Origin of the sequence: Pseudomonas putida, assembly GCF_028682455.1 — a bacterium.
Lineage (GTDB): Bacteria > Pseudomonadota > Gammaproteobacteria > Pseudomonadales > Pseudomonadaceae > Aquipseudomonas > Aquipseudomonas putida_AA.
The window spans coordinates 1590001-1820686 of the sequence record NZ_JANHLD010000001.1 but is presented as its reverse complement, the minus strand read 5'-3'; the positions used below and the strand labels follow the sequence as shown (position 1 = coordinate 1820686).

Annotated in this window: 196 protein-coding genes, 7 tRNA genes, 2 rRNA genes, 1 other RNA gene and 3 pseudogenes (2 of these 209 running past the window's edge); 83 read left to right on the top strand and 126 right to left on the bottom strand. The window is 61.7% G+C overall.

The window, feature by feature from the left end; genetic code table 11:
- The 7 genes from NPS58_RS08830 to NPS58_RS08800 all read left to right on the top strand — a co-directional run.
- On the top strand, positions 1 to 1813 hold the 3' portion of the coding sequence (locus tag NPS58_RS08830) for a putative bifunctional diguanylate cyclase/phosphodiesterase (RefSeq protein ID WP_274115080.1). The gene continues 239 nt to the left of window position 1, outside the view; 1813 of the gene's 2052 nt are visible here — the last part of the coding sequence; its start codon lies beyond the left edge, outside the window; it ends in the stop codon at positions 1811 to 1813.
- 148 nt (positions 1814 to 1961) lie between these two features.
- Positions 1962 to 3302 (top strand): imelysin family protein, encoded by a 1341-nt coding sequence (locus NPS58_RS08825; protein ID WP_274115079.1) that lies wholly within the window; start codon positions 1962 to 1964, stop codon positions 3300 to 3302.
- Between the two features lie 228 nt (positions 3303 to 3530).
- Positions 3531 to 4958 (top strand): di-heme oxidoredictase family protein, encoded by a 1428-nt coding sequence (locus NPS58_RS08820; RefSeq protein ID WP_274115078.1) that lies wholly within the window; start codon positions 3531 to 3533, stop codon positions 4956 to 4958.
- Positions 4959 to 4974: 16 nt separating this feature from the next.
- Complete coding sequence (locus tag NPS58_RS08815; RefSeq protein ID WP_274115077.1) at positions 4975 to 6039, top strand: imelysin family protein; 1065 nt, start codon at positions 4975 to 4977, stop codon at positions 6037 to 6039.
- A gap of 2 nt (positions 6040 to 6041) precedes the next feature.
- Entirely contained in the window at positions 6042 to 7139 is a 1098-nt protein-coding gene (locus tag NPS58_RS08810) for a DUF1513 domain-containing protein (RefSeq protein ID WP_274115076.1), read from the top strand.
- 122 nt (positions 7140 to 7261) lie between these two features.
- Entirely contained in the window at positions 7262 to 8413 is a 1152-nt protein-coding gene (locus NPS58_RS08805) for an efflux RND transporter periplasmic adaptor subunit (RefSeq protein WP_274115075.1), read from the top strand.
- A gap of 13 nt (positions 8414 to 8426) precedes the next feature.
- A complete protein-coding gene (locus NPS58_RS08800) occupies positions 8427 to 11474 on the top strand; it encodes a multidrug efflux RND transporter permease subunit (protein ID WP_274115074.1) in 3048 nt (1015 codons plus the stop codon).
- Between the two features lie 62 nt (positions 11475 to 11536).
- On the opposite strand, the gene NPS58_RS08795 is transcribed toward NPS58_RS08800, so the two are convergent.
- The 5 genes and pseudogenes from NPS58_RS08795 to colR form a co-directional block, all read right to left on the bottom strand.
- On the bottom strand, positions 11537 to 11761 hold the full coding sequence (locus NPS58_RS08795; RefSeq protein WP_274115073.1) for a hypothetical protein: 225 nt from the start codon (positions 11759 to 11761) through the stop codon (positions 11537 to 11539).
- On the bottom strand, positions 11758 to 12471 hold the full coding sequence (locus NPS58_RS08790) for a lipopolysaccharide kinase InaA family protein (RefSeq protein WP_274115072.1): 714 nt from the start codon (positions 12469 to 12471) through the stop codon (positions 11758 to 11760). The genes NPS58_RS08795 and NPS58_RS08790 overlap by 4 nt, the downstream gene beginning before the upstream one ends.
- A gap of 6 nt (positions 12472 to 12477) precedes the next feature.
- A pseudogene (locus NPS58_RS08785) lies at positions 12478 to 13158 on the bottom strand (class I SAM-dependent methyltransferase).
- A 130-nt stretch (positions 13159 to 13288) separates the two neighbouring features.
- Entirely contained in the window at positions 13289 to 14587 is a 1299-nt protein-coding gene (locus tag NPS58_RS08780; protein WP_274115071.1) for a sensor histidine kinase, read from the bottom strand.
- Positions 14577 to 15260: a two-component system response regulator ColR gene (gene colR, locus NPS58_RS08775; RefSeq protein WP_274115070.1), complete on the bottom strand. Its 684-nt coding sequence runs from the start codon at positions 15258 to 15260 to the stop codon at positions 14577 to 14579. Before colR ends, NPS58_RS08780 begins: the two co-directional genes overlap by 11 nt.
- Positions 15261 to 15485: 225 nt before the next feature.
- Here colR and NPS58_RS08770 point away from each other — a divergent pair, with 225 nt between their 5' ends.
- A complete protein-coding gene (locus NPS58_RS08770; RefSeq protein ID WP_274115069.1) occupies positions 15486 to 16223 on the top strand; it encodes a phosphatase PAP2 family protein in 738 nt (245 codons plus the stop codon).
- A gap of 102 nt (positions 16224 to 16325) precedes the next feature.
- Here NPS58_RS08770 and groL read toward each other — a convergent pair whose 3' ends face one another.
- The 5 genes from groL to NPS58_RS08745 all read right to left on the bottom strand — a co-directional run bounded on the left by groL (position 16326) and on the right by NPS58_RS08745 (position 20999).
- The gene (gene groL, locus NPS58_RS08765; protein ID WP_274115068.1) at positions 16326 to 17975 is read right to left on the bottom strand and encodes a chaperonin GroEL; all 1650 of its coding nucleotides are present in this window, start codon (positions 17973 to 17975) and stop codon (positions 16326 to 16328) included.
- Positions 17976 to 18022: 47 nt separating this feature from the next.
- Entirely contained in the window at positions 18023 to 18316 is a 294-nt protein-coding gene (locus NPS58_RS08760) for a co-chaperone GroES (RefSeq protein WP_003260750.1), read from the bottom strand.
- A gap of 257 nt (positions 18317 to 18573) precedes the next feature.
- Positions 18574 to 19089 carry an FxsA family protein gene (locus NPS58_RS08755; RefSeq protein WP_274115067.1) on the bottom strand — a complete coding sequence of 172 codons (516 nt, stop codon included), beginning with the start codon at positions 19087 to 19089 and terminating at the stop codon, positions 18574 to 18576.
- 65 nt (positions 19090 to 19154) lie between these two features.
- Complete coding sequence (locus NPS58_RS08750) at positions 19155 to 19886, bottom strand: HugZ family protein (protein WP_274115066.1); 732 nt, start codon at positions 19884 to 19886, stop codon at positions 19155 to 19157.
- Positions 19887 to 19991: 105 nt separating this feature from the next.
- On the bottom strand, positions 19992 to 20999 hold the full coding sequence (locus NPS58_RS08745) for a DUF481 domain-containing protein (protein ID WP_274115065.1): 1008 nt from the start codon (positions 20997 to 20999) through the stop codon (positions 19992 to 19994).
- 153 nt (positions 21000 to 21152) lie between these two features.
- Between NPS58_RS08745 and NPS58_RS08740 the strand changes: the two genes are divergently transcribed.
- Both NPS58_RS08740 and NPS58_RS08735 read left to right on the top strand, forming a co-directional pair.
- The gene (locus tag NPS58_RS08740; RefSeq protein WP_274115064.1) at positions 21153 to 21506 is read left to right on the top strand and encodes an MGMT family protein; all 354 of its coding nucleotides are present in this window, start codon (positions 21153 to 21155) and stop codon (positions 21504 to 21506) included.
- A gap of 43 nt (positions 21507 to 21549) precedes the next feature.
- Complete coding sequence (locus NPS58_RS08735) at positions 21550 to 23100, top strand: AmpG family muropeptide MFS transporter (RefSeq protein ID WP_274115063.1); 1551 nt, start codon at positions 21550 to 21552, stop codon at positions 23098 to 23100.
- Positions 23101 to 23124: 24 nt separating this feature from the next.
- Here the strand turns inward: NPS58_RS08735 and NPS58_RS08730 are convergent, their stop codons facing one another.
- From NPS58_RS08730 to NPS58_RS08720, 3 genes are all read right to left on the bottom strand, one after another.
- A complete protein-coding gene (locus NPS58_RS08730) occupies positions 23125 to 24375 on the bottom strand; it encodes an MFS transporter (RefSeq protein WP_274115062.1) in 1251 nt (416 codons plus the stop codon).
- Positions 24376 to 24530: 155 nt separating this feature from the next.
- The gene (locus NPS58_RS08725; protein ID WP_274115061.1) at positions 24531 to 25373 is read right to left on the bottom strand and encodes a mechanosensitive ion channel family protein; all 843 of its coding nucleotides are present in this window, start codon (positions 25371 to 25373) and stop codon (positions 24531 to 24533) included.
- A 112-nt stretch (positions 25374 to 25485) separates the two neighbouring features.
- Positions 25486 to 25971 carry a YajQ family cyclic di-GMP-binding protein gene (locus NPS58_RS08720; protein ID WP_010220808.1) on the bottom strand — a complete coding sequence of 162 codons (486 nt, stop codon included), beginning with the start codon at positions 25969 to 25971 and terminating at the stop codon, positions 25486 to 25488.
- A gap of 112 nt (positions 25972 to 26083) precedes the next feature.
- On the opposite strand from NPS58_RS08720, the gene NPS58_RS08715 reads away from it, so the two are divergent.
- The 3 genes from NPS58_RS08715 to NPS58_RS08705 are packed head-to-tail and all read left to right on the top strand — an operon-like array spanning position 26084 to position 29651.
- Positions 26084 to 27001, top strand: coding sequence for a putative 2-dehydropantoate 2-reductase (locus tag NPS58_RS08715; RefSeq protein ID WP_274115060.1), 918 nt, complete (start codon positions 26084 to 26086; stop codon positions 26999 to 27001).
- A gap of 50 nt (positions 27002 to 27051) precedes the next feature.
- Positions 27052 to 29088, top strand: coding sequence for a sensor histidine kinase (locus NPS58_RS08710; RefSeq protein WP_274115059.1), 2037 nt, complete (start codon positions 27052 to 27054; stop codon positions 29086 to 29088).
- Positions 29089 to 29090: 2 nt separating this feature from the next.
- On the top strand, positions 29091 to 29651 hold the full coding sequence (locus NPS58_RS08705; RefSeq protein WP_274115387.1) for a cob(I)yrinic acid a,c-diamide adenosyltransferase: 561 nt from the start codon (positions 29091 to 29093) through the stop codon (positions 29649 to 29651).
- Positions 29652 to 29677: 26 nt separating this feature from the next.
- On the opposite strand, the gene NPS58_RS08700 is transcribed toward NPS58_RS08705, so the two are convergent.
- From NPS58_RS08700 to secA, 4 genes are all read right to left on the bottom strand, one after another.
- Positions 29678 to 30625, bottom strand: coding sequence for a Nudix family hydrolase (locus tag NPS58_RS08700; RefSeq protein ID WP_274115058.1), 948 nt, complete (start codon positions 30623 to 30625; stop codon positions 29678 to 29680).
- Complete coding sequence (locus NPS58_RS08695; protein ID WP_274115057.1) at positions 30622 to 31254, bottom strand: glutathione S-transferase family protein; 633 nt, start codon at positions 31252 to 31254, stop codon at positions 30622 to 30624. The genes NPS58_RS08700 and NPS58_RS08695 overlap by 4 nt, the downstream gene beginning before the upstream one ends.
- A gap of 117 nt (positions 31255 to 31371) precedes the next feature.
- Positions 31372 to 32589, bottom strand: a complete 1218-nt coding sequence (gene argJ, locus NPS58_RS08690) for a bifunctional glutamate N-acetyltransferase/amino-acid acetyltransferase ArgJ (protein WP_274115056.1) — start codon at positions 32587 to 32589, stop codon at positions 31372 to 31374.
- Positions 32590 to 32715: 126 nt separating this feature from the next.
- Positions 32716 to 35451 carry a preprotein translocase subunit SecA gene (secA, locus tag NPS58_RS08685; protein ID WP_274115055.1) on the bottom strand — a complete coding sequence of 912 codons (2736 nt, stop codon included), beginning with the start codon at positions 35449 to 35451 and terminating at the stop codon, positions 32716 to 32718.
- A 283-nt stretch (positions 35452 to 35734) separates the two neighbouring features.
- Between secA and NPS58_RS08680 the strand changes: the two genes are divergently transcribed.
- Positions 35735 to 36202, top strand: coding sequence for a DUF721 domain-containing protein (locus NPS58_RS08680; protein ID WP_274115054.1), 468 nt, complete (start codon positions 35735 to 35737; stop codon positions 36200 to 36202).
- 68 nt (positions 36203 to 36270) lie between these two features.
- On the opposite strand, the gene lpxC is transcribed toward NPS58_RS08680, so the two are convergent.
- From lpxC to rsmI, 18 genes are all read right to left on the bottom strand, one after another.
- Positions 36271 to 37182 (bottom strand): UDP-3-O-acyl-N-acetylglucosamine deacetylase, encoded by a 912-nt coding sequence (gene lpxC / locus NPS58_RS08675; protein ID WP_010220795.1) that lies wholly within the window; start codon positions 37180 to 37182, stop codon positions 36271 to 36273.
- A 112-nt stretch (positions 37183 to 37294) separates the two neighbouring features.
- Positions 37295 to 38485 carry a cell division protein FtsZ gene (ftsZ, locus tag NPS58_RS08670; protein WP_274115053.1) on the bottom strand — a complete coding sequence of 397 codons (1191 nt, stop codon included), beginning with the start codon at positions 38483 to 38485 and terminating at the stop codon, positions 37295 to 37297.
- 57 nt (positions 38486 to 38542) lie between these two features.
- A complete protein-coding gene (gene ftsA, locus NPS58_RS08665; protein WP_274115052.1) occupies positions 38543 to 39796 on the bottom strand; it encodes a cell division protein FtsA in 1254 nt (417 codons plus the stop codon).
- Between the two features lie 14 nt (positions 39797 to 39810).
- Entirely contained in the window at positions 39811 to 40680 is an 870-nt protein-coding gene (locus tag NPS58_RS08660; protein ID WP_274115051.1) for a cell division protein FtsQ/DivIB, read from the bottom strand.
- Positions 40681 to 40684: 4 nt separating this feature from the next.
- Positions 40685 to 41644, bottom strand: coding sequence for a D-alanine--D-alanine ligase (locus tag NPS58_RS08655; RefSeq protein ID WP_274115050.1), 960 nt, complete (start codon positions 41642 to 41644; stop codon positions 40685 to 40687).
- The gene (gene murC / locus NPS58_RS08650; RefSeq protein WP_274115049.1) at positions 41641 to 43095 is read right to left on the bottom strand and encodes a UDP-N-acetylmuramate--L-alanine ligase; all 1455 of its coding nucleotides are present in this window, start codon (positions 43093 to 43095) and stop codon (positions 41641 to 41643) included. Before murC ends, NPS58_RS08655 begins: the two co-directional genes overlap by 4 nt.
- Complete coding sequence (murG, locus tag NPS58_RS08645) at positions 43088 to 44167, bottom strand: undecaprenyldiphospho-muramoylpentapeptide beta-N-acetylglucosaminyltransferase (RefSeq protein ID WP_274115048.1); 1080 nt, start codon at positions 44165 to 44167, stop codon at positions 43088 to 43090. Before murG ends, murC begins: the two co-directional genes overlap by 8 nt.
- Positions 44157 to 45371, bottom strand: coding sequence for a putative lipid II flippase FtsW (gene ftsW, locus NPS58_RS08640; protein ID WP_425313035.1), 1215 nt, complete (start codon positions 45369 to 45371; stop codon positions 44157 to 44159). Before ftsW ends, murG begins: the two co-directional genes overlap by 11 nt.
- The gene (gene murD / locus NPS58_RS08635; RefSeq protein ID WP_274115047.1) at positions 45368 to 46714 is read right to left on the bottom strand and encodes a UDP-N-acetylmuramoyl-L-alanine--D-glutamate ligase; all 1347 of its coding nucleotides are present in this window, start codon (positions 46712 to 46714) and stop codon (positions 45368 to 45370) included. Before murD ends, ftsW begins: the two co-directional genes overlap by 4 nt.
- A 6-nt stretch (positions 46715 to 46720) precedes the next feature.
- The gene (mraY, locus tag NPS58_RS08630; RefSeq protein ID WP_274115046.1) at positions 46721 to 47803 is read right to left on the bottom strand and encodes a phospho-N-acetylmuramoyl-pentapeptide-transferase; all 1083 of its coding nucleotides are present in this window, start codon (positions 47801 to 47803) and stop codon (positions 46721 to 46723) included.
- Positions 47803 to 49173 carry a UDP-N-acetylmuramoyl-tripeptide--D-alanyl-D-alanine ligase gene (locus NPS58_RS08625; RefSeq protein ID WP_274115045.1) on the bottom strand — a complete coding sequence of 457 codons (1371 nt, stop codon included), beginning with the start codon at positions 49171 to 49173 and terminating at the stop codon, positions 47803 to 47805. Before NPS58_RS08625 ends, mraY begins: the two co-directional genes overlap by 1 nt.
- The gene (locus tag NPS58_RS08620) at positions 49166 to 50629 is read right to left on the bottom strand and encodes a UDP-N-acetylmuramoyl-L-alanyl-D-glutamate--2,6-diaminopimelate ligase (protein WP_274115044.1); all 1464 of its coding nucleotides are present in this window, start codon (positions 50627 to 50629) and stop codon (positions 49166 to 49168) included. Before NPS58_RS08620 ends, NPS58_RS08625 begins: the two co-directional genes overlap by 8 nt.
- Positions 50629 to 52362, bottom strand: coding sequence for a peptidoglycan D,D-transpeptidase FtsI family protein (locus tag NPS58_RS08615; RefSeq protein ID WP_274115385.1), 1734 nt, complete (start codon positions 52360 to 52362; stop codon positions 50629 to 50631). Before NPS58_RS08615 ends, NPS58_RS08620 begins: the two co-directional genes overlap by 1 nt.
- The gene (ftsL, locus tag NPS58_RS08610) at positions 52362 to 52655 is read right to left on the bottom strand and encodes a cell division protein FtsL (RefSeq protein WP_028943284.1); all 294 of its coding nucleotides are present in this window, start codon (positions 52653 to 52655) and stop codon (positions 52362 to 52364) included. Before ftsL ends, NPS58_RS08615 begins: the two co-directional genes overlap by 1 nt.
- On the bottom strand, positions 52652 to 53599 hold the full coding sequence (gene rsmH / locus NPS58_RS08605; protein ID WP_425313034.1) for a 16S rRNA (cytosine(1402)-N(4))-methyltransferase RsmH: 948 nt from the start codon (positions 53597 to 53599) through the stop codon (positions 52652 to 52654). Before rsmH ends, ftsL begins: the two co-directional genes overlap by 4 nt.
- Positions 53596 to 54051 (bottom strand): division/cell wall cluster transcriptional repressor MraZ, encoded by a 456-nt coding sequence (mraZ, locus tag NPS58_RS08600; protein WP_010220775.1) that lies wholly within the window; start codon positions 54049 to 54051, stop codon positions 53596 to 53598. The genes rsmH and mraZ overlap by 4 nt, the downstream gene beginning before the upstream one ends.
- A 308-nt stretch (positions 54052 to 54359) precedes the next feature.
- Positions 54360 to 54719: RNase P RNA component class A (gene rnpB, locus NPS58_RS08595), an RNA gene on the bottom strand.
- A 67-nt stretch (positions 54720 to 54786) separates the two neighbouring features.
- Positions 54787 to 55662 carry a 16S rRNA (cytidine(1402)-2'-O)-methyltransferase gene (gene rsmI, locus NPS58_RS08590; RefSeq protein ID WP_274115043.1) on the bottom strand — a complete coding sequence of 292 codons (876 nt, stop codon included), beginning with the start codon at positions 55660 to 55662 and terminating at the stop codon, positions 54787 to 54789.
- A 186-nt stretch (positions 55663 to 55848) separates the two neighbouring features.
- Between rsmI and NPS58_RS08585 the strand changes: the two genes are divergently transcribed.
- From NPS58_RS08585 to NPS58_RS08565, 5 genes are all read left to right on the top strand, one after another.
- Positions 55849 to 57669: a penicillin-binding protein activator gene (locus tag NPS58_RS08585; protein ID WP_274115042.1), complete on the top strand. Its 1821-nt coding sequence runs from the start codon at positions 55849 to 55851 to the stop codon at positions 57667 to 57669.
- Positions 57669 to 58040: a YraN family protein gene (locus NPS58_RS08580; RefSeq protein WP_274115041.1), complete on the top strand. Its 372-nt coding sequence runs from the start codon at positions 57669 to 57671 to the stop codon at positions 58038 to 58040. The genes NPS58_RS08585 and NPS58_RS08580 overlap by 1 nt, the downstream gene beginning before the upstream one ends.
- Positions 58041 to 58169: 129 nt before the next feature.
- A complete protein-coding gene (locus NPS58_RS08575) occupies positions 58170 to 58763 on the top strand; it encodes a phosphoheptose isomerase (RefSeq protein ID WP_026001179.1) in 594 nt (197 codons plus the stop codon).
- Complete coding sequence (locus NPS58_RS08570; RefSeq protein ID WP_028943278.1) at positions 58760 to 59338, top strand: BON domain-containing protein; 579 nt, start codon at positions 58760 to 58762, stop codon at positions 59336 to 59338. Before NPS58_RS08575 ends, NPS58_RS08570 begins: the two co-directional genes overlap by 4 nt.
- Before the next feature lie 45 nt (positions 59339 to 59383).
- Positions 59384 to 59602: a YgdI/YgdR family lipoprotein gene (locus NPS58_RS08565; protein ID WP_274115040.1), complete on the top strand. Its 219-nt coding sequence runs from the start codon at positions 59384 to 59386 to the stop codon at positions 59600 to 59602.
- Positions 59603 to 59651: 49 nt separating this feature from the next.
- Here the strand turns inward: NPS58_RS08565 and NPS58_RS08560 are convergent, their stop codons facing one another.
- The 7 genes from NPS58_RS08560 to rplM form a co-directional block, all read right to left on the bottom strand.
- The gene (locus NPS58_RS08560; protein WP_274115039.1) at positions 59652 to 60080 is read right to left on the bottom strand and encodes a ClpXP protease specificity-enhancing factor; all 429 of its coding nucleotides are present in this window, start codon (positions 60078 to 60080) and stop codon (positions 59652 to 59654) included.
- Between the two features lie 17 nt (positions 60081 to 60097).
- Positions 60098 to 60715 (bottom strand): glutathione S-transferase N-terminal domain-containing protein, encoded by a 618-nt coding sequence (locus NPS58_RS08555; protein ID WP_274115038.1) that lies wholly within the window; start codon positions 60713 to 60715, stop codon positions 60098 to 60100.
- A 117-nt stretch (positions 60716 to 60832) separates the two neighbouring features.
- A complete protein-coding gene (locus NPS58_RS08550) occupies positions 60833 to 61612 on the bottom strand; it encodes a cytochrome c1 (RefSeq protein WP_274115037.1) in 780 nt (259 codons plus the stop codon).
- Positions 61612 to 62823: a cytochrome b gene (locus tag NPS58_RS08545; protein WP_274115036.1), complete on the bottom strand. Its 1212-nt coding sequence runs from the start codon at positions 62821 to 62823 to the stop codon at positions 61612 to 61614. The genes NPS58_RS08550 and NPS58_RS08545 overlap by 1 nt, the downstream gene beginning before the upstream one ends.
- Positions 62823 to 63416, bottom strand: coding sequence for a ubiquinol-cytochrome c reductase iron-sulfur subunit (gene petA / locus NPS58_RS08540; protein ID WP_028943272.1), 594 nt, complete (start codon positions 63414 to 63416; stop codon positions 62823 to 62825). Before petA ends, NPS58_RS08545 begins: the two co-directional genes overlap by 1 nt.
- Before the next feature lie 261 nt (positions 63417 to 63677).
- Positions 63678 to 64070, bottom strand: coding sequence for a 30S ribosomal protein S9 (gene rpsI / locus NPS58_RS08535; protein WP_274115035.1), 393 nt, complete (start codon positions 64068 to 64070; stop codon positions 63678 to 63680).
- Between the two features lie 14 nt (positions 64071 to 64084).
- The gene (gene rplM / locus NPS58_RS08530; protein WP_028943270.1) at positions 64085 to 64513 is read right to left on the bottom strand and encodes a 50S ribosomal protein L13; all 429 of its coding nucleotides are present in this window, start codon (positions 64511 to 64513) and stop codon (positions 64085 to 64087) included.
- A 251-nt stretch (positions 64514 to 64764) separates the two neighbouring features.
- Here rplM and NPS58_RS08525 point away from each other — a divergent pair, with 251 nt between their 5' ends.
- Entirely contained in the window at positions 64765 to 65805 is a 1041-nt protein-coding gene (locus NPS58_RS08525) for an NADP(H)-dependent aldo-keto reductase (RefSeq protein WP_274115034.1), read from the top strand.
- A gap of 190 nt (positions 65806 to 65995) precedes the next feature.
- Positions 65996 to 66916, top strand: a complete 921-nt coding sequence (locus NPS58_RS08520; RefSeq protein ID WP_274115383.1) for a GlxA family transcriptional regulator — start codon at positions 65996 to 65998, stop codon at positions 66914 to 66916.
- 104 nt (positions 66917 to 67020) lie between these two features.
- On the opposite strand, the gene zapE is transcribed toward NPS58_RS08520, so the two are convergent.
- The 3 genes from zapE to NPS58_RS08505 all read right to left on the bottom strand — a co-directional run bounded on the left by zapE (position 67021) and on the right by NPS58_RS08505 (position 70207).
- Positions 67021 to 68115 carry a cell division protein ZapE gene (zapE, locus tag NPS58_RS08515; RefSeq protein ID WP_274115033.1) on the bottom strand — a complete coding sequence of 365 codons (1095 nt, stop codon included), beginning with the start codon at positions 68113 to 68115 and terminating at the stop codon, positions 67021 to 67023.
- An 82-nt stretch (positions 68116 to 68197) separates the two neighbouring features.
- Complete coding sequence (locus tag NPS58_RS08510; protein WP_274115032.1) at positions 68198 to 69547, bottom strand: tryptophan--tRNA ligase; 1350 nt, start codon at positions 69545 to 69547, stop codon at positions 68198 to 68200.
- A 24-nt stretch (positions 69548 to 69571) separates the two neighbouring features.
- Positions 69572 to 70207, bottom strand: a complete 636-nt coding sequence (locus NPS58_RS08505) for an alpha/beta hydrolase (RefSeq protein WP_274115031.1) — start codon at positions 70205 to 70207, stop codon at positions 69572 to 69574.
- Positions 70208 to 70344: 137 nt separating this feature from the next.
- On the opposite strand from NPS58_RS08505, the gene NPS58_RS08500 reads away from it, so the two are divergent.
- Positions 70345 to 70782, top strand: coding sequence for a YhcB family protein (locus NPS58_RS08500; RefSeq protein ID WP_274115030.1), 438 nt, complete (start codon positions 70345 to 70347; stop codon positions 70780 to 70782).
- 97 nt (positions 70783 to 70879) lie between these two features.
- Here NPS58_RS08500 and mdeB read toward each other — a convergent pair whose 3' ends face one another.
- Positions 70880 to 73591, bottom strand: coding sequence for an alpha-ketoglutarate dehydrogenase (gene mdeB, locus NPS58_RS08495; protein ID WP_274115382.1), 2712 nt, complete (start codon positions 73589 to 73591; stop codon positions 70880 to 70882).
- Positions 73592 to 73616: 25 nt separating this feature from the next.
- The gene (locus NPS58_RS08490) at positions 73617 to 74813 is read right to left on the bottom strand and encodes a methionine gamma-lyase (protein ID WP_274115029.1); all 1197 of its coding nucleotides are present in this window, start codon (positions 74811 to 74813) and stop codon (positions 73617 to 73619) included.
- Between the two features lie 127 nt (positions 74814 to 74940).
- Here NPS58_RS08490 and NPS58_RS08485 point away from each other — a divergent pair, with 127 nt between their 5' ends.
- Positions 74941 to 75420, top strand: coding sequence for an Lrp/AsnC family transcriptional regulator (locus tag NPS58_RS08485; protein ID WP_274115028.1), 480 nt, complete (start codon positions 74941 to 74943; stop codon positions 75418 to 75420).
- Positions 75421 to 75492: 72 nt separating this feature from the next.
- Here NPS58_RS08485 and cysN read toward each other — a convergent pair whose 3' ends face one another.
- The 3 genes from cysN to NPS58_RS08470 form a co-directional block, all read right to left on the bottom strand.
- Positions 75493 to 77394 carry a sulfate adenylyltransferase subunit CysN gene (cysN, locus tag NPS58_RS08480; RefSeq protein ID WP_274115027.1) on the bottom strand — a complete coding sequence of 634 codons (1902 nt, stop codon included), beginning with the start codon at positions 77392 to 77394 and terminating at the stop codon, positions 75493 to 75495.
- A gap of 14 nt (positions 77395 to 77408) precedes the next feature.
- On the bottom strand, positions 77409 to 78326 hold the full coding sequence (gene cysD / locus NPS58_RS08475; RefSeq protein ID WP_274115026.1) for a sulfate adenylyltransferase subunit CysD: 918 nt from the start codon (positions 78324 to 78326) through the stop codon (positions 77409 to 77411).
- 136 nt (positions 78327 to 78462) lie between these two features.
- On the bottom strand, positions 78463 to 79221 hold the full coding sequence (locus tag NPS58_RS08470) for a Nif3-like dinuclear metal center hexameric protein (RefSeq protein WP_274115025.1): 759 nt from the start codon (positions 79219 to 79221) through the stop codon (positions 78463 to 78465).
- Between the two features lie 237 nt (positions 79222 to 79458).
- Between NPS58_RS08470 and algW the strand changes: the two genes are divergently transcribed.
- A complete protein-coding gene (algW, locus tag NPS58_RS08465) occupies positions 79459 to 80616 on the top strand; it encodes a Do family serine endopeptidase AlgW (RefSeq protein ID WP_274115024.1) in 1158 nt (385 codons plus the stop codon).
- Positions 80617 to 80716: 100 nt separating this feature from the next.
- Here algW and NPS58_RS08460 read toward each other — a convergent pair whose 3' ends face one another.
- From NPS58_RS08460 to NPS58_RS08445, 4 genes are all read right to left on the bottom strand, one after another.
- Positions 80717 to 81481, bottom strand: a complete 765-nt coding sequence (locus NPS58_RS08460) for an amino acid ABC transporter ATP-binding protein (RefSeq protein WP_038607148.1) — start codon at positions 81479 to 81481, stop codon at positions 80717 to 80719.
- Between the two features lie 10 nt (positions 81482 to 81491).
- Positions 81492 to 82589, bottom strand: coding sequence for an amino acid ABC transporter permease (locus tag NPS58_RS08455; protein WP_274115023.1), 1098 nt, complete (start codon positions 82587 to 82589; stop codon positions 81492 to 81494).
- 10 nt (positions 82590 to 82599) lie between these two features.
- Complete coding sequence (locus NPS58_RS08450; RefSeq protein WP_274115022.1) at positions 82600 to 83778, bottom strand: amino acid ABC transporter permease; 1179 nt, start codon at positions 83776 to 83778, stop codon at positions 82600 to 82602.
- 70 nt (positions 83779 to 83848) lie between these two features.
- Positions 83849 to 84877, bottom strand: a complete 1029-nt coding sequence (locus NPS58_RS08445) for an amino acid ABC transporter substrate-binding protein (RefSeq protein ID WP_274115021.1) — start codon at positions 84875 to 84877, stop codon at positions 83849 to 83851.
- 335 nt (positions 84878 to 85212) lie between these two features.
- On the opposite strand from NPS58_RS08445, the gene NPS58_RS08440 reads away from it, so the two are divergent.
- The 5 genes from NPS58_RS08440 to NPS58_RS08420 all read left to right on the top strand — a co-directional run bounded on the left by NPS58_RS08440 (position 85213) and on the right by NPS58_RS08420 (position 90341).
- Positions 85213 to 85869 carry an alpha/beta hydrolase gene (locus tag NPS58_RS08440; RefSeq protein ID WP_274115020.1) on the top strand — a complete coding sequence of 219 codons (657 nt, stop codon included), beginning with the start codon at positions 85213 to 85215 and terminating at the stop codon, positions 85867 to 85869.
- A 101-nt stretch (positions 85870 to 85970) separates the two neighbouring features.
- Positions 85971 to 87398 (top strand): ATP-dependent RNA helicase RhlB, encoded by a 1428-nt coding sequence (gene rhlB / locus NPS58_RS08435; RefSeq protein ID WP_274115019.1) that lies wholly within the window; start codon positions 85971 to 85973, stop codon positions 87396 to 87398.
- A gap of 150 nt (positions 87399 to 87548) precedes the next feature.
- Positions 87549 to 88499, top strand: a complete 951-nt coding sequence (locus tag NPS58_RS08430) for an ornithine cyclodeaminase family protein (protein ID WP_274115018.1) — start codon at positions 87549 to 87551, stop codon at positions 88497 to 88499.
- A gap of 10 nt (positions 88500 to 88509) precedes the next feature.
- A complete protein-coding gene (locus tag NPS58_RS08425) occupies positions 88510 to 89640 on the top strand; it encodes an NAD(P)/FAD-dependent oxidoreductase (protein WP_274115017.1) in 1131 nt (376 codons plus the stop codon).
- A gap of 74 nt (positions 89641 to 89714) precedes the next feature.
- A complete protein-coding gene (locus NPS58_RS08420) occupies positions 89715 to 90341 on the top strand; it encodes a helix-turn-helix transcriptional regulator (RefSeq protein WP_274115016.1) in 627 nt (208 codons plus the stop codon).
- A 26-nt stretch (positions 90342 to 90367) separates the two neighbouring features.
- Here the strand turns inward: NPS58_RS08420 and NPS58_RS08415 are convergent, their stop codons facing one another.
- The 6 genes from NPS58_RS08415 to NPS58_RS08390 all read right to left on the bottom strand — a co-directional run bounded on the left by NPS58_RS08415 (position 90368) and on the right by NPS58_RS08390 (position 95470).
- Complete coding sequence (locus NPS58_RS08415) at positions 90368 to 91144, bottom strand: ABC transporter substrate-binding protein (protein WP_274115015.1); 777 nt, start codon at positions 91142 to 91144, stop codon at positions 90368 to 90370.
- 197 nt (positions 91145 to 91341) lie between these two features.
- Positions 91342 to 91788, bottom strand: coding sequence for a molybdopterin synthase catalytic subunit MoaE (moaE, locus tag NPS58_RS08410; RefSeq protein WP_274115014.1), 447 nt, complete (start codon positions 91786 to 91788; stop codon positions 91342 to 91344).
- Position 91789: 1 nt separating this feature from the next.
- A complete protein-coding gene (moaD, locus tag NPS58_RS08405) occupies positions 91790 to 92035 on the bottom strand; it encodes a molybdopterin converting factor subunit 1 (protein ID WP_274115013.1) in 246 nt (81 codons plus the stop codon).
- A complete protein-coding gene (gene moaC / locus NPS58_RS08400) occupies positions 92032 to 92508 on the bottom strand; it encodes a cyclic pyranopterin monophosphate synthase MoaC (RefSeq protein ID WP_274115012.1) in 477 nt (158 codons plus the stop codon). The genes moaD and moaC overlap by 4 nt, the downstream gene beginning before the upstream one ends.
- A gap of 97 nt (positions 92509 to 92605) precedes the next feature.
- The gene (locus tag NPS58_RS08395; protein WP_274115011.1) at positions 92606 to 94000 is read right to left on the bottom strand and encodes a PhoH family protein; all 1395 of its coding nucleotides are present in this window, start codon (positions 93998 to 94000) and stop codon (positions 92606 to 92608) included.
- A 339-nt stretch (positions 94001 to 94339) separates the two neighbouring features.
- Positions 94340 to 95470: a polysaccharide deacetylase family protein gene (locus NPS58_RS08390; RefSeq protein WP_274115010.1), complete on the bottom strand. Its 1131-nt coding sequence runs from the start codon at positions 95468 to 95470 to the stop codon at positions 94340 to 94342.
- A gap of 132 nt (positions 95471 to 95602) precedes the next feature.
- Between NPS58_RS08390 and yaaA the strand changes: the two genes are divergently transcribed.
- Complete coding sequence (gene yaaA / locus NPS58_RS08385; RefSeq protein ID WP_274115009.1) at positions 95603 to 96382, top strand: peroxide stress protein YaaA; 780 nt, start codon at positions 95603 to 95605, stop codon at positions 96380 to 96382.
- A gap of 2 nt (positions 96383 to 96384) precedes the next feature.
- Here the strand turns inward: yaaA and NPS58_RS08380 are convergent, their stop codons facing one another.
- Complete coding sequence (locus NPS58_RS08380) at positions 96385 to 98559, bottom strand: TonB-dependent siderophore receptor (RefSeq protein WP_274115008.1); 2175 nt, start codon at positions 98557 to 98559, stop codon at positions 96385 to 96387.
- Positions 98560 to 98932: 373 nt separating this feature from the next.
- On the opposite strand from NPS58_RS08380, the gene NPS58_RS08375 reads away from it, so the two are divergent.
- The 17 genes from NPS58_RS08375 to NPS58_RS08295 all read left to right on the top strand — a co-directional run bounded on the left by NPS58_RS08375 (position 98933) and on the right by NPS58_RS08295 (position 120675).
- Positions 98933 to 99625 carry a response regulator transcription factor gene (locus tag NPS58_RS08375; RefSeq protein ID WP_274115007.1) on the top strand — a complete coding sequence of 231 codons (693 nt, stop codon included), beginning with the start codon at positions 98933 to 98935 and terminating at the stop codon, positions 99623 to 99625.
- Complete coding sequence (locus tag NPS58_RS08370) at positions 99625 to 100971, top strand: HAMP domain-containing sensor histidine kinase (RefSeq protein ID WP_274115006.1); 1347 nt, start codon at positions 99625 to 99627, stop codon at positions 100969 to 100971. Before NPS58_RS08375 ends, NPS58_RS08370 begins: the two co-directional genes overlap by 1 nt.
- A gap of 81 nt (positions 100972 to 101052) precedes the next feature.
- A complete protein-coding gene (locus tag NPS58_RS08365) occupies positions 101053 to 101943 on the top strand; it encodes an alpha/beta hydrolase (protein WP_274115005.1) in 891 nt (296 codons plus the stop codon).
- Positions 101944 to 102707: 764 nt separating this feature from the next.
- Positions 102708 to 104024, top strand: coding sequence for a nucleotide sugar dehydrogenase (locus tag NPS58_RS08360; RefSeq protein ID WP_274115004.1), 1317 nt, complete (start codon positions 102708 to 102710; stop codon positions 104022 to 104024).
- Between the two features lie 67 nt (positions 104025 to 104091).
- The gene (gene alg8, locus NPS58_RS08355; protein ID WP_425313032.1) at positions 104092 to 105573 is read left to right on the top strand and encodes a mannuronan synthase; all 1482 of its coding nucleotides are present in this window, start codon (positions 104092 to 104094) and stop codon (positions 105571 to 105573) included.
- A gap of 37 nt (positions 105574 to 105610) precedes the next feature.
- Positions 105611 to 106777 (top strand): alginate biosynthesis protein Alg44, encoded by a 1167-nt coding sequence (locus NPS58_RS08350; RefSeq protein WP_274115002.1) that lies wholly within the window; start codon positions 105611 to 105613, stop codon positions 106775 to 106777.
- 13 nt (positions 106778 to 106790) lie between these two features.
- On the top strand, positions 106791 to 108254 hold the full coding sequence (gene algK, locus NPS58_RS08345; protein WP_274115001.1) for an alginate biosynthesis TPR repeat lipoprotein AlgK: 1464 nt from the start codon (positions 106791 to 106793) through the stop codon (positions 108252 to 108254).
- Positions 108251 to 109732 (top strand): alginate export family protein, encoded by a 1482-nt coding sequence (locus NPS58_RS08340; RefSeq protein ID WP_274115000.1) that lies wholly within the window; start codon positions 108251 to 108253, stop codon positions 109730 to 109732. The genes algK and NPS58_RS08340 overlap by 4 nt, the downstream gene beginning before the upstream one ends.
- 18 nt (positions 109733 to 109750) lie before the next feature.
- Complete coding sequence (gene algG / locus NPS58_RS08335) at positions 109751 to 111316, top strand: mannuronan 5-epimerase AlgG (RefSeq protein WP_274114999.1); 1566 nt, start codon at positions 109751 to 109753, stop codon at positions 111314 to 111316.
- 11 nt (positions 111317 to 111327) lie between these two features.
- Entirely contained in the window at positions 111328 to 112731 is a 1404-nt protein-coding gene (locus NPS58_RS08330; protein ID WP_274114998.1) for an alginate O-acetyltransferase, read from the top strand.
- 7 nt (positions 112732 to 112738) lie between these two features.
- Entirely contained in the window at positions 112739 to 113893 is a 1155-nt protein-coding gene (locus NPS58_RS08325; protein WP_274114997.1) for a mannuronate-specific alginate lyase, read from the top strand.
- Between the two features lie 143 nt (positions 113894 to 114036).
- Positions 114037 to 115494, top strand: coding sequence for an MBOAT family O-acyltransferase (locus NPS58_RS08320; protein WP_274114996.1), 1458 nt, complete (start codon positions 114037 to 114039; stop codon positions 115492 to 115494).
- Positions 115495 to 115505: 11 nt separating this feature from the next.
- Entirely contained in the window at positions 115506 to 116663 is a 1158-nt protein-coding gene (locus NPS58_RS08315) for an alginate O-acetyltransferase (RefSeq protein WP_274114995.1), read from the top strand.
- A gap of 13 nt (positions 116664 to 116676) precedes the next feature.
- Entirely contained in the window at positions 116677 to 117333 is a 657-nt protein-coding gene (locus NPS58_RS08310) for an alginate O-acetyltransferase AlgF (protein WP_274114994.1), read from the top strand.
- Positions 117334 to 117366: 33 nt separating this feature from the next.
- Entirely contained in the window at positions 117367 to 118818 is a 1452-nt protein-coding gene (locus tag NPS58_RS08305; protein WP_274114993.1) for a mannose-1-phosphate guanylyltransferase/mannose-6-phosphate isomerase, read from the top strand.
- 505 nt (positions 118819 to 119323) lie between these two features.
- On the top strand, positions 119324 to 119788 hold the full coding sequence (locus NPS58_RS08300; RefSeq protein WP_274114992.1) for a multidrug transporter: 465 nt from the start codon (positions 119324 to 119326) through the stop codon (positions 119786 to 119788).
- Between the two features lie 62 nt (positions 119789 to 119850).
- The gene (locus tag NPS58_RS08295) at positions 119851 to 120675 is read left to right on the top strand and encodes an SDR family oxidoreductase (RefSeq protein ID WP_274114991.1); all 825 of its coding nucleotides are present in this window, start codon (positions 119851 to 119853) and stop codon (positions 120673 to 120675) included.
- On the opposite strand, the gene NPS58_RS08290 is transcribed toward NPS58_RS08295, so the two are convergent.
- The 4 genes from NPS58_RS08290 to NPS58_RS08275 form a co-directional block, all read right to left on the bottom strand.
- On the bottom strand, positions 120659 to 122122 hold the full coding sequence (locus NPS58_RS08290; RefSeq protein WP_274114990.1) for an efflux transporter outer membrane subunit: 1464 nt from the start codon (positions 122120 to 122122) through the stop codon (positions 120659 to 120661). The two genes, NPS58_RS08295 and NPS58_RS08290, sit on opposite strands and share 17 nt — an antisense overlap.
- Positions 122119 to 123171 carry an HlyD family secretion protein gene (locus NPS58_RS08285; RefSeq protein ID WP_274115381.1) on the bottom strand — a complete coding sequence of 351 codons (1053 nt, stop codon included), beginning with the start codon at positions 123169 to 123171 and terminating at the stop codon, positions 122119 to 122121. Before NPS58_RS08285 ends, NPS58_RS08290 begins: the two co-directional genes overlap by 4 nt.
- Before the next feature lie 32 nt (positions 123172 to 123203).
- Positions 123204 to 124745, bottom strand: coding sequence for an MFS transporter (locus NPS58_RS08280; RefSeq protein WP_274114989.1), 1542 nt, complete (start codon positions 124743 to 124745; stop codon positions 123204 to 123206).
- Between the two features lie 109 nt (positions 124746 to 124854).
- A complete protein-coding gene (locus NPS58_RS08275; protein WP_274114988.1) occupies positions 124855 to 125760 on the bottom strand; it encodes a LysR family transcriptional regulator in 906 nt (301 codons plus the stop codon).
- Positions 125761 to 125918: 158 nt separating this feature from the next.
- Between NPS58_RS08275 and NPS58_RS08270 the strand changes: the two genes are divergently transcribed.
- Positions 125919 to 126359: a universal stress protein gene (locus NPS58_RS08270; protein ID WP_274114987.1), complete on the top strand. Its 441-nt coding sequence runs from the start codon at positions 125919 to 125921 to the stop codon at positions 126357 to 126359.
- A 98-nt stretch (positions 126360 to 126457) separates the two neighbouring features.
- Here NPS58_RS08270 and NPS58_RS08265 read toward each other — a convergent pair whose 3' ends face one another.
- Genes NPS58_RS08265 through NPS58_RS08250 form a run of 4 tightly spaced genes read right to left on the bottom strand, consistent with a single transcriptional unit; the run spans position 126458 to position 131222 of the window.
- Positions 126458 to 127312, bottom strand: a complete 855-nt coding sequence (locus tag NPS58_RS08265) for an efflux RND transporter periplasmic adaptor subunit (RefSeq protein ID WP_274114986.1) — start codon at positions 127310 to 127312, stop codon at positions 126458 to 126460.
- Positions 127313 to 127322: 10 nt separating this feature from the next.
- Entirely contained in the window at positions 127323 to 127523 is a 201-nt protein-coding gene (locus tag NPS58_RS08260; protein ID WP_010220679.1) for a DUF1656 domain-containing protein, read from the bottom strand.
- Positions 127513 to 129699, bottom strand: coding sequence for an FUSC family protein (locus NPS58_RS08255; protein WP_274114985.1), 2187 nt, complete (start codon positions 129697 to 129699; stop codon positions 127513 to 127515). The genes NPS58_RS08260 and NPS58_RS08255 overlap by 11 nt, the downstream gene beginning before the upstream one ends.
- Positions 129696 to 131222, bottom strand: a complete 1527-nt coding sequence (locus tag NPS58_RS08250) for an efflux transporter outer membrane subunit (RefSeq protein WP_274114984.1) — start codon at positions 131220 to 131222, stop codon at positions 129696 to 129698. Before NPS58_RS08250 ends, NPS58_RS08255 begins: the two co-directional genes overlap by 4 nt.
- Before the next feature lie 186 nt (positions 131223 to 131408).
- Here NPS58_RS08250 and NPS58_RS08245 point away from each other — a divergent pair, with 186 nt between their 5' ends.
- On the top strand, positions 131409 to 132356 hold the full coding sequence (locus tag NPS58_RS08245) for a LysR family transcriptional regulator (protein ID WP_274114983.1): 948 nt from the start codon (positions 131409 to 131411) through the stop codon (positions 132354 to 132356).
- Positions 132357 to 132429: 73 nt separating this feature from the next.
- Positions 132430 to 133401 carry a 2-hydroxyacid dehydrogenase gene (locus NPS58_RS08240; RefSeq protein ID WP_274114982.1) on the top strand — a complete coding sequence of 324 codons (972 nt, stop codon included), beginning with the start codon at positions 132430 to 132432 and terminating at the stop codon, positions 133399 to 133401.
- A 65-nt stretch (positions 133402 to 133466) separates the two neighbouring features.
- Here NPS58_RS08240 and NPS58_RS08235 read toward each other — a convergent pair whose 3' ends face one another.
- Positions 133467 to 134387 carry a DMT family transporter gene (locus NPS58_RS08235; RefSeq protein WP_274114981.1) on the bottom strand — a complete coding sequence of 307 codons (921 nt, stop codon included), beginning with the start codon at positions 134385 to 134387 and terminating at the stop codon, positions 133467 to 133469.
- Between the two features lie 137 nt (positions 134388 to 134524).
- Here NPS58_RS08235 and NPS58_RS08230 point away from each other — a divergent pair, with 137 nt between their 5' ends.
- The gene (locus NPS58_RS08230) at positions 134525 to 135400 is read left to right on the top strand and encodes a helix-turn-helix domain-containing protein (RefSeq protein WP_274114980.1); all 876 of its coding nucleotides are present in this window, start codon (positions 134525 to 134527) and stop codon (positions 135398 to 135400) included.
- On the opposite strand, the gene NPS58_RS08225 is transcribed toward NPS58_RS08230, so the two are convergent.
- The 4 genes from NPS58_RS08225 to NPS58_RS08210 all read right to left on the bottom strand — a co-directional run bounded on the left by NPS58_RS08225 (position 135390) and on the right by NPS58_RS08210 (position 139646).
- A complete protein-coding gene (locus NPS58_RS08225; RefSeq protein WP_274114979.1) occupies positions 135390 to 135719 on the bottom strand; it encodes a DUF3325 domain-containing protein in 330 nt (109 codons plus the stop codon). The two genes, NPS58_RS08230 and NPS58_RS08225, sit on opposite strands and share 11 nt — an antisense overlap.
- Positions 135719 to 137302, bottom strand: coding sequence for a PepSY-associated TM helix domain-containing protein (locus NPS58_RS08220; RefSeq protein WP_274114978.1), 1584 nt, complete (start codon positions 137300 to 137302; stop codon positions 135719 to 135721). The genes NPS58_RS08225 and NPS58_RS08220 overlap by 1 nt, the downstream gene beginning before the upstream one ends.
- Positions 137302 to 137604, bottom strand: coding sequence for a DUF3649 domain-containing protein (locus NPS58_RS08215; protein ID WP_274114977.1), 303 nt, complete (start codon positions 137602 to 137604; stop codon positions 137302 to 137304). The genes NPS58_RS08220 and NPS58_RS08215 overlap by 1 nt, the downstream gene beginning before the upstream one ends.
- 74 nt (positions 137605 to 137678) lie before the next feature.
- Positions 137679 to 139646, bottom strand: coding sequence for a ligand-gated channel protein (locus NPS58_RS08210; protein WP_274114976.1), 1968 nt, complete (start codon positions 139644 to 139646; stop codon positions 137679 to 137681).
- A gap of 216 nt (positions 139647 to 139862) precedes the next feature.
- Here NPS58_RS08210 and NPS58_RS08205 point away from each other — a divergent pair, with 216 nt between their 5' ends.
- The 5 genes from NPS58_RS08205 (at position 139863) to NPS58_RS08185 (ending at position 144760) form a co-directional block, all read left to right on the top strand.
- Positions 139863 to 140360 carry a sigma-70 family RNA polymerase sigma factor gene (locus NPS58_RS08205; RefSeq protein ID WP_274114975.1) on the top strand — a complete coding sequence of 166 codons (498 nt, stop codon included), beginning with the start codon at positions 139863 to 139865 and terminating at the stop codon, positions 140358 to 140360.
- On the top strand, positions 140357 to 141292 hold the full coding sequence (locus tag NPS58_RS08200) for a FecR domain-containing protein (RefSeq protein ID WP_274114974.1): 936 nt from the start codon (positions 140357 to 140359) through the stop codon (positions 141290 to 141292). The genes NPS58_RS08205 and NPS58_RS08200 overlap by 4 nt, the downstream gene beginning before the upstream one ends.
- An 88-nt stretch (positions 141293 to 141380) precedes the next feature.
- Positions 141381 to 143720: a TonB-dependent Fe(3+) dicitrate receptor FecA gene (gene fecA / locus NPS58_RS08195; protein ID WP_274114973.1), complete on the top strand. Its 2340-nt coding sequence runs from the start codon at positions 141381 to 141383 to the stop codon at positions 143718 to 143720.
- A gap of 176 nt (positions 143721 to 143896) precedes the next feature.
- Positions 143897 to 144304, top strand: coding sequence for an HPF/RaiA family ribosome-associated protein (locus NPS58_RS08190; protein WP_274114971.1), 408 nt, complete (start codon positions 143897 to 143899; stop codon positions 144302 to 144304).
- 162 nt (positions 144305 to 144466) lie between these two features.
- On the top strand, positions 144467 to 144760 hold the full coding sequence (locus NPS58_RS08185; protein ID WP_274114969.1) for a DUF3509 domain-containing protein: 294 nt from the start codon (positions 144467 to 144469) through the stop codon (positions 144758 to 144760).
- Here NPS58_RS08185 and NPS58_RS08180 read toward each other — a convergent pair.
- Positions 144729 to 145199, bottom strand: coding sequence for a phosphate-starvation-inducible protein PsiE (locus NPS58_RS08180; RefSeq protein WP_274114967.1), 471 nt, complete (start codon positions 145197 to 145199; stop codon positions 144729 to 144731). The two genes, NPS58_RS08185 and NPS58_RS08180, sit on opposite strands and share 32 nt — an antisense overlap.
- A gap of 171 nt (positions 145200 to 145370) precedes the next feature.
- Complete coding sequence (gene hmpA / locus NPS58_RS08175; protein ID WP_274114965.1) at positions 145371 to 146552, bottom strand: NO-inducible flavohemoprotein; 1182 nt, start codon at positions 146550 to 146552, stop codon at positions 145371 to 145373.
- Between the two features lie 153 nt (positions 146553 to 146705).
- On the opposite strand from hmpA, the gene norR reads away from it, so the two are divergent.
- Positions 146706 to 148259 (top strand): nitric oxide reductase transcriptional regulator NorR, encoded by a 1554-nt coding sequence (gene norR / locus NPS58_RS08170; RefSeq protein WP_274114963.1) that lies wholly within the window; start codon positions 146706 to 146708, stop codon positions 148257 to 148259.
- Positions 148260 to 148340: 81 nt separating this feature from the next.
- Positions 148341 to 149240: a chemotaxis protein gene (locus tag NPS58_RS08165; protein ID WP_274114961.1), complete on the top strand. Its 900-nt coding sequence runs from the start codon at positions 148341 to 148343 to the stop codon at positions 149238 to 149240.
- 78 nt (positions 149241 to 149318) lie between these two features.
- On the opposite strand, the gene NPS58_RS08160 is transcribed toward NPS58_RS08165, so the two are convergent.
- Both NPS58_RS08160 and NPS58_RS29565 read right to left on the bottom strand, forming a co-directional pair.
- Positions 149319 to 150362, bottom strand: coding sequence for a methyl-accepting chemotaxis protein (locus tag NPS58_RS08160; RefSeq protein WP_425313054.1), 1044 nt, complete (start codon positions 150360 to 150362; stop codon positions 149319 to 149321).
- A gap of 258 nt (positions 150363 to 150620) precedes the next feature.
- Positions 150621 to 150902 (bottom strand): annotated as a pseudogene (locus NPS58_RS29565) (PAS domain-containing protein); the annotation flags it as partial.
- Between the two features lie 366 nt (positions 150903 to 151268).
- Here NPS58_RS29565 and NPS58_RS08155 point away from each other — a divergent pair.
- The 7 genes from NPS58_RS08155 to NPS58_RS08125 all read left to right on the top strand — a co-directional run bounded on the left by NPS58_RS08155 (position 151269) and on the right by NPS58_RS08125 (position 161165).
- Complete coding sequence (locus tag NPS58_RS08155) at positions 151269 to 152435, top strand: efflux RND transporter periplasmic adaptor subunit (RefSeq protein ID WP_274114957.1); 1167 nt, start codon at positions 151269 to 151271, stop codon at positions 152433 to 152435.
- Positions 152432 to 155533: a multidrug efflux RND transporter permease subunit gene (locus NPS58_RS08150; protein WP_274114955.1), complete on the top strand. Its 3102-nt coding sequence runs from the start codon at positions 152432 to 152434 to the stop codon at positions 155531 to 155533. The genes NPS58_RS08155 and NPS58_RS08150 overlap by 4 nt, the downstream gene beginning before the upstream one ends.
- A 9-nt stretch (positions 155534 to 155542) precedes the next feature.
- Positions 155543 to 156217 carry a heavy metal response regulator transcription factor gene (locus NPS58_RS08145; RefSeq protein ID WP_274114953.1) on the top strand — a complete coding sequence of 225 codons (675 nt, stop codon included), beginning with the start codon at positions 155543 to 155545 and terminating at the stop codon, positions 156215 to 156217.
- On the top strand, positions 156192 to 157571 hold the full coding sequence (locus tag NPS58_RS08140; protein ID WP_274114952.1) for a heavy metal sensor histidine kinase: 1380 nt from the start codon (positions 156192 to 156194) through the stop codon (positions 157569 to 157571). Before NPS58_RS08145 ends, NPS58_RS08140 begins: the two co-directional genes overlap by 26 nt.
- Before the next feature lie 176 nt (positions 157572 to 157747).
- Positions 157748 to 157972 (top strand): hypothetical protein, encoded by a 225-nt coding sequence (locus tag NPS58_RS08135; protein WP_274114951.1) that lies wholly within the window; start codon positions 157748 to 157750, stop codon positions 157970 to 157972.
- Positions 157973 to 158179: 207 nt separating this feature from the next.
- On the top strand, positions 158180 to 159514 hold the full coding sequence (locus tag NPS58_RS08130; RefSeq protein WP_274114949.1) for an OprD family porin: 1335 nt from the start codon (positions 158180 to 158182) through the stop codon (positions 159512 to 159514).
- 157 nt (positions 159515 to 159671) lie between these two features.
- On the top strand, positions 159672 to 161165 hold the full coding sequence (locus NPS58_RS08125) for a sensor domain-containing diguanylate cyclase (RefSeq protein ID WP_274115380.1): 1494 nt from the start codon (positions 159672 to 159674) through the stop codon (positions 161163 to 161165).
- Here the strand turns inward: NPS58_RS08125 and NPS58_RS08120 are convergent.
- Positions 161162 to 161638: a PA2169 family four-helix-bundle protein gene (locus tag NPS58_RS08120; protein WP_274114948.1), complete on the bottom strand. Its 477-nt coding sequence runs from the start codon at positions 161636 to 161638 to the stop codon at positions 161162 to 161164. The two genes, NPS58_RS08125 and NPS58_RS08120, sit on opposite strands and share 4 nt — an antisense overlap.
- A gap of 202 nt (positions 161639 to 161840) precedes the next feature.
- Between NPS58_RS08120 and NPS58_RS08115 the strand changes: the two genes are divergently transcribed.
- Positions 161841 to 162071, top strand: a complete 231-nt coding sequence (locus NPS58_RS08115) for a DUF3820 family protein (RefSeq protein ID WP_274114946.1) — start codon at positions 161841 to 161843, stop codon at positions 162069 to 162071.
- Between the two features lie 32 nt (positions 162072 to 162103).
- Here the strand turns inward: NPS58_RS08115 and NPS58_RS08110 are convergent, their stop codons facing one another.
- Genes NPS58_RS08110 through ptsP form a run of 3 tightly spaced genes read right to left on the bottom strand, consistent with a single transcriptional unit; the run spans position 162104 to position 167640 of the window.
- Positions 162104 to 163831, bottom strand: a complete 1728-nt coding sequence (locus tag NPS58_RS08110; protein WP_274114944.1) for a fructose-specific PTS transporter subunit EIIC — start codon at positions 163829 to 163831, stop codon at positions 162104 to 162106.
- Positions 163828 to 164778, bottom strand: coding sequence for a 1-phosphofructokinase (pfkB, locus tag NPS58_RS08105; RefSeq protein ID WP_274114942.1), 951 nt, complete (start codon positions 164776 to 164778; stop codon positions 163828 to 163830). The genes NPS58_RS08110 and pfkB overlap by 4 nt, the downstream gene beginning before the upstream one ends.
- A complete protein-coding gene (gene ptsP / locus NPS58_RS08100; protein WP_274114940.1) occupies positions 164779 to 167640 on the bottom strand; it encodes a phosphoenolpyruvate--protein phosphotransferase in 2862 nt (953 codons plus the stop codon). It lies immediately after the preceding gene.
- Positions 167641 to 167924: 284 nt separating this feature from the next.
- On the opposite strand from ptsP, the gene cra reads away from it, so the two are divergent.
- Positions 167925 to 168920 (top strand): catabolite repressor/activator, encoded by a 996-nt coding sequence (gene cra, locus NPS58_RS08095; protein ID WP_274114938.1) that lies wholly within the window; start codon positions 167925 to 167927, stop codon positions 168918 to 168920.
- Between the two features lie 3 nt (positions 168921 to 168923).
- Complete coding sequence (locus NPS58_RS08090) at positions 168924 to 169700, top strand: TatD family hydrolase (protein WP_274114937.1); 777 nt, start codon at positions 168924 to 168926, stop codon at positions 169698 to 169700.
- Between the two features lie 18 nt (positions 169701 to 169718).
- On the opposite strand, the gene NPS58_RS08085 is transcribed toward NPS58_RS08090, so the two are convergent.
- Complete coding sequence (locus NPS58_RS08085; RefSeq protein WP_274114936.1) at positions 169719 to 170633, bottom strand: LysR family transcriptional regulator; 915 nt, start codon at positions 170631 to 170633, stop codon at positions 169719 to 169721.
- Between the two features lie 197 nt (positions 170634 to 170830).
- Here NPS58_RS08085 and NPS58_RS08080 point away from each other — a divergent pair, with 197 nt between their 5' ends.
- The 3 genes from NPS58_RS08080 to NPS58_RS08070 are packed head-to-tail and all read left to right on the top strand — an operon-like array spanning position 170831 to position 173059.
- The gene (locus NPS58_RS08080) at positions 170831 to 172162 is read left to right on the top strand and encodes a nucleobase:cation symporter-2 family protein (protein WP_274114935.1); all 1332 of its coding nucleotides are present in this window, start codon (positions 170831 to 170833) and stop codon (positions 172160 to 172162) included.
- Positions 172163 to 172193: 31 nt separating this feature from the next.
- Positions 172194 to 172703: a nucleoside deaminase gene (locus tag NPS58_RS08075; RefSeq protein WP_274114934.1), complete on the top strand. Its 510-nt coding sequence runs from the start codon at positions 172194 to 172196 to the stop codon at positions 172701 to 172703.
- On the top strand, positions 172700 to 173059 hold the full coding sequence (locus NPS58_RS08070) for a hydroxyisourate hydrolase (RefSeq protein ID WP_274114933.1): 360 nt from the start codon (positions 172700 to 172702) through the stop codon (positions 173057 to 173059). The genes NPS58_RS08075 and NPS58_RS08070 overlap by 4 nt, the downstream gene beginning before the upstream one ends.
- Positions 173060 to 173145: 86 nt before the next feature.
- On the opposite strand, the gene NPS58_RS08065 is transcribed toward NPS58_RS08070, so the two are convergent.
- The 3 genes from NPS58_RS08065 to NPS58_RS08055 form a co-directional block, all read right to left on the bottom strand.
- Entirely contained in the window at positions 173146 to 174384 is a 1239-nt protein-coding gene (locus NPS58_RS08065) for an NADH:flavin oxidoreductase/NADH oxidase family protein (protein WP_274114932.1), read from the bottom strand.
- 162 nt (positions 174385 to 174546) lie between these two features.
- The gene (locus NPS58_RS08060; protein WP_274114931.1) at positions 174547 to 175149 is read right to left on the bottom strand and encodes a hypothetical protein; all 603 of its coding nucleotides are present in this window, start codon (positions 175147 to 175149) and stop codon (positions 174547 to 174549) included.
- A gap of 557 nt (positions 175150 to 175706) precedes the next feature.
- Positions 175707 to 176705, bottom strand: a complete 999-nt coding sequence (locus NPS58_RS08055) for a cyclase family protein (protein WP_274114930.1) — start codon at positions 176703 to 176705, stop codon at positions 175707 to 175709.
- A 98-nt stretch (positions 176706 to 176803) separates the two neighbouring features.
- Here NPS58_RS08055 and NPS58_RS08050 point away from each other — a divergent pair, with 98 nt between their 5' ends.
- Entirely contained in the window at positions 176804 to 177739 is a 936-nt protein-coding gene (locus NPS58_RS08050) for a LysR family transcriptional regulator (protein ID WP_274114929.1), read from the top strand.
- Here NPS58_RS08050 and NPS58_RS08045 read toward each other — a convergent pair.
- The 13 genes and pseudogenes from NPS58_RS08045 to NPS58_RS07985 all read right to left on the bottom strand — a co-directional run bounded on the left by NPS58_RS08045 (position 177693) and on the right by NPS58_RS07985 (position 198210).
- Positions 177693 to 178637: a hypothetical protein gene (locus tag NPS58_RS08045; RefSeq protein ID WP_274114928.1), complete on the bottom strand. Its 945-nt coding sequence runs from the start codon at positions 178635 to 178637 to the stop codon at positions 177693 to 177695. The two genes, NPS58_RS08050 and NPS58_RS08045, sit on opposite strands and share 47 nt — an antisense overlap.
- A gap of 127 nt (positions 178638 to 178764) precedes the next feature.
- On the bottom strand, positions 178765 to 179559 hold the full coding sequence (locus NPS58_RS08040) for a hypothetical protein (protein WP_425313030.1): 795 nt from the start codon (positions 179557 to 179559) through the stop codon (positions 178765 to 178767).
- Positions 179556 to 180467: a DUF6708 domain-containing protein gene (locus tag NPS58_RS08035; RefSeq protein WP_274114927.1), complete on the bottom strand. Its 912-nt coding sequence runs from the start codon at positions 180465 to 180467 to the stop codon at positions 179556 to 179558. The genes NPS58_RS08040 and NPS58_RS08035 overlap by 4 nt, the downstream gene beginning before the upstream one ends.
- Positions 180464 to 183736: a toxin VasX gene (locus tag NPS58_RS08030; protein ID WP_274114926.1), complete on the bottom strand. Its 3273-nt coding sequence runs from the start codon at positions 183734 to 183736 to the stop codon at positions 180464 to 180466. The genes NPS58_RS08035 and NPS58_RS08030 overlap by 4 nt, the downstream gene beginning before the upstream one ends.
- A complete protein-coding gene (locus NPS58_RS08025; protein WP_274114925.1) occupies positions 183733 to 184584 on the bottom strand; it encodes a DUF4123 domain-containing protein in 852 nt (283 codons plus the stop codon). Before NPS58_RS08025 ends, NPS58_RS08030 begins: the two co-directional genes overlap by 4 nt.
- Positions 184581 to 186650, bottom strand: coding sequence for a type VI secretion system tip protein VgrG (tssI, locus tag NPS58_RS08020; protein WP_274114924.1), 2070 nt, complete (start codon positions 186648 to 186650; stop codon positions 184581 to 184583). Before tssI ends, NPS58_RS08025 begins: the two co-directional genes overlap by 4 nt.
- A gap of 154 nt (positions 186651 to 186804) precedes the next feature.
- Positions 186805 to 187323: an Hcp family type VI secretion system effector gene (locus NPS58_RS08015; RefSeq protein WP_274114923.1), complete on the bottom strand. Its 519-nt coding sequence runs from the start codon at positions 187321 to 187323 to the stop codon at positions 186805 to 186807.
- 926 nt (positions 187324 to 188249) lie between these two features.
- Positions 188250 to 189701 carry a hypothetical protein gene (locus NPS58_RS08010; RefSeq protein ID WP_274114922.1) on the bottom strand — a complete coding sequence of 484 codons (1452 nt, stop codon included), beginning with the start codon at positions 189699 to 189701 and terminating at the stop codon, positions 188250 to 188252.
- On the bottom strand, positions 189698 to 194677 hold the full coding sequence (locus NPS58_RS08005) for an AAA domain-containing protein (protein ID WP_274114921.1): 4980 nt from the start codon (positions 194675 to 194677) through the stop codon (positions 189698 to 189700). The genes NPS58_RS08010 and NPS58_RS08005 overlap by 4 nt, the downstream gene beginning before the upstream one ends.
- A 193-nt stretch (positions 194678 to 194870) precedes the next feature.
- Positions 194871 to 195263, bottom strand: a pseudogene (locus tag NPS58_RS08000) (integrase domain-containing protein); the annotation flags it as partial.
- A gap of 896 nt (positions 195264 to 196159) precedes the next feature.
- Positions 196160 to 197482: a tyrosine-type recombinase/integrase gene (locus NPS58_RS07995; RefSeq protein ID WP_274114920.1), complete on the bottom strand. Its 1323-nt coding sequence runs from the start codon at positions 197480 to 197482 to the stop codon at positions 196160 to 196162.
- Positions 197483 to 197643: 161 nt separating this feature from the next.
- Positions 197644 to 197719: transfer RNA gene (locus NPS58_RS07990), tRNA-Thr, on the bottom strand.
- A 62-nt stretch (positions 197720 to 197781) separates the two neighbouring features.
- Entirely contained in the window at positions 197782 to 198210 is a 429-nt protein-coding gene (locus NPS58_RS07985; protein ID WP_274114919.1) for a pilin, read from the bottom strand.
- Positions 198211 to 198430: 220 nt separating this feature from the next.
- On the opposite strand from NPS58_RS07985, the gene NPS58_RS07980 reads away from it, so the two are divergent.
- The 4 genes from NPS58_RS07980 to yacG are packed head-to-tail and all read left to right on the top strand — an operon-like array spanning position 198431 to position 201337.
- A complete protein-coding gene (locus NPS58_RS07980; RefSeq protein ID WP_274114918.1) occupies positions 198431 to 199639 on the top strand; it encodes a type II secretion system F family protein in 1209 nt (402 codons plus the stop codon).
- Positions 199640 to 199641: 2 nt separating this feature from the next.
- Positions 199642 to 200511: a prepilin peptidase gene (locus NPS58_RS07975; protein ID WP_274114916.1), complete on the top strand. Its 870-nt coding sequence runs from the start codon at positions 199642 to 199644 to the stop codon at positions 200509 to 200511.
- The gene (coaE, locus tag NPS58_RS07970; protein ID WP_274114914.1) at positions 200511 to 201134 is read left to right on the top strand and encodes a dephospho-CoA kinase; all 624 of its coding nucleotides are present in this window, start codon (positions 200511 to 200513) and stop codon (positions 201132 to 201134) included. Before NPS58_RS07975 ends, coaE begins: the two co-directional genes overlap by 1 nt.
- Positions 201131 to 201337: a DNA gyrase inhibitor YacG gene (yacG, locus tag NPS58_RS07965; RefSeq protein ID WP_274114912.1), complete on the top strand. Its 207-nt coding sequence runs from the start codon at positions 201131 to 201133 to the stop codon at positions 201335 to 201337. Before coaE ends, yacG begins: the two co-directional genes overlap by 4 nt.
- A 3-nt stretch (positions 201338 to 201340) precedes the next feature.
- Here the strand turns inward: yacG and NPS58_RS07960 are convergent, their stop codons facing one another.
- Positions 201341 to 202030, bottom strand: a complete 690-nt coding sequence (locus NPS58_RS07960) for an energy-coupling factor ABC transporter permease (RefSeq protein ID WP_274114910.1) — start codon at positions 202028 to 202030, stop codon at positions 201341 to 201343.
- A gap of 123 nt (positions 202031 to 202153) precedes the next feature.
- Here NPS58_RS07960 and NPS58_RS07955 point away from each other — a divergent pair, with 123 nt between their 5' ends.
- The 3 genes from NPS58_RS07955 (at position 202154) to NPS58_RS07945 (ending at position 204505) form a co-directional block, all read left to right on the top strand.
- On the top strand, positions 202154 to 202783 hold the full coding sequence (locus NPS58_RS07955; protein ID WP_028944616.1) for a DUF1780 domain-containing protein: 630 nt from the start codon (positions 202154 to 202156) through the stop codon (positions 202781 to 202783).
- A gap of 168 nt (positions 202784 to 202951) precedes the next feature.
- Positions 202952 to 203125, top strand: a complete 174-nt coding sequence (locus NPS58_RS07950) for a DUF3094 family protein (protein ID WP_036989987.1) — start codon at positions 202952 to 202954, stop codon at positions 203123 to 203125.
- An 84-nt stretch (positions 203126 to 203209) separates the two neighbouring features.
- Positions 203210 to 204505 (top strand): NAD(P)/FAD-dependent oxidoreductase, encoded by a 1296-nt coding sequence (locus NPS58_RS07945; protein WP_274114907.1) that lies wholly within the window; start codon positions 203210 to 203212, stop codon positions 204503 to 204505.
- Positions 204506 to 204584: 79 nt separating this feature from the next.
- On the opposite strand, the gene NPS58_RS07940 is transcribed toward NPS58_RS07945, so the two are convergent.
- The 8 genes from NPS58_RS07940 to rluD all read right to left on the bottom strand — a co-directional run bounded on the left by NPS58_RS07940 (position 204585) and on the right by rluD (position 210366).
- Positions 204585 to 205115, bottom strand: coding sequence for a dihydrofolate reductase family protein (locus NPS58_RS07940; protein ID WP_274114904.1), 531 nt, complete (start codon positions 205113 to 205115; stop codon positions 204585 to 204587).
- A 104-nt stretch (positions 205116 to 205219) separates the two neighbouring features.
- A tRNA-Pro gene (locus NPS58_RS07935) sits at positions 205220 to 205296 on the bottom strand.
- Between the two features lie 99 nt (positions 205297 to 205395).
- Positions 205396 to 205471, bottom strand: a tRNA-Lys gene (locus NPS58_RS07930).
- 5 nt (positions 205472 to 205476) lie between these two features.
- Positions 205477 to 205553, bottom strand: a tRNA-Pro gene (locus NPS58_RS07925).
- A gap of 10 nt (positions 205554 to 205563) precedes the next feature.
- Positions 205564 to 205639: transfer RNA gene (locus NPS58_RS07920), tRNA-Asn, on the bottom strand.
- Between the two features lie 296 nt (positions 205640 to 205935).
- Positions 205936 to 208500, bottom strand: a complete 2565-nt coding sequence (gene clpB, locus NPS58_RS07915; protein ID WP_274114902.1) for an ATP-dependent chaperone ClpB — start codon at positions 208498 to 208500, stop codon at positions 205936 to 205938.
- A gap of 166 nt (positions 208501 to 208666) precedes the next feature.
- Positions 208667 to 209407, bottom strand: coding sequence for a peptidoglycan editing factor PgeF (pgeF, locus tag NPS58_RS07910; RefSeq protein WP_274114900.1), 741 nt, complete (start codon positions 209405 to 209407; stop codon positions 208667 to 208669).
- Complete coding sequence (rluD, locus tag NPS58_RS07905) at positions 209404 to 210366, bottom strand: 23S rRNA pseudouridine(1911/1915/1917) synthase RluD (RefSeq protein ID WP_274114898.1); 963 nt, start codon at positions 210364 to 210366, stop codon at positions 209404 to 209406. Before rluD ends, pgeF begins: the two co-directional genes overlap by 4 nt.
- A 150-nt stretch (positions 210367 to 210516) precedes the next feature.
- On the opposite strand from rluD, the gene NPS58_RS07900 reads away from it, so the two are divergent.
- Together NPS58_RS07900 and NPS58_RS07895 are read left to right on the top strand one after the other, a co-directional pair.
- Positions 210517 to 211533 (top strand): outer membrane protein assembly factor BamD, encoded by a 1017-nt coding sequence (locus NPS58_RS07900; RefSeq protein ID WP_274114896.1) that lies wholly within the window; start codon positions 210517 to 210519, stop codon positions 211531 to 211533.
- Positions 211534 to 211627: 94 nt separating this feature from the next.
- Positions 211628 to 211858 carry a PP0621 family protein gene (locus NPS58_RS07895; RefSeq protein ID WP_274114894.1) on the top strand — a complete coding sequence of 77 codons (231 nt, stop codon included), beginning with the start codon at positions 211628 to 211630 and terminating at the stop codon, positions 211856 to 211858.
- 71 nt (positions 211859 to 211929) lie between these two features.
- Here the strand turns inward: NPS58_RS07895 and thiO are convergent, their stop codons facing one another.
- Genes thiO through NPS58_RS07870 form a run of 5 tightly spaced genes read right to left on the bottom strand, consistent with a single transcriptional unit; the run spans position 211930 to position 214909 of the window.
- Entirely contained in the window at positions 211930 to 213027 is a 1098-nt protein-coding gene (gene thiO, locus NPS58_RS07890) for a glycine oxidase ThiO (protein WP_274114892.1), read from the bottom strand.
- Positions 213028 to 213064: 37 nt separating this feature from the next.
- Positions 213065 to 213469 carry a type IV pilin protein gene (locus NPS58_RS07885; RefSeq protein ID WP_274114890.1) on the bottom strand — a complete coding sequence of 135 codons (405 nt, stop codon included), beginning with the start codon at positions 213467 to 213469 and terminating at the stop codon, positions 213065 to 213067.
- A gap of 11 nt (positions 213470 to 213480) precedes the next feature.
- Positions 213481 to 213990: a pilus assembly PilX family protein gene (locus tag NPS58_RS07880; protein ID WP_274114888.1), complete on the bottom strand. Its 510-nt coding sequence runs from the start codon at positions 213988 to 213990 to the stop codon at positions 213481 to 213483.
- A complete protein-coding gene (locus NPS58_RS07875; RefSeq protein ID WP_274114886.1) occupies positions 213987 to 214658 on the bottom strand; it encodes a PilW family protein in 672 nt (223 codons plus the stop codon). The genes NPS58_RS07880 and NPS58_RS07875 overlap by 4 nt, the downstream gene beginning before the upstream one ends.
- Positions 214655 to 214909 carry a type IV pilus modification PilV family protein gene (locus tag NPS58_RS07870; protein ID WP_274114884.1) on the bottom strand — a complete coding sequence of 85 codons (255 nt, stop codon included), beginning with the start codon at positions 214907 to 214909 and terminating at the stop codon, positions 214655 to 214657. The genes NPS58_RS07875 and NPS58_RS07870 overlap by 4 nt, the downstream gene beginning before the upstream one ends.
- A 99-nt stretch (positions 214910 to 215008) precedes the next feature.
- On the opposite strand from NPS58_RS07870, the gene NPS58_RS07865 reads away from it, so the two are divergent.
- Positions 215009 to 215488, top strand: a complete 480-nt coding sequence (locus NPS58_RS07865; protein ID WP_274114882.1) for a GspH/FimT family pseudopilin — start codon at positions 215009 to 215011, stop codon at positions 215486 to 215488.
- On the opposite strand, the gene ispH is transcribed toward NPS58_RS07865, so the two are convergent.
- The 6 genes from ispH to murJ form a co-directional block, all read right to left on the bottom strand.
- The gene (gene ispH / locus NPS58_RS07860) at positions 215477 to 216424 is read right to left on the bottom strand and encodes a 4-hydroxy-3-methylbut-2-enyl diphosphate reductase (RefSeq protein WP_274114880.1); all 948 of its coding nucleotides are present in this window, start codon (positions 216422 to 216424) and stop codon (positions 215477 to 215479) included. The genes NPS58_RS07865 and ispH overlap by 12 nt on opposite strands.
- A gap of 14 nt (positions 216425 to 216438) precedes the next feature.
- Positions 216439 to 216876, bottom strand: a complete 438-nt coding sequence (gene fkpB, locus NPS58_RS07855; RefSeq protein WP_274114877.1) for an FKBP-type peptidyl-prolyl cis-trans isomerase — start codon at positions 216874 to 216876, stop codon at positions 216439 to 216441.
- Positions 216869 to 217384, bottom strand: a complete 516-nt coding sequence (gene lspA, locus NPS58_RS07850) for a signal peptidase II (protein WP_274114875.1) — start codon at positions 217382 to 217384, stop codon at positions 216869 to 216871. The genes fkpB and lspA overlap by 8 nt, the downstream gene beginning before the upstream one ends.
- Positions 217377 to 220208 (bottom strand): isoleucine--tRNA ligase, encoded by a 2832-nt coding sequence (ileS, locus tag NPS58_RS07845; protein WP_274114873.1) that lies wholly within the window; start codon positions 220206 to 220208, stop codon positions 217377 to 217379. Before ileS ends, lspA begins: the two co-directional genes overlap by 8 nt.
- Complete coding sequence (ribF, locus tag NPS58_RS07840) at positions 220205 to 221155, bottom strand: bifunctional riboflavin kinase/FAD synthetase (RefSeq protein ID WP_274114871.1); 951 nt, start codon at positions 221153 to 221155, stop codon at positions 220205 to 220207. The genes ileS and ribF overlap by 4 nt, the downstream gene beginning before the upstream one ends.
- A gap of 118 nt (positions 221156 to 221273) precedes the next feature.
- Entirely contained in the window at positions 221274 to 222812 is a 1539-nt protein-coding gene (gene murJ, locus NPS58_RS07835; RefSeq protein ID WP_274114869.1) for a murein biosynthesis integral membrane protein MurJ, read from the bottom strand.
- A gap of 251 nt (positions 222813 to 223063) precedes the next feature.
- On the opposite strand from murJ, the gene rpsT reads away from it, so the two are divergent.
- Positions 223064 to 223336 (top strand): 30S ribosomal protein S20, encoded by a 273-nt coding sequence (gene rpsT, locus NPS58_RS07830; protein ID WP_274114867.1) that lies wholly within the window; start codon positions 223064 to 223066, stop codon positions 223334 to 223336.
- 126 nt (positions 223337 to 223462) lie between these two features.
- Here the strand turns inward: rpsT and NPS58_RS07825 are convergent, their stop codons facing one another.
- From NPS58_RS07825 to NPS58_RS07795, 7 genes are all read right to left on the bottom strand, one after another.
- Positions 223463 to 225763: a PqiB family protein gene (locus tag NPS58_RS07825; RefSeq protein WP_274114865.1), complete on the bottom strand. Its 2301-nt coding sequence runs from the start codon at positions 225761 to 225763 to the stop codon at positions 223463 to 223465.
- Positions 225756 to 226379, bottom strand: a complete 624-nt coding sequence (locus NPS58_RS07820) for a paraquat-inducible protein A (RefSeq protein WP_274114863.1) — start codon at positions 226377 to 226379, stop codon at positions 225756 to 225758. Before NPS58_RS07820 ends, NPS58_RS07825 begins: the two co-directional genes overlap by 8 nt.
- The gene (locus NPS58_RS07815; RefSeq protein ID WP_274114861.1) at positions 226366 to 227025 is read right to left on the bottom strand and encodes a paraquat-inducible protein A; all 660 of its coding nucleotides are present in this window, start codon (positions 227023 to 227025) and stop codon (positions 226366 to 226368) included. The genes NPS58_RS07820 and NPS58_RS07815 overlap by 14 nt, the downstream gene beginning before the upstream one ends.
- Before the next feature lie 168 nt (positions 227026 to 227193).
- Positions 227194 to 227309 (bottom strand): 5S ribosomal RNA (gene rrf, locus NPS58_RS07810).
- Between the two features lie 132 nt (positions 227310 to 227441).
- Positions 227442 to 230332 (bottom strand): 23S ribosomal RNA (locus NPS58_RS07805).
- Between the two features lie 222 nt (positions 230333 to 230554).
- A tRNA-Ala gene (locus NPS58_RS07800) sits at positions 230555 to 230630 on the bottom strand.
- A 10-nt stretch (positions 230631 to 230640) separates the two neighbouring features.
- Positions 230641 to 230686 (bottom strand) — tRNA-Ile (locus NPS58_RS07795) (it continues 31 nt past the right edge of the window).

Here is a 230686-nt window from a genome sequence, read left to right as displayed (position 1 = left end):
GGATGAATCGGTGCGCATGGCCTCGATCGGCCACCCCAATGAAACCATGCTGGCGGAAAAAAACCGCCCGTTGCAGGAATCCCCCACCCGCTGGCTGACCGACCTCATCCTGGGCCAGGAACGCACCTTCACTACGCAACTGGTGGGCCGCGGGCCCTATAGCGAATACTACGGCGACCTGAGCATCACCCTGGACACCGCCAGCTACGGCAAGGGGTTTCTGGTCAACTCGGTGATCATCTTCATTTCCGGGGTACTGCGCGCCCTGGCCATGGGCCTGGTGCTGTACCTGGTCTATCACTGGATGCTCACCAAGCCGCTGTCGAAGATCATCGATCACCTCACCCAGATCAACCCCGACCGCCCCAGCCAGCACCAGATACCGCTGATCAAGGGCCACGAACGCAACGAGCTGGGGTTGTGGGTCAACACCGCCAACCAGTTGCTCGCCTCCATCGAGCGCAACACCCACCTGCGCCACGAGGCCGAGAACAGTCTGCTGCGCATGGCCCAGTACGATTTCCTCACCGGCCTGCCCAATCGCCAGCAATTGCAGCAGCAACTGGACAAGATCCTCGTCGATGCCGGTCGCCTGCAGCGTCGGGTGGCCGTGCTGTGCGTCGGCCTTGACGACTTCAAGGGCATCAACGAGCAGTTCAGCTACCAGGCCGGCGACCAGTTGCTGCTGGCCCTGGCCGACCGCCTGCGTGCCCATAGCGGCCGGCTCGGCGCCCTGGCACGGCTGGGCGGTGACCAGTTCGCCCTGGTCCAGGCCGATATCGAGCAACCCTACGAAGCGGCAGAGCTGGCCCAGAGCATCCTCGATGACCTGGAAGCGCCCTTCGCCCTGGGCCACCAGGAAATTCGCCTGCGCGCTACCATCGGCATCACCCTGTTCCCCGAAGACGGCGACAGCACCGAGAAGCTGCTGCAAAAGGCCGAACAGACCATGACCCTGGCCAAGACCCGTTCGCGCAATCGCTACCAGTTCTACATCGCCAGCGTCGACAGCGAGATGCGCCGCCGTCGCGAACTGGAGAAAGACCTGCGCGAAGCGCTGCCGCGCAATCAGTTGTACCTGGTCTATCAACCGCAGATCAGCTACCGCGACCACCGCGTGGTCGGCGTCGAGGCCCTGCTGCGCTGGCAGCACCCGGAGCCGGGCATGGTCCCGCCGGACCAGTTCATTCCCCTGGCCGAGCAGAACGGCAACATCATCACCATTGGTGAATGGGTGCTCGACCAGGCGTGCCGGCAATTGCGCGAATGGCACGACCAGGGCTTCAGCGAGCTGCGCATGGCGGTCAACCTGTCGACCGTGCAACTGCACCACAACGAACTGCCACGGGTGGTCAACAACCTGCTGCAGATCTACCGCCTGCCGCCGCGCAGCCTGGAGCTGGAAGTCACCGAGACCGGCCTGATGGAAGACATCAGCACCGCCGCCCAGCACCTGCTCAGCCTGCGCCGCTCAGGTGCGCTGATCGCCATCGACGACTTCGGCACCGGCTACTCCTCGCTCAGCTATTTGAAATCGCTACCGCTGGACAAGATCAAGATCGACAAGAGCTTCGTCCAGGACCTGCTCGATGACGACGACGATGCGACCATCGTTCGGGCCATCATCCAGCTGGGCAAGAGCCTGGGCATGCAGGTCATCGCCGAGGGCGTGGAAACCGCCGAGCAGGAAGCCTACATCATTGCCCAGGGCTGCCATGAAGGTCAGGGCTACCACTACAGCAAGCCCTTGCCTGCGCGGGAGCTGACAGCCTTCCTGAAGCAGGCGCAACGCAACCAGCTTTCTATTCTGTAACCCCCACCGGCGTTGAGTAAAAGGGCAGAACCACGCATTTGAATATTTACGTGACTGCCCCTTTACACAAAATGCAAATCTTTCGCATTATGTTGCAGCTTTGCGTACCCCGGTACGCCTGTCCAACCTCTCGACGCAGGAATTCACCATGATTCGTATGCCTCTGGCCACCGCCAGTCTGTTGGCCATTGCCATCTCTCTCGCCGGTTGCGGCGATGACAAGGACAAGGCGGCCGCACCGCAAGCCCAGGCCCCTGCCGCCAGCGCAGCAGCACCGGCAGCCGGTGCCGTCGACGAGGCCGCCGCCAAGGCCGTGGTCAAGCACTACGCCGATATGGTCCACGCCGTGTACAGCGACTCGCTGAGCACCGCCAAGACCCTGCAGACCGCTATCGATGCCTTCCTCGCCAAGCCCAACGACGAAACCCTGAAGGCCGCCAAGGCCGCCAAGGCCGCCTGGGTAGCCGCCCGCGTTCCTTACCTGCAGAGCGAAGTGTTCCGTTTCGGCAATACCATCGTCGACGACTGGGAAGGCCAAGTGAACGCCTGGCCGCTGGACGAAGGCCTGATCGACTACGTCGACGCCAGCTACGAGCATGCCCTGGGCAACCCGGGTGCTTCGGCCAACATCATTGCCAACACTGAAATCCAGGTCGGCGAAGACAAGATCGACGTCAAGGAAATCACCCCGGAAAAACTCGCCAGCCTCAATGAGCTGGGCGGTTCCGAAGCCAACGTTGCCACCGGCTACCACGCCATCGAATTCCTGCTCTGGGGCCAGGACCTGAACGGCACCGGCCCGGGCGCCGGCGCACGTCCTGCTTCCGATTACCTGGAAGGCCAAGGCGCCACGGGTGGTCACAACGAGCGTCGCCGCGCCTACCTCAAGGCCGTGACCCAACTGCTGGTCAGCGACCTCGAAGAAATGGTCGGCAACTGGGCACCTGGCGTTGCCAGCAACTACCGCGCCACCCTCGAAGCCGAGCCTGTCACCGACGGCCTGCGTAAAATGCTGTTCGGCATGGGCAGCCTGTCGCTGGGCGAACTGGCGGGCGAGCGCATGAAGGTTTCCCTGGAAGCCAACTCCCCTGAAGACGAGCACGACTGCTTCAGCGACAACACCCACTACTCGCACTTCTACGACGCCAAGGGCATCCGCAACGTCTACCTGGGCGAGTACCTGCGCGCCGACGGCAGCAAGATGACCGGCCCGAGCCTGTCCTCGCTGGTCGCCAAGATCGACCCGGCCACCGACGCCACCCTCAAGGCCGACCTTGAAGCCACCGAAGCGAAGATCCAGGTCATCGTCGACCACGCCAAAAAGGGTGAGCACTACGACCAGCTGATCGCGGCCGACAACACCGCCGGCAACCAGATCGTGCGCGACGCCATCGCCTCGCTGGTCAAGCAGACCGGTGCCATCGAACAGGCCGCAGGCAAACTGGGCATTGCCAACCTGAACCCGGACACTGCCGACCACGAGTTCTGACTCAGCAGCCGGACCAAAAAAGGCGACCATCGGGTCGCCTTTTTCGTGGGCCACTGCCTGTGCGGGAACGGGCTTGCCCCGCTATCAGCCCAGTCCCCGCCTGCTCCCCCCTGACAACATGCGCAGATAACACAGATTTCATCCGCCAAACGCAAATCCCTCTTATTCGATTTAACTTAGCCTGCTAAGCTTGCACGCCGGTTTTTACCCCAAGCCCCAGGATTTTCGATGTCCTCGTTGCTTTATCGCCTTTGTCCCCTGCTGCTGGCTGTCGGCCTGGCAGGTTGCGACGACGCCCCGCGTTTCACCCAGGCCGAGCCCGGCGAAGCGTTGGGCGGTGGCAAGACGACGGTCAACAAGCGCGACCAGAATGCCTACTCCATGCCCTCTGCCAACCTCGCGCCCAGCCGGCGCCTGGACTTCAGCGTCGGCAACAGCTTCTTCCGCAACCCTTGGGTCATCGCCCCCGCGACCACCACGGCCCGTGACGGCCTGGGGCCGCTGTTCAATACCAACGCCTGCCAGAACTGCCATATCAAGGACGGCCGTGGACATCCACCCGGCCCCAATGCCAAGCATGCGGTATCGATGCTGGTACGCCTGTCGATTCCCGACCAGCCCCATTACGCCAAGGTCATCGAACAACTGGGCATCGTCCCCGAACCTGTGTATGGCGGTCAGTTCCAGGACATGGCCGTGCCTGGGGTTCCCCCCGAAGGCAAGGTTCGGGTCGAGTACACTCCGGTGCCGGTGACCTTCAAGGACGGCAGCACGATAGAACTGCGCCAGCCCGCCCTGCAGATCACCCAGCTCGGCTACGGCCCGATGCACCCCGATACGCGCTTTTCCGCCCGCATCGCCCCGCCGATGATCGGCCTGGGCCTGCTCGAAGCGATCCCCGAGGCCGCCCTGTTGGCCAACGCCGACCCCGATGATCGCAATGGCGATGGCATTCGCGGGCGGGCCAACCAGGTCTGGGACGATGCCTTGGGCAAGACGGTGATGGGCCGTTTTGGCTGGAAAGCCGGGCAACCGAACCTCAACCAGCAGAACGTGCATGCGTTTTCGGGCGACATGGGCCTGACCACCCGCCTGCGCCCCGTGGACGACTGCACACCGGCACAGGTCGACTGCCTGAATGCTCCTGACGGCAAGGGTGCCGACGGCGAGCAGGAAGTCAGTGAGAACATCCTGCGCCTGGTGTTGTTCTACACCCGCAACCTGGCGGTGCCGATCCGCCAGGACGTCGATTCGCCCCAGGTGCTGGCCGGCAAGAACCTTTTTCACCAGGCCGGTTGCCAAGGCTGCCACACCCCAAGCTTCACCACCGCCGCCGATGCCGCCGAGCCGGAGCTGGCCAATCAGTTGATTCGCCCCTACAGCGACATGCTGTTGCACGACATGGGCCCAGGCCTTGCCGACAATCGCACCGAGTTCAAGGCCAGTGGCCAGGACTGGCGTACCCCTCCTCTGTGGGGTATCGGCCTGACCCAGACCGTCAGCGGCCACACCCAGTTTCTTCACGACGGCCGCGCCCGCAACCTGCTCGAAGCCGTGCTCTGGCACGGCGGCGAAGCCGAGGCGGCCAAGCAGCACGTATTGACCTTCAATGCCGAGCAACGCGCCGCGTTGGTGGCGTTCCTGAATTCACTTTAAGCCAAAGGAGCCGGGCATGTTCCGACCCAAACTGTTGTTCACAAGCCTCGCTGCCCTTGCCCTGGGCGCCTGCTCGCCGCAAGACCCGCAAGCAGTGACCTCCGCCGCGATTGCCAAGCAGGTGATCCTGCCGACCTACAGCCGTTGGGTCGAAGCCGACCGCCAGCTGGCCGTCAGCGCCCTGGCCTTCTGCGAAGGCAAGGCCGACCTGGCCACGGCCCGTGCCGATTTCCTCCACGCACAAAAAGCCTGGGCCGAGCTGCAACCCCTGCTGATCGGCCCGCTGGCCGAAGGCAACCGCGCCTGGCAGGTGCAGTTCTGGCCCGACAAAAAGAACCTGGTCGGTCGCCAGGTCGAGCAACTGGTCAATGGCGACAAGCCGGTAGATGCCGCCTCCCTGGCCAAGTCCAGCGTCGTCGTGCGCGGTCTCTCCGCCTACGAATACATCCTGTTCGACAGCAAGCCGGATGCCGCCAATGCCGAGCAAAAAGCTCGCTACTGCCCACTGCTGGTCGCCATCGGTGAACACCAGAAGGCGCTGGCCGAAGAGATCCTCAAAGGTTGGAACAACACCGACGGCATGCTGGCGCAGATGACCAAGTTCCCCAACCAGCGCTATGCCGACTCCCACGAAGCGATCGCCGATCTGCTGCGGGCCCAGGTCACGGCCCTGGACACCCTGAAGAAAAAACTCGGCGCGCCCATGGGCCGCTTGAGCAAAGGCATCCCGCAGCCGCTGCAGGCCGAAGCCTGGCGCAGCCACTCCTCGCTCAAGAGCCTCGAGGCCAGCCTGACTGCCGCACAGACCGTCTGGGTCGGTGTCGACAACCAGGGCCTGCGTGGCTTGCTCGGCAAGGATCAGAAGGCCCTGGCCGACAAGATCGACGCCGCCTACGCCAATGCCCTGAAGCTGCTGGCCGCCAACCAGAAACCACTGGGCGAACTGCTCGAAGACGAAGCCGGTCGCCAGCAGCTCAATGCAATCTACGACAGCCTCAACGTTGTCCACCGCCTGCATGAAGGCGAGCTGGCCAAGGCGTTGGGCATCCAGCTGGGCTTCAACGCCAACGACGGTGACTGATCATGTTGCGACGCCAGGCTCTCAAACTCGGTAGCGTTCTACTCAGCGCCCTCACCCTGGGCGGCTGGACCTTGTTTCGCGGCAAAGAAAGCGGCCCGCTGCTGCTCTCGGCCCGCGATGACGGCGATGGCAAGCACTACGCCGTCGGCTATCGGCTGGACGGCACCCAGGTGTTCGCCACCCAGGTTGGCCAGCGTTGCCACGACATCATCAACCACCCCGAACTGCCCATTGCCCTGTTCGTAGCCCGGCGCCCCGGCACCGAAAGCTATCTTGTCGACCTGCGCGATGGGCGTCTGTTGCAGACCATCACCTCGCAGCCGAACCGGCACTTCTATGGGCATGCGGTCATCCACAAGAGCGGCGAATGGCTGTATGCCACCGAGAACGACACCACCGATCCCGGTCGTGGCGTACTCGGTGTCTATCGTTTTGACGGCGAACGCCTTGCCCATGCCGGCGAGATCCCGACTCACGGTATCGGTCCGCACCAGGTGTCGTGGATGCCCGATGGCGAAACCCTGGTGGTCGCCAATGGCGGCATTCGCACCGAGGCCGAAAGCCGGGTAGAGATGAACCTCGACGCCATGGAACCGAGCCTGGTGCTGATGCAGCGCGACGGCACCCTGCTGAGCAAGGAAGAACTGCCCCAGCAGATGAACAGCGTGCGTCACCTGGCAATTGCCAGCGACGGCACCATCGTCGCCGGCCAGCAGTTCATGGGCTCGGGCGATGAAACCGCCGAGCTGTTGGCGATCAAGCGTCCGGGGCAAGCGTTCCAGGCCTTCGAGGTCCCCGAGCAGCAGTTGCAGTCGATGGCCAACTACACCGCCAGCGTGGCCATTCATAGCGAGCTGCGCCTGGTCGCCTTGACCGCACCGCGGGCCAATCGCCTGTTCATATGGGACCTGGACACCGCGCAGGTGCGCCTGGATGCGCCGATGCCCGATTGTGCCGGTGTGGGTGCGGTGGCCGACGGTTTTGTCGTCACCTCGGGCCAGGGGCGATGCCGGCTGTATGACTGCCGCAAGCCCGAACTGATCGGCCAACCCCTGCAATTGCCATCCGGGCTGTGGGACAACCACTTGCACCTGGCCTGAAACCACCCGGGAACAGAAAGTTCCCAAAACCGGTCAAACGCGTAATATCGCTACATCGCACGTGGGCAGGAACGCCCGCAGTCGTGCCATCGAACAATAAATCGTATCCAAGGAACTGGACTATGCTGCGCCGCCGCATGCTGATCATGTTGGGTGTTGTTCTGCTGCTCGTGCTGATCCTTGGAGGCTACAAGGCGTTCTCCATCTATCAGCAGATCCAGATGTTCTCGGCCCCCAAGCCACCCATCAGCGTGGCGGCTGCCGAGTCCACTGAACGCGTCTGGCAAAATCGCCTGCCTGCAGTGGGCAGCCTCACCGCCCTGCAAGGGGTGGACCTGAGCCTGGAAATAGCAGGTACCGTCAAGGCCCTGCAGTTCGAGTCCGGGCAACAGGTGCGCAAGGGCCAGCCCTTGCTGCAACTGGACAGCGATGTGGAAACCGCCCTGCTCGGCACCGCCCTGGCAGATCTTGGCCTGGCCCAGGTGGACTTCAATCGCGGCAGCCAGCTGGTCGGCAGCCAGGCGATTTCCCGTGGCGAGTACGACCGCCTCAACGCCCAGTACAAACGCAGCAAGGCCGTGGTCGACCAACTCAAGGCATCCCTGGCCAAGAAAAGCATCAATGCTCCCTTCAGCGGCACCATCGGCATCCGCCAGGTGGACGTTGGCGACTACCTGGCCAGCGGTACGGTGATCGCGACCCTGCAGGACCTGAGCAGTCTCTATGTGGACTTCTTCGTGGCTGAACAGGCAATCCCCAAGCTGAGCATCGGCCAGCAGGTTCTGGTAAGCGTCGCTGCATACCCCCAACAAACCTTTCCCGGCACCATCAGCGCCATCAACCCCAAGGTCGAAGACAGCACCCGCAACGTGCAGGTGCGCGCGACCCTGGCCAACCCCGACGGCAAGCTGTTACCCGGAATGTTCAGCAGCCTGCAGGTGCTGCTGCCCGATCCCGTGCCACAGGTCGTGGTGCCCGAAAGTGCCGTGACCTACACCTTGTACGGCAACTCGGTGTACGTGGCCGTGCCGAAGAAGGACGAAGACGGCCAGCCGCAGAAAAACGCCGAAGGCCAGCCCGAGCTGACCGCGCAGCGGCGCTTCGTCGATACCGGTGAGCGCCGCGATGGCCTGGTGGTCATCAGCAAGGGCCTCAAGGCCGGGGAGCAAGTGGTGACCGCCGGCCAGCTGAAGCTGTCCCAGGGCGCATCGATCACCATCAGCCCGGACAAAAACCTGAAAGTACCGTCAACCAATTCGGCGCACGCCAACTGATCGAGGAGGCGTCATGGCTTTTACCGATCCGTTCATCCGTCGCCCGGTGCTGGCCAGCGTGGTCAGCCTGTTGATCGTGCTGCTGGGCTTCCAGGCCTGGAGCAAGCTGCCCATCCGCCAGTACCCGCAGATGGAAAACGCCCTGATCACGGTGACCACTGCCTACCCCGGCGCCAACGCCGAGACCATCCAGGGCTACATTACCCAGCCCATGCAGCAGAGCCTGGCCAGCGCCGAGGGCATCGACTACATGACCTCGGTGAGCCGGCAGAACTTCTCGGTGATATCGGTCTATGCACGGATCGGCGCCGACAGCGACCGCCTGTTCACCGAACTGCTGGCCAAGGCCAACGAGGTGAAGAACAAACTGCCCCAGGACGCCGAGGACCCGGTACTGAGCAAGGAGGCCGCCGATGCCTCCGCGCTGATGTACATCAGCTTCTACAGCAGCGAAATGAGCAACCCGCAGATCACCGACTACCTGTCGCGGGTCATCCAGCCAAAACTGGCCACCCTGCCCGGCATGGCAGAGGCGGAAATCCTCGGCAACCAGCTGTTTGCCATGCGCCTGTGGATCGACCCGGTGAAACTGGCAGGCTACGGCCTGAGCGCCAATGAAGTGACCGACGCGGTGCGCCGCTACAACTTCCTGTCGGCCGCCGGCGAGGTCAAGGGCGAGTACATCGTCACCAGCATCAACGCCACCACCGAACTGAAGACGGCCGAAGCCTTCGCCAATATCCCGCTCAAGACCAGCGGCGACAGCCGGGTGCTGCTCGGCGATGTGGCGCGGGTGGAAATGGGTGCGGAGAACTACGACACGGTCAGCTCCTTCGATGGCACGCCCTCGGTGTACATCGGCATCAAGGCCACCCCCGGTGCCAACCCGCTGGATGTGATCAAGGAAGTGCGCAAACTGATGCCGGAGCTGGAAAGCCAGCTGCCACCGAACCTGAAAGCCTCCATAGCCTACGACGCCACCCTGTTCATCCAGGCTTCCATCGACGAGGTGATCAAGACCCTGGTCGAGGCGGTGCTGATTGTCATCGTCGTGGTCTTCCTGTTCCTCGGCGCCCTGCGCTCGGTGATGATCCCGGTGATCACCATTCCGTTGTCGATGATCGGCGTACTGTTCTTCATGCAACTGATGGGCTACTCGCTCAACCTGCTGACCTTGCTGGCGATGGTGCTGGCCATCGGCCTGGTGGTGGACGATGCCATCGTGGTGGTGGAAAACATCCACCGTCACATCGAAGAAGGCAAGTCACCGTTCGAAGCCGCCCTGGAAGGCGCCAGGGAAATCGCCATGCCGGTTGTGTCGATGACCATCACCCTGGCAGCGGTCTATGCCCCTATCGGCTTTCTGGAAGGCCTCACGGGGGCGTTGTTCAAGGAATTCGCCCTGACCCTGGCCGGTGCAGTGATCATTTCCGGCATCGTCGCCCTGACCCTGTCGCCCATGATGTGCGCCCTGCTCCTGCGCCACGACCCGAACCCCAGTGGCCTGGCCCATCGCCTGGACCAGCTGTTCGAGGGCCTCAAGGTGCGCTACCAGAAGCTCCTGCACGCCACCCTGAACACCCGGCCGGTGGTGCTGGTGTTCGCCGTGATCGTGTTGTGCCTGATCCCGGTGTTCTTGATGTTCACCAAGAACGAGCTGGCCCCGGATGAAGACCAGGGCGTCATTTTCATGATGGCCACGGCGCCACAGCCCACCAACCTGGACTACCTCAGCGCCTACACCGACGAATTCATCGACATTTTCAAGGCGTTTCCCGAGTACTACTCCTCGTTCCAGATCAACGGCTTCAACGGTGTGCAATCAGGTATCGGCGGCTTCCTGCTCAAGCCCTGGAACGAACGTGAACGCACCCAGATGGCGTTGCTGCCGCTGGTGCAAAGCAAGCTCGAAGGCATTGCCGGCCTGCAGATCTTCGGCTTCAACCTGCCCTCGCTGCCGGGTACCGGTGAAGGCCTGCCCTTCCAGTTCGTGATCAGCACCGCCAATGACTACGAGTCGCTGCTGGAGGTGGCCGAGCGGGTCAAGGAGCGCGCCCAGGCCTCGGGCAAGTTCGCCTTCCTGGATATCGACCTGGCCTTCGACAAACCCGAGGTGGTGGTCGATATCGACCGGGCCAAGGCTGCGCAGATGGGGGTGTCGATGGATGCGCTGGGGGGCACCCTGGCGACCCTGCTGGGTGAGGCGGAGATCAATCGCTTTACCATCGATGGGCGCAGCTACAAGGTCATCGCCCAGGTCGAGCGACCTTTTCGGGACAATCCCGATTGGTTGAGCAACTATTACGTGAAGAACCAGCAAGGCCAGATGCTACCGCTCTCGACCCTGATCACCCTCAGCGATCGTGCGCGGCCACGCCAGCTCAACCAGTTCCAGCAACTGAACGCGGCGATCATCCAGGGCGTCCCAATGGTCAGCATGGGGGAAGCATTGGACACCGTGCTGGGCATTGCCCACGAAGAAGCACCGGAAGGCTATACCTTCGACTACGCCGGTGCGGCGCGCCAGTACGTGCAGGAAGGCAGTGCGCTGTGGGTCACCTTCGGCCTTGCCCTGGCGATCATCTACCTGGTGCTGGCCGCCCAGTTCGAGAGCTTCCGCGACCCGCTGGTGATCCTGGTGACGGTACCGCTGTCGATCTGCGGGGCGTTGATTCCGCTGTTCCTGGGCATTTCCAGCATGAACATCTACACCCAGGTCGGCTTGGTGACGTTGATCGGCCTGATCAGCAAGCACGGCATTCTAGTCGTCGAGTTTGCCAACCAGTTGCGCCTGCAAAAGGGCTTGAGCGCCCGCGAGGCGGTGGAAGAAGCGGCGGCAATTCGTTTACGCCCCGTGCTGATGACCACTGCAGCCATGGTCTTTGGCATGGTGCCGCTGATTCTGGCCAGCGGTGCGGGGGCGGTCAGCCGCTTCGATATCGGTACGGTGATTGCCACCGGGATGTCGGTGGGCACCTTGTTTACCCTGTTCGTCCTGCCTTGCGTCTATACCCTGCTGGCCCGGGCGGATGCCCCCCAAGCGCAGGCGCAAACCGCCTGAACCTGCCCATGCAAAAAGGCCTCGTCGGTGACGAGGCCTTTTATCATCGAACATTCACTGCATCATTGGGGACGCAAGCCCTGACTCATACCGAACAAAAACAACAACAGGTCCGGATCGGGTTGCGCTGTCGTCTGCCCCTTGACCACCCGTGGTAACGGGCACTGGGACGCAAGATCGACCTTGCTCACTACCTGTGGACGCGGTTCTTCCCAGGCAGCGGCCGCAGCCGTGGCCACCGCCAGCGCAAGCAGGAGAAACAAACCTCGAGCCAATTCTAGTTTCATTGCTCTAAACCTTTGACAGCGCTGCCAAACGCCACTTTGTAAAAGTAGAGCAGCTTTCGCCACTCTGCGTCATTGAATGACGAATGGCGGCGCAATTGCTTCAGGTCGTTGGCTGCGGCACGCTGGCAACTGATACGCCGCCGGCATTTCTCCAGGTCCAGCAGCGCCACTTCAGCCCGAGCCTCGGCGCCTTCGCCGATCACCTTGATGAACACATGCTTGCCGTAAAGGCAGCCGTGTTGCCAATGGCCCCGATGCATTCGCGCAAGATTGGCGGCCAGGTCCTGCAGCATGCTGTCATGCAGCGCTTCGCTGTAGCGATCGCGAGCACCCTTTTCGTACCAGCTGTCACTGTCTTCGAAACCATCCAGGGCCTTGCTGACCAGCAAGGCCCGCCACTGGCGGTCGGCGTCACGCTCGACACCGCAGTACACGATATGCGGCACCCGCACACCCAGTTGCTCGAAACTGTTGAGCGCATCATATTCGCGTAACACGGTCGGACGCCCGAACGGGTGCAGGAAACTGCGGTAGATATGCCCAATCTGACGCTTGGAATACAGCAGTTGCCCGCTTTCGTCGTTCAACCGCTGTACGCCACTTTCACCACCCCGGCGCTGATTGGGTTCTTCCACCCATTCGCCCTGCTGCTGCCAGAAATGGTCGAACCGGCTCTTGCCCGTCAATGTTCCTGAACGCTCTACCGCCATGCCCCACTACCCCTTACGCAATACGTACACTCGCCACATGGCATAGAACGGCAAAAAGTCCAATCGTTCCTGAATCCGGAACCCGGCGGTTTCAAACTCCTCCTCGACCGTAGCCGCTGGTAACACAAAGCGGTTCTGGTAACTGCCCTTACCGGTTTCAGCGTAACGACGCTGCTCCAGTTTTTTACGGCGCCAGGCCTTGAAGTTGCCATCCACCCACAGCGAAAGGATCACGCTATCGCGTGTAACCCGTTGAAATTCCGAGAGAAGTGTCTTGCGATGCGCAGCGTCACCAATGTGGTGCATCAAGCGCATGCAGAAGATGCTGTCGACCGAGTTGTCCGGCAGGTCAATTGCAAACGCAGAGGTTTGCAAAGTACGTACCCGCTCGACGATATGCGCGGGCTGAGACTTGGTTGCCGTTTCCAGCATGGCTTCGGAGTTGTCGGCACCAATGATCACCCGATTCGGCTTTTCCGCCAGCAGTGGCCAGAACCGACCGGCGCCGCACGGCAAGTCGAGCACCAGTCCGGGTTCGCCCGCCAGGGTCAATGCGCGACGCGCCAGCTATTCATCACGTTTGTGCGACATACGCCGCGCCAGGCCATCCTGGTGCTTGAGGAAGTATTCCTGGGCATGCTGCTGGTCGTACTTTTCGGAAAATTCGAGCTTGATGGGACTACGCATGGTGCATCTCCTGACTCCAATTCGCCCACAGTAGGCGGGCAAGCGTTGGTGCCAGGTCATGCGGATGTGAAAAATTCGTTGGAAGTCCCAATAAAAGTTACAAGGCGTGACTACCCACCTGGGGCAACCATCACTCGAATGCCGACGTACCCGCGCGGGCGCGACTCAGGTCGACATGGAAGCGACAGCCATGGGGCACCGTCCCCGTCAGCGTCACCGCCCAACCCTGGTCGTCGCAGATCCGCTGTACCAGTGACAACCCCAGGCCCAGCCCTTCGCCCCGGCGCTCATCGCCGCGCACGAAGGGGCGGAACATCGCTTCGCGCTGTTCCTCTGGAATGCCCACGCCACTGTCCTCGACCATGAAACCCGAAGGCTCCAGGGTCAGGCGGATAAAGCCATAGTCGGTGTAGTGCGCGGCATTGCGCAGCAAGTTGCCCATCACGGCCTGCAGGAAGGTAGCGTTGTACAACGTCGGTGAACTCGCCTTGGCTTCGTAGAGCAGCGTCAGGCCTTTCTGTTCGATGGTGTCTCGCCAGACCCCGGTCAGGTCGTCGGCCACTTCCTTGAGGGTCGCCTGTGACGCCACCGCGCCCTCGTCGCGCTGGGCTCGGGCCAGCATCAGGAAGGTTTTCACCAGTTCCTGCATTTCTTCGGTGGCCCTGGCGATGCGCTCGACCTGCGAGCGAGCACGCAGGTCGATATTCGGATTGACCAGCAACAGCTCGCAGGAGCTGGCCAGCACCATCAGTGGGGTACGCAGTTCGTGGCTGACGTCGCTGGTGAACAGCCGTTCACGGGTCAAGGCATCGCGCAGGCGCCCCAGGGTATCGTCGAAGGCCACGGCCAGCTGGCCGACCTCATCGGCCGCGTAGTCCGGAGCCAAGGGCGGCGCCAGGCCGAGCAGCTGGTCGCGATGTCGAACCTGGCGCGCCAGGCGAATTACCGGCGCCATCACTTTTCGCGCCAGCACCCAACCCAGGAACACCGCCAGGGCCAGGCTGAGTACGAAGCCCACCACCACGACCGCGAACAGCACCCGTTCGCGCTCTTCGAAATCGCTTTGGTCCTGCAGCAACACGTAGCGCCGCCCATCGACGATTTCGACCATGGCGTGATAGGACAACGGCTCGCGGAACACTTCGTGAAAGCCGGGAGACAGGTGGCGCAGGTCCTTGGGCAACTCGAATTCGTCTCGCCCACCGCTGTAGTAGAACAGCTGGTCGGGGCGCGGCCGGTGGCTCCAGTCACTGACGCTGTCCATGCGCAGCAGGCGCTGCAAGTCGCCACCCAGCACCGCCGAGATCAGGCGCTCTTCGACCAGGTGCACGGTGGCAACGATACCGAAGGCGAATGCACCGGCCACCAGGGCGCTCATCAATGCAAAGGCAATGATGATCCGCTGGGCAAGGCTTTGCTTAAACTCCATCGCGGCCCTCGGCCAGACGGTAGCCAACGCCGTGGACGGTATGCAGGAGGGCTTTTTCGAAGGGTTTGTCGATTACCTGGCGAAGTTGGTGCACGTGGCTGCGCAGGCTGTCGCTGTCGGGGCAATCGTCGCCCCACAGGGCTTCTTCAAGCACCTCGCGGCGCAACACGTGGGGGCTTTTCTGCATCAGTACGGCCAGCAGCTTCAAGCCGACCGGGTTGAGCTTGAGGAGCTTGCCGTCGCGGGTAACTTCCAGGGTGTCGAGGTCATAGATCAGGTCGCTGACCTGCAAGGTGCGTCGGCCGCCGCCCTGGGCCCGACGCAACACCGCCTCGATACGTGCCGCCAGCTCCGACAGGGCAAAGGGCTTCAACAGGTAGTCATCGGCGCCGGAACGGAACCCTTGCAGGCGATCGTCGAGTTGGTCGCGGGCGGTGAGCATGATCACCGGCGTATCGCGCCTGGCATCCTCGCGCAGGCGCTTGCACAGCGTATAGCCGTCGATGCCCGGGAGCATGATGTCGAGCACGATCAGGTCGTAGTGTTCGGTGGCAGCCAGGTGCAAGCCGGACAGACCATCCTGGGCACAGTCCACCGTATAGCCTTTAAGGCCCAGGTAGTCCGCCAGGTTGGCCAGGATATCGCGGTTGTCTTCAACCAGTAGAATTCGCATAGGGTTCTCCCGTCCGGGTCTTTTGCCTGCTTGGCAGGCGCAGCTTACGGCCATCGGCAGCGCTCGGCTAGGCTGCAGCGGGTTTATTGGCAGTTAACATTTTTTTCACCCCGCCTTCACGGACACACCATAGCAATCGCCGCACAATCGCCGGTCGTTGTGTCACACCACTTCCTGGCACGGGTTACCGGCCGGGGCTGACTTTTCGACCTGCCAGGACCTGCCATGCCTGCCACTCACGCCTCTCGCCCGCTCAATCCGTGGTTATCCCTGGGTATACCGCTGCTCACGGCAGCGATCCTGATTCTGCTGGAATTGACCTCACTGGACATGGACCTGGCCAAGCTGGCCTTCGATCCGGTTGCCGGGGAGTTCATCGGCCGGCACAGCTACTTTCTCGAAGACATCCTGCACGATCGCGCCAAACAACTGGTCATCCTCCTGGGCCTGGGCGCCATTGCCGCCTTCGCGGCAAGCTTCTTCTGGCAGCGCCTGCGGGGCTGGCGTCGGGAATTGGGCTACCTGGTGATGGCCATGGCCCTGTCGACCAGTTTTGTCACCCCGCTCAAGGCGGTGACGGCCGTGCAGTGCCCTTGGAGCCTGCAGGAATTTGGCGGCAAGGAAGTCTACAGCGAGCTGCTCAGCCCTCGGCCGGCAACCGACAAACCTGGGCGCTGCTGGCCAGGCGGGCATGCCGCCACCGGGTTCACCTTGTTTGCCCTGTTCTTCATGTTGCGTGATCGCCGGCCACGTCTGGCCCGCGCCGCACTGGTATTTGCCTTCACCCTGGGCGCAGTGTTCTCGCTGGGGCGAATGCTGCAAGGCGCGCATTTCTTCTCCCACAACGTGTGGACGGCGGTGTTCTGCTGGCTGATCAGCCTTGGCTGTTACCAGTGGCTGCTGGTGGGAGCGCGCTTGCCTCGCGAAGAGGCCGATACTGCCACCAGATCACCTGCTGCCTGAAGCACGGCATCGCGGGGCAAGCCCGCTCATACAGGGCTGGAACACAGGCAAAAAAAAAGCCCCGCACTAGGCGGGGCTTTTTCTCATGCGGGTAAGGCTGGCTTACATCATGCCGCCCATACCGCCCATGCCACCCATGCCGCCCATGTCAGGCATGCCGCCAGCAGCAGCTTCCTGAGGCGCATCGGCAACCATGGCTTCGGTAGTGATCATCAGACCACCGATCGAAGCAGCGGCTTGCAGGGCCGAACGGGTAACCTTGGCAGGGTCCAGGATACCCATTTCGATCATGTCGCCGTACTCGCCGGTCGCAGCGTTGTAACCGAAGTTACCCGAACCTTGCTTGACCTTGTCGACGACTACGCTTGGCTCGTCGCCGGCGTTGGCAACGATCTGGCGCAGCGGTGCTTCGACAGCGCGACGCAGCAGCTGGATACCAACGTTCTGGTCTTCGTTGTCGCCTTTGAGCTCGGAGATCGCTTGCAGCGAACGAACCAGGGCAACACCACCGCCAGGGACCACGCCTTCTTCAACGGCTGCACGGGTAGCGTGCAGGGCGTCTTCAACGCGGGCTTTCTTCTCTTTCATTTCAACTTCGGTGCCAGCACCGACCTTGATCACGGCAACACCGCCAGCCAGCTTGGCCAGGCGCTCTTGCAGTTTTTCACGGTCGTAGTCCGACGAAGTCTCGGCAACCTGGGCACGGATCTGGGTGATGCGTGCTTCGATGTCGCCCTGTACGCCAGCACCGTCGACGATGATGGTGTTTTCCTTGGACAGGGTGACGCGCTTGGCGTTACCCAGGTGCTCCAGGGTAGCGGACTCCAGGCTCAGGCCGATTTCTTCGGAGATCACGGTACCGCCGGTCAGGACGGCGATGTCCTGCAGCATGGCCTTGCGGCGGTCGCCGAAGCCTGGTGCCTTGACCGCAGCAACCTTGACGATGCCGCGCATGTTGTTGACAACCAGGGTCGCCAGCGCTTCGCCTTCGACGTCTTCAGCCACGATCAGCAGAGGACGGCCGGCCTTGGCAACGGCTTCCAGAACTGGCAGCAGTTCACGGATGTTGGAGATCTTCTTGTCAACCAGCAGCAGCAGAGGGCCATCCAGCTCGGCGACCATGGTGTCTGGCTTGTTGACGAAGTAAGGGGACAGGTAACCGCGGTCGAACTGCATGCCTTCTACAACCGACAGTTCGTTTTCCAGGCCCGAGCCTTCTTCAACGGTGATCACGCCTTCTTTACCGACTTTTTCCATGGCTTCGGCAATGATGTCACCGATGGAGTTGTCGGAGTTGGCAGAGATGGTACCTACCTGAGCGATGGCCTTGGAGTCGGCGCATGGCTTGGACAGGGACTTCAGCTCTTTGACAATGGCGATGGTGGCCTTGTCGATACCGCGCTTGAGGTCCATCGGGTTCATGCCGGCAGCAACGGCCTTGAGGCCTTCGCTGACGATGGCCTGAGCCAGGACGGTGGCGGTGGTGGTGCCGTCACCTGCTTCGTCGTTGGCCTTGGAGGCAACGTCCTTGAGCAGCTGGGCGCCCATGTTTTCGAAGGCGTCTTTGAGTTCGATTTCCTTGGCAACCGAAACACCGTCTTTGGTGATGGTCGGAGCGCCGAAGCTCTTGGCCAGAACAACGTTGCGGCCTTTCGGGCCCAGGGTCGCTTTTACAGCGTCAGCCAGAACGTTGACACCAACGAGCATTTTCTTGCGGGCGGAATCGCCGAATTTTACGTCTTTAGCAGCCATGATCGTTTAATCCTTGAATACTTTGGAGTAACGGGAAACCAGCGGAATCAGCCTTCGATAACAGCGAGAATTTCGTTCTCAGCCATTACCAGCAGGTCTTCGCCGTCAACTTTCACAGTGTTGCTGCCCGAGTAAGGGCCGAAAACCACCTTGTCACCCACTTTCACGGCCAGCGCACGCACTTCACCGTTGTCCAGGATGCGACCGGTACCTACAGCGACGACTTCGCCACGGTTAGGTTTTTCAGCGGCCGAACCTGGCAGAACGATACCGCCAGCGGTTTTCGATTCTTCTTCGCTGCGACGGATAACGACGCGGTCATGCAGAGGACGAAGCTTCATTGTCGATCTCTCCTAATTGTGGTTTTCATCGGCCGGTGTCGACACCGGCGGGTTGATGCTTGCGGCGTAGCCGCTCGTAGCTCGCCAGGCGAACCACACATGTAATGTCTGGTGCGAACCACCAGAAACCTTGCGGTGACCCATACATGAGGTCGCCAAAGGTAATTACAAGGCTTGCTGATGAAATTTTTTAGCGCTTGTTGCAGGTAAAACAGAACGGCCCCTTGCGGGGCCGTCCGGTCAAGCGTCAGCGGTGCCTACAAATCCCGCGGATCTCGAAGATTGCGGGTGTCGCGAGGGCCTTGCGGATCGCGGTGCTCATACTCGCCCTCGATCACGTTCGGCTGACGCGGCTGGCCACCCTGGGCGCCCGGCCGGGTCATGAACGGATCATCGCCAAAGGCGCGCTGGCGCATGGCCTGGGCCTCGGCACGCTCGCGCATCTTGCGCCCGAGCAGGCGACGGGTGAACGGCAACAGGAAGATCAGGCCGACGACGTCGCTGATAAAACCTGGCAGCAACAGCAGGCCGCCACCCAGCGCCAGCATCAGGCCATGGAACATGTCCTCGGCGGGCAATTCGCCTCGCTGGAGGCTCTCACGGGCCCGCAAGGCAGTAGCCAGACCGGCCACCCTCACCACCAGAACACCCAGGGCAGAGCCTGCGATGATCAACAGCAGCGCCGGAAAGAAGCCGATCGCGGTGCTGACCTTGAAGAACACATACAACTCCAGCACCGGAAAAATCAGAAACAGCAATAGAAAAGCACGCATCAACGGGTTCCTCAGCGCAAGATGTCCTTGCAGTACACCTTTAATGGTTGCGAGCAATGGCTATTTCAAGCCTCGGCCGCTTCACGGGCTGGCCATTGGGCGGCGCGCGCCAGAAAAACCAGGGCTTCACGCACTTGTATCGGCGTATTACAAGGCGCGGCGAACGGCAGCCAGTGCAAGCCCTGGCCAATGCGCAGGTGCATGCCCTCGCTGTCGATGCCGACCATCTGCGCCGCAGCCGTCTGCGGCAAGCCGCTGAGCTGGACATAGTGGGCAATGGCGTTGGCATGATCGCTGTTCATGTGCTCGATCATGCTCAGTTCGGCCTTGCCGGCGAAGGGGTTCGCCAACGAGAGCCTGTCGACCCAGTGAATAGCGCCGAACCCGCCAATGTAGCGGTGACGAACAGGCGTCAGCACCCAGAAGTCGAAATCATGGGCCTTGTGGTAATTGCTCGATTCGGGAAAGTAGCGGTAATAGCGCTCGGCAGCGGCTTCGACCGCCGCTGGCTCTTCAAGCTTGTGGGCCTGGGCGAGTACCGTCAGGCGACCAACGGCCTGTACGTCCTCGGCATCGCGCTCGCCGACCAGCAACGAGCACTTGGGGTCTTTTTGCAGGTTGTGGGTGTGCTGGGCGATACGGCTGATCAGGATCAGCGGGTTGCCTTCGGCATCCAGGCAGTACGGCACCACCGAGCCGAAGGGAAAGCCTGGCATCGACTTGGAATGGGTCGACAGGACCCCACGATACTCCTTGAGCAGCAGCTCCCGTGCCTGTTGTGCGACTTTAGCGCTCACTGTGTGACTCCCGACTCGACGATTAGCTGAAGGCGGGTCGCAGGTGCACTGCGACCGAATGCTCAGCCGACAAAATATCACTATCGCCGGCGGTTGCCACAAGACTTACCAGGTAACGCCAAAGCCTGCGGTGTAGCGGGTTTTGTCCAGGTCGCTGTCGTCGGTGCCGCTAATCACATCCTTCTCGGCCTTGAGGTTGAGCGAGGCCCACTCGGTGACCTTGTAGCGCAAGCCGACTTCGGCATCGAGCGCGTAGTTGGCCACGCCGTCCAGCGGTTTGCCCACCTCGCCACTGGTGAAAAACTCGACCCGCTTGCCGATCAGGTAGCGGTTGTAGTCCCACTTCATGGCCAGGGCGTAGAAGTTGTCCTTGCCACCATCGGCGTATTCATAGTCGGTACGGTTGACCAGCGAGCCCAGGGAGAAGGCGCCCAGCTCGTCATCCCAGAACTGGTAGCCAGGGCCAGTACCCACGGTGCGCTGGCGCGCCAGGTCTTCGATGTGGTCACGCTTGTATTCAAGGCGCCCCTGCCAGAACCATTTCTCGGTCAGGAAGCGGTCGAGTGCGTACTCGGCGCTCCAGTTGTTGGTGGTGGTAACGTCGTCCTTGCTCTCGCGGTTGTATTCGCCTTCGGCCTGGTGCCGCCAGCGACCATGACGCGCCGTGGTCTTGAAATCGACATCGTAGTCGTCGCTGTCGGATTCGGCGCGCTTGTAATCCATCGCCAGGTCGACATTACCTTTCCACGACAGGTCCTCGATCACAGGCTTGGGTTTCATGATCTGCTGGATGCTGGCCAGCTCGACGGTCTTGGGCGTTTCGCCATTGGCCAGGGTCACCTTGCCCTCGTCGGCCGGGTGCAGCGACTTGGCTTTCTCGCCGGTGTAGGCATCCTGCTTGACCAGCAGTTCCTGGTCGCTTTCCAGGGTCTTGACCTGTTTCCAGTCCAGCGCGATCGAGCCACCGTATTCGGTCTTGAGCAACAGTTTGCCGCCATCGAACACGGTGATCTTGCCACTGAGCCGGTCGCCGTTCTTCATCCAGACGGTATCGGCGACAGCCGTGGAGCAGGCGGCAAGGGCAACGAGGCACAACAGGGCTCTAGAATACATAAGCAAGTAACGGACTCTGGTTCACGAAAAAAGTCGGGCATTATCCAGATACCCGCCCGTAGAGCAAGGACTGACCCACCCTATGCCGATGAGTTCAATTCCTATTTATCCGACCAACGCGGCAAATCCCCCGCGCATGCCCGCGAGGCCGCGATGAGCCCGACGCCCGGCGATCCGACGGAAAATTCCCAGGCCCGACGAATGGCGCTCTACCTGGTGCTCGGCCAGGTGCCTGCGGGCAAGGTGGTGAGCTACGGCCAGCTCGCAGAACTGGCGGGATTGCGGCGCGCGGCGCGCTGGGTCGGGCGTACCCTGAGCCAACTGCCACCGGACACCCAATTGCCCTGGCATCGCGTGCTGGGTGCCGGTGGTCGGCTGAGCCTGGCGCTGGGCACGCCATCAGGCGACGAGCAGCGTGCAAGGCTGCGGGCAGAAGGCGTCACTCTGCACAATAATCGTGTGGATATGTCGCGCCATGGCTGGCGCCCAATGGAGCACAGCGGTTAGAGTGCGCGCTTTGTTTTCGTAAACTTGAGGCAGATGTTGGCCCATGCCCCGTAAAACCTGGCGCGCTGCGCTCGCTGCCTATGCCAGCCCGTCGACCCTGGTGCTGTTGTTGCTCGGCTTTGCCGCCGGCCTGCCGTATATGTTGGTGTTCTCGACCCTGTCGGTGTGGTTGCGCGAGGCCGGGGTGGCGCGCGAAACCATCGGTTATGCCAGCCTGATCGGCCTGGCCTACGCCTTCAAGTGGGTCTGGTCGCCGCTGCTCGACCAATGGCGCCTGCCATTGCTCGGCAAACTTGGCCGGCGCCGCTCCTGGCTGGTGCTGTCGCAGGTGCTGGTGGTCATCGGGCTGGTGGGAATGGGCTTTTGCGACCCGCAAAAACACCTGTCCTGGCTGATCGCCCTGGCGGTGCTGGTGGCATTTGCCTCGGCCACCCAGGACATCGCCGTCGACGCCTACCGCCTGGAAATCGCCGATGACCAGCGCCAGGCCGCGCTGGCGGCCAGCTACATGGCCGGCTACCGGGTCGCCGCCCTGCTCGCCACGGCGGGAGCGCTGTTCTTCGCCGAAGGGTTCGGCTCCACCGGCTTCAGCTACTTGCACAAGGCCTGGACCGGCACCTACGTGCTGTTCGGTGTGCTGATGCTGCCTGCCGTGATCACCACCCTGTTGATGCGTGAACCGCCCGTGCCGCTGCGCACCCAACTGTCGGCGGCACGCTATGGCCTGACCCACCAGCTGGTCTCGGTGTTCGTGCTGATCATCCTGCTGGTGTCGGTACCGGCGACCTTCACCCAGCTGTACAACACCGATTTCGCCAGCGTGCTGTTCGAAGGGGTGAGCCTGCTCGACCTGCTTCTTGAAGACCGCGCCTTCCTGCGCGCCATCCTCTACATCACCCTGACCGCGCTGTGCCTTTCGTCCCTGGGCCGTCGCGGCCTGGCGCCGGTGCTCACCCCGGTCAACGACTTCATCCTGCGCTACCGCTGGCAGGCCCTGCTGCTGCTCGGGCTGATCGCCACCTACCGGATGTCCGACACCGTGATGGGTGTCATGGCCAACGTGTTCTACATCGACCAGGGCTTCACCAAGGACCAGATCGCCAGCGTCAGCAAGATCTTCGGCCTGATCATGACCCTGGTCGGCGCCGGCATGGGCGGCCTGCTGATCGTGCGTTTCGGCATCCTGCCGATCCTGTTCATCGGCGGCGCGGCCTCGGCGGGCACCAACATCCTGTTCCTGATGCTGGCCGACATGGGCCCCAACCTGCAGATGCTGGTGGTGACAATCTCCCTCGACAACTTCAGCTCGGGCCTGGCCACATCGGCCTTCGTCGCCTACCTGTCGAGCCTGACCAACCTGAAGTTCTCTGCCACCCAATACGCCCTGCTCAGCTCGATCATGCTGCTGTTGCCGCGCCTGATCGGTGGCTACTCAGGGGTCATGGTGGAAAAGTACGGCTACCACGACTTCTTCCTGATCACCGCCCTGCTGGGTGTGCCGACCCTGATCCTGATCGTCCTGCACTGGCGCCAGGAGCTGGGCCGGGGCAAGCAGGAACCGGTCGACAACCCTGTCGCCGAGCAGCGCCCCTGAGGCTGGCAGGGGCCGATGCCGGGATTATCCCGGCATAGCCTCGGCCTGGTTGCCCGAGCCGCTCAAAACCGTTCTCAGCGGCCACAGGGCCACAATGCCGGCAACCCCGGCAGCCAGGGCGAAGCTCTGCAGGCTGGCGCCCGCGCCGATCATTGCCAGCAAGGCGCCACCCAGGCCGAGCAAGGCGATGGTGATCATCCCCAACATGGCCGACACCAGTCCTTTGCTCTGCTCGCTGGAGAACAGCGTCATGCGGTACAGCACCGCGTTGGCGATGCCCAGGCCCAGGGCATAGACCGACAGCCCGGCGACCAGGCTCGGCACGCTGGGCACCAGCCAGGTGGCCAGCATCATGCTGACCAGCCCGATGAGATACGGCCACAGCGCACCGCGCACCAGGCGGGTCAGCGCATAGCGGTCGGCGATGCGGTTGATGATCAGGTTGCCCAGAATCAGCCCGCCGAATACCGGCAACTGCCACAGCGCATAGTCGAGGGTGCTCAAGCCTTCATCGTGAATCAGCAACACCGGGGACAGGCCGATCCAGCCAATCAGTGGCAAGCCGACCAGGCCCAGGGCCGCACTGCCCGCCACGAAACGGCGATTGGCCAGCAACTGCCCGTAACCGGCCAGCAGCGGCAGCAGGTGAATCGGCTGAAACGCCAGGCGCGAACCGTCGCGGCGCTCCACGCCCAGGGTTTCAGGCATGAATCGGTAGAGTGCGAACCAGGCCAGGACTGCTGCGGCGCCGAACAACACGAACAGCCAGCGCCACGACACCCACTCCAGCAACAGGGTGCCTACCAGTGGCCCGAGCAGTGGCGACAACAGCGCGATGTTTGCCAGCAAGGCCATCATGCGGACCGCATCGGCCTCGCTGAATGCCTCGTTCAGCGCCGGATAACTGACCGTCACGACAAAGCCCAGGCCGATCCCCTGCAACAGGCGCAGCAGGTTGAACAGCTCGATGCTCTGTACCCAGAACGAGGCCAGGCAGGCCAGGCAAAAGAACGCGCAGCCGCCGAGCAACAACGGTCGCCGGCCATAGCGGTCGGCCAGCGGACCGATCAGCCACTGCAGTAATACACCGCCCAGCAGGTAGAGGTTCAAGGCATGGGGAATGAATTCGGGACTGGCGTTCAGGTCATCGACCACTACCGGCATGGCCGGCATCACCACATCGCTGGCGAGGTAGGTCAACAGCTCGAACAGGGCCAGGGTCATGGCGAAGCAAAACGCACGCAGTGGCGTGATGTTGATCAGGGGGGTAAGCATGATGAGACCGGGCGTACGAAAGTAAGCCAGCCTGTATGCCAGAAAGCGGGGGGATCAGATAGGTTGAAGACGTGAACAAGTGTAATGACCTGTATCGCGGGGCAATGCCCACCCCTACCACGTAGGAGCGGGCTTGCCCCGCGATCAGTTCAGCGTTACTGCACCGCTGCTTCCTGCACCACGCGGATCACGCGCTGCGGAAAGGGAATATCGATGCCCTCGTCTTTCAGGCGATCACGCGCATGCTCGTTGAGCATGAACATCACGTCCCAGTAGTCGGCGGTGTTCACCCACACCCGCAACGACAGGGTGATAGAGCTGTCGCCCAGCAGCGAAACCACGGCCTGCGGCGCCGGGTCCTGGTGGATGCGTGGATCGTTGGCCAGCTCCAGCAGAACCTGACGGGCCTTCTGCAGGTCGGCCTCGTAATCGACACCCACATCGAACACGACCTTGCGGGTCGGCTGACGGTTGGTGTTGGTGATGATGCCGTTGGACAGCGCGCCGTTGGGCAGGATCACCGTCTTGTTGTCGCCGGTACGCAGCACGGTGTGGAAGATCTGGATGCTGTCCACGGTGCCCGCGACACCCTGGGCCTCGATCCAGTCACCGAGGCGGAACGGACGGAACAGCAGGATCAGCACACCGCCGGCGAAGTTCGCCAGGCTGCCTTGCAGCGCCAGGCCGATCGCCAGGCCCGCAGCACCGATGGCAGCGACGAACGAGGTGGTCTCGATGCCGATCATCGAGGCCACGCTGACCACCAGCAGAATCTTCAGAATAATGTTCGCCAGGCTGCTGATAAAACCTTGCAGCGCGAGGTCCGCGTTGCGCAGAGCCAGCAGTTTGCCCAACCGGAAGGTCACCTTGTTAATCACCCACCAGCCAATGGCCAGGGTCAGCAGCGCCAGCAACAGGCGGCTACCGTATTCCATGATCAAGGGGACCCAGGTTTGCGACGTTTTGACCAGCTGATCGACTTCAGCACTCAAATCCATAATGTTCTCCTGATGCCGAGGGGCAAAAGCTGTAAAAATCGCGCCGCAATCGTTTCAGCGGCAACAGAGACCTCGGACGCCGAAACGGCGCCAAGGTTCCGAAGTGCATCGATCAGTCGCGGAAGTTGTTGAACTGCAGTGGCATGCCGAATTCCTTGGCACGCAGGGCGGCGATGGCTTCCTGCAGGTCGTCGCGCTTCTTGCCGGTGACACGCACCTGCTCGCCCTGGATGGCAGCCTGGACCTTTAGCTTGGCGTCCTTGATGTGCGCGACGATCTTTTTCGCCAGCTCCTTGTCGATGCCTTCCTTGAGGACCGCTTCCTGCTTCATCACCTTGCCCGAGGCGAAGGCGTCTTTGACTTCCAGGCACTGGACATCGATCTTGCGCTTGACCAGGGCCAGTTTGAGGATATCGATCATCGCTTCGAGCTGGAACTCGGCTTCGGCGGTCAGGTTGACGGTGAGTTCCTTTTCCTTGAACTCGAAGCTGCCCTTGCCCTTGAGGTCATAGCGGCGGTCCAGTTCCTTCACGGCGTTCTCAACGGCGTTGGTGACTTCGTGCTTGTCCAGTTCCGATACCACGTCGAACGACGGCATAGAGATTCTCCAAAAATAAACGCGCGCTCGCGGCCCTGAATGAAGAGCGTGATGGAGCGCGTCGGGTTTGACGGTTAAAATGCCGGCTCATTATAACGGTTGCGAAACGCTGATGAGCAGCACCTGGCATATTCTCGGCGCAGGAAGTCTGGGCAGCCTCTGGGCCTGCCGGCTGGCCCGTGCCGGCAAAGCGGTCCGGTTGATCCTGCGCGATACGGCACGGGTGCAAGCGTACGAAGCCGCTGGCGGCCTGACCCTGATCGAACAGGGCCAGGCACAGCTGCACGCGATTCCTGCCCAGACCGCACAAGACGCTACCCCCATTCATCGCCTGCTGGTGGCCTGCAAGGCCTACGACGCCGAGCAGGCGGTGGCGCAACTAGCGCCACGCCTGAGCCACGGCGCCGAGCTGATCCTGCTGCAAAACGGCTTGGGCAGCCAGGATGCGGTGGCCAACCAAGTCCCCCATGCCCGTTGCATCTTTGCCTCCAGCACCGAAGGTGCGTTTCGCGAGGCCGACTGGCAGGTGAACTTTGCCGGTCACGGCTTCAACTGGCTGGGTGATCCCGCCAATCCCCTGCCGCCCGAGTGGCTCGATGACCTGGTCGATGCCGGCATCCCCCACCAGTGGACGCCCGACATTCTCACCCGCCTGTGGCGAAAGCTGGCGCTCAACTGCGCGATCAATCCGCTGACCGTGCTGCATGACTGCCGCAACGGCGGCCTGCAGGATCACGCCTGCGAAGTGGCCACCCTGTGTGCCGAGCTTGCCGAACTGCTGCAATGCTGCGGCCAGCCGCAAGCCGCAGAGGGCCTGAGCGAGGAAGTGGAACGGGTAATCAAGGCCACTGCGGCCAACTACTCTTCCATGTACCAGGATGTTCGTCAGGGGCGGCGCACCGAGATTCACTACCTGCTAGGGCATGCCTGCCGCGTCGCCAGCCGCCACGGCCGCCAGCTGCCCCATCTGGAACGGCTCTACCGGCGCCTGGTCGAACACCTGAACATGCGCCGATTGCCCAGCGATTGAGCGCAGCGCTACCCTGCCCTTTCACCTACACACCGGGATCTCGCTTACACATGACGCTTCGCGAACGCCTGGAAAACCTGCCGGTCGGCCAGAAACTGCTGGCTGCCCTGCTGGTATTGCTGATCACCATCCTGCTGGTGGCCAACCTGACCTTTATCAGCGCCGCCTACTGGATCTCCCAGGAAAGCATGGCACCACAGGCCCTGCAGACCATCGGCCGGCTGGTGGCCAATCCGCAACTGGCCACCCAGGCGGCCGATTCGCCGGAGTCGGCCAAGGCCCTGCTCAAGGAACTCGACAGCTACACCCCGCTGCGCGCTGCAGCGGTGTACGGCAGTGACGGCAAATTGCTCGCGCAATTGCAGCACGGCGAAGTCCTGCCCTTGCCCAAGCGTTACCGCAATATCGAAAACTGGCGCCTGACCGAGTTTCGCAGCACCCAACTGACCCAGCTGCCACGCCCGGGCGGCCCGCCCGGCCACCTGCTGCTGGTAGCCAGCAGCGAACTGCCCGTGGCCTTCTATACCGGCACCCTCACCGCGAGCCTCGGCATCCTGGTGTTCAGTATCCTGCTGTGGATGATTATTGCCCGCCAGATCAAGCGGCTGATTACCCAGCCGATCTACCAGCTCGAAGAGGTGTCGCGCCAGGTTACCCGCGAGGAGAACTACGCCCTGCGTGCCAAGCGCGGCAATGACGACGAGATCGGCAGCCTGGCCGAGGCCTTCAACACCATGCTTTCGCGCATCGAAGCCCGCGAACAACAGCTCAAGCGGACCCGCGACGAATTCCAGCAGGCCTTTGACCAGGCCCAGGGCCTGGCCGAAGAAACCCGCCACACCAACCGCAAGCTGGAGCTCGAAGTCCAGGTTCGAAGCAAGATCGAGAAGAAGCTCACAGGTTTCCAGAACTACCTCAACAGCATCATCGACTCGATGCCGTCGGCGTTGATCGCCCTCGATGAGCAGCTCTACGTTACCCAGTGGAACCAGGAAGCCAGCGCACTTTCCGGCACCCCCCTGGACGAGGCGTTGAACCAGCCGATTTTCCTCGCCTTCGAGCCCCTCAAGCCCTTCTTGCCGCAGCTCAAGGACAGCGTCGAAAAGCATCGGGTGGAAAAGATCGAACGGGTTACCTGGACCAAAGGCGACGATGCGCGACACTACGCGCTGACCTTCTACCCGCTGATGGGTGGCGGCGGCCGCGGCGTGGTGATCCGTATCGACGACATCACCCAGCGCCTGTCCCTCGAGGAAATGATGGTGCAGTCGGAGAAGATGCTCTCGGTCGGCGGCCTGGCAGCCGGCATGGCCCATGAGATCAACAACCCGCTGGGGGCGATCCTGCACAATGTGCAGAACATTCGCCGGCGCTTGTCGCCAGACCTTGCAAAGAACCTGGAGCAAGCCGAGGAGATCGGTATCGACCTGCTCACCGTCAACCGCTACCTGGACAACCGTGAAGTCCCGCAACTGCTCGACGGCATTCAACAGGCCGGTGCACGCGCCGCCAAAATCGTTACCCACATGCTCAGCTTCAGCCGGCGCAGCAACCGCCAGTTGGCGCCCTGCGACCTGCCGGCCCTGATCGACCAGGCCGTGGAGATCGCCGGCAATGATTTCGACCTGACCATCGGCTTCGACTTCAAGGGCCAGGCCATCGTCCGCCAGTTCGATCCTAACCTGGGCCCGGTACCCTGCACCGCCAACGAGCTGGAACAGGTGCTGCTCAACCTGCTGAAAAACGCCGCCCAGGCCATTCACCTGCGCGAAGACGACAGCGAACCGGGCCGCATCACCCTGCGCACGCGCCTCAACCCGCCGTGGGCGGAGATCCAGGTGGAGGACAACGGTGTCGGCATGCCTGAAGCGGTACGCAAGCGCACCTTCGAGCCGTTCTTCACCACCAAGGAAATCGGCCAGGGAACAGGCCTTGGCCTGTCGGTCTCTTACTTCATCATCACCAACAACCACAAGGGCCAGATGGAAGTGCAATCGGCGCCGGGCCAAGGAACCTGCTTCACCTTGCGCCTGCCACTGGCCAGCACCTCGACCCCGACGGTCGAGCCACACAAGACGGAGTCATGAACATGGGTTTTCGATTGTCGAAGATCTACACCCGCACCGGCGACAAAGGCGAAACCGGCCTGGGCGATGGCCGGCGGGTGCCCAAGGATCATCCAAGGATCGAAGCCATTGGCGAGGTCGACAGCCTCAACAGTCAGCTGGGCCTGCTACTGGCCGGGCTGGCTGGACAGGGATTGGACGAAGTCATCGAGGTATTGGCGCCTTGCCAGCACCGATTGTTCGACCTGGGGGGCGAGCTGGCGATGCCCAGCTATCAGGCGCTCAATACCACCGAAGTGGAGCGCCTGGAGGCGGCCATCGACCTCTGGAACGAAGAGTTGGGACCTCTGGAAAACTTCATCCTGCCCAGTGGCTCGGCACTGATCGCCCAGGCACATGTGTGTCGAAGCCTTGCGCGCAGTGCCGAACGGCGTTGCCAGCAATTGAACCGTGTCGAACCGCTGGCCGGGGTTGGACTGGCCTATATCAACCGGTTGTCCGACTTGCTGTTTGTGGCGGCGCGATTGATTGGCCGGCGCCAAGGGGTGGCTGAGGTGCTTTGGGTAGCTGCGGCGAAGCCTTGACGGCCCCTCGCGGGGCAAGCCCGCCCCTACAAAACTTCAGGCCAGAATGCCCGGATCCCTGCAACACCCTGGGCACCGTGCTGCCAGGCCTTCTCCCGCTCGGTCGCCCCCACACCCCCTAGCAGATACACCGGCTTGTTGAAGCCCTCGATCATCTGCCGCACCTGGTCCCAACCGAGCGGCTGGGCATCAGGATGCGTCTGGGTCGCCTGCACCGGCGACAGGGTGACAAAGTCCACGCCCATCTGTTCGGCCAGGGACAACTCCTCGGCATTGTGGCAGGACGCCGCCAACCAACGCTCTTTCGGGAACGGCCGGCCCTTGCTCGCGTACTTGCGCAATTGCTCGGACGTCAGGTGCCACCCGGCAGCCGGGAAATCCCCCAGCCACTCCAGCGGCCCCTTGAGCATCAGTTGCGCCTTGCCCGCACACAGCCCCACCGCATCAACCGCCACGTCGCGGTACTTGGGGTCGTACATGTTCGGGGCGCGCAACTGCACCAGCTTGATCCCCCCCGCGATGGCTTTCTGGATGCCACGCAGCATCTGCGGGACTTCCAGGCCATCCGGGGTGATCAGGTATTCGCCGGGCAAGCGTGCGGCGGCCACGATCGGCTGATTGGCCTCGGGAAAATCGTAGTGTGGCAGTTCACGGGCCGTCACCCAGGCCAGCGGTTGGCCTTCGGCACCATGAGGCTCGCCGGTAAAGCTGCCGACTTCCCAGACATCCAGCAGCACTTGCTTGTCCGGGTAGTCATGCTTGATCTTGATCAGCGGCCGGGCGGCAGTGACGACAATCCCCAGCTCTTCGTTCAACTCACGGGCCAGCGCGACTTCGACTGCTTCGCCCTCTTCCACCTTGCCTCCGGGAAACTCCCACAGGCCACCCTGGTGCTGGCTATCGGCGCGACGGGCAATCAGGATACGACCGTCGGTACCGCGAATGACCGCTGCCGCTACATGTACACGTTTCACCCTTCACGCTCCGCCAGGCCAGCCTTTTGCCAGGCCTGGAAAGCCGGCCAGTTGTAGATGGTCTCGATGTAGGAAGCCGCTTGCGCCGGCACGTCCACGCGATAGGTACGCAGTCGAACGGCGACCGGCGCGAAGAAAGCATCGGCCAGGCTCGGCGTGCCGAACAGGAAAGGACCTGCTTCCTTGGATGCCAGGCGGCATTCGGACCACAGTGCAACGATGCGGTCGATGTCGACCTGTACATCCAGCGGTATGTTCTCCAGCGCTTCGTCACGAGACAGATCGAACGGCATGGTGCCGCGCAAGGCGAAGAACCCGCTGTGCATCTGCGCGCAGGCAGAGCGTGCCTGGGCACGGGCGCCGATATCGGTGGGCCACAGGTTGGCTTCGGGATGGCGCTCGGCCAGGTACTCGGCAATGGCCAGCGAGTCGGCAATCACCCCGTGCTCGCACTTGAGCAGCGGTACCTTGGCGGTTGGCGAATGCTCGAGCAGGCGTGCGCGGGTATCGGGCTGGTTGAGTTTGATCAGGGTTTCTTCGTAGTCGGCTCCGGCCAGTTCGAGGGCCAGGGCGCCGCGCAGCGACCAGGAGGAGTACAGCTTGTCGCCGATGATCAGGTGGTAGCTCATGGTTCGGCTCCAGGGGGTGTGGAGAGAAAGGACCTTCGCAACTGGATCGCCGGCAACGCCGACTCCCACACACATCTGTGGAAGCCGGCGCTGCCGGCGATCAGCCGCACAACGGTCTCAGGTACGGTACTCGGCGTTGATTTTCACGTACTCGTGGGACAGGTCGGTGGTCCAGATGGTTTCGCTGCACTGGCCACGACCCAGCTCGATGCGGATGGTGATTTCTTCTTCAGCCATCACCGCCGAACCCTGGGCTTCGGTGTAACTGGCGCTGCGGCCACCCTTGCTGGCGATGCAGACATCACCCAGGTACACGTCGATCAGGCTGACGTCCAGGTCCGGCACGCCGGCACGACCGACCGCGGCCAGGATCCGGCCCCAGTTCGGGTCGGAGGCAAACAGCGCGGTCTTGATCAGCGGCGAGTGAGCCACCGCATAGCCGACATCCAGGCACTCCTGGTGGTTGCCGCCGCCGTTGACTTCGACGGTGACGAACTTGGTCGCACCCTCGCCGTCACGGACGATGGCCTGGGCCACTTCCATGCACACCTCGAACACCGCCTTTTTCAGCGCCTCGAACAGCGCGCCGCGGGCTTCGACAACCTCGGCGACATCGGCCTTGCCGGTAGCGATCAGCATGCAGCAGTCGTTGGTCGAGGTATCGCCATCGATGGTGATGCGGTTGAACGACTTGTTGGCCCCGTCGAGCATCAGGTCCTTGAGCACATGAGGAGCGACCTTGGCGTCGGTGGCGATGTAGCCGAGCATGGTGGCCATGTTCGGGCGGATCATGCCGGCACCTTTGCTGATACCGGTAACGGTAATGGTCACGCCTTCATGCTGGAACTGACGGCTGGCACCCTTGGGCAGGGTGTCGGTGGTCATGATGCCGGTGGCGGCTTCGGCCCAGTTGTTTTCCGACAGGTCATCCAGGGCCGCTTGCAGGGCGCCTTCGATCTTCTCGACCGGCAACGGCTCACCGATCACACCGGTGGAGAACGGCAACACGGCACTGGCATCGACGCCGGTCAACTCGGCCAGCTTGGCGCAGGTGCGCTCGGCGGCTGCCAGGCCCGGCGCGCCGGTGCCGGCGTTGGCATTGCCGGTGTTGGTCAACAGATAGCGCACAGTACCCTGCACGCGCTGCTTGGCCAGGATCACCGGGGCTGCGCAGAACGCGTTGAGGGTGAACACGCCGGCAACGCTGGAGCCTTCGGCGCAGCGCATGACCACTACGTCCTTGCGCCCCGGGCGCTTGATACCCGCAGAGGCGATACCGAGTTCGAAACCTGGAACCGGGTGCAACGTTGGCAAAGGACCAAGACCAACAGCCATGTAAGCGCTCCTAGAAAAAATACACCGGCCCGATGATGCCGGTGCTTGAGATGGAACAACGCCGCGACGGTTGGAAACCTGTCGCGGCGCGGTGTTCATGAATCAGCGTACTGCCGGGCAGACGACTTAGTTGATCTGGCCGTGGCAGTGCTTGAACTTCTTGCCCGAACCACACCAGCACAGTTCGTTACGGCCCAGCTTCTGTTCGTTGCGTACAGGGGCAGCGGCAACGGCGACTTCAGCGCCCTCTTCCTGCTCCTGGGCTTGCTCCAGGCCAGGTGCTGCAGCGTGCTGGAACTGCATGCGCGATGCCAGCTCCTCGGCTTCGCGGCGCAGGCGGGCTTCTTCTTCGACCGGATCTTCGCGGCGAACCTGAACATGGGACAGCACGCGGATGGTGTCGCGCTTGATCGAGTCGAGCAGTTCCTGGAACAGGTTGAACGACTCGCGCTTGTACTCCTGCTTCGGGTTCTTCTGGGCATAGCCACGCAAGTGGATACCGTGACGCAGGTGATCCATGGTCGACAGGTGGTCTTTCCACAGGTCGTCGAGGACGCGCAGCAGGATCTGCTTCTCGAAGGTACGCAGGGCTTCGGCGCTGGCCTGCTCTTCCTTCTCGTTGTAGGCCGCCAGCAGCGCTTCCATCAGCTTGGCACGGAGGGTTTCCTCGTACAGGTGGTCGTCTTCGTCGAGCCACTGCTGGATCGGCAGCTTGACCCCGAAATCGCTGGCCAGCGCCGCTTCCAGGCCGGCCACGTCCCACTGCTCGGGCAGCGACTGCGGTGGAATGTGCTGGGAAACGGTGGCGTCGAGCACTTCCTGACGGAAGTCGGCGATGGTGTCGCCAATGTTGTCGGCTGCCAGCAGGCTGTTACGCATGTGGTAGATAACTTTACGTTGCTCGTTGGCCACGTCGTCGAATTCGAGCAGTTGCTTACGAATATCGAAGTTGCGCCCTTCGACCTTGCGCTGGGCCTTCTCGATGGCGTTGGTGACCATGCGGTGCTCGATGGCCTCGCCGGACTGCATGCCCAGGGCCTTCATGAAGTTCTTCACCCGGTCGGAGGCGAAGATGCGCATCAGGCTGTCTTCCAGCGACAGGTAGAAGCGGCTGGAGCCCGGGTCACCCTGACGGCCGGAACGGCCACGCAGCTGGTTGTCGATACGACGCGATTCATGGCGCTCGGAGGCGATCACGTGCAGGCCACCGGACTCGATCACCTGCTGGTGACGCTTCTGCCAGTCGGCCTTGACCTGGGCGATCTGCTCGGGGGTCGGGTTCTCCATGGCGGCGACTTCGACTTCCCAGTTACCACCCAGGAGGATGTCGGTACCACGACCGGCCATGTTGGTGGCGATGGTCAGCGCGCCTGGACGGCCGGCCTGGGCGATGATCTCGGCTTCTTTTTCGTGGTACTTGGCGTTCAGTACCTTGTGATCGATGCCTTCCTTCTGGAGCAGGTTGGACATGTGCTCGGAGGTTTCGATGGTGGCAGTACCCACCAGCACCGGGCGGCCCTGGGCCATGCTTTCCTTGATGTCGGCGATGATCGCTGCGTACTTCTCGTCGGCCGTCAGGTAGACCAGGTCGTTGAAGTCCTTACGGGCCAGCGGCTTGTTCGGCGGGATGACCATAACGTTGAGGTTATAGATCTGGGCGAACTCGAAGGCTTCGGTGTCTGCGGTACCGGTCATGCCGGACAGCTTGTTGTACAGACGGAAGTAGTTCTGGAAGGTGGTCGATGCCAGGGTCTGGCTCTCGGCCTGGATATTCAGGTTTTCCTTCGCCTCGATGGCCTGGTGCAGGCCTTCGGACAAACGGCGACCCGGCATGGTACGGCCGGTGTGCTCGTCGATCAGCAGGACCTGGCCGTCCTGGACGATGTACTCGACGTTGCGGTGGAACAGCTTGTGTGCGCGCAGGCCGGCGTAGACGTGGGTCAGCAGGCCCAGGTTGTGCGCCGAGTAGAGGCTCTCGCCTTCGGCCAGCAGGCCGACCTGGGCGAGCATTTCCTCGATGAACTGGTGACCGGCTTCGTTGAGCTCGACCTGGCGGCTCTTCTCGTCGATCTTGTAGTGACCCTCTTGGGTCACCTCGCCTTCGACTTCCTCGATGTGCTGCTTCAGGCGCGGGATCAGCTTGTTGATCTCGATGTACAGCTTGGAGCTGTCTTCGGCCTGGCCAGAGATGATCAGCGGGGTCCGCGCTTCGTCGATCAGGATGGAGTCGACTTCGTCGATCACGGCGAAATTCAGCTCACGCTGGAATTTCTCTTCCATGCTGAAGGCCATGTTGTCGCGCAGGTAGTCGAAACCGAATTCGTTGTTGGTGCCGTAGGTGATGTCGGCCGCATAGGCAGCGCGCTTTTCTTCTGGCGGCTGGAACGGCGTGACGACGCCGACGGTCAGGCCGAGGAATTCATACAGCGGACGCATCCAGTTGGCGTCACGGCGAGCCAGGTAGTCGTTGACCGTGACCACGTGAACGCCCTTGCCCGACAAGGCATTGAGGTACACGCCCAGGGTTGCGACCAAGGTCTTGCCTTCACCGGTGCGCATTTCTGCGATCATGCCTTCGTGCAAGGTCATGCCGCCGATCAGCTGCACATCGAAGTGACGCATGCCCATGACGCGCTTGCCCGCTTCACGGGCAACCGCAAAGGCTTCGGGCAACAGCTGGTCGAGGGTTTCGCCTTTGGCCAGGCGCTCTTTGAACGCGGCGGTCTTGGCCCGCAGCTGCTCGTCGGAGAGAGCCACCATCTGCTCTTCGAAGGCATTGACGATCTGTACCGTCTTGAGCATGCGTTTGACTTCACGCTCGTTCTTGCTTCCAAAAAGTTTTTTTAACAAAGGCGCAAACATATTGGCAGGATCTTCCACACATAGGGATGGAGGGCGGCCCCGTGAGTCGCCCGTGCAGCCCTTATGGCCGCATGCGAACGAGCATTCTACCCGGAAACGATGGTGAGGAAAGTGGCGGATTTCCACGATGCTGGCACAGCGCTTTGACGGGGCTTTTTTACAATAAGGGCTTTTTTCACAACTTCAACCCATTGGCTACATGAAGTTTTCACCTGGCACCCGGACAAGGCGCTTGCCAGGGGATCTGATAAGATGCCTGTTCTGTAACTTCAGGTGTATCCCCATGGCTTTTCGCCCCTTGCCGGCACGCGCCCCAGCGGTTCTGCTGCGCGAAGCTCGGCCGCTCAAAGCCCTGTTCAGCCAGGCCCAGCGCCTGGCGCAACTGCAAAAGCTGCTCGACAGCCAGTTGCAGCCGGCTGCCCGCGAACACTGCCATATCGCCTCCTGGCGCGAAGGGACGCTGCTGCTGATCGTCACCGACGGCCACTGGGCCACTCGCCTGCGCTACCAGCAAAAGCGCCTGCAACGCCAGCTGCAGACCCTCGAGGCGTTTTCGAGCCTCACCCGCATCCTGTTCAAGGTCCAACCGCCGACCACCCAGAGCCGCGCTGTCGGCCACACCGCCGACCTCTCCACCCGCGCTGCCGAAAGCATCCAGGCCACCGCCGAGGGCATCAGCGATCCGAAGCTCAAAGCCGCGCTGGAACGCCTGGCCAGCCATGCGCGAGACAAGAACACTGCCGGCGAGTGACTCGTAGGAACGGGCAATAAAAAAGGCCACCCGAAGGTGGCCTCAATCACTAGAGAGAGTGTTCGAACTTACACTGCCGCAACTGGACGCATGTAAGAGATCGGTGCCGTACTGGCATCTTCGAATGTCACCACTTCCCAGGCATCTTTTTCCTCGATCAGCTTGCGCAGCAGCTGGTTGTTCAGCGCGTGTCCGGACTTGTAGCCCTTGAACTCGCCGATCAGGCTGTTGCCCAGCAGGTAGAGGTCGCCGATGGCGTCGAGGATCTTGTGCTTGACGAATTCGTCTTCGTAACGAAGGCCGTCTTCATTGAGCACGCCGTCCTTGTCGACCACGATGGCGTTTTCCACGCTGCCGCCGAGCGCGAGGTTGTGCTTGCGCAGGTACTCGATGTCGCTCATGAACCCGAAGGTACGGGCGCGGCTGACTTCCTTCACGAACGAGGTGCTGGAAAAGTCCACGCTGGCACTTTGAGTCCGGTTACGGAACACCGGGTGATCGAAATCGATCTCGAAACTCACCTTGAATCCGTCGAACGGCAGGAAAGTGGCGCGCTTGTCGCCGTCTTCCACTGTCACTTCGCGCAGGATGCGGATGAACTTCTTGGCTGCGTCCTGTTCTTCCAGGCCGGCAGATTGAATCAGGAATACAAAGGGCCCAGCGCTACCGTCCATGATCGGCACTTCGGACGCGGAGAGCTCGACGTAGGCGTTATCGATGCCCAGGCCAGCCATGGCCGAGAGCAAGTGCTCCACCGTGTCTACCTTGGTATCGCCATTGACCAGAGTCGTCGACATGGTCGTCTCGCCGACATTGGCCGCGCGGGCAGGAATTTCCACCACGGGGTCGAGGTCGGCACGGCGAAATACGATGCCGGTATCCACAGGTGCGGGTTTGAGGGTCAGGTAAACCTTTTCCCCGGAGTGCAGGCCGACACCTGTGGCACGGATAATATTTTTCAGGGTGCGTTGTTTAATCATGGCATTGGCCGCTTCAGCGCAAATTGCGAACTGGTATCAACAAAGGCTGGGGATAATACCAGACCCGGCCTTTGCTGAACACCAATCACCCTTATACCCCTGATAAATTTCATCAATCGGCCTGACGACGCAGGAAAGCTGGAATGTCCAGATAGTCCAGATCGTCTTGCGGATTGAGCTTGGCAGCGGCGGCTGCACCGGCATGCGCCTGGTTGCGCATCACGGTCGGACGCTCCAGGTCACGATAGTTCACCGACGCTTGTTCCTGGCGCACAGGCGCAGGGGCTGCGGTCTGCATGGCGACAGTCTGCATGGTGTTGTCGATGACCTTGACCGGCTTCTCGATCTTCGCGCCCAGGCCCGTGGCAACCACGGTCACGTGCAGCTCGTCACGCATGTCCGGATCGATAACAGTACCGACCTTGACCATGGCGTGATCGGAAGCGAAGGCTTCGATGATGCTACCGACGTCCGAGTACTCACCCAGCGACAGGTCAGGACCTGCGGTGATGTTCACCAGGATGCCGCGAGCACCCTGCAGGTTGACGTCTTCGAGCAGCGGGTTGCGGATGGCTGCCTCGGTCGCTTCACGTGCACGGTTCGGACCGCTGGCGCAGCCAGTGCCCATCATCGCCATGCCCATTTCGCTCATCACGGTCCGTACGTCGGCGAAGTCGACGTTGATCATGCCCGGACGCTTGATGATGTCGGAGATACCGCGAACGGCACCGGCCAGTACGTCGTCAGCCTTGGCGAAGGCGGACAGCAGGCTGGCATCCTTGCCCAGGATGGTCAGCAGCTTCTCGTTGGGGATGGTGATCAGCGAGTCGACGCTTTCTGCCAGCGCGCGGATGCCTTCGTCGGCGATCTGCATGCGCTTGCGGCCTTCGAACGGGAACGGACGGGTAACCACCGCAACGGTGAGGATGCCCAGTTCCTTGGCCACTTCGGCGATGATCGGCGCAGCACCGGTACCGGTACCGCCACCCATGCCGGTGGTGATGAACACCATGTTGGTGCCCTGCAGCACTTCAGCGATGCGCTCGCGATCTTCCAGCGCGGCCTGACGACCGACTTCCGGATTGGCGCCAGCACCCAGGCCCTTGGTCACGCCGGTGCCCAGTTGCAGGATGGTGCGCGCGCCGATGTTTTTCAGCGCTTGAGCATCGGTGTTGGCGCAGATGAACTCGACGCCTTCGATGTTGCTCTTGACCATGTGATTGACGGCGTTGCCACCGCCGCCACCGACGCCGATCACTTTGATGACCGGACTTTGCGGGACGTTGTCTACGAGCTCGAACATTTTCCCTCTCCTTACTGTTCTCTAGTTTTTGCGCCTACTACTACTGCTTTGAAACTTTTAAAAGTTGCCTTTGACCCAGCGAGTGAAGCGCTCGAACGCTGGTGCCTTGGGTTCATCGCCATAGTTGCTGCTGCTGTTGCCGGTCAGGGTCACGCCGTCGGACTGCTTTTGCAGGCCGTAGGTCAGAAGGCCCACACCGGTGGAATAAATCGGGTTGCGCACGACGTCGCTCAGGCCCCGAACGCTATGCGGCACGCCCAGGCGTACCGGCATGTGGAAAATTTCTTCGGCCAGCTCTACTGCGCCTTCCATTTTCGAAGTACCGCCGGTCAGGACGATGCCCGCTGGCACCAGGTCTTCGTAGCCACTGCGGCGCAGTTCGGCCTGGATCAGGGTGAAAAGTTCGTCGTAACGCGGCTCGACCACCTCGGCCAGGGCCTGGCGCGACAGTTCGCGCGGCGGGCGATCGCCGACGCTCGGCACCTTGATGGTTTCGCCGGCACCGGCCAGCTTGGCCAGGGCACAGGCGTAGCGGATCTTGATCTCTTCGGCGTACTGGGTCGGGGTGCGCAGGGCCATGGCGATATCGTTGGTCACCTGGTCGCCGGCAATCGGGATCACGGCGGTGTGACGAATGGCGCCTTCGGTGAAGATGGCGATATCGGTGGTGCCACCGCCGATGTCCACCAGGCACACGCCCAGTTCCTTCTCGTCATCGGTCAACACCGAGTAGGCCGAGGCCAACTGCTCGAGGATGATGTCGTCGATCTCCAGGCCACAGCGGCGCACGCACTTCTCGATGTTCTGCGCGGCATTGACGGCGCAGGTCACCACGTGGACCTTGGCTTCCAGACGTACGCCCGACATGCCCAGTGGCTCGCGCACGCCTTCCTGGTTGTCGATCACATAGTCCTGCGGCAGGGTGTGCAGCACCCGCTGGTCGGCAGGAATGGCAACGGCCTGGGCGGCGTCCAGCACGCGCTCAAGGTCTGCGGCACTGACCTCACGGTCGCGGATCGCGACGATGCCGTGGGAGTTCAGGCTGCGGATGTGATTGCCGGCCACGCCAACGAAGGCGGAGTGGATCCGGCAGCCGGCCATCAGCTGGGCTTCTTCCACCGCACGCTGGATCGACTGCACGGTCGATTCGATATTGACCACCACGCCCTTCTTCAGCCCGCGTGACGGGTGGGTGCCGATACCGACGATTTCCAGGGTACCGTCGGCGGCGACTTCGCCTACCAGCGCCACTACCTTGGAGGTGCCGATATCCAGCCCGACGATCATTTTGCCGCTATGCGCATTTGCCATGGTCCTGCCTCTCTCTAATTCTTCGCAACGGCGGGTTGGGCCGTCGTCGGTGCAATCGTTTCCCGCCAGCCAACGGCCAGGCCATTGGCGTAACGCAGATCGATGCGGGCGATGTTCGTGATCTGTTCTTTGAGTGTCTTGTCGTAAATGGCAATGAAACGGCGCATCTTTTCCACCAGATGATCGCGTCCCAACAGCAGTTCGACCCCCGCACCTGCGCTACCGGCGCCAGTGGTCAGGAACCAGCTGCCGCGTTCACGCAACTCCAGCCGGGCAATCGAGAAGCCCATTGGCCGCAACATCTGGCTCAGTACCTGATACTGCTGCATCACTTGTTGCTGCGCCCGCTGCGGCCCGAACAGCTGCGGCAGGTGCTCATAGTTGGCCAGTTCGCGCGGGGTGAATGCCTGGCCCTGGTTGTTCAACAAGGCCTCCTCTCCCCAGCGCGCCACCGGCAACTGTTCTTCCAGGCGGATCACCACTTCATCCGGCCAGACCCTGCGTACCTCGGCATGGGCGATCCAGGGCATTTGCTCCAGTTCTGCACGCATGCTGGCAAGGTCGACGGTGAAGAAGCTGGCCGACACATATGGGGCAATTCGCTGCTGCACAGCCTGCTGGCTGATGTAGCTCAGGTCGCCCTGCACGGCGATCTTGGTGATCGGCCGGTCGGCATAGGGCATCAGGCGTTGCGCGCCTTCGTAGGCGGCAAAACCTGCGGCCACCAGCAGCACCGGCCACAGCAGGCGCTTGAAGACGCTGAAGTTGGCCTTGGGCAGGCGCGCCGACAGTGGCTCCTTGGCCACCATCCGGCTGGCACCACGCGGCACCGGCTTGCTACGGCCGGTGGCGGGTTGCTGATGACGTAACATCGCGCCTTGCATGGGCTTAACCTCGCGCCTCGACGCTGGCCGCCAGGATTGCCAGCACCAACTGCTGGAAGTCCAGGCCGGCCGCGCGTGCCGCCATGGGGACCAGGCTGTGATCGGTCATGCCTGGTGCGGTGTTGACTTCGAGCAGCCAGAAACGCCCCTGCTCGTCCTGCATCACGTCCAACCGGCCCCAGCCAGCGATACCAACGGCGTCGCAGGCACGGGCGGTGAGGTCGATCAGTTCCTGCTCTTTTTCAGCGCTCAGGCCGCAAGGAATCCGGTACTGGGTATCGGAGGCCAGGTACTTGGCGTCGTAGTCGTAGAACGTATGGGGGGTGCCCAGCGCGATGGGAGGCAATACCTGCCCACGCAAGGTCGCGATAGTGAACTCCGGACCGTGAATCCATTGTTCGACCAATACTTGCGAATCGTAGGTGGCGGCGTCTTTCCAGGCGGCGATCAATTCGTCGACGCTGGTCACTTTCGCCATACCGATACTGGAACCTTCATGGGCCGGTTTGACGATCAAAGGGAAGCCCAGTTCCGTGCCCGCGGAAATACAGTCGGATTCGCTGCCCAGCACGGCATGGCGCGGGGTCGGAATCCCCAGGCTCTGCCACACCTGCTTGGTGCGCAGCTTGTCCATGGCCAGGGCCGAGGCAAGGATGCCACTGCCGGTGTAGGGGATGCCCAGGCACTCGAGCAGGCCCTGCATGCTGCCGTCTTCACCGCCACGGCCGTGGAGGATGATGAAGGCGCGGTCGATCTTCTCGCGCTGCAGGCGATCGAGCAGGTCGTCGCCCACATCGATGGCCACCACGTCGACACCGGCGGTGGTCAGCGCATCGATCACGGCGGCGCCGGACTTGAGCGAAACCTCGCGTTCGGCGCTCTTGCCGCCATAGAGCACGGCGACACGGCCGAAGTCTTTCGGGGCGATGGTCGAATGCAGGTTGGCGTATTGGTTAACAGTCATTTCGACTTCCCCTGACTGGCAACGGCACCAGCGAACAACGGACTCTTGAGTAATTGCGGGGCCAGGCCGCCGATATCGCCGGCGCCCTGGCACAGCAGGATGTCGCCTGCGCGCAGCAGCGGCTTGACCAGCGGCGCCAGCTCGATGCCGCGCTCGATGTAGATCGGGTCGAGCTGGCCACGCTGACGGATGCTGTGGCACAGCTGACGGCTGTCGGCGCCCGGAATCGGCTCCTCGCCGGCCGGATAGACCTCCATCAGCAACAGCACGTTGGCATCGGCCAGGACCTGGACGAAATCGTCGTACAAGTCGCGCGTACGGCTGTAGCGGTGTGGCTGGTAGACCATCACCAGGCGCCGCTCAGGCCAGCCACCGCGCACCGCCTTGATAACCGCCGCCACTTCGGTCGGGTGGTGACCGTAGTCGTCGACCAGCATCACGCTGCCACCGTCCACGGGCAGTTCGCCGTAGACCTGGAAGCGCCGCCCTACCCCCTGGAACCCCGAAAGGCCCTGGACGATGGCTTCATCGCTGATGCCCTCGTCGGTGGCGATGGCGATGGTTGCCAAGGCGTTGAGCACGTTGTGGTTGCCCGGCATGTTGACCGACACGTCCAGCGGCTCGCGGTCGCGGCGCAACACGGTGAAGTGGGTCTGCATGCCCGTCTGGCGAACATTGATCGCGCGCACGTCGGCTTCTTCGCTGAAGCCGTAGGTCACTGCCGGACGCTTGACCAGTGGCAGGATCTCACGCACCACCGGGTCGTCCAGGCACATCACCGCCAGGCCGTAGAACGGCAGGTTGTGCAGGAACTCGACAAAGGTCTTCTTCAGCTTGTTGAAGTCGCCCTCATAGGTCGCCATGTGGTCGGCGTCGATGTTGGTGACCACGGCCACCATCGGCTGCAGGTGCAGGAAGCTGGCGTCGCTCTCATCGGCTTCGGCGATCAGGTAGCGGCTGGTGCCAAGCTGGGCATTGGTACCTGCTGCATTCAGGCGGCCACCGATGACGAAGGTCGGATCCAGGCCACCGGCGGCGAACACCGAGGCCAGCAGGCTGGTGGTGGTGGTCTTGCCATGGGTACCGGCCACGGCAATACCGTGGCGATAGCGCATCAGCTCGGCAAGCATCTCGGCACGCGGCACCACGGGGATACGGCGCTCAAGTGCGGTCGCGACTTCCGGGTTGGCGGTGTTGATGGCGCTGGAGACCACCAGCACATCGGCGCTGGCAGCGTTCTCGGCACGGTGGCCGATGAAGATCTGCGCACCGAAGGACTCCAGGCGCTCGGTGACTGCCGAGGTCTTGAGGTCGGAGCCCGACACCTGGTAGCCCAGGTTCAGCAGCACTTCGGCGATCCCGCACATGCCCACGCCGCCGATACCGACGAAGTGGATGCGGCGGATACGGCGCATTTCGGGTTGCGGCATGGCTTTCTGACTTTCAACCATGGGCCACCTCCAGGCAGATATCGACCACGGTGCGGGTGGCCGCAGGTTTTGCCAGGCGCCGGGCAGTGGCGGCCATGGTGGTGAGTTTTTCCGGTTGCATCAGCACCTCGTTCAGGCGTTCAGCGAGTTCCGCTGCGCCGGTTGTCGCTTGTGGCATCAGGAAGGCAGCGCCTTCGCGGGCCAGATAATGGGCGTTGTGGGTCTGGTGATCGTCGATGGCATGGGGCAAGGGCACCAGCATCGATGGCAAGCCGGCCGCGGCCAGCTCACTGACGGTCAGCGCGCCGGCGCGGCAGACCACCAGATCGGCCCAGCCATAGGCTTGGGCCATGTCCTTGATAAACGGCTCTACCTGAGCCTCGACTCCGGCCTCGCGATAGCGCTCGGCGGTAATCTGGTCGTGCTGCTTGCCCGCCTGGTGGAATACCTCGGGACGAATGTCCGCGGGCACCTGGGCCAGGGCCTGGGGCAGCAATTTGTTCAGCGGTTCCGCGCCAAGGCTTCCGCCCAGTACCAGCAGACGTGGCCGGCGCGTGCCCAGGGGCTCACGCGGGGTTTCCATGAACAGCTCGCTGCGCACCGGGTTGCCGGTGGTGCGCAGCTTGTCCGAAGCACTGAAAGTGCCGGGGAAAGCTTCGCAGACTCGGCCGGCCAAAGGCACCAGCAGCCGATTGGCGGTACCGGCGCGGGCGTTCTGCTCGTGCACCACCACAGGCACACCGCACAACCTTGCAGCAACGCCACCAGGCCCTGTCACATAACCACCAAAACCGACCACACAGACCGGCTTGAGCTGGCGAATGATGCGACGGGCCTGCAACACCGCCTTTACCAGGGTAAAGGGTGCCTTGAGCAACGACAGCTTGCCCTTGCCCCGCAGGCCGGTGACGTTGATCAGGTGCAGCGGCAAGCCTGCCTGCGGCACCAACTCGTTCTCGATACCACGGGGCGTACCCAACCAGTGCACGCTGTAGCCGCGCGCCTGGAATTCACGGGCACAGGCCAGGGCCGGGAACACATGGCCCCCGGTGCCGCCCGCCATGATCAGTACGTTCTTGCCGTCAGCGGCCATGGTTGGGCTCCTCGGCAAAATCGCTTTCATCGAATTCATGCTCTTCGCTGCCCAGGTGGGTGCGACTCTCCCACTCGATGCGCAGCAACAACCCCACACAGGCGCAGCAGATCACCAGCGAGCTGCCCCCGTAGCTCAGGAACGGCAGGGTCAGGCCCTTGGTCGGCAGCAGGCCGACGTTCACACCGATGTTGATCAAGAACTGGCCGATCCACAGGAAGGCCAGGCCAAAGGCCATGTAGGCGGCGAAAAACTGCTTGGCTTTCTCGGCCCACAGGCCGATGTACAAGGCACGTACGGTGACGAACACGAACAGCGCGACGGTGACCAGCGAGCCGACCACGCCCAGCTCTTCGGCCAGCACCGAGAACACGAAGTCGGTGTGCGCTTCCGGCAGGTAGAACTGCTTCTGCACGCTGTTGCCCAGGCCGACGCCCAGCCATTCGCCACGACCGAAGGCAATCAGCGCCTGGGTCAACTGGTAGCCGGAACCGAACTGATCCGACCAGGGATCGGTAAAGGTGATCAGACGCGCCATCCGATAGGGTTGGGCCTGGACCAGGACGAACACCGCCCCCACCGCCAGGACCACCATCAAGCTGAAGCGGAACAACCCGACGCCCCCCAGGAACAGCATGGCCGCCGCGGCGCCCATCATCACCACCGTGGCACCGAAGTCCGGCTCCATCAGCAGCAGGCCAGCCATCGGCAGCAAGACGATGAACGGCTTGAAGAAGCCCATCCAGCTCTCGCGCACTTCCTGCTGACGACGCACCAGGTAGCCGGCGAGGTAGATCACCACGAACACCTTGGCAATTTCCGAGGGCTGCACGTTGAAGAAGCTGAAACCGATCCAGCGCATCGAACCGTTCACTTCGCGACCGATGCCCGGTATCAGTACCAGCACCAGCAGGCCAAACGCGCCCACCAGCATGGTGAAGCCCATTTTCTGCCAGGTCGCGATCGGCACCATCATGGTGACGATGCAGGCCACCACGCCGATGGCCACATACACCAGGTGACGGAACATGTGATACAGCGGGTTACCCGATTGTGCCGCAGCCACTTCCGAGGAGGCCGAGGTGATCATCACCAGGCCAAGGCCCAGCAGCGCCAGGCACCCGGCGAGCATGGCAAAATCGAGGTCGATGCCACGGCCGCTGATCAGCGGCGACGGATAGGGCTTGATCATGCCGAAGATCATGCCAGCCCTCCTACGGCCTGGGCGAACAGGCGCCCACGCTCCTCGAAGTTCTTGAACATGTCGAGGCTGGCGCAGGCTGGCGACAACAGCACCGCGTCACCCGGCTGAGCTTGTTCGGCACACTGCTGCACGGCTTCGTCCAGCGTCTTCACACGGATCAACGGGACGCTGTCGCCCAATGCCTCGGCCAGACGCTCTGCGTCACGACCCAGCAACACCACGGCGCGGCAGTGCGCAGCTACCGGGGCACGCAGGGCGCTGAAGTCGGCGCCCTTGCCATCGCCACCGGCGATCAGCACCAGCTTGCCGTCGATGTCGGCGCCCAGGCCTTCAATGGCGGCAAGCGCCGCCCCCACGTTGGTGGCCTTGGAGTCGTCGTACCAGCTCACGCCGTTACGCTCACGAACCCACTGGCAACGATGGGCCAGGCCGGCGAAGGTACGCAGGCTCGCCAGCATCGCCTCCATCGGCAGGCCGACCGCGTGCCCCAATGCCAGCGCCGCCAGGGCGTTGGACTGGTTGTGAGCACCGCGGATCTTCAGTTCGCGTACCGGCATGAGGTTCTGGAACTCGAACGCCAGGTACTTCTCGCCGTTCTCTTCACGCAGGCCGAACGCCTTGAAGTCGGGCGCGTTCAGGCCGAACGTCCAGACCGGCTGGCCTTCTGCCAACAGCGGGCGGCTCAGGGCGTCCTGGCGATTGACCACCACCTGGCGGGCACCGCGGAAGATCCGGTGCTTGGCCAGATGATAGGCCGGCAGGCCGCTGTAGCGATCCATATGGTCTTCGCTGACATTGAGCACCGTGGCGACTTCAGCGTTGAGCTGGTCGGTGGTTTCCAGCTGGAAGCTGGACAGCTCCATCACGTACAGCTCGACGTCGTCGCTGAGCAGGTCCAGCGCCGGAGTGCCCAGGTTGCCGCCAACTGCCACACGTTTGCCTGCCGCGGCGGCCATCTCGCCGACCAGGGTGGTGACGGTGCTTTTCGCATTCGAACCGCTGATGGCGATGATGGGGGCCTTGGCGTTACGCGCGAACAACTCGATATCGCCAGACAACTTGACGCCACGGGCGGCCGCCTGCTGCAGCGCCGGTGTGGCCAGGGCCAGGCCAGGACTCACATAGAGTTCGTCGGCACGACAAAGAAACTCGACATCCAGTTCGCCACAGCGCACTTCCACCTGCGGGTAATCACGGCGCAGGGTTTCCAGTTCCGGTGGGGTCTCACGGGTGTCGGCGACCGCAAAGGCAACGCCCCGGTTCGCCAGGAAGCGAACCAGGGACATGCCGCTCTTGCCGAGGCCGACAACGATGCGGAAGTGGTCAGAAGCGATCAATGACACGCGTTTCTACCTCAGTTTCAGGGTGGCAAGGCCGATCAGCACCAGAATCACGGTGATGATCCAGAAGCGGACGATCACCCGAGGCTCGGGCCAACCCTTGAGTTCAAAGTGGTGGTGGATCGGGGCCATGCGGAACACCCGACGGCCGGTCAACTTGAAGGAGGCCACCTGGATCACCACCGACAGGGTTTCCATGACGAACACACCGCCCATGATGAACAGGACGATCTCCTGGCGAACGATGACCGCGATGGTGCCCAGCGCGGCACCCAGTGCCAGGGCACCGACGTCACCCATGAACACCTGGGCCGGGTAGGTGTTGAACCACAGGAAGCCCAGGCCGGCACCGATCAGCGCGCCGCAAAAGACGATCAGCTCGCCAGCGCCCGGCACATAGGGAATCAACAGGTACTCGGCAAATTTCACGTTGCCCGACAGGTAGCAGAAGATGCCCAGGGCGCCGCCCACCATCACCGTCGGCATGATTGCCAGGCCATCGAGGCCGTCGGTCAGGTTGACCGCGTTGCTCGAACCGACGATCACGAAGTAGGTCAGGACCACGAAGCCGGCACCCAGCGGGATGGTGAGATCCTTGAGCATCGGCACGATCAGGGTGGTTTCCACGCTGCTCGGTGCGGTCATGTACAGGAAAATCGCAGCGCCGAGGCCAAACACCGACTGCCAGAAATACTTCCAGCGGCTCGGCAGGCCACGCGAGTTCTTCTCGATCACCTTGCGGTAGTCATCGACCCAGCCGATTGCACCGAACAACAGGGTGACGACCAGCACCACCCAGACATAACGGTTGGTCAGGTCGGCCCACAGCAAGGTGCTGATACCGATGGCCGACAGAATCAATGCGCCCCCCATGGTCGGGGTACCGGATTTGGACAAGTGCGATTGCGGGCCGTCGTTACGAACCGCCTGGCCAATCTGGCGAATCTGCAGGGTACGAATCATCCAAGGGCCCAGCCAAAGGGCCAGCGACAACGCGGTCAGTACACCCAGAATCCCGCGCAGGGACAGGTACTGAAAGACCGCGAAGCCTTTGTAGAACTGTTGCAGATACTCAGCCAGCAGCAGCAGCATTAATGTTTCTCCCCGCTGGAACCGCACAGGGCCGCCACGACGTTTTCCATCGCAGCGCTGCGCGAACCCTTGATCAAAATAGTGGTGTTAGTGGCCTGCTCGTCGGCGCAAACGGCGTCGATCAGGTCAGCTTGATTAGCGAAATGTCGGGCATTGGTGCCGAACGCTGCGACCGCGTGTGCCATGTTCGGCCCCACGGCATACAGTGCCGAAACCTTGTCTTTGGCGTAGTCGCCTACCTGCCGATGCCCTTCCTCGGCCCACTGGCCCAATTCGCCGATATCCCCGAGCACCAGGACGGTGCGGCCGGAAAAGCCGGCGAGTATATCAACGGCAGCGCACATGGAGGTGGGGTTTGCGTTGTAGGTGTCATCGATCACCCGCAAACCGCTGGCAGTCATGTGCACCACGGTGCGGCCCTTGACCGGCTGCACGTTATTCAAGCCCTCGACGATACCCGCCAGCGACACACCAAAAGCGTGGGCGGCAGCAGCAGCGGCCAGGGCATTACTGACGTTATGCGTGCCAAGCAGATTGAGCTGGACCGGCGCGCTGCCAATCGGGCCATGCAGGTCGAACGCCGGGCAGCCCCGCTCGTCGTGAGTGATGGCACTGGCATGAAAATCCGCTGCGCCATTGCTCAAGGCAAAGGTCAGCACCCGGTGGTTGCCGGCACGTTTCTTCCAGGTCTCGAATGCCTTGTCATCAAGATTCAATACCGCGACACCATCCTGCCCCAAGCCTTCGAGGATCTCGCCCTTGGCCTCGACAATTTTCTCCGGCCCGCCGAACTCGCCGACATGGGCCGTACCTGCGTTGTTGATCAACGCCACCTGGGGCTTGGTCAGCCCGACGGTATAGGCAATCTCGCCGATACGCGAAGCTCCCAGCTCGATGACCGCCGCCGTGTGCTCCGGGGCGAGTTCAAGCAAGGTCAGCGGCGCACCGAGGTCATTGTTCAAGTTGCCGCGAGTGGCCAGCACCGAACCACGTGTGCGCAGGATGCTGGCGAGCATCTCCTTGACCGTGGTCTTGCCGCTGGAGCCGGTGATGGCTGCCACTGGCTTGTCGAAGGCGGCACGGTTCAAGGCACCCAACTGGCCCAGGGCCAAGCGGGTATCGGCGACCAGCAATTGAGGCAGGTCGGTGCCCGTCACTTCGCGCTCCACCAAGGCTGCAACAGCACCTTTGGCCTGCACATCGTTCAGGTAGTCATGACCGTCGAAGCGAGGCCCGGCCAGGGCCACAAAGAGTTGCCCGGCAACGATGGCGCGGCTGTCGATGCTCACGCCGGTAAAGGTTGCATCGCCACCCACCAGGCGGCCCTGCAGGGGCGCGGTCAACTGGCTGAGGGTCAATGGCTTAAGCATGGGGTGTCTCCCAGTGCGCGAGTGCTTTCTCGGCTTCGACCAGATCGGAGAAGTCGTGACGCTCACCGTTGATTTCCTGGTAATCCTCGTGGCCCTTGCCCGCCAGCACGATCACATCGTCGACGCCTGCACTGGCAATCAGTTGGACGATGGCAGCGCCGCGACCGGCAACGAATTCGACGCCATCGGCCCGGGCAAAGCCAGGACGAATGTCGGCAAAGATCTGCTGGGGGTCTTCAGTGCGCGGGTTGTCGTCGGTGACCAGCACCCGGTCAGCCAGGCGCTCGGCCACTTCGGCCATCAACGGGCGCTTGCCGCGATCACGGTCACCGCCGCAGCCGAACAGGCACAGCAACTGGCCCTTGGCGTGCGGGCGCAAAGCCTGCAGAACCTGCTCCAGGGCATCCGGGGTATGTGCATAGTCGACCACTACCAGCGGCTTGCTGCCGCCACCCAGGCGCTGCATGCGCCCGATAGGGCCTTCGAGGGTTGGCGTGACCTTGAGAATTTCGTCCAGCGCATAGTCAAGCGCCAGCAATGTGCCGACGGCTGCCAGCATGTTGCTCAGGTTGAAACGCCCCAGCAGGCGGCTGCGCAAGGTACGCTCACCTTGAGCCGTCACGATCACGGCGCGCACACCATCATCGTCGAAGTGCGCTTCGCGGCAGTACAGCGAAGCGGCGCTGTCATTGAGGCTGTAGCTGATCAGGCGCGACTCGGCATGCTTGCCGGCCAGGCGACGGCCGAACTCGTCATCCAGGTTGACCACCCGGCAGCGCAGGTTCGGCCAGGCGAACAGGCGCGCCTTGGCATCTTCATAAGCCTGCATGCTGCCGTGGTAGTCCAGGTGATCACGCGACAGGTTGGTCATCACTGCAATATCGAATTCCAGTGCGGCGACCCGTCCCTGATCCAGGGCGTGGGACGAGACCTCCATGGCCACCGCCTTGGCGCCGCCCTTCTTCAGGTCGTTGAGCGTGGCTTGCACGGCAATCGGGTCCGGCGTGGTCAGGCGACCGCTTTGCAGTTCGCCGTAGAAACCGGTACCCAAGGTGCCAATCAGGCCACAGTGCTGGCCGAGCTTGTCCAGGGCTTGCGCCACCAGTTGGGTGACGCTGGTCTTGCCATTGGTACCGGTGACACCAATCAGGTCCAGCTGACGGCTCGGCTCACCATAAAAGCGCCCGGCAATGTCCGACAGCTGGGCAATCAGGCCCTTGACCGGAATCAGCGGGACTTCGGTGATCGGCAGCACGGTAGCGCCTTGGGCTTCATAGGCGACGGCAGCCGCACCACGCTTGAGCGCATCGGCAATGTGATCGCGACCATCGACGCGTGCACCGGGTACCGCCAGGAACAGATCGCCCGGACGGATGCTACGGCTGTCCAGCGTCAGCTCGCGGATCAACGGATCGCGGCTGGCCTGGGCGAAAAGCTTGCTCAGAGGCATTGTCATTAACCGCGCCCTCCCTTGGCGGGCGCAGCATTGACCTGCTGCTGTGGAGTCGCCGGCGGCAGGTTGTCCGGCGGAATGTTCATCAGGCGCAACGTGCCGGACATGACCTTGCTGAACACCGGCGCCGACACCAGACCACCGAAGTAGCCGCCCTTGCTCGGCTCATCGATCACCACCACCACTGCGTAGCGCGGGTCGCTCATCGGGCCGAAGCCTGCAAACAGCGAGCGGTAGGAGTTCTCGGTGTAGCCCTTGGAACCGATGGTGGCCTTGCGCGCTGTACCGCTCTTGCCACCTACGTGATAGAACGGCACCTGCGCACGGAACACCCCGCGCGGCGCTTCGATGACCTGCTGGACCATGCCCTGGATGGTCTTGGCGACTTCCACGGGTACCACCTGCGTGGACTCCGGCGTCTTGTCGACCTTGAGGATACTCAGCGGCACCATCTTGCCGTCGTTGGCCAGCGCGGCGTAGGCATGCACCAGTTGCAGCGCGGTCACCGACAGGCCGTAGCCATAGGACAGGGTCGCGGTTTCGGCCTTGCGCCACTCGCGGTGGTTGGGCAGGTTGCCCACACGCTCACCGGGGAAGCCCAGGCCGGTGTACTGCCCAAGCCCCAGCTGGGACATCACGCGGTAGATGGATTCGCCACCGATATCGAAGGCAATCTTGCTCATGCCGACGTTACTGGAGTTGATCAGGATGCCGGTCAGGTCGAGGATCGGGCCTTCGCTGCGGGACACGTCGCGAATGGTGTAGCGTCCCAGCTGCAAGGTGCCCGGATAGACCTCGACCTTGTCAGTCGGCTTCCAGCGTCCGCTTTGCAGGGCCGCGCTCATCGACAGCGGCTTGACCGTGGAGCCTGGCTCGAACACGTCAATGATCGCCCGGTTACGCATGGCGGCCGGGAACATGCTGCGACGGTTGTTGGGGTTGTAGGTCGGCTGGTTGACCATGGCCAGCACTTCGCCAGTCTTCACGTCGAGGATCACCAGGCTGCCCGCCTTGGCTTCCTGCTCGGCAATTGCGTTGCGCAGCTCGCGGGTCGCCAGGTATTGCAGGCGCAGGTCGATGGACAACGCCAAGGTCTTTCCGGCCTTGGCGTTTTTGGTTACCTGGATGTCCTTGATCAGCCGGCCACGCCGGTCCTTGATGACCTGTCGCTTGCCAGGGACGCCGGCCAGCCACTCATCGTAGGCCAGTTCGACCCCTTCCCGACCATGGTCGTCGAGGTCGGTAAAGCCAACCATGTGCGCAGCCACATCGCCGGCCGGGTAGAAACGACGAAATTCCTCGATGCCATAGACACCGGGAATCTTCAGGTCAAGGATCACCTGACCCTGCTCGGGCGTCAGCCCCCGGACCAGGTAGATGAATTCCTTGCCGGCCTGTTGCTCCAGGCGCTGGGTGAGCTGTTGCGGGTTCTGCTTGAGCGCCGCGGCAAGTGCCGGCCAGCGATCCTTGTAGGCCTGCATTTCCTTGGGGTTGGCCCACAAGGTGGTAACCGGCGTGCTGACTGCCAGCGGTTCGCCGTTACGGTCGGTGATCAGGCCGCGGTGCGCAGGAATAGGAATGTGCCGCAGGCTGCGGGCGTCGCCCTGGCCCTTGAGAAAGTCGCGATCGACCACCTGCAGGTCGATGATGCGCCAGGCGATCGCGCCGACCATCAAGGCCAGCAGGCCGATGACCACGCGAAACCGCCAAGGGTAGAGTGCGCCTTCAAGTTTCATCATGGCGCCACCATCCGTACTTCATCGGCCGCAGGAATACGCATTTTCAGCTGTTCGCTGGCCAGGTTCTCGATACGGCTGTGGGCGGTCCAGGTGCTTTGTTCGAGGATCAGCCGGCCCCACTCGGCCTGCGCCTTGTCGCGCTCGCTGAGTTCGCCATAGAGGGTGTTGAGCAACTGGCGGTTCCAGTGCGCGCTGTACGAAACCGCCACCGAAGAAACGAGCACGGCGATAAACAGCAGGAGCATCAGGAAGCTTCCGCCTGGCAAAGGCTTGGCAAACAAGCGGCTCACCGCAACTTCTCGGCAACGCGCATGACAGCACTGCGCGAACGTGGGTTGGCCTTGAGCTCGGCTTCGGAGGCGAACTGCGCCTTGCCGTGAACCTTGATCTTCGGCTCGAAATGCTTGTGCTGTACCGGCAGGTTGCGCGGCAGGTTGTCGGACTCGCCCTTGACCAGCTTGCGCATGAACAGCTTGACGATGCGGTCTTCCAGGGAGTGGAAGCTGATCACCACCAGGCGCCCGCCGACTTCCAGTGCCTCGAGCGCGGCCTCGAGGCCGGCCTCCAGGTCGCCCAGCTCGTTGTTCACATGGATGCGCAGCCCCTGGAACGCACGGGTCGCCGGGTTCTTGCCCTTCTCCCAGGCAGGGTTGGCAACCTTGAGGACTTCAGCCAGGTCCGCGGTGCGGGTAAAAGGCTCTGTTTCGCGGCGCAACACCACGGCACGGGCCATGCGCCTGGCGAAGCGCTCTTCACCGTATTCCTTGAACACGCGGGCGATTTCTTCTTCCGGCGCGGTGGCGATGAACTCGGCCGCACTGACGCCGCGGGTCGGGTCCATACGCATGTCCAGCGGGCCGTCATTGAGGAAGCTGAAGCCGCGCTCCGGGTCGTCCAGCTGCGGCGAGGACACGCCCAGGTCCAGCAGGATGCCACTGACCTTGCCGGCAATACCGCGCTCGGCCACTTCGGCGCCCAGCTCGGCAAAACTGCGCTGCACAATGACAAAGCGGCCGTCTTCGGCCGCCAGCGCTTGCCCGGTGGCAATCGCTTGAGGATCTTTGTCAAAACCCAGCAACCGTCCTTGCGGCCCGAGCTTGCTGAGGATCAACCGGCTATGCCCGCCGCGACCGAAGGTGCCATCCAGATAGCAGCCATCGGCGCGTACGGCGAGAGCCTCGACGGCTTCGTCAAGCAGTACGGTGATGTGGTTAAAGCCGCTATCTATAGTCACAGGATCAAATCACGCAGTTCGTCAGGCATGGCGCCCGGTTGTTGAATAGCTGCAAGGTCGGCTGCCGAAACCGCGTTCCAGGCATCCTCGTCCCACAGCTGAAATTTGTTCAGTTGCCCCACCAGCATCGCCTTCTTGTCGAGCTTGGCGTATTCGCGCAAACGCGGAGGCACCAGGAAACGCCCACTTCCATCAAGCTCCAGATCCACCGCATTGCCGATCAGCAAACGCTGGAGGCGACGGTTCTCTTCACGCAAAGACGGCAAGGCGCGCAACTTGGCTTCAATCAGCTCCCACTCGTCGAGCGGGTATACACATAAGCAGGGGTCCACCGCATCGATCGTTACGATCAGTTGCCCGGAACTGCGCGAATCGAGCTCGTCACGGTACCGGCTCGGCATTGCGAGACGGCCCTTTGCGTCGAGGTTGATAGCGTTGGCTCCGCGGAACACGGCTTCGATTCCCCACTTGTTAGCTTTTTTGTGTCAGAAAACCCACTTTATGCCACTTCCTGCCACTTGCGCACACTATAGGAATCCGCCTACCACACCGTCAAGGCACGCTTATAAGGAAATCCCTTACAGATCGGAGATTTAGCGCGGTAGGGGAAGATGGAAGATCAAATCAGAGAATTTTCAGACACAAAAAATCAAACTCACTCAGACGGATAGAGTCCGAAGTTAAAGTGATTTATTAAGAGTAAGATTTTTTCGGTATTACGAAGACGCATCTGCTATCGATTCAAGCAGGAGGGGAATAGGTGGAGAGTCGATCTGTAAGCCGGGTTCTGTCGAGGACAGTCATTCCTCTACGACGGCCATCACTGGACGCCTTTAGCAACCTACCCGGTTCCAACGCGGGCCGCGCCATATGGAACCCTATTTGGTCTTGCTCCGAGTGGGGTTTACCTAGCCACGAACTGTTACCAGTCGTGCGGTGCGCTCTTACCGCACCTTTTCACCCTTACCGGCACCGAAGTGCTTAGGCGGTTGTTTTCTGTGGCACTTTCCGTAGGCTCACGCCCCCCAGGCATTACCTGGCACTCTGCCCTATGGAGCCCGGACTTTCCTCCCCCCTCTTTTGCGAAACAAAAGAAGGCAGCGACTGTCCAATCGACTCTCCGCCGCAAAGGTTAACGGTAGAGGCCGCCAAGAACAAGCGATAAAACAATCAATATCACAGTGCCACTAATGGCCTTTCTGTTTTTCCAACGCAATCTGATACAAAACATTCTTGCGCACGCCGGTAATTTCCGCAGCCAGTGCCGCAGCGCGCTTGAGCGGCATCTCTGCCAGCAGCAAATCGAGCACGCGCATCACTTCGCCGCTGACCGCCTGCTCATCTTCCGGCGCACTCCAGCCAGATACCAACACCACGCACTCGCCACGTTGCTGATTACTGTCGGCCTCGACGAAGGCGCGCAACTCACCCAGCGGTAATCCCTTGAGGGTTTCGAAGGTCTTGGTCAACTCGCGCGCCAGCAATGCCGGGCGGTCGGCGCCAAAGATCTCTTCCATGTCTTGCAAGCACTCCAGGATCCGGTGCGGCGCTTCATAGAAGATCAGGGTGCGCGGCTCTTCCTTGACCAGGCTCAAGCGGGCCTTGCGCCCTACCGCCTTGGCCGGCAAGAAACCTTCGAAAATGAAACGATCCGACGGCAGGCCCGCGGCCGATAACGCTGCAATCAAGGCACACGCCCCAGGCACCGGTACGACCTGGACTCCCGCCGCCCGCGCCTGGCGCACCAGGTGGTAACCCGGGTCAGAAATCAGCGGCGTACCCGCATCCGAGATCAGCGCAACGCTGTCACCCGCCAACAAGCGAGTCAGAAAACGGCTGCCTTCATCGCGCTCGTTGTGCTCATGGCAGGCTGCCAGCGGGGTGTTGATTCCAAAATGCTGCAACAGGCGGATGGAGTGACGCGTGTCCTCGGCGGCAATAAGCGCGACATCGGCAAGTATCTTCAGCGCGCGCGCACTCATGTCATCCAGGTTGCCAATGGGCGTGGCCACCACGTAGAGCGTGCCAGCAGTGGAATGGGTAGCCCCTGGAACTTCAGTCACAACACACACCTGTCGTTTTGATCAAACCGCCATTGTAGCCCGACTGCCGGTAACAATGCGTCACCCACAATGTCGCTGCGGTGCGCTGCACGACCTATATTGAAGGATTCACGCCAGCAAGATCGCGCCCCGGCCAGCGCTTGGGTACAATTGCCAGTTAATTTGATCGAGTAACAGGACCCTTACATGATCGCTTGCCTGCGGCTGTTCACAGCCCTTTGCCTCGCCGCCCTGCTGGCAGCCTGCGCCAGTTCGCCCTCGTCGAGCCTTGGCGAACTGCCACGCACCCCGGACGCCAGCATCGAGCAACTGCTTGAACAGGCCGCCACCAGCAAGACACCGGAGCAAGCCGCCCTGCTGCGCCTGAGCGCAGCCGACCTGGCTTACCGACAAAAGGACAACGCTCAAGCCGCACGTATTCTTGAGCAGGTTCCGGTGGATCAACTCAAGCCGGCCCAGCAAATTTTCGCCAGCACCCTGAGCGCTGAACTGGCCATGGGTCGCAACCAGCCCAAGGCAGCACTGACCGCCCTGAGCCATCCAAGCATGTCCCGCCTGGGTGAGCTGCCAGACGACCAGCAAGTGCGCACCCGCAGCGTGCAGGCCAGTGTACTGGAGGCCAACGGCCAGCCCCTGGAAGCCGCCAAGGTCCGGGTGGAGCTCGCCCCCCTGCTCAGTGGCAACGCTGCCAGCAGCAACCAGGATGCCATCTGGAACCTGGTCGCCGCGCTGCCCAGCGAACAACTGCAAAGCGTCAGCACCGGCACCGACACCCTGGCCGGCTGGGCCAGCCTTGCCCTGGCAGTGAAGAGCGCCGGCACCCTGGAACAACAGCAGGCTGCCATCGATACCTGGCGCGGCCAGCACCCCGATCATCCCGCAGCGCTGCAACTGCCCCTGCCGCTGGTCAAACTCAAGGAGCTGGCCAGCCAGCCACTGAACAAGATTGCCCTGCTGCTGCCCCAGGAAGGTCAACTGGCCGGCGTCGCCCGCGCCCTGCGTGACGGCTTCATGGCAGCACACTTCCAGGCCCAGCAAGCCGGCCAGAAGCCGCCAACCATCGAAGTGTTCGACAGCTCCCGCCTGACCTCCCTGGATGACTTCTACCGCCAGGCCCAGGCCTCTGGCGTGCAACTGGTGGTCGGTCCTCTGGAAAAGCCACTGGTGAAAAAGCTCGCTGCCTACCCGCAGCTGCCTATCACCACCCTGGCCCTGAACTACAGCGATGCCGGCCAGAACGGCCCGCCCCAGCTGTTCCAGTTCGGCCTGGCCGCCGAAGACGAAGCCCGTGAAGTTTCGCGTCGCGCGCACGCCGACGGCATGGTTCGCGCCGTAGCACTGGTACCGCGTGGCGAATGGGGCGACCGCGTTCTCAAAGCCTTCCGCCAGGACTGGGAAGCCAAGGGCGGCACCCTGCTCGCCGCCGAGCACATCGACCAGCCTGTCGCCCTGGCCCAGCAAATCGCCGACCTGTTCCAGCTGCGCCAGAGCGAAGGCCGCGCCAAGAGCCTGCAAAACACCGTCGGCGGCGCCGTATCGGCCCAGCCGTCGCGTCGCCAGGACATCGACTTCATCTTCCTGGCCGCCACTCCACAGCAAGGCCAGCAGATCAAACCTACCCTGAACTTCCAGTACGCAGGCGACGTTCCGGTCTACGCCACCTCGCACCTGTACAGCGCCAGTGGCGACGTCAACCAGTACAACGACATGAACGGCATTCGCTTCTGCGAAACCCCATGGCTGCTCGACACCGGCAACAGCCTGCGCCAGCAAGTCGTCAGCCAGTGGCCACAAGCGGCCGGCAGCCTCGGTCGCCTGTACGCCATGGGTATCGACGCCTACAGCCTGGCCCCACGCCTGGGCCAGCTCAAGGCATTGCCAGACAACCGCATCGAAGGTTTTTCCGGCAGCCTCAGCATGAACCCGAGCCAGCGTATCGAACGCCAGTTGCCGTGGGCCGAATTTTCCGGCGGCCAGATCAAGCGCCTGCCAGATACCCCTCGCTGATGCCCGGCAGTTCGCCCCAGCACGCAGGCCAGGCCGCCGAACGGCACGCCCTTGAATACCTTCAAGGGCAAGGCCTGCGCCTGCTGGCGCAAAACTGGCGATGCAAACGCGGCGAGCTTGATCTGGTCATGCTCGACAGCGATACAGTAGTATTCGTCGAAGTCCGCTATCGATTGCATGCGGACTTTGGCGGAGCGCTCGGCAGTATCGACGGGCGCAAGCAGGACAAGCTGGTGCTAGCCGCCGAGACTTTTCTGCAAACGGAAACACGCTGGGCCAACCATCCCTGCCGTTTCGATGTAGTCGCCGTGCAAGGCAGAGGCCACTCGGGCCAGTCACTTCAATGGCTGAAAAATGCCATCGAACGCTGAGCCCGCCCCTGCACCTTTACCCCACTAACTTTTTTGCTCTTTGCTTCGCGGGCTGCACAGTCATGTGCCGGGACCCTTTCTGTACACTCCCGACACGCCCGACCAGCCGCCCTACTTAAGGTCTCACTGATGGACATGCAATCCCGAATTCGCCAGCTTTTCCAGGCCAGCATCAACACCAAGCAACAGGCGATGGAAGTCCTTGCACCGCACATCGAGCAGGCCAGTCAGGTCATGGTCAATGCACTGCTCAACGAAGGCAAGATGCTCGCCTGCGGCAATGGCGGCTCGGCCGGCGACGCCCAGCACTTCTCGTCCGAACTGCTCAACCGCTTCGAACGCGAGCGCCCAAGCCTGCCAGCCATCGCCCTGACCACCGACAGCTCGACCATCACCTCGATCGCCAACGACTACAGCTACAACGAGATCTTCTCCAAGCAGATCCGTGCCCTGGGCCAACCGGGCGATGTGTTGCTGGCGATTTCGACCAGCGGCAACTCGGCAAACATAATTCAGGCGATCCAGGCGGCACATGATCGCGAAATGATTGTCGTAGCTCTGACCGGACGCGACGGTGGCGGCATGGCCTCCCTGCTGCTGCCCGAAGACGTCGAGATCCGCGTACCGGCCAATGTCACCGCACGTATCCAGGAAGTCCACCTGCTGGCGATCCACTGCCTCTGCGACCTGATCGACAGCCAATTGTTCGGGAGTGAAGAATGACCCCTAACCGCCTCGGCCTGATGGCCCTGACCCTGTGCCTGAGCCTGACCGGCTGCAGCTCGGTCCTCACCGCCACCCGCGACACCCCGATCGAAGACGATCGCGGCACGCGCACCTTCGGCAGCAAGATCGATGACTCGCTTATCGAAACCAAGGTTGCCGTCAACGTCGCCAAGGCCAGCCCTGACCTGGACAAGAATTCGCATATCGTCGTCAGCAGCTACAACGGTATTGTCCTGCTCGCCGGCCAGACCCCTCGCGCCGACCTCAAGAGCCTGGCCGAACAGGCTGCAGGCCAGGTCCAGCGAGTGAAGAAAGTGCACAACGAACTGCAGGTGCTGCCACCCTCCTCGATCCTGGCGCGCAACAACGACGCCTGGCTGACCACCAAGATCAAGACCCAGATGCTGACCGACAACAGCATTCCCGGCTCGCGCATCAAGGTGATCACCGAGAACGGGATCGTCTATATGCTCGGCCTGCTGACCCAACAAGAAGCCACCCGCGCCACCAACCTGGTGCAGGGCGTGTCGGGCGTGCAAAAGATCGTCAAGCTGTTCGAATACATCGACTGATTTGTTAATTATCGCGGGGCAAGCCCGCCCCTACAGGAAATACCCATGAAAAACGGCCTGCTGTCGACCCTCTTGATCGGCGCCCTCGCCTCCCTGGCCGGCTGCTCCACCCCCAGCCTGATCACCCTCAATGACGGCCGCGAGTTCCAGGCAGTGGATGCCCCTCGCTTCGAGCGCAGCTCCGGCTTCTATGAGTTCGAGCAACTGGACGGCAAAGTCACCCGCGTCAACAAGGACCAGGTGCGCACCATCAGCGACCTGTAACCCGAACGGCGAACACAAAAAAGGCGATCCTTGTGGATCGCCTTTTTTGTTACTTCACAACCTTCAGGCTCGGACGCCCGCTAGGCCGCGGTGGTTGCCCACCCGGTGGGCCATCGTCATCGGGCTCGACGCTGTCGTCGTCTTCATACTCGTCGTCTTCGAGCACCGGCGGCTCGAGCTCGAAGACCATGCCCTGGCCGTTTTCCCGGGCGTATATGCCGAGAATTGCCCCGGCAGGCACGAACAGGGTGTGGGCAACCCCGCCAAAGCGCCCCTCGAAGCTCACAGCGTCGTTATCCATGTGCAGGTGACGTACGGCATTGGGTGAGATGTTCAGGACGATCTGACCGTCGCTGGCGAAGTTCTGGGGTACCTGTACCGCCGGGTACTCGGCATTGACCAGCATATGCGGGGTGCAGTCGTTGTCCACGATCCACTCATAGAGTGCACGTACCAAATAGGGGCGACTGGAGTTCATCGACAGCTCCTTAAAACCTAGCGCATTTCACGTTCAGCAGCGGACAGGCTCGCCTGGAAGGCCTCGCGGGCAAACTGTCGCTCCATGTAATCGAGCAACGGCTTGGCCGGCCGCGGCAGTTCAATACCCAACACCGGCAGGCGCCAGAGTATGGGCAGTAGACAACAATCGACCAGACTTTGCTCCTCACTGAGGAAACAAGGCTTGTCGGCAAACAACGCAGACACTCCGGTCAGGCTCTCGCGCAGCTCCTTGCGGGCCTGCACGCGGGCGGCTTCCTTGCTGCGCGGATCGAGAATCAGGTCGACCAGTGCGCACCAGTCGCGCTGGATGCGGTGGATCAACAGCCGGCTGTTGGCGCGCGCCACCGGATAGACCGGCAGCAACGGCGGATGCGGGTAACGCTCGTCGAGGTATTCCATCACCACCGTCGACTCGTAAAGCGCCAGGTCGCGATCGACCAGGGTCGGTACGCCGCCATAGGGGTTCACTTCGACCAGCTTGGGCGGCAGTCGACCGGGATCAACGTTGATGATCTCGACGCTGACACCCTTCTCGGCGAGAACGATGCGCACCCGATGAGAATAGTGGTCAGCGGGGTCGGAGTAGCAGGCTAACCGGTTGGTCACGCCCATAGTGGTCCTCCTCGCAGATGAAATTATAGAAGCTACAAATGCAAACGCGCCCTGCAGGCACCTCTGTTGTCCAGAGGCGCCCCAGGGCGCGTTCAACTACCAGAAACTACTGCGTGATCAGTGCACGTCCTTCCAGTATTCACGCTTGAGCAGATACGCGAACACGAAGAAGAAGGCCAGGTACAACAGCACGTAGGTACCGATGCGCTGGCTTTCCAGTTTGACCGGGTTGGCCGAGTAGGCCAGGAAGGTCACCAGGTTCTTGACCTTCTCGTCGAACTGCTCTTCGGTCAGGGTACCGGATTTCGGCTCCACGGTCAGCTGGTCGCACGCTTCATGTGTCAAAGGCGTGCCGGTCAGCGGGTCGTATTGCTTCTTGCCGTCGACCACGGTCTGCACCTGTTTGCAGCCAATCACCTGGTTGCCCTGCAGGCCAACCAGCACGTTCGGCATGCCCACGTTCGGGAAGACCTTGTTGTTCACGCCGTACGGACGCGATTTGTCTTCATAGAAGCTGCGCAGGTAGGTGTACAGCCAGTCGGTGCCACGAACCCGAGCGACCAGGGTCAGGTCCGGTGGCGCAGCGCCGAACCAGGTCTTGGCATCGTCAGGCTGCATGCCGATCTTCATGTGGTCGCCGATCTTGGCACCAGTGAACACCAGCTTCTCGAGCATCAGCTCGTGGGGAATGCCCAGGTCGTCTGCAACACGCTCGTAACGCTGGAACTTGGCGCTGTGGCAACCCATGCAATAGTTTGCGAAGGTTCGCGCGCCGTCCTGCATGGCGGCCTTGTCGGTCAGATCGATATCAACCTTGTCCAGTACCAGGCCGTGTTCGGCCGCGAAGGTCAACGAGGGCATCACTGCCAGGATCAATACTGCAAATAGCTTTTTCATCAGCCAGTCACCCTTTCCGGAACCGGTTTGGTCTTCTCAAGCCTGGTGTAGAACGGCATCAGAATGAAGTAGGCGAAATACAGGAAGGTGCAAACCTGCGACAGCAACGTACGGCCCGGGGTCGGTGCCAGTACACCCAGCACGCCGAGGATCACGAACGAAATGCAGAACACCAGCAGCCAGACCTTGCTCATCCAGCCCTTGTAGCGCATGGACTTGACCGGACTACGGTCGAGCCAAGGCAGCACGAACAGCACGGCAATCGCAGCACCCATGGCGATAACGCCCAGGAGCTTGTCTGGAACCGCCCGCAGAATCGCGTAGAACGGGGTGAAGTACCAGACCGGGGCAATGTGCTCAGGGGTCTTGAAGGCGTTGGCCTGTTCGAAGTTCGGCTTCTCCAGGAAGTAACCGCCCATTTCCGGGAAGAAGAACACCACGGCACAGAACACGAAGAGGAACACGACGACGCCGACGATATCCTTCACGGTGTAGTAAGGGTGGAAGGCGATGCCATCGAGCGGCACACCGTTCTCATCCTTGAGCTTCTTGATGTCAACGCCATCCGGGTTGTTCGAACCCACTTCGTGCAGCGCCAGGATGTGCAGCACCACCAGGCCGAGAATCACGATCGGCAGGGCCACCACGTGCAGGGCGAAGAAGCGGTTCAGGGTAATACCCGAGATCAGGTAGTCACCGCGGATCCACTGGGTCAGGTCATCGCCGATCACCGGGATGGCACCGAACAGCGAGATGATCACCTGGGCACCCCAGTACGACATCTGGCCCCACGGCAGCAGGTAGCCCATGAACGCTTCGGCCATCAGCGCCAGGTAGATCAGCATGCCGAATACCCAGACCAGTTCGCGTGGCTTCTGGTACGAGCCGTACAGCAGGCCACGGAACATGTGCAGGTAGACGACGATGAAGAACGCCGAAGCGCCGGTGGAGTGCAGGTAGCGTAGGATCCAGCCGTACTCGACGTCACGCATGATGTATTCGACCGAGGCGAATGCCTCTTCGGCCGACGGGGTGAAGCTCATGGTCAGCCAGACACCGGTAACGATCTGGTTGACCAGCACCAAGAGTGCCAGGGAGCCGAAAAAGTAGAAGAAGTTGAAGTTCTTCGGTGCGTAATACTTGCTGAGGTGGTCTTCCCACATCTTGGTCGCGGGGAAGCGGGCGTCAACCCAATCCATGAACTTACTCATCACGCGTTCTCCTGATCGACGCCGACGACAATGATGTCGTCCGACTCATAAGAGTGCGGCGGCACTGGCAGATTGAGCGGCGCCGGCTGGGACTTGTAGACGCGGCCGGCCAGGTCGTAGTGGGAACCGTGGCACGGACAGAAATAGCCGCCGACCCACTTGGGGCCCAGGTCCACAGGAGCAACTTCGGGACGGAAGGTTGGCGAGCAGCCCAGGTGGGTGCACAAACCGACCAGTACCAGGATCTCCGGCTTGATCGCGCGGTTTTCCGGGTTGACGTAGGTGGGCTGAACCGAAGCCTTGGACTCGGGATCGGAGAGGTCACCGGTGATCTTCTTGAGGTTGCCAAGGATCTCTTCGGTGCGACGGACGATGAAGACCGGCTGGCCACGCCATTCAGCAATCATCTGCTGGCCTGGCTCCACCTTGGCGATATTGACCTTCACCGGTGCACCTGCGGCTTTCGCCTTGGCACTGGGGAACCATGACCCCACGAACGGGACCGCAGCCCCCACCGCTCCTGCAGCACCCACCACGGATGTGGCTGCTACAAGGAAGCGACGCCGGCCTGCATTGACGCCGTCATTGCTCATTCAGTCCTCTCCCATCAGCTTTATGGCCTGTTACAACAGGCATCTACTAAGTAATTTCTGAACTGCTAAAAATTTGCCGCATGGTAATGAAAAGACCCTTCTCTGACAAGGTGATTAGCCATGGCAAAGGGCTGCATCCCTTATAGCACTTGACTTGCGTCTATGCGGCAAGTTGTCACACTAAAGGTCAACATGATCATTCAAGACATAAAAAAAGCCCGGTTCCACTGGAACCGGGCTTTTTTTGACACCGAAGCGAAATTAACGCTTGGAGTACTGAGGACGCTTACGTGCTTTACGCAGACCCACTTTCTTACGCTCAACTTCACGAGCGTCGCGGGTAACGAAGCCAGCGCGGCGCAGGGCGCTACGCAGAGTTTCGTCGTAGTCCATCAGCGCACGGGTGATACCGTGACGGATCGCACCAGCCTGGCCGCTGACACCACCACCGATAACGGTGACGTAGATGTCAAACTTCTCGGTGGTTTCAGTGAGTTCCAGCGGCTGGCGAACTACCATGCGCGCGGTTTCACGACCGAAGAAGGTGTCCAGAGGACGGTTGTTGATGGAGATGTTACCGGTACCTGGACGCAGGAAAACGCGAGCGGTTGCGGTCTTGCGACGGCCAGTGCCGTAATTTTGAGTCGCCGACATAATGAACTATTCCGTTAAATCTTCAGTTCTTGGGGCTGCTGAGCAGTATGAGGGTGAGTAGCGCCCGCATAAACTTTCAGCTTACGGTACATGTCGCGACCCAGTGGGTTTTTAGGCAGCATGCCTTTAACCGCGGTCTCGATCACGCGCTCTGGGGCCTTGGCGATCAACTTCTCGAAGTTGATTTCCTTGATACCGCCCGGGAAGCCGGAGTGGGAGTAGTACATTTTGTCCGTAGTTTTGGCGCCAGTAACACGGATCTGCTCGGCGTTGATGACGACGATGTAGTCGCCGGTGTCAACGTGAGGAGTGTATTCTGGTTTGTGCTTGCCACGCAGACGGCTAGCGATTTCGGTAGCCAGACGACCCAGGGTCTGACCAGCGGCATCAACTACGAACCAGTCGCGCTTTACTGTTTCCGGTTTAGCAGTAAAAGTTTTCATTCTTTATAGCCTCAGGGGCCGCCCAGCGAAAATTAAGACGGCGGATCTTACTGGATAGTGCGCACCTTGACAAGTCAAGGACACAGCCGCACACGGACGCTATCGGGGGCTCGGGTCAGCGCGTCCAATATTCGGCAGGGTTCTTCTATGAAGCGGGGCATCACTCCCACAGCACGGAGAGGGGCTGAATTATCCAGATTGCGAAAAAAAATTCAACCTGCTTTTATGCTTCTTTTGCCAGGGAGACGCCGATGGACTACCGCCAACTGGGCCGTACCGACCTCAAGGTCAGCGCCCTGTGCCTGGGCACCATGACCTGGGGAGAACAGAACGAGCAGGCCGAGGCGTTCGCCCAGATCGAATGCGCCAAGGCCGCTGGAATCAATTTCATCGATACCGCGGAGATGTACCCGGTTCCACCCCGCCCCGAAACCTACGCGGCCACCGAGCGGATCATCGGCAACTGGTTCAAGGCTCGCGGCGACCGTGCCGACTGGATCCTGGCCAGCAAGGTGGCCGGCCCCGGCAACGGCATCAGCCATATCCGCGACGGCCAGCTCAAGCACAACCGCCAGCACATCGTCGCGGCCCTGGACGACAGCCTCAAGCGCCTGCAGACCGACTGGATCGACCTCTACCAACTGCACTGGCCCGAGCGCAGCACCAACTTCTTCGGCAAGCTGGGCTACCAGCACCTTCCCCAGGATCACTTCACTCCGCTGGAAGAAACCCTGGAAGTGCTCGACGAACAGGTCAAGGCCGGCAAGATCCGCCATATCGGACTGTCCAATGAAACCCCGTGGGGCACCATGAAGTTTCTGCAACTGGCCGAGAGCCGTGGCTGGAGCCGCGCGGTGTCGATCCAGAACCCCTACAACCTGCTCAATCGCAGCTTCGAAGTCGGCCTGGCAGAAATCGCCATTCGCGAGCAGTGCGGCTTGCTGGCCTACTCGCCCCTGGCCTTCGGCATGCTCTCGGGCAAGTACGAAAACGGCGCACGCCCCGCGAAGGGCCGCCTGACGCTGTTCAGCCGCTTTTCACGCTACTCCAACCCACAGACAGTGGCGGCCTGCAGCCGTTACGTGAAGCTGGCCCGCGATCACGGCCTGGACCCGGCGCAGATGGCCCTGGCCTTCGTCACCCGCCAGCCATTCGTCACCAGCAACATCATCGGCGCCACCAGTCTCGAGCAACTCGACAGCAACCTGGCGAGCCTCGACTTGAAGCTCTCCGACGAGTTGCTGGCAGGGATCGAAGCTATCCACCAGGACCAGCCCAACCCCGCCCCCTGAAGCGCATTACCGGTTCCCGTGCAATCCGCGGGAACCGAGGGTAGACACAACGGCCAAAAAATAAGACGATCCAGCCGGTGATTGACCACTCTACCCTATAAGAATAAAGAAAATGATGTTTACCCAACCCTCCGCGTCCTTGCGGCGCGTCAGTATCCTGGCCATCGACAACGTCTTCGCGTCTACCCTGATGCAGGCCAAGGACTTTTTCCACCTCGCCAGCCTGCGCTACAGCAAGCAACTGGGCCTGGGGCTGCGGCCGATATTCGAGACCCGCCTGGTGAGCCCCGACGGCGAGCCAGTGCGCAGCTTCAGCGAAGTCCTGCTACCGGTGGACGGTGGCCTTGAAGAAGCCGACGTGATCATCCTGCCGGCCTTCTGGGACGACTTTGATGCCCTGTGCCAGCGTTACCCCCAGGTATTGCCCTGGCTGCAGCAACAGCATGCCCGTGGCGCGGTACTGTGCGGCGAAGCCAGCGGCGTGTTCTGGCTGGCCGAAGCCGGCCTGCTCGATGGCAAGGAGGCCACCACCTACTGGCGCTTCTTCAACCAGTTCGCCGAACGCTTCCCCAAGGTCAGCCTGAACCAGGACAAGCACCTCACCGACGCCGACAACCTCTACTGCGCCGGCGGCACCACCTCGGCGTGCGACCTGTATATCTACCTGATCGAGCGTTTCTGTGGAGCCAATGTGGCCCAGGCCGTGGCCCGCGACACCCTCTATGAAGTGCAACGCAACTACACCCCGGGGCGCATGGGCTTTGGCGGGCAGAAACTGCACCAGGACCTGGTCATCCTGCAAATCCAGCAGTGGCTTGAGGAACACTTTGCCGACAAGTTCCGCTTCGAGGATGTGGCTCGCAACCACGGCATGAGCATCCGCAACTTCATGCGCCGCTTCCAGAGCGCCACGGGCGACAAGCCCCTGCATTACCTGCAGCGGTTGCGGATCGAAACGGCCAAGGGCTTGCTGTCGGGTACCCGCAAGAGCATCAAGACCATCAGCTACGAGGTGGGCTATGACGATGCGAGCTTCTTTGCGCGCCTGTTCAGGCAACACACCGAACTGTCGCCGAACCAGTACCGACAACAGTTCATGCAGGAGGCCTGAAGGCCTCCCCGGCTCCAAATAATAAGCGGCAAGAAGGGGCAAGGGCGGATCACACCTCCCTTGCCCCTTCTTGCCGCTTATAGCGTTTGGCTTGCCGCTGCCTTTTAAGGCTTATGCGCCCGCGAAAGGAATTCGTGGGACTGCATTTCCAGCAACCGGCTGAGGGTACGCTGGAACTCGAAGGTCAGGCGACCGCCGGTGTACAGGTCCTTGAGCTCAACTTCAGCCGAGATGATCAGCTTGACGTTGCGGTCATAGAACTCGTCGACCATGTTGATGAACCGCCGGGCGATGTCATCAGTGGCAACGCTCATCTGCTCGACGTCGCTGAGCAGCACGGCATGGAAGATCTTGCCCAGCTCGATGTAGTCGTTCTGGCTGCGCGGGCCGTCGCACAGTTCGCGGAATTCGAACCAGGCCACGTCGTCACAGGTACGCAGGGCACGAATTTCACGGTTCTCGATCACCAGCACGTCGTTCTCGACCGCCTGGGTACACTCCGGCGTCAGCGCCTTGAAGCTCTTGCGCAGGCTTTCGTGGGCCGCTTCGTCCAGCGGGAAGTGGAACAGCTCGGCCTGCTCCAGGTGACGCAGGCGATAATCGACGCCGCTGTCGACGTTGACGATATCGGTGTTCTGCTTGATCAGGGCGATAGCCGGCAGAAAGCGCGCACGCTGCAGGCCGTCCTTGTACAGGCCGTCCGGCACGATGTTGGAGGTAGCCACCAGGGTGACGCCGTTTTTGAACAGCTCCTCCATCAAGGTGCCGAGGATCATGGCGTCGGTGATGTCGGAAACGAAGAATTCATCGAAGCAGATCACCCGCGCCTCTTCGGAGAAACGCTTGGCGATGATGGTCAGCGGGTTCTTCTCGCCCTTGAGGGTTTTCATTTCCTCGTGCACGCGCTTCATGAAGCGGTGGAAGTGCGTACGCACCTTCTGCTTGAACGGCAGCGCTTCGAAGAAGGTATCCACCAGGTAGGTTTTACCGCGCCCTACCCCACCCCAGAAATACAAGCCCTTGACCGGCGCCTGCTCCTTCTTGCCAAACAACTTGCCGAACACGCCCGGCTTGTTGTTCTGCGCCGCGATCAGATCGTCGTAGAGGCGCTGCAGATGACGCACCGCTGTTTCCTGCGCCGCGTCATGGAAGAATTCGGGACGTTTCAGATCTGCTTGATATCGTTCTAGGGGCGTCATAATTCGTTAGCAAGGTAACAAAAGCGGGCCGTCACTGTAGCGACGGCCCCGGATAATGGCAATCAGACTTGCGTCTGCCTGTTCAGTCCTGCTGCGGCTGCAGGGCAGCACGCAAGCTCTCGATCGCGGCATCGCGCGCCGCATCGTCGGCCAGCTGCGGGCCGTCGGCAACGCACCGGCCTTCCAGCCACAGGCTGAAGCCCAGGCCTTCAGTGCGCACATCCAGCTCCGCGCCCTGTTGCAGTTGCTTGCTCACGGCACCGGCGGTCTTGCCATCGGCGAAGTTGCGCGACAGCAGCAACTGCTCGCCGTCAGCGGCCAGCAGGCGGAACCGGAAGCTGCCATCGTCTTCGCGGAAGCTGACGAAGCGCGCTGCCTTGGCTGCCTTCTTCTTGATCTGGGCGGTACCCTGCTCGATGTTGCGGAACGAGCGCAGGCCCACCGCTTCGCGCAGTTCAGCCAGGAACGGGGTGGCGACCTTGCGGGCTTTTTGCGCACCAGCCAGCAGGATGTCTTCGAGGTCGCCCGGACGACTGATCAACTGGTGATAGCGCTCGCGCGGCTCGCTCAGCTGACCGTCGAGCAGTTGGAACAGACGCTGCTTGGCCTCGCCCCAACCCAGGCCCTGCAGCAATTCGCTGCGGAACTCGTCGGCTTGGGCGGGGGTGGCGAAGGCCTGGAACAGCGTGAACAGATGCGAGTTGTCCGGGTCCTTGGCTTCGCCTGGGGCACGCGAGTCAGTGACGATGCGCGAAATGGCGTCTTTCATGTCCTTGGCGCTGGTGAACAACGGAATGGTGTTGTCGTAGCTCTTGGACATCTTGCGACCGTCCAGGCCCGGCAGCGTGGCGACGCTTTCCTCGATCAGCGCTTCAGGCATGGCGAAGAATTCCTTGCCCTGGCCAAACAGGTGGTTGAAGCGCTGGCCGATATCACGGGCCATTTCCACATGCTGGATCTGGTCGCGGCCGACCGGCACCTTGTTGGCGTTGAACATCAGGATGTCGGCAGCCATCAGTACCGGGTAGCTGTACAGGCCCATGCTGATACCGGCATCCGGGTCTTCACCGTTCTCCAGGTTCTTGTCCACCGAGGCCTTGTAGGCATGGGCACGGTTGAGCAGGCCCTTGGCCGCCACGCAGGTCAGCAGCCAGGTCAGCTCGGGGATTTCAGGAATGTCGGACTGGCGATAAAAGGTCACGCGCTCAGGGTCCAGGCCACCGGCCAGCCAGGTCGCGGCGATTTCCAGACGCGAACGCTGGATGCGTTGCGGGTCATCGCACTTGATCAGGGCGTGGTAGTCGGCCAGAAAGTAGAACGAGTCGACACCTGGCTCACGGCTGGCGAGGATCGCCGGGCGGATGGCACCGGCGTAGTTGCCCAGGTGAGGCGTGCCCGTGGTGGTGATACCGGTAAGGATGCGCGTAGTCATGGGTAATCGCTTATCAGGCTTGTATCAGTTCGAAAGGCGCGGCAGCACCAGATCCTTGAGGTCGGTGAGCTTGCCGTGGAAAAAGTGTCCGCATTCTGCCACTTTCAGCAGCTCATGGGGGCGTGGGAGTGCGTCCGACCAGTCGTAGACGACCTGCGGATCGATGACCTCGTCGGTATCGGGCTGGATCACGCTAAGGGCACAGGCTTGCGGCACGGCGTCGTGATCCTTCAAGCGCATCACCGCCGGGGCGACCATGAACAGTTGCTTGAGTGCGACACCATCGGCTTCCAGGCGTCCGCCAAGGCTTGCTGCAACGAAGCCGCCGAAGGAGAACCCCATCAAGGTCAATGGCAGTTGCGGGTGCTTTTCGAGCAACCAGGCCGCTGCCGCCTGGGCATCGTCCACCTCACCGCTGCCCATGTCATGGCTGCCGGCGCTGGCGCCCACGCCACGGTAGTTGAAACGCAAGGTGATATAGCCGGCATCGCGAGCGGTGCGCTGGAGCATCGATACCACCTTGTTGGTCATGGTCCCTCCCTGCACCGGGTTGGGGTGGCACAACAGCACGATGCCGCGTGCATCGGCGACATCCAGGTACAAGGCTTCCAATTGGCCGACCGGGCCATCGATGAATACGGGGGTTTCGCGGATAAGCAAGGATAAACTCCGTGACCTCGGAAAGGGTCGACTCGTCTAGCTGAAAGATTCTGTCTGAGATATTGCGAGCGTTCGCGGTATACAGCGCAGGTCCGAGCCGTTAACGTAAAGCAAAGCCGTTTATAGAGGAAGGACTCGTGGAACTCTCGCTCTTAGTTTGGTTGTTGCCGACCCTGGCCCTCGTCGTGGGCGTCGTCGTTGGTTTCCTGGTCGCCCGCCTGTTGCCCAATGCGGCGCCGAGCAGCACCCAGCGTCAGCTGGATGATATCCAGGAACGTTTCGACAGCTACCAGAATGAGGTGGTTACCCACTTCAACAGTACGGCTGCACTGGTCAAAAAACTGACCCAGAGTTACCAGGAAGTCCAGGATCACCTGGCCGATGGCGCCAACCGCCTGGCCCTGGACGAACTGACCCGCCAGCGCCTGCTGGCCGCCCTGCACTCGGAAGCCACCCAGGCTCCGCGTGATCGCCTGACACCGCCAAAGGACACCGAAGTACCCCGCGACTACGCACCGAAGGCGCCGAACGCCCCAGGCATGCTGGATGAGCAGTACGGGCTCAAGCGCAATTGAGTGGGGCTGGCGATTTGCGCCAGCCATGCAAGTACAAAAAATGCCCCGCCTCGAAAGAGGCGGGGCATTTTCATTCGAGCGTCGGCGGGCGTACGCCTCAACAACACCAGGGCGCCCCACCCTCCCGATACCCGTAGCGCTCCAACGCCTGGTCCAGCACGTGCTGGTCGATCCCACCCTGGCGCACCAGGCTGTGCAGGCTGGCCAGCACGACACTGAAGCGATCGACCTCGAAGAACCGTCGCAGCTGTAGGCGGGTATCGCTGCGACCAAAGCCATCGGTGCCCAGGGTCACGTAAGGTGCCTGCACGTATTCGGCGATCAATTGTGGCCAGGCGCGCACGTAGTCGGTGGCGGCAATCACCGGCGCGCTCCCGTCCAGGCAGCGGTGCACATGGCTGACTAATCCCGTCCCCTGCCCCAGGCGGCTGGAGCGATCCACCTCCCGCGCTTCGCGGGCCAGTTCGCTGAAGCTGGTGACACTGAACACGTCGCTCTCAATCTGCCAGTCGCTGGCCAGCAATTCACTGGCAGCAATGACTTCGCGCAAGATCGCCCCGGAGCCCAACAGGCGTACCCGCCCCCGCGCATCGACTACCCGCTGTTCGACATAACGGTACATGCCGCGCAACACCTCTTCATGCACCTGCTCGGGCAGGGATGGCTGTGGATAGTTCTCGTTCATGACCGCCACGTAGTGAAACTCGTCGCGCTGCTCGGTGAGCATGCGCCTGGCGGCATATTCGAGGATCACCGCCAACTCGCCGGCAAAACACGGCTCCCAGGCACGGCAGTTGGGCACCATCGACGCCATGACCAGGCTAGAGCCGTCCTGGTGCTGGAGCCCCTCGCCACCAAGGGTGGTGCGCCCGGCGGTGGCACCGAGCAACAGGCCGCGGGCACGCTGGTCGGCCGCGGCCCAGATCAGGTCACCGACCCGCTGGAAGCCAAACATCGAGTAATAGATGTACACCGGCAGCATCGGCTCACCATGTACTGCGTAGGCGGTGGCCGCTGCCACCCAGGACGACATCGCTCCCGCCTCGGTAATGCCCTCCTCCAGCAGCTGGCCATCGCGTGCTTCCTTGTACGACAACAGCGAACCGGCATCCTCGGGCTCATAGCACTGCCCCAGGGGAGAGTAGATACCGATCTGCCGGAACAGGCTGGCCATGCCAAAGGTGCGTGCCTCGTCGGCAACAATCGGCACCACCCGTGGCCCCAGTGCCGGTGCCTTGAGCCAGGCGCCCAGCATGCGTACCGCCGCCATGGTGGTGGACATCTCCTTGCCATCAGCCTGCAGTGCGAAGGCGCCCATGGTTTCGAGGCTGGGGACCGGTACCGGCGGCACATCGCTGCGACGCCTTGGCAACGGGCCGCCAAGGGCCGCGCGGCGCTCGCGCAGATAACGCAGCTCCGGGCTGTCGTCGGCCGGACGATAGAACTGCAACTGCTCGACCTGGCTGTCGCTCAGCGGCAAGTGGAAGCGGTCGCGAAAGGCCAGCAACGCCTGGACATCGAGCTTCTTGGCCTGGTGTGCGGTCATCTTCGACTCACCGGCCGCACTCATGCCGTAGCCTTTCTTGGTCTTGGCCAGGATCGCCGTCGGCCGCCCCTTGCACGCCTTGGCGGCAGCAAAGGCAACGTACAGTTTGCGCAGATCGTGGCCACCGCGCTTGAGCCCGTTGATCTCGGCCGAACTCATGTGCTCCACCAGCTTTTGCAGGGCCGGGTGCTGGTTGAAAAAATGCTCGAGGTTATAGGCACCGTCCTTGGCCCCCAGGTTCTGGAACTGGCCATCGGGCGTTGCCGCCAACTGACGCAGCAACACATGCTCGGTGTCGCGGGCAAACAAAGCATCCCATTCCGAACCCCACAGCACCTTGATCACATTCCAGCCGGCACCGCTGAACAGGGACTCAAGCTCCTGGATAATCTGGCCATTGCCACGCACCGGTCCGTCGAGGCGCTGCAGGTTGCAGTTGACCACGAAAGTCAGGTTATCCAGTTGCTCGCGCGCCGCCAGGGTCAGGCCAGCGATCGACTCGGGCTCGTCCATTTCACCATCGCCGAACACGCCCCACACATGCCGCTGCGAGGTGTCGGCCAGGTTGCGATGCTGCAGGTAACGCATGAAACGCGCCTGGTAGATCGCGTTGATCGGACCGATACCCATCGAACCGGTAGGGAACTGCCAGAAGTCCGGCATCAGCCAGGGGTGCGGATATGAACACAATCCATTGCCCGCAACTTCCTGGCGATAGCTGGCAAGTTGCTCCTCGCTCAGGCGCCCTTCAAGGAACGCCCGGGCGTAGATACCTGGCGCCGAATGAGGTTGGAAGAACACCAGGTCGGCGCTGCGTTGCTCGCCGCCATCGTCACCCCGGAAAAAATGCTGGAAGCCAACCTCGAAAATCTCCGCCGCCGAGGCATAACTGGCGATGTGCCCGCCCAGATCGCCGTAGGCGTGATTGGCCCGCATCACCATTGCCAGCGCATTCCAGCGCAGCAGGCTGGTGATCCGCTCTTCGAGCTCCAGGTCACCGGGGTAGGCGCCTTGCTGTTCGACCGGGACACTGTTGCGGTAGGCCGAGAATGCCTGCACGCCACGGGCCACGCCCAGCTCCAGCGCATGCGCCTCAAGCTGCTCCAACAAGAATCGGGCCCGCTGTGGGCCGCAGTGATGCAGGGTCGACTCCAGCGCCTCCAGCCACTCGGCGGTCTCGCCCGGATCGCTGTCGACCTCGGCCTCATCGCCAGGCCGACGCGGTACACCTTCACCCGGCACCAGGTTCATCATTGCCACCATTGCATTGACCCCTTCCTGGGTGGGTTCAGACACAGGCCTTCAGCGCCTGCTCGATATCTGCCAGCAGATCATCGATATCCTCGAGACCGACCGACAACCGCACCAGCCCCTCGGAGATACCGTACTGGGCACGCTCCTCTGGGGTATAGCTGGAATGGGTCATGCTCGCCGGGTGCTGGGCGAGGGACTCGGCATCCCCGAGGCTGACTGCCCGGCTGAACAGCTGCAGGGCGTTCATGAATCGCCGCCCAGCTGCGATCCCACCCTTGAGTTCGAACGCGATCATGCCGCCGGGCAGGCGCATCTGCTCGCGGGCCAGTTGGTACTGGGCGAAACTCGGCAAACCGGGATAGTTGATCATTTCCACTGCCGGGTGTTGCTGGAGGAACTCAGCGATGACCTGGGCATTGCTGCAATGACGCTCCATGCGCAAGGTGAGGGTCTTCATGCCGCGCATCAGCAAGGCTGCATCATGGGGCGACATCACCGCACCGGTCATGTCTTTCAGGCCTTCGAGACGAATCCGATCGACCAGCGCTTTGCGCCCCACCACCAGGCCGGCGGTAATGTCGCCATGGCCACTCAGGTACTTGGTGGCCGAATGCACCACAAGGTCAGCGCCCAACTCCAGCGGACGCTGCAGGTATGGCGTGCAGTACGTGTTGTCGACCACCACCTTGATGTCGTGCTGGTGCGCAAGCCTGGCCACGGCAGCGATGTCGGCCATCTGCATGTTCGGATTGGCTGGGGTCTCGAAGTAGATCACTTTGGTTCTAGGGCTGATTGCCGCCGCCACGGCGGCCAGGTCGGCCATGTCCACATGCCGGACCTTGACCCCGAACTCGCCGATACCATGGTGCAGGAAGGCGAAGGTGCAGCCGTACAGGGTTCGCCCCACCAATACCTCGTCACCGGGTCGCAGCAGGGTCCACAAGGTCGCGGTGATCGCGCCCATGCCGGAAGCCAGTGCCAACCCGGCCTCGCCACCTTCCAGCGAAGCCATCCGTGTTTCGAGCAGGGCCAGGGTGGGATTGGAAATACGACTGTAGAAATGCCCGCCCTCTTCGCCAGCGAAGCAGGCGGCGCCGTATTCAACGGAAGGAAAGGCGAAAGTGGCCGTCTGGTACACCGGAGGCACCAGCGCCCCCTGGTTGGCCAGCGGGTCGTAGCCGTGGTGAATGGCACGGGTAGCGAAACCTGAATCCTTGGTGGAGCCGCTCATGACAACAGCCTCTTGTGGTTTGTTATAAGCTTATGCCACTGAGGTGCTGATTTTTTTCCAAATATGACCACCCAAGATCAGGGTTGTTGATAAAAAAACAATGAATCCAGGCCACCGAGGGCAAATTATGCCTGCCACCATCGACCGTACCGACCGTGCCCTGCTCGCCGCCCTGCAGGACAACGCCCGCCTGACCGTTTCCGAACTGGCCGACAGCGTCGCCCTGACCACCTCGCCGTGTTGGCGAAGGGTCAAGTTGCTCGAAGAAGGCGGCTACATCACCGGCTACCAGGCGATCCTTTCGCCCAAGGCCCTGGGCTTCGGCGTCACGGCATTTGTCAGCATCATGATGGACTCGCACACCAAGGAAATGGCCCGCGCCTTCGAGCAACGGCTGATGGAAATCCCCGAGATCGTGGCCTGCCACAACATCTCCGGGCGCTATGACTTCCTGCTGGAGATATTGGCGCGGGACCTGGAATCGTTTGGCGAGTTTGCCCGGGAGGTGTTGCAACGTTTGCCGGGGGTGAAGGAAATCTATTCGAGTTTCTCGTTCAAGGCGGTGAAGGAGAAGCGAGTCATTCCGGTCTCGGAGAAGCATATCTAGTAGCTTCGCGATGCTTTTGTATCGCCAATAAAAAACCCCACCGAGGTGGGGTTTGTTGTTCACGCCAGACGCTTAGATAGCGCCACGCTTACGCAGCAGTTCCAGTACCTGCTTGACGCCCTCTTCCAGGCCGACATTCTGCGTATCGACCACCAGATCCGCATCCAGCGGCACGTCGTACGGGAAGCTCTCACCCGGAATGTTGTCGCCACCAGCGGCATACAGGCCCTGTGGGTCACGCTCACGGCAAGCCATCGGCGATGCCTGCACGTAAACGGTGAGCAAGCGCTCCTTGCCGATCAGTGCCTTGGCCTGTTCGCGGCCCTCGGCATCCGGGGCGACGAAGGCGGCCAGGGTCAGCAGGCCGGCTTCGTTGAACTGACGCGCTACGTGAGCCGCACGACGCCAGTTTTCAGTACGCCCGGCGCGGTCCTGCGGCAGGCCCTTGTTCAGGTCGTGACGCAGGTTCTGGCCATCGAGCACATAGACCGCCCGACCCATGTCGAACAGCTTGCGCTCAACGGCATAGGCCAGGGTGCTCTTGCCCGCGCCCGACAGGCCGCTGAACAGCACGGTGGCTGGCTGCTGGCCAAAACGCAGGGCTCGTTCTTCGGTGGCCACGTGAGCCAACTTGCCATGCTGGCCGATGGTGCCGTGCGGCACGACCGGCGGCGCGATGATCATGCCGGCGCCGACAGTGCCGTTGGTCAGGCGGTCGATGACGATAAAGGCGCCGGTGGTGCGGTTGCTGTCGTAACCGTCCAGAGCGATCGGTGCATCCAGGCTGACCTTGACCTTGCCGATCTCGTTCAGTTGCAGGGCGCTGGCCGCACCTTGCTCCAGGGTGTTCACATCGACCTTGTGGCTGATGCTGGCAATCGAACCCGGGACGTAGCTGGTCGCGCGCTTGATGTCGTATTTCTTGCCCGGCAGCATCGGCTCTTCGGCCATCCATACCAGCATGGCGTCGAACTGGTCGGTCACCGGCGGGACATTGTCGGCATGCACCAGCAGGTCGCCACGGGAGATGTCGATCTCGTCTTCCATGGTCAGGGTCACGGCCTGGCCGGGGCCGGCGTTCTCCAGCTCACCTTCGAAGGTGACGATGGACTTGACCCGGCTGCTCTTGCCCGACGGCAGTACGACGATCTCGTCGCCCTTGTGTACCACGCCACTGGCCAGGGTACCGGCAAAGCCGCGGAAGTTCAGGTTCGGACGGTTGACGTACTGCACCGGGAAGCGCAGGTCGGTGAAGTTGCGATCGGCTGCCACTTCGACGGTTTCGAGGATTTCCATCAACGCAGGGCCGGTGTACCACGGCGAACGCTCGCTGCGGTTGACCACGTTGTCGCCCTTGAGCGCCGACATCGGCACGAAGTGCAGGCTGCTAGGCGCCATGTTGATGGCTTCGGCAAACGCCAGGTAGTCGGCCTTGATGCTCTCGAACACGCCCTCGTCGAAGCCCTTGAGGTCCATCTTGTTCACGGCAACGACGATGTGCTTGATGCCCAGCAGCGAGGCAATGTAGCTGTGGCGGCGGGTCTGGGTCTGCACGCCGTAGCGGGCATCGACCAGGATGATTGCCAGGTCGCAGGTGGACGCACCGGTGGCCATGTTGCGGGTGTACTGCTCGTGGCCCGGGGTGTCGGCGATGATGAACTTGCGCTTGGCCGTCGAGAAGTAGCGATAGGCCACGTCGATGGTGATGCCCTGCTCCCGCTCGGCCTGCAAGCCATCGACCAGCAGCGCCAGGTCGATATCGTCGCCTGTGGTGCCGACTTTCTTCGAGTCGCGGGTGATAGCTTCGAGATGGTCTTCGTAGATCATCTTCGAGTCGTGCAGCAGGCGCCCGATCAAGGTGCTCTTGCCGTCATCGACGTTACCGCAGGTCAAAAAGCGCAGCAGTTCTTTGCGTTCGTGCTGGGCCAGGTAAGCGAGGATGTCCTCGCTGATCAGATCAGATTGGTGCGACATGAAGAGACCCTAACTTAGAAATAGCCTTGCCGTTTTTTGTCTTCCATCGAACCTGCGCCATCGTGGTCGATGACACGGCCCTGACGCTCGGACGTACGGGTCAGGAGCATTTCCTGGATGATGTCGGTGAGGCTTTCGGCCTCGGACTCCACCGCACCCGTCAATGGGTAGCAGCCAAGGGTACGGAAGCGCACTTTCTTTTTGACGATGCGGGCTTTTTCTTCCTCCGAGAGGTGCTCGAGGATGCGCTCGTCGTCGATCATGATCAGGGTGCCATTCTTCTCGATCACTTCGCGCTCGGCGGCGAAATACAGCGGCACGATCGGGATGCCTTCGAGGTAGATGTACTGCCAGATATCCAGTTCGGTCCAGTTCGACAGGGGGAAGACACGAATCGATTCGCCCTTGTTGACCTTGCCGTTGTAGACGTTCCACAGCTCCGGACGCTGGTTCTTCGGGTCCCAGCGGTGCTTGCTGTCGCGGAACGAATAGACGCGCTCCTTGGCCCGGGACTTTTCTTCGTCGCGGCGGGCACCACCGAAGGCGGCATCGAAGCCGTACTTGTCGAGCGCCTGTTTCAGGCCCTCGGTCTTCATGATGTCGGTGTGCTTGGCGCTGCCGTGAGTGAACGGGTTGATGCCCTGGGCGATGCCGTCCGGGTTCACGTGAGTGATCAGCTCCAGGCCCATTTCCTCGACCATCTTGTCGCGGAAGCTGTACATCTCCTGGAACTTCCACTGGGTGTCGACGTGCATCACCGGAAACGGCAACTTGCCCGGGAAAAAGGCCTTGCGTGCCAGATGCAGCATCACGGCCGAATCCTTGCCGATCGAGTACAGCATCACCGGGTTATCGAACTCGGCGGCCACCTCACGAATGATGTGGATGCTCTCCGCCTCCAACTGTTTCAAATGCGTCAGTTTGTCGACCATGGCTACTCACGGAAATACGATCTTATGGACGGCCAGCGGGCCGTGTTCGAGCGGGCCACTTTATCACAGCACTCGATTCTATTTAGGCGCCCAACTAGAACGAAACAGTATAAGAATATGCCCTGCCGTTTTAGCTTCAGATCGGGTTCGGACAGTCGATGAACAGGTGCTCCAAAGCAAAGCGACGAGCCAGGTATTCGCCCAGGGCCTGCACACCATAACGCTCTGTGGCATGGTGGCCGGCGGCGATAAAGCTGATGCCGTTTTCCCGTGCGCTGTGGAAAGTCTGCTCCGATGCTTCACCGCTGAGGTACAGGTCGACTCCGGCGGCTACGGCCTGGTCGATGTAGCCCTGGCCACCGCCAGTGCACCAGCCGACCCGGCGAATGATCCGCTCACCTTCGATCACCAGTGGCTCGCGGCCCATGACCTCTTGCACCTTGCGGGCAAAGTCGCGGGCCGACATCGGCTCGGCCAATGAGCCGACCAGGCCGACCACCCGCGGGTTTTCCGGGTCCAGCGGGCCCTCGACGGTGATGTCGAGCTGCCTGGCCAACTGCACGTTGTTACCGACCTCCGAGTGCAGGTCCAGCGGCAAGTGATAGGCCAGCAGGCTCAGGTCGTTCTTGAGCAGGGTTTTCAACCGACGCTGCTTCATGCCGGTGATGCAGGGGTTTTCGCCCTTCCAGAAGTAGCCGTGGTGCACCAGCACCAGGTCGGCATCGGCGTCGACCGCCGCATCCAGCAGCGCCTGGCTCGCGGTAACACCGCTGACGATGCGAGTGACCTGGGGCCGACCTTCGACCTGCAGGCCATTGGGGCAGTAATCCTGGATTTTTGCGCTGCCAAGGTAGCGTTCGGCTTCCTCGACCAGGGTGCTCAGGGCAACAGCCATGAAAAGACTCCTCAATTCAGCAGTTCAGTGCGGCGCAAGGCCCCGTATAATGACCGCCATTATGGGCCGTCGCCGGGTTTGGGGAAACCGACGGCGGCTGCCTGGGGGCCTGCTCGCGGTATCGACGGCTCATGTTGCGATTTAACAGTTCCTGCAAGGCTTCGGCCGAAGTATGATCGCGCGCGCTCGCTCCCACGCAGTTTTAGCGGCCCTCTGCCCACTCCCAGGATTCGTTCAATGTTCAAGGCTTTGCGTTACTTTGGCTGGCCGCTGCTGGTCGGCGTGTTGATCGCCCTGCTGATCATCCAGCGCTTTCCGCAATGGGTCGGCCTGCCCAGCCAGGACGTCAACCTGCAACAAGCACCGCAGACCACGCGCATCATGCAGGGCCCGGTGTCGTACGCCGACGCGGTGAGCATTGCCGCACCGGCGGTGGCCAACCTGTACACCACCAAAGTCGTGAACAAGACTGCCCACCCGCTGTTCGAAGACCCGCAGTTCCGCCGCTTCTTCGGCGACAACCTGCCCAAGCAGCGGCGCTGGGAGTCGAGCCTGGGCTCGGCGGTGATCATGAGCCCGGAAGGCTACCTGCTGACCAACAACCACGTGACCTCTGGCGCCGACCAGATCGTGGTAGCGCTCAAGGACGGCCGTGAAACCCTGGCACGGGTAATCGGCAGCGATCCGGAAACCGACCTTGCAGTACTCAAGATCGACTTGAAAAACCTGCCATCGATCACCATCGGCCGTTCCGACAGCATTCATATCGGTGACGTTGCCCTGGCCATCGGCAACCCGTTCGGCGTTGGCCAGACCGTGACCATGGGCATTATCAGCGCCACTGGCCGCAACCAGCTGGGCCTGAACAACTACGAAGACTTCATCCAGACCGACGCGGCCATCAACCCGGGCAACTCCGGTGGTGCGCTGGTCGATGCCAATGGCAACCTGACCGGTATCAACACGGCGATCTTCTCCAAGTCCGGCGGTTCCCAGGGCATCGGCTTCGCCATCCCGACCAAGCTGGCGCTGGAGGTGATGAAGTCGATCATCGAGCATGGCCAGGTGATTCGTGGCTGGTTGGGTATCGAAGTACAGCCGCTAAGCCAGGAACTGGCCGAGTCGTTCGGCATGAAAGGGCGTCCGGGTATCGTGGTGGCGGGTATTTTCCGCGACGGTCCGGCGCAGAAGGCCGGGCTGCAGCTGGGCGATGTGATCCTCAGCATCAATGGCGAGCCGGCGGGAGATGGGCGTCGTTCGATGAACCAGGTAGCGCGGATCAAACCCAACGACAAGGTCGCGATCCAGGTGATGCGCAATGGCAAGGAGCTCAAGTTGACGGCTGAAATCGGCTTGCGTCCGCCACCGGCACCGGCCGCCAAAGAAGAAAACTGATTACTTGCAGGAGCGGGCTTGTCCCGCGATGAGGCCGCTAGAGGCGACTTGAATGTATCGCCTCTAGCGGCCTCATCGCGGGGCAAGCCCGCTTCTACTGTCAGTGCAGGATCTGGCTCAGGAACAGCTTGGTCCGCTCGTTCTGCGGCCGGTCGAAGAAATCATCCGGCGCCGCCTGCTCAACAATCTCCCCTTTGTCCATGAAGATCACCCGGTTCGCCACGGTCCGGGCAAAGCCCATTTCGTGGGTCACGCACAGCATGGTCATGCCGTCCTCGGCCAGGCTGACCATGGTGTCGAGCACTTCCTTGACCATCTCCGGGTCGAGCGCCGAAGTCGGCTCGTCGAAGAGCATGATCTTGGGCTTCATGCACAGCGCCCGGGCAATCGCCACACGCTGCTGCTGACCACCCGACAATTGCCCCGGATACTTGTTCGCCTGCTCTGGAATACGCACCCGCTCCAGATAGTGCATGGCGATTTCCTCGGCCTTGCGCTTGGGCAGCTTGCGCACCCACATCGGCGCCAGGGTGCAGTTCTGCAGGATGGTCAGGTGCGGGAACAGGTTGAAATGCTGGAATACCATGCCGACTTCACGGCGGATCGCCTCGATCTGCTTGAGGTCGTTGGTCAGCTCCACGCCATCGACCACGATGCGCCCTTGCTGGTGCTCTTCAAGGCGGTTGAGGCAACGGATGGTCGTCGACTTGCCCGACCCCGACGGCCCGCACAGCACGATACGCTCGCCCTGGCGCACATTGAGGTTGATGTCCTTGAGCACGTGGAACTGGCCGTACCACTTGTTCACGCCCTGCATCTGAATAATGCCTTCAGGGCTCACAGGCTGTTTGATCGCTTCACTCATGGGAACACTCCTAACGCTTGTGGCCTGTGTCCAGCTTGCGCTCCAGATGCATGGAGTAGCGGGACATACCGAAACAGAAAATCCAGAAAACCAGGGCGGCGAACACGTAGCCCTCGGTCGCCATGCCCAGCCAGGTCGGGTCGGCAGCGGCTTGCTTGACGCTGTTGAGCAGGTCGAACAGGCCGATGATGATCACCAGGCTGGTGTCCTTGAACAGGGCGATGAAGGTATTGACGATGCCGGGAATCACCAGCTTCAGCGCTTGCGGCAGGATCACCAGGCCCATCGAACGCCAGTAGCCCAGGCCCATGGCCGCAGCCGCTTCGTACTGCCCCTTGGGAATGGCCTGCAGGCCGCCGCGCACGACTTCGGCGATGTACGCCGACTGGAACAGGATCACCCCGATCATGGCCCGCAGCAGCTTGTCGAAGCTCATGCCTTCGGGCAGGAACAGCGGCAACATCACCGACGACATGAACAGCACCGTGATCAACGGCACGCCGCGCCAGAACTCGATGAAGGTCACACACACCACCTTCACTGCCGGCATGTTCGAACGCCGCCCCAAGGCCAGCAGGATGCCCAGCGGCAAGGCGCCGACGATGCCCACGGTGGCAATCACCAGTGTCAGCATCAGGCCGCCCCAGCGACTGGTCGGTACCGTTTCAAGGCCCAGGTAGCCACCGTGCAGCAAGGTGTAGGCAATGATCGGATACAGCACCAGGAAGCTCAGGCCATAGACTGCCTTGCGCGGGAAGCGCGAGATGAACAGCGGCGCTGCACCGATCACCGCCAGCCACACGGTCAGGTCGACCCGCCAGCGCAGCTCGGTGGGGTAGTAGCCATACATGAACTGGCCGAAACGCTGCTGGATGAACACCCAGCAGGCGCCCTCCTTGGTGCAGTCGGCGCGGGTGGTGCCCACCCAGTTGGCATCGAAGATCGACCACTGCAGCAGCGGTGGCACTATCAGCCAGACCAGGTACAGGGCAAACAGCGTAAGCAAGGTATTGAGCCAGCTGGAGAACAGGTTGGCGCGCATCCAGGCCAGCACGCCGACGGTCTTCACCGGTGGCGGCATATCAGGTTTGAAAACGTGGGTACTCATGCGCGTGTCCTCACCGCTCGATCAGCGCAATGCGCTTGTTGTACCAGTTCATCAGCAGGGAGATGCTGATACTGATGGCCAGGTACACGCTCATGGTGATGGCGATCACCTCGATGGCCTGGCCGGTCTGGTTGAGCACGGTCCCGGCGAACAACGACACCATTTCCGGATAACCGATGCCGGCTGCCAGCGAAGAGTTCTTCGCCAGGTTCAGGTATTGGCTGGTCAGCGGAGGAATGATCACCCGCAGCGCCTGGGGAATGATCACCTTGCGCAGCGTCGGCCCCTCGCGCAGCCCGAGCGAGCGGGCTGCCTCCGTCTGGCCATAGCTGACCGAGCGAATGCCCGAGCGCACGATCTCGGCGATGAACGCGGCGGTGTAGATGGTCAGGGCCAGGGTCAGGGCCAGCAGTTCCGGGATCAGCACCCAGCCGCCAACGAAGTTGAAACCCTTGAGCTGGGGCATTTCCCAGTGCAGCGGGCTGCCGAACAGCAGGACACAGAGCGCCGGAATGCCCAGGAACAGGAACAACCCGACCCAGAACTTGTGGAACGGCTCGCCGGTGGCCTCGAAGCGCCGGTTGGCCAGGCGCACCATCACCACGATGGCAAGCACGGCCAGCACCAGGCTGACGACGAATGGCCAGAATCCCTCGGCCATGGAAGCACCGGGCATGTTCAGGCCCCGGTTGCTGATAAAGAAGGCGTCGTTGATATTGATACTGCCCCGCGGTCCCGGCAGGGTCAGGAACACCGCGAAGTACCAGAACAGGATCTGCAGCAGCGGCGGGATGTTACGGAAAGTCTCGACATACACCGTGGCCAGCTTGTTGATCATCCAGTTCGGTGACAACCGGGCCACACCGATGATGAACCCCAGCAGGGTCGCCAGGATGATGCCGACAAAGGTCACCAGCAGCGTGTTGAGCAAACCGATGACGAATACCCGGGCATAGCTGTCCTGCTCGGTGTAGGGGATCAGGTTTTGCGCGATGCCGAAGCCGGCGCTGCGCTCGAGAAAGTCGAAGCCCGAGGTGATGCCCCGGTGTTGCAGGTTGGTCTGGGTGTTATGGAACAGATACCAGCCAATGCCGACCACGAAGACGATGGTGAGTATCTGGAACAGCCACGCACGCACACGTGGATCGCTCAGGGATAGCCCCCTGGGTGCGCCGATTTGATTTTGCATGTAATGCCCCGGAGAAAAGGGAGATGAACAACAACCTGCGGCGGCCCATTTGCCGCCGCAGGGTGCAGCATCAGCGCACCGGTGGCGCGTACTGGATGCCGCCGTTGTTCCACAGGGCGTTCAGGCCGCGGTCGATCTGCAGCGGGGTTTCCTTGCCCAGGTTCTTCTCGAAGACTTCACCGTAGTTGCCGACCTGCTTGACGATCTGCACGACCCAGTCCTTCGGCAGCTTCAGGTCCTTGCCGTATTCGCCGTCGGCGCCGAGCATGCGTGCGACGTCCGGGTTCTTGGTGGACTTGGCCTCGGCCTCGACGTTCTTGGAAGTGACGCCCATTTCTTCGGCATTGAGCATGGCGAACAGGGTCCATTTGACGATGCTGAACCACTCCTCATCACCCTTGCGCACCACCGGGCCCAGCGGTTCCTTGGAAATGGTCTCCGGCAGCACCACGTAATCGGCCGGGGCGGCCAGCTTGGAGCGCTGTGCATAGAGCTGCGACTTGTCGGAGGTCAGTACGTCGCAACGGCCGGACTCCAGCGACTTGGCGCTTTCGTCGGAGGTGTCGAAGGTGATCGGGGTGTACTTCAGGCCATTGGCGCGGAAGTAGTCGGAGACGTTCAGTTCGGTGGTAGTACCGGCCTGGATGCAGATGGTTGCACCGTCCAGCTCCTTGGCACTGGAGACCCCCAGTTTTTTGTTCACCAGGAAACCGATGCCGTCGTAATAGGTAACACCGGCGAACACCAGGCCCATGCCAGCGTCACGGGAGCTGGTCCAGGTAGTGTTACGCGACAGCACATCGACCTCGCCGGACTGCAGCGCAGTGAAACGCTCCTTGGCGTTGAGCTGGCTGAACTTGACCTTCGTCGCATCGCCGAAGACCGCCGCAGCCACTGCCCGGCAGACGTCCGCGTCGATTCCGACGATAGTGCCCTTGGCATCCGGGACCGAGAAACCCGGCAAGCCGTCACTGACGCCACATTGAACGAACCCCTTCTTCTGTACTGCATCCAGGGTTGCACCTGCCTGTGCAAGACCGCTGATACCCAATGCGGTAGCAGCGGTAACCACTGCCAGTGTGGATTTCAACATCTTCATCAAAACCTCCAAATTGCTCTTGTTGTGTTGAGCCGGGATTGCACCGCACCCTTATGAGGCGCATCCGACCCGTGTTGGCTTGTTTTTGGGTCAATTGGCGCAATGCGCTGTTCTGTGACAGCCTTGGGGACCGCTGACGGGTGTTACCGTCCAAAACGTGTAACCTCGCATCCAGAGTTTCATAGCAAAGCGCGTACCACACTGAACGGCTAAAGCGTTTCAGTTAACGTCAATAGGAAAACTTGCAGCGTTGCGACAGGTTTTTTCCGGATTCACTCGACGCGCCTTCATTTCATGCACGCAAACAAGAGCGCGCGCACACTTTCGGAGCAGTCATGACCAACCCGCTGATTCTCGAACCCCAAAAATCCGCAGACGCCTGTGTGATCTGGTTGCACGGCCTGGGGGCCGATCGTTACGACTTCCTGCCGGTTGCCGAAGCCTTGCAGGACGTACTGCTCAGCACCCGCTTCGTCATGCCCCAGGCCCCCACCCGGCCCGTGACCGTCAATGGCGGCTACGAGATGCCCAGCTGGTATGACATCAAGGCCATGACCCCGGCGCGCGCCATCGACCAGGATCAACTGGAAGCCTCGGCCGACCAGGTCATTGCCCTGATCAAGGCCGAGCAGGCAAAAGGCATCGACCTGGCCCGCATCGTCCTTGCCGGCTTCTCCCAGGGTGGCGCGGTGGTTCTGCACACTGCTTATATAAAGTGGCAAGAAGCCCTGGGCGGCGTACTGGCCTTGTCGACCTATGCGCCGACTTTCACCCAGGAGCGTGAGTTGAGCGCCTGCCAGCAGCGCACCCCGGCCCTGTGCCTGCATGGTGTGCACGACCCAGTGGTGCTGCCTGCAATGGGCCGTACCGCCTATGAGCACCTCAAGCACTGGGGCGTCAGCGCCAAATGGGCCGAGTACCCGATGGAGCATGAAGTGCTGCAGGAGGAGATTCGCGATATCGCAGTCTGGCTGGCCGAACGCCTGCGCTAAAAGCAGCCTTGGCTGTAGTTGCAGTGCAATCCACTACGCCGCGCCCGATTCTTGCATTACACTGGCCGGCGTACATTCCTTAACCAATTGATGAGATGACCGTGCTCAAAGCACTCAAGAAGATGTTCGGAAAGAGCGAGGTTGAGCAACTCGCCACCGAAACCGCTGCCCCCGTGAAGCAGCCCCCGGCAATACCCCAGTCCCCTGCCCCGGCTGCTCCGCTCGACGCCGAGGCTGCAACACCGGCACGCGCCGAGAAACCGGCCGAGCCAAAACCGCGCCGCGAGCGCAAGCCAAAGCCTGCCGCCTCCACCTGGAAGCTGGAAGACTTCGTGGTCGAGCCGCAGGAAGGCAAGACCCGCTTCCACGATTTCAAGCTCTCTCCCGAACTGATGCACGCCATCCATGACCTCGGTTTCCCGTACTGCACGCCCATCCAGGCGCAAGTGCTGGGTTATACACTGCGGGGCAAGGATGCCATTGGCCGTGCCCAGACCGGCACCGGCAAGACGGCGGCCTTCCTGATCTCGATCATCACCCAGCTGCAGCAAACCCCGCCGCCAAAAGAGCGCTACATGGGCGAGCCACGCGCACTGATCATCGCCCCGACCCGCGAACTGGTGGTCCAGATCGCCAAGGACGCGGCTGCGCTGACCAAGTACACCGGCCTGAACGTGATGACCTTTGTCGGTGGCATGGACTTCGACAAGCAGCTCAAGGCCCTCGAAGCCCGTCACTGCGACATCCTGGTCGCCACGCCGGGTCGCTTGCTGGACTTCAACCAGCGCGGCGAAGCGCACCTGGACATGGTCGAGGTGCTGGTGCTGGACGAGGCCGACCGTATGCTCGACATGGGCTTCATCCCCCAGGTCCGGCAGATCATCCGCCAGACCCCACCCAAGAGCGAACGCCAGACCCTGCTGTTCTCCGCCACCTTCACCGAAGACGTGATGAACCTGGCCAAGCAGTGGACCACCGACCCTGCCATCGTCGAGATCGAGCCGGAAAACGTCGCCAGCGAGACCGTCGAGCAGCATGTGTATGCCGTGGCCGGCAGCGACAAGTACAAGTTGTTGTACAACCTGGTGACCGAGAACAAGTGGGAACGGGTGATGGTCTTCGCCAACCGCAAGGACGAAGTGCGGCGTATCGAAGAACGCCTGGTTCGCGACGGCGTCAATGCGGCCCAGTTGTCCGGCGATGTGCCACAGCACAAGCGCATCAAGACTCTCGAGAGCTTCCGCGAAGGGCGCATCACCGTGCTGGTGGCCACCGATGTGGCCGGTCGCGGTATTCATATCGACGGCATCAGCCATGTCATCAACTTCACCCTGCCGGAAGACCCGGACGACTACGTGCACCGTATCGGCCGTACCGGTCGTGCCGGTACCAGCGGTGTGTCGATCAGCTTCGCCGGTGAAGACGACTCCTATCAGTTGCCCGCCATCGAGACGCTGCTGGGCCGCAAGATCAGCTGCGAGATGCCGCCGACCGAGCTGCTCAAGCCGGTACCGCGCAAGCATCACTGATTGTTGAAAGGCATCGCGGGGCAAGCCGCTCCTACAAAATCCTGTAGGAGCGGGCTTGCCCCGCGATGCCTTTGCATTTTCAGACCAACGATATTGCCCAAATAAACAAAAAGTCCATAATAGACAAAATAGTTTATTTGGAGCTTTCGTATGTCTGCGCCTCTCGTCATCGACAAACAGCACGCTCGTCAACTGCTCACTCAAGTGGATGTACCGCAGATACTGCGCAATCTGTTCCGTGACCTCGCGGCCGGGCAAGCGGTGCAACCGCCCCAGCAACTGGTGGAATTCCCCGGCGGCAAGGGCGACTTCATCAACTACGGTGGCGTGCTTGCCAACGAGCGGGTGTATGGGGTCAAGACCTCGCCCTATATCGTCCGCGAGCAAGGCGCCTTGGTCACCGCCTGGACCTTGCTGATGTCCATGGACAATGGCCAGCCATTGTTGCTGTGCGATGCCGGCGAACTGACCACGGCGCGCACCGCGGCCACCACTGCCGTGGCAGTCGACGCCCTGGCGGCAGCCGATGCCCGCCGCCTCACCCTGATCGGCAGCGGCCCGATCGCCCGCGCGCATTTGCAGTATGTTCGCGACCTGCGCGAGTGGCAGGACATCCGCCTGTTCTCTCCCAGCCTGCACCAGCAAAGCGCCGAGCAACGCCAGGCCCTGATGGACCTCGACCCGCGCCTGCAACTGTGCGACAGCCTCGAGCAGGCCCAGGCGGATGCCGACGTGATTCTGCTCTGCACCTCATCGGCCTCGCCGGTGATCGACCCACGTACCTTGAGCAAGCCTGCGCTGATCACCTCGATCAGCACCAATGCCGTGCGCGCCCACGAAGTACCGCCTGCCTGCCTGGGTGAAATGGACGTGTACTGCGACTACCGGGTAACCACCCCGGGCAGTGCCGGCGAAATGTGCATCGCCGCCGAGCAGCACGGCTGGCAGCCGGAGACGATTGTCGGCGACCTGGCCCAGTTGCTCAGCGAGCAAGCCCTGCGCCCGACCTACCAGCGCCACGCGTTCTTCCGCTCCATCGGCCTGGGTCTTGAAGACATCGCCCTGGCCAATGCGCTGTACCAGCTGCACCACGGCCGCTGAGGAGAGATTCATGCAACAGGCTGACTACATCATCATCGGCGCAGGCATTGCCGGCGCATCCACCGGTTACTGGCTGGCGGCCCATGGCCGCGTGCTGCTGCTCGAGCGTGAGTCGCTGCCCGGCTACCACTCCACCGGGCGTTCAGCGGCGCTCTATACCGCGGCCTACGGCACACCCCAGGTGCGTGCCCTGACCCTCGCGAGCCGGGCGTTCTTCGACCACCCGCCAGCGGGCTTTGCCGAGCATCCACTGCTGACCCCGCGCGGGGAAATGACCGTCGACCTCACCGGCGATCCCGAAGAGCTGCAGCGCCAGTACCAGAGCGCCAAGGCTTGCGTACCGGAAGTCGAGCTGCTGGATGCCGACCAGGCCTGCGCATTGCTGCCCGTGCTGCGCCGCGAAAAAGTCCACGGTGCCCTGTTTGATCCGAGCGCCAGCGATATCGACACCGACGCCCTGCACCAGGGCTACCTGCGCGGCATCCGCCGCCAGCACGGCGAAGTGCACAGCAACTGCGAAGTACAGCAACTGAGCCGTGATGCCAATGGCCTGTGGCAGGTGCAGACCAACCGCGGCGCCTTCAGCGCACCAGTGCTGATCAACGCCGCCGGCGCCTGGGCCGACCAGATCGGCGTACTGGCAGGTGCCCAGCCCCTGGGCTTGCAGCCAAAGCGCCGTGCAGCCTTCATCTTTGCCGGGCCCGAAAGCATCGACAGCCATGCCTGGCCCATGCTGGTGAGTCTCGACGAGTCGTTCTACATGAAGCCCGACGCCGGCATGCTGCTCGGCTCCCCGGCCAACGCCGACCCGGTAGAGCCCCATGATGTGCAAGCCGAAGAGCTGGACATCGCCATGGGTATCTACCAGATCGAAGAAGCCACCACCCTGACCATCCGCCGGCCAACCCGTACCTGGGCGGGGTTGCGCAGCTTCGTTGCCGACGGTGACCTGGTTGCCGGTTTCGACCCGCAGGTGCCCGGCCTGTTCTGGGTTGCGGCGCAAGGGGGCTATGGTATCCAGACCTCACCGGCCATGGGCCAGGCCAGTGCCGCCCTGGTACGCGGCCAGGCACTGGACGATCACCTGCAGGGCTTTGGCCTGAACGCCGAGATGCTGTCGCCACGCCGCCTGCAAGGGTGACGCGCCGCCGCGATTGCGGCACACTCCCAGCGCCCTGGTCACCAGGGCGCTGACACCGCCTGGAGCCCGCCTGAATGTCGACACCTCGCCCCGACCCTGTCCTGGACAACTACCGGGCCATCGCCGATGCCATCGCCACCCTGTTCTTCCCCCACGCCGAGGTGGTGCTGCACGACCTGCGCAGCCAGAAGATCGACTACATCGCCAACAACCTGTCCAAGCGTGAAGTCGGTGACGATGCGGCGCTTGAGGACATGTTCGAGGCCGGCACCGATGAAACCAACATCGGCCCCTACGAGAAGCTCAACTGGGACGGCCAGAAAATCCGCTCCCTGAGTACGGTACTGCGCGACAGCCACGGCAAACCGCTGGCAGTGCTGTGCATCAACCTGAACATCACCCTGTTCGAAACCGCCAAGGCAGCGCTGGACCTGTTCCTCTCGCCCAGCCGGTTGATCCCGCAGCCTGATGCGCTGTTTCGCGACGACTGGCAGGAGCGCATCAATACCTTTCTCAACAGCTGGTTGCGCCAGCGCCAACTGAGCCTGAACCTGCTGACCCGCGACCACAAGCGCGAGCTGGTACTGGCCCTGCACGCCGAGGGCGCATTCAAGGGCAAGAGTGCGGCCAACTACGTGGCAAATGTGCTGGGGATGGGACGCGCGACGGTGTACAAGCACCTGAAGGAACTCAAGGCCTGAATGACTCCAGGCCTTGAGGCGGGCGATCAATCGCCGTAGATATCGGTCTTGAAGTACTTGGCCTGGATCTTCTGGTATTCGCCGTTGGCGCGAATATCGTCGATGGCCTTGTTGAGTTGGCCGACCAGTTCGCTATTGCCCTTGCGCACGGCAATCCCGGCCCCCTCGCCAACATACTTCGGATCCTTGAGTTCCGGGCCGGTAAAGGCGTAGTCGGCACCACGCGGCATCGACAGGAAGTCGTCCAGCGGAATGGTGTCGGCGAAAATGGCATCCACGCGCCCGGACGCCAGGTCCATGTAGATTTCTTCGTTATTGCTGTAGCGCTTGATGGTGATGCCCTTGGGCTCGAGCACTTCCGTGGCATAGCGATCCGTGGTTGTGGCGCGCTGCACGCCCACGGTCTTGCCCTTGAGGCTTGCATACTGGTCATCGACCACCGCGCCCTTCTTCATGACCAGGCGCGAGGAAGTGAAGTAATACTTGTGGGTGAAATCCACCGACTTCTTGCGCTCGTCGGTAATGGTCATCGACGACAGGGCCGCATCGATCTTCTTCACTTTGAGCGATGGAATCAGACCGTCGAACTCGACCTCGTTCCACACACACTTGACCTGCATCTGCGCGCACAAGGCATTGCCGATGTCGTAGTCGAAGCCGATGATTTCACCCTTGTCGTTCTTCGACGCGAACGGCGGGTAGGCGGCTTCGATGCCAATGCGCAGGGTTTTCTCGGCGGCGAACAGAGTGCTGCTGGCCAACAGGCTCAAGGCCAGACCACTGATCAGGGTGAGTTTGTTCATGAAGGTCTCTCTCGCTCGTTATTGGAGGTGTGTTGCAAGACAGAGGAAAGGGACAGGCAAGGCACTGCCTGGAATTATTTTGTACTTATAATTCCATACTGGACTTTTCTGTATTAAAACTCAAGCATCGCGGGGCCAGGCGGGAGCAACTGTCCCGCATCCAGCTCGGTGGGAGTGGGCCTGCCCCGCGATAGTGATCACCACCGCCGCGCAGCGTCCTCATCACTCTGCTTGCCATCCACCCAACGTTCGCCTTCGCTGGTCTGCTCTTTCTTCCAGAACGGCGCCCGGGTCTTGAGATAGTCCATGATGAAGTTGCAGGCGTCGAATGCCGCCTGGCGGTGGGCGCTGGCGACCCCGACAAAAACTATCGGCTCGCCCGGCTCCAGCGCGCCGATGCGGTGCAGCACCTCGACCTTGAGCAGCGGCCAGCGCTGCTCGGCCTCGACAACGATCTTGCCCAGCGCCCTCTCGGTCATCCCCGGATAATGCTCCAGGAACATGCCGGCCACCTCCAGGCCATCGTTGAAGTCGCGCACATAACCCACGAAGCTTGCCACCGCACCGACACCGACATTGGCCGCGTGCATGGCATTGACTTCAACACCTGGATCGAACGGTGCCAACTGAACCCGTACGCTCATCTCAACCCCCGGTCACAGGCGGGAAGAACGCCACTTCATCGCCGTCTTGCAGTGGCTCGTCCAGTTTGCACAAGTCCTGGTTGCGGGCACACATCAGGTTCTGCTCGGCCAGAAAAGCATGCGAGTCGCCCTTGGCCAGCAATGCCTGGCGCACGTCGTCCAGGGTCTTGAACTGGCCCTGCAAGGCTTCACCGTCACGCCCCAGCGCTTCACGAAAGCGCGCGAAATACACCACGTTGATGTTCATTGCACGTCGTCCGCCTGGTAGTGACCGCTCTTGCCGCCCAGTTTTTCCAGCACGCGCACGCCGTCGATGATCATGCCGCGATCCACGGCCTTGCACATGTCGTAGATGGTCAGCGCCGCGACACTGGCGGCGGTCAGGGCTTCCATCTCCACACCGGTCTGCCCGGCCAGCTTGCAGCGGGCCACGATATGAACGGTGTCGGTGCCCTCGGCGCTGAGCTCGACCTTCACGCTGGTAAGCATCAGCGGGTGACACAGCGGGATCAGGTCACTGGTCTTTTTCGCCGCCTGGATCCCGGCAATCCGCGCGACGGCAAATACATCCCCCTTGGGGTGCTCGCCTTCGACGATCATCTGCAGGGTCTGCGGGAGCATGCGTACCCGCGCTTCGGCCACGGCCTCGCGCGCAGTGACGGCTTTTTCGGTGACGTCGACCATATTGGCCCGACCTTGGGAATCGAGATGAGTCAGCACAACCTTCCTCCTGTTCAGGAGCAAAGAGTGTAAACCCAGGAGTCAGGTATTCGCAGCGAAAAAACACCGGGCGGTACGACCGCCCGGTGGCTGGAGGCTACAGGTGGGATTCGGCGTATTCGGCCAGGATCGAGCGCGGTACACCCTGCAGGGTGATGTGCACGCCGTTGGGGAAGTCCTTGAAGCGCTCGGTCAGGTAGGTCAGGCCGGAGCTTGTGGCCGACAGGTAAGGAGTGTCGATCTGCGCCAGGTTACCCAGGCAGATCACCTTGGAACCGGCGCCAGCACGGGTGATGATGGTTTTCATCTGGTGCGGGGTGAGGTTCTGGCACTCATCGATCAGGATCAGGCTCTGCTGGAAGCTGCGACCGCGAATGTAATTCAACGATTTGAACTGCAGCGGTACGCGCTCGAGAATGTAGTCGACGCTGCCGTGGGTGTTCTCGTCATCCATGTGCAGTGCTTCGAGGTTGTCGGTGATCGCCCCCAGCCAAGGCTCCATTTTTTCCGCCTCGGTGCCTGGCAGAAAGCCGATTTCCTGGTCCAGCCCCTGCACGCTGCGGGTGGCGATGATGCGCCGGTAGCGCTTGCTGACCATGGTCTGCTCGATTGCCGCGGCCAACGCCAGGATGGTCTTGCCGGAACCGGCGGCGCCGGTCAGGTTGACCAGGTGGATATCCGGATCGAGCAGTGCGAACAGCGCCAGGCTCTGGTGGATATCCCGCGGTTTCAGGCCCCAGGCTTCCTGGTGCAGCAATGGCTCCTGGTGCAGGTCGAGCAGCATCAGCTCACCATCCTTGATGCCCTTGATCCAGCCTACGAAACCCTGCTCGTCAATGATGAACTCGTTGATGTGCACAGCTGGCAGGTTGTCGATCATCTGCACCCGATGCCAGGTACGGCCACGGTCCTGGCGGGTCTCGACCTTGCTGACCCGGTCCCAGAACGAGCCGGTCACGCTGTGATATCCCTTGGACAGCAGCGAAACGTCGTCAACCAGTTGGTCGGTACTGTAGTCCTCGGCCGCGATCCCGCAGGCGCGGGCCTTGAGGCGCATGTTGATGTCTTTGGTCACCAGCACCACGTCACGGTCCTTGCGTCGACTGCGCAGCTCCAGCAACTGGTTGATGATGATGTTGTCGTTGAGGTTTTCCGGCAGCAGGCGGTTGGGCTCGTTGCGCGGGCTCATCAGAATCGACAGGAAGCCCTTGGGCCCACTCTTGCCACGCTGGATCGGCACACCCTGCTCGACATCGGCAGGCGAGGCATCGCCCAGCGTCTGGTCGATCAGGCGGATGGCCTGGCGACATTCGGCGGCGATGGTGTGTTTACCGGTCTTGAGTTTGTCGAGCTCCTCCAGCACCGTCATCGGTATGGCGACGTGGTGCTCCTCGAAATTGAGCAACGCATTCGGATCGTGGATCAGTACATTGGTATCGAGCACATAAAGGATTGGCTGGTTGGAGGAAGTGGTGCGTCCTTGATCATCCATACTCGGTCACCTTTGTGGGGGCCAGACGACGCAATACCCATGCGGTGCTGCGCCGTGAAGTGGCCGCCGTTACCTCCCACTGCCGCGTCGTTACGGCGGGGAAGCTGCCCTCACACTACTGGTGCCCAATGACGCCACCTGTGATGCAGGGTTCGGCGGTCTGACTCCTTGATACCGCAAAACCCATGACCGTAAAAAGCATTTTTACGTATTTTTGAAGTTTATTTTTCGTGATGACACTTAGCCCTTGGCGCACGGTCAAAGCACCGCTACAGTCATAAATCCAGCCCAGTGAAATGCATGTGGCATTTCATTGCCGGCCTTTGCACTTCCCGCCTGTTATCCGCTTTTCCCGGCAAAATGCCGACAATCTTCCCAGCCGATCCCACTCTGCGCCGTCTGCTTGAGCAGCCAGGCCACAGCCTCCTGCGCCTGGGGACGGGCATCATGGAACTGAATCACCCCGTGGCGCCACAGCAGCATCAAGGTCAGCACCCGCTGCGCCGACTGCTCGGCACTGAGCGCGCCCCGGTCCTGGGCATCGATGTTCCACAGCACCACCTGTAACCCCTGCCCCTGGAAAAAACCCTGGCTGTCGGCGCGACGCTGGCCATAGGGCGGCCTGAACAGTGGCACGTACTGATCGGGCAGGTCCGCCTGGACCCGCGCCTGGCTGCGCACCACCGAGTCTTGCCAGTCTTGCCACTGGCCGTGGGAGCGGTACTGCCAGCCCTGGATGCCCACGCATTGACCCTGGTAGAGCGCACGCAGGTCCGCGAGGGACGTCTTGTCGCGGCGGGTCTGCAAGCTGTTGCCAAGCACAAAGAAGGTGGCGCCCAGCTTCTGCCGGCGCAGGTAGTCCGTCAGGGCATCGGTGCTGCCGTCGAGTGGGCCGGGGCCGGCATCGAAGGTCAACATGAACAGCCGGTCATTGAGCTCGTCGCCGTTGCGCTCAAGGTCGGAAAAGCGCTCGACTTCGCTGGCCGTCTGCGCAAACAGCGCAGCCTTGCGCAGCAGTTCATTGAGGTAGCGCTGGTGAAACTCACGACTGGGCGCAGCCCAGCCGGCATAGAACGAGTCACTGGCCACTTCGAACGTCGCCGCTTGCCGGCGCAGCTCGGCCACGCCGTCGATCGCATAGCAGAACGAAGCATCCTGCTCGCAGCTCTGCTGGGCCCGGTCATAGTTGCGCCACAACTGCTGCCACAAGCGCTGGCGCACCTGCGCGATCGACGCCAGGTTGATCTGCTTGAGGCCCAGGCGCGCGGCCAGGGCGGGCTCATCCAGCGCTTCGCTGGCCTGCAGGGCCTGGGCAAACGCGAGAATCTCGGCCCGCGAGGCGACATCGAACAGCGTCGGGCTGTCGAGTTGCTCCGGCCAGTGGCTACGGTCCAGCGTTGCCAGCGGCAACGGTGCAGCCTGGGCGCCGACACTCAACAGTCCGGTCAGTAACAGCAGGGCAATGCGCACGATCAGGTCTCCGGTTTGCTCGCCGCGCACTATAGCGTCAAGCGTCGGGATGGTCTGTGGCTATTGACGTCATAGCTGGAGATCAGGGCCCCCGCCCCGTAGAATCGGCCGACGATTCAAGGAGCCCGACCGATGCTGACGGTGATATCCCCCGCCAAGACCCTCGACTACGACACCCCGCCGGTGACCCAGCGCTACACCCAGCCACAGTACCTGGACGATTCCCAGGAGCTGATCGTGCAGTTGCGCGAGCTGTCGCCAGCGCAGATCAGCGAGCTGATGCACCTCTCCGACAAGCTCGCCGGCCTCAACGCCGCCCGCTTCGGCAGCTGGACCCCGGCCTTTACCCCGGACAACGCCAAGCAGGCGCTGTTGGCGTTCAAGGGCGATGTGTACACCGGGCTCGACGCCCAGAGCCTGAGCGAAGACGACTTCAGCTACGCCCAGGACCACCTGCGCATGCTCTCGGGTCTCTATGGCCTGCTGCGCCCGCTGGACCTGATGCAACCCTACCGCCTTGAAATGGGCACCAAGCTTGCCAACGCCCGTGGCAAGGACTTGTATGCCTTCTGGGGCACACGCATCAGTGAGTGGTTGAACCAGGCCCTTGCCGACCAGGGCGACGACCTGCTGCTTAACCTGGCCAGCAACGAGTACTTCAGCGCGGTCAAGCGCAATGCCCTCAAGGCGCGGATCATCAACACCGAGTTCCGCGACTTCAAGAATGGGCAATACAAGATCATCAGCTTCTACGCCAAAAAGGCCCGAGGCATGATGAGCCGCTTCGTGATCCAGGAACGCATCGACGATCCCGAGCAGCTCAAGCAGTTCGACGTACAGGGCTACTATTACAGCGCCGAACAATCGAAGCCGGACAACCTGGTGTTCCTGCGCGATCATCCGGACGCGTAAGGCTAGAAGTCGTACCGCGCGCCAACCATCATGCTGCGCGAAGGCCCATAGAAGTTGAACGTCGAGATCGAGCCTACCCGCGACAGGTAATCCCGGTCGAACAGGTTGTTGACGTTGAGGGTCGCCGTCAGCTTCGAGGTGACCGGGTACGACAACATCGCATCCACGGTGGCGTAGCCCGGCGCATCGATGCGCACGCCGCCGTTCTCGGAATAGAAGTGGCTCATCGCCGAGACGCCCCCACCGATGGCCAGCCCCGACAACGGGCCTTGACTGAGGGTGTACTTGCTCCAGAGCGAGGCCTGGTTGCGCGGCATGACGAAGAAGTTGGTTTCGTCATCACCGTCCAGGGTTTCGGTTTCCATCCAGGTGTAGCCCGCCAGCAACTCCCAGTTTTGCGTCAGCTTGCCGCTGACTTCCACTTCGGCGCCCTTGACTCGCGTCTTGCCAGAGGCGACGGAGAAGCCGGTGTCCACGCCGTCGACATCGAACTCGGTGGAGGCGCGGTTCTTGTCGGTCAGGCGGAATACCGAAAAGCGCGTGTTGAGGTCGCCTCCCAGGTAACTGCTCTTGAGGCCGAACTCATACTGATCGCCTTCACGCGGTTTGAGCACGCGGCCACTGCTGTCGACGTCCGACTGCGGCTTATAAACCTGCGAGTAGCTGGCGTATAGCGCATGGTTCTCGGTCAGGTCGTAGACCAGGCCACCGTAGGGCGTAAAGCGGCCATCCACACGCTTGTCGTCGTTGTTGGTCGCTCCTGTGCTCAGGGTCGTGGTGTAGAAATCACCGCGATACCAGCTGAAGCGGCCACCGGCGATCAGCGCCAGGCGTTCGACCGGACGGAAGGTGACCTTGGAGTACAGGCCGTATTCTTCCTCTTGCATGCCGGTCTCGGTGCTGTAGTTCGGCGACGGCTTGGCGAACTGCTTCGGCGAGTAGGTGTTGACGTTGATGGGCCCCAGGTTGGTAGTGCCGTTGAGGTACTCGGTGTCGTAGTTCTTGTAGTCGGTACCCACCACGAACTCGCTGACCTGGCCCAAGGCTTCGAACGGCTGGCTGTAACTGGCGTCAAGCGAGTAGGTATCCTGGGTGAAGTCCCGGGCGCTGGCGCGCTCGGAGTTGGCACCGTTGACGGCATTGGTCGCGGTGAAGGCATACAGGTATTCGGTGTCGCGGTGCGAGCCACGGGCTGCCACACGGCCATAGCCACCGTTATCGAAGCGGTGCGTCAACTCGGCAACCAGGTCGGTGGTCTTGCCGTCGAAGTAGTTCCAGTCGGCGCCAAGGAACCTGGAATGGCTGAAGTCGGGGACCTCACCGGAAAGCGATGCCGGGTAGCCGTTGTGCGGGGTGATGTCCTTTACTTCGTGGATCAGGCCGAACGACAACAGAGTAGCGTCGTCCAGGTCGATATCCAGAGCGCCGTAATAGGTGTTACTGGTATTGGCGTTGTAGTCGACTTCACCCTTGGTGTCGTCACGCGAAGTGACGAAACGCCCGCGCACCCGGCCAGCCTCATCCAGCGGCCCGGCCAGGTCGATTTCTTCGTGGTTGGTGTCCCAAGTGCCATAGCCGGCTTCGACGTGGCCCTGGAATTGAGCCGTCGGGCGCTTGCGCACCATGTTGACGATACCGCCCAATTCGCTGGTGCTACTGAACAAGCCGGCCGGGCCACGCATGATCTCGACACGATCGAAGGCAGCCAGCGAAGGTACGGTGCCGAAGATGCTGGCCATCGGTGCCGGCAGGCCGTCGATGTTGAACTCGCTGTACTCGTAGCCTCGGGCATAGATCGACGAACGACCGCTGTCGTTGGTCAGGGTACGCAGGCCAGCGGTGTATTTGGCCAGGTCATCCAGGTGCACGAACTGGCGGTCTTTGACGTAGTCCTGGGTGTACACGGTGATCGATTGCGGGATCTCCTTTAGCGGCGCCGGGGTCTTGGTGCCCACGGTGGCAGCCTCGACGCTGTAGCCCCCGGTGTCTTCCGAAGGCAACATGTCGTACAGGCGGTTGCCTTCGATGGTCAATGTCGGCAACTCGACCGAGCTTTGCTCAGCAGCCTGGGTCGCCACTGTTTCAGCCAGTGCCGATAACGAAAACGGCGCCAACATCCCCAGCACCAGCCATCCCCGAACCCGTCGCGGGCTCCCCACACCTTTAAAACCGCTCATGACACACCCTTCAGTTGGAATTGCAGTGGACGCAGAAAACACGTGGTTCGTCTGCCTCGCGACGAGTGGCTCAAGCCACCTTCTTGCGAGCAGCCACCCCCGCGTCATGGCAGATGCCTGACGATTGGCGAGGGATGAGGGCTGGACAGGGGTGATGGACGCCACCTAAATGACAGTCAATCGCAAACGAAACCAATTGCTTTTTGCGAACGATACCGGAGGGAAACGAGAGGCGCAGCAGGATTAACCTTCTTAACACACCCGTGGCCGCGCACCGGCCACGAGCAGACAAGACTCAGCACAGGACGATTGCCCTCACCCTGCCCGCAATGGGATGATCGCAACTGATATAAATTCTCATTCAAGACTTGCCATGCCCACCTCGCTCCTCCTCGCCGAAGATGACTCACGCCTGCTTGAGGACCTGCAGCAGCACTTCCTCAACCGCAGTTTCCTGGTGCACGCCTGTGCCAGCGGCACCCAGGCCTTGCAGGCGGTGCAGCACAACCGCTTCGACCTGGTGTTGCTGGACATCATGCTTCCCGGCATCGACGGTCTCAGCCTGCTCGACGAAATACGCCGCCAGCAGGCAGTACCGGTGATGCTGATGTCGGCGCTGGGGGCCGAGCAAGATCGTATCAGTGGCTTCACCCGAGGGGCGGACGACTACCTGCCCAAGCCCTTCAGCCTGGCCGAACTGGACGCACGGGTCGATGCACTGCTGCGGCGCGTGGCCTTCGACCGCGCTACCTCCCTGCATACTGAAGCCGGTGAGGTGATCCTCGATCAGGAACTGCAGGACATTCATCACAACGGCAAGGCGGCCGGCCTTACCGCCTCTGAATTTCGCCTGCTGGCCACCCTCAACGCCCATCCTGGTGAAGCCCTGAGCAAGGCATTCCTCTACCAGACCGTGCTGCATCGTGCTTATACCCGTCTGGACCGTGGCCTCGATGTCCATGTGTGCAACCTGCGCCGCAAGCTGGCCGATATCGGTGCCCAGCATTTGCAAATCCAGGCCGTGCGCGGTCAGGGGTACATCCTGATCGACAAGGATCAACCTTGATGCGCCGCCATCCGCTGCTGTGGAAACTGGCGGCACTGCAGGTCAGCTTCTGCCTGCTGCTGACCTGGCTTATCTGGACCTGGGGCTTGTCGGTGGAGCGCAGCACCTACTTTCTGTCCCAGGCCGACCAGGACTATCTCGCTCGCTATGCGCAACAGGCTGAATTCGCCTGGCAACAAGGGGGAGCGCAGGGCGCAGAGGCCTTTCGCAGGAAACTGGAACACGCCGAGAACACCTGGGTGGCCTTGGTTGGCCCGCACCTTCAAAGTCTTGGCACAACGCCACTGAATGCCCAGGAGGCCAGCCGCCTGGCCTTCATGCGCAAAATTAACTGGCCAATGAGCCGGCGCCTGCAGGATCAACTGCCCTACGTCAGCATCGAGTTCCCGCAACACCCCGAGCAAGGCCGCCTGGTGCTGCAACTTCCCGAGCGCCTGTTGCCTACGGGCCTGACGCCCTGGACCCACGTCATCACCCACGGCATTGCCCCCACACTGCTTGCACTGCTGCTGGGCCTGGCCATCTACCGGCACCTGGTCGTGCCACTCAACCGCCTGCGCGATCGCGCCGATGCCTTGTGCGCGGACGACCTGGACAACCCCGGCCTACCCCTGCAGGAGCGGCGCGACGAGCTGGGCGAGCTGGCGCAGGCCTTCGAACACATGGCCGGGCGCCTGCGTCAAAGCCTCGAGCAACAACGCCTGTTGCTGCGCACGCTGTCTCATGAGCTGCGCACGCCCCTGGCACGGCTACGCATCGCCCATGACAGCGACTTGCCGCCGGCCCAGATGCGCGAGCGCCTGGACCGCGAAGTGAACGACATGCAGAAGCTGCTCGAAGACACGCTGGACCTTGCCTGGATGGACACCGAGCAGCCACAGCTACCCACGGAGCCGGTCTTGATGGTTTCAGTGTGGGAAGCCTTGTCCCAGGACATCTGCTTCGAAAGCGGCTGGGAGCGCGCGCGTTTGCCCTGCTCGCTCGGCATCGACTGCCTGGTGCAGGTTCATCTGGACAGCCTGGCCCAGGCGCTGGAAAACCTGATGCGCAACGCCATTCGCCATTCACCCGCCGAAGGCCGGGTCAGCCTCGATGGCTGGCGTGAGGGCGATTGCTGGCACCTGCGCCTGAGCGACCAGGGCCCCGGCGTCCCTCAAGCTGACCTCGAACGCATCTTCAAGCCCTACCAGCGCCTGGCCGACAGCGGCGCAGGCTTCGGCCTGGGGCTGGCCATCGCTCGCCGTGCGATCGAACTGCAAGGCGGTCGGCTGTGGGCCAGCAACGGGCATCCAGGCCTGTGCCTGCATATGTTGCTGCCGATCGGCAAGGAGTGTTTAGAAAGTTAAGGCGCTTTACGCTCAATCCGTACTCATTATCATCTTGGCCCTCCCGCCTTGCGCACCGCGCAAGCACTGATGAGACTCCCGATGAGCAAGATGACCCTGTCCGTGGCGTTGATGCTTGCCCTTGCGGCGCCTGTTGCCCTGGCCCAACCCGCCCGTGAGGAAAAGATGGACACCTCGCTGCTGCAGCGCCAGGACCTGGCTTACCGCTTCAGCCACCTCGACCTGGATTCGGCAGACGGCCAGCGTCATTACCGGTTGTGGATCGGCACGCCGGATCGCCCGGCACCTGCTGCAGGCTACCCGGTGCTGTGGATGCTCGATGGCAATGCCGCACTGGGGGCCTTGCACAGCGACCTGTTGAAATCACTGGCCGCAGGCCAGGCGCCGCTGCTGGTAGCGGTGGGCTACCAGACCGAGCAGCGCATCGAGCGCACAGCACGTACCTTTGACTACACCCCGCAGGTACCCGACCAGGCGCAGCAACGTGATCCCCTGACCGGCCAGCCCAGCGGTGGCGTGGATGCGTTCCTCGACCTGCTTGCACAACGCATGCGGCCGATGGTGGCTGGCGTGGCACCGATCGATCCCCGGCGCCAGACCCTGTGGGGACACTCCTACGGTGGCTTGGCGGTGCTGCATGCGCTGTTCACCCGGCCTGGCGAGTTCAGCGACTACGCGGCGGCCAGCCCTTCGCTGTGGTGGCATGACGGCGCGATCGTTCGCGAGACGCGCGGGTTACAGCAGCGCTTGGGCGACAACCGCCCGCAATTGTTGCTGATGCGCGGCAGTGAAGAACCGTCCAGCCCCCGCGCGCCGGTCAAAGGCGACGTGGAACAGCCCGCACGGGCGCTGGCGGCCGATCTGGCCAAGGTGCAGGGGTTGCAGGTTCGCTTCGAGCGGTTCGAGGGATTGGGACATGGGCCGATGTTGCCGGCCTCCCTGAAAAGAGTGATTGAAGGCATGTCCCGATGAACGCTGTATTGGCTCGACCCACCCCTCCTGTGGGAGCGGGCTTGCCCCGCGACAAGGTCCAAATAACGCCATAAATTTGGCGCCAATTACCCATCCCCCTGCTTTTATCGCAAAACGCCATAAGACCGTTCGTAGTTTTTTGACGAATTTCGAAAAATAATTTTCGATACTGGCACAAACACATCCCTGCGCGAGTTCGCCCTTTATACACAGGGACGAAACTCCTGCGTGCCATCAAATTGAAAGTAGTGGCACTTTAAAAAATATTTAAAAATCTTTCACGGCCATTGAACCGCCCTCGGAACTTATCCCCTCGCCCATCGCTCATACCACCCGTAACGATTCTCGAGCGATATGTGAGAGATGACCTACAGCACTATTGGAGTGGCACCATGATTGTGCAACCCAATAACTTTGAGTTGAATCTCAATAACTGACCTTCCGTTGAAGCCAGGAGATCCGCGCCCCAGAAAATCGTCCTAGTGGTTGATTTCAAAAGGTTTATCCAATTGAAAGAGCAAGCACTGCAGCGTCGGATAACCGCACTGCAATAAAGACGGCTGCATTTAAGGGCACGCCCATAATTATTGGCCATTGGCTGCCAACTTTGAGTGCACACAACTTTGCACTCCACATTTATATGCCTGCGCACGGTGAAGTGACATCTTTTTGCCACAACTCCGTTCGCCCGGAAACTGCTGGTTAATCAACCCGGTCTGGCTCTGCTAGTTGAGCCGGCATGATAAACACATGAGGTGATAGCGATGCGTATCAGCATCTTTGGTTTGGGTTATGTAGGTGCAGTCTGTGCTGGCTGCCTGTCCGCACGGGGTCATGAAGTGATTGGCGTGGATGTGTCCAAGACCAAGATCGACCTGATCAACCAGGGCAAATCGCCAATTGTCGAACCCGGGCTGGAAGCACTCTTGCAACAGGGCATCGACAACGGCCGCCTGCGTGGCACCACCGACTTTGCCGCAGCGATCCGCGACAGCGACCTGTCGATGATCTGCGTCGGTACGCCGAGCAAGAAGAACGGTGACCTGGGCCTGGAATACATCGAGTCGGTGTGCCGCGAAATCGGTTTCGTGCTGCGCGACAAAGCCAGCCGCCACACCATCGTGGTACGCAGCACCGTACTGCCGGGCACGGTGAAGAACGTGGTGATCCCGATCCTCGAAGACTGCTCGGGAAAAAAGGCCGGCGTCGATTTCGGCGTGGCGGTAAACCCCGAGTTCCTGCGCGAAAGCACCGCGATCAAGGACTACGACCAGCCGCCGATGACTGTTATCGGTGAACTGGACCGCGCCAGCGGCGATGTCCTGCAATCGCTGTACGAAGAACTCGACGCCCCGATCATCCGCAAGGACATCGAAGTGGCCGAGATGATCAAGTACACCTGCAACGTCTGGCACGCCACCAAGGTCACCTTCGCCAACGAGATCGGCAACATCGCCAAGGCAGTGGGCGTCGATGGCCGCGAGGTGATGGACGTGGTCTGCCAGGACAAGGCCCTGAACCTGTCGCAGTACTACATGCGCCCAGGCTTCGCGTTCGGCGGATCGTGCCTGCCCAAGGACGTGCGTGCCCTCACCTACCGCGCCAGCAGCCTGGACGTGAAGGCGCCGCTGCTCAACTCGCTGATGGCCAGCAACGAGTCCCAGGTGCAGAACGCCTTCGACATCATCGAAAGCCACGACAAGCGCCGCGTCGCGCTGCTCGGCCTGAGCTTCAAGGCCGGTACCGACGACCTGCGCGAAAGCCCGCTGGTGGAGCTGGCCGAACGCCTGATCGGCAAGGGCTACGAGCTGAACATCTACGACAGCAACGTCGAGTACGCCCGTGTCCACGGCGCGAACAAAGACTACATCGAGTCGAAGATCCCGCACGTCTCGTCCCTGCTCAATGCCGACTTCGACCAGGTGATCAAGCACGCCGATGTGATCGTCCTGGGCAACCGCGACGAAAAGTTCCGCACCCTCGCCCAACAGGTGCCCGAAGGCAAGCAGGTCATCGACCTGGTCGGCTTCATGAGCAAGGCCACCTCCCCACTCAGCCGCACCGAAGGTATCTGCTGGTAACCCGGCAGGCGCGGGGCCTTCGGGCCCTGCGTCCCTTCACTTTTCCCACTGGATACGGATGCAGAACATGCTAAGGCTCAAGCACGGCCTGCTACAGGTCGCCGGTTGGTTGTTCTACGTGAGCCTGCTCATGTTGATCGCCCTGGCCTTGCCCAACTCCATTTTCGACCCCGAATCGAAGGACTTCATTTTCCTCATCGGTGCCGTCGGTATCTGGCGCTATTCCATGGGTGCCACGCACTTTGTGCGCGGCATGCTGTTTCTCTACGTGGTCTACCCGATGCTGCGCCGCAAGGTGCGCAAGCTGGGCAGCGCCGCCGATCCATCGCATGTCTACCTGATGGTCACCAGCTTTCGCATCGACGCGCTGACCACCGCCCAGGTCTACAGCTCGGTCATCCGCGAAGCCATCGACTGCGGCTACCCGACCACCGTGGTCTGTTCGCTGGTGGAAATGTCCGATGAGCTGCTGGTCAAGAGCCTCTGGGAAAAATTCAATCCGCCAGACCGCGTCACCCTGGACTTCGTGCGTATCGCCGGTACCGGCAAGCGTGACGGCCTGGCCTATGGTTTTCGCGCCATTTCCCGCCATCTGCCGGACGAAAACGCCGTGGTCGCGGTGATCGACGGCGACACCGTCCTCGGCGAAGGCGTGGTACGCAAGACCGTGCCCTGGTTCAAGTTGTTCGGCAATGTCGGCGGCCTGACCACCAACGAATTCTGCGAAGTGCGCGGCGGCTACATCATGAGCGAGTGGCACAAGCTGCGCTTCGCCCAGCGCCACATCAACATGTGTTCCATGGCCCTGTCCAAGCGTGTGCTGACCATGACCGGTCGCATGTCGGTGTTCCGCGCTGCGGTGGTGACCAACCCCGAGTTCATCGCCGACGTAGAGAACGACTCGCTGCAGCACTGGCGCCTGGGCCGCTTCAAGTTCCTGACCGGTGACGACAAGTCCAGCTGGTTCAGCCTGATGCGCCTTGGCTACGACACCTTCTACGTGCCCGACGCGGCCATCAATACCGTCGAGCACCCGCCCGAAAAGAGCTTCATCAAGGCCAGCCGCAAGCTGATGTACCGCTGGTACGGCAACAACCTGCGCCAGAACTCACGGGCCCTGGGCCTGGGGATTCGCCGCCTTGGCCTGTTCACCAGCGTGGTGCTGTTCGACCAGCGCGTATCGATGTGGACCAGCCTGCTGGGCCTGACCGTCGCGGTCATCGCCAGCCTCAAGTTCGGCCCGGCGTTCCTGTTGGTGTACCTGCTGTGGATCGGTATCACCCGCCTGATCCTGACGATCATGCTGCTGTGCTCGGGCCACAACATCGGCCCGGCCTACCCGCTGATTCTTTATTACAACCAGATCGTCGGCGCGATCATGAAGATCTACGTGTTCTTCCGCCTCGACAAGCAGTCCTGGACCCGCCAGCCCACTGCCCTCAAACGCGACCTCGCCAGCTTTCAACAATGGTTCAACACCTGGTCTTCCCGGACCATGACCTTCTCGGCGGCCAGCATCTTCATTGCTGTGCTGTTCATGGTCGTGTGAGCCGGAACCCGATTGGATTAAACAGGAACAAATCGCCATGAATACCGCCGTGAACGTCAATGTCGTGCATGAGTCCGAAGCCCAGCGCCAGCATGCCCGGGTGCGCATCCCGGCCAAATTGCGCTACCTGGGAGCCAACCGGGAAACCCTGGAAGTGAAGGTCGACGACCTGTCTGCCGGGGGCCTGAGCTTCCACGCCAAGCACCCGCTGAAAGTCGGTGATGTCATGCGCGGTCGCCTGCAGTTCACGGTCGACAAGCTTGGCCTGGCCATGGACATCGAGTTCCAGGTGCGCTCCTTCGACCCCTCCAGCGGCCGCACCGGCGTGCAATTCCAGAACCTTGAACCGCGCGATATCGCCACCCTGCGCCACCTGATCACCTCGCACCTGTCCGGCGAGCTGATCACCATGGGCGACGTACTCAGCACCCTGCAGCGCGACAACTTCACCAAGGCGCGCAAGCAGAAAGACGCCAACGGCGGTATGAGCGCCTTCGGCCGCCTGCGTGCCGTGACCTTCAGCCTCGGCGTGTTCGTGGTGGGCGTGGCCGCCTTCGGCTTTATCGCCAAGTCCGTGTATGGCCTGTACTTCGTCAGCCACGCCCAGGCCGGTGTGGTCAGCGTGCCGACCACCAACGTCACCATGCCCCGCGATGGCACCGTGCAGAGCCTGGTCGAAAGCGGCGGCATGGCGGTCAAGGGTGCGCCCCTGGCCTCGTTCAGCACCAGCATGCTGGACATGCTCAAGGGCCACCTGGACGACCAGCAGCTTGAGCCTGCCAAGGTCGAGGAGCTGTTCGGCAAACAGCTGAGCGGCACCCTGACCAGCCCCTGCGACTGCGTGGTCGCCCGCCAACTGGTGGACGACGGCCAGTACGCGAGCAAGGGCCAGGTGATCTTCCAGCTGATCCCGCGCACCACCACCGCGACGGTCGAAGCGCGCTTCAGCTATCGCCAGTTCGACGACGTCAAGCCCGGCGCCCGCGTGCACTTCACCGTGGCCGGCGACGACGAGCGTCGCAGCGGCCTGATCGTCAGCAGCACCAGCCTGAACAGTGAAGATCTGTCGTCGGACATCCGCGTGCAGATCAAGCCTGACGACGCCCTGCCCAGCGAACTGGCTGGCCGTCCGGTAGCGGTCGACAGCAACCGTGGCCCGTCGCTGGACTGGCTGATCGACAAAGCCGTGGCCCGTGGGCTCTAAGGGAGGCATAACCATGACCTTCACTCACTTACCTGTAGGAGCGGGCTTGCCCCGCGATGACAATACCGGCCTTATCGCGGGGCAAGCCCGCTCCTACCTGGCACTCGCCCTGGCGATCACCCTGGCCGGTTGCGCCGGCCTGCCCGACCAGCGCCTGGCCAACGAAGCGCTCAAGCGCGGCGACACCGCCCTGGCCGAGCAGAACTACCGCCAGCTGGCCGACCTTGGCTACAGCGAGGCCCAGGTGGGCCTGGCCGATATCCAGGTAGAAACCCGGGATCCGGCAAAGCTCAAGGAAGCCGAAGCCACCTACCGCGCCGCTGCCGACATTTCGCCCCGTGCCCAGGCACGCCTGGGCCGCTTGCTGGCCGCCAAGCCGGGCGCCACTGAAGCCGAGCGCCAGGAAGCCGAGACCTTGCTCAAGAAGGCCTTCGCCAACGGCGAGGGCAACACCCTGATCCCGCTGGCCATGCTGTATCTGCAATATCCGCAGAGCTTCCCGCGCATCAATGCCCAGCAGCAGATCGACCAATGGCGCGCCGCCGGCTACCCGGAAGCGGGTCTGGCACAAGTGCTGCTGTACCGCACCCAGAACACCTACGACCAGCATCTGGCCGAGGTGGAACAGATCTGCAAGGCCGCACTGGCCAGCACCGACATCTGCTACGTGGAACTGGCCACTGTCTACCAGAAACGCGGCCAGCCCGAGCAGCAAGCGGCGCTGATCGAGCAAGTGAAGAGCGCCTACCAGCGCGGCGTTATCCCGGCCACCCGGGTCGACAGCGTTGCCCGCGTACTGGCCGACCGCACCCTGGGCCAAACCGACGAAAAAACCGCCCAGGCCCTGCTCGAACAGGTCGCGCCGGCCAACCCCGGCTCCTGGGTGAGCCTGGCGCAACTGCTGTACGACTTCCCCGAGCTCGGCGACACCGACAAATTGATGGAATACATCGACAAGGGCCGCGCCGCCGAGCAACCGCGCGCCGAACTGCTGCTGGGCCGCCTCTACTACGAAGGCAAGACGGTACCTGCCGATGCGCAAAAGGCCGTGACCCACCTGCAAAGCGCCGCCGACGCCGGTGAAATCAGCGCCCACTACTACCTGGGCCAGCTGTATCGCCGCGGCTACCTGGGCAAGGTCGACCCGCAACTGGCCGTCGACCACCTGCTCACGGCTGCCCGTGGCGGCCAGCTCAGCGCCGACTACGCCCTGGCCCAGCTGTTCAGCGAAGGCCACGGCATCCGCCAGGACCTGGTCAACGCCTGGGTCTTCAGCCAGCTGGCGCAAGCCAACCCCAGCGAGCAATCACAGGCGCTGGCCGCCCAGCTCGACCAGCAACTCACTCCACCGCAAAAGGCGCAGGCGCAGCGCCTGCTGCAGCAAGAGCGCCAGGCCCGAGGTGCCATGGGCCCGGGCAGCGGCGCCCTGGCCCTGCAGGCCGTGCGTGAAACCGAACAAGGCGAGGACTCCCTATGACACTCAATCCGTGGATGAAAGCCGGTGTAGGCCTGGGCTTCGCCCTGCTCTGGTCGTGCCCGACCCTGGCGGCCATGACCGCCGAAAAGAACTTCGGCCTGGATGTGAAAATCACCGGCCAGTCCGAAGACGACCGCGACCTGGGCACCCGTTCCGGTGGTGACGTCAACGGCGTGGGCCTGGACCTGCGCCCGTGGGTGTACGGCGAGCGCGGCAACTGGAGTGCCTTCGCCATGGGCCAGGCGGTGGCTGCCACCGATATCATCGAGACCGACACCCTGCGTCAGTCCGGTGACGAGGCCGAAACCGACAGCGGCGGTGCAGACGGTCGCGAAGCCGACAAGAGTTACCTCGCCATGCGCGAATTCTGGGTCGGCTACAGCGGCCTCACCGCCTACCCCGGCGAGCAACTGCGCTTCGGTCGCCAGCGCCTGCGCAACGAAGACGGCATGTGGCGCGACACCAACATCGAAGCGCTGAACTGGACCTTCGACACCACCCTGCTGCGCGCCAACCTGGGCATGGCGGAGCGCTTCAGCGAATACCGTACCGATCTCACCGAACTGGCCCCCGAAGACAAGGATCGCCTGCACGTCTACGGCGACGTCGCCACCCAATGGACGCCCGGTCACTGGGTCGGCCTGCGCGCCCACCACACCCATGACGACGGCAACCTGAAGAACCCCGGCGAGACCGTCGACCAGCTCGACAAGACCCGCACCGGCGACCTCACCTGGCTGGGTCTTGAGGCCAACAGCGACGCCTACAACTGGCGCAACCAGAACCGCGTCAACTACTGGGGCAGCATGACCTGGCTGACCGGTGATCGCGACAGCCTCAACACCACCACGGTCAACGGCGAGCAGGTCGCCAGCGGCAAGCAGAGTGGCGACGTCAATGCCTGGGCCACCGACCTCGGCATCCGCCTGCGCCTTGACCCCAACTGGCAGGTCGGTGCCGCCTACGCCCGCGGCAGTGGCGGCGGTGGCAGCGACGGTTCGAGCAACTACGAGCAGACCGGCCTTGAGAGCAACCGCTCCAACTACACCGGCACCCGTTCGCGCGTTCACCGCTTCGGCGAGGCCTTCCGCGGCGAGCTGGGCAACCTCCAGGCCGCCACGCTGTTCACCTCCTGGCAACTGCGCGACGACTACGACGCCAGCCTGATCTACCACAAGTTCTGGCGTGTCGATGGCGACCAGAACATCGGCAGCAGCGGCATCAACGCCGTGGTCGAGGACAACGGCATCAACCGCCCGTTGATCCAGGGCGAGAAAGACCTCGGCCAGGAAGTCGACCTGGTGGTCACCAAGTACTTCAAGCAGGGCCTGCTGCCTGCAGCCCTGAGCCAGTCGATCGACGAGCCATCGGCGCTGGTGCGCTTTCGTGGCGGCGTGTTCAAGCCGGGTGACGCCTATGGCAAGGAAGCGGACTCCTACATGCACCGCGCCTTTGTCGACGTGATCTGGCGCTTCTGATGCCTGGAGTGCACTGATATGAGCCTTCAAACCAACACCCTGCACCGCTTGCTGGCCGGCTCCCTGCTGCTGGCCAGCAGCATCGCCCTGGCCAACAGCCAGGCGCCGGTGCCGGTGGCCAAGGAACTGCAGCAAGCCAAGACCTATACGGTCAGCAGCGCGCCGATAGAACCGTTGCAGATTCCGGCACCGACCCTGCCGGACCTCACCGGCTATACCGCCGAGGCCGTGCAGAAAAAGATCCAGCGTGCGCACAAGGGCAAGGTATCGGTGCGGCGCATGCTGCAGGAAACCGCGCTCAAGGAGTTCATCGGCGGCGACAACAAGATGGCCGAGTGGGTAGCCCGCCAACACGGCATTCCCCAGGCGATCTTCATCGACGACGGCCATGTGAACTTCACCGAACTGAGCAAGCGGGTGCCCAAGCAGTACCTGAGCGAAACATCGCCGGGGGTGTACCTGGCGCGTCTGCCGATCGTGGTCGGGGAAAAGGGTGTGCTGGAGATCGACGGCAAGGTCAAGGAACTGCGCCTGTCCCAGGAAGGCGGCTCGTTCATCGTCAACGACGGCAAGCTGTTCGTCACCGATACCCAGGTGACCGGCTGGCGCGAGAAAGACAATGGCCCGGCCACCTTCCGCTCGCCGAAGGAATTCCGCCCGTTCCTGCTTTCGTGGGGCGGCACCGAGACCTACATCGTCAACACCAAAATGGCCAGCTTCGGCTACGCCAAGAGCAAGTCGTACGGCGTGAGTATTTCCCAGTACACGCCGAACATGGCCAAGCAGATGAACCGCCCCGAACCCACCGGCTGGATCATCGGCTCCGAGTTCAGCGACATGTGGTACGGCTTCTACTGCTACGAGACCAGCGACTTTGTGGTCAAGGACAGCATCTACCGCGACAACATCGTCTACGGCATCGACCCACATGACCGTTCGCACCGGCTGATCATCGCCGGCAACACCGTCCACGGGACCAAGAAGAAGCACGGGATCATCGTCTCCCGCGAGGTCAACGACAGCTGGATCATCAACAACAAGAGCTACGACAACAAGCTCTCGGGCGTGGTGATCGACCGCAACAGCGTCAACAACCTGATCGCCTACAACGAGATCTACCGCAACCACACCGACGGCATCACCTTGTACGAAAGCGGCGACAACCTGATCTGGGGCAACAAGCTGATCAGCAACCGCCGCCACGGCATTCGCGTGCGCAACAGCGTGAACATCCGCCTGTACGAAAACGTCGCAATGGCCAACGGCCTGGTGGGTGTGTACGGGCACATCAAGGACCTCTCCGACACCGACCGCGATATCGCCCTGGACCCGTTCGACACCAAGGTCTCGCTGATCGTGGTCGGCGGTGAGCTGGCGGCCAATGGCAGCGGCCCGCTGTCGATCGACTCGCCGTTGAGTGTTGAGCTGTACCGGGTGTCGATGCTGGCCCCGAGCAAGGCCAGCGGCATCAGTTTTTCCGGTGTGCTGGGTGAACGCCAGGACGAGATCCTCGACCTGATGGTGCGCCAGCAGAAAGCCGTATTGATCGACCCGGTCGAACGCCAGACCGAAATGGCCGAATGAGGATGCCTGACATGACCCCACACCTGATCAAACTCCTGGGCGTAAGCGCCGCCCTGCTGGCCATCAGCAACGGCGCCAGTGCCGATACCGTACAGGCGCCGACCTTCACCGCCGAACCGTGCTGCCAGTTGTGCCCCGCAGCCCACGACGCCAGTCGCTACACCACCCGTTACCAGCAGAACTTCACCACCCTGGTGCAAGCGCAGGGCGACTGGTTGTTCCGTACTCGCGAAGACCTGCGTACCGAATTCAACACCACCCCGGCCGGCTACAAGCGCCTGCAACAACTGCACGACGCCTTCAAGGCACGCGGCATCGAACTGGTGGTGGTCTACCAGCCGACCCGTGGCCTGGTGAACCGCAACATGCTCAAGCCTGCCGAGAAGGCCGCGTTCAACTATGAGAAGGCCCTGGGCAACTACCAGGCCATGCTCGCCCGCTTCAGCAAGATGGGCTACAACGTGCCCGACCTGTCGCCGCTGACCAACGAGCAACTGGCAGCCGCAGACCAGGGCAAGGATTTCTACTTCCGTGGCGACCAGCACTGGACGCCCTACGGCGCCGAGCGCGCGGCGAAAATCGTTGCCGACACCGTGCACAAGATGCCGGCCTTCGAGGGTATTCCCCGGCGCGAATTCGAAAGCCACAAGTCCGGGCGCATGGGCAAGGCCGGCACCTTGCACAACGTCGCCGGGCAGCTGTGCGGCACCAGCTATGCGGTGCAGTACATGGACCAGTTCACCACCGAGCCCAAAGGCGAAAGTGGCAGCGACGACCTGTTCGGCGACAGCGGCAACCCGCAGATCACCCTGGTCGGTACCAGCCACAGCGGCAAGAACTACAACTTCTCGGGTTTCCTCGAGCAGTACATCGGTGCCGACGTGCTCAATGTCGCCTTCCCTGGCGGCGGCCTGGAAGGCTCGATGATCCAGTACCTGGGCAGCGACGACTTCAAGAACAACCCGCCCAAGATCCTCATCTGGGAATTCTCCCCGCTCTACCGCCTGGACCAGGAAACCATCTGGCGGCAGATGCTCGCCCTGCTCGACAACGGCTGCGAGGGCCGGCCCGCCCAGATGCACGCCAGCGCCACGCTCAAACCGGGCAAGAACGAACTGATGGTCAACGGCAAGGGTGGCGTGATCAAGGACCTGGTCAACGGCCGCCACCAGCTGGACATCAAGTTCGAGGACACCTCGGTCAAGGTCCTGCAGGCCACCCTCTGGTACCTCAACGGCCGTCATGAAGACGTGAAGATCGAAAAGCCCGAGACCTCCGACACCGATGGCCGCTTCGCCTTCCAACTGCGCGAGGACGAAGACTGGGCCAGCCAGACCCTGCTCGCCGTGGAAGTCCAGGGGCCGCAAAGCGGTACCCAGAAGGTCGAGGCCACGCTCTGCAAACGCAGCATTTGAGGTGCTTATGAACAACTTCACACCTGTAGGAGCGGGCTTGCCCCGCGATAGCAATACCGGCCTTTTCGCGGGGCAAACCCGCTCCTACAAGGCACTCGCCTTGGCCCTGGTGCTGTTCGGCCCCACCGTGCACGCCGCAGGCCTGGTTCCACCCCAGGGCTACTACGCCGGGATCGAAAAACTCAAGACCGGCCCCAGCGACTACACCTGCGAAGCCGTGCCCAAGCCCTACACCGACAAGCTGCAGTTTCGCAGCAAGTACGAAGGCTCCGACAAAGCCCGCGCCACCCTGAACAAGGCATCGGAAAAAGCCTTCCGCGACTCCACCGCCGGCATCACCACCCTTGAGCGTGGCGTCAGCAAGCAGGTGATGCAGTACATGCGCGACGGCCGCCCCCAGCAGCTCGACTGCACGCTGCAGTGGCTCGGCAGCTGGGCCCGCGCCGATGCGCTGATGTCCACCGACTACAACCACACCGGCAAGTCCATGCGCAAATGGGCACTGGGCAGCCTGAGCTCGTCCTGGTTGAAGCTCAAGTTCTCCAACTCCAAGCCCCTGGCCGCGCACCAGCAAGAGGCCGAGCTGATCGAGAAATGGTTCTCGCGCCTGGCCGACCAGGTGGTCAAGGACTGGAGCGACCTGCCGCTGGAAAAAATCAACAACCACTCCTACTGGGCCGCCTGGTCGGTCATGGCCACCGCCGTGGCCACCGACCGCCGCGACCTGTTCGACTGGTCGATCAAGGAGTACCGCGTGGCAGCCAACCAGGTCGATGCCCAGGGTTTCCTGCCCAACGAGCTCAAGCGCAAGCAGCGCGCCCTGGCCTACCACAACTACGCCCTGCCGCCGCTGGCGATGATCGCAAGCTTTGCCCAGGCCAATGGCGTGGATGTACGTCCGGAAAACAATGGCGCACTCAAGCGCCTGGGTGACCGGGTGCTGTCCGGGGTCGAGGACCCGAGCCCGTTCAAGAACAAGAATGGCAAAAAGCAGGACATGCACGACCTGAAGATCGACAGCAAGTACGCCTGGCTCGAACCCTGGTGCAGCCTTTATCGCTGCAGCGCCGATGCGTTGGAGAAAAAGCGCGACATGCAGCCGTTCAAGAGCTTCCGCCTGGGCGGCGACCTGACCCGGGTCTACGACCCGCAGGCCGAGTAGAACCTGTAGGAGCGGGCCTGCCCCGCGATGCGATCGAGGGGCAAGCCCGCTCCTACAGTCAGTTTGGTTGCCTCCAGTGATGTTTCACGGGGGGTTTGGGGGGCTGCTGCCCCGATTGTGGATAACGACAAGGAGAGATCGGGATGGTGTTTTCGTCCAATGTGTTCCTGTTCCTGTTCCTGCCGATCTTTCTCGGCTTGTACTACCTGAGCGGGCAACGCTACCGCAACGCCCTGTTGCTGCTGGCCAGCTATATCTTCTACGCCTGGTGGCGGGTGGACTTTCTCGCCCTGTTCGCCGCCGTCACCCTGTGGAACTACTGGATCGGCCTGAAAGTCGGCGCCGCCGGTGTGCGCACCAAGCCGGCACAGCGCTGGCTGCTGCTCGGGGTGGTGGTCGACCTGTGCATCCTGGGCTACTTCAAGTACGCCAATTTCGGGGTCGACAGCATCAATGCGATCATGACCCAGTACGGGCTCGAGCCGTTCATCCTCACCCATGTGCTGCTGCCCATCGGTATCTCGTTCTACATCTTCGAGTCGATCAGCTACATCATTGACGTGTACCGCGGCGACACCCCGGCCACCCGCAACCTGATCGACTTCGCCGCGTTCGTGGCGATCTTCCCGCACCTGATCGCCGGCCCCGTGCTGCGCTTTCGCGACCTGGCCGACCAGTTCAACCACCGCACCCACACCCTCGACAAGTTCTCCGAGGGCTGCACGCGGTTCATGCAGGGTTTCATCAAGAAAGTGTTCATCGCCGACACCCTGGCGGTGGTCGCCGACCACTGCTTCGCCTTGCAGAACCCGACGACGGGCGACGCCTGGCTCGGCGCCCTGGCCTACACCGCGCAGCTGTACTTCGACTTCTCCGGCTACAGCGACATGGCCATCGGCCTGGGCCTGATGATGGGCTTTCGCTTCATGGAAAACTTCCAGCAGCCCTACATCAGCCAGTCGATCACCGAGTTCTGGCGGCGCTGGCACATCAGCCTGTCGACCTGGCTGCGCGACTACCTGTACATCACCCTGGGCGGTAACCGCAAAGGCACCCTCAACACCTACCGCAACCTGTTCCTGACCATGCTGTTGGGCGGCCTGTGGCACGGCGCCAACTTCACCTACATCATCTGGGGTGCCTGGCACGGCCTGTGGCTGGCCATCGAACGGGCCCTGGGCCTGGACACCAACCCACAGCGCTTCAACCCGATCAAGTGGGCCTTCACCTTCCTCCTGGTGGTGATCGGCTGGGTGATCTTCCGCGCCGAAAACCTCCATGTGGCAGGCCGCATGTATGGCGCCATGTTCAGCTTCGGCGACTGGCAGCTGTCGGAACTCAACCGCGCCAACCTCACCAGCCTGCAAGTGGCGACCCTGGTGGTGGCCTACGCCACCCTGGCCTTCTTCGGACTGCGCGACTTCTACCGCAACGCCAGGCCCTCGGCCAAGGCCCATCCGGTGGCCGTGCATGCCGATGGCAGCATCAGCCTGGACTGGGGCCTGTACCTGACCCGCGCCCTGGTGCTGCTGCTGTTCGTTGCCTCGATCCTCAAGCTCTCGGCGCAAAGCTACTCGCCGTTCCTCTACTTCCAGTTCTGAGGGAGCCGACCATGACCCGATCATTACGCAAACTCTATTCACTGCTGTTCCTGGTCCTGCTGCTGGGCCTGGGCATCTGGTCGCTGGGCGGCTTGGGCAGCTTCCAGCGCACCGCACAGATGAGTGTGCTCGACGGCAAGCTGGCCAAGGCTGCCGAGACCCATTACGACGAGCAGTTCCCGCTCAAACGCATCGGCACCAACCTCTGGGCGGCGCTGGACTTCAAACTGTTCAACGAAGGCCGCCCCGGTGTTGTGCTGGGCCGCGAGCAGTGGTTATTCAGTGACGAAGAGTTCAAGCCGGTCGCCGGCAGCGACCAGTTCGAACAGGAAAACCTGGCGCTGATCCGCGGGGTGCGCGACACCCTGCACCAGCGCGGCGTGCAGCTGGTACTGGCGATCGTGCCGGCCAAGGCGCGGCTGTACAGCGAATACCTGGGCGAGCAGACCCCGGCTTCGCTGCACAACGACCTGTACAACGAGTTCCACGCCCAGGCCCGCCAGGCCGGCGTGTTCGCCCCCGACCTGCTGGCGCCGCTGCAAAGCGCCAAGACCCGTGGCCAGCTATTCCTGCGCACCGACACCCACTGGACGCCCATGGGCGCCGAAGTGGTAGCCCAGCACCTGGCCGAGGCGGTCAACCGCCAGAACCTGCTCAATGGCGAGCCGCAGCTGTTCGTCACCGAACAGCGCCCGGCCGAGCCATACAAGGGCGACCTGACCAACTTCCTGCCGCTGGACCCACTGTTCAGCAACTTGCTACCGGCACCGGACACCTTGCAGCAACGCAACACCCGCCCGGCCGACGCAGCGGCTGAAAGCGGCGACGCGCTGTTCGCCGACAGCGAAATCCCGGTGGCGCTGGTGGGTACCAGCTACAGCGCCAACCCCCACTGGAACTTCCTCGGTGCCTTGCAGCAGGCGCTGCGCAGCGACGTGGTCAATTACGCCGAAGACGGCCATGGTCCGCTGTTGCCGATGCTCAAGTACCTGCAAAGCGACGCCTTCAAGAGCAGCGCCCCGCAGGTGCTGATCTGGGAGTTCCCGGAACGCTATCTGCCGATGAAAAACGACCTGAGCGATTTCGACCCGCAATGGATCGCCCAGCTGAAGAAAACCCGAACTGCCAACCAAGACCTGGCTCTGTCGTCCACCCGGACGCAAAACTGAAGAGGAAACACCCATGACCTTGCACACTACCAAGCACCGCATCGCCAAAGCCTGCGCCCTGGCCGCAGGTCTGAGTCTGCTCTCCCTGCAGGCCTATGCCGGCGCCGACGCCGCGCTCTACGGCCCCAGCGCGCCGAAAGGCTCGACCTTCGTACGCGTCTACAACGCCAGCAACCAGGCCGTAGACGCCAGCGTCGGCAACACCCAGATCAACGCCGTGGCGGCCCAGGCCAGCAGCGACTTCAGCTTCATGCCACAAGGCGACTACAGCGCCAAGGTCGGCAGCCAGAGCCTGCCGGTCAAGCTCGCCTCCGACCACTACTACACCCTGGTCAACAACGCCTCGGGCAAGCCGCAACTGGTTGAAGAACCACCGTTCAAGAACAAGCAGAAATCCCTGGTGCGGGTACAGAACCTCAGCGACCAGGCCCTGACCCTGAAAACCGCCGATGGCAAGACCGAAGTGGTCAAGCCGGTGGCCGCCAAGGCTCGCGGCGAGCGCGAGATCAACCCGGTCAAGGTCAGCCTGGCCCTGTACGAAGGCGACAAAAAAGTCAGCGATCTGAAGCCGGTGGCTCTGGAGCGCGGCGAAGCAGCGGTGCTCTACGTCACCGGATCCGGCAGCAGCCTGTCGCCGGTCTGGGTCAAGCGCCCGGTATCGACCCGTTAATCAACTGCCTTTTTCATACTTCGGAGAACACCCATGATTCCAGTCATCCTGTCCGGCGGTAGCGGTTCGCGTCTGTGGCCCCTGTCGCGCAAGCAATTCCCCAAACAGTTCCTGGCCCTGACCGGCGAACACACCCTGTTCCAGCAAACCCTCTCGCGCCTGGTGTTCGAGGGCATGGACACCCCGATCGTGGTCTGCAACAAGGACCATAAATTTATCGTCAACGAGCAACTCGACAGCCTGAAACTCGAAACCCAGGCCATCCTGCTCGAACCCTTCGGCCGCAATACCGCGCCGGCCGTAGCCCTGGCGGCGATGAAACTGGTCAATGAAGGTCGCGACGACCTGATGCTGGTGCTGCCGGCCGACCACGTGATCGACGACCAGAAAGCCCTGCAACGCGCCCTGGCCCTGGCCACGGTGGCGGCCGAGCGTGGCGAGATGGTGCTGTTCGGTGTGCCGGCGACCAAGCCTGAAACCGGCTATGGCTATATCAAATCGAGCCAGGACGCACTGCTGCCCGAAGGCGTCAGCCGTGTCGCCCAGTTCGTCGAGAAGCCCGATGAAAAACGCGCCAAGGAGTTCGTCCAGGCCGGGGGTTACTTCTGGAACAGCGGCATGTTCCTGTTCCGTGCCAGCCGCTTCCTCGAAGAACTGAAAAAGCACGACCCGGACATCTACGACACCTGCCTGCTGACCCTGGAGCGCAGCCAGGAAGACGGCGACAACCTGAGCATCGACGACGCCACCTTCGCCTGCTGCCCGGACAACTCCATCGACTACGCAGTGATGGAAAAGACCCAGCGCGCCTGTGTGGTGCCGCTGAGCGCCGGCTGGAGCGACGTGGGCTGCTGGTCGTCGCTGTGGGATGTGCACGAGAAAGACACCAACGGCAACGTCACCAAGGGCGACGTGGTGGTGCAGGACAGCCGCAACTGCATGATCCACGGCAACGGCAAGCTGGTGTCGGTGATCGGCCTTGAGAACATCGTGGTGGTCGAGACCAAGGACGCGATGATGATTGCCCACAAGGACAAGGTCCAGGGCGTCAAGCAGATGGTCAACACCCTCAACGAACAGGGCCGTAGCGAAACCCAGAACCACTGCGAGGTGTACCGGCCGTGGGGTTCCTACGACTCGGTGGACATGGGCGGCCGCTTCCAGGTCAAGCACATCACCGTCAAGCCCGGCGCCTGCCTGTCGTTGCAGATGCACCATCACCGCGCCGAGCACTGGATCGTGGTATCGGGCACCGCTGAAGTGACCTGCGACGAGAACGTGTTCCTGCTCACCGAGAACCAGTCCACCTATATCCCAATCGCTTCGGTGCACCGCCTGCGCAACCCGGGCAAGATCCCGCTGGAGATCATTGAGGTGCAGTCGGGCAGCTACCTGGGTGAAGACGACATCGAGCGTTTCGAAGATATCTACGGCCGCTCGACGCCGCTTGAGCGCGGGATCTCGATCAAGACCATCGCGCAGTAACTGAAAGCCAGCTCCCGCGCGATCGTGCGGGGGCTGGCTTGGCAGCTGCATCCAGCCTTGTGGACTGGCTTGGCAGCTGCATCCAGCCTTGTGGACTGGCTTGCCAACTGCATCCGGCCTTGTGGGAGCTGGCTTGCCAACTGCATCCGGCCTTGTGGGAGCTGGCTTGCCAGCGATCGGCCGCAAAGCGGTCGTGATCCTGGGTGGATATGCATGCAAATCCAGCTGATGTGGCGACGCTGCCGGCCCCCTCCGCCTCAACGGCGACCTACTGAAATCGCGAAAAATCAAGATCAAGAGCACAGTTCGCTTCGCTCTTGCCGAGCGAGGTCGCACACAACATTTGTGTGCACACCGCTGGACCCGCCGTCAGTTCGGAAGGGGCCAGCAGCGCCACCCCTTAAACTGGATAAGCCCCCAAGTGCAAGGATCAGCCCTGGGCCATCTCCCACAAGTCTCGGCCAGCAGTTAGGATAAAGGCTCCTCCTGACCCAAGGCCTCGCCCATGATCATCGGCGCCCTGCTCGTCCTCACCTGGCTGGTACTGCTGTTGCGCTACCCGGCCAAGGCCCTGCCCATTTCCCTCTCGGCCGCATTCGGCCTGGGCCTGGTTGCACTCTGGGTCATCTGGCAGGACAACCGCGAAGCCTCCCAACTGGCACGCCTGGACCTGCGCGTCAGCTATGCCCCCGACACCTGCCCGGCCGACCGCCCCCTGCGCGTGAGCATGAAAAACGGCAACGATGTGCCGCTGCTGACCGTGCGCTGGCGCATCGCCGCCTACACTCCGGGCGATAGCGTCAACCTCAACGAAAATACCTACAGCGCCCCCCGCTACCGGGGCCCGGGCGAACTGCAACCCGGCGCCGACTGGAGTGACTGCCTGCCCCTGCCGCCGCTGCGCTCGGGCTACCGGCCGCAATCCCTTGAGTTCCGTGCCGAGCAACTGCAGGGCAGCTTCGCCAACTAGCTTTTTTTGCCCTCGGTTACCGTATGATCGACGCACCTTTCGCGATCATCAGGCCTGACCCTATGCCCATCGTGCTCATCACCGGTTGTTCCAGCGGCATCGGCCGCGCCCTGGCCGACAGTTTCAAGAACGCCGGCCACCAGGTCTGGGCCACGGCCCGCAAAGCCGACGACGTCGCACGGCTGGAAGCGGCCGGCTTCAAGGGGCGCCAGCTGGACGTCAACGATGCCCAGGCCTTGCAGCGCCTGAGTGAAGAGATCGAGGCCGAGCACAACGGGCTCGACATTCTGATCAACAACGCCGGCTATGGTGCCATGGGGCCGCTGCTCGATGGCGGCGTCGAGGCCATGCAGCGCCAGTTCGAAACCAACGTGTTTGCCCTGGTCGGCGTCACACGCGCACTGTTCCCGGCCCTGCGTCGCAACAAGGGCCTGGTGGTGAATATCGGCAGCGTGTCGGGCGTGCTGGTGACCCCGTTTGCCGGTGCCTACTGCGCATCCAAAGCGGCAGTGCATGCTTTGAGCGATGCCCTGCGCCTGGAGCTGGCGCCCTTCGGTATCCGGGTGATGGAAGTGCAGCCGGGGGCCATCGCCACGCAGTTTGCCGACAACGCGCAGACCCAGGCCGAACAGGTGCTGGCCGCCGACTCGCCGTGGTGGCCGCTGCGCGAACAGGTCCACGCCCGCGCCCGCGCCTCGCAGGACCACCCCACCACCGCCACCGCATTCGCCCAGGGCCTGCTGGCAGCGGTGAGCAAACAACCCGCGCCGTCGCTGGTGCGCCTGGGCAACGGCAGCCGCGCGCTGCCGCTGATGGCCCGCTGGCTGCCACGCAAATTGCTGGACACTGTGCTGAAAAAGCGCTTCGGCCTCAGCCGCCCGCTGTAACCGCTGCAGTCACTGGCAGGTCGAAGGCCTGCCAGCCACCGCCGAGGGACTTGTACAAGCCGACCAACGCCTGGGACACCGCCGCCGAACTCTCGACCCACTGCTCCTCGCTGGCCAGCAACGCGCCCTGCACACTGAGCACATTGAGAAAATCGACCGCGCCCTCGACGTACTGGCGCTGGGCGGTTTGCAGGGCAATGCGGTTCTGGCGCACCGCCTCGGCCAGGAGGTCGCGGCGCAACTGACTGGCGTTGTACAGCCGCAGCACATCGTCGATCTCATGCCAGGCGCGCAGCACCACCTGCTGGTAGTGCACCGCCGCTTCCTGTTGCTGCGCCTCCCGCAGCTTGAGTACCCCGGTCAATCGCCCACCTTCGAAAATCGGCAGGCTCAACTGTGGGCCAATGGCAAAGCGGCGTGCATCCCAGTTGCCAAAGTCGGCCAGTTGCAGCGACTGCAGGCCCAGGTTGCCCGACAAGCGAATGCTCGGGTAGAAGTCCGCCTTGGCCACGCCGATGCTGGCGGTGGCGGCATGCAGCCGGGCCTCGGCCTGACGGATGTCCGGACGGCGCTGGGCCAGCTCCGACGGCACGCCAATGGCGAAGCGTTGCTGGGGTGCCGGCATCTGCACCACCGGCTGCAAACGCGCCTGTAAACTTCGCGGCGGCTCGGCCAGCAACAGGCTCAAGGCATTGATCAACTGCGCCTGGCGGTCTTCAAGCAAGGGCAGGCGAGCGTCTATCGAGGCCACCTGGGCAGAGGCCTGGGCCACATCCAGCGCCGTGGCCACACCGTCGTTCAGCCGCATCTGCGACAGCCGCAAGCTGTGCCGGGCCACCTCCAGGTTGTCGCGGGTCACTGCCAGGGTGTGCTGCACCGCGCGCAGCTGGATGTAGTTGCCGGCGGTGTCGGCCAGCAGCGACAACAACACGCCGCGTCGGTCATTCTCGGCCACCTCGACCACCGCATCGGCAGCCTCCACCTGGCGGCGCACCCGGCCCCAGAGGTCGAGTTCCCAATTGGCGACAAGATCGCCTTGCCAGAGGCTGAAGGCCGACTTGCCGCCCTTGCCGGACGGGTCGTTGAGCCCTTCGGCGCTGTTGCGCGCACGGCTGTAGCCGGCGCCAAGGTCCACCGCCGGGGATTGCTCGGCGGCAATGCTCTGGCGCAGCGCACGGCTTTGCAGCAAGCGCGCACTGGCGATCCGCAGGTCGAGGTTGCGCTGGCTGGCCTGTTCGATCAGCTCGCTCAGGAGCGGGTCGTCGAAACTTTCCCACCAGCGCTGCTGCAATACCCCTTCCTCGGGCTGGCTCGGCGCCGCAGCCTGTTGCAACGGGGCCCAGTCGGCGGGCGCCTTGCTGTCGGGCGCGCTGAAGTCCGGTCCCAGAGTGCAGCCGCCCAGCAACAGGCCCAGCAGCAGCGGCGAAAGCGAAAAGGCCTGTTTCATCGGGCACTGACCTCGTTGGCGACGAGCGCCTTGGCAGTGGTGTCGATGGTCGCGACCACCGACATCCCCACCCGCAGGCGTTCAAGCAGCGGCTGGTCGGCATCGAAGACAATTTTCACCGGAATACGCTGCACCACCTTGGTGAAGTTGCCGGTGGCGTTGTCCGGCTTGATGGCCGCAAAGGTCACCCCGGTGGCCGGGGCCAGGCTCTGCACATGACCGTGCAGGCGCTCGCCGGAAAAGGTATCGACGCTGATGTTCACCGGCTGGCCGGGTTGCACGTGGGTCAGCTGGGTTTCCTGGAAGTTGGCCACCACATAGGCCTCGGCCAGCGGCACCACCGACAGCAACCGGGCACCGGGATTGACGTAGGCACCGACACGCAACGCACGCTCGCCGACCATGCCGTCGATGGGCGCGACGATACGGGTGTACGACAGGTCCAGGCGTGCCCGCTCAAGGCTGGCCAGGGCTTGCTTCAGGCTGCCTTCGGCGCCGTCGAGCTGGGCGTTGAGAATGTCGACCTGCTTGCGCGCGGCAGCCAGCGCAGCGCTTGAATTGGCCTGCCGCGCCCGCGCCTGGTCCACTCGGCTGCGGGCCTGCTGGGCGTTCTGCACGGTGCCTGCACCCTGCTCGGCCAGGCGACTGTGGCGGGTCAGTTCATGGTTGGCAAATGCCAGTTGCGCATCATCGGCCGCTACCGCCGCCTGGGCCTGGACAATCAGCGACGCCTGGCGCTCGAGGGTCGCCTTGGCGTTCTGCTTCTGCGCCCGCGCCATCAGCGCCTGGGCCTGGGCAGCAGCCAATGCCGCCTGGTAATCGCGATCATCGATCAGCGCCAGCAACTGTCCCGCCTTGACCTGCTGGTTGTCCTCCACCAGCACCTGCTTGATAAAGCCCGAGACCTTGGGCGCCACCACGGTGTAGTCGGCCGACACATAGGCATCGTTGGTCGACTGCTCACGGGCATTGCCCGACAGCAGCACGCCGGCACCTACAGCGACCACCAGCACGGCCGCGATCAGGGCGGTTTTTCGATTGTTGTTCAACGTCATGTTGTTTTTCTCACTTCACAAGTTCGTCAGGCCACGGCACGCGGGGGGTAGATCCGGGTGGGCACAAACGGAATCAGCAGGATCAGCGCCAGCGCCAGCAGCGCCATGCACAGGTAGAGGTCGGCGCTGGTGAGCACCAGCGCCTGGTCGTGGATGCGTCGGGCAAGCCCTGCCGCGCCATCGTCGGACAGGGGTGAATTGCCCAGGCTGTCCACCAGGTTGTTGGAATGAAAGTGCCGGCGCACCGTGGTCAGGGCCTCGATCAAGCCGGCAGCGACCACCGAGGCCAGGCCCTTGACGGTGTTGAACCAGGCCGAGGCGAAGGGGCCGTCCTGGGGCGTCATGCCGCCGGTGGCGAGCATCAGCAACGGCAGCACGGCCATGGGCTGGGCGAAGATGTGCAGTGCTTGCAGCAGGTAGAAGTTGTCGCGAATCCACACACTGGTGAGCTGGGTGCCGGCCCAGCACGACAGCGCCAGCAGGCCGAGCCCGACCGCCAGAACCCAGCGACAATCCACCGCGCGAAGGTTGCAAAGGGCCGCCACCAGCGGCAGCGCCAGCAGTTGCGGACCGGCCACCAGCAACATCAGCGGGCCGGTCTGGGCCGGTCGATAACCCTGGATCTGGGCGAGGAAGCTCGACGGAATGATAATCACCGCCGTGAGCACGATCAGCACGCCGCAGAGGGTCACCAGGGCGTGTGTCAGGTTGCGGGTCTTGAGCATCTGCAACTTGAAGAACGGCAACGGTTCGGACCATTCGTTGATCATGAACAGCACCAGCAGCACCAGGCCGCCACCGAGCAACCAGCAGATCAGCGGCGAGTCGTACCAACCCATGCGATCACCCAGGGTCAGGCCGATCACCAGTGAGCAAATGGCCGGCAACCCGAGCAACAGGCCGCGCCAGTCGAACTGTTTGAAGCGTTCCAGGCGCAGCGGGTCCTGGGGTAGCCCCCAGGCCACGCAGGCCATGGCCAGCAATGACGGCGCGATGATCTGCCAGAACGCCCACTGCCACCCCACGTACTCGGTCCAGAGGCCCGCCAGCGGTGTGCCCAGGTTGGGCCCGAAGGTGGCGGTCAGGGCATAGCCGGCCAGGCCATAGACCTTGATTCCGGGCGGCAGAAAGCGCAGCGCCACACTCATCAGCATCGGCGGCAGTGCCCCCGACGCCAGGCCTTGCAGGGTGCGCAGCAGCATCAGGCTGGTGAGGTTGGGCGCATAGGGTTGCAGCAGCCCGAGCAGAGCAAATGCACTGATGGCGCAGAGGGTGAATCGGCGCAGGGAGAAGGTCGCGGCCAGCCACGGCGAAAAAGCCATGGCCGAGACGGAGGCCGCCGAATACACGGCAATCAGCCAGGCGCCTTCGTCGGCACCGATGAACATCGCGCCACGGATATCGGCCAGCGACGCCTTGGTGACCATTTCGTTGAGGCCGGCGCAGAGCACCGCCAGCAACACACCGAGCAGCCCGACCACAATGCGCAGGCCAAAAGCCGACGGTGCTGCAGGCGTGGCTACCGGTGCAGTTGCGCCAGCAACGGGCAGCGCAGTCAGCGAACTCATGTAAGACCTCTTCGGGGTGAACAACGACCGGCAGAAGTCTAAGAAGTGGGAATGTTGACGAAAACTGACATATTGGCAGTTTACTAGTGCAGCAAACGCAATCCGGGCTTCAAGGGTTCTCGCTGCAACACGCCTTGAGGGTTTGTCGCAGCCAGCGGTGGGCCGGGTCGTTGTCGAAGCGCGGGTGCCAGGCCTGCATCACGGTCACCCGCTCAAGCGGCAGGGGGATGCGGAACGAGCGCAGCGGCAGGCCGAGCTTGGTCACGCTGTTGAGGATGTTCGCCGGCATGGGCAACAGCAGATCGGAGTCGGGCAGGGAAAACATCGCCGAATGAAAGCTCGGCGTGATCAACGCCACCCGGCGCTGCACCTTGTAGTTGGACAACTCCAGGTCAATCGGCCCGTTGGCCCGGCCCCGGCGCGACACACTGATCTGCGGGTAGGCGGCAAAGCGCTCGGGGGTGATCTCGGCCTCGAAGATCGGGTGATCCTGTCGTGCCAGCCCCACGTACACGGTCTGGAACAAGCTCTGCACCTTGATCTCCGGGCCCAGGTCGATGGTGGAGCTGACGATCAGGTCGGTACGCCCGTCGCGCAGCACCGCATCGTCGTCACCGCCGCTTTCCGGTACGAAGCGCAGCACGGTGCGTGGCGCCTGCTCATGCATGGCAGCGAGCAACTGGGCGCCATACAAGGCGATGAACAAGTCGTTGGTGCGAATATTGAAGGCCCGGTCCAGGGAAGCCAGGTCGACCTCCTCGCGGCTGCGGAACACCAGCCCGGCCTGCTCCACCAGCGCCCGTACCTGCTCGTGCAGGGCCAGTGCCCGCGGCGTGGGCACCAGGCCACGACCGGCGCGGACCAGGATCGGATCGCCGATGGCCTCGCGAATGCGCCCCAGGGTCCGGCTCATGGCGGCAGGGCTCAGGTTCATGCGCCGGGCTGCGCCCACCACACTGCCTTCGTCGAGCAGCGCGTCGAGGGCGACCAACAGGTTCATATCCGGGATCTGCATTGCCAGGCATCCATCAGCGAGGGGTGAGCCATGTTAACAGCTCGGCGCGCCACGCCACGTTGCGCCAGACACAACTACACAGTGCGTGGCAGGCCATTTATCCGGCCACGGAATTGACCAACAATGGGCGGCTAACTCATGCCCTGTGGAGGCCCTGCATGCTCAGTTCCGTGTTGATCGCCATCGATGGCTCAAGTGCCTCTGCCGGGTTGCTGGAACTGGCGCGGCAATACTGCCTGCCGGAGCGGCATCAATTGCAGGTGGTGCTGGCGATCGACGGTGCCTTCGCCCTGGAACGGGTGAGCGCATTCGAGGTGCAGGAGTACCCGGCGGCGACCGATGAGCAGCGTCATGCCAACCAGGCGATGCAGCAGGTGCTGGAGCAACTGCGGGCGTCGGGGTTCGAGTGTGAAGGCGTGCTGGTAGCGGATGAACCGGTGGCGGCAATCGTTTCCCGGGCCCGATCGCTCGATTGCGTCCTGATCATCATGGGGCATCGCCACCTGAACCGGCTTGGACGGCTGCTGGATCCGTCGATCAGCAACAAGGTGATCGACCAGGTCGAATGCCCGGTGCTGGTGGATTCGCGCAATCCCTGAAAAACATCGCTGGCAAGCCCCACGGGTTCAGCGCTGACTTCAGGGTTGCTCCATTCCCTGTGGGAGCCGGCTTGCCGGCGATGGGCTGCGAAGCAGCCCTACTTCGGTTTGACCACTACCGTGCAGGTGGTACCCGCCGCCAGCAGGAAGCCTTCCGGCACTTCGTCAATGTGAATCCGCACCGGCACCCGCTGGGCCAGGCGCACCCAGTTGAAGGTCGGGTTCACATCGGCTATCAGCTCACGACTCTCCGGGTTGTCGCGGTCGTAGATGCCGCGCGAAATACTCTCCACATGGCCTTTGAGCACTTCGCCGCTCATCATTTGCAGCTCGGCCTGGTCCCCTACCTTCACTCGCGGCAGCTTGGTTTCCTCGAAGAAGCCATACACCCAGAACGAATCCTTATCGACCACCGCCATCTTCGGCTCGCCGGTACGCGCATAGTCGCCCCGATGCACATTGAGGTTGGTCACGTAACCATCGACGGTGGCCAGGATCCTGGTGCGCTTGAGGTCCAACTCGGCTGCCGCCAGTTGCGCCTGGGCCTGCTGGTAATCGGCCAGGGCCGAGTTGGCGATGTTGCTGGCGTCGTCACGGTTCTCGCGGGAGATCACCAGGTTGTCCATGTCGGCACGGCGGTGGGCGTTGACCTTGCGCATTTCCCAGGTGGCCTTGCGCGAGGCCACCAGCGCCTGGGCCTGGCGGACCGCCACTTGGTAGTGCTCGGGATCGATCTGCATCAGCACATCGCCCTTTTTCACCAGCTGGTTGTCGCGCACCGGCACGTCCACCACATAGCCCGGCACGTCGGCGGCGACGTTGATGATGTCGGCGCGCACCCGCCCGTCCCGCGTCCAGGGCGTGTTCATGTAGTGCAGCCACAGCTGGCGACCAATCACCACGGCGGCGGCCAGCACGAGCAAGGTGGCGATCAGGCTGAAAAACTTTTTCATCAACGGGGTCTCAACGGTAGAGAGTCAGGGCGATGGATCCGAACAGGCAGATAAACAGGCACAGGCGCAGCAGCGCCGGGTGCCAGAAGAAGCGGTAGCCGTCGTGGCTGGCGATGAAGCGGTCCAGCCCCCAGGCGAGCCCGGCGGCGAACAGGAACATCAGAGTCATGGTGGGCATGTAGACGCCATGGAAGGCGATTTCACGGGGCATGATGCAGTCCTTGGGCCGGGGCCAGGGCGGCCAGCGGCGACTGGGGGTCGAGCAGCGAAGTGCGGATGAAGTGCAGGTAGCTCTGCACCCGGCGCAGGGCCGAGGTGTCGAAATGGCGGGCAAAGGGTTCGTCGGTGGCCAGCACGCGGCTGATGGCGTGGTCGACCGCCACCAGGGCGCGCTCGTGGTTGCTCGCGCTCGGTTGCAGGAACAACCGCGCCAGCGCCCGGCCCATCACCCGGATGGCCTGGCGCCAGGGCTGCGACTCGGCATAGCAAGGGTGCACCGGCAGGATCGCCTGTTCCTTGCGCAGCTCGATGATCGCATGGCCGACCTCCAGCACCAGGAACATCCAGCGCAGCAGGTTGCTCTGCACCTGCGGCTTGCCGGCCGCCAGGCCATAGGCCTGGTGCAACAAGTCGCGGGTGCGGCTTTCGAATCCCGAGCCCAGGCCGCGCAAGCGGCCGCTGATAGCGAACAGCACCTGGCCGCGCAAGTCCTGCTCCAGGCGGCTCCACATCCAGCGGCTGTTGGGCGGCAGGATGATCGCGCCGGCAGCGGCGCACACCAGCATGCCGACGACCATGGCGATGTAGTCGTTGATGAAGTTGTAGGGGTTGTAGATGGTCAGGTTGTCGGGCACCGACCCGGTAGCAAAGAAGATCAGCAAGCCCAGGCCATACCCGGCGTAGGCCGGGCGTGAGGCGAGAAAGGCACCCAGCACGAACACCGGCGCCAACACCAGGCAGAGCAAGGGAAAACCGTCGATCCAGGGGAACACGAAGAAGGTTTCGAAAAAGCCCACGAAGGCGCCGAACAAGGTGCCGCAGGCCATCTGGAACGACATTCGCTTGGGGTTGGGTGTGGCCGCCGACAGCCCCACGGTGGCGGCGGCGATCAGGGTCATCATCGCCCCGCTCGGCCACGCCGTGGCAATCCAGAAGCTGCCCAGCACCAGCAGGATGAACGCGGCGCGTACACCGGCGGCCAGCGACACCATCCAGTTGGTCTGCGCCACATAGGGCTCGTCCCACTGCTCCCGGGCATGGTTGTGCTCGGTCAGCGAGGCGTGGGTCTGGGCGTAGCTGTGCATGTCGTCGACAAAGCGGTAGAGCAACTCGTAGGCGGTGTGGAAATCCAGCAGGTCGGCATCGCTCGGCGCGGTTTCTATATACGCCGCGCGCAGGCTGCGAACCCGTTCCGGCAAGCCTTCCTTGTAGGCCGCCAGTTGCTCGGCCAGGCGCATGGCATCGGCGTCGGTCAGGGCCCGGCCGGCGTAGGCATCGAGCAGCTCGGCCAGCGCGTCGAGGCCAGGCTCGATGGCGGTGACGATCTGTAGCGGGCCCCGCGAACGCAGGCGCTCAAGCAACTGGTGCAAGGCGTTGAAGCGGGTGGTGATGGCCATGAACTCGCTGTTCATGCGCCCCAGGCGGCCATTGCGGCGACGCATGTGCGGGTCTTCGAAGGCGGTGACGTTGCGCAGGCTTTCCAGGCCTACCGCCTCGGCGACAAAACGCACGTTGCTGGTCTCGAAACGATCCCGCTGGCTGTTACCGCGCAGGCCTTCGGCAACAAAACCTGCGAACACGCCAAAGCGTTGGTACAGGGCATTGCGCATGGCTGCACTGGCCGACTGCGGCAGGATCGCGGCGCTGACCAGGGTCGACACCAGGATCCCCAGGGAGATCTCCAGCACCCGCCACACGGCGGCCATGAATGCACCGTCCGGGTGTTCCAGCGCGGGCAGGCCGACCATTGCCGCGGTGTAGCCGGCGAGCACGAAACCATAGGCCCGGAAGGTGCGGTAACGCATGGCACCGGCCGAGCACAGGCCCACCCACAGCGCCAGGCTCGGTAAAAACAGCTCGGTGTTCTGCGGGAACAGGGCGATCAGCGCCACCATCATCGACGACCCGGCCAGGGTGCCCAGCAGCCGCCAGAAACTCTTGGCAAACACGTGCCCGCTCTGCGGCTGCATCACGATGAATACGGTGATCATCGCCGTGCGCGGCTGCGGCAGCTCCAGGCGCATGGCCAGCCACAAGGTGAGGAACGCTGCGCTGAGTACCTTGAAGATGTAGACCCAGGTGACCCCGTCGGTACGCGCCCACTCGAAGAACCCGCGGCGCCACTCAAGGCTGGCCAGCCAGCGAAACGGCAGCGTCATGGCGCTCATTCGGCGTGGCCCGGCTTGTCGAAGATCGCCAGGGTGGCCGGCGTCTTCGGCGCAGCTTGCTTGCCTTCATCCGGCACATCGCGGCCGGCACCCAGCCCGCCACCCAGGGCGGTGACCAGCTCGGCATGGGCGGTCAGGCGCGCAGCCTGGACCTGCTGCTGGATCTGCTGCTGGCGGAACAGCAAGGTCTGGGCGTTGAGCACGTTGAGGTAGTCGGTCAGCCCGCGCTGGAAGGCGATCATGGCAATGTCGTAGGTCTTCTGCGCCGAGGCCACCGACTCGGCGGCAAAATGTTGCTGCTCGTTCATCGACTCGCGGCGGATCAACTGGTCGGAGATACCCTTGAGCGCTTCGACCACGGTCTGGTTGTAGCGCGCCACGGCGATGTCGTACCCGGCAGAAGCCACGCCCAGCTGCGAGCGCAGGCGACCGCCGTCGAACACCGGCAGGCTGATCGCGGGGCCGACGTTGTAGTTGAACTTGCGCCCGGTCAGGAACTCCAGCGGGCCGCCGCCGGTGGCCATGAAGCCGAGCCCGCCGACCAGGTCGACATTGGGGAAGAAGCCGGCATGGGCGACGTCGATTCCGCGTGCTTGCGCAGCCACCTGCCAGCGGCTGGCGACCACGTCGGGACGCTGGCCGACCAGTTCGGCCGGCAACGCCGAGGGCAGCTTCAGCGCAGCCCCCAGGCTCAGGCTCGGTCGCTGCAACTGCGCGCCCTGCCCCGGGCCCTTGCCGGCCAGTGCGGCCAACTGGTTTCGCGCCAGGGCGATTTCCTCGTTGAGGGCATCGAGCTGGCGATGGGTTTCCGGCAGTGGCGTCTGCGCCTGGCTGACTTCAAAGTGAGTGCCGATGCCACCGGCCAGGCGCCGCTCGGCCAGGGCCAGGATCTGCTCCTGTTGCTCGAGCTCGGCCTTGACGATGTCGCGCCGGGCAAAGTGCAGGGACAGCTGGATGTACACCTTGACGATGTTGTTCTGTAGTTCGAGCTGGGCCTGGCGCAACTGCGCCGCGCTCATGTGGGCCATGTCCACGGCCTGTTCGCTGGCGTTGCGCTCGCGCCCCCAGAGGTCCAGGGCGTAACTGAAGCCAAGCGCGGCATTGTTGTCCCAGGTGTTGGCACCCGACAGCGCGCCGGGGCCGTAGAACTGGTCTTCGGGCCAGTTGTGGCGCTTGAGGGTGGCGTCGCCGTTGACCTGAAGTTTCTCGGCCGACTCGACCACCCCGGCCATGGCCTTGGCCTCGCGAACCCGGGCGGCGGCCATGGCGATGCTCGGGCTGCTCTGCACGGCGAGGGCGATCCAGCGGTCGAGCTGTGGATCGCCATAGGCTCGCCACCACTGCTGGTCGGGCCAGTGGGCATCACGGGCGGCCTCGCGGATCGCCTCATCGGTGGTCAGGGTATTGGCTTGCAGCGTCTTGCTTTGCGGGGCAATGCCCCAGGTTCCGATACAGCCGCTCAAGGTCAAGCTAAGGGCACAGGCACTGAGCGCATTGAGCGCTCTGATGATGCGACGCGGCACAGCTGCAAATTCCCGACATAAAAGTGGATGACGCTAGGAGAGCGCAATTCTAGGGGGCGGCTGCACTGGCGATAAGCGTGTATTACTGCGAATCTTTGTTACGAAAACAGCGATAATCCGGCTTTAGTCTGAAGACCGACACTGTTACTTCATGTCACAATTTGTCGTCTACTTTGAGAGCGACCCATGGACACCCTGCAAAACATGCGTGCTTTTAGTTGTGTGGCGCAAGTCGGCAGTTTCACTGCCGCTGCCGTGCAATTGGATACGACCACCGCCAACGTCTCGCGGGCGGTCTCCAATCTGGAAGCCCATCTGCAAACCCGCCTGCTCAACCGCACCACCCGCCGTATCGCCCTGACCGAAGCCGGCAAGCGCTACCTGATGCGCTGCGAACAGATCCTCACCTATGTCGAGGAAGCCGAAGCCGAGGCCAGCGATGCCCATGCCCGCCCCGCCGGGCAGCTGAAAGTGCATTCGATGACCGGGGTCGGCCAGCATTTTGTCATCGACGCCATCGCCCGCTACCGCGAAACCCACCCCGACGTGACCTTCGACCTGACCATGGCCAACCGCGTGCCGGACCTGCTCGACGAGGGCTACGACGTGTCGATCGTGCTGGCAAGCGAGCTGCCCGACTCGGGCTTCGTGTCCCAGCGCCTGGGCATCACCTACAGCATCGTCTGCGCATCCCCTGACTACGTGCACCGCCACGGTATCGCGCAAAAGCCCAGCGACCTGCTCCAGCATGCCTGCCTGCGCATGGTCAGCCCGGTGATCCCGCTGGAAAAGTGGCTGTTCGACGGCCCCGAAGGCCAGGAAGTGGTCAACATCACCCAGGCGCCGTTCCAGGTGAACTCGGCCGACGCGATGAAAACCGCGATCCGCAGTGGCATGGGGGTTGGCGTGCTGCCGATCTATTCGGCCATAGACGGCCTTCGCGATGGTTCGCTGGTCCGGGTGATGCCCGAGTACCGCCTGCAGGAGCTGAACCTGTACGCTATCTACCCCTCGCGCCAGTACCTGGATGCCAAGATCAAGACCTGGGTCGAGTACCTGCGCAACTCCTTGCCGGAAATCCTCGCCGCCCACGAAGCCGACCTGAAGACTCACGAACTGCTGATCGCCAACTGAAATCTTGCTGCACAGGGGCGGTGGAGAATGATAGCGTGCTACGAATTCTCCACCGCCCGCAGAGATTTTGCCGATGAAAAAGACCGTCCTAGCCTTCAGCCGTATCACCCCGGCGATGGTCGAGCGCTTGCAGCAAGACTTCAACGTGATCGTGCCCAACCCCAAGCTGGGTGACATCAGCGCCCAGTTCAACGACGCGCTGCCCGAGGCGCATGGCCTGATCGGCGTGGGCCGCAAGCTTGGTGAAGCGCAACTGGCCAATGCCGCCAAGCTTGAGGTGGTGTCCAGTGTTTCGGTGGGCTACGACAACTACGACCTGAACTACTTCAACGCACGCGGCCTTGCCCTGACCAACACCCCGGACGTGCTGACCGAAAGCACCGCCGACCTGGGCTTTGCGCTGCTCATGGGCAGCGCCCGCCGGGTGGCCGAACTCGATGCCTGGACCAAGGCTGGCCAATGGCAAGCCACCGTCGGCCCGGCCCAGTTCGGCAGCGATGTGCACGGCAAGACCCTGGGGATCGTCGGCCTTGGCAACATCGGTGCGGCGATTGCCCGACGTGGCCGCTTCGGCTTCAACATGCCGGTCATCTACAGCGGCAATTCGCGCAAGCCTGTGCTGGAGCAGGAACTGGGCGCCCAGTTCCGCAGCCTGGATGAACTGCTGGCCGAAGCCGACTTCGTGTGCCTGGTGGTGCCGCTCGGGCCGCAGACCAAGCACCTGATCAGCACCCGCGAGCTGCAACTGATGAAGCCCAGCGCATTTCTGATCAACGTTTCGCGCGGGCCGGTGGTGGACGAGGCCGCGCTGGTGCAAGCCTTGCAGAACGGCACCATTCGTGGCGCAGGCCTGGATGTGTACGAGAAAGAGCCGCTGACCGAATCGCCACTGTTCCAGCTGCCCAACGCCTTGACCCTGCCGCACGTGGGTTCGGCCACTGCCGAAACCCGCGATGCCATGGCCAACCGCGCCATCGACAACCTGCGCAGTGCGCTGTTGGGTGAGCGGCCGCGGGACCTGGTGAACCCGCAGGTGTGGAAGTAGACGCAACTGCATTGCACCGACTTTGGTTGGAGCTGGCTTGCCAGCTCCAACAAGGAGCGCAGGGGCTACGCTGCACTGCGTACTTGCTTGCCGGTGGGAGCGGGCTTGCCCCGCGAAGCCTTGGCCTTCCTGAACACCAACACATTCCCCAACATCACCAGCACCAATCCCGCCAGCGCCGGTGCCGTCCACTGGTATCCCTCATAGACTGCCGACACGTTCAACGCCACCAACGGAAACAGCACGGTGCAGTACGCCGCCCGCTCCGGCCCCATGCGTCCGACCAGTGTCAGGTAGGCGGTAAAGCCGATCACCGACCCCGGTATCACCAGATACATCAGGGAGCCGATGTACCGCGTATTCCACTCCATGTCGAAGGGAATCCCGCTGACCAGGCAGTAAACCGCCAGCATCATCGCGCCATAGAGCATGCCCCAGGCATTGGTGGTCATCGGCTTGAGCCCGGCTTTCTGCTGCAGGCTCGAGAGCATGTTGCCCGCCGAGAAACACAAGGTGCCTAGCAATGCCAGGCCCAGACCGATCACGGTCTCGCGGCTAGCCGTGTGTCCAGACAGTTCAGGCCAGAACAGCAGCCCCAACCCCGCCAGCCCCAAGGCACCGCCGGCAAGCACATTGGCGGCGATTTTCTGGCCGAAGAACATCCGGGCATTGAGTGCGTTCCACAGCGTGGCCGTGGAAAACACCACCGCGATCAAGCCACTGGGAATCCACTGGCTGGCGGTGAGGAAACACATGAAGTTGACGCAGAACAGGCACAAGCCCTGGGCCAGGCAGATACCGTGGCCGCGCCGGTTCATCGGCTGCAGGCGACGGCTGAGCAAGAGGATGGCGAACAGAATCAACCCGGCCAGGGCAAAGCGGTAGACGATCGACACCGCAATGGCGACGACGCCCAATTGCAGTTTCAGGGCGATCCAGGTGGTGCCCCAGATCAGTACGGTGAGCAGGTACAACGACAGGTTCATGGCAAGACTCCTCCGGCTTGGAGCCCAGTGTCGGCCTCACCAGCGCCTGCCCGCTTGCACAAACTTGCGCTTTTGCGTCGCCGCCTGCTGCCAGGACAAAAGCGCCGGAGTAGGATGGGCCCCACGAGGTAGAGCCCATGACGCCACTGAACCAGCTGCAAGTCTTCAATGCCATGCATTCATCACCCCACGCGCGCCTGGAGCACAGCGCGCACCTGGGGGATGGGCTGGCTGCAGCCCTGTGGCGCAACCGTGACGACGCCCGCGACTACCAGGCACCGAGTCACCATACCCTCTCCTGCTACATCGCCGACGGCACCGGCACCTTCCGGCGCCAGCGCCCGGCCGACAAGGGTGCGCCGAACAAGCTGTGCATCATGCCCGCCGGCCACGAATCCAACTGGGTGGTCAACGGCCCGATCCGCCTGGCGCACCTGTACATCAGCGAGGAACAGTTCGCCCTGGGCTGCATCCGACTGCTCGACCGCGAGCCGCGCGAGATGCAGCTGCAAGAGGCAACGTTTCTGGATGATACGCAGCAGGCACTACGCTTTCGCCAGTTGATCAGCCTGGACTGGGACGAGCCGGGCGAGCGTCTGCTGGCCAGCAGCCTGGCCCATGGCATCGTCGATCATGCGGTGCTCTGCCAGGCCGGCCTGCGCCAGGGCCTGCGCCTCAAGGGCGGGCTGGCACCGCACCAGCGCAAGCAGTTGATCGACTACATCGAGGCGCACCTGGACCAGGCCATTACCCTTGGCGAACTGGCCGGGCGCTGCAACCTCTCCGAGTACCACTTCGCCCGCATGTTCCGCGAAAGCTTCGGCCTGCCGCCGCACCAGTACGTGTTGGCCCGTCGCCTGCAGCTGGCGTGTCAGTTGCTGCGCCTGGGCGACCTGCCCCTGGGCCAGGTCGCCCTGCAATGCGGCTTTGCCAGCGCCAGCCACTTCAACAACCGCTTTCGCCAGGCACTGGGCGCCACGCCCGGGGACTACCGGGCGGCATTCAGGCGCTAGGCAGCACGACCAGCACCGGCCCGAGCACCAGGCTGATCGCCAGCGCGCCGAGCAACAGCCGCGGTCTGTAGGGCAGCAGGAACACCCACAGGGTCACGCCGGCCATCAACACCGCGAACAGCTCGACCAGGCCCATGGCCCAGCCGCTGTGACGCACTGCCAGCCACCACGCCACCAGCAGCAACAGCCAGCCACCGATGCGCAGGCTGCGCAAGCGCACCGCCGAAGGCGCAGCGCTGAGCAGTTCCTTGTAGTGCTTCTCCATCGACAGGCAGAGGATGGCGAAACCGGCAAAGCCGAACAGGGCAACGGCCAGCATCAGTTCACCTCGCTTTCGATCAGGTTGGTACGGGCGGTTTTCGCAGCCTTGGGCATGCGCTTGGCCGCGACCGCAGGCGGGCGCCACATTTTCATCGCCGCCCAGGCCAGGAACAGGCCACTGCCCAGGGCCGTGAGGTCGACCCCGGCCATGGCCCAGTCGCCCGCCGAAATCGAATGCACCAGGCCCTGACCGGTGGTCAGCTGATTGAGCAACGGCAGGCCGCCCCACAGCAGCGCCGCCAGCCCCAGTTGCTCGGCCCACGCGCGACGGCCCGGACGCAACATTGCGTGCAGCACAGACAACCCCCACAGCAGGAAGAAGCTGTTGACCTCCCACCCTGCCCGGCCCTCAAGCCCGAGCGGCAACAAGCGGTTGGCCCAGAAGAACGCCGCCACGCCGAGCAGCAGGCCGCTCATGCTGGCGACGTTGAGCACCTCTACCAGGCGTAGCTCAAAGGGTTGGCTGCCACTCTTGGCGTGCTTGAGCTGGCGCTTGCCCAACCACAGCACCAGGCCCGTGCCGATCACGGCGGTGCCGGCAAGGCCGAAGAAGAAGTACAACCAGCGCAGCCAGGGTCCGGCAAACACCCCCATGTGCAGGCCGTACATACCGCCGGAGATCAGCATCGGCGTGGCTTCGATCTGGCTCGCGCCCTGCAGGTCGCCGCTTACACCGTCATAGGTCCAGCCGCCTCCACGCATATGGGCAATGCGGTCACCGGCATGGCGGGTAAAACGTACCCGGGCGTTCTGGTCGCCGGGGTTCTGCACTTCGATCCAGCCCAGGCGCGTGCCCGGCGCCTGCTCCTGAACCTTCTCGTAGAGAGCCGGCAATGGCATCAGGGGCGCGGCAACACCGGCCGCCTTGAGCTCGCGCGGCGCGCCGAACAGGTCGTTGAAAAAGCCCCGGGTGTTGTCGCCATAGCTGGCGATGATGCTCGCCGGCATCACCATGGACATGAAGATCACCAGGCTGCTGTAGCTGATCATCAAGTGGAACGGCAGCACCAGCACGCCGATGGCGTTATGGCCATCGAGCCACGAACGCTGGCCCTTGCCGGGTCGGAAGGTGAAGAACTCCTTGAAGATCTTCTTGTGGGTGATGATGCCGGTCACCAGCCCCAGCAGCATGATGAAGGCGGCAAAGGTCGACAGCCAGCGCCCCCACGGGTGGGGCATCTCCAGCTGGAAATGGAAACGGTAGAAGAAGTCGCCGCCACGGGTTTCACGCGCCTGGACTTCCTCGCCCGTGGCAGGGTCCAGGGTCTTGTCGATAAAACCGCGTCGCCCGGCGCCTTCGGCGCGCCAGCCGACACTCAGCGCAGGTTCGCGCGCCTCGGGCAGGCGAATGAACCAGCTGCCCGCGTCGGGTGCATGGTTTTGCAGGTAGGTCTGGGCCAGCGCCAGGCTGGCCGCCGGGTCCAGCGCCCGGCTCGGTACCTCGGGCTGGGCCCAGTGGGTGATCTCTTCCTTGAAGTACGACAGCGTCCCGGTGAGGAAGATCGCGAACAACAGCCAGCCAAAGATCAGGCCGGTCCAGGTGTGCAGCCAGGCCATGGCCTGGCGAAATCCCTCTTTCATCAGCTTTTCATCCAGTAGGCCAGGCCATTGATCGCGCCCAGCGCCAGGCTCGGCACCAACACCCCGAGCCAGGCCTGCCAGGCGCTGCGGCTGGCGAAACACCACAAGAAGGCCACCAGGTAGAACAGGAACGACAACATCATGCCGCTGATCACCGCTTCAGCCTTGGGCATCGGTGCCAGCAGGCTGATGCAGACGCTGGACATCGACGCCAGCAGGTAGCCGCCGAATACAGCGGCCAGGCAACGCGATGTCACAGCCAGGCGATAACTAAGGGGCATCCCAGCGGCTTTGCTTTTCATGGTATCCATCCATTGTGAAGAGTCGCCAATAGTAATGGTTAGTATTCTCACATGCAAAGCCGCGGCTTCCCACGTCAGAACGACAGATCGACCCCTACGGTGTAGCGACGGCCATCGAGCACGGTCTGGAAGTTCTCGTAGTCCACTTCCTTGTTGAACACGTTGTACACGCCGGCCAGCAACTTGAGGTTCTTGGTGACGCGGTAGGTGCCGCCCAGGTCGACAAAGGTGTAGGAAGGCGTGCCATCGGACATGGTGGTGCGACCCAGGTAGTCAGAGGTGCGGCTGCGGTAGTTCATCCGCGCCCAGGTGCCCAGTTGATCGGTGGTCTGCCAGTCCAGGGTGGCGTTGAACATGTGCCGTGGCATCTGGTTCAGGGCCTTGCCCTTCTGCGGGCCGCTCTTCTGCTCGGAGTCGGTGAAGGTGTAGTTGGTGGCCAGCGACAGGCTCTGGGTGATGTCCCAGTCCAGGGTCGCTTCGATGCCGCGCATCTGTGCTTCGTCGACGTTCACCCGGTCGCTGATGAACTTGTACGAGGTGCCGCCGATCTGGCACTGGCCCGAGGCATTCCCGGTGCTGTCGGTGCAACGGCGCTGCTCGGTGATCTTGTCCTTGAAGTCGGTGTTGAACACGGTCAGGCCCGTGGAGAAACCTTCCAGGTTGTCCCAGATCACGCCGATTTCCTGGCTCAGGCTTTCTTCAGGCTTGAGGCTGGAGTTGCCGACGATGATTGCAGGATCGCCACCGCCGCCAGTGATCTGGCCCCAGTCATCCACCGCTGCGCGGATGTCCGGCGAGCGATAGCCGCTGGATACACCGCCCTTGACGGTCCAGTGCTCGGTCGGGTGGTAGACCCCGTACAAGCGAGGCGACCAGTGTGTGCCGTAGTTTTCATCGCGGTCCATGCGCAGGCCGCCGGTCAGGGCGAAGTCATCGGTCAGGCGCCACTCGTCTTCGGCGAACAGGGCCCACGACCAGCGCGTCAGCTGATTCACGCTGGAGGCCGATGCCAGCTGGTTGCCTTCGTCGCTCAGGTCTTCGTATTTGTACTGGCCACCAAAGGTGGTGATGTGCGATTCGCTGAAGTACGACACCTGGGAATTGAGCACCGTGTTTTCCAGCTCCATGCGCCGGCCCGGGTTCTCGATCTTCTCGCGCTGCAGGTAGCTTTCGCTGGTCAGGCTGTCCCAGCGGCCGGAGTGGGTGATCGAGAAGTTGGTGCGGTCGTAATCGTTTTCGCTGTCGGAGGAGCGCGCCGAACGGCCTACGGTCGCGTTGCGTTCCTGCTCGGACTTGCCCGCTTCCAGGGTGATGTCGTTGTGCTCGTCGGGGGTGAACGAGAGCTTGGCCGTGGCGCTGTCGGTGCTCTGCTCGTTGAAGCCGTTGACGATGTGGTCTTCGTCGCGATGGGAGGTCAGGCCATACAGCTGCAGGCCCACCAACCCCTCGACCAGCGGCCCGGAGATGAAGGCGCTGGTGCTGTTGTAGTCACCCGAATCGGAGCGGTCCTGGAAGGTCGCTTCGCTGCGTACGCCGCCGTACCAGGTCGGTGTCACCTTGCGGGTGATGATGTTGATCACACCGCCCATGGCGTCGGAGCCATAGAGCGACGACATCGGCCCACGCACCACTTCGATTCGCTCGATGGCTTCAAGCGGCGGCATCCAGCCTTGCTCGATGCCGGCACCATCGCTGTTGGGGCGGGTGGCCCGGGAGTCCTGGCGCTTGCCGTCGACCAGCATCAGCGTGTACTTGGAGGCCATGCCGCGAATACTGATATCGCTGGAGCTGGCGCCACCGGTCACCACCACGCCTGGCACGTCGCGCAAGGCATCGGTGACGTCACGGTAGGATTTGTTCTCGATCTGCTCGCGAGTAATCACCGAAATCGACGCCGGCGCATCCTTGATCTGCTGGGAGAAACCCGAAGCGGTCACCACCATGTTGTCCAGTTCCAGCGGTTTGCTTTCGGCGCTGGCCTGGGCGGTGTACAGCGAGCAAATGGCAAGTGCAAGGCACGACTTGGCGAAAAACGGGGACACGAGAACCTCTCCCTGAGAAATGTAAAGATTGGGTAAATGCGTACAGGGAGCGAATGCTAAAGATTCTCAAATGAGAGTAAAGCGTATTTACGTTCCTTACATTTTGCCGCTCCCGGCGGGGCCATCAGTCAGCGCCTGATTGCCGAGCCGGCAGCACCGCTCTACAATGCGAACAATTCTTATTCTGTTGCGCAGCTTGGCGCCGGAGTGTTCACGGTGCCCAGTGCGTCTTCCCCTTCTTCGCTCGAAGGCCTCTACCACGCCCATCACAACTGGCTGACCGGCTGGCTGCGCCGACGCCTGGGTTGCCCGGACAATGCCGCCGACCTTGCCCAGGACACCTTCATGCGCCTGTTGCAGGCCCGTGAAACACCGGTGCTCACCGAGCCACGGGCGTTCCTGACCACCGTGGCCAAGCGCGTGCTGTTCAACCATTACCGCCGCCAGGATCTGGAGCGGGCCTACCTTCAGGCGCTGGCCCAGTTGCCGGAAGAGTGCGCGCCGTCGGAAGAGCACCGGGCGATCATCTTCGAAACCCTGCTCGAACTTGACCGCTTGCTCGACGGCCTGGCGCCAGTGGTCAAGCGCGCCTTCCTGATGGCCCAGGTCGATGGGCTGGGCTACGGCGAAATCGCCGCGCAATTGAACATCTCGCTGGCCACAGTCAAGCGCTACCTGAACAAGGCGGCCTTGCGCTGTTACTTCGCCCTATGAACGCGACTAATCCGGAGTTCTCGCCCCAGGTGGCCGAGCAGGCCGTGCACTGGCTGGTCGAACTGCAGGGCGGTGGGCTCGCCCCGCGCCAGCAACAGGCCATGCAGCACTGGCTGCAGGCCCATGAGGAACATCGGCGGGCGTGGGAGCATATCCAGCGGGTCAACCAGCGGCTCAGCGGACTGTCGTCACCGCTGGCCCATGCCGCGCTGCAGGCGCCGCGCTCGGCCAGCCGCCGCCGGGCACTCAAGACCTTGCTGATTCTCGGCGTCGGCAGCGCTGCAGGGCTCAGCCTGCAACAGCACAATCCCGTGCCCGGCCTGCTCGCCGACTATCGCAGCCCGGTGGGTGAACGCCGCCGCCTGCAACTGGACGACGGCAGCCAGTTGCACCTGAACACAGCCAGCAGCGCCGACGTACGCTTCGACAGCCAGCAGCGCCTGGTGCAGCTGCTCCAAGGTGAACTGCAACTCACCGTGGCCGATGACCCCAGGCCCTTGCACCTGCGCACGGATTACGGCCTGTTGCAGTTGGGTAGCGGCCGCTACAACGTGCGCCAGTTCGAGCGCTACAGTCTGCTCGCGGTCCATCAGGGCAGCGCCAGCCTTGCCGGCAACCCCCTGGCCACCGGCTTGCAAGCCCGCTTCAACGGCCCGCAGTGGCAAGGCAGCCAGGCATTGGACCCGAATGCCGGGGCCTGGGTGGACGGCATGCTGGTCGCGGCGCACATGCGCCTGGGCGACTTTCTCGGCGAGCTGGGCCGCTACCGCCGCGGCCAGCTCAACTGCGCTCCCGAAGTGTCCGAGCTGCTGGTTTCCGGCAGTTATCCACTGGCCGACAGCGAGCGGATTCTCGACCTGTTGGAGGTGGCCCTGCCGGTGCGGGTAAAACGCTTTACCCGCTACTGGGTGACGGTCGAAGCCCGCGCCTGATTATTTTTTCCTGCCCTGAGCCGTTTTTGCATCTCGCGTGACAGAGAAGGCAGAACCCTTTGCTTTGACCTTCTCAAGGACCCCCTGCATGCCCCTTCGACCGAGTCCGCTCGCCCAGACCCTTCGCGCATTGCTGTTCGGTACCGGCCTGACCCTCGCCACCGTTCCCGCCCACGCCAACGATGCCGCGGCGCGCACCTACCACATCGCGCCGATGTCGCTGGAAGGCGCCCTGAACCAGTTCGGTCGCGAAAGTGGCGTGTTGATCTCGTTCGGCTCGCAGGTCACCAGCGGCCTGCAGAGCCCTGGGCTGGAAGGTCAATACAGCCCGCAGCAGGCACTGGATATCCTGCTCCAGGGCAGCGGCCTGAAAGCCCGCGCCGAAGGTGAAAACGCCTTCAGCCTGCAACCGGCATCGGCGATGAATGCACCGGTGGAGCTGGGCACCTCGACAGTGGTCGGCGACTGGCTGGGTGCGGCGCAGCAGGACAATGTCTTCGAGCACCCGGGCGCGCGGGATGTGATTCGCCGCGACGAATTCGAACGCCAGGGCGCCACCACCGCCCGCGAAGTGCTCAACCGCATTCCCGGCGTCAACGCTCCGGAAAACAACGGCACCGGCAGCCACGACATGGCACTGAACTTCGGTATCCGCGGCCTCAACCCGCGCCTGGCCTCGCGCTCGACGGTGCTGATGGATGGCATTCCGGTGCCCTTCGCCCCCTATGGCCAGCCACAGCTGTCGTTCGCCCCGGTGAGCATGGGCAACATGGATGCCGTGGACGTGGTACGCGGTGGAGGCGCGGTGCGCTACGGCCCGCAGAACGTCGGCGGCATCGTCAACTTCGTGACCCGGGCGATTCCCGATGAGCCGACCGTCAAGGTCGGGATGCAGACCCAGACCAGCCCATCGTCCAGCCACGATGGCTTCAAGACCAGCGCCAACCTGCTCGCCGGTGGCACCAACGACAACGGCCTGGGCGGCGCCCTGCTCTACTCCGGCACTCGTGGCGGCGACTGGCGCGAGCACAGCGATACCCAGATCGACGACCTGATCCTCAAGGGCAAGCTGCAGCTCGACGAGGCCAACAGCCTGCACGCCATGGCCCAGTACTACGAAGGCGAGGCGCAAATGCCCGGCGGCCTGAGCGTGGACGCCTACGACGCCGACCCGTACCAGTCCACCCGCTTGCAGGACAAGTTCTGGGGGCGCCGGACAATGTTCAATTTCGGCTACGACTACAAGGAGGATGCCCGCCAGTTCAGCGTCAACAGCTTCTTCACCAAGACCCTGCGCAGCGGCTACCTGGACCAGGGCAGCTTTGTCTCGCTGTCACCGCGCGAATACTGGGTACGTGGCATCGAAACCCGCTTCTCCCAGGGTTTTGCCCTTGGCCAGAGCTGGCATGAGGTGGGCGTGGGCTATCGCTACATCAACGAAGCCGGGCACGAGTTGCGCTACCGCGAGCCGATCAGCGCCAACCAACTGCCCAGCACCGCCAGCCGCAACGACCGTGACACCCGTGGCGGCACCGAAGCCCATGCGGTCTTCCTCGACGACCGCATCGACATTGGCCAGTGGACCATCACCCCGGGCATCCGCTACGAGATGATCGACTCCGAGCAGAGCAACAAGCTCACCGGCCAGCGCTACCAGGGCGACTACAACACCGCCCTGCCGGCATTGAACGTGATGTATCACCTGACCGACAGCTGGAACCTGTATGCCAACACCGAAGGCTCCTTCGGCAGCGTGCAGTACAGCCAGATGCCCAACCGGGTCACCAGCGGCGAGGTCAAACCGGAAAAGGCCCGCACCTGGGAGCTGGGCACCCGCTATGACGACGGCCTGCTGCAGGCCGAAATCGGCGTCTTCCTGATCAACTTCGACAACCAGTATGAAAGCAACCAGACCAACGACTCGGTGATCGCCCGCGGCGAAACCCGGCACCAGGGCACCGAGGCCAGCGTCAAGTACGCCCTCGAGGGGCTGAACCCGGCGCTGGCGGGCTTCGACGTGTACGCCACCTATGCATTCGTGGACGCTAAAATCCGCGAAGACGGGCCGAACAAGGGCAATCGCGTGCCGTTCTCATCGCGTCACAAAGGTACCTTGGGAGTGGGCTACACCGAGGGCCCGTGGCAGCTGAACCTGGACAGCACCTACCAGAGCGACCAGTTTGCCGACAACGCCAACACCTCCAGCGAAAGCGCCGACGGCAGCACCGGACGCATCCCGGGCTACATGCTGTTCAGCAGCCGCGCAGGCTATGATTTCGGTCCGCAACAGTCGAACCTGAACGTCGCGATTGGGGTGAAGAACATCTTCAATCACCAGTACTACACCCGCTCCTACGACGACAACAACAAGGGCAAGTACGTGGGTGAACCTCGTACGGTATACCTGCAAACCTCCATCGCGTTCTGATCCAGCGCATGCAAAAGCCCGGCCGAGGCCGGGCAGTTGCTACAAGATATTTATCTTTGCCAAGGGGTTGAAAAGTTGCGCCAAGTGCCTGACCTTGTAGTCAAGAGGCGATGAGTTCCATCGGCCGCAACGGCCCATCGATTCTCTTGCGAGCTAGCTGAATAAGGGATTGAACTATGCAAATCCAGGTCAATAGCGACAACCATATTCAAGGCAACATTCGTCTGAACGAATGGGTCCGTAGCACACTGCAAAGCACGCTCGAACGTTATGAAGAAGACCTCACCCGCATCGAGGTCCACCTGCGCGACGAGAATGGCGACAAGCCAGGCCCGCATGACAAACGCTGCCAGATGGAGGCACGCCCAAAAGGCCATCAACCGATTTCCGTAACCCACAAGGCAGCTTCGCTGGACGATGCCGTCGACGGCGCCGCCACCAAGCTCAACAACGCCCTGGAACACTTCTACGGCAAACTGCGCAGCAAGCGCGCCGTTACCCAGCAGAGCTCCAGTGGTGCCAGCGCCGATGGGCTGCTACAGGAAGAATTCCTGGAGAATGAACAAGCTCGCAGCATTGGCTGAACGAGATAACGCAGACGGTATAAAGGCGAGCCCGGTGGGCTCGCCTTTTTTATGCCCGGCGCAAAGGAGCAGGCTCCCACATAGGGGCCATTCGGCGGGCGTTCTGAACCAAACTCGCTTACACCCGGTCAACCTGTGCATGAGTTCACCAGGTGAAGCACCATGTTCAACCCCTTCGAACAGATCAACGAGGCCTTCGCTTCGCGCTACCGGGTCAATCTGAGTATCGAGCGGCTCGACGGCAGTATCATGCTGACCCTCTCCACCGATCAGGGCGTGGTTGCCAAGCGCCTGATCAAGCCCGTCCAGCGCAACGACCCCAAACGCCTGCAGCGGGTGATCGACAGCGTGCAGTCAGGCATCGCTGTCGAGCACACCCCGCCCGTACTCGCCCATGTCGCCAGCCGCCGTCAGGCCGGGAAGGTCATTTGCCTTCCTCGATCTCCTTGCCATTAGCATCGATGGTTTTGGTCGACGGGTAGCGGTACGAGGCATAGCGCACCACCAGGATGGCGAACGCCAGCAGCAGGATGCCGCCGCACACATACAACAGGCCCACGTCCGGCGCCTTGTGGTGCGACACGTCGCCAATCAGCAGGCGGGTCAGTGCGGTGATCGCCACATAGAGCAGGAAGCGGATCGGCATGTGGTTGGTCTTGAAGTAGATCCCCACCATCGCCCCGAGCTCGAGGTAGATGAACAGCAGCAGGATGTCATCGACGCTGATACCGCCCTTGTGGAGCATGTCGATGAAAGTGGCGATCGCCGCATAGGCGGTGATCGCTCCAATGCCGAACAGGGCCAGGTAATGGAACGCCTCGACGCAGAGGTTGCCCAGCGAGTCGGCCGAGCCATGCAGGCCTTTGCGCAGTTTGTCTGCCCATTTGATGTTCACGATGTGGTTTTCCTTGATACGGCTGGAAGGATGATGCGGCACGCGCATGACGCTTTGTCTGCATGCAGTAAAAAGGCCAGGCACCCTGCTTGAGAAGGCGACCAAATGCCGCAAGGCACAGCCATCGCTGGCTGTGCCTTGTCCGTTCAACCGTGAATCAGGTAAACCGCGTTATTCCAGGGCAGAAGCCGGCCCGAAGAATTCGTAGCGGCTCTGTTGCTCTGGCACGCCCAGGCCCTTGAGGTGGCGCTTGACGGTGGCCATGAAGCCCTTGGGGCCGAGAAAGTAGGCATCCAGGTCGCGCTCTTGCGGCAGCCATTGCGCCAGTTGATCGGCACTGAGCAGGCCGACCGCATCGGCAGGCTCGCTGATACCGTCGTCTTCGGCGTAGCAGTAGAAGCGCTTGACCTGTGGATGACGCGCTGCCAGTTCATCGACCCAGTCGCGGAAGGCGTGCACCGCGCCGTTGCGCGCACAGTGGATGAAGTGCACCAGGCGACCGCTTTCCAGCGCCGCCTCGAGCATCGGCAAGGTTGGGGTAATGCCCACGCCGCCGCTGATCAGCACCAATGGCTTGTCACTGGCGCTGAGGGTGAACTCGCCCGATGGCGGGAACAGTTTCAGCGTATCGCCCACCACCAGTTGCTCGTGCAGGTAGTTGGAGACCTTGCCACCGGCTTCGCGCTTGACGCTGATGCGGTACTGGCCAGCATCGCTGAGTGCCGACAGCGAGTAGTTGCGGCGCTGCTCTTCACCGTCGATGAACAGCTGCAGCCCAATGTACTGGCCAGGCTCGGCCTTGAGGATCGCCCCGCCATCGGCCGGTGCGAAGTAGAACGAGACGATCTCGCTGCTCTCCTCGACCCGCTGTACCAGTTTGAAATCCCGCGCCCCGCGCCAGCCGCCCGGCGCTTCGGCTTTCTGGGTGTACATGTCGGCTTCGGCACCGATGAGGATATCGGCCAGTTGCTGGTAGGCCGCGCCCCAGGCTGCGATCACTTCAGGGGTGGCGATTTCCTTGCCGAGCACTTCTTCGATAGCGCGCAGCAGGCAGCTACCAACGATCGGGTAATGCTCCGGCAGGATCTGCAAGGCCACATGCTTGTTGATGATCTGGCCGACCAGGCCGCCCAGTTGTTCCAGCTGGTCGATGTGCCGGGCGTACATCAGCACGCCGTTGGCCAAGGCACGCGGCTGGTCGCCACTGGCCTGGTGGGCCTGGTTGAACAGCGGACGCACTTCGGGGTATTCGCTGAGCATCAGCTTGTAGAAATGGGTGGTCAGCGCCTCGCCACCGCTTTCGAGCAGGGGAACAGTGGCTTTGACGATCGCACGATCCTGGGCATTGAGCATGAATGACTCCTGAGCCTGTGGCTTCTTGATGAATGCGCAAGCTATTTCAGGTTTCATGCCAACTATAAAACCCTTATAAATCAGCAAGTTATAAATATATAAGTCAAAAAGACCACCAATGATATATAGTCATTTTGACTAACAGGAGTCTTTATGACCGCAAAATCCCTGCTCACCGCCCTGCTGCCCCTGGTCAGCGACCTGTCCCGCGACCTGCCCGAGCGCGAGCGTTACCGCCGCCTGCTCGAGGCCATGCGCAGCCTGCTGCCGTGCGACGCCGCCGCCCTGCTGCGCCTGGACGGCGAATGGCTGGTGCCGCTGGCGGTGGATGGCCTGAGCACCGACACCCTCGGGCGCCGCTTCAAGGTCACGGAGCACCCGCGCTTTGCGGCCATTCTCAGCCGCAGCGAGCCTACCCGATTTGCCAGCGACAGCGACCTGCCCGACCCCTACGACGGCCTGGTCGAAGGTTTGCACCACCACCTGGAAGTACACGACTGCATGGGCTGCCCGCTGTTTGTCGATGAGCAGCCCTGGGGCCTGATTACCCTGGATGCGCTGGACCCGGAGCAATTCCAGCAGGTCGAACTCGATGCCCTGCAGGCCTTTGCCAGCCTGGCGGCAGCGACCGTGAACGTGGCCGAGCGCATCGAGCGCCTGGCCCTGCGCGCCGAAGATGAACACGAACGCGCCGAAGTCTATCGCCAGGCGAGCGGCCAACAGCAAAAAGAGCTGATCGGCCAGAGCAAGGCGCACAAGCGCCTGCTGGAGGAGATCCAACTGGTGGCCGGCAGCGACCTGACGGTGCTGATCACCGGCGAAACCGGCGTGGGCAAGGAACTGGTGGCCCAGGCCATTCACCAGCATTCGGGCCGGGCCGACAAGCCGATGATCAGCCTCAACTGCGCCGCGCTGCCCGACACCCTGGTCGAGAGCGAGCTGTTCGGCCATGTGCGTGGCGCTTTTACCGGAGCGGTCGGCGAGCGCCGCGGCAAGTTCGAACTGGCCAATGGCGGCACCTTGTTTCTCGACGAGGTCGGCGAACTCTCGCTGACCGTGCAGGCCAAGCTATTGCGGGTGCTGCAGAGCGGGCAGCTGCAGCGCCTGGGCTCGGATCAGGAGCACCGGGTGGACGTACGCCTGATCGCCGCCACCAACCGCGACCTGGCCGAAGAAGTGCGTGCCGGCCGCTACCGCGCCGACTTCTATCACCGCTTGAGTGTCTACCCGTTGCAGGTGCCGCCGCTACGCGAGCGCGGGCGCGATGTGCTGCTGCTCAGTGGCTACTTCCTGGAGCAGAACCGCTCGCGCATGGGCCTGGGCAGCCTGCGCCTGAGCACCGAAGCCCAGGCTTCCCTGCTGGCCTACGACTGGCCGGGCAACGTGCGCGAGCTCGAGCACCTGATCGGCCGCTCGGCACTCAAGGCCCTGGGCCAGCACCGTCAACGACCGAAGATCCTCACCCTCGACGCCGCAGACCTGGACCTGCGCCCGGTCGAGCCCTCCACCCTCACCGCCCAGGCGCCGCACGCTGCCGATGCACCGTTGCCCACCGGCGACCTGCGCCAGGCCCTGGACGACTACCAGCGCCAGCTGATCCAGGCCTGCCTCGAGCGGCACCAGCACAATTGGGCCAGCAGCGCCCGCGAACTGGGGCTGGACCGGGCCAACCTGGGACGCCTGGCCAAGCGCCTGGGTCTACGCTGATTTGGGCTGAAGAATTAAAGCCACGGACTGGCGGGTCGATAACCCGGCATCTCCCCCAAACAATCTGTCCTGAAGGTGCCTATGGCCACGCAAAACGCCCGCGCGGACTCGTTGTCGCTGCTGCTGTTCACACTGCGCAGCGGCAAGCTCATGGCGATCAACCTGCTCAAGGTCAGTGAAATCATCCCCTGCCCGCCCCTTACCCGGCTGCCGGAGTCGCATCCCCACGTCAAAGGCGTGGCCACCTTGCGCGGCAACTCGCTGTCGGTGATCGACCTGTCCCGGGCCATCGGCGAGCGCCCACTGGAAGACCCCGCCGGCGGCTGCCTGATCGTCACCGACATCAGCCGCTCCAAACAGGGCTTGCACGTGCAGGCGGTGAGCAAGATCGTCCATTGCCTGAGCACCGACATCAAGCCGCCGCCCTATGGCTCGGGCAGCAAGTCGTTCATCACCGGCGTGACCCGGGTCGACAACATGCTGGTGCAAGTGCTGGACATCGAAAAGGTCATCCACGGCATCGCCCCGCCCAGCCACGATGTGCTCGGCAGCGAACTGAGCGGCGAAGACGCCGCCGTGCTCGCCGCCACCAACATCCTCGTGGTCGATGACAGCCAGGTCGCCCTGCAGCAGTCGGTACACACCCTGCGCAGCCTGGGCATCGAATGCCACACCGCGCGCAGCGCCAAGGATGCGATCAACACCCTACTGGAGCTGCAAGGCACCGACCAGGAAATCAACGTGGTGGTCTCGGACATCGAGATGTCCGAAATGGACGGCTTCGCCTTTACCCGCACCCTGCGCGAAACCCCGGACTTCAAGCACCTTTATGTGTTGCTGCACACCTCGCTCGACAGTGCGATGAACAGTGAAAAAGCCCGGGACGCCGGCGCCAACGCGGTGCTGACCAAGTTCTCTTCGCCCGAGCTCACCGACTGCCTGATCGTCGCGGCCCGAGCCGTTGCCTTCGCGGAGCACTGATGCGCACATCGGTGCGTACTGCGCTTGCCGCGACCGTCACCTGCCTCTGACCCTGACGTTCATTGGCTGCTGGCCGGCTCAGTGGCAGCGTCTCCAGAACTCGTCGGCCAGACGCCGCAGGTCTTCGGCAAGGCCGGCCACATCGGTGGCGCTCAGATGGCTCTGCTGGCCAACCTGCACCGTTGATTCGCTGGCCTGGCGAATGCTGATGATGTTGCGGTTGATGCTCTCGCTGACCTGACTCTGCTGCTCGACCGCCGCCGCGATCTGCAGGCTCATTTCGCTGATCTGGTTGACCCGCAGGCTGATCCCATCCAATGCACTGGCGGCGCGCCGGGCCTGCTCCACACTGTGCCCGGCGTGCTCGCTGCTCTGCTGCATCACCTGCACCGCCTCGCGGGCCCCGTTCTGCAAGGCGCTGATCATGCGCTGAATCTCATGGGTCGATTGCGCCGTGCGCTGGGCAAGGCCGCGCACTTCATCGGCGACCACGGCAAAGCCCCGGCCCTGATCACCTGCCCGGGCGGCTTCGATGGCGGCATTGAGCGCAAGCAGATTGGTTTGCTCGGCGATCCCGCGAATCACCTCCAACACGCCGCTGATGTCGCTGCTGTGGTTCTGCAGGTTGTGGATAACCTCGGTGGCGGCATCCAGCGAGTTGGCCAGTTGCTGGATGGCGCTGCGGTTCAGGTCCACCAACTGGTGACCGGCGCGGGTTTCGCCTTCGGCCTGGTCGGCTGCAGCCGACGCCTGCTGGGCGTTACTGGCGACCTGGGCGACGCTGGCGGCCATCTGGTTGATCGCCGTGGCCACCTGGTCTGCCTCGCTCTGCTGCTCCAGGCTGTTGCTGTGGCTGCATTGCAGCGATTGCGCCAGCGAACCGCTGTGCCCGGCCAGGCGCCGAGAGGTATCGCCGATTCGCCCGACCACCGCGCCCAACTGGCCCTTGAGCATGCGCAGGGCAAAGTCGAGCTGGCCGATCTCATCCCGCCGCCCGGTGTACAACTGCTGGCTCAAGGGGTTGTCGGCGATGGCCCGGGCCTCGCTGCACAGGCGCTGGAACGGCTTGAGCAGGGCGAGGATCACCAGTGCGCTCAAGCCGCTCGCCAGCAGTACCTCCATCACGCCTTGCCAGGGCAACACCGGCAATAACAAGTGGCTGAGCACCGAGACCATCACCAGCCCAAGGGTGACGCCCGCCCACAGCTGCCAGCCCAGCCCCAACACCGGCAAGCGCTGCCACCAGGGTTGGCGGCCGCTGCGCAACTGTGCGTAGCAGCGCTCGGCGGCGTCGATCTGCGCGGCGCTGGGCTTGGTCCGTACCGACTGGTACTCCACCGTTTTGCCCTGGCTGGCGATGGGTGAAACGAAGGCACTGACCCAGTAATGATCACCGTTCTTGCAGCGGTTTTTCACCAGCCCCATCCACGAGCGACCACCCTTGAGTGTCTGCCACATCTGCTCGAAGGCCTGGGGCGGCATGTCCGGATGGCGCACGATGTGGTGGGCACTGCCCATCAGCTCTTCACGGCTGAAACCGCTGATCTTGACGAAGTCGTCATTGGCGTAGGTGATGGTGCTGGAGAGGTCGGTGGTGGAAAGAATATTGGCGTCACCGGGATAATCCACATTGCGACCGGTCACAGGCAAATTGCTCTTCATCGGAGGCACTCGTTGTAGTTGGGAGAATCGGCAGGGCGTACGACTCTAGAGGCAAATTTGCCTGATTCCTTGATCCAGCTCAGGATATTGGCAATTGGCCACCACCCGCCTTACAACTGCGCAGTGGCGAGGTCGATACCCCTTGGCAGGTGCGGGCTTGCCCCGCGAGAGGCCGGTACAGATTGCCCATTGGGTACTGCCGTAAGACGACCGCTTCGCGGCCGATCGCGGATGAATCCGCTCCCACGCAAACCGTGCAGGCTGCCGGCCATTGAAATCGCCCAACTGACAGTGCTGTCAGTTAGCAGTCATGCTGCCGACCCGATCGGGCGGCTATAAACTAGGCATCGCCCTGAGATTTCACCTATGCGTATCCAGTCCCGCTCCGTTGTGATCTGCATCGTTCTGTTCGCGCTGGCAGGCGCTGCCTTTTGGTTGTACGGCCGCACGGGCGAAGAAAAAGCCGCGCACAACCCGGCCATTCCCGTGCGCGTCGTCGCCGTCAAGCAGCAGGATGTCCCTCGCTACGTCAGCGGCATCGGCTCGGTGCTTTCACTGCACAGCGTGGTGATCCGCCCGCAGGTCGAAGGGGTGCTGACCCGCCTGCTGGTCAAGGAAGGGCAATGGGTCAAGCAAGGCGATCTGCTGGCTACCATCGATGATCGCGGTATCCGCGCCAGCCTGGAACAGGCCAAGGCACAGCTGGGCCAGAGCCAGGCACAACTGCAGGTGGCCGGGGTCGACCTCAAGCGCTACAAGCTGCTCAGTACCGACAACGGCGTATCACGCCAGACTCTCGACCAGCAGCAAGCCCTGTTCAATCAACTGCAAGCCACGGTACTGGGCAACCAAGCCGCGATCGCCGCCGCCCAGGTGCAGTTGTCGTATACGCAGATCCGCTCGCCGGTGACCGGCAGGGTCGGTATTCGCAACGTCGATGAAGGCAACTTCCTGCGGGTGGCCGACGCCCAGGGGTTGTTCAGCGTCACCCAGATCGACCCCATCGGGGTCGAGTTCTCGTTGCCGCAACACATGCTGCCGACCCTGCAAGGGCTGCTCAAGGCGCAGTCGCCCGCCGCGGTCCAGGCCTACCTGGAAGGCGACGGCGACAGCGGCGGCACACTGCTCGGAGAAGGTCGGCTGACCCTGATCGACAACCAGGTGGCGGCCAACACCGGCACCATCCGGGTCAAGGCCGAGTTCGACAACACCGATGCCCGCCTCTGGCCCGGCCAGTTGGTCACCCTAAAGCTGCAGACCGCCCTGGACCAGAAAGCCCTGGTGGTGCCACCCCAGGTGGTGCAACGCGGGATCGACGGGCACTACGTCTACCGCGTGGTCGGCGACAAGGTCGAAAGCGTGCCGGTCAAGGTGCTGTACCAGGACAGCGTGCTGAATATCGTCGCCGGGGTCGCCAGTGGCGACAAACTGGTCTCCGACGGCCAGTCGCGGCTCAAGCCCGGTGCTACCGTCGAAGTGGCCGCCGAAGCACCGCCACCGCAGGACGTTGCCGAACGCCAGGTGCAGCCATGAAGGCCCGGGGTTCGATTTCGGCCTGGTGCATCGACCGCCCGGTCGCCACCTTGCTGTTGACCTTCGCCCTGGTACTGCTCGGGGTGATCGCCTTTCCGCGCCTGCCGGTCGCGCCCCTGCCGGAAGCCGACTTCCCGACCATCCAGGTGACCGCGCAACTGCCCGGCGCCAGCCCGGAAACCATGGCTTCCTCGGTGGCAACGCCCCTTGAGGTGCAGTTCAGCGCCATTCCGGGCATGACCCAGATGACCTCCAGCAGTGCCCTCGGCTCGACCAACCTGATCCTGCAATTCAGCCTGGAAAAAAGCATCGACACCGCCGCCCAGGAAGTCCAGGCGGCGATCAACACCGCTACCGCCCGCCTACCCCAGGACATGCCCAGCCCGCCGACCTGGCGCAAGGTCAACCCGGCCGACAGCCCGGTGCTGATCCTCACGGTCAGTTCCGCACAGATGCCGGCCAACGAGCTGAGCGACTATGCCGAAACCCTGCTGGCCCGCCAGCTGAGCCAGATCGACGGGGTGGGCCTGATCAACATCACAGGCCAGTTGCGCCCGGCGATCCGCGTACAGGCCCAGCCAGAAAAGCTCGCCGCCCTCGGCCTGACCCTCGCCGACCTGCGCCAGGCCATCCAGCAGACCAGCCTGAACCTGGCCAAGGGTGCGCTGTATGGCGAGAACAGCGTCTCCACCATCGCCACCAACGACCAGCTGTTTCACCCCGAGCAATACGCCCAACTGATCGTTTCGTACCGCGACGGCGCCCCGGTGCACCTCAAGGATGTCGCCAAGGTGATCGATGGCGCCGAGAACGCCTATGTCAAAGCCTGGTCCGGCGAGCAGCAGGGCCTGAACCTGGTGGTGTTCCGCCAGCCCGGGGCGAATATCGTCGATACCGTCGACCGCGTCATGGATGCCCTGCCGGGCCTGGAGCAGATGCTCCCGGCCGCGGTGCAGGTGTCGGTGCTCAATGACCGCACCCAGACCATCCGCGCCTCGCTGCACGAGGTGGAGATCACCTTGATGATCGCCGTGGCCCTGGTGATCGGGGTGATGGCGCTGTTTTTGCGCCAGTGGTCGGCGACGCTGATCGTCTCCAGTGTGCTGGGCGTCTCACTGACGGCCAGCTTCGCCCTGATGTACCTGTTCGGTTTCAGCCTCAACAACCTGACCCTGGTGGCCATCGTGATCGCCGTGGGCTTCGTGGTCGATGATGCGATCGTGGTGGTGGAGAACATCCACCGGCACCTGGAAGCCGGTGACAGCATGCGCGAGGCCGCGATCAAGGGCTCCGGGGAAATCGGCTTCACCGTGGTGTCGATCAGCTTCTCGCTGGTGGCGGCGTTCATTCCGCTGCTGTTCATGGGTGGCGTGGTGGGTCGCTTGTTCAAGGAATTCGCCCTCACCGCCACCTCGACCATCCTGATCTCGGTGGTGGTCTCGCTGACCCTGGCACCGACCCTCTGCGCCCTGTTCATGCGCCGCCCCGAGCACAGCGGCGAGCAGCGGATCACCTTCGGCGATCGCCTGCTGGCCTGGTACGAACGGGGGCTGGTCAAGGCCCTGGCCCATCAGCGGCTGATGCTGGGCATCTTCGGTATCACCCTGGCCCTGGCTGTCGTCGGCTATGTGCTGATCCCCAAGGGCTTCTTCCCGGTCCAGGACACCGGCTTTGTGCTCGGCACCAGCGAGGCGGCTGCAGATATTTCCTACCCGGACATGATCAAGAAACACCAGGCCCTGGCCAAGGTGATCGAGGCCGACCCTGCGGTACGCGCCTTCTCCCATGCCGTGGGGGTGACCGGCAGTAACCAGACCATCGCCAACGGCCGCTTCTGGATCGCCCTCAAGGACCGGGGCGAGCGCGATGTGTCGGCCAGCGAATTCATCGACCGCCTGCGTCCGAAACTGGCCAAGGTGCCTGGCGTGGTGCTGTACCTGCGTGCCGGCCAGGACATCAACCTGAGTTCCGGCCCCAGCCGCAGCCAGTACCAGTACGTGCTCAAGAGCAACGACGGCGCAGCGCTGAACCTGTGGACCCAACGCCTGACCGAGCGCCTGAAAGCCAACCCGGCGTTCCGCGACCTGTCCAACGACCTGCAACTGGGTGCCAGCGTTACCCGCATCGACATCGACCGCCGCGCCGCCGCGCGCTTCGGCCTGACCACTGCCGATGTCGACCAGGCGCTCTACGACGCCTTCGGCCAACGGCAGATCAGCGAATTCCAGACCGAGACCAACCAGTACAAGGTGATCCTCGAACTCGACGCCCGACAGCGCGGCAAGGCCGAAAGCCTCAATTACTTCTACCTGCGCTCGCCGCTGACCGGCGAGATGGTCCCGCTGTCGGTGCTGGCCAAGGTCGCACCACCCAGCACCGGGCCGCTGTCGATTTCCCACGACGGCCTGTTCCCGGCGGCCAACCTGTCGTTCAACCTGGCGTCGGGCGTGGCCCTGGGCGATGCGGTGCAGATCCTCGAACGCACCCAGCGTGAACTGGGCATGCCCGATTCGATCATCGGCAACTTCCAGGGCGCGGCCCAGGCCTTCCAGAGTTCGCTGTCGAGCCAGCCCTGGCTGATCCTTGCCGCGCTGGTGGCGGTGTACATCATCCTCGGTGTGCTCTACGAGAGCTTCGTCCATCCGCTGACCATTATCTCCACCCTGCCCTCGGCCGGGCTCGGTGCCCTGGCGCTGCTGTGGCTCAGCGGCCAGGACTTCAGCATCATGGGCCTGATCGGCATCGTGCTGTTGATTGGTATCGTCAAGAAGAACGGCATCCTGCTCATCGACTTCGCCCTCGATGCCCAGCGCACCCTGGGCATGAGCCCCGAACAGGCGATCCACCAGGCCTGCCTGACGCGCTTCAGGCCGATCATGATGACCACCCTGGCTGCCTTGCTGGGCGCCGTGCCGTTGATGTTCGGCGTCGGGGCCGGCGCCGAACTGCGCCAGCCCCTGGGTGTCGCCGTGGTGGGCGGCCTTCTGGTGAGCCAGGCGCTGACGCTGTTCACCACACCGATCATATACTTGGCCCTGGAGCGCCTGTTCCACCGGCGCCAGGCGCCCCAGGGCCAGGCGCAGCCCACTGCCAGTTGAGGTCCGATCATGCGTGTGCTGATTATCGAAGACGAAGAAAAGACCGCTGACTACCTGCATCGCGGGCTCACCGAACAAGGCTTTACCGTGGACCTGGCCCGCGACGGTATCGACGGCCTGCACCTGGCCCTTGAAGGCGACTACGCAGTGATCGTGCTCGACGTCATGCTTCCGGGCCTGGACGGCTATGGCGTCTTGCGTGCCCTGCGGGCGCGCAAGCAGACGCCGGTGATCATGCTCACCGCCCGCGAACGCGTGGAGGACCGCATCCACGGCCTGCGTGAGGGGGCCGACGACTATTTGGGCAAACCGTTTTCCTTCCTTGAACTGGTCGCTCGCCTGCAGGCCCTGACCCGTCGCACCGGCAACCAGGAACCGGTGCAGATCCAGGTCGCCGATCTCTGGGTCGACCTGCTCAGCCGCAAGGCCAGCCGCGCCGGCCAGCGCCTGGACCTGACCGCCAAGGAGTTCTCGCTGCTCAGCGTGCTGGCCCGCCGTCATGGCGAGATCCTCTCCAAGACGGCCATCGCCGAGCTGGTCTGGGATATCAATTTCGACAGCGACGCCAATGTCGTGGAAGTCGCGATCAAGCGATTGCGGGCCAAGCTCGACGGGCCCTTTGAAACCAAGCTGCTGCACACCATCCGAGGCATGGGCTATGTTCTGGAAAACCGTGCCGACTAACTCCGTCGCCCTGCGCCTGAGCGTCTTGTTCACCCTGGTGGCGCTGGGTGTGTTCCTGTTGATCGGCAGCGCCTTGTACAAGCAGGTCGACCGCAGCCTCGACCTGCTACCGGCGGCTGAGCTGGAGGCGCGCTTCAGCGTGCTGGAATCGTCCCTTACCCGCTATGACACCCGCGAGCACTGGGTCAAGATCACCAACAAGCTCAATCTGCTCAGCGAGGAAGACCGGCGCATCCGTTTCTGGGTAGTCAGCGGCCACAGCCCCTTCGAGTACGGTCAGCCCGATGACCATGTGCGCGCCTTCGCCCAAGGCCCGGTGGGCATGCGCGACCTGCGCCTGGCCGACAGTCCCTACCCCTTCAAGGTGCTGGTCAGCGACTTGCCGGCCATGGGCAATCGCCCGCCGCTGCGCTTTCTGATCGCCATCGACACCGAAGCCTTCTGGCAGACCCAGCACACCTTGCTGGTGGCGATCATCAGCTTGTCCGTTTTCGGGGTGTTCCTTGCCTCGCTGCTCGGCTACTGGGTCGCGCGGGTGGGGCTGTGGCCGCTGCGCAGGCTCTCGGCCGAAGCGCAGAAACTCGCACCGCCGCGCCTGAGCGGGCGCCTGCAGCAATCGGACCTGCCACCGGAGCTGGCGCAATTTGCCAGTGCCTTCAACTCCACCCTGGAACGGGTCGACCAGGCCTACACGCGCCTTGAAGCCTTCAATGCCGACGTCGCCCATGAATTGCGCTCGCCGCTGACCAACCTGATCGGCCAGACCCAGGTCGCCCTGACCCGGGGGCGGAGCGCCGAGCACTACTTCGAAGTGCTGCAATCGAACCTCGAGGAGCTCGAACGCCTGCGCACCATCATCAATGACATGCTGTTCCTGGCCAGCGCCGACCAGGGCAGCAAGGCCACGGCACTGACGCTCAGCTCGCTGGCCGAAGAAGTGGCGGCGACCCTCGACTACCTGGACTACATCCTTGAAGACGCCCAGGTGACAGTCCAGGTCAGTGGCGATGCCCAGGCCCCTGTCGAGAAGGCACACCTGCGCAGGGCCCTGATCAACCTGCTGAACAACGCCGTGCAGCACACTGCCCCCGGGCACGTCATCCAGGTGCGCATCGAACAGCAGGACGGGCAGATCAGCATTGCCGTGAGCAACCCAGGCCCTGCAATCGACCAGGATCACCTGCCCATGCTGTTCGAGCGCTTCTACCGCGTCGATGCCGCGCGCACCAGCGGCGGCGGCAACCATGGCCTGGGGCTGGCCATCGTCAAGGCCATAGCCCTGATGCATGGCGGCAGCGTGTTCGTGCGCAGCCAGGCAGGCGCCAATACCTTCGGCATCCTGCTGCCCCGGTAGGAGCGGGCTTGCCCCGCGACAGCATCCCCAAAGACACAGCGCATCGCAGGCCCGCCCCTACCACTATTACCTTTGACGCAACAGTACTTCTCGAAAAAGTAACTGTTTCTCGCTGGCATTTCCGACTAATTTAGTCGGACCTACTTAACACTTGCTCCGCAAGAAGGTTGTTGCAAATGTCCAACAGTATGGGTATTGCCAGCGTATTCGCCCTGTCTTCCCTGTTATTGTCCCCCCTGGCCATGGCCGAAGAATCCCAGGCGTTCGTTGCGCAGAATGCTGCCCGTGCCGCCGTCCACGATCAAGCTCGCCAGGCCTTCGCCGCCGAGCAGGGCCAATCGGCAAAGCCCGCAGAACAGACCGCTTCCAAGGTTTCTTCGAGTGACGCTGCCGACAGCTGATCGCCCCCCCCGCTTCATCCGTCTACTCCCTAGATGTCCGCACAGGTGACTTGAGCGCCCGTGCGGTTGTCTTTCAAAGCCGCTGCCTGTCAGCGGCTTTTTTTTGGCGTGTCGAAAAGTGCCAGCGAGCTGGCCAATCCGTTCATGACAAGATCGTTTTTCGCACAATAAGAATTGCTTTAACTTCACCTCAAGGAGTCCACACCGGTGAACACTGCTTTACGCTTCACCCCCCTGTTCGTTGCATTGACTGCAACGATCCCCTTCAACGCCCAGGCCAACGAGGAACAGGCCGAAGGCTTTATCGAAGGGTCGAGCCTGAACGTGCACGCGCGCAACTACTACCTCAACCGCAATCAGTTGAACCGTGGCGTGAATGACAATCGGGAATGGGGCCAGGGTTTTCTCGGCAAGTTCGAGTCCGGCTACACCCTGGGCACGGTCGGGTTCGGCTTCGACGCCCACGCCATGCTCGGCCTGAAGCTCGATGGCGGCGCCGGCACCTCCGGCTCCAGCATCCTGCCGATCAACACCCAGGGCGATGGCGAGCCGGGCAAGGCGCCCGATGCGTTTTCAACCGCGGGCGCTGCGGTCAAGCTCAAGGCATTCGACACCGAGCTCAAGGCCGGTGACCTGTTCCTGACCAACCCGGTGATCGCCGGTGGCGAGTCGCGCATGCTGCCGCAGACCTTTCGCGGCGTCAGCCTGACCAACAACAGCTTCGACGGCCTGATGCTCGAAGCCGGCCAGGCCAGCTTCACCAAGCCTTACAACCAGAGCGGCCATCGCCGCATCGACACCTTCTACGGCGCCCTGCCGGACGACCGCGAAAGCCGTCACCTGAACTGGGCCGGCATGGCCTGGAGCGGCGTGCCGAACCTGACCTCGAGCCTGTACGCCGCCGAGCTCAAGGACATCTGGAACCAGTACTACTTCGACCTCGACTACACCTGGCAGGTGAGCGATCTGGTGAGCCTGAACCCGGGCCTGCACTACTACCACACCCAGGACACCGGCCAGGCGCTGCTGGGCCACATCGACAACAACACCTACAGCCTGCACTTCACCGTCAACGTCGGCTACAACAGCCTCACCGCGGTGTACCAGCGGGTCAATGGCAACACCCCGTTCGACTACATCAACCAGGGTGACAGCGTTTTCCTCGACAACTCGCAGATGTACTCGGACTTCAACGGCCCGAACGAGCGCTCGTGGAAACTCAAGTACGCCTACGACTTTGCCGGCCAGGGCATTCCGGGCCTGACGTCGGTGGTCTCCTACTCGCGCGGCGAGCTGGACCTGACCAAGGTCGACCCCAACAGCGTCGGCTACGGCGAGCACTGGTACAACCCCGAGGGCAAGAACGCCCAACACTGGGAGCGTGACTTCGATGTGCAGTACGTGTTCCAGGAAGGCAGCCTGAAAGACCTCTCGGTGTTGTTGCGCTGGGCCAGCCATCGCGGCAGCCAGGGTTACTCGCAGATCGACAACGACGTCGACGAGTACCGGGTGATCGTCGACTACCCGCTGAACATCTTCTGATTGCACCCTTGCCGGGAGCTGGCGTTCGCGCCAGCTCTTTCCGTCGGTTGGCCACCATTAAGTCCTTGTTCGACAATCCTGCCCCCCCTAGAATACCGCCGCCGCGTGACCACCCCCGCGCCTCTTCCGACGGTCTTCAGCTGCAGCGACCATGACTTTGCCCACCCGATCCCAGCGATCTGCCCTGTACAAGTCTCATCCGGAGCTGATCCTGAACCTGGGCAGTTGCCTTGCGGTGCTCGCCATTGTGGCCATCGTCAGCTACCTGGTGATGCGTGAGCGCAGCAACATCGAACAGAGCGCCGCGCGCGCGGCGAGCAACATTGTCCAGCTGATCGAAAGCGACATCGTGCGCAATGTCGAACTCTACGACCTGTCGTTGCTCGGCCTGATCCGCGCGGCCAAGCAGCCGCAGCTGCAAGCGCTGCCTGTCGAATTGCGCCAGCAGGTCTACTTCAACCAGGCCTTCACCACACCGGTACGCGGCGACATCCTATTGCTCGATGCCCAGGGCAATGTGAGCGCCGACTCCACCAGCGTGGTGCCACGCCAGGCCAATTTCGCCGACAGCAAAGTATTCCAGGCCCATCGCCAGAACCCCGACGCGGGGCTGGTGATCAGCCCGCCGTTCAAGGCCCGCCTGGGCAACCTGAACTGGTGCATCAGCTTCACCCGGCGCATTTCCGGCCCCAACGGCGAGTTCGTCGGCGTGGCCGCCGGCGCCATGCGCCTGTCGTACTTCACCGACCTGTTCACCCGCCTGGACATCGGCCGCGACAGCAGCATCACCCTGTTGAACACCGACGGCGTGCTGCTGGCCCGCCAGTCGAGCAAGCCGGACGATCCGCTGATCGGGGCCAGCTTCTCCGATCGCCCCAACTTCAAACGTCTGCTGGCCGATGGCAAAGGCAGCTTCTCGGGTTTTTCCGGCAGCAGCGGCAAGGCCAAGCTGTACACCTTTGCCCGAGTGGCCGAACTGCCCCTGATCGTGGTGGTGGCGCGCTCGGCAGACGACGTCTTCGCCTCCTGGCGGCGCACTGCGCTGCTGGTCGGCTGCGCCACCGGCGTGCTGTGCATTGGCATCCTCTGGCTGACCTTGCTGCTGGGCCGCGAGCTGCGCCGCCGGCACTGCGCCGAACAGGACCTGGCGGAGCTGGCTGCCACCGACAGCCTCACCGGCCTTGCCAACCGCCGCCAGCTCGACCAGGTACTGCGCCGGGAATGGTCACGGGCCCAACGCAATCACCGCCCGATGGCGGTATTGATGGTGGATGTCGATCACTTCAAGGCCTTCAACGAGCGGCACGGCCATCAGGGCGGCGACAAAGCCCTACGCGAGGTCGCTGCCGCCATCGGCCGCAGCATCCGTCGCCCGGCAGATCTGGCGGCGCGCTATGGGGGTGAGGAGTTTCTGGTGGTGTTGCCCGAGACTGAACGCCACGGCGCGCAAATCCTGGCCGAGCGAATCCGCAGCAGCGTCGAAGCGTTGCCGCCATTCGATGGGGACACCGCGCCGGTCACCGTGAGCATCGGTATCGGCTGCTATACGCCCGGCGCCCAGCAAGATCTGGCGACCTTGCTGGGCTGTGCCGACGATGCGTTGTATTGCGCCAAGCGCAATGGCCGCAACCGCGTCGAGACCGCGACCTAGGAACGCGCGCGGGCGGCGTTGCGCAGCGCCTTGACCTGGTCATGGTTGCGTTGCACGCCGTGATACTGGCGCTCGACCAGGGCATACACCTCGCTGCCCGGTGCCATGGTCAGCTTGGTGAGTTTCTCCAGCGCGTCCTTATAGGCCTTCAGGGCGTGGTCCTCGCCGCGTTCCACCTCGTTGAGCACCGCCTCTTCATCCTTGCCGGTGAGCATCGACTTGAGATTGACCCAGCCGCGGTGCAGGTCGCCGCTGACGCTGGTGGACGTCTCGGGATCGCCGCCCAGGGCACGGACCTGGTGTTGCAACTCCGACGCTGCGGTACCGCATTCGCCAGCACGTTGCAGAAAATAGGTTTTCAGCTCGGGGTTCTTCACATCTTCAGCAGAGGTTTTGAAACCCTTCTCGCCATCCTTGCTGAACTCGATCAGTTCGTTGAGTACCGAGATAACGTCTTTGTTGGGGCTGGTCATGACACGACTCCTTTGCATTGAAGAAAGATGCAGGAATACGGAGCAGTGTTCGTGCCAGCCCTGAATTGAAAAATAATCTATTTATTATCAATAGCTTACGATTAATTGAACGATTCAGGCCCGAGCGTTCTGCATGAACTGTCCTTTGGCCTTCATGCAGATTGCATGTATGGTCGGCGCTTTCCTTCCAGAACCCCGCTGCATGAATCCTGAACTGCTTGTCTTGCTGGTGACCCGCGAAATGCCCTTCGGTAAATACCAGGGCAGGCTGATTGCCGACCTGCCCGGACATTACCTGGCCTGGTTCGCGCGCCAGGGGTTCCCCAAGGGGGAACTGGGCGGGTTGCTGGCCCTGATGCACGAGATCGACCATAACGGCCTGGGCGATCTGCTGGTGCCGCTGCGCAAGAAGCACCCTCGCGGTACGAGGTAAACGGGCGAATTTCATCGCGGGGCAAGCCCGCCCTACACGGGCTGTACCGACAGCTCCACTCCCTCGCTGCGCTTGAGCACGGCATAGACCACCGCGGTCAGCAGGCTGCCCGCCAGGATCGCCAGCAGGTACAGCAGGGCATGGTTGATGGCGTTGGGGATGAGCATCACGAACAGCCCGCCATGGGGCGCCATCAGCTTGCAGCCAAAGTACATCGACAATGCCCCGGTCAAGGCGCCACCGGCGATGCTTGCCGGAATCACCCGCAGTGGGTCTTTGGCGGCAAACGGGATCGCCCCTTCAGAGATAAAGCACAAGCCCAGCACAAAGGCAGCCTTGCCCGCCTCGCGCTCGCTCTGGGCGAACTTGCGCCGGGCGATGAAGCTGGCGATACCCAGGCCAATCGGCGGCACCATGCCGGCAGCCATGGTCGCAGCCATTGGTGCATAGCTCTGGGACGCCAGCAGGCCCACGGAAAACGCATAGGCCGCCTTGTTGATCGGCCCGCCCAGGTCGACACACATCATCCCGCCCAGCAGCACGCCGAGCAGAATCGCGTTGGTGGTGCCCATGCTATCGAGAAAGTGGGTCAGCGCCTCGAGCATGCCGGCCACCGGCTTGCCCACCACATAGATCATCACCAGGCCGGTGAACAGGCTGGCCAGCAAGGGGATGATCAGGATCGGCTTGAGGGCATCCAGGCTAGTGGGCAAGCGCACCCAGCGACTGATGGCCTTGGCGCTGTAACCGGCCAGAAAGCCTGCGACGATGCCACCGATGAAGCCGGCACCCAGGGTACTGGCCAGCAGGCCGCCGATCATTCCCGGCGCCAGGCCCGGGCGGTCGGCGATTGAATAGGCGATGTAGCCGGCCAATAGCGGCACCATCAACTTGAAGGCGGCATCGCCACCGATCTGCATGAGGGCGGCCGGCAAGGTGCCGGGCTCCTTGAACGCCTCGATGCCGAACACGAACGACAAGGCAATCAGCAAGCCGCCGGCGACCACCATCGGCAGCATGAACGAGACGCCCGTGAGCAGGTGCTTGTACACCCCGGTTTTCTCGGCCTTTGCCGGGCTGCTGGTGTCGCTCTGCGCGGCAGATTCTTCGCGACCTTCGGCCAGGGCCTTGTTCAAGGTGGCCTGAGCCTGCTTGAGCGCTACGCCCGTGCCGCAACGATAGATACGTTTGCCGGCGAACCGGGCGATGGGTACCTCGATATCGGCCGCCAGCAACACCACGTCGGCCTCGGCGATGGCCGCCGGTGGCAGCGGGTTGCGCGCCCCTACCGAGCCCTGGGTTTCCACCGTAAGCTCGTACCCCAGTTGCTGCGCCGCCTGCTGCAAGGCTTGGGCAGCCATGAATGTGTGCGCGACACCGGTCGGGCAGGCGGTGATGGCAACGATCCTGGCTGCGCGCAGCGCAGGGGGCAGTGTCTGGGCCTCAGGCTGATAGGCCTCGGCCTTTTCCGCCGCTTCACGCAAAAAATGCTGGATGTCGGCCAAGGCCTTGGCCGGTGTGCTCTGGTACAGGCGCTTGCCGGCGAAACGGCGCATATCCAACGGCCCGGTGCAGACCACCAACACCCAGTCGGCAGCGGCAATCACCGCCTCCGACAACTGCCCCTGGGGCTGCTGCGGATCATGGATTTCCACGCTGGTGCTCCAGCCCAGGCGCTGCGCGGCGGCTTCCAGCAAGCGTGCACTGAGCACACTGGAAACCTGGCCGTTGGGGCAGGCGGTGACAATGGCAATGTTCATCTGCAACCCTCTTGTTGTTCTTCACGCAGTTGCACGCCCTGCTCCAGTTGTGCCAACTGGGCCCGGTCATTGATGCCAAAACCGATCTGGGTCACCGCCTGGGCGGCGATGGCCGTGGCCCGGCGCAAGGTCTGGGCGGGTGTATCGCCCCCCAGCAGGCCGTGAACCATGCCCGCCAGCAGCGAGTCACCGGCACCCACCGTGCTGGCCACCTTGACCTTGGGCGGCAAGGCCCCCAGCGCGGCATCGCGACTGAACCAGTTGACCCCCTGCTCGCCCTGGGACACCACCACATGCTCGACGCCCCGGGCGATCAGTTCGCGGGCTGCGAGCTGTTGCTCGGCAAAGCTGTGGACCGTGCAGCCCAGCACTTCGCCAAGCTCATCGGTATTGGGCTTGACCATCCAGGGTGCGCAGTCGAGCCCTGCGCGCAAGGCTTCGCCGCTGCTGTCCAGGGCGACATTCAGTCCCATGCCCTTGAGCCGGGTGATCAGCTGCTGCAACCAGGGGCCGGTGACACCGCGTGGCAAGCTACCGGCGATCACCACCGCATCGTGCCCAGGGGCCACCTGCGCCAGCCTGGCCAGCAGTTGCTCGCGGGCCTGTTCATCCACCTGCGGGCCCGGGCCATTGATATCGGTGACGCGACCATCGGCCTCGACCAGCTTGATATTGCAGCGCGTCTCACCCGGCACGCGAACAAAACAATCGGCAAAGCCACGGTGGGCGATCAGCTGTTCGAACGGTTGCAGGTTGTCTTCACCCAGAAAGCCACCGACGGTCACGCTGTGGCCCAGGTCAGCCAGCACCTGGGCCACGTTCAGGCCCTTGCCTGCGGCATGGCTGTGCTGGGCCTGGCTGCGGTTGACGGTGCCGCACTGCAGGGCATCGAGGCTGACGGTGAGGTCGAGCGCCGGGTTGAGGGTCAGGGTGAGTATCTTGGCCATTCAGTTGCTCTCCACCAGCGCACGGACGGCGCTGGCACTTCCTTGCAGCAGGGCTTGCTGGGCCAGCTGCCGGGCGTGTTCAAAATTCAATTCGCGTACCTGCGCCTTGACCTCGGGGATACTGCGCGCCGCAACGCTCAGTTCATCGACCCCCAGGCCCAGCAGCACCGCCACCGCCTGCGGGTCTGCGGCCAGTTCGCCGCACACGCCCACCCACTTGCCGTGGGCATGGGCGGCGCGCACGGTGATGTCGATCAGTTGCAGCACGGCCGGGTGCAGGCCGTCGGCCTGGGCCGAGAGGCTCGGGTGGCCACGGTCGATGGCCAGGGTGTATTGCGTCAGGTCGTTGGTGCCGATGCTGAAGAAGTCCACTTCGCGCGCCAGCACCGGGGCCAGCAAGGCCGCCGACGGCACCTCGATCATGATCCCCAGTTGCAGGTCGCCGACGTTGATCTCTTCGCGCAGGCGCTGGACCATCGCCCGCGCCTGCTGCCACTCTTCGAGCTGGCCGACCATGGGGAACATGATCCGCAGCGGACGACTCTCGGCCGCGCGCAGCAAGGCGCGCAACTGGCTCTCCATCACCTGCGGACGTTGCAGGGTCAGGCGAATGCCGCGCACACCGAGAAAAGGGTTCTCTTCCTTGGCTATCGGCCAATACGGCAGCGGCTTGTCACCGCCCACATCCAGGGTGCGCACCACCAGCGGCCGACCGCCCAGGCCGTCGAGCACCCGTCGGTACTCGACCTCCTGCAAGGCTTCATCCGGTAACTGTTGATGGGCCATGAATATCAGTTCGGTGCGCAACAGGCCGATACCTTCGGCGCCCTGGTCGACCACGGCGTCGATGCCCTTGCTTTCGCCGATGTTGGCGAACACTTCGATGGCGTGGCCGTCACGGGTAACGGCCGGTTCCAGGCGATGTTCACGGGCCTGTTGCAAACGCTGCTCGCGGCGGTCGCGTTCAGCCAGGGCGCGCTGCAATTCATCGGCAGGCGGCGCGACCTGCAAACGGCCCCGTTGCCCATCGAGCAACAGCGGCGTTCCCGGGGCAATCAACAATACCGCGTCGCCCGCCCCCACTACCGCCGGGATACCCAGGGCGCGGGCGACAATGGCGCTATGGGCCGTGGCACCACCGCGCGCGGTGAGGATCCCGGCCACCCGGGCCGGGTCCAGGCGCGCCACGTCCGACGGACCGACCTCTTCCATCACCAGCACATAGGGTTGCTCGGGAGCGGCAACCTCTGCCACGTCACATAGTTGCGCCAGCACCCGTCGGCCAATGTCGCGCAGGTCGGCAGCACGCTCGGCGAGCAAGGCGTCGTGCAACGCCTCTTGCTGGCGCGCCGCGGCATCGATCACCGCCATCCACGCCGCCGGGGCGCTTTCGCCCTGGCGCAGGCGCTGGTCCACCGCGTCGCCCAGGTCCGGGTCGGCGAGCATCTCCTGGTGGGTGATGAAGATCTCGCCAATGGCCTTGGCCTGGCTGCGCTGGATCAACGCGGCAATCTCGCTGTTCACCGCGGCCAGGGCCTGCTGCAAACGCTGCCGCTCGATAGGCAGGGATTCGCCACGCAAGGGATAGTCGAACTCGCGCAGCACCTGGATGTGCGCCGGGCCGCTGGCAATACCCGGCGCTGCGGGCACACCCTGGAGCATGGCGCCAGCCTCGGGGGCCTGCAGGACAGGCTCGGGCAACAGCTCGGGGGTGGCCTGCGGCACGACCTCGGCGAGTGCCTCGACCTCCTCGCCCAGGCCCGCTTCGATGGCCGCCAGCAAGGCGGGCAGTGCATCGGCAGCCACACTCGGTTCGGCGATGATCTCCAGCACCTGACCCCGGCGGGCACCCAGGCTCAACAATTTGCTCAGGCTTTTGACCGAAACGGCAGGCTGGCCGCTGTCGGCCACCCGCACACGAATCTCGCCCTCGAACGCCTTGGCCAATTGGGCCAGCGCCTTGGCCGGGCGCGCATGCAAACCATGGGCATTGGCCAGGCCAATGCGGGCGCTGGGCCAGTCGGCCGGCACTTCGCCGCCGAGTACTTCGAGCACGGTGCGGCTGCTGGTGGCACGGCACAGCTCCTGGCCACGGCCTTCGATCAGCAGCGTGCACAAGCGCTCGAGCAGTGCCTGGTGGGCCGCGCCCAGGCTGGCCAGGCAGAACACTCCGTGTACCGGTTGGTCGCGATAACGCAGCGGCTGCTGCGGGGTGACGAAGGCCAGGCCCGGCTGGCGCACCGCCTGCTCGCTGTGCAGCCACCACAGGCCTTCGCCCAGCGGCAGTGGCTCGACCTGCTGCAATACCCCGGCAAATTCGCCACCCACACACTCGGCGCGGTGCAGCAGGCGGGCGGCGCGCCACACCAGTTCGTCAAAGTCTTCAGCCGGCACACCCAGGCCGATCATCTGCGCATCCAGCGCCAGCGCCTGGGGTGCGCCTTGCAGCAGCTTGAGCAAGGCCTCGGCGCTGCTCGCGCGGCGCAAGGCCTCGGCCATGTCGGTTTCGCCCAGGGCGCGGGTCAGCAGTTGCAACAGACGCAGGTGCTCATCGGAGCGCGCGGCGATGCCGATCGCCAGGTACACCCGCTGGCCATCGCCCCAGTCCACCCCTTCGGGAAACTGCAGCAGCCGCACGCCGGTGGTAAATACCAGCTCGCGGGTGTCGGGGGTGCCGTGGGGGATTGCAATACCTTGCCCGAGGAAGGTCGAACCTTGCGCCTCGCGGGCTTGCAGGCCGGCCAGGTAACCCTCGGCAACCAGGCCGTCACTGACCAGGCGCTCGGCCAGAAGCTGCAGTGCCGCCGGTTTATCCACAGCCGACTGGCCCATGGATATCTGCTCTACAGTGAGCTCGAGCATGACCTTCTCCTTTGCAGCACCAGGCCGGTGCTGAGGTATTGTTGTGAATTTTTCAGCATAGGGCCAGTTGCTCACGGCCCACCGCAGGCGATGGTTCGGCAGAAAATTCGCCTGCTGAAACGTTTAATCTGTAATTGTGAGCACGTTACTCGATAATCTTCGATCAATGAAGCCCCATCTTGTCGGACAATTGCGACAATGGTCGTCTGCGCCGAGACCACTGGATCGGCGACAATTCCCGGTCAGGCTGTGCAAGCAGTCGCGGTAATAACAAGGAAAATGCGGTGAAACTCAGCGATATCGCCCGTCTGGCTGGTGTGTCCGTGACCACGGCCAGCTACGTGATCAACGGCAAGGCCGAACAGCAACGCATCAGCAACAGCACGGTGGAACGCGTGCGTGCGGTGGTCGAAGCCCATGGCTTCACTCCCAACCCACAAGCGGCGGGCTTGCGCAGCCGCCACACCAAGACCCTGGGGTTCATTCTCCCTGACCTGGAAAACCCCAGCTATGCGCGCATCGCCAAGCAGCTGGAACAAGGGGCGAGGGCCAAGGGCTACCAATTGCTGATTGCCAGCAGCGACGACCAGCCCGAGAGCGAGCGCCAGCTGCAACAGCTGTTTCGCGCCCGCCGTTGCGATGCGCTGTTCGTGGCCAGTTGCCTGCCAGCCGGTGACGACAGCTATCGCCAGTTGCAAGCCAAGGGGCTGCCGATCATCGCTATCGACCGCGCCCTGGACCCGGCGCACTTCTGCTCGGTGGTCAGTGACGATCGCCACGCCAGCCTGCAACTGACCCGCAGCCTGCTCGATACCGCCCCCAAACACATCGCCCTGATCGGCGCCCGCCCCGAGCTGAGCGTCAGCCAGGCCCGCGCCGGTGGCTTCGATGAAGCGCTGCAGGGGTTTGCCGGCACGGTCAGCCGCTATCAGGGCGAAGCGTTCAGCCGTGAATGCGGCCAGCGCCTGATGACCGAACTCCTCGCCGATCTCGGCGGTTTGCCGGATGCCCTGGTGACCACCTCCTACGTGCTGCTGCAAGGCGTGTTCGACGTACTGCAGGCCCGCCCTGCCGGTTCGCGCAGCCTGCACCTGGGCACCTTCGGGGACAACCAACTGCTCGACTTCCTGCCGTTGCCGGTCAACGCCATGGCCCAGCAGCACGCGCAGATCGCCGAAACCGCACTGGAACTGGCCCTGGCCGCCGTCGAGCAAAAACGCTATGAACCCGGCGTTCACGCCATCGGTCGAACGTTCAAGCAGCGAATCACCAAGGCCTGAGCCATGCGCCTGATCGACACCCACACCCATCTGGATTTTCCAGACTTCGACCACGACCGCCCGGCCCTGCTGGCCAATGCCCGGGCGGCGGGTGTCGAGCGCATGGTGGTGCTGGGAGTGCATCAGGACAACTGGCAACGGGTGTGGGACCTGGTGTGCAGCGACGCGCTGCTGTACGCCGCCTTCGGCCTGCACCCGGTGTACCTCGACCAGCACCGTCCGGAGCACCTGCGTGATCTGGGCGACTGGCTGGACCGTCTGCGCGGCGCGCGCCAGTTGTGCGCGGTGGGCGAATTCGGCCTGGACTACTACCTGCCCGAGCTCGACCGCGAGCGCCAGCAGCAGCTATTCGAAGCACAACTGCAACTGGCGGTGGACTTCAACCTGCCTGCCCTGCTGCATGTGCGTCGCAGCCATGCGGCGGTGATTGCCACCCTCAAACGCTACAAGCTTGCACGGGGCGGCATCATCCATGCCTTTGCCGGCAGTTTCGAAGAGGCGCGTGAGTACCACAAGCTGGGCTTCAAGCTTGGCCTCGGCGGCGCTGCCACCTGGCCCCAGGCGCTGCGGCTGCACAAGGTGTTGCCGCAGTTGCCGCTGGACAGCCTGGTGCTGGAGACCGACTCACCCGACATGGCACCGGTGATGTTCCCCGGTGTACGCAACAGCCCGGAGCATCTGCCGCAGATCGCCGAGGCGCTGGCGCAGGTAATCGGGATCGAGGTGGAGCAGCTGGCGCAGGTGAGTACGCGCAATGCCTGCGAGCTGTTTGGCTGGTAGGCAGGAGCGGACTCGGCGTTAGAGGGTTGTGGGTTGGCCGTTGCGGTCGAGCTCGAAGACCTTGTTGTGCTGCAAGCGCTCCTTGAGCCAGCGCTGGGCCTTGTCCAGCGGCCGCTGCCGGGCCCAGAGCATGTCGACGCCCACATGCCAGTCGGTGTGCGGGTAGGCCGTCAGTTGCAGTTCGACCAACTCACCACGCGCCAGCTCGCGTTGAATCAACTGCCGCGGCAAGGTGGTCCAGCCTAGCCCCGCCCGCACCATTTCCAGCAACGCCAGGTAACTTTCGGCCTGCCACAGTTGGGTAGCACGCAGGTACTCGCTGCTGGGCAGCTTGCTGGCATGGGCGCTGAAGGCGAGGCGGCGGTGCACGTGCAAATCGTCGAAGCTCACCGTGGCCATTTGCGCCAAGGGGTGATCAGGGTGACAGACGTGCAGCATGATCAATTTGCCCAGTTGCTGGAACGCCAGTTCCTTCGGGTAACCCGGCTGCGAAAAGGCGATGCCCAGCACCGCCTCGCCCCGGGCCACCAGCTCGCTGACGTCGCCGTGCACGGGGTGGCGGATGATCAGGTCAACAAATGGGAAAGCTTGCTCGAAGTCCTTGAGCACCGGCATTACCGGGCCATAAGGCGTTTCGATCGCCAGCGTCAGGCTCGGCTCCACCGTTTCAGACAGGCAGTCGGCATGCGCTTCCAGGGCCAGGCAGCGCTCCAGCACCGCCTCTGCCTGAATCAATAGCTTCTGCCCGCTGGCCGTCAGCGTCGGGCTTCGGCTGGCCCGATCGAACAGTTCGACCCCAAGGTCTGCCTCCAGGTTGGCGATGGCCGCGCTGATGGTCGATTGGGTCTTGCCCAGCTTGCGCCCGGCCGCCGAGAACGAGCCGCTTTTGACCGCCTCGGTGAACATCAGCAATTGATCCAGTGAAAAGCGCAACGTACCTGCTCCTGAGCCCTGGGTGAGTCGTTCGGTGCGAATCCTGCAACGCTAACGGCGCATTGCGCAAGCGCGCCATCCATCGACCGGATCGATAGTTACTAACTTGTTTCATCGCCCACAACGTTCAACTATAGCCACGCGTCAGCAGTTCCTGCCCAACAACAAAAAAGCCGCACCTTCAGGAGACACACGACATGAGCACAAAACGGGTTCATCCGGTGGACGAGGTTTTGCCCCTGCGACAGTTGTTCACCTTCGGCCTGCAGCACGTGCTGGTGATGTATGCCGGTGCCGTGGCGGTGCCGCTGATTCTTGGCAGTGCGCTGGGGCTGACGTCTGCCCAGATCGTCACGCTGATCAACGCCAACCTGCTGACCTCGGGTGTGGCAACGTTGATCCAGACCCTCGGCTTCTGGAAGTTCGGTGCCCGCTTGCCGCTGATCCAGGGCTGCTCTTTCATCGCCCTGGCGCCGATGATCATGATCGGCAAGGAGTTCGGGCTCACGCAGATATTTGGTGCGGTGATCGCGGCCGGTGCCATCACCATTGCCCTGGCCCCTGTATTCAGCCGTTTGCTGCGCTTCTTTCCGCCGGTGGTGATCGGCAGCCTGATCACCATCATCGGTATCTCGCTGATGCCGGCCGCCGCCATCTGGCTGGGCGGCGGCAATCCGGGCGCCGACGACTTCGGCAGCCCCGCCAACCTGCTGCTGGGCCTTGCCACGGTCAGCGTGACGCTGGTGATCTACGCCAAGTTCTCGGGCTTTATCGGCAACCTCAGCGTGCTCATCGGCCTGTTCGCCGGGAGCCTGATTGCCGCGGCCTTCGGCATGACCAACTTCAGCGGCGTGGGGGATGCGGCCTGGTTCGAGCTGAGCCCGCCGATGGCCTTCGGGGTGCCGGAGTTTTCGCTGGTACCCATCATGATCATGACCCTGGCGATGCTGGTGATCATGGCCGAGACCACCGGCAATTGCCTGGCGATCGGCAAGCTGACCGGCAAGCCGACCACCCAGCAGACCCTGGGCAACGCGTTTCGCGCCGATGGCCTGTCGACCATGCTCGGCGGTGTGTTCAACAGCTTTCCGTACAACGCCTTCACTCAGAACACCGGCCTGATCGCCCTCTCGAACGTCAAGAGCCGCTTCGTGGTCGCCGCTGCGGGCGCAATCATGGTGCTGATGGGCCTGTTCCCCAAGCTCGGCGCCTTGATCGCCGCCGTGCCCACCCCGGTGCTCGGCGGGTGCGCAATCGTGATGTTCGGCATGACCACCGTGGCCGGTATCCAGGAGCTGTCACGGGTGAAATTCGAAGGCACCCGCAACGGCATCATCGTGGCGGTGTCGGTCAGTGTCGGCGTGCTGCCGATGTCGTTCCCCGCCCTGTTCGAACATGCCAACGGCACGCTCAAACTGATCCTGGAGAGCGGCATTTTCCTCGGAGCCATCACCGCCATCGTGCTCAATGTTTTGCTCAATAACGAAAAGAACACCAGCGACGGCATCGCCGCCGAACTGGTTGACTGACTTGCCCCCTTTTACTGCCAAGGAGATGCCCATGACCCACTTCACTCAACTCACCCCGGCCGGTGTATCCGAACTCGACCTGCTGTTGCTGCGCCGCAGCATTGCCTTGTCTAACGCCTCCCGGGAGCGCGGCCGTCATCCGTTTGCGGCGCTGGTAGCCGATCGTGACGGCAATGTCATCGCCGAGGCAGGCAACAACTCCATGCCACCGGAAGGCGACCCGACCCAGCATGCCGAACTGGTCGCCGCAGCCATGGCGGCAAAAAAACTGTCGCCGCAGGCCTTGGCCGACTGCACCCTGTACACCAGCGCCGAGCCTTGCTGCATGTGTGCCGGAGCGGTGTACTGGACCGGTATTGGCCGAGTGGTTTATGCGTTGTCGGAACATGCGCTGCTGGGGCTGACGGGAGATCACCCGGAGAACCCGACCTTCTCGTTGCCGTGCCGCGAAGTGTTCGCCAAGGGCCAGCGCAAGGTCAGCGTGGAAGGGCCGATGCTGGAAGATGAAGCCGCTGAATCGCACAAGGGATTCTGGCTATGAACGGGGGCATTTCCATCCACGTGGTAGACGTGGCCAGCGGCCGCGTGGCCGAAGGCCTGGAGGTTCGCCTGGAGCGTGTGGACGGTGAGCGGCGGCTGTCGATCTGCGAGGGCCGGGTCGGAAGCAATGGCTTGCTGACAGGGCTCGAGGCCTGCAACGCGTCGTGCACGGTTGGGGTGTACGAGGTGCGATTGCAGGTGGCGGATTTTTACCGCGCCCAGGGTATGGCATTGCCGAGCGTACCGTTTCTGGATGAGCTGGTGTATCGCTTCGGGGTGGGCGATACGGCTCAGCATTATCACCTGCCGTTCAAGCTGACGGCCTGGGGGGTGTCTTGCTTCAGGGGTGGAGCCTGAAGGTTGCCCTGGTGACCCTTTAGGAGTCGGTCTTGCCGGTGATCGGCTGCATCGGCCTCATCACCGGCAACGCCGGCAGGTCAGAGTCATACAGCGCTGCGGTGGCTCATCAGGCGACGGTACCGCCGGGCACGGATAAGCGTCCCGCATTGTTCCTGCACCAAGGCCCACAAGGGAGAGACTTTGGCCGCCGGGCGCTTGCCCTCCGCCAGCCTGCGCATATGCGCCTTGACCACGGCCATGTAGGCCATCGCCGCAAACGCCTTGCGCTTCCAGTGAATAGGCCCCAGCTCCGCGCTTGCCTGCACCTGCCCGGCTTGCCAGCGCCGAGGCAGCGCCGGATCGACCGCCAGCGCACTAGCGATCCCGGCCATGGCCACCCCACCCGCCAGCACCTGCTCCACCACCGGCATTCGGCGAATGCCACCAGTCACCATCACCGGCATGCGCGCGATGGCGGCGATCTCCTGGGCAAACTCCAGAAAGTACGCTTCACGCGCCAAGGTGCGGCCGTCCCGGGCACTACCCTGCATGGCCGGCGCCTCGTAACTGCCGCCCGAAAGCTCCACAAGATCGACAGCCAGCTCATTGAGCCAGAGCACCACCTGACGTGCATCACTGGGCTCGAACCCGCCCCGCTGGAAGTCTGCCGAGTTGAGCTTCACCGCCACGCAAAAACCGGGCGATACCTGGGCGCGCACCGCCTTGACAACCTCCAGCAACAACCGCGCGCGGTTCTCCAGCGAGCCGCCCCAGCGATCATTGCGCTGGTTGCTCAGGGGCGATAGAAACTGGCTCAACAAATAACCGTGGGCGGCATGCACCTGCACCCCGCTGAACCCCGCCTGCTCGGCCAGCACCGCCGTGCGGGCAAAGCGCTGGATCAGCCCGGCGATCTGCGTCTCGTCCAGTGCCTGGGGAACGGGGAACATCTTCGACAGCCCACCCATGTCCAGCGCCACCGCCGAAGGGGCCACGGTGGGCTGACCGAGGTTGGCCTGCATCTGCCGGCCCGGGTGATTGATCTGCATCCAGAACTGCGCCCCCTGCGAGCGCCCGATGCGCGCCCATTCACGAAAGCGCTGCAACGACTGCCCCTCCTCCAGCACCACCCCACCGGGGCCGGTCATGGCGCGGGCGTCCACCATCACATTACCGGTCAGCAACAACCCCGCCCCGCCGTCGGCCCAGGCCTGATAGAGGCGAAACAGCTCGTCGGAGGGGGTTTGGTCGGGGTTGGCGAGGTTCTCCTCCATCGCCGCCTTGGCGATGCGATTGGGAATGACGGCGCCATTGGGCAGCGGCAAGGACTGGAACGGTGACATGGGGCACTCTCCGAGCGACGACGGGGGTTAACTCGGTAGAGCCTAAGATTAAAGTCAACTTCAAGGTCAAGCCCCGAACCGAAAATCACCACCGTAGGAGCGGGTTTTCCCCGCAAGAGGCCCTGTACAGCCTGGAATTGCTCTCGCGGGGCAAGCCCGCTCCTACCACCAGCCTCGGTCATCCTCAAGCTCGGCTCGGCACTGCTTCAACTGCGCGCCATAATTGCGCGACTGCTGCTCCACCTTGCGCGCCACCTGCATCAACCAGGGCTTGCTGCGATACGTGCCCCGCTTGAAGCCGCCCCGTCCCTCGTGGTACGCCAGGTACTGGTTATAGGCATCCCACTTGGAAATCCCCAGCTGACTTTGCGTACCGGCCGTGTACCAGCCGATGAACATGATCGCGTCGTCGAAATTGTCCCGCGAGCCGCCGTTGCCGGTACCGCTCTTGTATTCGCCCCAGACCGGGTCCTGGGCTTGCGCATAACCATAGGCCGAACTCACCCGCCCCCACGGGATCACCCACAGCAGGTAGTCACGCGGCGGCAGCGCATCGTGAACAAAACTGCTTTCCTGCTTCATGATCGCCATCGCCACATGCTGCGGCGTGCCGAATTGTTGCTGCATCTCCAGCGAGTCTTCATACCAGTCGGGGTATTCGCGGAAGATATTGCAGAGGTTGTTCTGGTCCCTGGGTGGCGCAGTGGCGCATCCCGATATCAGCACCAACAACAGCATCAGTGCCCACACTCGCCCTTGATTCATCCATCGCCCCAGCAAAAAATGAGGGCATTGATTGCCCTTCGTCTGTAGCACAGCACCTGAATGGGTCAGGTTTCAATGAGCAGTTAGGATGGCTCAGGTGTAGGCAGGGTCACCTGATTGATGGCAGATTTTTCGATAGAAATTTGGGATTTTCCTGATTTCATGCAGCCCGTTTCCCAAAGATACTTACCTGCGTTTTAAGCCATTGCAGTGCTCGCAGCGGGAATCTAGTCTCGCTCAGTTTTCGGCAATTGTACGTGGGGCACCTCCGTGTGCGCCGAGTTCTCTGGTGATCGGTCTATCAGTCCACGTGCAATTGCCATTTATTTGTCCGGGCCAATCGTTCGAATACCTGGCCTGCGTCCTCACCATCGCCCGGCAAACCGTCCTGCTGCATCCCAAGTCACCCCGCCAGGTGCAGCCCAAGCATTGAAGGCCCAAAACAAAAGCGCCAGCATTGCAAAGGCAAGGCTGGCGCTGGGGAGATTTGGATGGGCAAGCGTATAGAACCCGGCACCATAGATGTGAGTACCTTCGGCGAGCGCAGTGCCGTGCGCTCAGTGAATCGGCAAGGCTATCGGGCGCATCGGCGCCGCATCGGCTCCGCGCAGCTTCAGTGAGGCGCCCACAAAAGCGAATTGGTAAACCCGATCCCGAGACAGACCTTCCAGATTCACCAGCTCGATGATCGGCGCGCCCTGCATTGCCAACAGATAGGTGTGCAGCGGCAAGTAGTTGCCCTCGACCTCCGAAGGGAAGGTTTCGAAACTCAGATTATCGGCACCCACGACCATGGCACCGCCGTCCTCCACCAGGAACTTCGCCGCATCCAGGCTCAGGCCTGGCGGGTTGGCCATATAGGCCTGGGCATGCTCATAGTCACGCATGCGCCCGGTGCGGATCAGCACCACGTCTCCCTTCTCCAGCGTCACCCGCTGCTTGGCCAGCGCTTGCTGTAAATCGCTGCGGGTAATGCGGTAGTTATCCGCCAATTGCTCCAGGCCCTTGGCCGCGGCGACATCGATCATCACCCCACGTGCGATGATCGGTGGTAGCTTTTCTGCACCAGTGACATTCCAGCCACGGTCGCCCAGGTGCTGGTCGGCACGAAAGCCGTTCCAGATCTTGCCGTCGAGGCCAAAGTGATTGAGCGCGTCGATATGCGTGCCCATGTGGGCATACATCGACACCGCCGAGCCGCTGTAGCTGACGTGCTGGTTCATCGGTTCGCCGACCTGCATCGGGTCGGCGACCACATTGCCGTGAGGAGTGTGAGTCATCCACATCTGGTAGGGCGGATCACCCGCCGCTTGCCAGCTGGGCATGCCCACAAAGTATTCCACCGCCAGGTCGTAGGCCTGTGCCCCATTGACCCGGCCCAGGATCGCCGCCTGCGACTGCGGGCTCATCAGGTTGAGGCGCCCGATCTCGTCCTTCTCCCCCCAGGGGCTGATCCCCACCTCGGGCTTGGCCAGCGCACCCGCGCTGCACAATGAGCCGAGCACCGACACCACAGCCAACCCGGTAACCTTTTTGATCCACGAACTCAGCAACATGACATGACTCCTGTAAGGGGGAGCAGTCATGTTATTAGCTGTTTGTTCATGGATAATCAGCCACCTCATTGAATGATATTCAACCCAGGAGAAAATATATGGATGTATTGGTGGCCATGCGTACCTTTCGCCGCGTGGTCGAACGCGGCAGCTTCAGCCTGGCTGCCGTCGACCTGGGTCAATCCACAGCGGCAGTGAGCAAGCAGGTGCGGCAATTGGAAGAACGCCTGGGTAGCCTGTTGCTGCTGCGCACCACTCGCCGCATGAGCCTGTCCGAGGCTGGCCAGGCGTACTTCAGCGAATGCTGCCACCTGCTCGATGAACTGGATGCCCTGGAGCGCGCGACCCAGGACGGCTCCAGCGAGCCCAGTGGTCGTTTACGGGTCAACGCACCGCTGTCATTCGGCCTCAAGGTACTGTCGCCGATTCTGGTGGCGTTCATGCAGCGCTATCCGCAGCTCAAGGTCGAACTCACCCTCGACGATCGCCTGCTTGACGTCGTCAGCGAAGGCTTCGATGTCTCGCTGCGGATACGCAGCCACTTGCCGGACTCCACCCTGGTTGCCCGGCGGCTGGGCGAAGTCGAACAGATAATCTGCGCCGCCCCGGCTTACCTGCAGGCCAACGGCACACCACAGAGCGTCGACGACCTGCGCGAGCACAGCTGCCTGGCCTATCGCCTGGCCGAACACCCCGGCAGCTGGCACCTGCGAGGCCCACAAGGCAGTAGCCGCCTCGAGCTGCCGGTGCGCCTGGCAGTAGACAACAGCCTGATGCTGAGCGAAATGCTACTGGCCGGCCTGGGCATCGGCGCCCTGCCCTCATTCATCGCCCGGCCCTTGCTCGACAGCGGCCAACTGCTGCAACTACTCCCCGGGCAATCGATGCCTCGACGCTCGATCTATGCGCTGTACGCCAGCCACAGGCATGTGTCACAGAAAGTTCGGGTGTTTGTTGATTTTCTTGCCAGTGAGTTGGAAGCGCAGCTCATCCATCTTGTGCCGTCTGCGCGACCAGTTCCGACTCACGAATGAGCATCGCTGCTTCTAACTCAGGGGAACGCTTGGCCCACTGCTCGGGCGGCAATGGTTTGGACCATTCGATGATGTCGGGGTAGGTCAGGTCGGGTGGCGGATTCAACTTCCAACGTTCAAGCACATCTATTAGCAGTGTGTTGAAAATGAAAATTCCGCAGAAGCCTTCCCACAAAGCAGTTACCACCCAACCTCTCAATTTCGCGCCCTTGATGAGATCGTCCAGGTAGGTAGCCCAGATCCCTTTCGATCTGTCAAAACGAGCAGTCGCGTCCTCAACAGCCTCAGGCCCAATTTCCATATAACTGCGCATGCACTCCCACAACGCCATGGCCGTCCTACCGCCGCCACAGTTAAAGCCCATCGAATAATGCTTGGTTTCCTCCTTGGCTTGCGGATCAGGGTTCTCAAAACCGATGATCAACAGTCCCATCGTGGTCCTACCCGCCTGGCTCACCGACGAGTGCTGCGTCGCCGCTGCCGTCACGCTTTCCCAGGGGACGATCCAATACGTGCCATCCGCTTGCGGGACGCATACCTCGCGGCGCTGTCGATTGAAGCGCACTGGTAAGGGCACTTCTCGGAACAGGCCTTGGATTATAGTTAGAGCAGGAATTCCTATGATTATTCCTCCTCCGATAAGAGCGAATTCGCTGAGGTCAGGTGAAATATTTCTAAATCCATAAGCTGCGAATAAAAACAGCATCACCGTCGGCCACAACACCATCACCGCCGAGCCGATACTGTAGTTGCCGATATCAAGAAACACCTCGTTCTTGCGCCAGATGGTGTTGAGCACGTCACAAGGTTTTGCCCCGGTGGGAATGGGCAAGGGCGCCAGGTAGTCATTGCGTGAAAACAGCCGCTTTTTCGTCGTGCCTGCCGGTGGTGTGCTCATCCCTCTTGTACCGTCTGCGCGATCAGTTCCGACTCACGCATGAGAATCGCCGCTTCTAACTCAGGGGAACGCTTGGCCCACTGCTCGGGCGGCAATGGTTTGGACCATTCGATGATGTCGGGGTAGGTCAGGTCGGGGGCGGATTCAACTTCCAACGTTCAAGCACATCTATTAGCAGTGTGTTGAAAATGAAAATTCCGCAGAAGCCTTCCCACAAAGCAGTTACCACCCAACCTCTCAATTTCGCGCCCTTGATGAGATCGTCCAGGTAGGTAGCCCAGATTCCTTTCGATCTGTCAAAACGAGCAGTCGCGTCCTCAACAGCCTCAGGCCCAATTTCCATATAACTGCGCATGCACTCCCACAAGGCCATGGCCGTCCTACCGCCGCCACAGTTAAAGCCCATCGAATAATGTTTGCTTTCCTCCTTGGCTTGCGGATCAGGGTTCTCAAAACCGATGATCAACAGTCCCATCGTGGTTCTACCCGCCTGGCTCACCGACGAGTGCTGCGTCGCCACTGCCGTCACGCTTTCCCAGGGGACGATCCAATACGTGCCATCCGCTTGCGGGACGCATACCTCGCGGCGCTGTCGATTGAAGCGCACTGGCAAGGGCACCTCTCGGAACAGCCTCTGAATTAAGGAGAAGATAGGGATGCCCATGATGATTAACGCTCCGCCCCACATTAGAGGGTCAGGTGTGATGTAACTCATAAGCGCAAACAACAGCACCCCTGGCCAAATCACCATCACCGCCGAGCCGATACTGTAGTTGCCGATATCAAGAAACACCTCGTTCTTGCGCCAGATGGTGTTGAGCACGTCACAAGGTTTCGCCCCGGTGGGAATGGGCAAGGGCGCCAGGTAGTCATTGCGTGAAAACAGCCGCTTTTTCGTCGTGCCTGCCGGTGGTGTGCTCATCCCTCTTGTACCGTCTGCGCGATCAGTTCCGACTCACGCATGAGAATCGCCGCTTCTAACTCAGGGGAACGCTTGGCCCACTGCTCGGGCGGCAGTGGTTTGGACCATTCGATAATGTCGGGAGAGGTCAGGTCGGGCGGGGGCGCCAGTTTTAAATTCTGCAATTTCTCCGCGAGATACGTCCCCAATATCGTGATGCAGAATATTCCCCAGAAAACACTTATCAGATGCCCTTTACGCAGGTCGGTGATGATCGAGCCGATTTGCGTTTCTTCGTAGGGGGCAAGGCCGACGCGACTGTCAGGTACGGCCTGCGGCCCAATTTCCATATAGCTGCGCGTGCACTCCCACAAGGCCATGGCCGTCCTACCGCCGCCACAGTTAAAGCCCATCGAAAAATGTTTGCTTTCCTCCTTGGCTTGCGGATCAGGGTTCTCAAAACCGATGATCAACAGTCCCATCGTGGTTCTACCCGCCTGGCTCACCGACGAGTGCTGCGTCGCCAGTGCCGTCACGCTTTCCCAGGGGACGACCCAATACGTGCCATCCGCTTGCGGGACGCATACCTCGCGGCGCTGCCGATTGAAGCGCACTGGCAAGGGCACCTCTCGGAACAGCCCCTGAATTAAGAGGAAGATAGGGATGCCCATAATACAAGCCCCCAAAATCAGCGCATCAGGATCATTGAAGATGTAGGCCAACCCCAAGAACAACATCACCCCTAGCCAAATCACCATCACCGCCGAGCCGATACTGTAGTTGCCGATATCAAGAAACACCTCGTTCTTGCGCCAGATGGTGTTGAGCACGTCACAAGGTTTCGCCCCGGTGGGAATGGGCAAGGGCGCGAGGTAGTCATTGCGTGAAAACAGCCGCTTTTTCGTCGTGCCTGCCGGTGGTGTGCTCATGCTTGGCCCTTGGGTTGCAGGTAAATAGCGCCGGGATTTTTTTCTCCAAGTGGGTAACTCCGCACACGATCCAGTTCCGGCGTAGGGTCGTTCCGCAAGGCAATCACGCCCGCATCGTGAGTCAAGGTGAAGGCAATACCTCGCTCACCGCCGATAAAGTCGCGGGCGCCCAACATTGCGATCAGCGGGGTGCGATAGCGCAAGCGCAGGGAGACTGTGCGCGGTTGCGAGCCAAGGATGCCCGACGCTGTTTTGAAGGGACCACTCAGACGTAAGCCTTGGCCCTCTTTGGCCGGTATCCAGCAACAGGTGCTGCTGGACAGCCAGTGCGGGGCCATGTCTCGCCAAGGGTGAGGCGGCTGGAAGTTATCGTTCGGGCTATTCTTGATCAAGTCGCGAAAGCCCTGAGTATCCAATGGGTCACCGATCAGGCTCAGTTCCAGGTAGGCAGTGCCAGGCTCCGCCCCTGGCAAGTCGATGCTCAGGGAGTTGATGGAACTTTCCGAGGCAAGCCCGGAAGGACCACTGCCACTGCCCGTCACCGATCTGCTCTCCATGCTGACGCGCGGCGTGTAGAGCAGACCGTACAGTTGGTTGAGCTCATCCTGCTGCGCCTGGGCCGTCATGGGCTCCAGATTGCTTGCCCGCGCTTTTGACCAGCAGCAGGAGTTAAGGAAGTTTTGCAGTGGCGTTTGCTGGAAAAACCAGGTGATCAGGTACAACACGCCCAGCACGGCAATGACCCAGTTCAGCGGGCCCATCCACAGCAAGTAGCGCATGTTCGCCGCTTCGACTGTCACTATGCTCGCCAAGGCTCTCGCTGTTTGACTGAAGCCCAATATGGCTTGGGCGCCGTAAGCGGCTATTTGCCCCCCAATCACGGCTTGGCGCATCTCGAGCCATGGATCGATATTTGTTTGCGCGCCTTCCAATTGTATTTGAAGAGAATTCAATTCTTTGAAAGCGGCATAGGCCGAGATTCCACCAATCACCCCACCAAACAGGGTGAGGGTTGGGGCCATTGTTTGCCCTTTACCAATTTCGGTAATTCCAAGCCCCCGCCGCACCTGATTATCAATCACCGCCACCAACGCAGCGGCAGCATACAACGAAGCGGAAACCGTATCGTTCACACGCTGACGGTCCATCCCCTCCAATGCCCCAGCCTGACTCAGGTAGTTATTCGCGTTGAGCGTATTCAGCAGCAAGGCTGCCAAGGGGACGACTCCACCGCTATTGACCACAAAGGGGGAGTTCTTGATGCCTGCCACGCGTCCGGCACCGATGGCCTCCCCGGTGTTGCGGGCCCATTGAGCCAGCCCTTCGGCTTTTTGCCCCAACAGCGTCCAAACCTGGCGCCCACCTTCGGTGACGGCCTGCAAACGCGTGTCGCTGCCCAGCCGAGCGGCAATGAAAACGCCGAGCCAGGCACCGCTGAAGGTTCTATCGGCTTGGAGCAGTAGCAACGAAGCCGCCAGACGGTTGACCAACACGCTCCATGCACTCTGGGCGTCTCGGGCCATGGACGCGATGTCATTCAGAATCGGTGCCGTCAGAGGCGCCAGCGCATGATGGGTGGCGGAAATGTTGTCGGCGGCCAGCGCCGCCATCAGTTCATTCAAGCGCGTGGTGGTGCTGACGGCGGTACCCAGCGAAGGCGTCCAGGCATGGAACAGGTGCGTCAGTGCTCCGCCATCGGCGCTTCGCACGTGGTCGGCGTATTGTTCGGCGCCCTGGGCCCGAATGCATTGGGCGGTCAGGCAACCGGTGGCCAGTTCGGTCAACCAGCGCCGGGTGTCCAGGTCGTGGTAATCGACAAACCAGGTGCCGTTGTTGGAGCGCTTGAGGTACAAGCGCCGGTCGGCGAACAAGGCTCGATGGCGTTGTTCGACCTGCTCGAAATGCGCGGGGGCGGTGGTATCGAGCCAGGTGTTCATCGCCTCCAGGTTGATGTATTGACTGACCTTGGCACTGAACAACTTGTCGTCGAGATTGGCTTGCTTTTCGGCGCGGTACTCGCGTACCACGAACTCCGCTTCACTGTACAAATCGTCCGGAATAAAGGCCCGCACCGGTGCGACGATGGCGGCGATCCGCGCATCGCGGGCGCGCGCTTGCGCCGCGCCAGGTTGGCCGCCGTAACGACGGGCCTGAGTTTCCGCCTTGAGTTGTTCGTCCAGCCGATGCTGGGCATCGAGCATCACCTTGCCCTGCTCGGGCGTGAGGCTGATGTCGCGATCCTTGTAACGGTAGTTGAAGGTACCCGCCAGTTCGGCCCCGTCTTCGCTGATCAGGCTGCGCACAAAGCCGCCGATACTCAGGCGCAGGTTGTTCTCGCCGACCCATTGTTCGTGGCGCGTTTCCAGCCATTCTTGCTCATGGTTGATATCGCGCAGCACCCCCAGGTCATCATCCAGGCAAGCAAAGACCGGGTACAACCCCTTCGCCTGGGCTTTGGCGGTTTCCAGCCAATCCTGAGTGCTCTGGCCTTCCCAGCGCACGGCGCTCCATTCGCCCGGAGGTTCGTCACTGGCGGTGGGGTGCTGGGCGATGACCTTCTCGCGCTCACGCATGCGGTGCATCGCATCGGTATAGGCGTTGATATTGGTTGTTGTGGGGTCGTTCATCACCGCTGCGCCCAGCGCGGTCGTCTCGTCATTGCCGCGTTGTTTATCGGCCTTCATCGACCGGGCGTAGATCGCCGGGACAAGTTCGGCCATGACCTGGTCGGCGTTGGCCAGCGGCGGGCAATGAGGCGCTTGCAACTCGTTGGCCACCGTGCGCAAGGCCACGTGGCGCATGCGCGTGCTGCGCTGGGCACTGCTGTCGTTCAACGACTTACAGTGTTGCGGGTTAAGGGGGTACTCGCTGTAGAGCATCCAGGCGTCGTGGTTTTTTTTCAGGGCCAGCCCCGCCAGGGTACCCTCCAGCACAACGGTGGAATCGGCCTCCAGCGCTTGCTCGCTGAGCAAACCATTCGGGGCGATGGCATAACGCTTGAGAGGGCCTTGGTCCTGCCACAGGTAAAGAAACCCTTCCCGCAGGCGGCGCGCCGCCACGGGATGGCTCTGGATGGCCACACCGGGAGCGCAGCAGGGATGGGCGGCTTTCTCTTCTGCCAGTGCATAGCGCACCGGGACTACGAACACTTCAGGCTGACTGGCCGGGCATGGCGTCATGTGACTGTTGATGTCTTCGTGTGGCATCGCCTTGGCGGCTCGGTCAGCCCGAGCCAGTCGATCGACCATTTCCAGTTTCTCTGCACTCATGCAATGAACTCTCTTTCAGTGAGCTGCTGACGCTGGAGCTCGGTAGTTAGGTTATCCAGGCGTTGCGCCGGCATAACCGCTTTGTCGGCCAGGATCTGACGGTAAAGGGCATGCTCCGCGGCGAAGGGAAACTCATCGCCAAGCACGGCGTGAAAGTTGGCCCAGCGCATGACTTGATCGACGGCGCCGTAACCTTGTCGTTCAGCGCTGCGCTGACAGGCCGAGGCCCATTGCAGCTGTGCAGCGAGGTCCAATCCTTCCAAGCGCTCAGGAAAGTGCTGTCGGCAATGTTCGATCAACCGCTGGGCAAGTCGCTCGCGCTTGGCTCCACTCAAGTGATTCAGTTGTTCCAGAGTGAGGAATAACCCAGGACTGTCCGCGTACTGAGCGACGGGCTGCTCGGGGTTTTCCTGACGAATGAACCCGCCACGGTGAATCGATTCCGGCAGCAAAATAAGCTGGATCGGCCCCATCAACGAATCACGCACTCGGGGCTCCAGGTCTGTCAGCCACAAGTGGGTGATACGGGGGTCGTAGTATCGGAAAAAGACCGTGACATCGCCCTCGACACGGGCGTGAATCAGACTGCGCAGGTGTTGCAATACAGCCGCCTCACCGGCCTCGGACTCCAGCCAGATACCCGCCGTCGCACTCCACTCGCAGGTAAACGTGTGGGCCAACGGGCTGTTCGGAATTACCGGCACCAACACCGGGCTAACCTCTGCCAGAGCGCTATAGGCAGTCTGTTGATACAGTGAATGAAATGCCGTACCACCGCCCAACTCGAACAGGCGACTGGCTAGATTGTCGATCTGGGCAGCGTCCAGCAGCAGATAGGCCTGGTTCATGCATTCGACTCCGATAGTTTCAGACACACGGCACAGATGGGCGCTGCTTGCTCGGCTGCTTGCAATAACGCTGTTTTTTGTGCGGCCAGTGACGGTGCAATCAACGCCTCGGCGAACAAAGGGATGGCCGAATGGGCAGGTTGTGCAGGCACGCCCACAACCGGCGCCCCGCCCTGGACAATGGGCACACTGCTGAAGATGCCCCCGGCGCTGATCAGGATATGCTGCCCGCCGGCCTGCAATGTCAGGCTCATCCCGGCATTGATCACCACATTGTTCGCAGTGACGTGCGCCTGCGTCCCAGCCTGAATGACCAGGGTGCCGCCTGCCGTAGTGCTGCTGTTGCCCGTGATCGAAATCAACTCATTGCCACCGATGGTGGTATTACGCAGGCCTTGGGTGGTGTGCAGCTCGTCGCCCTTGATCAGGCTGGCGCTATCCTTATCCACCTGTTCGAAGCGGTCATTGCCGATCAGGCTGTGGCTGTCGTGAGAAACCTGTTCGCGGCGATCGTTACCGATCTTGCAATCGGCGTCGTTGAGGATCACCTGCTCGAGGTCACGCTGAGCACGCAGGTAGATTCTTTCCTGCCCCGCGCGGTCTTCGATCGACAGCTCGTTGTACCCGCCCGAGTGCGGCGAGCTGTGGCTACGCAGGACCGTTCGAGTTTTATGCGCCGGCAATGGGTATGGCACCGGCATGACTTTGTTAGGCACGCACCCAGTGATCAACGGTTGGTCGGGATCACCTTCCAAGTAGGTCACCACCACTTCCATGCCAATACGCGGAATGGTCACCGTGCCAAACTTGTTTCCGGCCCAACTGGAGGACACTCGCAACCAACAACTGCTCTTGTCGCTGCCCAGCTCGGCGCGATCCCAGTGAAACTCGACCTTCACCCGACCATACTCGTCGCAGAAAATCTCCTCACCGACGGGGCCCGTCACGCGGGCGGTCTGGCTGACCAGCCGGGCTTGGCGGATGAGCAGCGGCGGGCGATTGAACACATCCCACGGAATCGCGGTAAAACGGTTGCGATAGCCTTGGGTGAAGGCATCTTCGGGCTTGGCGTCGCTGGTGATGGCTTCCTCAAGCGCCTGCGGTTGTTTGCCTTCATGGGTCACGCTTAGCAGCAACCACAAATCGTTGAAAGTTTTGCGCGGATGTTCCGTCAGGGTGAAGAAGTGACCGCTGCGCAAGGTCGGCTGGTCACTGTGACCTTCGGCTAACTGGTAGTCGATCCGATGGCGTTCCAATGCTTGGCGGGCCAGCACCCGTCCCCGTGCCAAGCTACCCATGGGGGCCGGGTAGCGGAAGTCCTCCAGGGTGGGGCTGAAGTCGGCGGTGAACTGGCTTTCCAGTAGCAGGCTCGGGCGCTTCAAGTCGTAATCACGTCGGGTCGCGGTGCTGGTGCGGGTGCTGAACCGCTGGGAAAACCGGCTGACTACCGGGTGCTCGGCAGCCATACCGCTGTGTTGCTGGTAGGGCGTATCACCAAGTTTGTGGAAAAAGGTTTGATCATCGGTAAACACCAGCCGATGACCATCCGGACTGTGCTGGTGGTGCCACGCGATACCGTCTTCAGAGCACAGCCTTTGGATAAATTCGTAGTCGGACTCACCATATTGGGTGCAGTACTCACGCTCGGGGCTGGTGCTGACATGGAAGGCAAACACATCGGCCAGGATGCCGTGACCCTTGAGTACCTGAGCGATGATCTGGGGCACGGTTAGGTGCTGGAAGATTCTTTGGTTGTAGCTGAACTGCAGGTAGTGCAGAACCGGTACCAAGGTCAGGTGATAACGAGTCAGGCGTTTACCAGATTCACCGACACCAACATCTTCAATGTTTCCGTGGAGTCCTTCTCCGTTCGAGCCAAACTGGAGAAACGCTGATTGGCTGAGCAGGCTCTCCAGATCAAAGTCGGGGTTTTCGCTGACCAGCTCAACCTCAATCGCATACAGCTTGCTGATGGCTTCCGTGCCGTTAAACCCCAGGACCTTGAAGTCGTTACGAACCGAGGGAATCTGTAGCGTGAAATGCGCGGTATTGGCCGGCGCGAACATAGGCTTGTCCTTGGCGAAAGAGCCCTTGAAAAAAGCTAGGTCCCGCGCCACTGACAGCCGGCACAGGGCATCACCACACGTGGCTGAACGGCTCAGCCACGTGTGGCGTCTGGCTCTGTCGTAACAGAGCCAGACCGAGGGAAATCGCTCAGGTTTAGCCAGCGACCGGGGTGCGCCAATCATCAGAACCGGAAGTGCCGCACACTTCATGGGTCCAGGTGATTTTGCGGTAGGTGAAGTGCACGTCTTCCAGGTGGGTGAAGTGGGCGTTCGCCGGGTCCTGGCAGTTGTGCATGTAGTCTTTGATGTCGACGATGATCGCGTCTTCCAGCTTGGTGGTGTAGTAGTGCTCTTGGGTACCAGCCGCCGAGGTGCGGTACCACTGGATTTCAATCGAGGTCAAACGTTCGCCCGAGGTCAGGGCGGCCAGCAGCAGTGGCGAGGCCTTGTCGAAGACCTTGGTGATGACCACCGGCTTGTGGATGCGCTGGCCGGTGGGCTGGCCGGACTGCGGGTCACGCGGAATGATCACTTCATGCTGGAAACCCTGGACCATGACCTGGTCTTCGTGACCCTCCTGGTAGGTGTTGCCGACCGAATCGGCGGTGAAGGCCCCGGCGGTGATCAGGCCTTGTTTGGTGCCGGTAATAGACATGTAGGCAGGTGTAGCCATGGTGACGCTCCTTGCTGAAAAGGGGACTTGAGCGGCCGAATTGCCGGCCAAGTACCGATTAACCTTCTCAAGGTTCATGCCACCTTTTACAAAGTCCTTTTATAACAATGGGATAAGTCAAAGAAGTGCATCAATTGACTGAATTTGAGGTCGCAATCCTCGAAAAAGTGCGCAAGAAGTTGCGCAGTACTGCGCAACTTCTTGCGCACTCACCGGCATCGCACGATTTATATACGCCGCAGCAATGTATCCACAGGGTTATTCACAATTCACTGCGCAACTTCTTGCGCAGTTGAGCTTATGCGAAGGATTTACAAGGGCGCTTTAAAGGAAGCCTCGCCAGCCTCCAGAAAAAGTTCTTGAGGACGGCCGCTGAACCGAGTGCAACACCCGACCTTTCAGTACGGTGTTGCCCTACATCCTGTATTGAAGTCAGCGTCGAAGAGCGGTGACCATCCTGCCCGGTCACGTCCAAGGCTTCAGCCTACGCAGAGTGGAGCGCACCAGTGGCTACGTGATCCGATCAGGAGGAACGACGCGACGGCGACCTCGGTGGTGGAAGGCTTCAATAACGAAAAAACCCGCCAGAAGGCGGGTTTTACGGGGGTTCCAGAGATTTTAGTAGCCTTCGTTGGAACCTGAACTGGTGCGGAGACAGGAATCGTATCAACACAAAAGCCATTGAATTTGGTAGCTATCATGCTTAAGGGCGGGACTCTTTATCTCTAAAATTATCCTCAGGCTTTCTCCAGCTTGCGAACGTCTGTGAAAAGTAGCACTAGCAGATTAGTGGAAGATGCCAATGGGTTCAGCCAGCCATGGGGCAAAGTCCAACTCAGGTGCTTCTCACGGATGGCTTACATCGACCCAAGCTGTTTGGGGGAATGCAAGGCCCAAGCAAGTGGTTCTGCCTGGGCGTGGAGTGGTTACTCTTCTGGTAGATCAAGATCTTCTTCGGTTACCCGCTCTTGGGGAACTACCAGAGGGCCGTATTGCTTGAGATATTCCTCTGTTCGGAAGATTACAAGTGGATCAACACTCATGAACCCTAGAGGAACAACATGACCGGAGGTGGAGGTGCCTGGTAGATGGATCAATACGCCAACTGCTACTCCTGGCACCAAAAATATTTCCACCGACTTGGGGGGGCTGCCAGTATCGAAGTACTGCTTTTCCGTGAAGGCTCTGTGAGGACCATGCCATTTTTTTTCAAGCATAATTACTGACGCTGGAGGAGCTTCCTCATCTCCTAGTTTGTCGGCAATTAGCGATTGAACTTTCGCCACAATATTTGGGAGTGCACGAGTTGCTCCCCAGAAGCGTCTAAGAGGTGCCCGCCAGTAGAATTTTGCGGGAATGCAGATTGCAGGAGTGTAGACAACCGCACGAGCCACTGCTTCGAGAAGAACTTCCGCATTTTTATCCGAGAAGAAAGGGCCGACTATGGCTACGGTTTTTCTGTTGATTTTAAACTTATGATCCTTAAGACTTACGGCATCGCGAAGATACCGATCGACAGCGAGCCCACTCTTCGTTGAATAACTGCGAAGAAATTCTGGCGCGAGTTCAAGCAGTAGTTTGTAGTCGGCCATAACATGTTCGTTATACTGCACGCGAAGGCCTTCAACAAACCGTCCAATTGCTCCCGCAATAGGTGCTCGGTCATCGAGCTCATGATCCGGGCGCCACTCAAGAAGATCAGGTTCACCAATATTCAGAGAGGGTTGGGACGCCTTTACGATAATTGGAACGACTGCGGAAAATTTGTCCTCCGGCGAAACACTGTCGATCGAGTACAAGGACCTCTTGAGCAGCGAACGCAAGCCTTGCTTGGCCGTAATTTCCGCAAAATGTTTTTTGAAGGATGGAGGAACTTGCTCCTTGCCTCTACTAACCAAATTCTGGTCCACTTCAAGTACATGAAGATGATTGTCGAAAGGCTCGGTTCTATCTTTATCTTGGGGAGCAAATGAGACCAGATCGAAACCGTGAGTCCAAGTACGCTTTTCGACATTAAATATCTGGGGTTCGTCGTCGTTCTGCAAGAAAAGCCCTCTGCCAGCAGGTGTTAGCCACAGGCGCCCAGCCTCTCTGCTGACATAGTCAAGACTGACCGCATCGTTGAGCAGGAAGGTCATCTCTTGAGGTGAGAAGTCGAAAAATTTCGCGACCTCGGCTTCAGGAATTCCATCGACAGAATGAACAAGTCTTAGTAGGAATTCTGTAGTCAAAGAGACCTTCCCAACCTCGGCAATCTTATGTTCGATCTTATAGTTTCGACATGGAAGAAGAGCGTCATAAACGCCGATAATTACTTCTGTCGATTGCTCTTCGTCCTGAGAGGCATTGTTACGATTCAATGTCAGCGTTCTGTTCATGACACCACCTTCTTAGAGCGCGAAATTTTAGATGAAGTCGAAGATGGTTCTTGCGCTGCCCGTTGCTCCTCCAGCAGCTTTCCTGCTTCAACGTGCACAGCATTACCTAGTGCTTCCTCTACATCGAAATATCTGCGCAGCTCGGCCATAGGTCCGCCTTCCAGCCATCGATCTCTAGCGCCGACAATAACCAGCTTGTCCATTGCCCGACTGACCGCGACGTTGATGCGATTTGGGCGTGACATAAACCCAGGCTTAATGGTCGGCTTGCCGTTTACTAGTCGCCCGTCGGCGTTGTTTCGAACAAGAGAAAGGATGACGATGCAGTTCTCTTTCCCTTGGTAGCTATCGACCGTATCAATCTTTAGCGTTGACCTCATCGCATCGCTAAGACTAACTACGCGCAACTTATGCTTCAGAGCGCTCGCCTGAGCTCCGTATGTGCAAATGATACCAATTGCAGGGGCTGGATCTGCTCGATTGGTGAGCCAGTCAACGAACGGGGGATGGCTGTCCCATTCAAGAATCATACTAATGATAAGTTCAATTTCTTTAGGATTGGTCAGTGACTTTCTAGATTTACCTTGTTCAGGCTTTTGATGCCCCTTATCTAAAAGGTCATCGGTATATACCCATGTAAGTGGCTGCTTCAGGCTCTCCGGGAATATTGTCGAGCCCGCCTGGGGAACATTGCGACCTGGACTCAGGTCTCCGCCATAGAATGCATTCGATACGACATTGCCAATTGGAGGCAGCATACGGTATTGCGTTGTGATGCGCTCCGATATCTCCCGACCAACGGACGATTCAAAAACCCTCTCAAAATCGCTCTTAATGATCTCGCTTGGAGAAAATCCAGTCGCATCAGCTACCAACGAAACAACATTTTCCTTGTATCTTGGCTCAAGTTGCTTTTGATCGCCGACCAGTACCACCCAACTACCGGCTTGCATTGGTACGGCCAGTTCGCCAGCCGTCGCCCGAGCGGCTTCATCGATCACAACAAGGTCAAAGACTGTGGATGTTAGTCCTAAAGAGGATCTGCCTAAACCAACGCAGGTTCCCGCGACGATATGCCGAGTGCCAGCAAGAAAGGTTTCAAAACTTCGGTCGACCGTTGATACGCTCCCGATGATGTCCCTTGTGAGTCTGGCGATCGAGCGGAACCTTGCTACTAATTCCGTTGAGCACCCATAGCGATCAGCAACAGTATCGAAGATTTTGGCTTCAAACTCCTCGAGAGGAAGGTCCACCAAATTTGGAAGCTCGATGCCGAGGTCATGATTAAAGCTCAAGCTATCTAAAGTCCCAAAAAGACTTTGGATCCGCTGTAAACTTCCTTCTTGTTCCGTATCTTCAGCCAATGTGTTGATTTGCTCGACGACTGGTCTAACGGTGATTTCAATCAGGATAAATATATTAGCGAGGTGCTCTGGAATACCAATCGCCGTCGCTGCAGTGAGAAGCCGCTCCTTAACGGTGGCCTGAAACTTGTCTTTGTATAACTGTTCTACCCGAGCAACATGGAATGGCAACAGTTGATCTGAAACGTTACCTTCTTGTCCCACACGGATAATGCTAGGTGCCTCAAGTGGCGCAGGATAAAGCTTTAGAACCGCCTCTGCAGCGTTGTTCACTGCCTCATGGGACTGGCTTGAAAGCAGTACGTTGCGAACGTAACCTCGCGTCAATGCATAATGAATGAGCGCTCCGATGAAGCGGGTTTTTCCTGTTCCAGGGGGGCCTTGCAGAAGACCGAGCGGCCGTACCTTGAAAATCGAAGCAAAGGCACTCGCCTGGCTCTCATTGAAGCCGTAAAGTGCTCGGACCTCCTCAACATCGACGTCTATAGGGGCATGTGTGATGGTGGGGTTATTGTCCGGATTGAAGTAATCAATCAGATTTTTCACAGCCGATCGACGTTCAAGAATACGGGTAACAGCTGCACTTCGCCGATCAATATTTGCTTGCTCCATCTGGCTTTGGAATCGTAACCGCTGATCAATTTCGACTAAGCTACCGCCTGCAGGCATCCAGCCCATAGCATCAACTAAGATGAATTTGTCACTTGATGAGCCAACATCAAGAATACCGATTTTTTGCCAGCCCCGAGCCCCCATCCGCTCGACAAATACTTTGTCATTGCGAGAGAATTCGAATGAGCCACACTCTAGTTCAATTGGAATGGCGTGAAGCTTGGTTTCCTTTCTATAGCTACTAGATCCTGACGCTACAGCTTCTATGGTTAAGTCTTTCTCAACATCAACTAACGTGCGCCAAAGTTGAGGTACACTCGCAAACGATTTGTGTTGTTCGGACTCGACCAACTCAGTAATCGCATCTTCGTTAGTTTCGGCCTGAGTGAGAAGCTCCTCCGAATCATCTAGATCTTGGTCATCTTGCTCTTCAACCTCGGCGGATTCTCCAGGAGTATTACTTTTTAGCAATTCTGCAAATGGAGCCTCGTCGAAAAGGCTCTGAAAGTCAGCATATGAGTTCGTGATTTCGCCGAGAACCTCGACCTCAATAGCAATCGTTCCTATCTGTCGGCGAGATAAGCTGCCGTTCAGTAGGTGAGGCATTTCTACCAATTTAGCAGATGTGATTTTTTTATTGTTTACCATGAAGTAGATGGTTTTCGTAGCACCCCGAAGATAAAACTGTCCTTTGTCAAATCCGTAACCGAATACTCCTTCGTCAGAAAGGACTTCCTGCGACTTAAAATTACTCAGAGCTATTGTCAGCCGGCGAACTGCATTCTGCGTCTTCGGAGCTAGAACCTCTTCCAATGCATCTTGCAAAGGAAGGAGCGTCGCGTTCTCCGGTACCTCGCCACGGCAGGTGTCAATAGCTTGGCGAATACGGTGCAGGGTTTCGGCAGGGGCATCTAATCCTTCGATAAGCTCGTTAGCAATGACAGTCACCGCGAAACGATCGCGCTCGTAGCGCCCGCCTTTCATTGGCGCGTATGCAGATGTCTGAATTTCGCCATCGGCGACACATGAGAAGTCGTGATAGTCTACAAAGTGAGGCTCGAATGGTTCTTTTGAAACAAGAATGTTGCTAGGCTTAAGGTCACCGTGTGCGACGCCAGATTCATGCATCGCGATTACTGCTCGAGCCAGTGATAAGAGAAACGCGAGGACAGCATCAGGTGTTACATCGCTTTTAGCACAACTTAAAGCGTGTTCGCTTAAGTTCGGCGCATCAAAGTACAGTTGTATTATAACGATCGCATCCTGTAGCCAAATTGCGTCTTTTATTGGCACGCAATTAGGTGGCGGGGAACTAGCTAGCTCTCGCGCTCTTTCCAGGAAGTCCAGAATTTTGGGGTGATCAGAAGAACCGTCGCTCCAAGTAGCGCGTTTCCAAACCTTTACTACTAATCTCTGCTCGTCCTTATCCGACACCCACATTTCAACGTAGTTGTCTTGCTTAAGCTCCCTAGTAAACGGATAGAGCCTTATGAGTTGCATCTGGCTACCAACGGTCTTAAAAGCGTCAAGCCGCTTCAGGACGGTAACTCCGGAGTTCTGATTTCTCGACAAGGCGTTGAAGCAATCAAGCATTTCTACAGCATTTTTGAAGCGTTCTGAGGCATCCCACGACAAAGCGCGTGCAAGTACTTCATGGACCTGCTTGTAAGTGCCATCGGCGTCAATGTCTGGATTCCACTCTGGCGGGTCGGTGTCTCTTGATTCGGGATAGGCCCCGAATAGGAATAAGTGCATCAAGCACCCGAGGTGATAGACATCTTTTTGCGGGGGTATCGAGGGAGCTTCTAAAATGTCTTCAGGCGTTTTTACGCTTGAGAGGAATTGGTACCTCGAATTCCCAAGCGAGTTGGCTTCTGGGTATCGGGCAGACATCAAGTGGGAAAGCCGTACTACAGACGGGAGTTCCACCCAGACACTGTGGGGACCAAGATCCAGGTGGGCTGCTTCGTAGGAGTGCAACACTTGAGTTTGAGCAAGCAGTTGGCGAACAAGCTCCATACGCTCATTGGGGCGAAGCGCTGGTAGCTCGCTGGTCACGAACTCAGAAAGTCGCTTCATTTTTCGACGCTTTTCGTATACCTCCCAGTAATCAACGCCTTGCGTGATATCTTCAGCTTTAGGTTGAAGAACTGCGGCCTCACAGTCAGTACTGCGATCATTCAGCCACGAGATGACGCTCCGCTCACGGCCAGCGATCTCTCGTCGACCATCTTCAGTTTGAAACCGTGTGTCGGCTTCCGAAAAATCCCAGCGGCGAAGTAGGCCAGCGGATTGGGCAGCATTATCATCAATGACATTAAATTCGCTATAGATTCCAGCCTGGTGTCGGTATGTCCAACTGCGCGAATCCGTAGCGACATACCCACCATACCGGCGCATTCCCTCCCTGAAGTGCCCGTCCCTAACATTAAAAAACTTCTGGAGCTTTGGTCTCCATTCATCCGAGGAGAGAGGTCGCTTGTAAAAGCTATGATGAGCTTCGGGAAAGCGTTTGAGCCGCTTTCTTGTGTCTGAGACAGTCGATGCAAAATCCTTAAGTGTGAATACATGCCCGACCTCAGTAGGAGCTATACCACTTAGATCATTACTGCTGGAAAGGACTACTACGCCCTCGACGCGAGGCGTGGGCAACCTGGTGTACTTGGTGCGTTTTGCATGCTCATCTAAAAAACTGCTCAGCAAAATCATCACTTGCTTAGCGTTGTCGAGAATTTTCTTTACCGGGGATCGGCCTTGGGAATGACCATTGTGACTCCAGTCGCCATCGACACTTTCATAGCGCCCATGGCCATCCTTCAGGTCGATCAGGATGATTCGGTCGGAAGCAAACAGGATGACATCAATTTCCCTAGCCCCGTTTGAGAGTGACAAGTCGAGGTTTGTGTGCGCTACCCAGTCATCTGGAAGATTGTTTTTGAGGTAGTCGATTCCCGGTACTTCACGCTCGTGAATTCCATGGCCATGGTTGATGATTTTCATGAAGTCCCTTTTCCATCCTCGGCTGTAGATAGCGGTAAAGGTAAACTGAGTTGATGCCTAATTGCCAGCATGCAGCGCGCCTGCTGGGAAACTCAGGTCAGCATTGGTAGCCCGACTTGTGATGCAATGACCCTCTGCTCAGCCACCGCAGCAAGCCTTGCCCATGAGACAGATGAGCTTCTCCGATTTTGAATCCCTTCGGCACCGAGTGACGACCTCCATTACGCTGAATACCCAGCGCCTCGCTAGGATTTGGCAATTTCAGCAAAGGATCACCACTATGATTCGGTTAACGCTGGATAACCGGTTATGTGCGGTGCTGACAGCTAGGTCACCGCGCCCAACCACATCGTCCAGATACGCCGCATAGTCGGCCAGTACCTTCCGCTCAATCTGCCGCGCATCATTGATACCGAGCCCCTGTTCGGAGCGGCACCACTTCACGAATGCTTCCCACCGATCACAGTGCGCCTTGACAGTGCCGTAGTGGCCACCGCCGAACATGTCCTTTAAGCGCCTGAGATTCTGCGTAACTCATTGCCTGCCACAGCCGAAAATGGCCATCGCGTCTACTCACCAATGCCATGTCGGTCATCTCATCGCTTTTTCTCCGGTCCTTGCCCCACGTCATCCCGCCAAGAATGCTGAGTGTTATCAGGGATCAAGGCCCCTGCGACCTGTGGGGAATGTCCGCTGCGCGGGACTGGCGGCTCCTTACAACCGGGAGCAAGGGCATCTCATGATCTGGCCTCCTGAGCACCGTAACCGGTGGGCGGGTGGAAGCAGTGCTGGCTGACGAAACCAGCACCTGAAGATCCTAAGCCGGGTAAACGCAGCAATGCGATGACCGGGGCATGCCTGACTGTCAGTCAGGTGCAGTCCATTCCTTGGTCTGCGGCACCATCATCTACAGCGCTGTTGCTGGTGACATCGGCGTTTGTCACGCCGATTGTCACGAGGGGGAATGCCGCGAAGCCATGTGCGATCAGGGCTGCAGCAGTGTTAGAAGTGCCCGTCTCTTTCCAGAAGAAAGAGACGGGCACAGGTTGGCGCAATTTTCGGCCAAACGGATAGGTTGCTGCAGGGCAGCGAGGTACGGTGTATCTGGCGCACGAGCGCTATATGTGTAAGAGCATCCATCACATGGGTAGTGACCGGGCGAGCTGCCGGATGCGAATCACCCTTGGGGAGAACCACCGCGAAAGCGGCGTGACCTTGAAGGCTCGGGTCACCTGGGGTGCTGTCAACGAGAGCCTTTGCACTATCTTTTCTACGCCCGCAATCCGAGAGGGTCAAGCGACTCGCCCGCTGGATTTTGCAGTTGAAAATAGCATTGGGCGTGTACGGAATCCCGTGGTTTCCAGTGGCCGATTTAGTGCTTTTGATTTTTTAGGTGAGGTCCATCCAAACAGGGCGGCTTTGCAGCCCTGTTTGGATGGACCCGCATGGAAAGCGGATCACCGAATTTTCAAAGCCGTGCGCTCACTCGACTGCGCCACGCCTTGCTCTAAGGCTCGATACGTTTACCCCGGTCTGCTTCGCGAACTCATGCGGCGAAATGTGTTCCTGCCGGTTCGCGTCAAGGTAACGACTCCACCAACTCATGATCATTCGCCGTTCCTCCAGGAACTCGGCCTTGTGGATATACGCCGCCCGAACGTTGTTGCGCTCCCTGTGGCTCATCTGCCGCTCAATAGCCGTCTCTGACCAAAGTCCGGATTCGACCAAAGCACTGCACGCCAAGGACCGGAAGCCATGCCCGCAGATTTCGGTCTTGGTGTCGTAGCCCATGTTCCGCAGAGCGCTGTTGACCGTGTTTTCGGACATAGGCTTCCACGAGCGAGCGTCACTGGTGAACACCAGGTCAAAGTACCCCGTGATCGCATGAATCTGTTCGAGCAACGCCACCGCTTGCGGCGACAGCGGGACCAGATGGATGTCGCCCGCCATTTTCGTCCCTCTGGTCGAATACGGGACGCCATCCAACGCGGGCCGCGTATCAGGTATCTCCCATATGCCGCGCTTCAGATCGAACTCACCCCAGCGTGCGAAACGCAATTCGCTGGACCGAACAAACACATGCAGCGACAGCATGACGGTCAGCCGAGTGAGCGTGCGCCCCTTGTAGTGCTCGATGCGGTCCATCAACTCAGGCAGACGAGACAGCGGGAGTGCAGGCCGATGCGTAACCCGTGGCGCGCTGATGAAGCCCTCAAGGTCATATGCCGGGTTCACCGTGATCAGCCGCAGCCGTTTCGCCTCACGCATGATGCTCTGAAGATAGTTTTGTACCCTCAAGGCCACATCGATCGTGCCGCGCTTCTTGATTGCCTCAAGCGGCTGCATGAGGTCGAAGGTATCCAGATCAACGATGGCCCGTACGCCTAGCAGCGGGAATACGTGAGTCTTCAAACGACTCAGCACCGTCCTCGAATGGCCAGGCGCCCACTTCACGGACATTTCCTTATGCCAGTCCAAGGCAACGCGCTCGAATGTGTGGCCTCTGACAACCGCCTCGGCCTTGGCCTGCTGCTTGGACGCAATCGGATCAATGCCTTCAGACAGCAGCCGCTTAGTCTCAAGACGCTTCTGCCGAGCATCTGCGAGACCGATGACGGGATAGTTGCCAAACGAGGTCAGCCCCTCTCGCCCATCCGGTTTTACATACCTGAAGCGCCAGCCTTTACGGCCATTGGGGTAAACGAGGAGGTAAAGACCGTCACCGTCGAAAAGCTTGTAGGGGCGGTCAGTAGGTTTGGCCGAGCGGCATGCGGTGTCGGTCAGGGGAGCAGTAGTGCGAGCCATAAGGGTAAACCCCTTTATCGAATCGACTTTATCCCAAACGTTACCCCTAAATCGGCTGGCAGCTGTCGGAATCCGACGGAACGCCATAACGAAAAAACCCGCCAGAAGGCGGGTTTTACGGGGGTTCCAGAGATTTTAGTGGCCTTCGCTGGAACCTGATCTGGTGCCGGAGACAGGAATCGAACCTGCGACCTTCGCGTTACGAGTGCGCTGCTCTACCGACTGAGCTACACCGGCGTGGCGTCAACGCTACCACTGCCGGATCGCTTACGCAAATCACTGTTTATTAACAGCAAAGCTCACTGTGTCGAGGTGTCTTCGCCAGGCTTGCAGCCTGTTGGGGCGAGGTCTTCGGGGAGGTCGCTGGTGCAGGCCCAGCCAGTGGCCGAACGGGTCAGGGTGAGGGTTTTGCCATGGGCCACGGCGGGAGCGTCGACCAGGGTGCAGGTGAGGTTGCCAACGCCGCTGGCAGCAGTGCCGGTGGCGGTGATGGCGCAGTTGCTGGTGCTGGCCTGGCCGCCCAGGGCGGCAACGTCGGTGACGTCTTTGCCATCGTTCAGGCGCAGGTCGAACGGGGTTTTCAAGGCTGAGATTTCTACCAGGGCGGCAGTGGCCTTGGTGCGTGCCTGGTGGTTGCTGTACATGGGTATGGCGATGGTCGCCAGGATGCCGATGATCGCCACGACGATCATCAGTTCTATCAAGGTAATGCCGCGTTGCCCTTTCATGGACGTTCTCCCTCTCGAAATCGATTCTTGTTGGCAGCGAATCTGGCCCTGCCACCCACAGGCGCGCCAGTAGGCCCGATCAGACACCTTTTGTCACCCCGGCGCAGTCAAACGTGCTTCCTGGCTCGACTACTCTAGTGAGCAGCGGGTAATCCTGCCCGCCGACAAGGCCCTCAAGCTGTTTCCGGGTTTGTTGAGGCCACGCAGCAAGGATGTCGCGATGACCGAGAAAACCCAGATCTACCGCTGGCAGGGCATCACTGCCCAAGGCACGCCCATTCATGGCCAGAGCAGCGAGCGCAGCCCCGCGCTGTTGCGGGCGGCGCTGCGCAAACGGGGCATTCGCCCGGCCAGTGTCGAGCGGGTGCGCCAGGGTTTCTGCCGCCAACGGGCAGCACTTGGCACGCAGGAGGTCGGGCAGTTCAGCCGACAGTTGGCAACGTTGTTCAGCTCGGGGGTAGCGCTGCTGCAAGCGCTCGAGGCGATTGCCCAGAGCACCAGCAACCCCGCCCTGCTCTCGTTGCTTGACGCGCTTAAAACCGACATTAGTGCCGGCAGCAGCCTGGCAGATGCCCTGCGCCGACATCCGAGGCATTTCGATACGCTTTACTGCAATTTGATCAGCGCCGCCGAGCAGGCCGGCACGCTTGAAGCGGTACTCGAGCAGGTCGCCAGCCTGCAGGAAAAACGCCAGGCGTTACGCGCCCGCCTGAAAAAGGCCATGACCTATCCACTGATTGTGCTGCTGACGGGGTTGGGCGTTTCCAGCCTGTTGCTGCTGCAGGTGGTGCCGCAGTTCGAGACCATGTTCAGCGGCTTCGGTGCCGAGCTGCCCACCTTTACCCGACAGGTGATCGGGTTGTCGAATTGGTTCGGGCAGTACGTTGGGTGGTTGCTGTTGCTTGCGCTGGGCAGTGGCTGGGCGCTACGCCGGGCTTACCGGGAGCACCCCGGGTTTCAGCGCTGGTGCCTGCGCTCGGCCCTGAAGCTGCCGGTTGCCGGTGCGCTACTGAGCAATGCCGCCCTTGCCCGCTTTGCCCGCACCTTGTCTACCTCCTTCGCCGCTGGCGTGCCGCTGGTGGAGGCGTTGGGGCCCGTGGCCGGTGCGTGTGGCAACCCGCTGTACGAACAAGCCGTGTTGCGTGTGCGCAAAGATCTCGCCAGCGGTCAGCCATTGAGCCAGGCAATGGCCAGCAGCGGCCTGTTTCCACGATTGATGCAGCAGATGTGCGCCATTGGCGAGACAGCCGGTACGCTGGACGATATGCTCGCCAGGGTCGCCAGCCACTATGAATGCGCGATAGAGCGCTCGCTCGATAACCTGGCCAGCCTGCTCGAACCTCTGATCGTGCTGATTCTCGGGCTGCTGGTAGGCAGCCTGGTGATTGCCATGTACCTGCCAATCTTTCAGTTGGGTAGTGTGATCTGACCATGGACCTGATGGATACGCTGGCCAGCCAGCCGTTGTTGTATGTGGGTTTTGCTGTGCTGCTGGGCCTGATCGTCGGCAGTTTTCTAAATGTGCTGGTGCATCGTTTGCCGATGATGTTGCAACGCCAGTGGCAGGCTGAAGCACGTGAGGTACTGGCGCTGCCCGCCGAGGCCGGGGCAGAGCGCTACGATCTGTGCCTGCCCGCTTCCCAGTGCCCGCATTGCGGGCATCGCATTCGCCCCTGGGAGAACATTCCAGTAATCAGCTACCTGCTGTTGCGCGGGCGCTGCTCTAGTTGTCACAGCGCCATCAGCGCGCGCTACCCACTGGTGGAACTGGGCTGCGCGGCGCTGACAGGGTTTGCCGCTTGGCACCTGGGCGCCAGCGCCAGCGCACTGGCCTTGATGGTGCTCAGCTGGGGCCTGCTGGCCATGAGCCTGATCGACATCGAGCACCGTCTGCTTCCCGATGTCCTGGTGTTTCCGTTGCTGTGGCTGGGGCTGATCGTCAACGCCTTTGACGTGTTCGTGCCCCTGGAGGCTGCGCTGTGGGGCGTGGTTGTCGGCTACTTGAGCCTGTGGTCGGTGTTCTGGCTGTTCAAGATCATCACCGGCAAGGAGGGCATGGGCTACGGCGACTTCAAGTTACTGGCCCTGATCGGTGCCTGGGGAGGCTGGCAGGTGCTGCCGCTGACGCTGCTGTTGTCGTCGTTGCTGGGGGCGGTGATGGGGTTGATTGTGTTGCGTCTGAAGCGCCAGAAAGCCAGTACACCGATCCCCTTTGGTCCTTATCTGGCCATCGCGGGCTGGATCGCTCTGCTCTGGGGTGGTCAAATAACCACTTCTTATCTGAAATACTCTGGAATGTGATGACCACTGCTGCATTCACTCCCTGGATTCTCGGCCTCACCGGCGGTATCGGCAGTGGCAAGAGCGCTGCGGCGCAACGCTTTGTCGAACTGGGTGTACACCTGGTCGACGCCGACCAGGCTGCCCGCTGGGTGGTAGAGCCCGGCCGTCCGGCCCTGGCCAGTATCGTCGAGCGCTTTGGCGCTGGGGTGCTGCAGGAGGACGGGCAACTGAACCGTGCGGCGCTGCGCGAACTGATCTTCTCCGATCCGGAGCAGCGACGCTGGCTTGAGGCGCTGCTGCATCCCTTGATCGGCCAGGAGATTTTCAGCTACCTGGCCAAGGCAGAGTCGCCGTATGCGGTGTTCGTTTCGCCGCTGATGGTCGAGTCGGGGCAGTTCCAGCGCACCCAGCGCCTGCTGGTCATCGATGCGCCCCAGGAGTTGCAGATCCAGCGCACACTGCTGCGCGACCAGACCAGCCCCGAGCAGGTCCAGGCCATTCTCAAGGCCCAGGCCAGTCGCGAGGAACGCCTGCGTCACGCCGATGATGTGGTGGTCAATGATCGTGACCTGGCCTGGTTGCATTCGGAGGTTGACCGCCTGCACCACTTTTACCTGACTTTGCGAGGAGGCCAAGCATGAGCCAACCCATGACCGTTGAATGCCCGACCTGTGGCGCCCCCGTGGAATGGAGCGAGGCCAGCCCCTTTCGGCCGTTCTGCTCAGACCGCTGCAAGTTGATCGACCTGGGTGCCTGGGCGGCTGAAGAGCACAAGATCCCCGTAGCCCCGGATGCCGAAGACGAGTTGTTTTCCGGCGAGCTCGACCCACGCGCCCACCATTGAGCCTCAGTGCCCGGGGTCGTCATCCTTCCACGGAGCCTGCAGGTAGCGGGTGCGGTTGAAGGTTTCCAGCCACTCCGGGCAGAACACCACCAGGGCGCTGACCACCATGCCGTTGATGAACGCCTCGGGGAAAATGATCAGCCACAGGTAGCCGATAAAGTCCTCGATCCACTCTGGCATCACGAATCGCCCGTCCAACCACAATAGGCCCAGAGCGGCCAACAGGCACAGTAGCGCCGCCAGCGCAGCGGCAAAAAAGCCCGAGCAAAAGATGTACACGAAGAGGTTCTTGGGCTGGGCGCGCTCCACCAGAATCGCGCAGGCTTCGGTGATCATCACCGGCAACACGATGAACAGCAGGCCGTTGACGCCCATGGCGGCGAGGTCCTGGCGCCCCATCATCACCAGCCCCGCCTGGGCCAGCAAACCACCGACAATTGCCAGCGGCCAGTCCAGCAGCAAGGTGACGGCGGTCATCCCGATGAAGTGATACGACACGCCGGTTTCGAAATCACGCCTGACCAGCCACAACGCGAACAGCGCGAATACCGTTCCGAACAACAGGTGCTGACGGCGGCTGTCGGTGAACAGCTCGACCCAGCGCGTGCGTGCCATCGCCCACACCAGTAACACGATATAGCCGATCCAGCCCAGGATCAGGCTCTGGTCAGACAGCACTTGAGCATCAATCACAGCACCTGCACCCTTCTGCGGTGAACGTGATGGCAGTCTACACCCCAAGAATGAAGCGCGGCATACGGCGCCAAGCGCATGACTTTATTCATGAAGACACAATTGAACGCTAAGCTTGTCCCCATGGACGACTCAGATTATTTGCGCCTGCTCACCATTCAGGCCGAACAAGCCAATGCGTTTCTTTCCAATGCCCGTAAATGGGAACGTGAGCGTTGGGTGTGCCAGCGCCTGCTGCAAGGCTTGAACATTCCCTACCGCAGCGAAGACTTCACGCCCGCCGGGCAGGAACCGCCCGATGTGTTGTTTCGCGATGCCTCGTTCGAGGTGTTTTTTGTGCTCGACGAAGGGCGCCGTCTCAACGACGAATGGCGTGAAGAGTTGCAGCGCCGGCGCAGTGCCTTTTCCCTGAGCCAACTGGTGCGCCGCGAAGCCCGACCACGCAGGATCAGCGCCCAGGAGCTGCTGCAGCGCCTGGCACCGACGCTGCGCAAGAAAGCCCACAACTACCAGGAACGCGGGCTGGACCTGAGCGAACTGGACATCATCGCCTTCGCCAGCCTCAAGCGCGAAGTGCTCGACCTCAACAGCCATTTCCCCCCACCCACCGAATACCTGCGCCAGGGCTGGCGCTCGCTGTCACTGGTGGGGCCGACCTTTGCCCGGGTGCTGTTCGCCCATCCCGATGCACCGGATTTTCTGCGCGGCAACCTGGGGCGCAGCATTGTCTTCGACGTTGGTATCAGTCTCTGAGCTGGCCCCCTGCCAACGCGTAATGGCATAAATTTCGCGCCGATGATACAAAGCGCAATCATTCGTCATAAAGGCTGCGGCGTGACTGCACGTGGGGCCCGGTTCAAACGACTACAGTGAACCCTGTAGCTTCCCTTCAGTCACAAGCGTCTACCTGACGAGGCCCTCATGACCAGCCGCCTGAATCCCGAAGACCAACGTCGTGTCGATCAATACCTGCAAGCCCCCCAGCATCAAGTCGAGCGCAAGCCTTTCCGGCCGTGGCTGCTCCTTTGCATGGTGGTGCTGGTGACCATTGGCCTGGGCCTGTTGAGCCGCCTCTTGAGTAACCTGGTGCTATGAGCTGCCTTGCGCTCGCCCAATCCGCCCGCCCTGTGCGGCCGCCCACTCGAGACCCGAATTCCGTAAACCTTATGAGATATCCCCATGACTCACCGTATCGTGATTGTCGGCGGCGGCGCCGGCGGCCTGGAACTGGCGACCCGCCTGGGTAAAACCCTGGGTAAAAAGGGCACCGCCAATATCACCCTGGTCGATGCCAACCTGACGCATATCTGGAAGCCGCTGCTGCACGAAGTGGCCGCCGGCTCGCTGAATTCCTCGGAAGACGAACTGAACTACGTGGCCCAGGCCAAGTGGAATCACTTCCAGTTCCAGCTCGGCCGCATGAGCGGCCTCGACCGCGAGAGCAAACAGATCCAGCTGGCTGCGACCCTCGATGAAGAGGGTCGTGAACTGCTGCCTGCCCGTACCCTGGGCTATGACACCCTGGTCATCGCCGTGGGCAGCAATACCAACGATTTCGGTACCGAAGGTGCGGCGCAGCATTGCCTGTTCCTCGATACCCGCAAGCAGGCCGAGCGCTTCCACCAGCAATTGCTCAACCATTATCTGCGCGCCCACGCGGGCGACCAGGCCAATGAAACCATCAGTGTCGCCATCGTCGGTGCCGGTGCCACAGGCGTGGAGCTTGCCGCCGAACTGCATCACGCGGCGCACGAACTGGCGGCCTATGGCCTGGACCGCATCCAGCCCAAGGATATGCACATCACCCTGATCGAAGCCGGTCCGCGGGTGCTGCCAGCCCTGCCGGAGCGCATCAGCGTGCCGGTGCACAAGACCCTGGAAAAACTCGGCGTTACGGTAATGACCAACGCGGCCGTGAGCGAAGTGACTGCCACCGAGCTCAAGACCAGCAACGGCGATGTTATCCCGGCCAGCTTGAAAGTGTGGGCCGCGGGTATTCGGGCGCCAGGCTTCCTCAAGGACATCGACGGCCTGGAGACCAACCGCATCAACCAATTGATGGTACGCCCTACCCTGCAAACCACTCTGGATGACGACATCTTCGCCTTTGGTGACTGTGCTGCCTGCCCACAACCGGGCAGTGATCGCAACGTGCCGCCACGGGCGCAAGCCGCCCACCAGCAAGCTTCGATGCTGGCCAAGTCGATCAAGGCGCGCCTGGAAGGCAAGCCACTGCCGACCTACGCCTACCGTGACTATGGCTCGCTGGTATCGCTATCGCGCTTCTCGGCGGTGGGCAACTTGATGGGCAACCTCACCGGCAGCGTGATGCTTGAGGGGTGGTTGGCGCGGATGTTCTATGTGTCGCTGTATCGGATGCACCAGATGGCGCTGTACGGGACGTTCCGCACGCTGATGCTGATGCTGGGCAGCCGGATTGGCCGGGGCACCGAGCCGCGCCTGAAGCTGCACTGACCTCGCCAGGCAATACTGCCCTGTGTTGGCTGTTGTGGCCTTCGCGGGGCACGCCCGCTCCTACCTTGTGGGCAGAGGGCTATTTGAGTACTCGATAGGTGCTCTGTACAAAGCCATTCTCGAAGGTGGTGCTGCGCACATGCTGCAGCGCCACATCCTCCGCCAACGGCCCGAACAGGCTGATCCCACGACCCAGTAATACGGGAATGCGGGTGATGGTCAGCTCATCCAGCCGCCCCTCTCGCAAGAAGCTCTGGATCACTTTGCCGCCGTCCAGGTACAGACTCTTGGCGCCTGTCTGTTGCAGGTGGTCAATGAGGTCGGCCAATGGCCCCGGGTGCACCTCGACGTTTTGCCCCGCATCCGCCTGGCTCAGGGTGCTGCTCAGCACCACGACGCGCTTGTGCGGGTAAGGCCATTCGCCAAAGGTCAGGACTTTCTCGAAGGTGTTGCGCCCCATGACCAGGGTGTCGATCGTCGCCATGTAGGCGGCATAGCCGTGGTCGTCGCTGGAGCTGGTGGCAACCATCAGCCAGTCCAGCTCGCCACTTTCGCGGGCAATGAAGCCGTCGAGGCTGGTGGCGATGTACACGGAGGTCTTGAGGGTCATTGGCAGCTCCCTTGCAGATCGAAAGCCGGATAGTAGCAGGCAATGTTGCAGGCTGCAGAAACGAAAAAAGGGCACCTTTTGCAAGGTGCCCTTCTTTCTGAATATGGTCGGGGTAAGGGGATTCGAACTCCTGACATCCTGCTCCCAAAGCAGGCGCGCTACCGGACTGCGCTATACCCCGGTAAAAAAAAGGCACCAATTAAGGCGCCTTTTTTAATGGCTGGACGCTAATGGCGTTCCAACCTTTTAAGATTCAAATCCAGCGAACCGGACTCGAAAATGGTGGGTCGTGTAGGATTCGAACCTACGACCAATTGGTTAAAAGCCAACTGCTCTACCAACTGAGCTAACGACCCAAAAATGGTCGGGGTAAGGGGATTCGAACTCCTGACATCCTGCTCCCAAAGCAGGCGCGCTACCGGACTGCGCTATACCCCGGTTTGAAATTTGGCTCCGCGACCAGGACTCGAACCTGGGACCCAATGATTAACAGTCATTTGCTCTACCGACTGAGCTATCGCGGAACTATCAATTTCAAGTACTGCAATTTCGAAAACTGTATCACTACCGCTTCGAACTCTTCGACCTTGTGCATCGCTGCGTTCATGTCTCTGAGGCGCGCTATTCTACAACCTTCAAAACCCTTGTCAACCCCTAATTTGCATTCAACTTACTGATTTGCAACTTTTTTTCAGATTCCCAATTTTGCCGGGAAGCTGCGGGGCGACATACAGCGGGGCGCACTTTACAAGCACTCGAGAAAAAATGCAAAGAAAAAAAAGGCCTCGAAATCGAGGCCTTAGCGTAACCCACCGAAAAATCAGGCGAAGACGATTTCTTCGCCCTCGACCTTGGCCGTGATCGACGTGCCAGGCAGGAACTTGCCAGACAGTATCAGCTGCGCCAACGGGTTTTCGATCCAGCGCTGGATCGCTCGTTTCAGCGGACGTGCACCGTAGACCGGGTCGTAACCGACGGCGATCAGTTTATCCAACGCCTCGTCGCTCAGCTCCAGGCTCAGGTCGCGCTCAGCCAGGCGGCTGCGCAGACGGCCCAACTGAATCTGGGTGATGCCAGCGATCTGGTCACGGCCCAACGGCTCGAACACCACGACTTCGTCGATACGGTTGACGAACTCTGGGCGGAAATGCGACCCCACGGCGTCCATCACCGCAGCCCGTTGTGCCTCACGGTCACCGACCAACTCCTGGATCTGCGCCGAGCCCAGGTTGGAGGTCATGACGATCACGGTATTACGGAAGTCCACCGTGCGCCCGTGGCTGTCAGTCAGGCGACCGTCCTCGAGCACCTGCAGCAACACGTTGAACACATCCGGGTGAGCTTTCTCGACCTCGTCGAGCAGCACCACCGCGTAAGGTTTGCGCCGCACCGCTTCGGTCAGGTAACCGCCCTCTTCATAACCGACGTAGCCTGGTGGTGCACCGATCAGCCGCGCCACGGAGTGTTTCTCCATGAACTCGGACATGTCGATCCGCACCATCGCCTCTTCGGTATCGAACAGGAACTCTGCCAGCGCCTTGCACAGCTCGGTCTTACCTACACCGGTCGGACCGAGGAAGAGGAACGAGCCACTTGGCCGGTTCGGGTCAGAGAGCCCTGCGCGGGAGCGACGCACGGCGTTGGAGACTGCCACCACAGCTTCTTCCTGACCGATCACCCGCTCATGCAGCAGGCTCTCCATCTTCAGCAGTTTTTCCCGCTCGCCTTCGAGCATCTTGGCCACGGGAATGCCAGTCCACTTGGACACAACTTCAGCAATTTCCTCTTCAGTCACTTTGCTACGCAGCAACTGGTTCTCGGCCTTGCCGTGCTGGTCGACCATCTGCAGGCTGCGCTCCAGATCCGGGATTACCCCGTACTGCAGCTCGGCCATGCGGCTGAGGTCGCCCTTGCGCCGAGCTGTTTCCAGCTCCTGGCGGGCCTGTTCGATTTTCTGCTGGATCTGGGCAGAGCCCTGCACTTCGGCTTTTTCCGAAGTCCAGACTTCTTCCAGGTCCGAATACTCACGTTCCAGGCGCTCGATCTCTTCGGTGAGCTTCTCCAGACGCTTGAGCGCGGCCTCGTCGTCTTCTTTCTTGAGTGCCTGGGATTCAACCTTCAGCTGAATCAAGCGGCGCTCAAGGCGATCGAGCACTTCGGGCTTGGAGTCGATCTCCATGCGGATGCGGCTGGCCGCTTCGTCGATCAGGTCGATGGCCTTGTCCGGCAGCTGCCGGTCCGTGATGTAGCGATGACTGAGCTTGGCGGCGGCAATGATTGCGCCGTCGCTGATCGCCACCTTGTGGTGCACCTCGTAACGCTCTTTGAGGCCACGCAGGATAGCGATGGTGTCTTCTTCGCTCGGCTCCTCCACCAGGACTTTCTGGAAACGCCGCTCAAGGGCTGCGTCTTTCTCAATGTACTGGCGGTACTCGTTCAGGGTGGTGGCGCCCACGCAGTGTAGTTCGCCACGGGCCAGGGCCGGCTTGAGCATGTTGCCGGCGTCCATGGAGCCTTCGCCCTTACCAGCGCCGACCATGGTGTGCAGCTCGTCGATGAACAGGATGATCTGCCCTTCCTGCTTGGACAGCTCGTTGAGCAGGCCTTTGAGGCGTTCTTCGAACTCACCGCGGAACTTGGCACCGGCAATCAGCGCGCCCATGTCCAGCGACAGCAACCGTTTGCCTTTGAGACCGTCAGGTACTTCGCCGTTGATGATGCGCTGGGCCAGGCCTTCGGCGATGGCCGTCTTACCTACGCCAGGCTCACCGATCAGCACCGGGTTGTTTTTGGTACGACGCTGCAGCACCTGGATAGTGCGGCGGATTTCATCGTCACGGCCAATCACCGGATCGAGCTTGCCGTCTTCGGCACGCTTGGTCAGGTCGACGGTGTATTTGTCGAGGGCCTGACGCGACTCTTCGGCGTTGGGGTCGTTGACCGCCTCGCCGCCACGCAGGTTGCTGATGGCGTTCTCCAGGGCTTTCTTGGTCACGCCCTGGCTCAGCAGCAATTTGCCGAGCTTGCTGTTCTCGTCCATGGCGGCGAGCAGCACCAGTTCGCTGGAAATGAACTGGTCGCCCTTCTGCTGGGCCAGGCGGTCGGCCTGGTTGAGCAGGCGCGCCAGGTCCTGCGACATGTTGACGTCGCCGGTAGGGTTCTGGATTTTTGGCAGTTGGTCGAGTTCTTTGCCCAATGCCTTGCGCAGGCTGTTGATGTCAAAGCCGACTTGCATCAGAAGAGGCTTGATCGAACCGCCTTGCTGGTCGATCAACGCTTGCAACAGGTGAGCAGGCTCGATGGCGGGATGGTCCATGCCAACGGCCAGTGATTGGGCGTCGGATATCGCGAGTTGTAGCTTGCTGGTCAAACGGTCTATTCGCATAAGTTACCTTCCTTTTTGGGCAGGTCGGAGCGATGGACACACCAGAGGGGTGAACCTGCCTGAGATACCCTTATAGATAGGGGTGATTTAAGCGGATTCAAGGTAAGCGGCTACGAATCAAGGGGTATGACTGCCCCATATGAGTAACAGTTTATAACTGGCCGGGTCAGCGTGGCTCAAGCCAGACAAGCGAGGCGAAGCGTCCACCCTGCGGGGTACGCCGATAAGAATAGAAGCGTGGATCGCTGACCGTGCAGAAACCGCCCCCAAACACCGCCTCTACTCCACGTGCAGCCAGTCGCAGGCGAGCCAGAGTATAGATATCGGCCAGCAACTTACCCGGTCGGGCACCGGGTACGAAGGCCTGGGCAGTTTCCGGATGGACGGTCGTAAAGGCCTCGCGCACTTCCAGGCCCACTTCAAAGGCTTGCGGGCCAATGGCCGGCCCCAGCCACACCAACACCTCTTCAGGCGCCAGGGCCAAGCGATCGAGCGTTGCCTCGATGACGCCGCTGGCAAGGCCGCGCCAGCCTGCATGAGCCGCCGCTACCCGCGTACCGGCACGATCGCAGAACAGCAACGGCAGGCAATCGGCGGTCATTGCCGTGCAGGCGATACCGGGGATGGCGGTCCAGCTGGCGTCGGCCTCGGCGATCACGCCTGGGTCGGCATCGGCCACCACCACGCCATGCACTTGCTTGAGCCATGCTGGCTGGATCCCGAACTCGGCAGTGAGGCGCCGACGATTCTCGGCCACCGCAGCAGGCTCATCGCCCACATGGTCACCGAGGTTGAAGCTTTCATAGGGCGGCAGGCTGACCCCACCGGCCCGCGTGGTGACGCACGCACGGACCCCGGCTGGCGCTGGCCAGTCCGGGATCAGCAGGTCGCGCGCCAGCTCACTCATCCGACGAATGCCTCGCGGTCCTGCTTGAGCAGCGACAGCAGCCAGACGAAGTCATCCGGCAGCGACGACTCCCAGCCCATGCGCTCGCCGGTCACCGGGTGATCCAGCTCCAGGAAGCGCGCGTGCAGGGCCTGACGCGGGAAAGTCTTGAGCGCGTCAACCATGGTCGGGTTGGCCGCAGGCGGAATACGGAAGCGACCGCCATACACCGGATCACCGACCAACGGGAAGTTCACATGAGCCATGTGCACGCGAATCTGGTGGGTACGCCCGGTTTCCAGCTTGACCCGCACATGGGTGTGGGAACGGAAGCGCTCCAGCACGCGGTAGTGGCTGACAGCCGGCTTGCCGCCTTCTGTCACCGCCATGCGCTGGCGCTGGCCACCGTGGCGACCGATCGGGGCGTTGATCTTGCCACCGGCGGTTACCACACCAATCACGATGCATTCATAGATGCGGCTGACACTGCGGCTTTGCAACTGGGCAACCAGCTGAGTCTGCGCCTGGATGGTCTTGGCCACCACCATCAGACCGGTGGTGTCCTTGTCCAGACGGTGGACGATACCGGCGCGCGGTACATTGATGATGTCCGGCACGTGGTGCAGCAGCGCGTTTAGCAGCGTGCCGTCGGCATGACCCGCAGCCGGGTGGACCACAAGCCCGGCAGGCTTGTTGATCACCAGGATGTGGTCGTCCTCATAGACGATATCCAGTTCGATATCCTGGGCCACCCACTCGCCCTGGGCCTCCTGCTCGGCGTCGAGCGCAAGCAGCGAGCCGCCGTGGACGATATCGCGTGGACGCAGGACCGCGCCATCGACCGTCAGGCGCCCCTCCTTGATCCAGGTGGAAAGGCGCGAGCGCGAGTGCTCAGCGAACAATTGGGCGGCGACTTGGTCGAGGCGTTGCCCGCCCAATTCGGACGGCACCTCTGCGCGAAGTTGAATGATCTCGGACATGCTCGAATCAGCGGGCGGCACAGCCTTTGGTTTCGACTGCACGCTTGTGGTTAAATACGACGTCTTTTGCCCCGGAGGTTGCACCGGGGTGCTCATCATAACAGGACGGCCACGCCCAAGACAGCGGCCGTCATAGGGACGCAAGCCGCTATGCAAGTGAAACACCTGCTGCTGATCGCCATCCTCGGACTCACCGCTGCTTGTTCTTCGAAGGAAGTCGTCGACGAAAACCTGAGCGAAGCCGAGCTGTACCAGCAGGCGCAGGCCGACCTGGACAACCACAGCTATACCAGCGCCACGAGCAAGCTCAAGGCCCTGGAGTCGCGCTATCCGTTCGGTCGCTATGCCGACCAGGCGCAACTCGAGCTGATCTACGCGAACTACAAGAACGCCGAGCCTGAAGCCGCCAAGTCGGCCGCCGAGCGCTTCATTCGCTTGCACCCCCAGCATCCAAACGTCGATTACGCCTACTACCTCAAGGGCCTGACTTCGTTTGACCAGGACCGCGGCCTGCTGGCGCGCTTCCTGCCACTGGACATGACCAAGCGCGACCCGGGTGCCGCCCGCGACTCGTACAACGAGTTCGCCCAGCTCACCAGCCGCTTCCCCAACAGCCGTTATTCGCCAGATGCCAAGCAGCGCATGATCTACCTGCGCAACCTGCTGGCCTCCTACGAAATCCACGTGGCCGACTACTACCTGACCCGTCAGGCCTACGTCGCCGCCGCCAACCGTGGCCGTTATGTAGTCGAGAACTTCCAGGAAACCCCATCGGTCGGTGACGGCCTGGCGGTGATGACCGAAGCCTACATGCGCCTGCACCTGGACGAGCTGGCAGCCACCAGCCTTGAGACCCTCAAGCTCAACTACCCGGATCACCCGAGCCTGGTCGACGGCCAGTTCGAACCCAAGCAAGATGAAGCCGACAACCGCTCCTGGCTGTCCAAGGCGACCCTGGGCCTGATCGAGACCGATACGCCGCTGCCGCCGGGTGAAACCCGCGCCAACCAGGACGTGATCAAGCAGTACGAAGACGCCAAGGAAGCGATTCCGGCCGAACTGCTGCCAAAAGACGGCGACGCCGTTGAAGAAGAAGAGCACGAAGCGGAAGGCAACAACGACGACCGTTCCTGGTTCAGCTACATGACCTTTGGCGTGTTCGACTGATTGAACCGGCAACAAGATAAAGGGAGGCCCAGGCCTCCCTTTTTTCTTGTCCCGGCCCTAGACTTGAGCCTCTTCACTGACAAAGCTGGACACCATGGTTCGCCTACTTTTCTGGATCGCCCTGATTGCCGCTGCCTTCTGGCTGTGGCGCAAGTTCAAGGCCAGCAACGCTGCTGCGCCCGACAACGGCCTCGAAGACCCGTTGAAGATGGTGCGTTGCGCACATTGCGGCGTACACCTGCCCAACGACCGCGCCCTGCGCCTGGGCTCGCAGTGGTACTGCAGCCAGGCCCATCTGGAGCAAGGGCCTGGACAGCAGCGCTAGGTTTTCGATTCATCGCCACGGGGCAAGCCCGCTCCCACTGACTGTAGGAGCGGGCTTGCCCCGCGCGGCATCTAGATGAACCGCCCAGCCGGCGCATACGGCAGCGGATCGATAATCGATTCACGCCCCAGCAGCAGGTCGGCAAACAGCTGGCAGGAGGCTGGCGCCAGCACCAGGCCATTGCGGTAATGCCCGCAGTTCAGCCACAACCCTTCAAAGCCTGGCACTTCACCGATGTAGGGAATGCCCTCGGGCGATCCCGGACGCAGGCCGGCCCAGTGACCAACCACCTCCGCTCCGGCCAGTGCTGGCAGCAGTTCGACGGCTGAAGCCTTGAGGCTTTCCAGCGCTTCTTCGGTCGGCGTCTTGTCGTAGCCGGCATGCTCCAGGGTGCTGCCTACCAGGATGTGCCCATCACGCCGAGGGATCGCATAGCGCCCTTTGGCCAGCACCATGCTCGGCAGGAAATCTTCGGCGCACTTGAACAGAATCATCTGGCCCTTGACCGGTTCGACCGGCAGGTCGAGGCCCAACGGGCGCAGCAGGTCGCCGCTCCAGGCACCCGCCGTGAGGACCACGCGATCCCCCCAAATGGCACCATCGGTCGTCTCGACCCCCGTGATCCGTCCACCTTCGCGGCTGAACCCGGTAATTTCACAGTGCTCGCGAATGCTCACGTTGGACATGCCCTGCAAGGCAGCCTTGAGCGATTTGACCAGACGCGGGTTACGCACGTTGGCCACACCGGCCATATAGATAGCCCGCTGGAAACCGGCCCCCAGCACCGGGACGGCGTCATAGGCGGCAGATATATCCACAGCGCTCAATGGCCGCCTTTCTCGCGCGGCCCACTCCAGCGCCTGGGCTTCGTCTTCCAGATCGAGCCAGTACAGACCGGTGGTGTGTACTTCAGGGTCGACCCCGGTACTGGCGAACAGGCGCTCGCCCAGCTGTGGATAAAAGTCCTGCGACCAGTGCGCCAGCGCCGTCACGGCCGGGCTGTAGCGCCAGGGGTAGAGGGGTGACACGATGCCGCCGCCGGCCCAGGAAGACTCCTGGCCCAGCGCACCACGGTCGCACAGAATTACCTGCTCCACCTCGGCCGCGAGGTTGAACGCAGTCAGCAGGCCGATCACCCCGCCGCCGACTATCACTACTTGCTTGGTCATCTATCGATCCAATTTCTGAAGTAAACCGCGAAAACCTTCAGCCACCCCAGCACCCGTCGACGCCTGCCGCACTCGCAGGGTTGCTGCGTACGCCCGGCTGGTCGAGCTGATAATCACCACATGAGTCCGTCATCATCAGGCTGCCGGGTATGCGGCGTGCCAGGAGGGTGAAAGATTCGCTGTCGCGCACCGCATGCAAGCTGTAGTGGGCAGTGCCGCTGGCCAACGGCGTCGCCACGGTGTCGGTGTCGCTGTAGTGTCCTGCGCGCGAATAATGGCGCTCCAGGTGTTGGGCGCTCTCGAACAGCAGGCCGACAATTTCCGTGCGCGCAGATTTTCTGATCTGGTCGCGGTAGCTGGGGTAGGCAATGCTTGCCAGAATGCCGACCACGGCGATGACAATCAACAGTTCGATCAGGCTCAAGCCCTTCTGAAGGTTCATTCATCTACTCCCTAATAGACCTGGCGCCAGAGGATTCGACGCCATTGCCCGTGTTCCGGGCCGACCGGCTGTGCGATCACACTTTCCAGCACGCTGCGGGCTGGGCCGTTGCGAGCCACCGCGGTTACCCGATAGAGGTTTACGGGCTGCTCGGAAGGCATGAGCCTGGCCTTGGTGCTTTGCCCCAGGGACTGGATGAGATAGAGCCCGTCTTCCGCAGCGAGCCATGCAAGGCCGGAACTGGCGCCAACACCGCTGTAGACGCCCGCTGCGGTGACATAACCGGCTTCCGGCGGTGGCAGGCAAAAACCGCAAGGGGGCCGGTGCGCTGACGCTGTGGCTTCGCCCTTTTGCAGCATGCGCTGCGCCCGCTCGAAGGTCTGCATCACCGACTTGAGGTTATGCGCCATGCGCTCCTGCTGGATGGCACTGGCCATCACCGAGACGCCGAGCATTCCCAGCAACAGGCCCCATACCAGACTGAACAACAGGACCAGGCCGCGCTGGCTGCTTACGCTCATGACCCGGCCACCGGATTGCCCAGGGCGACGCTCGTCTGGTAGTTCTGGGGCCTGACACGCTGTTGTGGATCTACCAGTGTGAGGCTCAGCCGTACACCGGATACGGTCAGGTCGCTGCTCTTTAGCAGTTCGACGCGCATGTCCCCTACCCCGTCCACCAACACCGCGGTCATGGACCCACTAGTGAGATACAACTGATCGCCCGCCAGCCGGTAGACCTGACGACGGATGGGCAAGGCGAACTGGCCGGCAGTGGGCGGCGCGGTACCGGCGTGTACACTGGCCACCGTTCGACAGTCCGTCAGCAAGGTCCAGTTGGGACGACCGCTGGCGTGCAACACCTCACCACTGATCAGGCCAAGCTGTTGCAGGCGCCCGTCAGGCCCCTGGGTCAACACCAGCGGCCGGGCAAATACGGCCGCCGCTCCCGGGTCGACAAAGTCGATCTCATCGTGGTGCAGGCAGCCGAACATGCCTGTCATACGAATATCCCGGGCCAGATGCTGCAGCGCCTGGCGCGCATCCTCCTGCATCCTCGCCGCCACCGCCTGCACCTGCCAGGACTGGCTCGCGGCCAGGAACAGACGACTGCCGCCCAGCAACAACACGAGCCCCAGGCTCAAGGCCACCAGCAACTCCAGCACACTCAATCCGCTCTGCCGGCTCATGGGCCAACCTGCCCGTCACCTGCCTGAGCGTGAGCACGAGCCTGCTCCAGCACACCTTGCGCCACGTAGATTTCCTGCGTGCTGCGCATGGCGCTTTCGGTGGCCTGCAACCCTCGCACTTGCAAGCCTGCGACAGCGAACAGGCCCAAGCCCAGCACCGCCATCGCCACCAGCACCTCAATCAGCGTCATACCTTGTTGCTGCATGCCATCCATGGCCAACCCCCGACTTTTCCACAGCACATTGCCCATACGGCCGACTCGACGTCGGCCGTATGGATCTGGAATCTATAGCGAAGCACTTCCAGGGAAGGATGCACGGTGAGGCAACAAGGGGTAACACTGGTACAAATGTTGTTCGCGCTGGCCCTGCTGGGGATGCTGACCCAGCTAGGAGTCCCCGCCTACAGCGATATGAGCGCAGGGCTACAACGGCAAGCGGCTGCCACGGACCTTGCCCGAACGCTACGCACGGCCCGCAGCGAAGCGCTGCTGAGGAACAGCACGGTGCAAGTGCAGGCAATGGAGGAGAACTGGAGTAATGGCTGGCGAATGGTTCTGGAACAAGACAGCCAGCTGTTGCATGAGTGGCGCCGCGATGGTCGAGCGACCATAGTGGGGAATCAGCCAGTAATGCGGCAGGTGAGCTTCAATGGGCTGGGCGTGCCACTGCAGCAAGGCGGTGGCTTTCAGGCCGGGACACTGCATGTTTGCCAGCGCCCCGAAGCCATCAGCCATTACCAGATCGTGCTCTCACCCAGTGGCAGGGTGAGCCTGCGCGAGGAACGAATCCTGCACCCGCTGTGCGCGGGTGCAGGATCAAATCAGTGAACGAACGCGCAATTCCTTGGGCATCGAGAAGGTGATGTTCTCTTCGCGACCGTCCAGCTCTTCGGCACCGGTAGCGCCCCACTCCCTGAGTTGCTGTATCACGCCACGCACCAGCACTTCCGGGGCCGAAGCGCCGGCAGTGATACCAATTCGCTCGACGCCATCGAACCAGCTTTTGTCGAGGTCCTCGGCGCCGTCGATCAGATAGGCCGGTGTTGACATGCGCTCGGCCAGTTCACGCAAGCGGTTGGAGTTGGAGCTGTTCGGGCTGCCCACTACCAGGACCACATCACACTCGCCGGCCAATTGCTTGACCGCATCCTGGCGGTTCTGGGTGGCGTAGCAGATGTCATCCTTGCGCGGCCCGCCGATATTGGGAAAGCGCGCACGCAGGGCATCGATCACCCGGCTGGTGTCGTCCATCGACAAGGTGGTCTGGGTCACGAAGGCGAGCTTGTCGGGATCGTTGACCTGCAGGTTGGCAACGTCCTCCTCGTCTTCGACCAGGTAGATGGCACCGCCATTGCTGGCGTCGTACTGACCCATGGTGCCTTCGACTTCCGGGTGGCCTTCGTGGCCGATCAGAATGCACTCACGGCCGTCTCGGCTGTAGCGTGCTACCTCGATATGCACCTTGGTGACCAGCGGGCAGGTTGCGTCGAATACCTTCAGGCCTCGACCGGCCGCTTCCTGGCGCACGGCCTGGGAAACACCATGGGCGCTGAAAATGACGATGACGTCATCCGGCACCTGGTCCAGTTCTTCGACAAAGATCGCACCCCGCGCTCGCAGGTCTTCGACCACGAACTTGTTGTGTACCACTTCGTGGCGCACATAGATCGGCGGGCCAAAAACTTCAAGCGCGCGATTGACGATCTCGATCGCCCGGTCCACGCCCGCGCAAAAGCCGCGGGGGTTGGCGAGTTTGATTTGCATGTTCGGCTCCTGGCTCAAAGCGCCGTGACTTCGAGGATTTCCACCTCGAAGTTCAGGGTCTTGCCAGCCAGTGGATGGTTGAAGTCGATGGTCACCTGGGCGTCATCGAATGCCTTGACCACGCCCGGCAGCTCGGCATTGGCGGCATCGTTGAAAATCACCAGCAAGCCTTCGGACAACTCCATGTCGTTGAACTGTGACCGTGGGATGATCTGCACGTTCTGCGGGTTAGGCTGGCCGAAGGCGTTTTCCGGCTGGACGGTGACGGTGCGTTTGTCACCGGCCTTGAAGCCGAACAATGCTGCTTCAAAGCCCGGCAGCAGGTTGCCATCGCCGACCTTGAACACTGCTGGCGCCTTGTCGAAGGTGCTGTCAACGGTGTCGCCGTTTTCCAGGTGCAACGCGAAGTGCAGTTTGACTTCGGTGTTCTGGCCGATACGGATGTCAGTCATGGACGGGTTCTCCGGACTTCTTGCTCTTGAACATGTCCAGCGCCAGCATCACCGCACCTACGGTAATGGCACTGTCGGCCAGGTTGAAGGCCGGAAAATACCAGCGGTTCTGCCAGTGCACCAGGATAAAGTCGACCACATGGCCCAGCACGATACGGTCGTACAGGTTGCCCAGTGCGCCGCCCAATACCAGGGCCAGGGCTACCGCCAGCCAGGTTTCAGTGCGCCCAAGACGCTTGAGCCAAACCACCAGCACGGCACTGACCACCACGGCGATCAGGGCGAACAGCCAGCGCTGCCAGCCGGAGCTGTCGGCCAGGAAGCTGAAAGCGGCGCCGGTGTTGTAGGCCAGGGTCCAGCTGAAGTAGTCGGGGATGACCACGATCTGCTGGTACAGGCTCAGCGTGCCTTCGAAGTAGAACTTGCTGGCCTGGTCGAGGACCAGGACCAGCAGGCTCAGCCAGAGCCAGCCAAGGCGCCCGAAGCGCCCTGCAGCAGGGTTAGGCATAGTGACGCACCTCGCCGTTGCCACTGATGTTGTCGGCGCAACGGGCGCAGATTTCCGGATGCTCCGGGTTTGCACCGACGTCGGCGCGGAAGTGCCAGCAACGACCACACTTGGCGTGACCGGACTTGACCACTTTCAACTTCAGGCCTGGCACTTCGGTCTCGACCGCATCGGCTGGCGCCTGAACGAACGGGGCAACGCTGGCGGCAGAGGTGATCAGCACGAAGCGCAGCTCGTCACCCAGTTTGTTCAGGTCGGCGCTCAAGGCGTCGTCGGCGAACAGGGTGACTTCCGCTTGCAGGTTGCCACCGATGGCCTTGGCCGAACGCTGGTTTTCCAGTTCCTTGTTCACGGCGGTCTTGGCTGCCATGACGCGATCCCAGTAGGCGCGACCCAGCTCGAAGCCTTCCGGCAGCTCGGTCAGGCCCTGGTACCAGGTGTTGAGCATGACCGACTCGTTGCGCTCGCCAGGCAGGTACTGCCACAGCTCGTCGGCGGTGAAGGCCAGGATCGGCGCGATCCAGCGCACCAGCGCCTCGCTGATATGGAACAGCGCGGTCTGGCAGGAACGACGGGCAACACTGTTGGCGCCCGTGGTGTACTGACGGTCCTTGATGATGTCCAGGTAGAAACCACCGAGCTCCTGCACGCAGAAGTTGTGGATCTTGGAATAGACGTTCCAGAAGCGGTACTCGCCGTAGTGCTCTTCCAGCTCACGCTGCAGCAGCAGGGTACGGTCGACGGCCCAACGGTCCAGCGCCAGCATGTCTTCGGCCGGCAGCAGGTCGCGGGCTGGGTCGAAGCCCGACAGGTTGGAAAGCAGGAAGCGCGCAGTGTTGCGGATCCGGCGGTAGGCGTCGGCGCTGCGCTGCAGGATCTGCTCGGAAACCGCCATTTCGCCGGAGTAGTCGGTGGCCGAGACCCACAGGCGCAGGATGTCGGCACCCAGGGTGTCATTGACCTTCTGCGGCTCGATGGTATTACCCAGCGACTTGGACATCTTGCGGCCGTTCTCGTCGACGGTGAAGCCGTGAGTCAGCAGCTCGCGGTATGGCGCGTGGTTGTCGATGGCGCAACCGGTCAGCAACGAAGAATGGAACCAGCCGCGGTGCTGGTCGGAACCTTCCAGGTAGAGGTCGGCACGCGGGCCGGTCTCGTGACCGATGCTGTGCGAACCGCGCAGCACGTGCCAGTGAGTGGTACCGGAGTCGAACCAGACGTCGAGGGTGTCGGCGATCTTGTCGTACTGGTCGGCTTCAGCGCCAAGCAGTTCGGCAGCGTCCATCTTGAACCAGGCCTCGATGCCTTCTTTCTCGACGCGCTTGGCCACTTCTTCCATCAGCTCGACGGTGCGCGGGTGCAGCTCGCCGGTTTGCTTGTCGAGGAAGAACGGGATCGGTACGCCCCAGTTGCGCTGACGCGAGATGCACCAGTCCGGGCGGTTGGCGATCATCGAGTGCAGGCGCGCCTGGCCCCAGGCCGGAACGAACTTGGTCTGTTCGATGGCCTTGACCGCGCGATTGCGCAGGGTGTCGCCGTTGTCTGGCTGCTTGTCCATGCCGACGAACCACTGCGCGGTAGCGCGATAGATCAGCGGGGTCTTGTGGCGCCAGCAGTGCATGTAGCTGTGGCTGATGGTCTCGGTGTGCATCAGCGCACCGACTTCCGACAGTTTGTCGACGATCGCAGGGTTGGCCTTCCAGATGAACTGGCCACCAAAGAACTCCAGCGACTGCACGTACACACCGTTGCTCTGCACCGGGGTGAAGATGTCGTCGTTGACCATGCCGTAGCGCTTGCAGGTGACGAAGTCGTCTTCACCGTAGGCTGGCGAGGAGTGGACCACTCCGGTACCGGCGCCCAGCTCTACATAGTCGGCGAGGTACACAGGCGACAGGCGATCGTAGAACGGGTGGCGGAAGTTGATCAGCTCGAGGGCCGAACCTGGCGCGGTGGCGATGACCGAACCTTCCAGCGAGTAACGCTGCAGGCACGACTCGACCAGCTCTTCAGCCAGCACCAGCAGTTTGTCGCCGGTATCGACCAGGGCGTATTTGAATTCAGGGTGAACGTTCAGTGCCTGGTTGGCAGGGATGGTCCACGGGGTGGTGGTCCAGATCACGATCGACGCCGGCTTGGCCAGCGACGCCAGGCCGAAGGCGGCGGCCAATTTGGCTTCATCGGCGACGGCGAACGCCACGTCGATGGTCTGCGACTTCTTGTCGGCGTACTCGACCTCGGCTTCAGCCAGGGCCGAACCGCAATCGAAGCACCAGTTCACAGGCTTGAGGCCCTTGAACACGAAGCCATGCTTGACCATCTCTGCCAGGGCGCGGATTTCACCGGCCTCGTTGGCGAAGTTCATGGTCTTGTACGGGTTGTCCCAGTCACCCAGTACACCCAGGCGAATGAACTCGGTCTTCTGCCCTTCGATCTGCTCGGCGGCATAGGCGCGGCACAGCTCGCGGGTCTGGTCGGCGCTCAGGTGCTTGCCGTGGGTCACTTCGACCTTGTGCTCGATCGGCAGGCCGTGGCAGTCCCAGCCCGGCACATACGGGGCATCGAAACCGGACAGGGTCTTGGAGCGGACAATCATGTCCTTGAGGATCTTGTTCAGCGCATGACCGATGTGAATCTTGCCGTTGGCATAGGGCGGGCCGTCGTGCAGTACGAACTTCGGACGATCCTTGCCAATTTCGCGCAGCTTCTGGTACAGGCCAATGCTGTCCCAGCGCTGCAGGATCTGCGGTTCGCGCTGTGGCAGGCCGGCCTTCATCGGGAAGGCGGTGTCCGGAAGGTTTAGCGTGGCTTTATAGTCGGTCATTTCAGGCTCTTCGTTAGCGGTTGAGCGTGCCAATGGGCACGTGCGGCGGCGATATCCGCATCGATCGCCGACTTCAGCGCCTCCAGGGAGGCGAAACGCTGCTCGTCGCGCAGCTTGTGGTGGAATTCCACCGTCAGGCGCCGGCCATAGAGATCGCCGGCAAAATCCAGGAGGTGCACTTCCAGGTGGGCACGGCCATCACCTGAAACGGTTGGCCGCACGCCGATGTTGGCGACACCCGGCCAAGCCTTGCCATCGAGCTCGACGCTGACCAGATAAACGCCGGTCAGGGGCACGCGATGACGCTTGAGTTGTATGTTGGCTGTCGGCGTACCGAGTTGCCGCGCCAGCTTTTGCCCGTGCAACACGCGGCCGCTGATACGGAACGGACGCCCCAGCAGGCGTTCGGCCAACGGGAAGTCCGCCTTGGCCAGAGCCTGGCGCACTTGCGTGCTGCTGACTCGCAAGCCATCGAGCTCGACGGTCTGGGCCGCTTCGACGGTAAAGCCCTGGGTAAGGCCGGCTTGCTGGAGAAACTCGAAGTCGCCCACACGATCGCAACCGAATCGGAAGTCGTCGCCAACCTCCAGGTGCTGCACGCCGAGGCCGTCGACCAGAATGGTGTCGACGAACTCGGCGGCACTGAGCTTGCTCAAGCGCTGATTGAACGCCAGGCACAACACCCGGTCTACCCCTTCGCCAGCCAGCAGGGCGACCTTGTCGCGCAGGCGGGCCAGGCGGGCCGGAGCGGTATCGGGGGCAAAGTATTCGCGCGGCTGTGGCTCGAAAATCACCACGCAACTGGGCACGCCCAGCGCTACCGCACGCTCACGCAGGCGCGCCAGGATTGCCTGGTGGCCACGGTGAACACCGTCGAAGTTGCCAATAGTGGCGACACAGCCCCGGTGCTGGGGGCGCAGGTTGTGAAGGCCTCGAACCAGCTGCATAACGCGCTTCTTGCTCATAAAGTGGTCGATTATAACCACACCCGGGCGCTGACGACAGGCAGCAGCGTCACCCCGTGGTGTGGAATAGATAAAACCGACGTCTGGCCATGCTCACGACTCAATGCAGCGCCTTGCGTGCAAAGTCGCGCGGACGGAATCCGAACACGAACAGACTGCCGAAATAAGTCACTACCCCCGCCAGAATCAACACACCCAGGCGCAGGAAACGCTCAAGCATCTGCCCTTCTGCCCAGGCTGGCATGTAGTGCATCCCTGCCAACAGCACCGCAGACATCAACAGCACTGCCACCACCAGCTTGGCGAGGAACTTGCCCCACCCCGGTTGCGGCTGGAACAACTGCTGCTGGCGCAGCTTCCAGTACAGCAGGCCGGCATTCAGGCAAGCCCCCAGGCTGATGGCCAGGGCCAGGCCCGCATGCTGCAGGTGGGTGATGAACAGCAGGTTGAATACCTGGGTGCAGACCAGGGTGAATACCGCGATCTTAACCGGAGTACGAATGTTCTGCTGGGCATAGAAGCCGGGTGCCAGCACCTTGACCAGAATAATCGCCAGCAACCCCACCGAGTAGGCGATCAATGCACGCTGGGTCATGGCGGCGTCAAACGCGGTGAATTTGCCGTACTGGAACAGCGCCACGGTCAGCGGCTCGGCAAGAATTGCCATGGCCAGGGTGCACGGCAGCACCAGCAGGAAGCACAAGCGCAGGCCCCAGTCGAGGATTCGTGAATATTCGTGGCGGTCACGGTTTGCGTAGGTCTTGGCCAGGGTTGGCAGCAGGATGGTGCCCAGGGCCACGCCCAGTACACCAGAGGGCAGCTCCATCAGGCGGTCGGCGTAGTACATCCACGACACCGAGCCGGCCACCAGGAAGGAGGCGAAGATAGTGTTGATGATCAGCGAGATCTGGCTGACGGAAACCCCGAGAATCGCCGGCAGCATCTGCTTGAGCACACGCCAAACGCCGCTGTCGCGCAGGTTGAGGCGTGGCAGCACCAGCATGCCGATTTTTTTCAGGTGCGGCAGCTGATACAACAGCTGTGCCAGGCCACCGGCCAGGACACCCCAGGCCAACGCCATGATCGGTGGATCGAAGTACGGGGTCAGGAACACCGTAAAGCCGATCATCGCCACGTTGAGCAGGGTCGGCACGAAGGCCGGCACCGCAAAGCGGTTCCAGGTATTGAGGATGGCGCCCGCCAGCGACGACAGCGAGATCAGCAATATATAAGGAAAGGTGACCCGCAGCAGGTCGGTGGTCAGTTGGTATTTTTCGGCGCTGTCGACGAACCCCGGCGCCGTGACCCAGACCACCCACGGCGCGGCGAGGATACCGATAGCCGTGACCAGGGCCAGCACAAGGGTCAGCAGGCCACTGACATAGGCAATGAATGTACGGGTCGCTTCTTCACCTTGCTGGGTCTTGTACTCCGCGAGGATCGGCACGAACGCCTGGGAAAACGCACCTTCTGCAAAGATCCGGCGCAGCAGGTTGGGCAGTTTGAAGGCAATGAAAAAGGCGTCGGTGGCAACCCCGGCGCCAAACACCCGTGCAAGGATTGTGTCGCGAACAAAGCCCAACACCCGCGAAATCATGGTGATGGAACTGACAGCCGCCAGGGATTTCAGAAGATTCATCGAAAGTTTTTCACGTCTTGGGATAAAGGGCTGTGCCAGACCGCGCCCAGTTGTGCGATACTCCGCGCCGCAACGCAAGCAGAGCAAAAGCTCCCGAGTTTACAGGTCGTGCCGCAGAAGGGAATCTCTCCCTTGTTCAGAACGACCACTCAGCGGATCCGAGCAAGTGCCCTTGACAACCGATCAACTCATCGGCATGATTCGCGGCCTATTTTGTTTGCTATTTACCAAGTCTTTCGAGGAGCTCGACGGTGGCCAACTCACCTTCCGCCAAAAAACGTGCAAAACAGGCTGAGAAGCGTCGCAGCCACAACGCCAGCCTGCGTTCCATGGTTCGTACCTACATCAAGAATGTAGTTAAAGCCATCGACGCAAAAGACGCCGAAAAAGCGCAAGCTGCTTACATCCTGGCTGTGCCAGTTATCGACCGTATGGCCGATAAAGGCATCATCCACAAGAACAAGGCTGCTCGCCATAAAGGCCGTCTGAATGGCCACATCAAGGCGCTGAAAACTGCTGCCTAAGCGACACGCTTGTTAAAAAACCGACCCTAGGGTCGGTTTTTTATTGCCTGCAGAAAAGCCATGCGGCACAAGCTCTTTCCCGCAAGAGAAGCGGGCTTGCCCCGCGAAGGGCAGGCCCGCCTTGTATCACTTACCGATCTGAATCTTCGGCGCCCATTGCAGCCACTCTTCCTCGGCCTTGTCGAACAGGGCAAAGGTCTGCTGCGGCCGTGCCGGGTTGCCCATCTTCTCGCCATCCGGCGTGGCGAAGGCAATGCCACCCTCGATCAGGGTTTCCAGCGATTCGGTGCGCACCGTCGCCCCCTTGAACAAGCCCCAGTCCATGCCAAATCCGCTGCTGTTCCAGAACCGGCTACCACCGCGCACCAGCGCTGCATACCGTGGCTCGATCAGGATATGGATCAGCACGCGGTCGGCGGTTTGTCCAAGCTCGAAGCCCGTTACCTTGCCCACCGGAATTTCGCGGTAGGTCACCGGCACGCCCGCCTTGATCGATCCCCTTCTCGGCGCACTGAGTACCAGGGCCAGGCCCGCTTCACGCTCGGAAAAGTCTGGCGCCTGGGGCAATGCATTAAAGGTGCGCTGAGGCCCCAGGTTCTTCACTGCAGGCTGTACTTCCAGGTACTGGCCCGTGACCAGGGTTTCCAGGTTAGCGGTCTTGACGATGCCCAGAGCCGGCTTCACCACCCAGAACTGCGTGCCTTCACGGGCAATGCGTTCGGGCACTTCGGTGATCCGCGCCTTGAGCAACACTGCCTGCAAGTCCTGGGTGAGGTCAACCTGCTCGACTACACCAACATCCAGACCCTTGAAGCGAACGGGTGTACCCACCTTGAGGCCATCGGCACGCTCCACACGGATAGTGACCGTGGTACCACTGCGGTTGGCCGCCTCCTGGTTCTCATTCAAGCGGAAGCTCGGGATGCGACGCTTGAGCGGCACATTCGGCGTCGGCGTGTCGAAGGCAATGCCACCCGCCATGAGGCTCTGCAGCGACTCACTCTTGATCTGGATACCGGACAATCCACCCGTGAGGGTAATGCCGCTGGCATTCCAGAATCGCGTCGAGCCGTTGACCAGGCCCGCGTACTCCTGCTCGATATGCACACCGATCAACAGGCGCTTGCTCTTCTTGGAGAACTGGTAGCTCTGAACAGTACCCACCTTGACCTGGCGATAGAGAATCGGGCTGCCGACCTCAAGCGACCCGAGGTTGTCACTGAACAACACCAGGTGCAGCCCGGGCGCCTTGAGGTCCAATGGCGGCGCCTTGGCGCGCGCCTCGAACTCGCGCTTGGGCGATGCCCCCTTGTCCCCGGGGCGGATAGCAATGTAGTTGCCCTTGACCAACGCCTCCAGGCCGGTGATCCCAGCCAGTGAGATAGAGGGCTTGACCACCCAGAACTGCGTGCCGTCGACCAGGTAGTCTTCTGCCAGCGGGTCCAGCGTCAGCTCGGCCATTGCGCTGGACAGGTCAGCATCGACCTTCAGGGTTTTCAGCGAGCCGACCTGGATACCTTTGTACATCACAGGCGTGCGCCCGGCCTGGAGCCCTTCGAAGTCACCCAGCTTGACCTTGATTCGGATACCCGCTTGGGCAGCATCAAAGTCTTCGTACAAACGGAAGGGCAAATTCGGATCGGTCGGCGGGCTGTCCTTGCGGTGCTCAGGTGTGGCGAATGCGATCCCACCGGCAACGATGCTGGACAATGATTCGCTACGTACCTTCACCCCGGACAGGTTGGCATCGATACTGATGCCGCTGGCATTCCAGAATCGCGTGTGCTTGCGTACCAGGCTGGTGTAAGCCGGTTCGATGAAAACCTTGACCTCGACCGTTGCCTGATCCTCGGCCAGGCGATAGCTTTTCACCCGGCCTACCTGGATCTGCTTGTAGAACACCGGGCTGTCGCGGTTGAGCGAGCCCAGGCGGTCTGCCTTGAGCGTAAGGTGCAGGCCAGGCTCGCTGTCGGACAACGGCGGGGCCACGGCCAACGCCTTGAAGCGCCTGGTCGGCGTTCCCTCACCTGGGCTTACCGCAATGTAGTTGCCCGAGACCAGGGTCTCCAGCCCGGTAATACCCGCCAGACTCACACTTGGTTTGACCAGCCAGAATCGCGTACCGGTATTGAGGTGGGGTTCGGCTGCCTGGTTCATTTCAATGGTCGCAATAACCCCGGTATTGCTACCTTCGTCATCGAGCACCAGCTCTTTTACCTTGCCGACCGACATCCCCTTGAATACCACTTCGGTCTTGTTGGCGACGATACCTTCGCCACTTTCAAAACGAACCTGGATGTTTACTCCCGATTCGCGGTACGCCTGCCAGCCAAGCCAGCCACCAATGACCAGGGCGATCAAAGGCAATATCCATATAGCCGACCAGTTAGAAGCTGGGCGGGTTTTAGCCGTAGGCAAATCACTCATGGTCGTCATCCGACTCCGTGTTATCCCAAATCAGTCGGGGATCAAAAGTTACAGCGGCGAGCATCGTCAAAATCACCACACTGGCGAAGGCGACGGCACCCAGATTGGCTTCGACACTTGCGATCCTGCCGAAATTCACCACGGCCACCAGAATGGCAATGACGAAGATGTCGAGCATCGACCAGCGCCCGATAAACTCGATGAAGCGATACATCAGGATCCGCTGCCTGGCGGAAAGGGGCTGATGGCGCTGGACCGAATACAGCAGCAAGGCGATGCCCACCAACTTGAAGGTAGGCACCAGGATACTGGCAATGAACACGACTGCAGCGATGGGCAGCATGCCGTGCTTCATCAAGGTGATGACTCCGGACATGATGGTGTCCGGACTCCCCTGCCCCAAGGCGCTGACTGTCATGATCGGTAGCACGTTGGCGGGAATGTACAGAATCGCTGCGGTAATCAGCAGCGCCCAGGTTCTTGCCAGGCTGTTCGGTCGCCGTGCATGCACAATGGCCCCGCAACGGCTGCAGGTTTGTGACACACCCTCAGGCGCCTGGCGATTCAGTTCATGGCATTCGCCACAAATCAGAATCCCGGCATCAATCGCACGCATGCAGGTCTTCCCCCGATAAAGCACTCCATATCTGGTGGGGTGACATCACCACCTCCAGCCACACCTGCACCAACAACAAGCTGATAAAGCAGGCCAGCCCCAACCCGAGACTCAACTCGGCCAGATCGACCAGCTTGACCATTGCCACCAGTACGCCCATGAAGTACACCTCGAGCATGCCCCAGTCGCGCAGATGGTGATAAATCCGGTACAGCAGCAGACCGTAACTGCGCCCGATGTTCAGTCGAATGCTGAGTAGCACCGCCAACTGGCACAACAATTTCAGTAGCGGGATTGCCATGCTGCAAAGAAAAACAACCACTGCCACACCGCGCATACCGGTGTTGTAGAGCCCTACAACGCCGCTCCAGACGGTATCGTCAGAGGTTTGACCGAGCAGATGGAGCTGCATGATAGGCAGGAAGTTAGCCGGCACATAAAGCAACAACGCGGCGAGTACCAATGCCAGGCTGCGCTGCACCACGTTATGTCGGTGCGCATAAAGCTCGTAGCCACACCGCGGACAATGCGCCTTTTCATCGAGCTTGAGCACTGGCTTGCGCATCAACAGATCGCACTCGTGACAAGCCACCAATTGCTCCAGGGGCAGGTCATCGAGCTGATGAGAATCGACAGGTTCAGTCATAGTGAACTTCTGGGTTTACATAAGGGCGGTATTCTAACCTGTCGGAGCGAGCTTGCCCCGCGATGTGCGCCCATCACTGGGGAAGCCCGCTCCTGCAGATCGATATTTAGCGGCCCGGAAAAGACAAAACCCCTACCTGCGTACGCAGATAGGGGTTTCGGAATTTAATCTTGACGATGACCTACTCTCACATGGGGAAACCCCACACTACCATCGGCGATGCATCGTTTCACTGCTGAGTTCGGGATGGGATCAGGTGGTTCCAATGCTCTATGGTCGTCAAGAAATTCTGTTGCCAGAAGGTCTTGTGCAGACACTCCAGCGAATCGGGTATGTGACAATCTGTGGTTTTTTGAAATTTCGGTTCAATGCGTCTTCACCACCACAATCTGCGCTGCAGATTGCTTGGGTGTTATATGGTCAAGCCTCACGGGCAATTAGTATTGGTTAGCTCAACGCCTCACAGCGCTTACACACCCAACCTATCAACGTCGTAGTCTTCGACGGCCCTTCAGGGAGCTCAAGGCTCCAGTGAGATCTCATCTTGAGGCAAGTTTCCCGCTTAGATGCTTTCAGCGGTTATCTCTTCCGAACATAGCTACCCGGCAATGCCACTGGCGTGACAACCGGAACACCAGAGGTTCGTCCACTCCGGTCCTCTCGTACTAGGAGCAGCCCCTCTCAAATCTCAAACGTCCACGGCAGATAGGGACCGAACTGTCTCACGACGTTCTAAACCCAGCTCGCGTACCACTTTAAATGGCGAACAGCCATACCCTTGGGACCGGCTTCAGCCCCAGGATGTGATGAGCCGACATCGAGGTGCCAAACACCGCCGTCGATATGAACTCTTGGGCGGTATCAGCCTGTTATCCCCGGAGTACCTTTTATCCGTTGAGCGATGGCCCTTCCATACAGAACCACCGGATCACTAAGACCTACTTTCGTACCTGCTCGACGTGTCTGTCTCGCAGTCAAGCGCGCTTTTGCCTTTATACTCTACGACCGATTTCCGACCGGTCTGAGCGCACCTTCGTACTCCTCCGTTACTCTTTAGGAGGAGACCGCCCCAGTCAAACTACCCACCATACACTGTCCTCGATCCGGATAACGGACCTGAGTTAGAACCTCAAAGTTGCCAGGGTGGTATTTCAAGGATGGCTCCACGCGAACTGGCGTCCACGCTTCAAAGCCTCCCACCTATCCTACACAAGCAAATTCAAAGTCCAGTGCAAAGCTATAGTAAAGGTTCACGGGGTCTTTCCGTCTAGCCGCGGATACACTGCATCTTCACAGCGATTTCAATTTCACTGAGTCTCGGGTGGAGACAGCGCCGCCATCGTTACGCCATTCGTGCAGGTCGGAACTTACCCGACAAGGAATTTCGCTACCTTAGGACCGTTATAGTTACGGCCGCCGTTTACCGGGGCTTCGATCAAGAGCTTCGCGTTAGCTAACCCCATCAATTAACCTTCCGGCACCGGGCAGGCGTCACACCCTATACGTCCACTTTCGTGTTTGCAGAGTGCTGTGTTTTTAATAAACAGTCGCAGCGGCCTGGTATCTTCGACCGGCATGAGCTTACGGAGCAAGTCCTTCACCCTCACCGGCGCACCTTCTCCCGAAGTTACGGTGCCATTTTGCCTAGTTCCTTCACCCGAGTTCTCTCAAGCGCCTTGGTATTCTCTACCCAACCACCTGTGTCGGTTTGGGGTACGGTTCCTAGTTATCTGAAGCTTAGAAGCTTTTCTTGGAAGCATGGCATCAACCACTTCGTCGCCTAATGGCAACTCGTCATCAGCTCTCGGCCTTAAGATCCCGGATTTACCTAAGATCTCAGCCTACCACCTTAAACTTGGACAACCAACGCCAAGCTGGCCTAGCCTTCTCCGTCCCTCCATCGCAATAACTAGAAGTACAGGAATATTAACCTGTTTTCCATCGACTACGCTTTTCAGCCTCGCCTTAGGGACCGACTAACCCTGCGTCGATTAACGTTGCGCAGGAAACCTTGGTCTTTCGGCGTGGGAGTTTTTCACTCCCATTGTCGTTACTCATGTCAGCATTCGCACTTCTGATACCTCCAGCAAGCTTCTCAACTCACCTTCACAGGCTTACAGAACGCTCCTCTACCGCATCACCTAAGTGATACCCGTAGCTTCGGTGCATGGTTTGAGCCCCGTTACATCTTCCGCGCAGGCCGACTCGACTAGTGAGCTATTACGCTTTCTTTAAAGGGTGGCTGCTTCTAAGCCAACCTCCTAGCTGTCTAAGCCTTCCCACATCGTTTCCCACTTAACCATGACTTTGGGACCTTAGCTGACGGTCTGGGTTGTTTCCCTTTTCACGACGGACGTTAGCACCCGCCGTGTGTCTCCCATGCTCGGCACTTGTAGGTATTCGGAGTTTGCATCGGTTTGGTAAGTCGGGATGACCCCCTAGCCGAAACAGTGCTCTACCCCCTACAGTGATACATGAGGCGCTACCTAAATAGCTTTCGAGGAGAACCAGCTATCTCCGAGCTTGATTAGCCTTTCACTCCGATCCACAGGTCATCCGCTAACTTTTCAACGGTAGTCGGTTCGGTCCTCCAGTCAGTGTTACCTAACCTTCAACCTGCCCATGGATAGATCGCCCGGTTTCGGGTCTATACCCAGCGACTAAGCGCCCTATTAAGACTCGCTTTCGCTACGCCTCCCCTATTCGGTTAAGCTCGCCACTGAATATAAGTCGCTGACCCATTATACAAAAGGTACGCAGTCACCTAACAAAGTAGGCTCCCACTGCTTGTACGCATACGGTTTCAGGTTCTATTTCACTCCCCTCTCCGGGGTTCTTTTCGCCTTTCCCTCACGGTACTGGTTCACTATCGGTCAGTCAGTAGTATTTAGCCTTGGAGGATGGTCCCCCCATATTCAGACAAAGTTTCTCGTGCTCCGTCCTACTCGATTTCATGACTAAGAGATTTTCGCGTACAGGGCTATCACCCACTATGGCCGCACTTTCCAGAGCGTTCCGCTAATCTCAAAGCCACTTAAGGGCTAGTCCCCGTTCGCTCGCCACTACTAAGGGAATCTCGGTTGATTTCTTTTCCTCAGGGTACTTAGATGTTTCAGTTCCCCTGGTTCGCCTCTTGCACCTATGTATTCAGTACAAGATACTCAGCTTATGCTGAGTGGGTTCCCCCATTCAGAGATCTCCGGATCAAAGTCTGTTTGCCGACTCCCCGAAGCTTATCGCAGGCTACCACGTCTTTCATCGCCTCTGACTGCCAAGGCATCCACCGTATGCGCTTCTTCACTTGACCATATAACCCCAAGCAATCTGGTTATACTGTGAAGACGACATTCGCCGAAAATTCATGAAAACTCACAAATTTTACCTTAGCCTGAACAATCACCAGTGAAAGTGTTGTCCAGTCTATCTTTCTATCACATACCCAAATTTTTAAAGAACGATTCTGAAAAAGTTCAGAAATCAATATTCGACGCGAATATTCATTTCTAAGCTTTGACACGGTAGCAAGGGGTGGTGGAGCCAAGCGGGATCGAACCGCTGACCTCCTGCGTGCAAGGCAGGCGCTCTCCCAGCTGAGCTATGGCCCCAACAAGAAACTGGTGGGTCTGGGCAGATTCGAACTGCCGACCTCACCCTTATCAGG

Excerpts from the sequence above, each read along its gene's own strand:
- NPS58_RS08825 (WP_274115079.1), top strand. The coding sequence starts at position 1,962 with ATGATTCGTATGCCTCTGGCCACCGCCAGTCTGTTGGCCATTGCCATC.
- NPS58_RS08820 (WP_274115078.1), top strand. The coding sequence starts at position 3,531 with ATGTCCTCGTTGCTTTATCGCCTTTGTCCCCTGCTGCTGGCTGTCGGC.
- NPS58_RS08815 (WP_274115077.1), top strand. The coding sequence starts at position 4,975 with ATGTTCCGACCCAAACTGTTGTTCACAAGCCTCGCTGCCCTTGCCCTG.
- NPS58_RS08810 (WP_274115076.1), top strand. The coding sequence starts at position 6,042 with ATGTTGCGACGCCAGGCTCTCAAACTCGGTAGCGTTCTACTCAGCGCC.
- NPS58_RS08805 (WP_274115075.1), top strand. The coding sequence starts at position 7,262 with ATGCTGCGCCGCCGCATGCTGATCATGTTGGGTGTTGTTCTGCTGCTC.
- NPS58_RS08800 (WP_274115074.1), top strand. The coding sequence starts at position 8,427 with ATGGCTTTTACCGATCCGTTCATCCGTCGCCCGGTGCTGGCCAGCGTG.
- NPS58_RS08795 (WP_274115073.1), bottom strand. The coding sequence starts at position 11,761 with ATGAAACTAGAATTGGCTCGAGGTTTGTTTCTCCTGCTTGCGCTGGCG.
- NPS58_RS08790 (WP_274115072.1), bottom strand. The coding sequence starts at position 12,471 with ATGGCGGTAGAGCGTTCAGGAACATTGACGGGCAAGAGCCGGTTCGAC.
- NPS58_RS08780 (WP_274115071.1), bottom strand. The coding sequence starts at position 14,587 with ATGGAGTTTAAGCAAAGCCTTGCCCAGCGGATCATCATTGCCTTTGCA.
- colR (WP_274115070.1), bottom strand. The coding sequence starts at position 15,260 with ATGCGAATTCTACTGGTTGAAGACAACCGCGATATCCTGGCCAACCTG.
- NPS58_RS08770 (WP_274115069.1), top strand. The coding sequence starts at position 15,486 with ATGCCTGCCACTCACGCCTCTCGCCCGCTCAATCCGTGGTTATCCCTG.
- groL (WP_274115068.1), bottom strand. The coding sequence starts at position 17,975 with ATGGCTGCTAAAGACGTAAAATTCGGCGATTCCGCCCGCAAGAAAATG.
- NPS58_RS08760 (WP_003260750.1), bottom strand. The coding sequence starts at position 18,316 with ATGAAGCTTCGTCCTCTGCATGACCGCGTCGTTATCCGTCGCAGCGAA.
- NPS58_RS08755 (WP_274115067.1), bottom strand. The coding sequence starts at position 19,089 with ATGCGTGCTTTTCTATTGCTGTTTCTGATTTTTCCGGTGCTGGAGTTG.
- NPS58_RS08745 (WP_274115065.1), bottom strand. The coding sequence starts at position 20,999 with ATGTATTCTAGAGCCCTGTTGTGCCTCGTTGCCCTTGCCGCCTGCTCC.
- NPS58_RS08740 (WP_274115064.1), top strand. The coding sequence starts at position 21,153 with ATGAGCCCGACGCCCGGCGATCCGACGGAAAATTCCCAGGCCCGACGA.
- NPS58_RS08735 (WP_274115063.1), top strand. The coding sequence starts at position 21,550 with ATGCCCCGTAAAACCTGGCGCGCTGCGCTCGCTGCCTATGCCAGCCCG.
- NPS58_RS08730 (WP_274115062.1), bottom strand. The coding sequence starts at position 24,375 with ATGCTTACCCCCCTGATCAACATCACGCCACTGCGTGCGTTTTGCTTC.
- NPS58_RS08725 (WP_274115061.1), bottom strand. The coding sequence starts at position 25,373 with ATGGATTTGAGTGCTGAAGTCGATCAGCTGGTCAAAACGTCGCAAACC.
- NPS58_RS08720 (WP_010220808.1), bottom strand. The coding sequence starts at position 25,971 with ATGCCGTCGTTCGACGTGGTATCGGAACTGGACAAGCACGAAGTCACC.
- NPS58_RS08715 (WP_274115060.1), top strand. The coding sequence starts at position 26,084 with ATGAGCAGCACCTGGCATATTCTCGGCGCAGGAAGTCTGGGCAGCCTC.
- NPS58_RS08710 (WP_274115059.1), top strand. The coding sequence starts at position 27,052 with ATGACGCTTCGCGAACGCCTGGAAAACCTGCCGGTCGGCCAGAAACTG.
- NPS58_RS08705 (WP_274115387.1), top strand. The coding sequence starts at position 29,091 with ATGGGTTTTCGATTGTCGAAGATCTACACCCGCACCGGCGACAAAGGC.
- NPS58_RS08695 (WP_274115057.1), bottom strand. The coding sequence starts at position 31,254 with ATGAGCTACCACCTGATCATCGGCGACAAGCTGTACTCCTCCTGGTCG.
- argJ (WP_274115056.1), bottom strand. The coding sequence starts at position 32,589 with ATGGCTGTTGGTCTTGGTCCTTTGCCAACGTTGCACCCGGTTCCAGGT.
- secA (WP_274115055.1), bottom strand. The coding sequence starts at position 35,451 with ATGTTTGCGCCTTTGTTAAAAAAACTTTTTGGAAGCAAGAACGAGCGT.
- NPS58_RS08680 (WP_274115054.1), top strand. The coding sequence starts at position 35,735 with ATGGCTTTTCGCCCCTTGCCGGCACGCGCCCCAGCGGTTCTGCTGCGC.
- lpxC (WP_010220795.1), bottom strand. The coding sequence starts at position 37,182 with ATGATTAAACAACGCACCCTGAAAAATATTATCCGTGCCACAGGTGTC.
- ftsZ (WP_274115053.1), bottom strand. The coding sequence starts at position 38,485 with ATGTTCGAGCTCGTAGACAACGTCCCGCAAAGTCCGGTCATCAAAGTG.
- ftsA (WP_274115052.1), bottom strand. The coding sequence starts at position 39,796 with ATGGCAAATGCGCATAGCGGCAAAATGATCGTCGGGCTGGATATCGGC.
- NPS58_RS08660 (WP_274115051.1), bottom strand. The coding sequence starts at position 40,680 with ATGCAAGGCGCGATGTTACGTCATCAGCAACCCGCCACCGGCCGTAGC.
- NPS58_RS08655 (WP_274115050.1), bottom strand. The coding sequence starts at position 41,644 with ATGACTGTTAACCAATACGCCAACCTGCATTCGACCATCGCCCCGAAA.
- murC (WP_274115049.1), bottom strand. The coding sequence starts at position 43,095 with ATGGTTGAAAGTCAGAAAGCCATGCCGCAACCCGAAATGCGCCGTATC.
- murG (WP_274115048.1), bottom strand. The coding sequence starts at position 44,167 with ATGGCCGCTGACGGCAAGAACGTACTGATCATGGCGGGCGGCACCGGG.
- ftsW (WP_425313035.1), bottom strand. The coding sequence starts at position 45,371 with ATGATCTTCGGCATGATCAAGCCCTATCCGTCGCCGCTGATCAGCGGC.
- mraY (WP_274115046.1), bottom strand. The coding sequence starts at position 47,803 with ATGCTGCTGCTGCTGGCTGAGTATCTGCAACAGTTCTACAAAGGCTTC.
- NPS58_RS08625 (WP_274115045.1), bottom strand. The coding sequence starts at position 49,173 with ATGCTTAAGCCATTGACCCTCAGCCAGTTGACCGCGCCCCTGCAGGGC.
- NPS58_RS08620 (WP_274115044.1), bottom strand. The coding sequence starts at position 50,629 with ATGACAATGCCTCTGAGCAAGCTTTTCGCCCAGGCCAGCCGCGATCCG.
- NPS58_RS08615 (WP_274115385.1), bottom strand. The coding sequence starts at position 52,362 with ATGAAACTTGAAGGCGCACTCTACCCTTGGCGGTTTCGCGTGGTCATC.
- NPS58_RS08585 (WP_274115042.1), top strand. The coding sequence starts at position 55,849 with ATGATCGCTTGCCTGCGGCTGTTCACAGCCCTTTGCCTCGCCGCCCTG.
- NPS58_RS08580 (WP_274115041.1), top strand. The coding sequence starts at position 57,669 with ATGCCCGGCAGTTCGCCCCAGCACGCAGGCCAGGCCGCCGAACGGCAC.
- NPS58_RS08575 (WP_026001179.1), top strand. The coding sequence starts at position 58,170 with ATGGACATGCAATCCCGAATTCGCCAGCTTTTCCAGGCCAGCATCAAC.
- NPS58_RS08570 (WP_028943278.1), top strand. The coding sequence starts at position 58,760 with ATGACCCCTAACCGCCTCGGCCTGATGGCCCTGACCCTGTGCCTGAGC.
- NPS58_RS08565 (WP_274115040.1), top strand. The coding sequence starts at position 59,384 with ATGAAAAACGGCCTGCTGTCGACCCTCTTGATCGGCGCCCTCGCCTCC.
- NPS58_RS08560 (WP_274115039.1), bottom strand. The coding sequence starts at position 60,080 with ATGAACTCCAGTCGCCCCTATTTGGTACGTGCACTCTATGAGTGGATC.
- NPS58_RS08555 (WP_274115038.1), bottom strand. The coding sequence starts at position 60,715 with ATGGGCGTGACCAACCGGTTAGCCTGCTACTCCGACCCCGCTGACCAC.
- NPS58_RS08550 (WP_274115037.1), bottom strand. The coding sequence starts at position 61,612 with ATGAAAAAGCTATTTGCAGTATTGATCCTGGCAGTGATGCCCTCGTTG.
- NPS58_RS08545 (WP_274115036.1), bottom strand. The coding sequence starts at position 62,823 with ATGAGTAAGTTCATGGATTGGGTTGACGCCCGCTTCCCCGCGACCAAG.
- petA (WP_028943272.1), bottom strand. The coding sequence starts at position 63,416 with ATGAGCAATGACGGCGTCAATGCAGGCCGGCGTCGCTTCCTTGTAGCA.
- rpsI (WP_274115035.1), bottom strand. The coding sequence starts at position 64,070 with ATGTCGGCGACTCAAAATTACGGCACTGGCCGTCGCAAGACCGCAACC.
- rplM (WP_028943270.1), bottom strand. The coding sequence starts at position 64,513 with ATGAAAACTTTTACTGCTAAACCGGAAACAGTAAAGCGCGACTGGTTC.
- NPS58_RS08525 (WP_274115034.1), top strand. The coding sequence starts at position 64,765 with ATGGACTACCGCCAACTGGGCCGTACCGACCTCAAGGTCAGCGCCCTG.
- NPS58_RS08520 (WP_274115383.1), top strand. The coding sequence starts at position 65,996 with ATGCAGGCCAAGGACTTTTTCCACCTCGCCAGCCTGCGCTACAGCAAG.
- zapE (WP_274115033.1), bottom strand. The coding sequence starts at position 68,115 with ATGACGCCCCTAGAACGATATCAAGCAGATCTGAAACGTCCCGAATTC.
- NPS58_RS08510 (WP_274115032.1), bottom strand. The coding sequence starts at position 69,547 with ATGACTACGCGCATCCTTACCGGTATCACCACCACGGGCACGCCTCAC.
- mdeB (WP_274115382.1), bottom strand. The coding sequence starts at position 73,591 with ATGGTGGCAATGATGAACCTGGTGCCGGGTGAAGGTGTACCGCGTCGG.
- NPS58_RS08490 (WP_274115029.1), bottom strand. The coding sequence starts at position 74,813 with ATGAGCGGCTCCACCAAGGATTCAGGTTTCGCTACCCGTGCCATTCAC.
- NPS58_RS08485 (WP_274115028.1), top strand. The coding sequence starts at position 74,941 with ATGCCTGCCACCATCGACCGTACCGACCGTGCCCTGCTCGCCGCCCTG.
- cysN (WP_274115027.1), bottom strand. The coding sequence starts at position 77,394 with ATGTCGCACCAATCTGATCTGATCAGCGAGGACATCCTCGCTTACCTG.
- cysD (WP_274115026.1), bottom strand. The coding sequence starts at position 78,326 with ATGGTCGACAAACTGACGCATTTGAAACAGTTGGAGGCGGAGAGCATC.
- NPS58_RS08470 (WP_274115025.1), bottom strand. The coding sequence starts at position 79,221 with ATGGCTGTTGCCCTGAGCACCCTGGTCGAGGAAGCCGAACGCTACCTT.
- algW (WP_274115024.1), top strand. The coding sequence starts at position 79,459 with ATGTTCAAGGCTTTGCGTTACTTTGGCTGGCCGCTGCTGGTCGGCGTG.
- NPS58_RS08460 (WP_038607148.1), bottom strand. The coding sequence starts at position 81,481 with ATGAGTGAAGCGATCAAACAGCCTGTGAGCCCTGAAGGCATTATTCAG.
- NPS58_RS08455 (WP_274115023.1), bottom strand. The coding sequence starts at position 82,589 with ATGAGTACCCACGTTTTCAAACCTGATATGCCGCCACCGGTGAAGACC.
- NPS58_RS08450 (WP_274115022.1), bottom strand. The coding sequence starts at position 83,778 with ATGCAAAATCAAATCGGCGCACCCAGGGGGCTATCCCTGAGCGATCCA.
- NPS58_RS08445 (WP_274115021.1), bottom strand. The coding sequence starts at position 84,877 with ATGAAGATGTTGAAATCCACACTGGCAGTGGTTACCGCTGCTACCGCA.
- NPS58_RS08440 (WP_274115020.1), top strand. The coding sequence starts at position 85,213 with ATGACCAACCCGCTGATTCTCGAACCCCAAAAATCCGCAGACGCCTGT.
- NPS58_RS08430 (WP_274115018.1), top strand. The coding sequence starts at position 87,549 with ATGTCTGCGCCTCTCGTCATCGACAAACAGCACGCTCGTCAACTGCTC.
- NPS58_RS08425 (WP_274115017.1), top strand. The coding sequence starts at position 88,510 with ATGCAACAGGCTGACTACATCATCATCGGCGCAGGCATTGCCGGCGCA.
- NPS58_RS08420 (WP_274115016.1), top strand. The coding sequence starts at position 89,715 with ATGTCGACACCTCGCCCCGACCCTGTCCTGGACAACTACCGGGCCATC.
- NPS58_RS08415 (WP_274115015.1), bottom strand. The coding sequence starts at position 91,144 with ATGAACAAACTCACCCTGATCAGTGGTCTGGCCTTGAGCCTGTTGGCC.
- moaE (WP_274115014.1), bottom strand. The coding sequence starts at position 91,788 with ATGAGCGTACGGGTTCAGTTGGCACCGTTCGATCCAGGTGTTGAAGTC.
- moaD (WP_274115013.1), bottom strand. The coding sequence starts at position 92,035 with ATGAACATCAACGTGGTGTATTTCGCGCGCTTTCGTGAAGCGCTGGGG.
- NPS58_RS08395 (WP_274115011.1), bottom strand. The coding sequence starts at position 94,000 with ATGGATGATCAAGGACGCACCACTTCCTCCAACCAGCCAATCCTTTAT.
- yaaA (WP_274115009.1), top strand. The coding sequence starts at position 95,603 with ATGCTGACGGTGATATCCCCCGCCAAGACCCTCGACTACGACACCCCG.
- NPS58_RS08380 (WP_274115008.1), bottom strand. The coding sequence starts at position 98,559 with ATGAGCGGTTTTAAAGGTGTGGGGAGCCCGCGACGGGTTCGGGGATGG.
- NPS58_RS08375 (WP_274115007.1), top strand. The coding sequence starts at position 98,933 with ATGCCCACCTCGCTCCTCCTCGCCGAAGATGACTCACGCCTGCTTGAG.
- NPS58_RS08370 (WP_274115006.1), top strand. The coding sequence starts at position 99,625 with ATGCGCCGCCATCCGCTGCTGTGGAAACTGGCGGCACTGCAGGTCAGC.
- NPS58_RS08365 (WP_274115005.1), top strand. The coding sequence starts at position 101,053 with ATGAGCAAGATGACCCTGTCCGTGGCGTTGATGCTTGCCCTTGCGGCG.
- NPS58_RS08360 (WP_274115004.1), top strand. The coding sequence starts at position 102,708 with ATGCGTATCAGCATCTTTGGTTTGGGTTATGTAGGTGCAGTCTGTGCT.
- alg8 (WP_425313032.1), top strand. The coding sequence starts at position 104,092 with ATGCTAAGGCTCAAGCACGGCCTGCTACAGGTCGCCGGTTGGTTGTTC.
- NPS58_RS08350 (WP_274115002.1), top strand. The coding sequence starts at position 105,611 with ATGAATACCGCCGTGAACGTCAATGTCGTGCATGAGTCCGAAGCCCAG.
- algK (WP_274115001.1), top strand. The coding sequence starts at position 106,791 with ATGACCTTCACTCACTTACCTGTAGGAGCGGGCTTGCCCCGCGATGAC.
- NPS58_RS08340 (WP_274115000.1), top strand. The coding sequence starts at position 108,251 with ATGACACTCAATCCGTGGATGAAAGCCGGTGTAGGCCTGGGCTTCGCC.
- algG (WP_274114999.1), top strand. The coding sequence starts at position 109,751 with ATGAGCCTTCAAACCAACACCCTGCACCGCTTGCTGGCCGGCTCCCTG.
- NPS58_RS08330 (WP_274114998.1), top strand. The coding sequence starts at position 111,328 with ATGACCCCACACCTGATCAAACTCCTGGGCGTAAGCGCCGCCCTGCTG.
- NPS58_RS08325 (WP_274114997.1), top strand. The coding sequence starts at position 112,739 with ATGAACAACTTCACACCTGTAGGAGCGGGCTTGCCCCGCGATAGCAAT.
- NPS58_RS08320 (WP_274114996.1), top strand. The coding sequence starts at position 114,037 with ATGGTGTTTTCGTCCAATGTGTTCCTGTTCCTGTTCCTGCCGATCTTT.
- NPS58_RS08315 (WP_274114995.1), top strand. The coding sequence starts at position 115,506 with ATGACCCGATCATTACGCAAACTCTATTCACTGCTGTTCCTGGTCCTG.
- NPS58_RS08310 (WP_274114994.1), top strand. The coding sequence starts at position 116,677 with ATGACCTTGCACACTACCAAGCACCGCATCGCCAAAGCCTGCGCCCTG.
- NPS58_RS08305 (WP_274114993.1), top strand. The coding sequence starts at position 117,367 with ATGATTCCAGTCATCCTGTCCGGCGGTAGCGGTTCGCGTCTGTGGCCC.
- NPS58_RS08300 (WP_274114992.1), top strand. The coding sequence starts at position 119,324 with ATGATCATCGGCGCCCTGCTCGTCCTCACCTGGCTGGTACTGCTGTTG.
- NPS58_RS08295 (WP_274114991.1), top strand. The coding sequence starts at position 119,851 with ATGCCCATCGTGCTCATCACCGGTTGTTCCAGCGGCATCGGCCGCGCC.
- NPS58_RS08290 (WP_274114990.1), bottom strand. The coding sequence starts at position 122,122 with ATGAAACAGGCCTTTTCGCTTTCGCCGCTGCTGCTGGGCCTGTTGCTG.
- NPS58_RS08280 (WP_274114989.1), bottom strand. The coding sequence starts at position 124,745 with ATGAGTTCGCTGACTGCGCTGCCCGTTGCTGGCGCAACTGCACCGGTA.
- NPS58_RS08275 (WP_274114988.1), bottom strand. The coding sequence starts at position 125,760 with ATGCAGATCCCGGATATGAACCTGTTGGTCGCCCTCGACGCGCTGCTC.
- NPS58_RS08270 (WP_274114987.1), top strand. The coding sequence starts at position 125,919 with ATGCTCAGTTCCGTGTTGATCGCCATCGATGGCTCAAGTGCCTCTGCC.
- NPS58_RS08265 (WP_274114986.1), bottom strand. The coding sequence starts at position 127,312 with ATGAAAAAGTTTTTCAGCCTGATCGCCACCTTGCTCGTGCTGGCCGCC.
- NPS58_RS08260 (WP_010220679.1), bottom strand. The coding sequence starts at position 127,523 with ATGCCCCGTGAAATCGCCTTCCATGGCGTCTACATGCCCACCATGACT.
- NPS58_RS08255 (WP_274114985.1), bottom strand. The coding sequence starts at position 129,699 with ATGAGCGCCATGACGCTGCCGTTTCGCTGGCTGGCCAGCCTTGAGTGG.
- NPS58_RS08245 (WP_274114983.1), top strand. The coding sequence starts at position 131,409 with ATGGACACCCTGCAAAACATGCGTGCTTTTAGTTGTGTGGCGCAAGTC.
- NPS58_RS08240 (WP_274114982.1), top strand. The coding sequence starts at position 132,430 with ATGAAAAAGACCGTCCTAGCCTTCAGCCGTATCACCCCGGCGATGGTC.
- NPS58_RS08235 (WP_274114981.1), bottom strand. The coding sequence starts at position 134,387 with ATGAACCTGTCGTTGTACCTGCTCACCGTACTGATCTGGGGCACCACC.
- NPS58_RS08230 (WP_274114980.1), top strand. The coding sequence starts at position 134,525 with ATGACGCCACTGAACCAGCTGCAAGTCTTCAATGCCATGCATTCATCA.
- NPS58_RS08225 (WP_274114979.1), bottom strand. The coding sequence starts at position 135,719 with ATGCTGGCCGTTGCCCTGTTCGGCTTTGCCGGTTTCGCCATCCTCTGC.
- NPS58_RS08220 (WP_274114978.1), bottom strand. The coding sequence starts at position 137,302 with ATGAAAGAGGGATTTCGCCAGGCCATGGCCTGGCTGCACACCTGGACC.
- NPS58_RS08215 (WP_274114977.1), bottom strand. The coding sequence starts at position 137,604 with ATGAAAAGCAAAGCCGCTGGGATGCCCCTTAGTTATCGCCTGGCTGTG.
- NPS58_RS08200 (WP_274114974.1), top strand. The coding sequence starts at position 140,357 with ATGAACGCGACTAATCCGGAGTTCTCGCCCCAGGTGGCCGAGCAGGCC.
- fecA (WP_274114973.1), top strand. The coding sequence starts at position 141,381 with ATGCCCCTTCGACCGAGTCCGCTCGCCCAGACCCTTCGCGCATTGCTG.
- NPS58_RS08190 (WP_274114971.1), top strand. The coding sequence starts at position 143,897 with ATGCAAATCCAGGTCAATAGCGACAACCATATTCAAGGCAACATTCGT.
- NPS58_RS08185 (WP_274114969.1), top strand. The coding sequence starts at position 144,467 with ATGTTCAACCCCTTCGAACAGATCAACGAGGCCTTCGCTTCGCGCTAC.
- hmpA (WP_274114965.1), bottom strand. The coding sequence starts at position 146,552 with ATGCTCAATGCCCAGGATCGTGCGATCGTCAAAGCCACTGTTCCCCTG.
- norR (WP_274114963.1), top strand. The coding sequence starts at position 146,706 with ATGACCGCAAAATCCCTGCTCACCGCCCTGCTGCCCCTGGTCAGCGAC.
- NPS58_RS08165 (WP_274114961.1), top strand. The coding sequence starts at position 148,341 with ATGGCCACGCAAAACGCCCGCGCGGACTCGTTGTCGCTGCTGCTGTTC.
- NPS58_RS08160 (WP_425313054.1), bottom strand. The coding sequence starts at position 150,362 with ATGGAGGTACTGCTGGCGAGCGGCTTGAGCGCACTGGTGATCCTCGCC.
- NPS58_RS08155 (WP_274114957.1), top strand. The coding sequence starts at position 151,269 with ATGCGTATCCAGTCCCGCTCCGTTGTGATCTGCATCGTTCTGTTCGCG.
- NPS58_RS08150 (WP_274114955.1), top strand. The coding sequence starts at position 152,432 with ATGAAGGCCCGGGGTTCGATTTCGGCCTGGTGCATCGACCGCCCGGTC.
- NPS58_RS08145 (WP_274114953.1), top strand. The coding sequence starts at position 155,543 with ATGCGTGTGCTGATTATCGAAGACGAAGAAAAGACCGCTGACTACCTG.
- NPS58_RS08140 (WP_274114952.1), top strand. The coding sequence starts at position 156,192 with ATGTTCTGGAAAACCGTGCCGACTAACTCCGTCGCCCTGCGCCTGAGC.
- NPS58_RS08135 (WP_274114951.1), top strand. The coding sequence starts at position 157,748 with ATGTCCAACAGTATGGGTATTGCCAGCGTATTCGCCCTGTCTTCCCTG.
- NPS58_RS08120 (WP_274114948.1), bottom strand. The coding sequence starts at position 161,638 with ATGACCAGCCCCAACAAAGACGTTATCTCGGTACTCAACGAACTGATC.
- NPS58_RS08115 (WP_274114946.1), top strand. The coding sequence starts at position 161,841 with ATGAATCCTGAACTGCTTGTCTTGCTGGTGACCCGCGAAATGCCCTTC.
- NPS58_RS08110 (WP_274114944.1), bottom strand. The coding sequence starts at position 163,831 with ATGAACATTGCCATTGTCACCGCCTGCCCCAACGGCCAGGTTTCCAGT.
- pfkB (WP_274114942.1), bottom strand. The coding sequence starts at position 164,778 with ATGGCCAAGATACTCACCCTGACCCTCAACCCGGCGCTCGACCTCACC.
- ptsP (WP_274114940.1), bottom strand. The coding sequence starts at position 167,640 with ATGCTCGAGCTCACTGTAGAGCAGATATCCATGGGCCAGTCGGCTGTG.
- NPS58_RS08090 (WP_274114937.1), top strand. The coding sequence starts at position 168,924 with ATGCGCCTGATCGACACCCACACCCATCTGGATTTTCCAGACTTCGAC.
- NPS58_RS08080 (WP_274114935.1), top strand. The coding sequence starts at position 170,831 with ATGAGCACAAAACGGGTTCATCCGGTGGACGAGGTTTTGCCCCTGCGA.
- NPS58_RS08075 (WP_274114934.1), top strand. The coding sequence starts at position 172,194 with ATGACCCACTTCACTCAACTCACCCCGGCCGGTGTATCCGAACTCGAC.
- NPS58_RS08070 (WP_274114933.1), top strand. The coding sequence starts at position 172,700 with ATGAACGGGGGCATTTCCATCCACGTGGTAGACGTGGCCAGCGGCCGC.
- NPS58_RS08065 (WP_274114932.1), bottom strand. The coding sequence starts at position 174,384 with ATGTCACCGTTCCAGTCCTTGCCGCTGCCCAATGGCGCCGTCATTCCC.
- NPS58_RS08060 (WP_274114931.1), bottom strand. The coding sequence starts at position 175,149 with ATGAATCAAGGGCGAGTGTGGGCACTGATGCTGTTGTTGGTGCTGATA.
- NPS58_RS08055 (WP_274114930.1), bottom strand. The coding sequence starts at position 176,705 with ATGTTGCTGAGTTCGTGGATCAAAAAGGTTACCGGGTTGGCTGTGGTG.
- NPS58_RS08050 (WP_274114929.1), top strand. The coding sequence starts at position 176,804 with ATGGATGTATTGGTGGCCATGCGTACCTTTCGCCGCGTGGTCGAACGC.
- NPS58_RS08045 (WP_274114928.1), bottom strand. The coding sequence starts at position 178,637 with ATGAGCACACCACCGGCAGGCACGACGAAAAAGCGGCTGTTTTCACGC.
- NPS58_RS08040 (WP_425313030.1), bottom strand. The coding sequence starts at position 179,559 with ATGAGCACACCACCGGCAGGCACGACGAAAAAGCGGCTGTTTTCACGC.
- NPS58_RS08035 (WP_274114927.1), bottom strand. The coding sequence starts at position 180,467 with ATGAGCACACCACCGGCAGGCACGACGAAAAAGCGGCTGTTTTCACGC.
- NPS58_RS08030 (WP_274114926.1), bottom strand. The coding sequence starts at position 183,736 with ATGAGTGCAGAGAAACTGGAAATGGTCGATCGACTGGCTCGGGCTGAC.
- NPS58_RS08025 (WP_274114925.1), bottom strand. The coding sequence starts at position 184,584 with ATGAACCAGGCCTATCTGCTGCTGGACGCTGCCCAGATCGACAATCTA.
- tssI (WP_274114924.1), bottom strand. The coding sequence starts at position 186,650 with ATGTTCGCGCCGGCCAATACCGCGCATTTCACGCTACAGATTCCCTCG.
- NPS58_RS08015 (WP_274114923.1), bottom strand. The coding sequence starts at position 187,323 with ATGGCTACACCTGCCTACATGTCTATTACCGGCACCAAACAAGGCCTG.
- NPS58_RS08010 (WP_274114922.1), bottom strand. The coding sequence starts at position 189,701 with ATGAACAGAACGCTGACATTGAATCGTAACAATGCCTCTCAGGACGAA.
- NPS58_RS08005 (WP_274114921.1), bottom strand. The coding sequence starts at position 194,677 with ATGAAAATCATCAACCATGGCCATGGAATTCACGAGCGTGAAGTACCG.
- NPS58_RS07995 (WP_274114920.1), bottom strand. The coding sequence starts at position 197,482 with ATGGCTCGCACTACTGCTCCCCTGACCGACACCGCATGCCGCTCGGCC.
- NPS58_RS07985 (WP_274114919.1), bottom strand. The coding sequence starts at position 198,210 with ATGAAAGGGCAACGCGGCATTACCTTGATAGAACTGATGATCGTCGTG.
- NPS58_RS07980 (WP_274114918.1), top strand. The coding sequence starts at position 198,431 with ATGACCGAGAAAACCCAGATCTACCGCTGGCAGGGCATCACTGCCCAA.
- NPS58_RS07975 (WP_274114916.1), top strand. The coding sequence starts at position 199,642 with ATGGACCTGATGGATACGCTGGCCAGCCAGCCGTTGTTGTATGTGGGT.
- coaE (WP_274114914.1), top strand. The coding sequence starts at position 200,511 with ATGACCACTGCTGCATTCACTCCCTGGATTCTCGGCCTCACCGGCGGT.
- yacG (WP_274114912.1), top strand. The coding sequence starts at position 201,131 with ATGAGCCAACCCATGACCGTTGAATGCCCGACCTGTGGCGCCCCCGTG.
- NPS58_RS07955 (WP_028944616.1), top strand. The coding sequence starts at position 202,154 with ATGGACGACTCAGATTATTTGCGCCTGCTCACCATTCAGGCCGAACAA.
- NPS58_RS07950 (WP_036989987.1), top strand. The coding sequence starts at position 202,952 with ATGACCAGCCGCCTGAATCCCGAAGACCAACGTCGTGTCGATCAATAC.
- NPS58_RS07945 (WP_274114907.1), top strand. The coding sequence starts at position 203,210 with ATGACTCACCGTATCGTGATTGTCGGCGGCGGCGCCGGCGGCCTGGAA.
- NPS58_RS07940 (WP_274114904.1), bottom strand. The coding sequence starts at position 205,115 with ATGACCCTCAAGACCTCCGTGTACATCGCCACCAGCCTCGACGGCTTC.
- clpB (WP_274114902.1), bottom strand. The coding sequence starts at position 208,500 with ATGCGAATAGACCGTTTGACCAGCAAGCTACAACTCGCGATATCCGAC.
- pgeF (WP_274114900.1), bottom strand. The coding sequence starts at position 209,407 with ATGAGTGAGCTGGCGCGCGACCTGCTGATCCCGGACTGGCCAGCGCCA.
- rluD (WP_274114898.1), bottom strand. The coding sequence starts at position 210,366 with ATGTCCGAGATCATTCAACTTCGCGCAGAGGTGCCGTCCGAATTGGGC.
- NPS58_RS07900 (WP_274114896.1), top strand. The coding sequence starts at position 210,517 with ATGCAAGTGAAACACCTGCTGCTGATCGCCATCCTCGGACTCACCGCT.
- NPS58_RS07895 (WP_274114894.1), top strand. The coding sequence starts at position 211,628 with ATGGTTCGCCTACTTTTCTGGATCGCCCTGATTGCCGCTGCCTTCTGG.
- thiO (WP_274114892.1), bottom strand. The coding sequence starts at position 213,027 with ATGACCAAGCAAGTAGTGATAGTCGGCGGCGGGGTGATCGGCCTGCTG.
- NPS58_RS07885 (WP_274114890.1), bottom strand. The coding sequence starts at position 213,469 with ATGAACCTTCAGAAGGGCTTGAGCCTGATCGAACTGTTGATTGTCATC.
- NPS58_RS07880 (WP_274114888.1), bottom strand. The coding sequence starts at position 213,990 with ATGAGCGTAAGCAGCCAGCGCGGCCTGGTCCTGTTGTTCAGTCTGGTA.
- NPS58_RS07875 (WP_274114886.1), bottom strand. The coding sequence starts at position 214,658 with ATGAGCCGGCAGAGCGGATTGAGTGTGCTGGAGTTGCTGGTGGCCTTG.
- NPS58_RS07870 (WP_274114884.1), bottom strand. The coding sequence starts at position 214,909 with ATGGGCAATGTGCTGTGGAAAAGTCGGGGGTTGGCCATGGATGGCATG.
- NPS58_RS07865 (WP_274114882.1), top strand. The coding sequence starts at position 215,009 with ATGTTGTTCGCGCTGGCCCTGCTGGGGATGCTGACCCAGCTAGGAGTC.
- ispH (WP_274114880.1), bottom strand. The coding sequence starts at position 216,424 with ATGCAAATCAAACTCGCCAACCCCCGCGGCTTTTGCGCGGGCGTGGAC.
- fkpB (WP_274114877.1), bottom strand. The coding sequence starts at position 216,876 with ATGACTGACATCCGTATCGGCCAGAACACCGAAGTCAAACTGCACTTC.
- lspA (WP_274114875.1), bottom strand. The coding sequence starts at position 217,384 with ATGCCTAACCCTGCTGCAGGGCGCTTCGGGCGCCTTGGCTGGCTCTGG.
- ileS (WP_274114873.1), bottom strand. The coding sequence starts at position 220,208 with ATGACCGACTATAAAGCCACGCTAAACCTTCCGGACACCGCCTTCCCG.
- ribF (WP_274114871.1), bottom strand. The coding sequence starts at position 221,155 with ATGCAGCTGGTTCGAGGCCTTCACAACCTGCGCCCCCAGCACCGGGGC.
- murJ (WP_274114869.1), bottom strand. The coding sequence starts at position 222,812 with ATGAATCTTCTGAAATCCCTGGCGGCTGTCAGTTCCATCACCATGATT.
- NPS58_RS07825 (WP_274114865.1), bottom strand. The coding sequence starts at position 225,763 with ATGAGTGATTTGCCTACGGCTAAAACCCGCCCAGCTTCTAACTGGTCG.
- NPS58_RS07820 (WP_274114863.1), bottom strand. The coding sequence starts at position 226,379 with ATGCGTGCGATTGATGCCGGGATTCTGATTTGTGGCGAATGCCATGAA.
- NPS58_RS07815 (WP_274114861.1), bottom strand. The coding sequence starts at position 227,025 with ATGACTGAACCTGTCGATTCTCATCAGCTCGATGACCTGCCCCTGGAG.